Annotated in this window: 165 protein-coding genes, 7 pseudogenes and 2 riboswitches; of the genes and pseudogenes, 86 read left to right on the top strand and 86 right to left on the bottom strand. The window is 71.4% G+C overall.

The window, feature by feature from the left end; genetic code table 11:
• The 9 genes from ACIOKD_RS23105 to ACIOKD_RS23065 form a co-directional block, all read right to left on the bottom strand.
• On the bottom strand, positions 1-14246 hold a 14246-nt coding region (locus tag ACIOKD_RS23105; RefSeq protein ID WP_402087003.1), incomplete at its 3' end, for an amino acid adenylation domain-containing protein.
• Positions 14247-14412: 166 nt separating this feature from the next.
• A complete protein-coding gene (locus ACIOKD_RS23100) occupies positions 14413-15210 on the bottom strand; it encodes an alpha/beta fold hydrolase (RefSeq protein ID WP_402087001.1) in 798 nt (265 codons plus the stop codon).
• An 11-nt stretch (positions 15211-15221) separates the two neighbouring features.
• Complete coding sequence (locus ACIOKD_RS23095) at positions 15222-15443, bottom strand: MbtH family protein (protein WP_402086998.1); 222 nt, start codon at positions 15441-15443, stop codon at positions 15222-15224.
• 88 nt (positions 15444-15531) lie between these two features.
• Entirely contained in the window at positions 15532-17511 is a 1980-nt protein-coding gene (locus ACIOKD_RS23090; RefSeq protein WP_402086996.1) for an ABC transporter ATP-binding protein, read from the bottom strand.
• 233 nt (positions 17512-17744) lie between these two features.
• A complete protein-coding gene (locus tag ACIOKD_RS23085; RefSeq protein ID WP_402086993.1) occupies positions 17745-18446 on the bottom strand; it encodes a response regulator in 702 nt (233 codons plus the stop codon).
• Positions 18447-18510: 64 nt separating this feature from the next.
• Entirely contained in the window at positions 18511-19692 is a 1182-nt protein-coding gene (locus tag ACIOKD_RS23080) for a sensor histidine kinase (protein ID WP_402086990.1), read from the bottom strand.
• 199 nt (positions 19693-19891) lie between these two features.
• Positions 19892-21007 carry a capreomycidine synthase gene (vioD, locus tag ACIOKD_RS23075; protein WP_402086987.1) on the bottom strand — a complete coding sequence of 372 codons (1116 nt, stop codon included), beginning with the start codon at positions 21005-21007 and terminating at the stop codon, positions 19892-19894.
• A gap of 165 nt (positions 21008-21172) precedes the next feature.
• Complete coding sequence (gene gntD, locus ACIOKD_RS23070; RefSeq protein ID WP_402086983.1) at positions 21173-22183, bottom strand: guanitoxin biosynthesis L-enduracididine beta-hydroxylase GntD; 1011 nt, start codon at positions 22181-22183, stop codon at positions 21173-21175.
• Positions 22184-22452: 269 nt separating this feature from the next.
• Entirely contained in the window at positions 22453-23595 is a 1143-nt protein-coding gene (locus tag ACIOKD_RS23065; RefSeq protein ID WP_402086980.1) for an ornithine cyclodeaminase family protein, read from the bottom strand.
• A 298-nt stretch (positions 23596-23893) separates the two neighbouring features.
• Between ACIOKD_RS23065 and ACIOKD_RS23060 the strand changes: the two genes are divergently transcribed.
• The 3 genes from ACIOKD_RS23060 (at position 23894) to ACIOKD_RS23050 (ending at position 26130) form a co-directional block, all read left to right on the top strand.
• Positions 23894-24154, top strand: a complete 261-nt coding sequence (locus tag ACIOKD_RS23060) for a hypothetical protein (protein WP_402086977.1) — start codon at positions 23894-23896, stop codon at positions 24152-24154.
• 56 nt (positions 24155-24210) lie between these two features.
• On the top strand, positions 24211-25014 hold the full coding sequence (gene dpgD / locus ACIOKD_RS23055; RefSeq protein WP_402086975.1) for an enoyl-CoA-hydratase DpgD: 804 nt from the start codon (positions 24211-24213) through the stop codon (positions 25012-25014).
• A gap of 219 nt (positions 25015-25233) precedes the next feature.
• Entirely contained in the window at positions 25234-26130 is an 897-nt protein-coding gene (locus ACIOKD_RS23050; RefSeq protein WP_402087051.1) for an RNA polymerase sigma-70 factor, read from the top strand.
• 30 nt (positions 26131-26160) lie between these two features.
• Here ACIOKD_RS23050 and ACIOKD_RS23045 read toward each other — a convergent pair.
• The 8 genes and pseudogenes from ACIOKD_RS23045 to ACIOKD_RS23010 all read right to left on the bottom strand — a co-directional run.
• A pseudogene (locus ACIOKD_RS23045) lies at positions 26161-28233 on the bottom strand (iron ABC transporter permease); the annotation flags it as partial.
• A gap of 34 nt (positions 28234-28267) precedes the next feature.
• Positions 28268-29248: an ABC transporter substrate-binding protein gene (locus tag ACIOKD_RS23040; protein WP_402086972.1), complete on the bottom strand. Its 981-nt coding sequence runs from the start codon at positions 29246-29248 to the stop codon at positions 28268-28270.
• Entirely contained in the window at positions 29245-30123 is an 879-nt protein-coding gene (locus ACIOKD_RS23035) for an ABC transporter ATP-binding protein (protein WP_402086970.1), read from the bottom strand. The genes ACIOKD_RS23040 and ACIOKD_RS23035 overlap by 4 nt, the downstream gene beginning before the upstream one ends.
• 57 nt (positions 30124-30180) lie before the next feature.
• Positions 30181-30753 (bottom strand): MSMEG_1061 family FMN-dependent PPOX-type flavoprotein, encoded by a 573-nt coding sequence (locus ACIOKD_RS23030; protein ID WP_402086968.1) that lies wholly within the window; start codon positions 30751-30753, stop codon positions 30181-30183.
• Between the two features lie 158 nt (positions 30754-30911).
• A complete protein-coding gene (locus ACIOKD_RS23025; protein ID WP_402086966.1) occupies positions 30912-31835 on the bottom strand; it encodes a 5-dehydro-4-deoxyglucarate dehydratase in 924 nt (307 codons plus the stop codon).
• A 56-nt stretch (positions 31836-31891) separates the two neighbouring features.
• On the bottom strand, positions 31892-32869 hold the full coding sequence (locus ACIOKD_RS23020; protein ID WP_402087049.1) for a 2-hydroxyacid dehydrogenase: 978 nt from the start codon (positions 32867-32869) through the stop codon (positions 31892-31894).
• A gap of 16 nt (positions 32870-32885) precedes the next feature.
• Entirely contained in the window at positions 32886-34160 is a 1275-nt protein-coding gene (locus ACIOKD_RS23015; protein WP_402086964.1) for a glucarate dehydratase family protein, read from the bottom strand.
• 70 nt (positions 34161-34230) lie between these two features.
• On the bottom strand, positions 34231-35214 hold the full coding sequence (locus ACIOKD_RS23010; protein WP_402086962.1) for a 2-hydroxyacid dehydrogenase: 984 nt from the start codon (positions 35212-35214) through the stop codon (positions 34231-34233).
• A 313-nt stretch (positions 35215-35527) separates the two neighbouring features.
• Between ACIOKD_RS23010 and ACIOKD_RS23005 the strand changes: the two genes are divergently transcribed.
• The 7 genes from ACIOKD_RS23005 (at position 35528) to ACIOKD_RS22975 (ending at position 43040) form a co-directional block, all read left to right on the top strand.
• Positions 35528-37117 (top strand): ABC transporter substrate-binding protein, encoded by a 1590-nt coding sequence (locus tag ACIOKD_RS23005; RefSeq protein ID WP_402086959.1) that lies wholly within the window; start codon positions 35528-35530, stop codon positions 37115-37117.
• 1 nt (position 37118) lies between these two features.
• On the top strand, positions 37119-38048 hold the full coding sequence (locus ACIOKD_RS23000) for an ABC transporter permease (protein ID WP_402086956.1): 930 nt from the start codon (positions 37119-37121) through the stop codon (positions 38046-38048).
• Between the two features lie 14 nt (positions 38049-38062).
• Positions 38063-39079 carry an ABC transporter permease gene (locus ACIOKD_RS22995; protein WP_402086954.1) on the top strand — a complete coding sequence of 339 codons (1017 nt, stop codon included), beginning with the start codon at positions 38063-38065 and terminating at the stop codon, positions 39077-39079.
• Positions 39076-40101 (top strand): ABC transporter ATP-binding protein, encoded by a 1026-nt coding sequence (locus tag ACIOKD_RS22990; protein ID WP_402086949.1) that lies wholly within the window; start codon positions 39076-39078, stop codon positions 40099-40101. Before ACIOKD_RS22995 ends, ACIOKD_RS22990 begins: the two co-directional genes overlap by 4 nt.
• A gap of 82 nt (positions 40102-40183) precedes the next feature.
• Positions 40184-41167, top strand: coding sequence for an ABC transporter ATP-binding protein (locus tag ACIOKD_RS22985; protein WP_402087046.1), 984 nt, complete (start codon positions 40184-40186; stop codon positions 41165-41167).
• Positions 41168-41347: 180 nt separating this feature from the next.
• Entirely contained in the window at positions 41348-41713 is a 366-nt protein-coding gene (locus tag ACIOKD_RS22980) for a DUF779 domain-containing protein (RefSeq protein ID WP_402086945.1), read from the top strand.
• 82 nt (positions 41714-41795) lie between these two features.
• The gene (locus tag ACIOKD_RS22975) at positions 41796-43040 is read left to right on the top strand and encodes a phosphodiester glycosidase family protein (protein WP_402086943.1); all 1245 of its coding nucleotides are present in this window, start codon (positions 41796-41798) and stop codon (positions 43038-43040) included.
• A 187-nt stretch (positions 43041-43227) separates the two neighbouring features.
• Here the strand turns inward: ACIOKD_RS22975 and ACIOKD_RS22970 are convergent, their stop codons facing one another.
• The 6 genes from ACIOKD_RS22970 to ACIOKD_RS22945 form a co-directional block, all read right to left on the bottom strand.
• Complete coding sequence (locus tag ACIOKD_RS22970; RefSeq protein WP_402086940.1) at positions 43228-43422, bottom strand: hypothetical protein; 195 nt, start codon at positions 43420-43422, stop codon at positions 43228-43230.
• A gap of 139 nt (positions 43423-43561) precedes the next feature.
• Positions 43562-44428: a phosphatidylinositol-specific phospholipase C/glycerophosphodiester phosphodiesterase family protein gene (locus ACIOKD_RS22965; protein WP_402086937.1), complete on the bottom strand. Its 867-nt coding sequence runs from the start codon at positions 44426-44428 to the stop codon at positions 43562-43564.
• Between the two features lie 234 nt (positions 44429-44662).
• The gene (locus ACIOKD_RS22960; RefSeq protein ID WP_402086934.1) at positions 44663-45775 is read right to left on the bottom strand and encodes an acyl-CoA dehydrogenase family protein; all 1113 of its coding nucleotides are present in this window, start codon (positions 45773-45775) and stop codon (positions 44663-44665) included.
• A complete protein-coding gene (locus ACIOKD_RS22955; protein ID WP_402086931.1) occupies positions 45772-46953 on the bottom strand; it encodes an acyl-CoA dehydrogenase family protein in 1182 nt (393 codons plus the stop codon). Before ACIOKD_RS22955 ends, ACIOKD_RS22960 begins: the two co-directional genes overlap by 4 nt.
• Positions 46950-47951, bottom strand: a complete 1002-nt coding sequence (locus ACIOKD_RS22950; RefSeq protein WP_402086929.1) for an NADPH:quinone oxidoreductase family protein — start codon at positions 47949-47951, stop codon at positions 46950-46952. Before ACIOKD_RS22950 ends, ACIOKD_RS22955 begins: the two co-directional genes overlap by 4 nt.
• A 103-nt stretch (positions 47952-48054) precedes the next feature.
• The gene (locus ACIOKD_RS22945) at positions 48055-48738 is read right to left on the bottom strand and encodes a helix-turn-helix domain-containing protein (protein WP_402086926.1); all 684 of its coding nucleotides are present in this window, start codon (positions 48736-48738) and stop codon (positions 48055-48057) included.
• A gap of 77 nt (positions 48739-48815) precedes the next feature.
• Here ACIOKD_RS22945 and ACIOKD_RS22940 point away from each other — a divergent pair, with 77 nt between their 5' ends.
• From ACIOKD_RS22940 to ACIOKD_RS22905, 8 genes are all read left to right on the top strand, one after another.
• Positions 48816-49754, top strand: a complete 939-nt coding sequence (locus ACIOKD_RS22940; protein ID WP_402086923.1) for an NAD(P)/FAD-dependent oxidoreductase — start codon at positions 48816-48818, stop codon at positions 49752-49754.
• Positions 49755-49941: 187 nt separating this feature from the next.
• The gene (locus tag ACIOKD_RS22935) at positions 49942-51498 is read left to right on the top strand and encodes an ATP-dependent DNA ligase (protein WP_402086919.1); all 1557 of its coding nucleotides are present in this window, start codon (positions 49942-49944) and stop codon (positions 51496-51498) included.
• The gene (locus tag ACIOKD_RS22930) at positions 51495-51971 is read left to right on the top strand and encodes an NUDIX domain-containing protein (RefSeq protein WP_402086916.1); all 477 of its coding nucleotides are present in this window, start codon (positions 51495-51497) and stop codon (positions 51969-51971) included. Before ACIOKD_RS22935 ends, ACIOKD_RS22930 begins: the two co-directional genes overlap by 4 nt.
• Positions 51972-52053: 82 nt before the next feature.
• Positions 52054-53439 (top strand): NADP-dependent succinic semialdehyde dehydrogenase, encoded by a 1386-nt coding sequence (locus ACIOKD_RS22925; RefSeq protein WP_402086914.1) that lies wholly within the window; start codon positions 52054-52056, stop codon positions 53437-53439.
• A 25-nt stretch (positions 53440-53464) separates the two neighbouring features.
• The gene (locus tag ACIOKD_RS22920) at positions 53465-53704 is read left to right on the top strand and encodes a DUF6213 family protein (RefSeq protein ID WP_402086910.1); all 240 of its coding nucleotides are present in this window, start codon (positions 53465-53467) and stop codon (positions 53702-53704) included.
• A 194-nt stretch (positions 53705-53898) separates the two neighbouring features.
• Entirely contained in the window at positions 53899-54963 is a 1065-nt protein-coding gene (locus ACIOKD_RS22915; protein ID WP_402086908.1) for a type III polyketide synthase, read from the top strand.
• Position 54964: 1 nt separating this feature from the next.
• Positions 54965-56191, top strand: coding sequence for a cytochrome P450 (locus tag ACIOKD_RS22910; RefSeq protein WP_402086905.1), 1227 nt, complete (start codon positions 54965-54967; stop codon positions 56189-56191).
• Positions 56188-56718, top strand: coding sequence for a cupin domain-containing protein (locus ACIOKD_RS22905; RefSeq protein ID WP_402086902.1), 531 nt, complete (start codon positions 56188-56190; stop codon positions 56716-56718). Before ACIOKD_RS22910 ends, ACIOKD_RS22905 begins: the two co-directional genes overlap by 4 nt.
• A 187-nt stretch (positions 56719-56905) precedes the next feature.
• Here ACIOKD_RS22905 and ACIOKD_RS22900 read toward each other — a convergent pair whose 3' ends face one another.
• Entirely contained in the window at positions 56906-58135 is a 1230-nt protein-coding gene (locus tag ACIOKD_RS22900) for an acyl-CoA dehydrogenase family protein (RefSeq protein ID WP_402086900.1), read from the bottom strand.
• Positions 58136-58304: 169 nt separating this feature from the next.
• Here ACIOKD_RS22900 and ACIOKD_RS22895 point away from each other — a divergent pair, with 169 nt between their 5' ends.
• A complete protein-coding gene (locus ACIOKD_RS22895; RefSeq protein WP_402086897.1) occupies positions 58305-58949 on the top strand; it encodes a TetR family transcriptional regulator in 645 nt (214 codons plus the stop codon).
• A 128-nt stretch (positions 58950-59077) separates the two neighbouring features.
• Here ACIOKD_RS22895 and def read toward each other — a convergent pair whose 3' ends face one another.
• Positions 59078-59617, bottom strand: coding sequence for a peptide deformylase (gene def / locus ACIOKD_RS22890; RefSeq protein WP_402086894.1), 540 nt, complete (start codon positions 59615-59617; stop codon positions 59078-59080).
• Positions 59618-59760: 143 nt separating this feature from the next.
• Here def and ACIOKD_RS22885 point away from each other — a divergent pair, with 143 nt between their 5' ends.
• The 7 genes from ACIOKD_RS22885 to ACIOKD_RS22855 all read left to right on the top strand — a co-directional run bounded on the left by ACIOKD_RS22885 (position 59761) and on the right by ACIOKD_RS22855 (position 67640).
• A complete protein-coding gene (locus ACIOKD_RS22885; protein ID WP_402086891.1) occupies positions 59761-60999 on the top strand; it encodes a MurT ligase domain-containing protein in 1239 nt (412 codons plus the stop codon).
• Between the two features lie 19 nt (positions 61000-61018).
• On the top strand, positions 61019-61747 hold the full coding sequence (locus ACIOKD_RS22880; RefSeq protein WP_402086888.1) for a type 1 glutamine amidotransferase: 729 nt from the start codon (positions 61019-61021) through the stop codon (positions 61745-61747).
• Between the two features lie 165 nt (positions 61748-61912).
• Positions 61913-62938 (top strand): 6-phosphofructokinase, encoded by a 1026-nt coding sequence (locus tag ACIOKD_RS22875; RefSeq protein WP_402086885.1) that lies wholly within the window; start codon positions 61913-61915, stop codon positions 62936-62938.
• A gap of 153 nt (positions 62939-63091) precedes the next feature.
• A complete protein-coding gene (locus ACIOKD_RS22870) occupies positions 63092-64042 on the top strand; it encodes a cytochrome c oxidase assembly protein (RefSeq protein ID WP_402086882.1) in 951 nt (316 codons plus the stop codon).
• Positions 64043-64195: 153 nt separating this feature from the next.
• Complete coding sequence (locus ACIOKD_RS22865; RefSeq protein WP_402086880.1) at positions 64196-65470, top strand: DUF6777 domain-containing protein; 1275 nt, start codon at positions 64196-64198, stop codon at positions 65468-65470.
• Between the two features lie 33 nt (positions 65471-65503).
• On the top strand, positions 65504-67468 hold the full coding sequence (locus ACIOKD_RS22860) for a serine/threonine-protein kinase (protein ID WP_402086877.1): 1965 nt from the start codon (positions 65504-65506) through the stop codon (positions 67466-67468).
• 13 nt (positions 67469-67481) lie between these two features.
• Positions 67482-67640: a hypothetical protein gene (locus ACIOKD_RS22855; RefSeq protein WP_267024354.1), complete on the top strand. Its 159-nt coding sequence runs from the start codon at positions 67482-67484 to the stop codon at positions 67638-67640.
• A gap of 85 nt (positions 67641-67725) precedes the next feature.
• Here the strand turns inward: ACIOKD_RS22855 and ACIOKD_RS22850 are convergent, their stop codons facing one another.
• From ACIOKD_RS22850 to ACIOKD_RS22835, 4 genes are read right to left on the bottom strand one after another with little or no spacing between them, the layout of a single operon-like run.
• Positions 67726-68940 (bottom strand): histidine kinase, encoded by a 1215-nt coding sequence (locus tag ACIOKD_RS22850; RefSeq protein WP_402086874.1) that lies wholly within the window; start codon positions 68938-68940, stop codon positions 67726-67728.
• Positions 68937-70673, bottom strand: coding sequence for a cation acetate symporter (locus ACIOKD_RS22845; RefSeq protein ID WP_402086871.1), 1737 nt, complete (start codon positions 70671-70673; stop codon positions 68937-68939). Before ACIOKD_RS22845 ends, ACIOKD_RS22850 begins: the two co-directional genes overlap by 4 nt.
• Before the next feature lie 4 nt (positions 70674-70677).
• Positions 70678-71052 carry a hypothetical protein gene (locus ACIOKD_RS22840; protein ID WP_402086868.1) on the bottom strand — a complete coding sequence of 125 codons (375 nt, stop codon included), beginning with the start codon at positions 71050-71052 and terminating at the stop codon, positions 70678-70680.
• A gap of 10 nt (positions 71053-71062) precedes the next feature.
• Positions 71063-71818: a LytR/AlgR family response regulator transcription factor gene (locus ACIOKD_RS22835; RefSeq protein ID WP_402086865.1), complete on the bottom strand. Its 756-nt coding sequence runs from the start codon at positions 71816-71818 to the stop codon at positions 71063-71065.
• A gap of 88 nt (positions 71819-71906) precedes the next feature.
• Here ACIOKD_RS22835 and ACIOKD_RS22830 point away from each other — a divergent pair, with 88 nt between their 5' ends.
• The 3 genes from ACIOKD_RS22830 (at position 71907) to rocD (ending at position 74621) form a co-directional block, all read left to right on the top strand.
• A complete protein-coding gene (locus tag ACIOKD_RS22830) occupies positions 71907-72395 on the top strand; it encodes an Lrp/AsnC family transcriptional regulator (protein WP_402086862.1) in 489 nt (162 codons plus the stop codon).
• Positions 72396-72570: 175 nt separating this feature from the next.
• A complete protein-coding gene (gene ddaH, locus ACIOKD_RS22825) occupies positions 72571-73392 on the top strand; it encodes a dimethylargininase (RefSeq protein WP_402086859.1) in 822 nt (273 codons plus the stop codon).
• A complete protein-coding gene (gene rocD, locus ACIOKD_RS22820) occupies positions 73389-74621 on the top strand; it encodes an ornithine--oxo-acid transaminase (protein WP_402086857.1) in 1233 nt (410 codons plus the stop codon). Before ddaH ends, rocD begins: the two co-directional genes overlap by 4 nt.
• Positions 74622-74830: 209 nt before the next feature.
• Here the strand turns inward: rocD and ACIOKD_RS22815 are convergent, their stop codons facing one another.
• A complete protein-coding gene (locus tag ACIOKD_RS22815) occupies positions 74831-76015 on the bottom strand; it encodes an alcohol dehydrogenase catalytic domain-containing protein (protein ID WP_402086854.1) in 1185 nt (394 codons plus the stop codon).
• Between the two features lie 220 nt (positions 76016-76235).
• On the opposite strand from ACIOKD_RS22815, the gene ACIOKD_RS22810 reads away from it, so the two are divergent.
• The 3 genes from ACIOKD_RS22810 (at position 76236) to ACIOKD_RS22800 (ending at position 79528) form a co-directional block, all read left to right on the top strand.
• Positions 76236-77435, top strand: coding sequence for an aromatic acid exporter family protein (locus ACIOKD_RS22810; RefSeq protein WP_402086852.1), 1200 nt, complete (start codon positions 76236-76238; stop codon positions 77433-77435).
• A gap of 150 nt (positions 77436-77585) precedes the next feature.
• Positions 77586-78308: a lysophospholipid acyltransferase family protein gene (locus ACIOKD_RS22805; RefSeq protein WP_402086850.1), complete on the top strand. Its 723-nt coding sequence runs from the start codon at positions 77586-77588 to the stop codon at positions 78306-78308.
• Between the two features lie 137 nt (positions 78309-78445).
• Positions 78446-79528 (top strand): NAD-dependent epimerase/dehydratase family protein, encoded by a 1083-nt coding sequence (locus ACIOKD_RS22800; RefSeq protein WP_402087043.1) that lies wholly within the window; start codon positions 78446-78448, stop codon positions 79526-79528.
• A gap of 73 nt (positions 79529-79601) precedes the next feature.
• On the opposite strand, the gene ACIOKD_RS22795 is transcribed toward ACIOKD_RS22800, so the two are convergent.
• From ACIOKD_RS22795 to ACIOKD_RS22760, 8 genes are all read right to left on the bottom strand, one after another.
• Positions 79602-81197 (bottom strand): alpha/beta hydrolase, encoded by a 1596-nt coding sequence (locus ACIOKD_RS22795; RefSeq protein WP_402086847.1) that lies wholly within the window; start codon positions 81195-81197, stop codon positions 79602-79604.
• Positions 81198-81347: 150 nt separating this feature from the next.
• A complete protein-coding gene (locus tag ACIOKD_RS22790; RefSeq protein ID WP_402086844.1) occupies positions 81348-82139 on the bottom strand; it encodes an urease accessory protein UreD in 792 nt (263 codons plus the stop codon).
• Positions 82127-82810 carry an urease accessory protein UreG gene (gene ureG / locus ACIOKD_RS22785; protein ID WP_402086842.1) on the bottom strand — a complete coding sequence of 228 codons (684 nt, stop codon included), beginning with the start codon at positions 82808-82810 and terminating at the stop codon, positions 82127-82129. The genes ACIOKD_RS22790 and ureG overlap by 13 nt, the downstream gene beginning before the upstream one ends.
• A 269-nt stretch (positions 82811-83079) precedes the next feature.
• The gene (locus ACIOKD_RS22780; protein WP_402086839.1) at positions 83080-83784 is read right to left on the bottom strand and encodes an urease accessory protein UreF; all 705 of its coding nucleotides are present in this window, start codon (positions 83782-83784) and stop codon (positions 83080-83082) included.
• 78 nt (positions 83785-83862) lie between these two features.
• Positions 83863-85584 (bottom strand): urease subunit alpha, encoded by a 1722-nt coding sequence (locus ACIOKD_RS22775; protein WP_402086836.1) that lies wholly within the window; start codon positions 85582-85584, stop codon positions 83863-83865.
• Positions 85577-85888 carry an urease subunit beta gene (locus tag ACIOKD_RS22770; RefSeq protein WP_384277304.1) on the bottom strand — a complete coding sequence of 104 codons (312 nt, stop codon included), beginning with the start codon at positions 85886-85888 and terminating at the stop codon, positions 85577-85579. Before ACIOKD_RS22770 ends, ACIOKD_RS22775 begins: the two co-directional genes overlap by 8 nt.
• 16 nt (positions 85889-85904) lie before the next feature.
• Positions 85905-86207: an urease subunit gamma gene (locus ACIOKD_RS22765; RefSeq protein WP_402087041.1), complete on the bottom strand. Its 303-nt coding sequence runs from the start codon at positions 86205-86207 to the stop codon at positions 85905-85907.
• A 300-nt stretch (positions 86208-86507) separates the two neighbouring features.
• Positions 86508-87140 carry a TetR/AcrR family transcriptional regulator gene (locus tag ACIOKD_RS22760; protein WP_402086832.1) on the bottom strand — a complete coding sequence of 211 codons (633 nt, stop codon included), beginning with the start codon at positions 87138-87140 and terminating at the stop codon, positions 86508-86510.
• Positions 87141-87259: 119 nt separating this feature from the next.
• Between ACIOKD_RS22760 and ACIOKD_RS22755 the strand changes: the two genes are divergently transcribed.
• Positions 87260-88294 (top strand): ABC transporter permease, encoded by a 1035-nt coding sequence (locus ACIOKD_RS22755; protein ID WP_402086829.1) that lies wholly within the window; start codon positions 87260-87262, stop codon positions 88292-88294.
• A 415-nt stretch (positions 88295-88709) separates the two neighbouring features.
• Here the strand turns inward: ACIOKD_RS22755 and ACIOKD_RS22750 are convergent, their stop codons facing one another.
• Positions 88710-89000 carry a type II toxin-antitoxin system Phd/YefM family antitoxin gene (locus tag ACIOKD_RS22750; protein ID WP_402086826.1) on the bottom strand — a complete coding sequence of 97 codons (291 nt, stop codon included), beginning with the start codon at positions 88998-89000 and terminating at the stop codon, positions 88710-88712.
• Between the two features lie 70 nt (positions 89001-89070).
• On the opposite strand from ACIOKD_RS22750, the gene ACIOKD_RS22745 reads away from it, so the two are divergent.
• The 4 genes from ACIOKD_RS22745 (at position 89071) to ACIOKD_RS22730 (ending at position 91737) form a co-directional block, all read left to right on the top strand.
• On the top strand, positions 89071-89787 hold the full coding sequence (locus ACIOKD_RS22745; protein WP_402086823.1) for an ATP-dependent Clp protease proteolytic subunit: 717 nt from the start codon (positions 89071-89073) through the stop codon (positions 89785-89787).
• Between the two features lie 7 nt (positions 89788-89794).
• Positions 89795-90103, top strand: coding sequence for a hypothetical protein (locus ACIOKD_RS22740; RefSeq protein ID WP_402086822.1), 309 nt, complete (start codon positions 89795-89797; stop codon positions 90101-90103).
• A 371-nt stretch (positions 90104-90474) separates the two neighbouring features.
• A riboswitch (cyclic di-AMP (ydaO/yuaA leader) is annotated at positions 90475-90661 on the top strand.
• Between the two features lie 3 nt (positions 90662-90664).
• Positions 90665-91138: a C40 family peptidase gene (locus ACIOKD_RS22735; RefSeq protein ID WP_402086819.1), complete on the top strand. Its 474-nt coding sequence runs from the start codon at positions 90665-90667 to the stop codon at positions 91136-91138.
• 98 nt (positions 91139-91236) lie between these two features.
• Positions 91237-91737 (top strand): DUF6328 family protein, encoded by a 501-nt coding sequence (locus tag ACIOKD_RS22730; protein ID WP_402086816.1) that lies wholly within the window; start codon positions 91237-91239, stop codon positions 91735-91737.
• A 138-nt stretch (positions 91738-91875) separates the two neighbouring features.
• Here the strand turns inward: ACIOKD_RS22730 and ACIOKD_RS22725 are convergent, their stop codons facing one another.
• Positions 91876-92319, bottom strand: a complete 444-nt coding sequence (locus tag ACIOKD_RS22725; protein WP_402086813.1) for an ATP-binding protein — start codon at positions 92317-92319, stop codon at positions 91876-91878.
• 260 nt (positions 92320-92579) lie between these two features.
• Here ACIOKD_RS22725 and ACIOKD_RS22720 point away from each other — a divergent pair, with 260 nt between their 5' ends.
• Both ACIOKD_RS22720 and ACIOKD_RS22715 read left to right on the top strand, forming a co-directional pair.
• Positions 92580-93449, top strand: a complete 870-nt coding sequence (locus ACIOKD_RS22720) for a helix-turn-helix domain-containing protein (protein ID WP_402086810.1) — start codon at positions 92580-92582, stop codon at positions 93447-93449.
• Between the two features lie 9 nt (positions 93450-93458).
• The gene (locus ACIOKD_RS22715; RefSeq protein WP_402086807.1) at positions 93459-93695 is read left to right on the top strand and encodes a DUF397 domain-containing protein; all 237 of its coding nucleotides are present in this window, start codon (positions 93459-93461) and stop codon (positions 93693-93695) included.
• On the opposite strand, the gene ACIOKD_RS22710 is transcribed toward ACIOKD_RS22715, so the two are convergent.
• On the bottom strand, positions 93679-94875 hold the full coding sequence (locus tag ACIOKD_RS22710) for an 8-amino-7-oxononanoate synthase (RefSeq protein WP_402086805.1): 1197 nt from the start codon (positions 94873-94875) through the stop codon (positions 93679-93681). The genes ACIOKD_RS22715 and ACIOKD_RS22710 overlap by 17 nt on opposite strands.
• A 243-nt stretch (positions 94876-95118) precedes the next feature.
• Here ACIOKD_RS22710 and bioB point away from each other — a divergent pair, with 243 nt between their 5' ends.
• Genes bioB through bioD form a run of 3 tightly spaced genes read left to right on the top strand, consistent with a single transcriptional unit; the run spans position 95119 to position 98360 of the window.
• Positions 95119-96327 (top strand): biotin synthase BioB, encoded by a 1209-nt coding sequence (bioB, locus tag ACIOKD_RS22705; RefSeq protein WP_402086803.1) that lies wholly within the window; start codon positions 95119-95121, stop codon positions 96325-96327.
• Positions 96320-97639, top strand: a complete 1320-nt coding sequence (locus ACIOKD_RS22700; protein WP_402086800.1) for an adenosylmethionine--8-amino-7-oxononanoate transaminase — start codon at positions 96320-96322, stop codon at positions 97637-97639. Before bioB ends, ACIOKD_RS22700 begins: the two co-directional genes overlap by 8 nt.
• 1 nt (position 97640) lies before the next feature.
• On the top strand, positions 97641-98360 hold the full coding sequence (gene bioD / locus ACIOKD_RS22695; RefSeq protein WP_402086797.1) for a dethiobiotin synthase: 720 nt from the start codon (positions 97641-97643) through the stop codon (positions 98358-98360).
• 82 nt (positions 98361-98442) lie between these two features.
• Here the strand turns inward: bioD and ACIOKD_RS22690 are convergent, their stop codons facing one another.
• Entirely contained in the window at positions 98443-100668 is a 2226-nt protein-coding gene (locus ACIOKD_RS22690) for a LuxR C-terminal-related transcriptional regulator (protein ID WP_402086795.1), read from the bottom strand.
• 169 nt (positions 100669-100837) lie between these two features.
• Between ACIOKD_RS22690 and ACIOKD_RS22685 the strand changes: the two genes are divergently transcribed.
• Positions 100838-101524, top strand: coding sequence for an esterase/lipase family protein (locus ACIOKD_RS22685; protein WP_402086792.1), 687 nt, complete (start codon positions 100838-100840; stop codon positions 101522-101524).
• A gap of 161 nt (positions 101525-101685) precedes the next feature.
• Positions 101686-102372, top strand: coding sequence for a class I SAM-dependent methyltransferase (locus tag ACIOKD_RS22680; RefSeq protein WP_402086789.1), 687 nt, complete (start codon positions 101686-101688; stop codon positions 102370-102372).
• A 75-nt stretch (positions 102373-102447) separates the two neighbouring features.
• Here the strand turns inward: ACIOKD_RS22680 and ACIOKD_RS22675 are convergent, their stop codons facing one another.
• Positions 102448-102786 (bottom strand): fic family toxin-antitoxin system, toxin component, encoded by a 339-nt coding sequence (locus ACIOKD_RS22675; RefSeq protein WP_402087039.1) that lies wholly within the window; start codon positions 102784-102786, stop codon positions 102448-102450.
• A 115-nt stretch (positions 102787-102901) separates the two neighbouring features.
• Positions 102902-103177: a toxin-antitoxin system HicB family antitoxin gene (locus tag ACIOKD_RS22670; protein ID WP_402086786.1), complete on the bottom strand. Its 276-nt coding sequence runs from the start codon at positions 103175-103177 to the stop codon at positions 102902-102904.
• A 200-nt stretch (positions 103178-103377) separates the two neighbouring features.
• Here ACIOKD_RS22670 and ACIOKD_RS22665 point away from each other — a divergent pair, with 200 nt between their 5' ends.
• The 6 genes from ACIOKD_RS22665 to ACIOKD_RS22640 all read left to right on the top strand — a co-directional run bounded on the left by ACIOKD_RS22665 (position 103378) and on the right by ACIOKD_RS22640 (position 111008).
• Positions 103378-104253, top strand: a complete 876-nt coding sequence (locus ACIOKD_RS22665) for an ABC transporter ATP-binding protein (protein WP_402086783.1) — start codon at positions 103378-103380, stop codon at positions 104251-104253.
• 11 nt (positions 104254-104264) lie between these two features.
• Complete coding sequence (locus tag ACIOKD_RS22660; RefSeq protein WP_402086780.1) at positions 104265-106832, top strand: ABC transporter permease; 2568 nt, start codon at positions 104265-104267, stop codon at positions 106830-106832.
• A 357-nt stretch (positions 106833-107189) separates the two neighbouring features.
• Entirely contained in the window at positions 107190-107615 is a 426-nt protein-coding gene (locus ACIOKD_RS22655; protein WP_402086777.1) for a GNAT family N-acetyltransferase, read from the top strand.
• Positions 107616-107742: 127 nt separating this feature from the next.
• A complete protein-coding gene (locus ACIOKD_RS22650) occupies positions 107743-109098 on the top strand; it encodes a hemolysin family protein (protein WP_402086775.1) in 1356 nt (451 codons plus the stop codon).
• Complete coding sequence (locus tag ACIOKD_RS22645) at positions 109095-110108, top strand: hemolysin family protein (protein WP_402086772.1); 1014 nt, start codon at positions 109095-109097, stop codon at positions 110106-110108. The genes ACIOKD_RS22650 and ACIOKD_RS22645 overlap by 4 nt, the downstream gene beginning before the upstream one ends.
• Before the next feature lie 108 nt (positions 110109-110216).
• Positions 110217-111008 carry an SGNH/GDSL hydrolase family protein gene (locus ACIOKD_RS22640; RefSeq protein ID WP_402086769.1) on the top strand — a complete coding sequence of 264 codons (792 nt, stop codon included), beginning with the start codon at positions 110217-110219 and terminating at the stop codon, positions 111006-111008.
• Between the two features lie 42 nt (positions 111009-111050).
• On the opposite strand, the pseudogene ACIOKD_RS22635 reads toward ACIOKD_RS22640, so the two are convergent.
• A pseudogene (locus ACIOKD_RS22635) lies at positions 111051-111380 on the bottom strand (helix-turn-helix domain-containing protein); the annotation flags it as partial.
• A 329-nt stretch (positions 111381-111709) separates the two neighbouring features.
• On the opposite strand from ACIOKD_RS22635, the gene ACIOKD_RS22630 reads away from it, so the two are divergent.
• The 3 genes and pseudogenes from ACIOKD_RS22630 to ACIOKD_RS22620 all read left to right on the top strand — a co-directional run.
• Positions 111710-112153, top strand: coding sequence for an ALF repeat-containing protein (locus ACIOKD_RS22630; RefSeq protein WP_402086766.1), 444 nt, complete (start codon positions 111710-111712; stop codon positions 112151-112153).
• Between the two features lie 229 nt (positions 112154-112382).
• On the top strand, positions 112383-113156 hold the full coding sequence (locus tag ACIOKD_RS22625) for a hypothetical protein (protein WP_402086763.1): 774 nt from the start codon (positions 112383-112385) through the stop codon (positions 113154-113156).
• Positions 113110-113355: pseudogene (locus ACIOKD_RS22620) on the top strand (transposase); the annotation flags it as partial. The gene ACIOKD_RS22625 and the pseudogene ACIOKD_RS22620, both read left to right, overlap by 47 nt.
• 103 nt (positions 113356-113458) lie before the next feature.
• Here the strand turns inward: ACIOKD_RS22620 and ACIOKD_RS22615 are convergent.
• Positions 113459-114166, bottom strand: coding sequence for an SDR family NAD(P)-dependent oxidoreductase (locus ACIOKD_RS22615; RefSeq protein ID WP_402086760.1), 708 nt, complete (start codon positions 114164-114166; stop codon positions 113459-113461).
• Between the two features lie 114 nt (positions 114167-114280).
• On the opposite strand from ACIOKD_RS22615, the pseudogene ACIOKD_RS22610 reads away from it, so the two are divergent.
• Positions 114281-114583: pseudogene (locus ACIOKD_RS22610) on the top strand (helix-turn-helix domain-containing protein); the annotation flags it as partial.
• A 138-nt stretch (positions 114584-114721) separates the two neighbouring features.
• Here ACIOKD_RS22610 and ACIOKD_RS22605 read toward each other — a convergent pair.
• The 6 genes from ACIOKD_RS22605 to eccCa form a co-directional block, all read right to left on the bottom strand.
• Positions 114722-116128 carry a S8 family serine peptidase gene (locus ACIOKD_RS22605; RefSeq protein ID WP_402086757.1) on the bottom strand — a complete coding sequence of 469 codons (1407 nt, stop codon included), beginning with the start codon at positions 116126-116128 and terminating at the stop codon, positions 114722-114724.
• Between the two features lie 196 nt (positions 116129-116324).
• Positions 116325-119105, bottom strand: coding sequence for a BTAD domain-containing putative transcriptional regulator (locus ACIOKD_RS22600; protein WP_402086755.1), 2781 nt, complete (start codon positions 119103-119105; stop codon positions 116325-116327).
• Between the two features lie 29 nt (positions 119106-119134).
• Complete coding sequence (locus ACIOKD_RS22595; protein ID WP_402086753.1) at positions 119135-120490, bottom strand: ricin-type beta-trefoil lectin domain protein; 1356 nt, start codon at positions 120488-120490, stop codon at positions 119135-119137.
• A 298-nt stretch (positions 120491-120788) separates the two neighbouring features.
• Positions 120789-121673, bottom strand: a complete 885-nt coding sequence (locus tag ACIOKD_RS22590; protein WP_402086751.1) for an alpha/beta fold hydrolase — start codon at positions 121671-121673, stop codon at positions 120789-120791.
• A complete protein-coding gene (locus tag ACIOKD_RS22585; RefSeq protein ID WP_402086749.1) occupies positions 121670-124789 on the bottom strand; it encodes a BTAD domain-containing putative transcriptional regulator in 3120 nt (1039 codons plus the stop codon). The genes ACIOKD_RS22590 and ACIOKD_RS22585 overlap by 4 nt, the downstream gene beginning before the upstream one ends.
• A gap of 407 nt (positions 124790-125196) precedes the next feature.
• Positions 125197-129174: a type VII secretion protein EccCa gene (eccCa, locus tag ACIOKD_RS22580; protein WP_402086747.1), complete on the bottom strand. Its 3978-nt coding sequence runs from the start codon at positions 129172-129174 to the stop codon at positions 125197-125199.
• 636 nt (positions 129175-129810) lie between these two features.
• Here eccCa and eccD point away from each other — a divergent pair.
• The 10 genes from eccD to ACIOKD_RS22530 all read left to right on the top strand — a co-directional run bounded on the left by eccD (position 129811) and on the right by ACIOKD_RS22530 (position 154614).
• Positions 129811-131211 carry a type VII secretion integral membrane protein EccD gene (gene eccD / locus ACIOKD_RS22575; RefSeq protein ID WP_402086745.1) on the top strand — a complete coding sequence of 467 codons (1401 nt, stop codon included), beginning with the start codon at positions 129811-129813 and terminating at the stop codon, positions 131209-131211.
• Positions 131212-131390: 179 nt separating this feature from the next.
• Positions 131391-132896 (top strand): type VII secretion protein EccB, encoded by a 1506-nt coding sequence (gene eccB / locus ACIOKD_RS22570; protein WP_402086742.1) that lies wholly within the window; start codon positions 131391-131393, stop codon positions 132894-132896.
• Between the two features lie 115 nt (positions 132897-133011).
• A complete protein-coding gene (locus ACIOKD_RS22565; protein ID WP_402086740.1) occupies positions 133012-133356 on the top strand; it encodes a hypothetical protein in 345 nt (114 codons plus the stop codon).
• A 75-nt stretch (positions 133357-133431) separates the two neighbouring features.
• Entirely contained in the window at positions 133432-133737 is a 306-nt protein-coding gene (locus ACIOKD_RS22560; protein WP_398289466.1) for a WXG100 family type VII secretion target, read from the top strand.
• A 165-nt stretch (positions 133738-133902) separates the two neighbouring features.
• Positions 133903-134337, top strand: a complete 435-nt coding sequence (locus tag ACIOKD_RS22555) for a type VII secretion system-associated protein (RefSeq protein WP_402086738.1) — start codon at positions 133903-133905, stop codon at positions 134335-134337.
• Positions 134338-134367: 30 nt separating this feature from the next.
• Positions 134368-137046, top strand: a complete 2679-nt coding sequence (locus ACIOKD_RS22550; protein ID WP_402086735.1) for an AAWKG family protein — start codon at positions 134368-134370, stop codon at positions 137044-137046.
• Positions 137047-137125: 79 nt separating this feature from the next.
• Positions 137126-137566, top strand: a complete 441-nt coding sequence (locus tag ACIOKD_RS22545; protein ID WP_402086733.1) for a YbaB/EbfC family nucleoid-associated protein — start codon at positions 137126-137128, stop codon at positions 137564-137566.
• Positions 137567-137647: 81 nt separating this feature from the next.
• On the top strand, positions 137648-137989 hold the full coding sequence (locus tag ACIOKD_RS22540) for a hypothetical protein (RefSeq protein WP_402086731.1): 342 nt from the start codon (positions 137648-137650) through the stop codon (positions 137987-137989).
• Positions 137990-137992: 3 nt separating this feature from the next.
• Complete coding sequence (locus tag ACIOKD_RS22535; protein WP_402086728.1) at positions 137993-153394, top strand: hypothetical protein; 15402 nt, start codon at positions 137993-137995, stop codon at positions 153392-153394.
• Between the two features lie 50 nt (positions 153395-153444).
• Positions 153445-154614 carry a type VII secretion system-associated protein gene (locus ACIOKD_RS22530; RefSeq protein ID WP_402086725.1) on the top strand — a complete coding sequence of 390 codons (1170 nt, stop codon included), beginning with the start codon at positions 153445-153447 and terminating at the stop codon, positions 154612-154614.
• A 164-nt stretch (positions 154615-154778) separates the two neighbouring features.
• On the opposite strand, the gene ACIOKD_RS22525 is transcribed toward ACIOKD_RS22530, so the two are convergent.
• Complete coding sequence (locus tag ACIOKD_RS22525; RefSeq protein ID WP_402086722.1) at positions 154779-158183, bottom strand: right-handed parallel beta-helix repeat-containing protein; 3405 nt, start codon at positions 158181-158183, stop codon at positions 154779-154781.
• 243 nt (positions 158184-158426) lie between these two features.
• On the opposite strand from ACIOKD_RS22525, the gene ACIOKD_RS22520 reads away from it, so the two are divergent.
• The 5 genes from ACIOKD_RS22520 to mug all read left to right on the top strand — a co-directional run bounded on the left by ACIOKD_RS22520 (position 158427) and on the right by mug (position 165382).
• Positions 158427-158852, top strand: a complete 426-nt coding sequence (locus ACIOKD_RS22520; protein WP_402086720.1) for a DUF6924 domain-containing protein — start codon at positions 158427-158429, stop codon at positions 158850-158852.
• Between the two features lie 35 nt (positions 158853-158887).
• On the top strand, positions 158888-159325 hold the full coding sequence (locus tag ACIOKD_RS22515) for a DUF6924 domain-containing protein (RefSeq protein ID WP_402086718.1): 438 nt from the start codon (positions 158888-158890) through the stop codon (positions 159323-159325).
• 93 nt (positions 159326-159418) lie between these two features.
• The gene (locus tag ACIOKD_RS22510; protein WP_402086715.1) at positions 159419-162856 is read left to right on the top strand and encodes a BTAD domain-containing putative transcriptional regulator; all 3438 of its coding nucleotides are present in this window, start codon (positions 159419-159421) and stop codon (positions 162854-162856) included.
• A 496-nt stretch (positions 162857-163352) separates the two neighbouring features.
• Entirely contained in the window at positions 163353-164840 is a 1488-nt protein-coding gene (gene purB / locus ACIOKD_RS22505) for an adenylosuccinate lyase (RefSeq protein WP_402086712.1), read from the top strand.
• Entirely contained in the window at positions 164837-165382 is a 546-nt protein-coding gene (gene mug, locus ACIOKD_RS22500) for a G/U mismatch-specific DNA glycosylase (protein ID WP_402087036.1), read from the top strand. The genes purB and mug overlap by 4 nt, the downstream gene beginning before the upstream one ends.
• Before the next feature lie 182 nt (positions 165383-165564).
• Here the strand turns inward: mug and ACIOKD_RS22495 are convergent, their stop codons facing one another.
• The 3 genes from ACIOKD_RS22495 to ACIOKD_RS22485 form a co-directional block, all read right to left on the bottom strand.
• Positions 165565-166011 carry a hypothetical protein gene (locus ACIOKD_RS22495; RefSeq protein ID WP_402086710.1) on the bottom strand — a complete coding sequence of 149 codons (447 nt, stop codon included), beginning with the start codon at positions 166009-166011 and terminating at the stop codon, positions 165565-165567.
• 72 nt (positions 166012-166083) lie between these two features.
• Entirely contained in the window at positions 166084-166827 is a 744-nt protein-coding gene (locus tag ACIOKD_RS22490; protein WP_402086708.1) for an ABC transporter permease subunit, read from the bottom strand.
• 2 nt (positions 166828-166829) lie between these two features.
• Positions 166830-167834, bottom strand: a complete 1005-nt coding sequence (locus ACIOKD_RS22485; RefSeq protein WP_402086705.1) for an ABC transporter ATP-binding protein — start codon at positions 167832-167834, stop codon at positions 166830-166832.
• Positions 167835-167942: 108 nt separating this feature from the next.
• Between ACIOKD_RS22485 and ACIOKD_RS22480 the strand changes: the two genes are divergently transcribed.
• The 3 genes from ACIOKD_RS22480 (at position 167943) to ACIOKD_RS22470 (ending at position 171062) form a co-directional block, all read left to right on the top strand.
• Positions 167943-169112, top strand: a complete 1170-nt coding sequence (locus ACIOKD_RS22480) for a sensor histidine kinase (protein WP_402086702.1) — start codon at positions 167943-167945, stop codon at positions 169110-169112.
• A gap of 14 nt (positions 169113-169126) precedes the next feature.
• Complete coding sequence (locus ACIOKD_RS22475) at positions 169127-169789, top strand: response regulator (protein ID WP_402086700.1); 663 nt, start codon at positions 169127-169129, stop codon at positions 169787-169789.
• Positions 169790-169904: 115 nt separating this feature from the next.
• Entirely contained in the window at positions 169905-171062 is a 1158-nt protein-coding gene (locus tag ACIOKD_RS22470) for an ROK family protein (protein WP_402086697.1), read from the top strand.
• 123 nt (positions 171063-171185) lie between these two features.
• Here the strand turns inward: ACIOKD_RS22470 and ACIOKD_RS22465 are convergent, their stop codons facing one another.
• Together ACIOKD_RS22465 and ACIOKD_RS22460 are read right to left on the bottom strand one after the other, a co-directional pair.
• Entirely contained in the window at positions 171186-171947 is a 762-nt protein-coding gene (locus ACIOKD_RS22465; RefSeq protein WP_402087034.1) for a GntR family transcriptional regulator, read from the bottom strand.
• Between the two features lie 265 nt (positions 171948-172212).
• On the bottom strand, positions 172213-173097 hold the full coding sequence (locus ACIOKD_RS22460; RefSeq protein WP_402086695.1) for an RNA polymerase sigma-70 factor: 885 nt from the start codon (positions 173095-173097) through the stop codon (positions 172213-172215).
• A 241-nt stretch (positions 173098-173338) separates the two neighbouring features.
• Here ACIOKD_RS22460 and ACIOKD_RS22455 point away from each other — a divergent pair, with 241 nt between their 5' ends.
• A complete protein-coding gene (locus ACIOKD_RS22455) occupies positions 173339-174199 on the top strand; it encodes an alpha/beta fold hydrolase (protein ID WP_402086692.1) in 861 nt (286 codons plus the stop codon).
• 63 nt (positions 174200-174262) lie between these two features.
• Here ACIOKD_RS22455 and ACIOKD_RS22450 read toward each other — a convergent pair.
• Positions 174263-175051 (bottom strand): annotated as a pseudogene (locus ACIOKD_RS22450) (DMT family transporter); the annotation flags it as partial.
• A 47-nt stretch (positions 175052-175098) separates the two neighbouring features.
• Here ACIOKD_RS22450 and ACIOKD_RS22445 point away from each other — a divergent pair.
• From ACIOKD_RS22445 to ACIOKD_RS22425, 5 genes are all read left to right on the top strand, one after another.
• Positions 175099-176547: a PLP-dependent aminotransferase family protein gene (locus ACIOKD_RS22445; protein WP_402086690.1), complete on the top strand. Its 1449-nt coding sequence runs from the start codon at positions 175099-175101 to the stop codon at positions 176545-176547.
• A gap of 314 nt (positions 176548-176861) precedes the next feature.
• Positions 176862-178451 carry an alkaline phosphatase D family protein gene (locus ACIOKD_RS22440; protein ID WP_402086687.1) on the top strand — a complete coding sequence of 530 codons (1590 nt, stop codon included), beginning with the start codon at positions 176862-176864 and terminating at the stop codon, positions 178449-178451.
• 213 nt (positions 178452-178664) lie between these two features.
• Positions 178665-180068 (top strand): SWIM zinc finger family protein, encoded by a 1404-nt coding sequence (locus ACIOKD_RS22435; protein ID WP_402086685.1) that lies wholly within the window; start codon positions 178665-178667, stop codon positions 180066-180068.
• A gap of 92 nt (positions 180069-180160) precedes the next feature.
• Positions 180161-182878: a DUF6493 family protein gene (locus tag ACIOKD_RS22430; protein WP_402086683.1), complete on the top strand. Its 2718-nt coding sequence runs from the start codon at positions 180161-180163 to the stop codon at positions 182876-182878.
• 153 nt (positions 182879-183031) lie between these two features.
• A complete protein-coding gene (locus ACIOKD_RS22425) occupies positions 183032-184513 on the top strand; it encodes a GNAT family N-acetyltransferase (RefSeq protein WP_402086681.1) in 1482 nt (493 codons plus the stop codon).
• A gap of 178 nt (positions 184514-184691) precedes the next feature.
• Here ACIOKD_RS22425 and ACIOKD_RS22420 read toward each other — a convergent pair whose 3' ends face one another.
• Positions 184692-185888, bottom strand: a complete 1197-nt coding sequence (locus ACIOKD_RS22420; protein WP_402086679.1) for a trans-sulfuration enzyme family protein — start codon at positions 185886-185888, stop codon at positions 184692-184694.
• A 101-nt stretch (positions 185889-185989) separates the two neighbouring features.
• Between ACIOKD_RS22420 and ACIOKD_RS22415 the strand changes: the two genes are divergently transcribed.
• The gene (locus ACIOKD_RS22415; RefSeq protein ID WP_402086677.1) at positions 185990-186511 is read left to right on the top strand and encodes an Lrp/AsnC family transcriptional regulator; all 522 of its coding nucleotides are present in this window, start codon (positions 185990-185992) and stop codon (positions 186509-186511) included.
• Positions 186512-186573: 62 nt separating this feature from the next.
• The gene (locus ACIOKD_RS22410; protein WP_402086674.1) at positions 186574-188265 is read left to right on the top strand and encodes a DUF885 domain-containing protein; all 1692 of its coding nucleotides are present in this window, start codon (positions 186574-186576) and stop codon (positions 188263-188265) included.
• A 184-nt stretch (positions 188266-188449) separates the two neighbouring features.
• Here ACIOKD_RS22410 and ACIOKD_RS22405 read toward each other — a convergent pair whose 3' ends face one another.
• The 8 genes from ACIOKD_RS22405 to ACIOKD_RS22370 all read right to left on the bottom strand — a co-directional run bounded on the left by ACIOKD_RS22405 (position 188450) and on the right by ACIOKD_RS22370 (position 197341).
• Positions 188450-189661 (bottom strand): peptidase C39 family protein, encoded by a 1212-nt coding sequence (locus ACIOKD_RS22405; protein WP_402087031.1) that lies wholly within the window; start codon positions 189659-189661, stop codon positions 188450-188452.
• Positions 189662-189809: 148 nt separating this feature from the next.
• Positions 189810-191915, bottom strand: a complete 2106-nt coding sequence (locus ACIOKD_RS22400) for an iron ABC transporter permease (protein ID WP_402086671.1) — start codon at positions 191913-191915, stop codon at positions 189810-189812.
• Positions 191912-192979, bottom strand: coding sequence for an iron-siderophore ABC transporter substrate-binding protein (locus tag ACIOKD_RS22395; RefSeq protein ID WP_402086668.1), 1068 nt, complete (start codon positions 192977-192979; stop codon positions 191912-191914). Before ACIOKD_RS22395 ends, ACIOKD_RS22400 begins: the two co-directional genes overlap by 4 nt.
• 188 nt (positions 192980-193167) lie before the next feature.
• On the bottom strand, positions 193168-194031 hold the full coding sequence (locus tag ACIOKD_RS22390; RefSeq protein ID WP_402086666.1) for an ABC transporter ATP-binding protein: 864 nt from the start codon (positions 194029-194031) through the stop codon (positions 193168-193170).
• 116 nt (positions 194032-194147) lie between these two features.
• Positions 194148-195065, bottom strand: coding sequence for a helix-turn-helix domain-containing protein (locus tag ACIOKD_RS22385; RefSeq protein WP_402086664.1), 918 nt, complete (start codon positions 195063-195065; stop codon positions 194148-194150).
• A 198-nt stretch (positions 195066-195263) separates the two neighbouring features.
• Positions 195264-196136 carry an SDR family oxidoreductase gene (locus tag ACIOKD_RS22380; protein ID WP_402086661.1) on the bottom strand — a complete coding sequence of 291 codons (873 nt, stop codon included), beginning with the start codon at positions 196134-196136 and terminating at the stop codon, positions 195264-195266.
• Positions 196137-196230: 94 nt separating this feature from the next.
• The gene (locus ACIOKD_RS22375; RefSeq protein ID WP_402086658.1) at positions 196231-196755 is read right to left on the bottom strand and encodes an immunity 21 family protein; all 525 of its coding nucleotides are present in this window, start codon (positions 196753-196755) and stop codon (positions 196231-196233) included.
• Positions 196756-196843: 88 nt separating this feature from the next.
• On the bottom strand, positions 196844-197341 hold the full coding sequence (locus ACIOKD_RS22370) for a rhodanese-like domain-containing protein (RefSeq protein WP_402086656.1): 498 nt from the start codon (positions 197339-197341) through the stop codon (positions 196844-196846).
• A 94-nt stretch (positions 197342-197435) separates the two neighbouring features.
• Between ACIOKD_RS22370 and ACIOKD_RS22365 the strand changes: the two genes are divergently transcribed.
• The gene (locus ACIOKD_RS22365; RefSeq protein WP_402086653.1) at positions 197436-197882 is read left to right on the top strand and encodes an Lrp/AsnC family transcriptional regulator; all 447 of its coding nucleotides are present in this window, start codon (positions 197436-197438) and stop codon (positions 197880-197882) included.
• A gap of 59 nt (positions 197883-197941) precedes the next feature.
• On the opposite strand, the gene ACIOKD_RS22360 is transcribed toward ACIOKD_RS22365, so the two are convergent.
• The 8 genes from ACIOKD_RS22360 to ACIOKD_RS22325 form a co-directional block, all read right to left on the bottom strand.
• On the bottom strand, positions 197942-200938 hold the full coding sequence (locus tag ACIOKD_RS22360) for an AAA family ATPase (RefSeq protein ID WP_402086650.1): 2997 nt from the start codon (positions 200936-200938) through the stop codon (positions 197942-197944).
• A 100-nt stretch (positions 200939-201038) separates the two neighbouring features.
• Positions 201039-202202 (bottom strand): exonuclease SbcCD subunit D, encoded by a 1164-nt coding sequence (locus tag ACIOKD_RS22355; protein WP_402086647.1) that lies wholly within the window; start codon positions 202200-202202, stop codon positions 201039-201041.
• A 68-nt stretch (positions 202203-202270) separates the two neighbouring features.
• Positions 202271-202897 (bottom strand): YigZ family protein, encoded by a 627-nt coding sequence (locus ACIOKD_RS22350; protein ID WP_402086645.1) that lies wholly within the window; start codon positions 202895-202897, stop codon positions 202271-202273.
• A gap of 248 nt (positions 202898-203145) precedes the next feature.
• Complete coding sequence (locus ACIOKD_RS22345) at positions 203146-203706, bottom strand: SixA phosphatase family protein (protein ID WP_402086642.1); 561 nt, start codon at positions 203704-203706, stop codon at positions 203146-203148.
• Positions 203703-204479 (bottom strand): hypothetical protein, encoded by a 777-nt coding sequence (locus ACIOKD_RS22340; protein WP_402086639.1) that lies wholly within the window; start codon positions 204477-204479, stop codon positions 203703-203705. Before ACIOKD_RS22340 ends, ACIOKD_RS22345 begins: the two co-directional genes overlap by 4 nt.
• A 46-nt stretch (positions 204480-204525) precedes the next feature.
• Positions 204526-205353, bottom strand: a complete 828-nt coding sequence (locus ACIOKD_RS22335; RefSeq protein WP_402087028.1) for an ABC transporter ATP-binding protein — start codon at positions 205351-205353, stop codon at positions 204526-204528.
• Positions 205354-205463: 110 nt separating this feature from the next.
• Positions 205464-206480, bottom strand: a complete 1017-nt coding sequence (locus ACIOKD_RS22330) for a FecCD family ABC transporter permease (protein WP_402086636.1) — start codon at positions 206478-206480, stop codon at positions 205464-205466.
• A gap of 8 nt (positions 206481-206488) precedes the next feature.
• Complete coding sequence (locus ACIOKD_RS22325) at positions 206489-207517, bottom strand: ABC transporter substrate-binding protein (protein WP_402086633.1); 1029 nt, start codon at positions 207515-207517, stop codon at positions 206489-206491.
• A 66-nt stretch (positions 207518-207583) separates the two neighbouring features.
• Positions 207584-207771: riboswitch (cobalamin riboswitch) on the bottom strand.
• Between the two features lie 340 nt (positions 207772-208111).
• On the opposite strand from ACIOKD_RS22325, the gene ACIOKD_RS22320 reads away from it, so the two are divergent.
• Positions 208112-208519: a CoA-binding protein gene (locus ACIOKD_RS22320; RefSeq protein ID WP_402086631.1), complete on the top strand. Its 408-nt coding sequence runs from the start codon at positions 208112-208114 to the stop codon at positions 208517-208519.
• Positions 208520-208575: 56 nt separating this feature from the next.
• On the opposite strand, the gene ACIOKD_RS22315 is transcribed toward ACIOKD_RS22320, so the two are convergent.
• The 3 genes from ACIOKD_RS22315 to ACIOKD_RS22305 form a co-directional block, all read right to left on the bottom strand.
• Positions 208576-209457, bottom strand: a complete 882-nt coding sequence (locus ACIOKD_RS22315; protein ID WP_402086628.1) for an MHYT domain-containing protein — start codon at positions 209455-209457, stop codon at positions 208576-208578.
• Between the two features lie 196 nt (positions 209458-209653).
• Positions 209654-210451, bottom strand: coding sequence for a VOC family protein (locus tag ACIOKD_RS22310; protein WP_402086626.1), 798 nt, complete (start codon positions 210449-210451; stop codon positions 209654-209656).
• A gap of 188 nt (positions 210452-210639) precedes the next feature.
• Positions 210640-210999 carry a metalloregulator ArsR/SmtB family transcription factor gene (locus tag ACIOKD_RS22305; RefSeq protein WP_248780280.1) on the bottom strand — a complete coding sequence of 120 codons (360 nt, stop codon included), beginning with the start codon at positions 210997-210999 and terminating at the stop codon, positions 210640-210642.
• Between the two features lie 68 nt (positions 211000-211067).
• On the opposite strand from ACIOKD_RS22305, the gene ACIOKD_RS22300 reads away from it, so the two are divergent.
• On the top strand, positions 211068-212180 hold the full coding sequence (locus ACIOKD_RS22300) for a cation diffusion facilitator family transporter (protein ID WP_402086622.1): 1113 nt from the start codon (positions 211068-211070) through the stop codon (positions 212178-212180).
• A gap of 4 nt (positions 212181-212184) precedes the next feature.
• On the opposite strand, the pseudogene ACIOKD_RS22295 reads toward ACIOKD_RS22300, so the two are convergent.
• A pseudogene (locus tag ACIOKD_RS22295) lies at positions 212185-212460 on the bottom strand (YbaK/EbsC family protein); the annotation flags it as partial.
• Between the two features lie 55 nt (positions 212461-212515).
• Positions 212516-213088, bottom strand: a complete 573-nt coding sequence (locus tag ACIOKD_RS22290; RefSeq protein WP_402086620.1) for a helix-turn-helix domain-containing protein — start codon at positions 213086-213088, stop codon at positions 212516-212518.
• A gap of 114 nt (positions 213089-213202) precedes the next feature.
• On the opposite strand from ACIOKD_RS22290, the gene ACIOKD_RS22285 reads away from it, so the two are divergent.
• Positions 213203-214054, top strand: coding sequence for an EamA family transporter (locus ACIOKD_RS22285; RefSeq protein WP_402086617.1), 852 nt, complete (start codon positions 213203-213205; stop codon positions 214052-214054).
• 99 nt (positions 214055-214153) lie between these two features.
• Here the strand turns inward: ACIOKD_RS22285 and ACIOKD_RS22280 are convergent, their stop codons facing one another.
• Together ACIOKD_RS22280 and ACIOKD_RS22275 are read right to left on the bottom strand one after the other, a co-directional pair.
• Positions 214154-214930: an acyltransferase gene (locus ACIOKD_RS22280; RefSeq protein ID WP_402086614.1), complete on the bottom strand. Its 777-nt coding sequence runs from the start codon at positions 214928-214930 to the stop codon at positions 214154-214156.
• Between the two features lie 153 nt (positions 214931-215083).
• Entirely contained in the window at positions 215084-216487 is a 1404-nt protein-coding gene (locus tag ACIOKD_RS22275) for an MFS transporter (RefSeq protein ID WP_402086611.1), read from the bottom strand.
• 130 nt (positions 216488-216617) lie between these two features.
• Here ACIOKD_RS22275 and ACIOKD_RS22270 point away from each other — a divergent pair, with 130 nt between their 5' ends.
• The gene (locus ACIOKD_RS22270; RefSeq protein ID WP_402086608.1) at positions 216618-218357 is read left to right on the top strand and encodes a SulP family inorganic anion transporter; all 1740 of its coding nucleotides are present in this window, start codon (positions 216618-216620) and stop codon (positions 218355-218357) included.
• 346 nt (positions 218358-218703) lie between these two features.
• Here ACIOKD_RS22270 and ACIOKD_RS22265 read toward each other — a convergent pair whose 3' ends face one another.
• Both ACIOKD_RS22265 and ACIOKD_RS22260 read right to left on the bottom strand, forming a co-directional pair.
• Positions 218704-220062, bottom strand: coding sequence for a diacylglycerol/lipid kinase family protein (locus tag ACIOKD_RS22265; RefSeq protein WP_402087025.1), 1359 nt, complete (start codon positions 220060-220062; stop codon positions 218704-218706).
• Between the two features lie 168 nt (positions 220063-220230).
• Positions 220231-220899 (bottom strand): annotated as a pseudogene (locus tag ACIOKD_RS22260) (YhjD/YihY/BrkB family envelope integrity protein); the annotation flags it as partial.
• Between the two features lie 243 nt (positions 220900-221142).
• Between ACIOKD_RS22260 and ACIOKD_RS22255 the strand changes: the two are divergent.
• Positions 221143-221673 carry a gamma carbonic anhydrase family protein gene (locus tag ACIOKD_RS22255; RefSeq protein WP_402086606.1) on the top strand — a complete coding sequence of 177 codons (531 nt, stop codon included), beginning with the start codon at positions 221143-221145 and terminating at the stop codon, positions 221671-221673.
• A gap of 182 nt (positions 221674-221855) precedes the next feature.
• Here the strand turns inward: ACIOKD_RS22255 and ACIOKD_RS22250 are convergent, their stop codons facing one another.
• Complete coding sequence (locus tag ACIOKD_RS22250) at positions 221856-222512, bottom strand: DedA family protein (RefSeq protein WP_402086602.1); 657 nt, start codon at positions 222510-222512, stop codon at positions 221856-221858.
• Between the last annotated feature and the right edge of the window lie 178 nt (positions 222513-222690).

The following is a 222690-nucleotide window of genomic DNA, read 5'->3' as shown; positions in this document are numbered from 1 at the left end:
TCCACACCCCCCGCCACCACCAACACCCCACCACCAGCCAACGTCACCACCACATCCAGCACCGCCGCATCAAAACCCAACGACGCAAACTGCAACACCCGCACACCCGGACCCACACCCAACGCCGACCGCAACACCAACGCCAGATTCACCACACCACCATGAGCAACCTGCACACCCTTCGGCCGCCCCGTCGACCCCGACGTATAAATCACATACGCCAACTGGGCAGGCAACACCGACACCTCGGGCGCCTCCGCCGGCAGACCTGACAACGCCTCGGCAATCGCCGGGTCGTCGAGCAGCACCACGTCGTCCACGACAGCGCCGAGCCCCGCCGCGTCCCGATGCCCCACAAGTACCGCCGCACCGCTGTCGGCGAGCATGAACTCCAGCCGCTCAGTCGGGTATTCGGGGTCCAGCGGCAGGTAGGCCGCTCCCGCCTGCCATACACCCAGAACGGCCGTGATCATGTCCACCCCGCGCGGCAGGCACAACCCCACCACCGACTCCGCGCCCACTCCCCGGTCCCGGAGGTAGTGCGCGAGTCGATTCGCCCGCGCCGACAAACCGCCGTACGTCAGGGACGCCTCTCCCGAGACCACCGCCACCGCATCCGGCATCGACAGCACCCTTGCGGCGATCAGCTCATGCACTCCCCCCACCTCGGGCAGGGACACGACGGCGCCGTGCCGCTCCTCCAGCAACTGCTGGCGCTCAGCGGTGGTCAGCAGCGGAAGCTCGGCGACCGGCCGGGCCGCGTCCGCGGCGAGTGCGTCCAGCAGTGACAGGAGGTGTCCCGCCATCCGCTCGACCGTGGAGGCGTCGAACAGCGCGGTGCTGTACTGCAGCTCTCCCGCCAGTTCCTCGCCGTTGTCCCCCAGCCTGAGCGCGAGATCGAAGCTGATCAGCATCGGGCCGGCCGGGGAGAGTCCGCCCGACTGGTCAGCCACGTTCTCCCAGCCGAGCTCGTCCGGCCGGCCACCGGTGTCACCGGCTGCTTCTGCTGTGTCGTAGTTGAAGAGGACTTGGAAGAGGGGGCTGCGGGACCGGTCGCGCTCCGTGCCGAGTTCGTCGACGAGCTGCTCGAAGGGCAGGTCCTGGTGGGCGTAGGCGCCCAGCGCCATCTCCCGCACCCGGCCCAGGAGTTCGGTGAAGGACGGGTCACCGGACAGGTCGGCCCGCATGACCAGGGTGTTGACGAAGAACCCGATCAAATCCTCGGTCTCGCCCCGGTTCCGGTTCGCCACCGGTGTACCCACCACGACGTCGTCCGTGCCCGCGTACCGGCCCAGCAGCACACTGAACGCCGCCAGCAACGTCATGGACATCGTCGTCCCACCACGGCGCGACAACACACGCAAAGCATCAGCCGTCGCGGCCGGCACCCGCACCCCCACCACACCACCCTCGGTGGACCGCACCGCCGGACGCGGCCGGTCGAGGGGCAGCTCCAGCACCGCAGCCCCCGACAACACCGACCGCCAATAACCCAGCTGCTCCTCCAAAACCGCACCGGCCAGCCACTGCCGCTGCCACACCGCGAAGTCCGCATACTGCACCGCAAGCGGCGCCAACGGGCTCGGCTCACCGTCACGGAACGCCTCGTACAGCGCCGACAGCTCACGACGCAGAATCCGCCCGGACCACTCGTCCGACACCACGTGATGCATCACCAGCGCCAGCACATGCTCATCCGCCGCCAGCCGGATCAGCACCGCCCGCACCAGCGGACCCGCCGACAGGTCGAACGCCCGCCCCGCCTCCGCCACCACCAACGCCCGCGCGGCTGCCTGCGGATCCACCGCACCGGACACATCACGCAGCGGCAGCGGGACGGATACGGGCGCGTCGATCACCTGATACGCCACACCGTCCGTGCTCGCCACCAGCCGCGTCCGCAACACCTCATGCCGCGCCACCACACCCGACAACGCCGCACCCAGCGCGGCGACATCCACCTGACCTCGCAGGCGTATGTGTGCCGGGGCGATGTATTCGGCTGATCCGGGGTCGAACTGGTGGAGGAACCACAGGCGTTGTTGCGCGAACGACAGCGGCAGGTCCTGGCCTCGGTCGGCCGCCGTCACCGGAGGCGCGATCTCCCGAGCGGACCCTTCGATGACAGACGCCAGCCCTCGTGCCGCCGGCTGGTCGAAAAGGGCCGACAGAGGCACCTCGACCCCGAACACCTCACGCAACCGGGAGATGACCTGCGTGGCAAGCAGCGAATGCCCGCCCAGTTCGAAGAAGTCGTCTGTGGCGCCGACGCGGTCCAGGCCGAGCACCTCGGCCAGAATCCCGGTCAGCAGCTCTTCGGTATCGGTGGCGGGAGCGACGAATCCGTCCGCTCCACCGGCCTGGGCTCCGTGTGGTTCGGGGAGGGCGGTGCGGTCGAGTTTGCCGTTCGCCGTCAACGGCAGCGCAGCAAGCTCCACGAACACCGACGGCACCATGTACTCCGGCAACCGCCCACCCACAAACGCCCGCAACTCACCCACCGACGGAACACCGTCACCCACACCAGCCGACACCACATACGCCACCAACCGGCGCTCCACACCCTCACCCCACGCCGACACCACCACCGACCCCACCAACGGATGCCCCGCCAGCACCGCCTCCACCTCACCCGGCTCCACACGGAAACCCCGCACCTTCACCTGAGCATCCACCCGACCCACAAACTGCACCCGCCCATCCACCAACCACCGCACCCGGTCCCCCGACCGATACATCCGCGACCCATCAGCCGCAAACGGATCCGCCACAAACCACCCCGCCGTCAACCCAGACCGACCCCCATAACCCCGCGCCAACTGAGGCCCCGCAATACACAACTCACCCACCACACCCACCGGCACCGGAACCAACCGCTCATCCACCACATACACCCGCGCCCCCGCCAACGGCCGCCCCAACGCCACCACACCATCCCCACCCAACAACCCCGCCAGCACACCCACCGTCGACTCCGTCGGACCATAGTGATTGACCACCACCCGATCCCCAGCCGCCGCCACCAACTCCCCCAACCACGCCCCGGACGCACCCTCACCACCCAGCACCAGACCCCGCGCCGGCACCAACCCCGCCAGACCCTCCCCACCCCCGGCCGCCAACGCCGCCAGATGCGACGGCACCACCTTCACAAAATCAATCCCCCACACACGCCAGTACGCAGCCACCGCCCGACCATCCACCGCCGCATCCGCACCCACCACATGCAGCACACCACCCGACACCAGACACCCGAACACCACCGTGTTCCCCAGATCAGTCACCACCGGCTGCAACAGACCAAACCGAACCCCCACCCCCGACCAGCCCAACCGCTCCACCACACCCACCGTGTAACCAAACAACCCACCATGCGTGACCTGCACACCCTTAGGCCGCCCCGACGAACCCGACGTATACACCACATACGCCAACTGACCAGCAACAACAGGCACCCCGGGATCCGTCGCCGGCATCGCAGCCAACCCCGCCACAGTCGCCGGATCATCCAGCACCACCGTCCGCAACCGCCCCACCGGCAACTCATCAACCAACTCACCCGAACCCACCACCACCGACGCACCACTGTCCGCCAGCACAAACCCCAACCGATCCACCGGGAACTCAGGATCCAACGGCACATACGCCGCACCCGCCCGCCACACCCCCAGAATCGCCACGATCATGTCCACCCCACGCGGCAGACACAACGCCACCACCGACTCCGCACCCACCCCCACACCCCGCAGATAATGCGCCAAACGATCAGCCCGGCCCAACAACTCCCCATACGTCACGCACACACCACCCGACACCACCGCCACCGCATCCGGCACCGACAACGCCCGACGGGCAATCAGCTCATGCACCCCACCCACCCCAGAAACAGACCCACCACGCCCAACAGCCCTACCAGACTCACCAGACTCAACAGCCCCACTCCACTCCCCCACCAACACAGCACGCTCACCAGCCGTCAACACCGGCAACTCGCCCACCGGACGGGCGAACCCTGACGCCGCCGATTCCAGCAGCGTGAGCAGGTGCCCCACCATCCGCTCCACCGTCACCGCGTCGAACAACGCCGTGCTGTACTCGAACTCGCCCGCGATCCGGTCGCCGTCGTCGCTCAGTACCAGGCGGAGGTCGAACTTCGCGACGACCATGTCGGCGGCGCTGCCACTCCTGTCGACGGTCCGAACCGCCGCGGGACGGTCACCGGAGCTGCCCTCGTTCTCGACGAAGTCGTAGTTGAACAGGGCCTGGAAGAGCGGGGTACGCGACCGGTCCCGGTCGGTGACCAACGCCTCCACCAACTGCTCGAACGGCACATCCTGATGCGCGTACGCACCCAACGCCGTCTCCCGCACCCGCCCCACCACATCACGGAACGACGGATCACCCGACAGATCAGCACGCATCACCAACGTATTGACGAAGAACCCGATCAGATCCTCCGTCTCCGCACGATTCCGGTTCGCCACCGGCGTGCCCACCACCACATCCTCCGACCCCGCATACCGACCCAACAACACCGCATACACCGACAACAACGTCATGAACATCGACGCGCCACACTCACGCGACAACCCCCGCAACGCCTCCGACACCCCCACCGGAACAACGAACCGCACCGAAGCACCCGCAGACGAACGAACCGACGGACGAGGGCGGTCAGTGGGCAGTTCGAGTGTTGGTACTCCCGCCAACTGGGCCCGCCAGTACGCAAGTTGGTTGTCCAACAGCTCGCCCGACAGCCACTCGCGCTGCCAGACCGCGAAGTCGGCGTACTGGACGGGCAGCGGAGGCAGCGGGTCCGGCTCGTCCGACCTGTATGCCTCGTACAGAGCTGTCAGCTCACGGTGGAAGATCCGGTCGGACCACTCGTCGAAGACAACGTGGTGCATGGCCAGGGCGAGCACGTGCTCGTCGGGTGCGAGCCGGAAGAGGTTCGCCCGGACGAGCGGTCCGGCCTCGAGGTCGAAGGGCACCGCCGCGTCAAGCGCCACCAGAGCGCGTACAGCGGTCCGGGGGTCGGCGTCCTCCGACACGTCCACCACCGGCAACGGGAACGGCGCCGGCGCATCGATGACCTGACGCGGCACACCCTCCGCATCCGCCACCAACCGCGTCCGCAACACCTCATGCCGCGCCACCACACCCGACAACGCCGCACCCAGAGCCGCCACATCCAGGGAGCCGTTCCAGGCGACGGGTGACAGCAGGGCGTACTCCACCGCGCCGGGTGCGAGTTGATCCAGGAACCACAGCCGTTGCTGGGCGAACGACAGCGGTGGTGCCTGGCCACGGCCGACCGGTGTCACCGGGGGCACGACAGCGTGGCCGACAGCCGATTCGTCGAGTGTCGTGGCGAGTTGCCGTACGGTCGGCTGGTCGAAGAGGGCGGCGAGGGGGGTCTCGACCGCGAACGCCTCGCGGATCCGGGAGACCACCTGGGTGGCCAGCAGGGAGTGGCCGCCGAGCTCGAAGAAGTTGTCGTTGGCGCCGACACGTACCACGCCGAGCACGTGGGCCCAGATGTCCGCGAGGAGTTCCTCCGTTGCCCCGGCCGGAGCCGCGAAGTCGTCCTGCGGCTGCGGCCGGTCCGGCCGGGGCAGTGCGGCCCGGTCCAGTTTGCCGTTCGGGGTCAGGGGCAGTGCGGCCAGTTCGACGAAGGCCGCCGGAACCATGAAGTCGGGGAGGTGCCGCCGCAGGTAGTCGCGCAGTCCGGTCGGCGAGGGGATGCCCTCGGCCGGATCGGCGGGAACCAGATAGGCCAGCAACCTGCGTTCCGGGCCCTCCCCGAAGGCGTCCACCACCGCGGATCGCACTCCCCCGTGCGCCGTCAGCAAGGACTCGATCTCACCCGGCTCGATACGGAAACCGCGCACCTTGACCTGCTTGTCGGCGCGCCCGAGGAACTCCAGGACACCGCCGGGCAGCCGGCGTGCCCGGTCACCCGACCGGTAGAACCGCGAGCCGTCACCCGTGAACGGATCGGCCAGGAACCGCTCGGCCGTCAGCGCCGGCCGGCCCCCGTAGCCACGCGCCACACCGGCACCACCGATGTACAGCTCACCAGGGACGCCCAGCGGGGCCGGCCTCAGGTGCTCGTCCAGGACGTACACCTGCCATCCCGGCAGGGGGAGGCCGATGGGCACCTTGAGGTCGGCGTCGACGTCCGTGGGATCGATCCGGTGGTGCGTGACGTGGACCGTGGTCTCGGTGATGCCGTACATGTTCACCAGGGCGGGGCTGTCCAGCCCTCGGGCGGCGGCCCACCGTGCCACATGCGCCGCCTGCAGCGCGTCGCCGCCGAACACGACGAACCGCAGGTCGGCGAGCGTGCGATGCGCCTCACCGAGGTCCGCGAGCTGGCGGAAGAGCTCCGGTGTGGCACTGAGTACGGTGACACCCTCGGCGGCGAGCGCGTCGTGCAGCAGCCACGGCTCCCGCACTGTCTCCGTCGGTACGACCACGCAGCGGGCCCCGTGCGTCAGTGCGCCCCAGATCTCCCACACCGAGAAGTCGAACGCGGCGGAGTGACTCACGCTCCACACGTCGTCCGGACCGAGCTCGAACGTGCCGGTGCCGTCGGCTGCCCCGAACAGGCCGTGCACGTTCGCGTGCGGAACCAGCACGCCCTTGGGTCGCCCGGTCGAGCCCGACGTGTAGATCACGTAGGCAAGCTGTCCCGGGTCGGTGGTGAGCGTCCTCGGCGCGGTAGCCGGTTGTGCGGCGATCGCGTCGGCTGTCGCCGGATGATCCACCACCACGAGGGCGGGGGCAGGGGTCATGCCGTGCGTCACAGCATGGGTCGTCGCGTGGGTCATGGCGTGGGTCGTCGCGGGGGTCATGGCGTCGGACAGGTGGGACTGGGTCACCACGACCGTCGCGCGGCTGTCGGCGAGCATGAACCCGAGCCGCTCAGGTGGGTAATTCAGGTCGAGCGAGAGATAGGCGCCACCCGCCTGCCACACCGCCAGCATGGCCGTCACCAGGTCGAGCCCGCGCTCCAGGTGCAGACCCACCACCGTCTCCTGGCCGACGCCGGCTGCTCGCAGTTGGTGTGCCATGCGGTTCGCACGCGCCATCAGTCCCGCGTAGGTCAGCCGGTGCTCGCCGAAGACCACGGCCACCGCGTCGGGCCGTTCGGTCGCTCGCGCCGCGATCGTCTCGTGGACGCCCCGGGGTGCGGAGGCGGCGGGCAGCGCCGGAGTGGCGTTCCCCCCGTCCACCAGGAGGTTCCACTCGTCCGCCGACAGCATGGATACCTGCGACAGCGGCCGCTCGGCGTCGTCGGCGACCGACTCCAACAGCGCCACGAGGTGCCCGATCATGCGCTCGATCGTCGTGGGGTCGTACAGGACGGTGCTGTACTGCACCTCACCGACCAGGCAGCCGCTACCAACGCCCGTACGACCCTCGCCGCTGCCCCCGCCGGCGCTGTCGCCCAGTGTGATCAGCAGGTCGTACTTCGCGGGAAGGCTGTCGGCCAGCATGTCCGCGGACAGCGCCCCCGCGTCGGCGTAATCACCGAAGCCCGGACTCGTGTCCTGGTCCACCTCGGCGGGCCCACGGGAGTCATCGGCATCCCAGGTCGCGTAGTTGAACATGACCTGGAAGAGCGGGGTACGGGAACGGTCCCGCTCGGTGACCAGTTCGTCGACGAGCTGCTCGAACGGGACATCCTGGTGGGAGAAGGCACCGAGCGCGGTCTCGCGCACGCGCCCCAGCAGCTCGGCGAAGGAAGGGTCTCCGGACAAGTCGGTGCGCAGTACCAGGGTGTTGACGAAGAAGCCGATCAGATCTTCGGTCTCGGTCCGGTTCCGGTTGGCGACGGGCGTGCCCACGACCACGTCGTCCGACCCCGCGTACCGGCTCAGCAGAACATCGAGCCCGGCCAGCAGCGTCATGAACATCGTCACGCCGCTCCGGCGTGACAGCCCTCGCAGCATCTGAGCCGTCCGCTCCGGAACGGTGAACCGCAGCGCCGATCCCTCGCTGGACCGAACCGGCGGACGCGGCCGGTCCGTGGGCAGCTCCAGCACCGGTGATCCCGCCAACCTGTGCGTCCAGTAGCCGAGTTGCGCATCGAGCACCTCGCCGGTGAGCCACTGGCGTTGCCAAGCGGCGAAGTCCGCGTACTGCACCGGCAGCGGCGGCAACGCATCCGGCTCGCCTTCCCGGAAGGCCACGTACAGGGCCGAGAGCTCACGCCGGAAGACCCGGTCCGACCACTCGTCGAAGACGACGTGGTGCACGGACAGAGCCAGTACGTGCTCGTCGGGCGCCAGCCTGACGAGCGTGGCACGCATCAGCGGACCGCGTGCCAGATCGAACGGCACCGCGGCGTCCGCCGCCACCAGGTCGCGGGCGGCGATCACCGGATCCGGCTCGCCGGACACGTCCACCAGCGGCAGCATGAACTCCGCGGGCGAGTCGATCAGCTGGTACGGAACACCGTCCGCCCCGGCCGTCAGCCGGGTGCGCAGCACCTCGTGCCGGGCCAGGAGCGCGGTCAGTGCCGCGTTGAGCGCCTCCACATCCGGCTTCTCACCCCTGAGCCACACCGGCAGCTCGATGTTGTACTCCGTCGAGCCGGGCGCAAGCTGGTCCAGGAACCACAGCCGCTGCTGGGCGAACGACAGGGGCAGCGGCCCGCTCCGGTCCACCGCCTCAATCGCCGGTACGACCATCGCCCGGCCCGCTCCATCGACGACGGCGGCCAGTTCGCGCACGGTAGGGCGGTCGAACAGTGCGGACAGCGGTATGTCGACCGCCAGCAGCTCCCGGATGCGGGAGTTGACCCGCGTCGCGAGAAGCGAATGCCCGCCCAGCTCAAAGAAGTTGTCGGTGACCCCGACTCGTTCCGCACCCAGCAAGTGCTGCCATATTCCGGCCAGCAGCTCCTCGGTCATGGTTCCCGGCGGCACGAACTCACCCGGCTCCACCTGCCACCCGCCGTCAGGCAGCGGGAGGGCGGACCGGTCGAGTTTGCCGTTGGGAGTGAGGGGGAGGTCCGTGAGCGGCAGAAAGACTGCCGGGATCATGTAGGCGGGGAGGTGTTCACCCGCGAAGGAACGGAGTGCGGTGACCGAGGGGATGCCGTCGGCCTGATCGGCGGGGACGAGGTAGGCGGCCAGCTTGCGGTCCTCGGCCTCACCGAACGCGGTCACGACGGCGGTGCGGATCTGCGGGTGGGCGGCGAGTACGGCCTCGATCTCACCGGGCTCGATACGGAAACCGCGGACCTTGACCTGATCGTCGGCCCGGCCGATGAAGTCCAGCGTGCCCTCAGCCAGCCACCGCGCCCGGTCACCCGAGCGGTACATACGGGTGCCATCGGCGGCAAACGGGTCCGGCACGAAGCGTTCGGCGGTCAGCGCAGACTGGGCGCGGTAGCCGCGGGCCACCTGCGGACCCGCGATGTACACCTCGCCGGCCACTCCGACCGGGACCGGGTTCAGGCGTGCGTCCAGGACATACAGGCGGGCGTTCGCCACCGGGGCACCGATCGGCGGAGCCATGGTCGGCTCCGGGGCCACCGGGCCCGTGGTGACCATGACAGTCGCCTCGGTAGGACCGTAGGTGTTCACCAGCGTGCGGCCGGACGCCCAGGCCTGGGCCGCCTGCTGGGTCAGCCGCTCCGCACCCAACAACAACGTCTCGACACCCGGCACCTCGTCCGGGTTCAGCACACCCAGCAGGGACGGCACCACACTCGCCGCCTCCACCGCCTGCGCCCCGATCACCCCGGTCAGTACCTCCGGGGCGGCGCGCTCGGCACTGCTCGCCACCACCAGCGTGCCGCCCGAGGCGAGAGTCACCGCGACATCCAGCACCGCCGCATCAAAACTGAACGACGCGAACTGCAGGACCCGAACCCCCGCACCCGCTCCCAGCACCGAAGCCAGCGCGGTCACCATCCCCACCACACTGCGGTGCCCGACCTGCACACCCTTGGGTTGACCCGTCGAACCCGACGTATAAATCACATACGCCAACTGGTCCGCGTGTACGTCGACTCCAGGCGCCGTGGACGGCAGATCCCCGGCCACCTCGGCCATCGTCTCCGGCCCGACCACCACCCGCACACCACTGTCAGCGACCATGAACTCCCGCCGCTCAGCCGGGTATTCGGGATCCAGCGGCAGATACGCCCCACCCGCCTTCCACACCGCCACCATCGCCACGACCATGTCGACCCCACGCGGCAGACACAGCCCCACCACCGACTCGGCACCCACCCCAAGCCCTCGAAGGTGATGCGCCAGGCGATTGGCACGCGCCATCAGTCCGCCATACGTGAGCGCCTTGCCGTCCGAGACGACCGCCACCGCATCCGGACCCGCCTCCACCCGCGCAGCGATCAGCTCATGCACCCCACCCACACCCGGCAACGCCTCAACCGCACCACCCCCCTGCCGCACCAGCCGATCACGTTCCTCAACCCCCACCACGGCAAGATCGCCGACACGCTGGTCCGCATTCGCGGCTACTGCCTCCAGCACCGCGACGAGGTGCCCCGCCAACCGTTCCACTGTCGCCGCGTCGAACAGCGCGGTGCTGTACTCGATCTCGCCCGCCAGTCCGTCGCCGCTGTCCCCGAGCTTCACCGCCAGGTCGAACTTGACGGGCAGCTGCCCTGGGTTCATGTACGCGCCGCGCTCGGCCACGTAGCTGAAGAGCACTTGGAAGAGCGGGCTGCGCGACCGGTCCCGGTCGGTGACCAGCGCCTCGACCAGTTGCTCGAACGGCACGTCCTGATGTGCGTACGCACCCAGCGCCGTCTCCCGGACCCGCCCCACCACTTCACGGAACGACGGATCACCCGACATGTCGGTTCGCATGACGAGGGTGTTGACGAGGAAGCCGATCAGGTTCTCGGTCTCGGCACGGTTCCGGTTCGCCACCGGCGTGCCCACCACCACGTCCTCCGAGTCCGTGTACCTCCCCAGCAGTACGTCGAAGGCCGCCAGCAGCGTCATGAACATCGACACGCCGCACTCGCGCGACAGCCCTCGCAGCGCCTCCACCGTCTCCGGCGAGACCGCGAAGCCGGCCACCGCTCCAGCAGACGACCGCACCGCCGGTCGAGGACGATCCGTGGGCATGTCCAGAGTCGGCGCGCCCGCCAACTCAGCTGTCCAGTAGTCGAGTTGGCGCCTCAGAACCTCCCCCGTCAGTTGCTCTCGCTGCCATACCGAGAAATCCGCGTACTGCACCGGCAACGGCGGCAACGGGTCAGGTTCAGCCGCGCGGAAGGCCTCGTACAAGGCAGACAGTTCATGCTGGAAGACGTGATCCGACCACTCGTCGAAGACCGCGTGATGCACCGACAGGGCCAGCACGTGCGCGTCGTCGGCCAGCCGAACGAGCACGGTCCGGATGAGAGGGCCGACGGCCAGATCGAACGGGGTCGACGCGTCCCGCGCGACCAGCCGTTCAGCCGCGCTCAGCGGATCGGCGTCGCCGGACACATCGACCACCGGCAGCACGACCGGCGTCGGCGGATCAATCACCTGATGGGCAACTCCGTCCGCGTCCGCCACCAGCCGGGTCCGCAGTACCTCGTGCCGCGCCACCACACCGGACAACGCCGCACCCAGCATGGCGACATCCAGGTCCCCGTCCAGCCGGATGGGCAACGGCAGGTTGTACTCGGTCGAGCCGGGCTCCAGGCGATCCAGGAACCACAACCGCTGCTGGGCGAAGGACAAGGGCAGCGCTTCATCCCTGCTGACCACGGTCATGGGCGTCACCACCGCATCGCCGTCGCCCATGCCCGTGTTCACCAGGCCTTCGACCGCTCCGGCGAGCTCCCGTACGGTCGGATGGTCGAACAGAGCGGCGAGAGGCAGCTCGACACCTAGCTCGTCCCGGACGCGGAACAGCACCCGAGCCGCCAGCAGGGAGTGCCCGCCGAGTTCGAAGAAGTTGTCGGTGGCGCCCACCCGCTCCACACCCAGAAGCTGCGCCCACACCCCGGCCAGCAACTCCTCAGTGGCACCCGACGGCGCCACAAAAACACCCGACTCCAACCGCACACCCACCGGATCAGGCAGCGCCGCCCGATCCAGCTTCCCATTCACCGTCAACGGCAACGCCGCCAACTCCACGAACACCGACGGCACCATGAACGCCGGCAGCCGCCCACCCACGAACTCCCGCAACCCAGCAACCGACGGAACACCCACACCCTGATCAGCCGCAACCACATACGCCGCCAAACGAAGATCCCCCACATCCCCGAACACCGTCACCACCGCCGCCCGAACCAACGGATGCGAGGCAAGCACCGCCTCCACCTCACCAGGCTCAACCCGAAACCCACGCACCTTGACCTGGTCATCCGCCCGACCCACAAAATCCAGCCGCCCATCCGCCAGCCACCGCACCCGGTCCCCCGACCGATACATCCGCGACCCGTCCCCCGCAAACGGATCCCCCACAAACCGCTCCGCCGTCAACCCACCACGACCCCCATAACCCCGCGCCACACCCACACCACCAATAAACAACTCACCCACCACACCCACCGGCACCGGAACCAACCGCCCATCCAGCACATACACCCGCGTATTCGCCAACGGCACACCAATCGACGGCGCACCCACCCCACCCACATCCACCAACCCCGCACACGCAATCACCGTCACCTCAGTCGGCCCATAACCAACAAACATCCGCCGCCCCGACCCCCACCCCTCAACCACCTCAGCACCCACCCGCTCCGACCCCACGAACAAACTCCCCACACCCGACAACCCACCCCGCTCCAACACCCCCAACAACGACGGCGACACACTCGCCGCCTGCACACCCTCAGCACCCACCAACCCCACCAACGCCGACGGAACCAACCGCTCCACACCCCCCGCCACCACCAACACCCCACCACCAGCCAACGTCACCACCACATCCAGCACCGCCGCATCAAAACCCAACGACGCAAACTGCAAAACCCGCACACCCGGACCCACACCCAACGCCGACCGCAACACCAACGCCAGATTCACCACACCACCATGAGCAACCTGCACACCCTTCGGCCGCCCCGTCGACCCCGACGTATAAATCACATACGCCAACTGATTCGCGTGTACGTGTACTTCGGGTGAGGTGGAGGGCAGATCCGCCAGCACCGGCCCGACCGCCGGGTCATCCAGCCACACCACCGACTCCGCCGACTCCGCGAGCAGCCCTCCGGCCGCCTCGGTCATCGACCTGTGGCCCACCAGCACACTCGCCCCGCTGTCGGCGAACATGAACTCCAGCCGCTCAGCCGGATATTCGGGATCCAGCGGCAGATACGCCCCGCCCGCCTGCCACACCGCGAGCATCGACGCAACCATGTCGACCCCACGTGGCAGGCACAGTCCCACCACCGACTCGGCACCCACTCCGCGTCCTCGCAGGTGATGTGCCAGGCGATTGGCTCGGGTCAGCAACCCGCCATATGTCAGCGCCTCACCATCGGCGACCACCGCCACCGCGTCCGGCATCGACAGTGCTCGCGCGGCGATCAGTTCATGCACTCCGCCCACCTCGGGCAGAGGCACCACAGCGCCATGCCACTCCTCCACCAGCCGATCACGTTCAGCGGTGGTGAGAAGGGGAAGGTCACCGATCCTCCGGTCCGCGTCTGTGGCGACCGCAGTCAGCAGCGTGACCAGGTGGCCTGCCATCCGCTGCACCGTCGCCTCGTCGAACAGCGCGGTGCTGTACTGGATCTCGCCGCCCAGTCCTCCGTTCTCACCGTCTCTGTCGCTGTCGCTGTCATGGTCGGCGAGACGCACCGCCAGGTCGAACTCGGCCTGGTCCGCGGGCGAGAGCTGTCGCCCGCCCGGTTGTTGCCCGGCTCCTTGGGGACCGGTGTAGCCGAAGCAGACGGGGAAGAACGTGGTCTCCAGCTGGTCGGACGTGGTCTGTCGCACCCGACCCAGCACCTCACGGAACGTGGGGTCGCCCGAAAGGTCCGTGCGCGTCACCGTCGTGCCGGCCACCAAGGACACGTGGTCCGTGACGGCGTACCGCCCGAGCAGGATGCTCAACGCCGCCAGCAGTGTCGTGCCCAGGTCGCCGGACACAGCCCGCAACCGCTCCGTCGCGTCCGCCGGCACCCCGAACTCGATCACCGCTGCTTCGACGGACGGCGCCTGTGTGCGCGGCCGGTCCGTGGGCAGGTCCCCTACCGGCTGGTCGGCCAACTGGCTGCGCCAGAAATTCAGTTCGCTGTCCATGACGCCCCCACTTAGCCTTTCGAGCTGCCGCACCGCGATAACCGGCGTACTTCTCCTGCTCGTCCCGTCTTCTTTTTTCAGCCCATCTTTCTTCAGCCCATCTTTCTTCAACTCGTTCTTTCAGCTCATTTCCAACGCCCGCTGCTTGAGGTGTTTCCCGGCCGTCTCAGTGGTCGTTCAGGAAATCGATGATGGCCGTGTTGACCTCGGCAGGACGTTCCAGATAACCGAAGTGACCGCAATCAGGGATCTCCACGTAGTCGCACTCGGGAATGGCCTCGGCGACCTCGGCGGCCAGATGGGGCGGCGTGACGAAATCGTCGCTGAACCCGATGACCCGGCACGGCGCGGACACTTCCTGCAGTGCTTTGCGCCGATCCTCGTCCGTGTTGATCCAGGTCTGGCCGATCGAGCTCTCGGCGCGGGCCAGTCGGAACGTCTCCAGCCACAGGGAGACGGCACTGTCGTCCTTCAGCGTGGCGGGCGAGAGCATCTGCAGCACCGACATCGCGGCCTCGTAGTCGGCCGGCAGTTTCACTCCACTCTGCATCAGGGCGCGTTCCGCCGTGCCGAGAGCGGTTCGCAGAGCGTCCGAGCGCGACTTGGTGGCGATCAGGACGGCGCACCGGACCAGGTCCGGGTGGCTGATGGCCAGTTCCTGCGCGATCATCGCCCCCAGGGAGACCCCGACGATCCGGCAGGGCGCGGCGTCGAGGGCCTCGATGAGGCCCTTGGTGTCGGCGACCATGTCGGCGATGGTGTATCTCCCCGGTGGAACGTCCGAGGGGGCGATTCCGCGGTTGTCGAAGGTGATGGCCTGATAGCCGGCCTCGTTCAGCGCGGGGGTCTGGTGCAGGGTCCAGACCCGGCCGGCGGCCGAGGAGCCCATGATCATCAGGACTCGTTCGCCTCGGCCCGACCGTTCGTAGGAGAGCCGGATGCCGTTGGTGAATACGTGCGGCATTCCGCGACCCGCTATTTACCGTCGAGCGCGATACGCAGGCTCTTGGGCCGCATATCGGTCCAGGTCTCCTCGATGTACTTGTCGCATTCCTCTTTGGAGGCCGTCACGCCTGTCTCGTTCCAGCCGCCGGGGACATCGAGGTCGGCGGGCCACAGGGAGTACTGCTCCTCGTGGTTGATCAGGACCTTGAATCGTGCCTCAGGGGTTTCGAAGTCAAAGCTCACGGTGCGCAAGGCGATCTCCTCTTCACAACGTTGACCGGGAAAGGAAAGGGAACTACGGAAGAAGGTTCGGGGGTTTGCTGGGGCGTTCGGGCGGCTGTCAGCGCCCCGGGCCCGCGACGTCGAGCACGGTTTCGCCGGTGGCCGTCTTCTGCCGGGCGAACTGCGTGTCGTAGAGGTCGGCGTAGAGGTCGCCGTCGGACAGCAGCGATTCGTGGGTGCCGCGTTCGCGGATCCGGCCGTCGTCGATGACGAGGATCTGGTCGGCCTCGCGGATGGTGGACAACCGATGGGCGATCACCACGGATGTGCGGCCTGCCAGTGCGGTCCTGAGGGCGCGCTGGATGGCCGCCTCGGATTCCGAGTCCAGGTGGGCCGTGGCTTCGTCGAGCACGACGACGGGCGGGGCCTTGAGCAGCAGCCTGGCCAGGGCTACGCGTTGCTTCTCGCCGCCCGAGAGCCGGAATCCGCGGTCGCCGACGACGGTGTCGAGGCCGTTGGGCAGGGCGGCGACGGTGTCCCAGATCCGGGCCGCCTCGCACGCCTCGACGAGGTCGCGTTCGGAGGCGTCCGGGCGGGCGTACAGGAGGTTGGCCCGGATGGTCTCGTGGAACAGGTGGGCGTCCTGGGTGACCACGCCGACCGTGTCCTGCAGGGAGGCCAGGGTGACGTCGCGGAGGTCGTGGCCCGCGATGCGTACGGAGCCGGAGACGGGATCGTAGAAGCGCGGCATCAGGTTGGTGATGGTGGTCTTGCCGGCGCCCGAGCGGCCGACGAGTGCCGTGAGTTTCCCCGCGGGTGCCCGGAAGCTGACCTCGTTGAGGACCAGGGCGTCGTCGCCGCGTTCCGAATGGGGCAGGGCGATCGACTCCAGTGAGGCCAGGGAGACTTCGCCGGCGGCGGGATAGCGGAAGGAGACCTTGTCGAACTCGATCTCCGGTGCGGCCGTGCCCATGGAGCCACGCCCGGCGAAGCCGCTGCCGGTGGGGCCACTGCCCGCAGCGGGCAGCGCTGTCGCTCCCGGCCGTTCCTTGACCAGCGGTTCGAGGTCGAGAATCTCGAAGACCCGGTCGAAGCTGACCAGCGCGGTCATCGCGTTGGCCTGCACACTGGACAACTGCTGGATGGGTGTGTAGAGGCGGCCCACGAGCGTGACCAGGGAGACGAGGGTGCCGAGGGCGAAGGCGTCCTCGACGACGAGGAGTCCGCCGATCCCGAAGAGCAGCGCGAGGGTCACCGAGGCGGTGAGGCCCATGACGATGCCGAGGAGCTGTGCCGTCACGTTGGTCCTCACACCGATGTCGCGGACGTCGGCGGCTCGTCCCGCGAACACGGCGGACTCGTGGGCGGGGCGCCCGTACAGCTTGTTGAGCATCGCCCCGGCGACGTTGAAGCGCTCGCTCATCAGCGAGCCCATCTCCGCGTTGAGCTGCATGGTGCCTCTGGCGAGGCGCTGCATCCGACGGCCGATGATCTTTCCGGGGAAGAGGAAGAAGGGGATCATGACCAGCGCGACGAGGCTGAGCTGCCACGAGAGATAGAACATCGCGGCGAGGACGAGGACCAGGGTCAGCATGGTGTTGACGGTCTCGGCCATCAGCACGGTGATCGCCTGCTGTGCCCCGATGACGTCCGTGTTCAGCCTGCTGACGAGCGATCCGGTCTGGGACCGGGTGAAGAACGCGAGGGGCTGGGCCTGGACGTGTCCGAAGACGGCCGTACGCAGGTCGTAGATGAGGCCCTCGCCGATCTGCGCGGAGAGTTTGGCCTGCCAGTACGTCGTGAGGGCTTCGAGCAGGGCGAGGGCGAGCAGGGCTCCGGCCACCGCGATCACGACATCGGTCTTCTGCGGCGTGATGCCCTTGTCGATGATGACGCCGAACAACAGGGGGCCGGCCGCCGTGACGACCGCGCCCAGCGCGGACGCGACTATCAGGAACAGCAGCCGAAATCTGTACGGCTTCGCATAGGGAACAATCCTCCGGACTATTCCGGGGCGAATACGCTGATGCCCTTCAGGGCCCTGAGGATTTCCCTCGGGCGGCGGCTCGTCGGCCGGAGCCTGTACCGTCACTTTCACAGCGGGTATCTCCTCACGGAATTCTCTCGCATTGTTCCGGCACAGCTTCGCTCGGTTGCAAGCATCCCCGAGTGCGCTCAGAAGTGGCAATAGGTTCAGGTGCCGACGAGCGTATTCAACTGACGCCGTGCCGCAGTTGAACACTCGGACGCGCCGCCGAAGGGCGCGGTCATGGACAAGCCGCCGAACGGGGTTTCGCACGAGGAGTTCCGACGAGGAGTTCCGGCGGCGCGCTATTCCGGCTTGCGGGAACCGGGCACGACAAGTCCCGTTTCGTACGCGGCGATCACGGCCTGTGTGCGGTCGCGCAGCGCGAGCTTCCCGAGAATGCGGCTGACGTGTGTCTTCACCGTCTCCTCGCTGACGACCAGCCTGGCGCCGATCTCCGGGTTGGAGAGGCCCTCGGCGACGAGCAGCAGGACCTCTCGCTCGCGTGCGGTGAGCGCCTTCATGCCGGGCGGCGGCGTGGCGTCGGGCCTGGCGGGCATCAGGGCGAACTCACTGATGAGCCGGCGGGTGATGCCCGGCGCGAGCAGCGCGTCCCCGGCGGCGACGACGCGTACGGCGTCGAAGAGCCGTTCGGCGGTGACCTCCTTGAGGAGGAAGCCACTGGCTCCGGCGCGCAGCGCGTCGTACACGTACTCGTCGAGGTCGAACGTCGTCAGGATGAGGACGCGCGGTACGTCGACGCCCTCGGGCGAGGAGCCCACGAGCTGTCTGGTGGCCTCGATGCCGTCCATCTCGGGCATGCGGATGTCCATGAGGACCACGTCCGGGGAGACCTCGCGGCAGACCTGTACGGCTTCCGCTCCGGAGGACGCGGTCCGTACGACGGTGAAGTCGGGCTGGCTGTCGAGCAGCGCGGCGAAACCGGTGCGGACCACGACGTGGTCGTCGGCGACGACGACCCGGATCAGCGAGGACGGGCTGGTCATGAAGTCTCTTCCGTCATGGGGTCTGTGGCGTCATCGGGTCTGTGGCGTCATATGGTCTGTGGCGTCATCGGGCTTCCGGCGTCTTGATGGGGAAGCGTGCCTCGACGACGAAACCTCCGCCGCCGAACCCCGAACCGGTGTGTACGTCGCCGCCGACCGCGGACGCGCGTTCCCGCATGCCGAGCAGGCCGTGTCCGCCGGTGGTCCGGTCGGACGGCGGTCCCGGGCCGTTGTCGCGGACGCGCAGGTGCAGGGCTTCGTCGGCGTAGGTGAGTTCCACGTCCACGGCGGCGCCGGTGGCGTGCTTGCGGGCGTTGGTGAGGGATTCCTGGACTATGCGGTAGGCGGCGAGTTCGATGCCCGGGTCCAGTGCGCTCGGTGATCCGCTGAGGATCAGGCGGACGGCCGTGGCGGACGCCTTGCGTGCTTCTTCGAGCAGTTCGTGGAGCTGTCCCAGGTCGGGCTGCGGCCGGCGGTCGCCGCCCGTGACGGACTCGGTGTCCTCGCGGAGCACGCCGAGCAGCCTGCGCATCTCGGTCAGGGCCGCGCGGGCGGTGTCTCCGATGCCGAGCAGTCGCTCGGCGCCCTCGGCGGGCATCCCCGCGGTGGCCATCCGGGCCGTCTCGGCCTGCACGGCGATCATGGAGATGTGGTGGCCGACGACGTCGTGCAGCTCACGGACGATGCGGACGCGTTCTCCGCGTGCGGCGTTCTCCCACTGGGTGCCGTCCATGACCTCGCGGATGGCGCTGTGCTGCCGGTTCTGCTCGTGGGAACGGGCGACCAGTCCGGCGAAGGCGGCCAGTGGGGCCAGTGCCGCGACGAGCACGACCCGTACGCGGTAGTCGGTGTCGTCCGGCCCCGTCAGGGCCAGGACGAGGAAGGGCGTGCCGAGGAGTGCGGCGGACAGGACCGAGCCGCTGCGGCCGAGCCGGTACTGGGCGACGAGCTGGGCGGCCAGGCCCGCCAGCGTCAGCGTCTCGAAGATCAGGAGCGAGCCCATGCTCGCCGCGGTGACGGTGACCCCGGCCGCCAGGGGACGCAGGAAGGCCAGGGGCAGGGCCGTGGACAGGCACAACAGTCCGACCACCATGGCGAACTGCACGCCTGTCGCGCTGCCGTGCGGGCCGGCTTCCGCGGTGGCGTCGGCGAACAGCCGGGGAATCGAACCGTGGGTGCCGACGAACTCGACGAGGGATTCCAGGACGGCGAGCAGCCCGAGGACGGTCCCGGACAGCGCACTCACGTGCGGAAGTTCCGACACTCGCCGTCGCGTCGCGATCCAGGTGTCACGCCAAGCCGTCGCACGGTGCACGTCGGTCATTATGGCAGTCGGCGCTGTCCGGGATCGTCCCTCCAGCCAGGGATGACGCCGTCCCCCGCGCGAGGGACGGCACCGTCACTCGTCAAGGGGGCCGGGTGGACCGACCGGGTGCGGGCGAGGTTCAGCCGCGGGCTTCGGTGAGTGCGAGCGCAAGGCGCTCCAGGCCTTCCTGGAGCAGATCGGGCGGGCCGCCGAAGCCGACCCGGATGTGCTCGGGGCAGCCGAAACAGGATCCGGGGATGACCAGGACGCCGCGCTTCTGGAAGAGCTCGTCGCAGAACGCGTCCACGTCGGCGAGGCCCGTCAGCCGGGGGAAGGCCGTGACTCCGCCCGCCGGTGCCGCGAACGATACGAGGTCGGGGTGGGCCCCGGCCCAGTCCGTCAGGGTGGCGCGGTTGGTCCTCGCCTGGTCGAGGCGGGGCCGGATGAACGCTTCGGCGTTCTCCAGGACGCCCAGGGCCAGGAGTTCGACGAGCGGCGACACGTGCAGCGTGGTGTAGTCGCGGATGCGTACGCAGTCGGCGAGCAGCTCGGGAGGTGCCACACACCAGCCGAACCGCAGGCCGGGCAGCCCGAACGCCTTGGAGAAGGTGCCGAAGCTGACGGCACGCGCGTACCGGGCCGTGATCTCGGGCAGTGGTGGGGCGTCGTAGGTGAGGTCGGTGAACGCCCCGTCCCACAGGACGTACGCGCCGACGCCCTCGGCGAGTCCGATGAGTTGGCCTTGCTGAGCCTCGGTGAGGGTGGCGCCGGTCGGGTTCTGCGGGAAGTTGACGATGATCGCCCGCGTGCGCTCGCTCACCAGCTCGGCGAGTCCGTCCAGCGAGGGCCGCCAGTCCTCGGCCGGCTCCAGCCGCCAGGTCCTGATCGTGCAGCCGAGCGCGATGGCGTACTCGACGAGCAGGTGGTAACCGGGCTGGACGACCACGACCTCGTCGCCGGGGCGCAGCAGCGCGCTGAGCACGAGCGACAGAGCCTCGCCCGAACCGCTCGTCGTCATCACCTTGTCCGGGTCGACACCCCCGCAGTGGCGGGCGACGGCGGCGCGTACCTCGGGTGCGCCGAGGGAGTAGCCGTCGTCGAACACCAGCCGGTCGACGTCCGCGTGGCGCAGGCCGGTCTTCGCGCGCAGTTCCGCCATGGAGTACGAGTGGAAACCGCTGGAGCTGATGTCGATCTCGGCGGTGAAGTAGTAATCGCGCAGCCAGTCTTCGAGCGGTGCGGACCGAAGTCTCATGGGGTGCCCTCGTTCTCCGTGTCGGAGTGGCGGAGTATCGGAATGCCGGCAGGTCGGAGTGTTGGCAGGTCGGATGCGAGTCCGACAGGATCCGCGTGTACGGCACGTACGGCGGGTGACCGCCCGGTTGCCGGCTGAGCCGGGGCCGGGCGGTCACACGTGGGCTCAGCGGCTGGCGCGGACCGCCCTGGCGTCCCGCGCGGCACGGGACTTGCGCAGGTCGCCGGTGACGTTGACGCGCTTGAGCCAGCGGTCCGTTCCGTCGTGGCGGGCCTTGAAGGGCTTACGGCCGTGGACGACCCGGAAGTTGTCCAGGAAGCAGAGGTCCCCGCTGGCGAGGGTGAGATCGCACATGGCCTCGTCCATGGCCTTGACGAGCGTGTCGAGTGCGAAGCGCGCCTCGTCGTCCCCGTCCCCGACGCTCATGAAGTACGGGTCGGCCCGGAGGTAGGGCTGCTGCGGGTCGCCGAAGAGGACGGCCACCAGATCGGGATCGCGCTGCATCTTCTCGATGTCCTCGAAGGATTCGAGGCGCTCCGGGCTCTTCACGGTGTTGTTCTTCCCGAGGTGGGACTCGTCGGGGCGGATGATGAACCGCTCCTCGGAGAGCGTCTCCCGTACGTCCTGCGGCAGTTCGAGCGCGTCGGCGTACCCGACGGTCGTCGCGGCCCCGTAGGGGTTGCGAAGGCAGGCGAACGACAGGAAGTCGCCCCTGAGCGGGTGGAAGGCGTCCTCGGTGTGCCAGGTCAGCAACGCCTCGCTGCTGGAACCCAGTTGCTCGTGCTCATGGCCCTGGATGGGGATGATGTCGTGGATCATCCTGCCGTCCTGCTGGGTCGCCCAGCAGAACGGGTCGCCCAGGAGCGAGCTGCAGAGCATGAGGAGCAGTTCCTCGCGGTGCGCGGGGGAAGGCCCGGACTGGCCCCGCCAGTGCGCGGGCGTAGGGCCGAGCCGGTCCTGGTCGACCCGGTAGCCGGATATGCACAGCACGCCCGACAGCTGTTCCAGCCGGAAGGCGTTCAGATGGAGTCGGACCCTGTGGGGGAGTTGGTGCGCGAGCACGGTGGCCCGGTGCAGCGCATCCTCCGAATCGAGGGCCGCGAATTCTTCCTCGAACTCGTCGGCGAGTTCTGTCATCGCGCCGATTTCAGTCTCGTCGAGTTCCAGCCTGTCCATGCTGATTTTCCTCTCCGTACCATGAATACGACGAATTGGTTTCCGGATACGCCGTCGAGAGAATCTCTCCGGCCCGTTGAGAAGGTGCTGGCCGATTCGGTGCCCGTGGGGGCGCACCGCCGGTCGCGATCCTTCGACATCGACATCCGCACAATGGAACTTGTTGATGTGTGCTCTGCGCTGCCGCAGCGAACGCTGATTCGCACTCCTCACCGGGCGATGACTCGTTTTCTGGAAACGATCGCCGGTCACAGCAGGAGCTGGTTGTCTCAGCTGGTCGTACTGATCGTGCCGGCCGAGAGGGCCGGGCTGGTCGAGAGGGCGGGACTGGTCGAGAGGGCCGGGCCGGCCTGGTGGTCGTGGTAGAGCTTTCCGGCCACCGCCACGTCGTGCAGTGACATGCCGAACGGGTTCACCACGATGCGGTCCTGCGCGGACCTCCGGCCTGTCGCGGCACCGCTGATGAGGTCGCACAGTTCGGCGGCGACCTCGACAGCGGGCGCCGGGCGTCCGGTGGCGGCGGGTGTCCGGTGGCGCGGTGGCGGCAGTACGTCGCCGGTGCGGTGCATCCTGCCCAGCAGTCGTGTGGTGTCGGCGGCGACCAGGCTCCAGTCGTCCACGATCACCTTGTCCGCGGCGGTGAACGCGTCGGGGAGCAGGTCGTCCAGTGACACGTTGACCGTGACGCTACCGGGAGCGATCCAGTCGGCCCGGATGTAACCGGTCGTCGTGGTGGTCACGGGGATGATCAGTTCCGCGTCGCGCACCGCCCGCTCGGCGGAGGAGGCGACGTCGAAGGCGACCGTACGGTACGTGTCTCCCAGTCGTTCGGCGAGGCGTACCGCGCGCTCGGGCACCTGGTCGTGGAGGTGGACCTCCCGTACCGAGGGCCATCTGCGCAGGGCCAGGTCGAGATGCGCCTCGGCCAGGGCTCCGGCGCCCACCACCGCGATGGAGCGGACGGGCCGGGCCCACAGCAGTTCCGCGGCGAGCACGCTGACCGCCGCCGTGCGTCCGGCCGAGATGTGCGCCGCGTCCATCGAACACACCGGCCGGGCGGTGGTGATGTCGAAGAGCAGGACGAGGCCGCCGGCACGCGGCAGACCGCGGTCCGGGTTTCCCAGGCTCGCGTTGATGATCTTCGTGCCGGCGATGCGTCGGCCTTCGATCTCCACGAGCCCGGGCATGTTGAGACTGCGGCAGGACTCACCCTGGTCGTTGGTCCACCGCAGGCAGCTCTCCTCGGGCAGTACGGTCCGGTCGTCCGCGTGCGCCAGGAACACCTCGCGTACGACGTCGACGAGATCGACCTTGCCTAGTAGCCCGGCCACGTCCGCGCCGGTCAGCTCAAGCATGGAGGTGCCGCTCGGTGTACGCGATGTCTCGCACTGCCACGGGAGTACCTCCGGCACAGGAAAGGGGTCCTTGCCGCAGCACTATGACCCGGCGTCACTCGGGCGATCAATGGTGTGTTCACCGGGCCGCTCGTTCAACTGCGGCCCCGCGCGGGTTGAACAGCGGGTGTCCGGCCGGGTGCCCGGCCAGGTGCCCGGCCGGGCCTGCGGGCACCGGATCGCGGGCGGGCCGAATCTCGCCGTGGGGTTGAACGGTCGGCGCTGCTGATCCCTACGGTGAGCGGAAGCGTATTCTCACGCTCCGGGTGGCAGTGCCTAGCCGGCCGGTCCGAGACGAGGCGACAGGAAGTGACGCATGGCCAAGACGTCCGGCATTCCGGGGGCGATGTCCCGCCGTGGCTTCGTGACAGGGCTGGGGACCGCGAGCCTGGTGGCCGCGCTGGCCGCCTGTGGCCACAACGACAAGGAACAGGCCCCTCCGCAGGACAGCCCGTCGGACAGCCCGAACCCGTCGCAGGACAGCCCGTCCCCGTCGGACAGCCTGAGCCGGTCGCCGGACAGCCCGTCCCCGCCGGACAGCCCTACCCCGCCCCAGGGCAGCCCGAGCCCTTCGTAGGGTGGCCATGCCCTTCGTCGGGTGACCGCGCCCGCGGCCGGGCTAAGGTCCCCCGCATGCCTCAGCGTTCAAGAGTGCGCTACGACAAGAGCGCCCACGTCGCCCGGATAACGCTCGACAGGCCCGAGGTCCTCAACGCGATGGACCTGCGGATGCACGAGGAACTCGGCGAAATCTGGGACGACTTCGAAGCGGACGACGACATGTGGGTCGCCGTTCTCTCCGGTGCCGGTTCCCGCGCGTTCTCCGTCGGACAGGATCTGAAGGAGCTGGCCCGCCGGGAACAGGAGGGGCAGGCCGCCCCCTCCACGTTCGGCAGCCGGGGCAAGCCCGGCTGGCCGCGGCTCACCGAGCGGTTCGATCTGGCCAAACCGGTCGTCGCCAAGGTGCGCGGGTACGCCCTGGGCGGCGGATTCGAGCTGGCTCTGGCCTGTGATGTCGTCATCGCCTCCCGCGACGCGAGTTTCGCCCTGCCGGAGGCGAGGCTCGGGCTCGTCGCCGGGGCCGGCGGGGTGTTCCGGCTGAGTCGGCAGCTCCCGTGGAAGACGGCGATGGGGCATCTGCTGACAGGGCGGCCGATGACCGCGCAGCGCGCCTACGAACTGGGCCTGGTCAACGAGGTCGTGGCGTCCGGCGACCTCGACGACGCCACCGAGAGCTGGGTGGCGGACATCGTGCGCTGCGCGCCGCTGGCCGTCCGTGCCGTCAAGGAGGCGGTCACCAAGTCGGCCACCCTGCCGCTGGAGTCGGCGTTCACCGCCCGCTACCCCTGGGAGGAGCGCCGGATGCACAGCAGTGACGCGGTCGAGGGCCCGCGTGCCTTCGCCGAGAAGCGCGAGCCCCGATGGCAGGCCCGCTGACCGACCCGGCCGGCCACCCGGCCACCCGGCCACTCAGCCGCCCGGCAGCCACCCGCGGGTCGGGCGGTGGGCCGCGAGCCGTCCAGAGCTGTTCCTGGCCTGTCCGAAGCTGTTCCTGGCCTGTCCGAAGCTGTTCCTGGCCTGTCCGAAGCCGTACGCGCGCCGCGCACCCCGGACACCGGATGTAACATGAACGTGCTCTGGGCCGAAGGGACATCGATGCACGCCGGGGACGACGTCAACTCTCTTGCGAGCGCGACGAAGCAGTTCGTCGCGGCGCGCCCTCAGCTCTTCGGAGTCGCCTACCGCGTGCTCGGCAGCGCCGCGGAGGCCGAGGACGTCCTCCAGGAGGCGTGGGTGCGGTGGCAGAACGCCGACCGCGCGAACATCGTCGAGCCGGCCGCCTTCCTGACCACCGTGGCCACCCGTCTCGCGATCAACACGGCTCGGTCCGCCCGGGTACGGCGCGAGGCGTACGTCGGACCGTGGCTCCCCGAGCCCCTCGACACCAGCCTCGACCCGCATCTGGGGGCGGAACGCGCCGAGGCGGTCGAGCTGGCGGTTCTCCTCCTCCTGGAGAAGCTGAATCCGGTGGAGCGGGCCGCCTACGTCCTGCGGGAGGCGTTCGACTACCCCTACCGGCAGGTCGCGGACATCCTGGAGACGAGTGAGGCCAACACCCGCCAGCTGGTGAGCCGGGCGCGCAAGCACCTGGCCACCGAGCGGAGGGAACGTGTCAGCCGCAGCGAGCACCGGCGGCTGCTGACCGTGTTCCTGACCGCGGCGCGGACCGGCGATCTGCGGTCGCTCGAAGACGTCCTCGCGGCGGACGTCGTCAGCTACTCCGACGGCGGAGGGGTACGCGGCGCCTCGCGGATCCCGGTGGTCGGACGCCCGCACGTCTCCCGGTACCTCGCCGCCTTCGCGCCGCGGTTCTGGCCGGAGTCGGACGTCCGCTGGGTCGAGGCCAACGGCCGCCCGGCCGTCCTCGTGCGGTCCGGCGGAAGCGCCGTGGCCCTGCTGTCGGTGGATGTGTCGGCGGAAGGGATCGACCGGATCATGTGGGTCATGAACCCGGCCAAGCTGTCGCCCTTCGTGGCGTCGCTTGACAGGTGAGCCCGGCGCGGTCCGGCGCTTCCTCCGGGCTCAGCGCCGGCTCCGTACCAGCAGGTACAGGAAGTACGGCGTGCCGATCACGGCCGTCATCAGGCCCGCACCCAGCTGGGCGGGGGCGATGACGGTACGGCCGAGGAGGTCGGCCGTGCAGACGAGCGCGGCGCCCAGCAGGACGGCCACCGGCACCACCCGCACGTGCCGTCGGCCCACGAGGGCACGGGCCGCGTGCGGTGCCACCAGGCCCACGAAACCGATGGTGCCGGCCGAGGCGACAGCGGTCGCGCTGAGCAGGACGCTCACCACCAGGAAGCCGAGTCTGGCCCGGGACAGCGGCAGGCCGAGGAGGCGCGGGGTGTCCTCGTCCAGGGAGACGAGGTCCAGTTCGGTGCGCCGGGCGAAGGCGACGACGAGGCCCAGTACCAGCACGAGTGCGACGGGCAGCACGTCCGGCATGGTCCGGCCGTACGTCGAACCGGACAGCCAGGTCAGCGCCTTCGTGGCGTTGAACGGGTCCGTGAGCACGATCAGCAGGCTGATCAGCGCCGCGGTTCCGGCGGCGACACCGATGCCGACGAGGACCAGCCTGTTCTGCTGGTAGCCGCCCCGGGCGGCGAGCCCGAAGACGACGACGGAGGTCGTCGCGGCGCCCGCGAACGCGGCTCCCGCGACCCCCCAGGTGCCGGCGACGGGTGCGGTGGTGACGAGGAGTACGGCGCCCAGCGCGGCGCCGCCCGACACGCCCAGGACGCCCGGCTCCGCGAGCGGGTTGCGGGTCACGGCCTGCACCAGCGTGCCGGCCAGGGCGAGCGCCGCGCCCGCGCACAGGGCCGCGAGCACGCGGGGGATCCGGGTCTCCAGTACGAAGGAGACAGCGCGGCCCGCCCTGCCCTGCGCCCAGTTCGCCACGTCGCCGAGCAGGAGTTTGCTGTCGCCGAGCAGGGCGCCGGCGACCGTGACACCGACGACCACGGCGACGAGGCCGGCCAGTGTCACCAGGAACACGGTCCGGCTGGGGATGCGTATCCGGTCGGGGGCCTCGGCTCCGGAGGTGTCCCGCAGCCGGAGGGCCATCGCCACCAGGAACACGGCGCCGACCAGGCTGGTGACGACGCCGGTGGGCACGGCGACCGCCCGGTCCGAGGGGACGAGGGCCCGTAGCAGCACGTCCGACCCGAGGACCAGCACCGCGCCGACGAGTCCCGCCACGGGCAGGGTCGTACGGGCGCGGGCGAAGCCCTTGAGCCTGCGGGCGAGCGGGCGGACCAGGGCCGGTGCGCACAGGCCGACGAAGCCGATGGGCCCGGCGAGTGTGACCGCCGCCGCGGACAGCAGCGAGGCCAGGACGACCACCGTGACGCGGGTGGCGCGGACCGGGACGCCGAGGCCGCGCGCGGCGTCGTCGCCGAGGGCCAGTGCGTCGACGCGGCGTGCGACCAGCAGCAGTCCGGCGATTCCGGCCAGGGCGATGGGCAGCATCTGGAGGACGCCGTCGAAGCCGTTCTGGCTGATGCTGCCCTGGTTCCACTGGTAGAGGCCCTCGGTCTGCTCGGGGAACAGCAGGAGCAGGCCCTCCGTCACGGAGTTCAGGCCCAGGGCCAGCGCGGTGCCGGCGAGGACCAGTCGTACGGTGCCCGTGCCGAGACCGGACAGGGCCAGTACGACGGCCGCGGCGAGGAGTCCGCCGGCGAAGGCGACCGAGGAGGAGGCGAGCAGCGGCAGCGAGACGCCGGTGGCGCCGACCAGGCCGAGCGCCAGATACGAACCGGCGTTCACCGCGAGGGTGTCGGGTGAGGCGAGGACGTTGCGGCTGACGGCCTGCAGTACGGCGCCCGCCACGCCGAGGATGACACCGACCAGGATTCCGGCGGCCATCCGCGGCAGCCGGGAGGCGATCACCACGGAGGCGTCGGCCCCTTCGCCCTGCCCGGTCAGGGCCTTGAACACCTCGGCCGGTCCGACGGTTGCGGTGCCCTGGGTGATGTCGACGATCCCGAGGGCCACGACCAACAGGGCGAGCGCGGCCGTCACCGCGGCCGCGCCCGCCCAGGACGTGGCCGTCGACGGGCGGGGGACGGGGGAGGTTGCGGTGACGGCCATGGCTCCGTTGCTTCTGCTTCGCCTGCTTCTGTCTCTGCTGCTACTTCGTCAGCGCGGCGACCAGAGCGTCGATGTACGCCGACATCGCCCCGGGGCCGCCGAACATCCAGATGCCGTCGTCCAGTCGGTGCACGTCACCGGCCTTCACGAACGGCAGGGACTTCCACACGGCGTTCTTCGCGAGCACGCCGGTGAAGGGGGTGGCGGTCTTGTCGTCGTCGTTGCCGATGTAGGCGAACTGCGTGTCCTTCGGCAGGTCGGTCAGGCCTTCGACATCGGTGGACCCGAGACCGTAGGCCGCGTCGCCCTTGACCTTCCACGCGTTCTTCAGGCCGAGGCGCTTGTTGACGGATCCGATGAGGGAACCGTCGGTGTACGGGCGCAGGGTGACTTGGTTGGAGGTGACGTAGCCGTCGGCGAAGGCGATCTGCGTGCCCGCGAGGTCGGCGTCGGCGAGGGCCTTCCTGCCCTCGGTGATCTTGGCCTCGAAGTCCTTGCGGGCCGTCTCGGCCTGGTTGGTGGTGCCGGTGGCCTTGGCGACGAGGTCGAGGTTCTCCAGCATCTGCCCGATCTGGTCGGTGCCGTCGGCGGACTTCACCTCCAGCACGGGGGCGATCTTGCGCAGCTGCTTGAGGGCCGCGGGCGGCAGGTCGGAGGTGGCCACGACGAGGTCGGGCGAGAGCGCGGCGACGGTGTCCATGCTGGGCTCGCCGCGGGTGCCGATGTCCTTGGGCTCGTTCTTCAACGGGACGGCGGAGTCCCAGGTGTTGTAGCCCTTGACGTCGGCGGCGCCGACCGGGTCCACGCCCAGCGTGACGAGGCTCTCGACCACGTTCCACTCGGTGGCGACGACCTTGGTGGCCGGGCCGTCGAGCTCGACCTTCTTGCCGGAGCCGTCGGTGAGGGTGATGGCCTCGGACGTCTTCTCGGTTGTGTCGGCGGCGGGCTCGGTGGTGCCGCACGCGGCAAGGGTGAGCGCCGCGGCGGTGGTGGCGGCCGCGGTGAGCAGGAGGCGTCTCATGAGGTGGTGCCGAGCCTTTCGGTTCGAGTGTGGTGAGTGTGCCGGGTGTGGTGTCGGCCGATCGGGCGGGTGCGCAGCCGGCCGGTGAGGGGGTCGTGGTCCACGTCGATGCGGATGCCGTAGACGGCGGTGAGGCGTTCCGGGGTGAGGACGTCCTCGGGCAGGCCGTCGGCGACGACGCGGCCCGCTTCGAGCAGGGTGATCCGGTCGGCGATGGCCGCCGCCTGGTCGAGGTCGTGCAGGACGACTCCGACGGCGATGCCGTGGTCGTCCGCCAGGTCGCGGATGAGGTCGAGTAGTTCGATCTGGTAGCGCAGGTCGAGGTAGGTCGTCGGCTCGTCCAGCAGCAGCACGCCGGTCTCCTGGGCGAGGCAGCTGGCGAGCCACACCCGCTGCAGCTGTCCGCCGGAGAGGTGGTCGGCGCCCCGCTCGGCGAGGTCCGTGACGCCGGTCAGCGCGAGCGCGCGGTCGATCGCGGCGGACGCGTCCGGGTCGGGGCGGCCGAAGCGGCCCCGGTAGGGGTAGCGGCCGAACTCGACGACGTCCCGCACGGTCAGTCCGCTGGGCGTGGGGCGGCCCTGGGTCAACAGGGCGACGTGCCGCGAGAACTCACGGGCGCTCAGGGCGAGGCCGTCGGTCCCGGTGTCGATCCTGAGCGTGGCGTGGCGGGCCCGCTGCAGACGGGCGATCGTCCGCAGGAGAGTCGATTTGCCACTGCCGTTGGGGCCGACCAGGACGGTCACCTCACCGGGCCGCAGTGCGACCGCCGCGTCGTGCACGACGTCGACGCCGTCGTACGCGACGGTCACGCTCGTGGCCGACAGTTGGTGACCGCGCAGACGCGGGGTGTCGGCTGTTTCTTCACCAGATCTCACCTGGTGAAGGTTAGCCTACCCTTATTTATGCTGGGCAGGGGGTGCTCACGGACCGGTTCAGCCGTTCTGCCAGGACGCCGGATTCCATACGCCCGAGCGCCGCAGCGACGCCGGGCAGTGCAGGTATATCTCGTCGATCTCCAGGACCAGGGCCAGCGCGGGACGCTGACCCTTCAGAGTCATGGCGTCGAAGAACGGGGCGTCGGTGAGGATGCGCGCCCGGCCGTTGACCCGCAGGACCTCTTTGCTGCCGGGGATCAGATAGAGCAGGCCCGCGTGCGGGTTGTCGAGGATGTTGTGGAGGCTGTCGCCTCGACGGTTCCCCGGCCGGTCGGGGAGGGCGAGCGTGCCGGAGTCGATGACGTGCGTGAAGCCCGCGATGTCCCCGCGCGGGGAGACGTCGCAGTTGCCGCGCGCGTCGGAGGTGGCCAGCAGACAGAAGGGCGAGCGGGCGATGATGTCCCGGTCCTGGTCGGCCAGCCGGTCGTGGACCTTCTCGATCACGATGGGCCAGGGTTCGCCGAGCAGCTCGCGCAGCTCGGCGCCCGACCCCAGTTCGACCCAGCCTTGCTCGCCTTCCTCGGTCACGGCGTCCGGCCCTTTTGCGGCGGTGTCGATCGTGTGCGGCAAGGCCGACTCCAAACATGCGTGCGTCCGGCGGGTGCAAGTAGTTGCACGCAGAACATTATCCGACGTCGTTACGGCGTCGTCAGGCATGCCTTATCCGAGAGGAACCAGGGATCGGCGAAAGCACCCACCGCGTGCATCTCCGAACCGGCGGGCGGGACTCAGGAGGCGAGCACGGCACGTCCCTCGGCGATGATGGCCGCCAGCTCCTCGATCTCCCCCGCGCCGAGGGAGGTCAGGGGCGGGCGGACCGGTCCTGCCTTGCTCCCCTCCAGCGTCACCCCCGCCTTCACCAGGGCCACCGCGTAGCCGGGGACCCGCTTGCGCAGCCTGACCAAGGGGTGGAAGAAGACCCGCTGCAGCGCGTCGAGCCGCTGGTGGTCGTCGGCCTCCAGCGCGCGGTGGAAGGCGAGGGAGATGTCGGGCGCGAAGGCGAACGCGGCCGAGGAGTACAGCTTCACGCCCAGGGCGCGGTAGGCCGGCTGGCTCGCCTCGGCGGTGGGCATGCCGTTGAAGAACTGGAACTCCTTGCCGGACGCGCTCAGCGACTCACGTACGGCGGAAATGATCCGGGCGACGAGATCGAGGTCGCCGGTACCGTCCTTGAAGCCCGTCACCGTGGGCAGTTGGGCCACTTGCGACGCGGTGTGCTCGTCGAAGCGCGCGTTGCCCCGGTTGTAGACGATCACCGGCAGGGAGGTCTCCCCGGCGACCGCGCGGACGTACGCGACCAGGCCCTCGGGGGGCGAGTCGACGAGGTAGGGAGGCATGAGCAGCAGACCGTCCGCACCGGCGTCGGCTGCGGCGCGGGCGAAGCGGCGGGCCAGCCCGAGCGCGCCTCCCGCCCCGGCGTACACCGGGACCCGTCCGGCCACCGCGTCGACGGCGGTCCGTACCACCGCGGCGAACTCCTCGACGTCCAGGGCGTGGAACTCACCGGTGCCGCAGGCGACGAACACGCCGCCGGGGCCGGCGTCGGTCCCCGCCGAGACGTGCTGGTGCAGGACGGCCAGGTCGACCTCTCCGAGATCGGTGAAGGGGGTGACGGGGAAAAAGAGGACGCCTTCGAGCATGGGGGTCTTCAACTCCTGGGGAAGTGGGGCGAGGGTGCGAGGGGGCGAGAGGGCTGGACGAGGAAGCCTCAGGTGGCCGCGGAGGCGCCCGCGCGCACCACGTTGACGAGCGGGCGGCCCTCTTCCAGACGGTTGATGTTGTCGGCGATCTCCACCGCGCGGGCGGCGAAGGTGTCGGTGGTGTGGCCCGAGTGGTGCGGGGTCATCAGCACGTTGGGCAGTCGGTGGAACGGCAGCCTGCTCGGCGCCTGCGGCGGGCCCGACCACCACACGTCCAGTGCGGCCCCGGCGATGACACCCGAGTCGAGGGCCTCGTAGAGCGCGTCCTCCTGGACGACCGGTCCGCGGGCCACGTTGACCAGCAGGCTTCCGGGTCCCATGGCCGCCAGTTCGGCGGGGCCGATCAGCCCGCGGGTGGCGGGGCCGAGGGGGACCGTGACCACCACGACGTCGGACTCGGCCAGCAGGTCGGGCAGCCGGTCGTCGCCGCCGATCCAGTCGGTCCGCAGGTCTTGGGGGACCGGCGCGGAGGGGTCGCGCCGCACGGCACGCACCCGCATGCCCACCGCCTGGCACAGGCGTGCGACCTCGGTGCCGGTCTCGCCGAAACCGAGGATGCCCACCCGGCGGCCCTCCAGCGTCGTCCCGAACGGCAGCTCCGGGTCGACGGCCACGTTGCGCCACTGTCCGGACCGCAGTGCGCGGTCGGCGCCCAGGACGTCGCGGGACAGCATCATGACGGACATGAGCACGTGCTCGGCGATGGAACGGCCGTGGTGGTGCGTGGTGGTGACCGACACCTCCGGGCCGAGCGCGTCCAGCGGGATGCCGTCGTAGCCGGCGCCGACGACGTGGACGAGCCGGAGCCGTTCGGCGCGCCGGGCGTCCTCCGCGCGCAGTGGGGAACCGACGAACACCTCGGCGTCGGTGATGGCTTCGGAGATCCGTTCCGTCGTCCAGTCGAAGGATTCCAGCCAGGTGTGCGGGCCCCGCGCGCGGGCCTTGAGCGGTTCGTGGAAGCGGCTCAGGATGCGGTGGTTGAGCATGATGTGCACGGGCGGGTCACCACCGGGGGGTCTCGGTCGGGAAGGAGGGGTCCACGGTGCGCATGTAGCCGGTGTCGTCGCGGTCGCGCAGTCCGCAGTCGAGGTACTGCCGGTGGAGCCTGGCGAGCGCGTCCCGGTCCAGTTCCACACCCAGGCCGGGAGCCGTCGGGACGGTGACGCGGCCCTCGGTGAACCGCAGCACCTCGGTGTCGACGACGTCCTCGTCCGGCTGTTTCCAGGGCGTGTGCGTGTCGCAGGCGTAGGTGAGGCGCGGGGTGGCCGCCGCGAGATGGGTCATCGCCGCGAGGCTGATGCCGAGGTGGGAGTTGGAGTGCATCGACAGGCCGAGGCCGAAGGTGTCGCAGATCGCGGAGAGCTGGAGGCCGCGCCGCAGCCCGCCCCAGAAGTGATGGTCGGACAGGACGATGCCCACGGAACCGCGGGCCACGGCCGGGGCGAGGTCGTCGAAGGAGACGACACACATGTTGGTCGCCAGGGGTGTCGGCGTTCCCGCGGCCACGGCCGCCATGCCGTCGATGCCCTCGGTCGGGTCCTCCAGGTACTGCAGGGCTCCGTCCAGCTCGCGGGCGACGTGCAGCGAGGTCTCCGTGCTCCAGGCCGCGTTGGGGTCGAGGCGCAGGGGCAGGTCGGGGAAGGCCTCCCGCAGGGCCCTGACCGCCGCGATCTCCTCGTCCGGCGGGAAGACGCCGCCCTTGAGCTTGATGGAGGAGAAGCCGTACGTGTCGATCATGCGGTGGGCCTGGTCGACCAGGCCCTTCGGGTCGAGGGCGGCGCCCCAGTCGTCGTCCTCCTGCCCGGGGTGTGCGGCCCACTTGTAGAAGAGGTAGGCGCTGTAGGGGACCGAGGGGCGGACGGCTCCGCCCAGGAGGTCGCTGACCGGCCTGCCGATCAGCTTGCCCTGGATGTCCAGACAGGCGACGTCGAAGGGTGACATGACCCGGTCCACGGCGCTGCTGCCGGTGACCATCCCGGACATGCCGTCGCCGCCCGAGGTGTCCGGGCCCAGCGCGCGCGTGGTGCGGGCGATCAGGTCGTTGAGGTTCCAGACGTCCAGGCCGGTCAGTTCCTCGGCGGCGCGGCGCAGCCGTTCCAGGTGGACCGTGCCGCCATAGGTCTCACCGATGCCGGTGGCACCGGACTCCGTGGTCATCTCGACGATCGTGCGCAGCGCGTAGGGCTCGTGCACCCCGACCGTGTTGAGCAGTGGGTAGTCCTTGAAGGCCACGGGAGTCACGGTGACGTCGGCGATGCGTGCTGCGTTCCCTGCCATGAATGCCGTCCTCATATGTAGTCCGCGTTCTCATTTGTAGACAGCCATCCTTGCGGCTGTCAATGGGCGGCTACGGAACGGGGGTGAGGAGAACCCCCTCCGTCATGAACCGCCGGACGTTGTCCAGGACCAGGTCGGCCATCGCCTGCCGCGTCTCGTGCGTCCCGCTGGCCACGTGGGGCAGCAGGAGCACCCGGTCCGACTCCAGCAGCGCCCGCGGCACGTTCGGTTCGTCGGCGAAGACGTCGAGCGCCGCACCGGCGATCCGCCCCTCCCGCACCGCCGCGACCAGGGCGGGCTCGTCGACGACGCTGCCGCGCGCGACGTTGACCAGGAATCCCCGGGGGCCGAGCGCGTCGAGCACCTCCGCCGAGACCAGCCCCCGGGTGCCCGGCCCGCCCGCGACCGTGACGACGACCGCGTCGCACTCGGCGGCCAGCTCCCGCGCGGTCGGGAGGTGGCGGTAAGGGACGTCGGCCACCGGGACCCGCGAGCAGTACGCGATGTCCGCGTCGAAGCCTTCGAGCCGCCGCGCGACGGCCCGGCCGATCCGGCCGAGACCGAGGATGCCGACCCGCTTCCCGCTCACCCGGGAGGTCAGCGGATAGGGCGCCGCGCCCCACCGACCGGCCCGTACGTACCGGTCGGCGGCCGACAGTTCGCGCATGACGTCGATCAGACCGCCGACGGCGAGGTCGGCCACGCAGTCGTTGAGCACGTCGGGGGTGTTGCTGACGTCGATGCCGCGCGCCCGGGCGTGGGCCACGTCCGTGGTCTCGTAGCCGACGCCGAAGTGGACGATCGCACCCAGTCGCGGCAGCGCGTCCATCAGGGAGTTGGCGACGCCGAACCGCGCGCTGGTCACCGCGGCCACCACGTCACCGGCCTCCTCGCGCAGGTAGGCCGCGGGGTCGGGCAGTTCGTGCAGACGTACGGTGCGGTGGCGCTCGGCCAGCGCCTTCTCCAGGGCGGGGAGCAGCGGGGACACCTGGAGGACGGCGCCCGGGGCGGCCGGGTCAGGGGAGGAGGAGGTGGAGTGGGATGAGTGGGACATGGTGGTACTCCCGTCATAACTGAAGGTCCGTGACGTTCGGTACGCGGTGGCACGCGGGCCGGACCGGACGGTGGTCGCGCGGCGACAGGTGGTGACGACACCGTCGGCGCGGTACCCGGCCGAGGAGGTCCGGGCGCCGCGACGGCGACGGACCCGAGAAGATCCGTCGACGCGCATCCCTTGACGCTGCCACGGCACCGGTTTAGCTTCGGCGTTCACAGATGCGGACCGAGTACGTAAGTGTAAACAGCTCAGGAGGTCGGCCCGCACTCGGTACGCGACACATCAGCACTCCCCCGGAGATACGCCGACGATGAAGTCCCCCGTTTCCTCCCTTCCGCCCGGCCGACGGCGGCCCCGCACGACGACCGCCCTGCTGTTGGCGGGCACGGTGCTGGTGTCCAGTGGCTGCGCCGTGGCCAACAGCGCCGGCGGCGACGCCGGCCAGGCCGACGGCCGCACCCTGCGCGTGGTGCTCACCCAGGAACCACCGACGCTGGAGCCCTGTGAGGCCTCACTGACCGGTACCGGCGTCGTCGTCCGGTCCAACATCACCGAGCCGCTCGTCGAACGCGATCCCGACTCGGGCGAACTGCACCCGCTTCTCGCGACCGGCTGGAAACAGACCGGGCCCCGCACCTGGACCTTCGACACCCGCAGCGGCGTGACCTTCCAGAACGGTGAGCCGTTCACGGCGAAGGACGCCGCCTTCTCCATCGACCGGGCGGTCAACTCCGACCTCGCCTGCAATGTCGAGGGCTACGTCTTCGGTGACGACGACCTCGAAGTGAAGACGGCCGGGGACAACCGGCTGACCGTCACCACCGCGAAACCCGACCCCATCCTTCCGCTGCGCCTGAGCTTCGTGGAGATCGTGCCGCGCTCCACCGGCGCCAAGGCCAAGGTGCGTGTCCCGATCGGCACCGGCCCGTACGCCGTGCGCTCGTGGCAGGCCGGCACCGCGATCTCCCTCAGCCGCTACGACGACTACTGGGGCGAGGCTCCGGCCTTTCCCCGGGCACGTTACGTCTGGCGCAGCGACGCCAGTGTCCGGGCCGCCATGATCGACAAGGACGAAGCGGAGATCGCCGTCGCGCTCGACTCGATGGAGGCGGAGAAGGACACGACCGCCTCCTATCCCAACAACGAGACGACCGCGCTGCGGCTGGACGGCCGCGAGGCGCCGCTCGACGACCTGCGGGTGCGCCGGGCGATCGACCTGGCCGTCGACCGCCAGGGCATCATCGACGCCCTGCTCGGCGGACTGGCCGAACCCGCGGGCCAGCTCGTGCCGCCCGGAGTGGTGGGACACAGCGACGCGATAGAGCCGACCCGCCAGAACGTGGCGAAGGCCCGGACGCTGGTGCAGGAGGCGAAGGCCGACGGCGTACCCACCGGCCGCACCATCACCCTGGTCGCCCGCAACGGCATGTTCTCCGGGGTGTCGGAGACCGCGGAGGCCCTGCAGTACCAGATGAAGGAGATCGGGCTGAGCGTACGGGTGCGCATGGCCGACACCGCCACCCAGCTCCAGTACCAGCTGAGGCCGCTGCCGAAGAACGTCGGCCCCATCGCCCTGCTGATCATGCACGGCAACCAGGCCGGTGACGCGGCCTTCACCGCCAGCCAGTACCTGCTCGGTGACGGCCCGCAGTCCACCTTCGGCACGAAGGAACTCGACGGGCGCATCGCCGACGCGGGCCTGCTGTCCGGACAGAAGCGCCAGCAGGCCTTCGCCGACCTGCTCGCCGACCAGAACGACACCGTCGTCCAGTACACCCACATCGCCCACATGAGCGGACTGCTCGGGCTGTCACCGTCGATCCGCTACGAACCGAACTCCGCCACCGGCGACGAGATGCGGCTGGCCGAGGTCGGCCCCGCCGAGGGGGCGAAGGGCTGACATGATCCCCTTCCTGCGCAAACGCATGATCTCCAGCGCCATCCCGTTGTTCTGTGTGGTGCTGGGCGTCTTCTTCCTGGCCCGTATGACCGGCAATCCGGTCGACCTCTACCTTCCCCTGAGCGCCACCGCCGAGCAGCGCGCCGAGTTCTCCGCCGCCCAGGGCTTCGACCTGTCGATCCCCGCGCAACTGTGGAACTACCTCGCCGACGCCGCGCGCCTGGACTTCGGCACCTCGCTGCGGACCGGGCAGCCGGCGACCGAGATGGTGCTCGACGCCTTCCCGGTCACCCTGCAGCTCGCCGGTGTGACCATGCTGCTCGCGATCACCGGAGCGCTGCTGGTCGGCAGCCTGGCCGCCTACCGCCCCAACTCGCCGGTCGACCGGATCGCCAGCCTGCTGTCGATGACCGCCGCCAGCATCCCCGACTTCTGGTTCGCCATCATGGGCGTGCTCGTCTTCGGGGTGAGCCTCGGCTGGCTGCCGACCTCCGGCACCCTCGGCGGGCCGGAGATCTGGGTGCTGCCCGTCGCCACCCTGCTGATCCGCCCCTTCGGAGTGCTGGTCCAGGTGGTGCGCGGCAGCATGGTCACCGCGCTCTCCGCCCCCTACGTCAAGATCGCCCGCAGCAAGGGCGCCACGCCCCAGCGGGTGATCTTCGGCCATGCCCTGCGCAACGCGGTGACGCCCGTCCTGACCGTGGCGGGCGACCTGGCGGTGGGCCTGGTCAACGGTGCGGTGATCGTCGAGACGATCTTCGGCTGGCCGGGCATCGGCAAACTCATGATCGACTCCATCCTCCAGCGCGACTTCGCGGTCCTCCAGGCGGCCGTGCTCCTGACCGCGGTGACGATCTTCGCGCTCAACATCCTGGTCGACGTCTGTCACGCGCTGACCGATCCCCGTGTGCGACTGGCGGTGCCGGCGTGAGCGAAGGAAGCACCATGCCCCGAGAAGAACCCACGCCCACGGACAGCGCTGTGGGCACCACCGCGGACAGCACTGCCGCCGCCGCACCGGACACGACTGCGGCCGACGCCGGACCCGCGCCCCACCGGGCGAACTGGTGGCGCATGCTGGGTCGCGACCGCGCGGCGGCCGTGGCGGCCGTCGTCCTCTCCCTGGTCGTCCTCGTGGCGCTCTTCGGGCGCCTCCTCATCGGCGACCGCGCGCAGCGGCAGGATCTGGACGCCTCCCTGCGGCCCCCGTCCCTGGGCGAGGGGGTGTACGGACTGTTCGGCACCGACGTCCTGGGACGCAGCGTGCTGGCCCGGCTGGTCGACGCCGCCGCCACGACCCTGTCCGTGGCCGTCCCGGCGGTGCTGTGCTCGCTGCTGATCGGCTCGGCGCTCGGCCTGTGGGCCGGTTACCACGGGGGCCGCCGCGAGAGTCTCGCCCTGCGTGTGGCCGACGTGATCCTCAGCTTCCCCTCCCTGCTGATCGCGGTGGTCGTGCTGTACGTGTTCTCGCCGAGCGCGCTGAACCTCGTACTGATCCTCGCGGTGGCCCGTATACCGGTGTATCTGCGCACCGCGCGGGCGGAGGCGGCCGAGCTGCGCAGCCGGCTGTTCGTGGACGCGGCCCGCACCTTCGGCACGCCCAGCCGCAACATCATCTACCGGCACGTCCTGCCGATCGCCCTGCCCACCCTGCTGACGGTCGCCACGCTCGACTTCTGCTTCGTCATGCTCACCGAGTCCTCCCTCAGCTTCCTGGGCATCGGCATCCAGCCGCCGGACGTCAGCTGGGGCCTGATGGTCGCCCAGGGCCGCCAGTACCTCCAGACCGCCTGGTGGATCACCGTGCTCCCGGGGCTGGCCATCGTGTTCACGACGGTGTCCGCCACGGTGCTCGCCGCCTGGGTCCGCATGGCCGCCGACCCCGCCCAGCGCTGGCGACTGACGCTGCCCACCAAGCGCCGCGGTGCCTCCGCCGCCGTACCCCCGGAGCTGATCCCGTGACGACCACCGCCGTGCCCTCGCCGCCCGCCGCCGACACCCCCGACAACACTCCCGCCCTCGACGTCGAAGGGCTCTGCGTCGAACTGAACACACCCGCCGGGCGGGTGCGCGCCGTCGACGGCGTCAGTTTCAGCGTCCGTCGCGGCCGTACCCTCGCCCTTCTCGGCGAGTCGGGCTGCGGCAAGTCGATGACCGCGCTGTCGGTCGTGGGGCTGCTGGACCCCGCGGCCGAGGTGACCGGCGGTGCCGTCCGGGTCAGGGGCAGCGACACGCTGCGGATGAGCCCCGCGGAACGCCGCAAACTCGCCGGACCCGTGCTGTCCATCGTCTTCCAGGACGCCCTGACCGCCCTCAACCCGGTCCAGCCGGTCGGCCGGCAGATCGGCGAGCCGTTCCGCATCCACCGCGGGCTCTCCCGTCGCCAGGCTCACGAGAAGGCGGTCGAGCTGATGACCCGGGTGGGCATCCCGGAGCCGCGGCAGCGGGCCCGTTCCTACCCGCACCAGTTCTCCGGCGGTATGCGGCAGCGGCTGCTGATCGCGATGGCCGTCGCCCTCGACCCCGACGTCCTCATCGCGGACGAACCCACCACCGCGCTGGACGTGACCGTGCAGGCGCAGATCATGCGGCTGCTGCGGGACCTCCAGGACGAGCGGGAGATGGCCCTCGTCCTGATCACGCACGACCTGGCCGTGGTCGCCCAGCGCGCGGACGACGTGGTCGTCATGTACGCGGGCACGGTCGTCGAGAACGGACCAGTGCGCGAGGTCTTCGCAGCCCCCCGCCACCCCTACACCCGGGGGCTGCTCGACTCGGTGCCGGAACACGCCGTACGCGGGCGCCCGTTGCCCGCCGTGCCCGGCAGCCCGCCCGAACTGAGCGCGGTGCCGACCGGATGCGTCTTCCAGGACCGCTGCCCGCTGGTGCGCGAGCGATGCGTCCAGGAACGGCCGTCCCTGCGCGCGTCGGGCGACGGACGCTCGGCCGCCTGCCATTTCTCCGAGGAGCTCGACCGTGCCTGAGAGCCGCACGCCCGAAACCCGCGTCACCACCGCCGACGCCGCCGACGGACACCGCACCGGCGGGCCGGCGGAGTCCGGGCCCCTGCTGGAGGTCAGCGGCGTCACCAAGACCTTCGGCCACGGCCGCCGCCGGCTGACCGCCCTGGACGGGGTGGACATCCGGCTCGGCCGCGGCGAGACCCTCGGGCTCGTCGGTGAGTCGGGCTGCGGGAAGTCCACCCTCGCCCGGGTGCTGCTCGGCCTGGAACGGCCCGACGCGGGCACCGTACGGTTCGACGGCACCGACCCGTTCGCCCTGCGCGGCAAGGACCTGCTGGCCTGGCGCCGCCGCGTCCAGATGGTCTTCCAGGACCCCTTCGCCTCGCTCAACGCGCGGATGTCGGCCGCCGACCTGATCGGGGAACCCTGGCGCACCCACCGGGACGTCGTACCGGACGCCAGGGCCAGGGAGAAGCGCGTCCGCGAACTCCTCTCCCTGGTCGGGCTGCGCGCCGGCGACGCCCACCGCTACCCGAACGAGTTCTCCGGCGGACAGCGCCAGCGCATCGGCATCGCCCGCGCGCTGGCCCTGGACCCCGACCTCATCGTCTGCGACGAGCCGGTCTCCGCGCTTGACCTGTCGGTGCAGGCCCAGGTTCTGAACGTCCTGTCGGAACTTCGGGAACGCCTCGGCGTGGCCTATGTGTTCATCTCCCACGACCTGTCCGTGGTGCGGTACATCTCCGACCGGGTGACCGTGATGTACCTGGGCAAGGTCATCGAACAAGGCGCCACCGAGGAAGTCTTCGAACGCCCCCAGCACCCCTACACCGCGGCCCTGATGTCGGCCGCGCCGGTCCTGGACGCGTCCCGCGCGTCCGGCGACCGGGAGATCCAGCTCAAGGGGGAGATTCCGTCGCCCTTCGACATCCCGTCGGGGTGCCGGTTCCGCACGCGGTGTCCGCGGGCGGAGGAACTGTGCGCCTCGCAGACTCCGCCGCTGGTCGTGCGGGGGACGCCGGGGTCGGCGGACTCCCACACGGCGCTGTGCCACTTTCCGTTGCAGGAGGCAGCTGCGCGGGCGTGAGCGGTCGGTCGTCGGCTGCGGGCCGGTGGGGGTTGCCCGCGCAGTTCCCCGCGCCCCTCGGGGCGGGGCTGCGCCCCGGTCCCCTCAGGGGCGCGGGGAGCTGCGAGCTCAGCCCTCACCGGCCCGCAGCCGGAGTAGGGTCCGCGGCAGTACTCCCGAAGCGATGAGGAGTGATGCCCGGTGCCCCCGACCGCCCCCGCCCCGCCCGTGGAACTGACACCCGCCGCCGCCGAGCTGCTGCGCAAACTGCGGGACGCGCACGGCCCACTGATGTTCCATCAGTCCGGCGGCTGCTGCGACGGCAGCGCGCCCATGTGTTATCCCGAGGGCGAGTTCAGGACAGGCGACTCCGACGTGCTGCTCGCCTCGCTGACCGTCGAGGGGGTCGAGGAACCGGTCATGTTCTGGATGTCGCGGAGCCAGTCCGAGGTGTGGAACCACACCCGGCTGATCATCGACGTGGTGCCGGGGCGGGGCAGCGGCTTCTCCCTTGAGGCGCCCGAAGGGGTACGTTTCCTGACGCGTTCGCGCCTCGTCGGCACGTAGTCATCGTCAACGCACCCTCTCTGTGGTGAACTCCCCCGTGTCCTGGGCCATTTGAGGAGACAGCGGAGAGAGCAGGGGCACCGTGACACTACGCACCGGACGACTCGGAACCGCACTGACGGTCCTCGCCGCGTGGAGCGCGCTGGCCGGCGCGGCCCTCGTCGGGGCGCCGCCGGCCAGCGGCACGCCGACCGGCGGCGCACCGGGCTTCAGCCGGATCGCGCCGGGGGTGCGCTATACGGAGTTCGACATCCCGGCCGCCAAGGGTGTGACGCACGCGCACGTACTCAGTGTCGATCTCGCCAACCCCGGGGTGAGCGTCGATCTGCTGCACCCGGGCGTGGTCGCGGCCCGCGCGACGGTCTCCCGGCTGACCGACGCCCAGGGTGCCGTCGCGGGCGTCAACGGCGACTTCTTCAACATCACCGAGACCCAGCACCCGGGGGTCGAGGCGACCGGCGCGTCCGTCGGCCCGGCGATCGCGAACGGGCACACCTACAAGGCGGCGGTACCGAACGGCCAGCGCTTCGGACCGGCCCTGCCGCCCGGCACGAGCACCGAGGACGTCCTCGGCGTCGGTACGGACCACCGGGCCCGCCTCGACAGCCTGGCTCTCGACGGTTCGGTCGAGACGCCGCAGACGCGGCTTCCGCTCGGCGGCCTCAACCAGTACGCGCTGCCCGTGGGCTCCGTCGGAGCGTTCACCTCGGACTGGGGTCAGGTCTCCCGGGTGCGGGCCACCTGCGGGACGGACACCGACCGGGCCGCGCCCTGCAGTACGGACACCTACGAGGTGACGGTCCGGGACGGCCGCGTGGTGTCGTCCGCGGACACCCCCGGCAGCGGAACCATCGCTTCGGACACCACGGTTCTGGTCGGCCGGGAAGCGGGAGCCCAGCAGCTGCGCAAGCTGTCCGTGGGCGAGCAGGTCGTGGTGCGGCACCAGCTGGTAGGGGCCGCGTCGAAGGCCCCGTACCACTTCGCGATCGGCGGTTATCCGGTCCTGCGGGGCGGGCAGCCGCTCGCGGGGCTCGACAACGTGACGGCGGCGGTAAGGACCGCGGCGGGCATCTCCGACGGCGGGAACCGGCTGCTGTTGCTGGCGCTCGACGGGGCGGCGGACTTCCGCAGCGGTCTCACCATCGCGGAGGTCGCCGACACGATGAAGAAGTTGGGCTCGGTGGACGCGTTCAGTCTGGACGGCGGCGGCTCCACCACACTGGCCGCCCGGGAGCCCGGGTCGACCACCGCGACCGTACGCAACCACCCCAGCGGCGGGGCCGAACGCCCGGTGCCCAACGGGATCGGCGTGTTCTCCAAGGCCTGAGATCCGCCGGAGCCTCGGGCGCGCCAAGGGCTGTCCCGTAATCCCCGGCGGGCGCACGACGACAGCTACGGCACCTCGCCGCGTTGTCGGATCGCCCGAATACGCCCAGTATGAGGACGACCCTCCGCCTTGCGATGCACCGCATCTGACGCCGCGCGCTGATCCACCGGGGATTACGGGACAGCCCTCAGGGCCTGAGGCTGCTGACGATGTCGGCCGTCGCCGTCACCCCGTCATGGATGGTCGGCGCCATGCTGGTACTCGCCAGATAGAAGCCGAGCAGGACGCAGACCACCGCGTGCGAGAGCTTCAGCGCGCCGTTGCGCAGGAAGACCACCGCCAGAATCACGAGCAGCAGCACCACAGAGATGGAAATGGCCACCGTCAACCTCCTCCGCCACGTCACACCGCGGCTTTCGGCCGCAAGTGTGGCGTAGCGGGGGGTTCGTCCGTGCGGCTGACGTGTCCGCCGAACGTGTGTTTACTGCGCGTGACCGCGCGGGGCCGGGCCCGCGCGCTGGTTACGCCCGTCGGCGGGCGTCCAGGAAGGCTTCCAGCCCCGCGAGGTCGTCGGTGTTGAGGTAGTCGGCGTCCGCGGCGAGGAGTTCGCTCCAGACCGCGTCACGGGCGGGGCCCGCCAGGTCCGGGGTGGCCCAGAAGCGGACCTTCTGCCCCCGGGAGTGCGCGGCCAGGATGATCCCGCGCAGCTTCTGCCGCTCGGCCTCGGGGAAGGTGCCGACGCCCTGCCAGGTGAAGTTGAGCGTCCAGTTGTCGCTGATCAGTGGGATGAGGGAGGCCGGGGCCGGGACGGGAGCCAGCAGGTCGAGGAGGCGGCCGTCGTAGAAGGCGTGCCGTACGGTCTGTGCCTCCATGGGCACCCGGGCGCCCCGGTCACCGGAGACCACGGCCGTCACCGCGCCGGGCAGGACACGGCCATGGGCGTACGTCGTGAACAGGTGCCGGTAGCGGCGCAGTCGGCGGTCCAGTTCGAGGTACGTGGCCGAGCCCTCGGTCTTGATGTCGATCAGCAGCTGGAGCGGCCTGCGGTACCCCCGGTACACCGAGCCCCGGTTGGCCTTCACCCGGGCGGCGAGGGGCTGCAGGTAGAGGGACTCCAGGGTGCGGGCCGGGTCCAGCTCCACCGGGTCGTGCGCGACCAGGAGTTGGCCGTCGACGAGGTAGATGTCGGCCTCGACGCTGCCGAAGCGGTGGTCGAGCGCGTCGTGGAGGGGCCGGGGGTGGAGGTAGTCGTTGTGGGCGTGGGCACGCCACAGCGGGCGCGGGCGGTGCCGGTCCTCGCTCGCCTGCGCGTACGCGGGCAGGGCGATACCGCCCGCCAGTCCGGCGGCGAGGGTGGTGAGGGCTCTGCGACGGGTGGTGAGGGCCATGTCTGCCTCCCTGGGAGTGCCGTACGGGGCCGTGGTCCGCCCGGCCGGCGAAGTCGGGACTGGGGAGATTATGGAGTCCTGACATGCCCAAGGAGCAGAGACGTGCGGTGAGTTGGCCGGACTGCCGCTGCGTGTTCACTTCACCGGGCCACCTGCACGCGAAGGCCCGCTCCCGTCCCCGGCGAATTCCAGGGGCAGAAGCGGGCCTTCGTGCGATGCGTGCCGGTGAGCCGGTCAGGGGGCCTGGAGGTCCACCAGTACGGCCAGCGCCTCCCGGTGGCTGCCCGCCGTGCCGTACGCGATCGAGTCGGCCTTGGCCCTCTTCAGGTAGAGGTGCACGGGGTGCTCCCAGGTCATGCCGATGCCGGCGTGCAGCTGAAGGGCCTCCTCGGCGGCGTGGACGGCGACGGGCGCCGCGTACGCCTGGGCGAGGGCCACCGCCACGTCCACGTCCGTGCTGTCCGTGCTCCCGCCGGCCAGGGCGTCGGCCGCGTTGCGTGCCGCGGCGCGGGTGTGGACGGTCTCCAGCCAGAGCTGGGCGAGCCGGTGCTTGAGCGCCTGGAAGCCGCCGACCGGCCGGTTGAACTGCTTGCGCTCCTTCAGATAGCGCACTGTTTCCGTCAACGACCATTCCGCCAGGCCGAGTTGCTCGGATGCGAGCAGTCCGGCGCCGGCGCGCAGGGCACGTCGTACGGCGGGGGCGGCGTCACCGACGCGGCGGGCGGTCGCTGCGTCGAGCACGACCTTCGCGACCGGCCGGGTCAGGTCCAGCGACACCTGCGCGGTGACGGTCACGGCGTCCGCGTCGACCGCGTACAGGCCGCCGTCCTCGGCGGGAACGAGCAGCACATCGGCGCCGGCGGCGTCCGCGATGCCCGTCAACTCCCCGTGCAGGACACCGTTCTCGATCCGTACGGTCTTGTGCGCGCCGCCGGGGGTGATGTTCAGGGCGACGGCGAGGGCGCCGGTACGGCGGCCGGACGCCAGCTCGGCGAGGAGGTCGTCGGCGTCGCACTCCAGCAGCGCCTCGGTGGCGACGACCGCGCTCGTCAGATACGGCACGGGAGCGACCGCGCGGCCCAGCTCCTCCAGGACGACGGCGGCTTCGCGGTGCGTGGCACCCTGGCCGCCCAGCGCCTCGGGCACCAGCAGGCCCGCGAGGCCCATGCCCTCGGCGAGGGCCTTCCACGCCTCGCGGTCGTACGGCGCACCGGACTCCGTGCGGGCGATCACGCCCGCCGGGTCGCAGTGGTCGGCGAGCAGGTCACGGACGGCAGCGCGCAGCGCCTCTTCCTCCTCCGAGTACAGCAGGTCGGGCTGTGCGCGCTGCGTTGTCGTCGGGGTCATCGGGCGAGGTCCTTCCAGGCGACGTCCTTGTCGGTGCGCGGCTCGGAGGGCAGCCCCAGCACGCGTTCGGCGACGATGTTCAGCAGGACCTCGCTGGTCCCGCCCTCGATGCTGTTGCCCTTGGAGCGGAGATAGCGGTAGCCGGCGTCCCGGCCGGTGAAGTCGACCTTGTCGGGGCGGCGCATCGTCCAGTCCTCGTACAACAGGCCTTCCTCGCCGAGGAGTTCGACCTCCAGGCCGCTGATCTCCTGGTTGAGGCGGGCGAACGCGAGTTTCATGCCGGAGCCCTCGGGGCCCGGCGCTCCCGCGACCATCTGCTGGCGCAGGCGTTCGCCGGTGAGCCGGGCCACCTCGGCCTCGACCCACAGCTTCAGCAGGCGCTGGTGCAGGTCGTGGGTGCGCAGGTCGGGGCGTTCGCGCCAGGTCTTCGAGACGGGGCCGATCATCCCGCCCTCACGCGGGATGCGCATGCCGCCGATGGAGACCCGCTCGTTCATCAGGGTGGTCTGCGCGACCCGCCAGCCGTCACCGACCTCGCCGAGGCGGTGTGCGTCGGGGATGCGGACGTCGGTGAGGAACACCTCGTTGAACTCGGCCTCGCCGGTGATCTGGCGCAGTGGCCGCACCTCGACGCCGGGGTCGGTCATGTCGCAGACGAAGTAGGTGATGCCGCGGTGCTTGGGCGCGTCCGGGTCGGTGCGGGCGATGAGGATGGCCCAGCGGGCGACGTGGGCGCTGGACGTCCACACCTTCTGGCCGTTGACCACCCAGCTGTCGCCGTCCCTGACCGCTCGCGTACCCAGTGCCGCCAGGTCGGAGCCCGCGCCCGGCTCGCTGAACAGCTGGCACCAGACCTCCTCGCCGACCCACAGGGGCCGCAGGAAGCGGTTCTTCTGCTCCTCGGTGCCGTAGCCGAGGACCGTCGGCGCGGCCATGCCGAGGCCGATGCCGATGCGCCGCGGGTCGTTGTCGGGAGCCCCCGCGGCCTCCAGCTCGTTGTCGACGACGGCCTGCAGGGAGCGCGGCGCGCCGAGGCCGCCGAGACCTTCCGGATAGTGCACCCAGGCGAGTCCTGCGTCGAAGCGGGCTTTGAGGAAGTCCACCCGGTCCGTGCTGTCGATCGGGTGCGCGGCCAGCAACTCCTGAGTGCGGCGGCGCAGTTCGTCGGCGTCGGTCATGCCACGGCTCCGTTCTCGCGGGTGCCCCCTGGGGCGGTCCCGAGGCCGGGCAGCACGGCGACCCGGCCCGTGGTGACGCCGTCGGCGACCCGCTGGACGGCGTCGGCGGCACCGGCCAGCGGCACGCGCTCGCTGACGAGCGGCCTGATCGCCCCTCGGGCGGCCAGCTCGGCGAGCTGCTCGTGGCAGCGCAGGACCAGCTTCGGATCCTTGGTGCTGTAGAGACCCCAGTGCAGGCCGAGGATCGAGTAGTTCTTCACCAGGGCGTGGTGGAGACCCGGGCTGGGGATCGTGCCGCTCGCGAAGCCGACGACCACGATCCGGCCCTCGAAGGCGACGAGCTTGGCGGACTGCTGGTAGGCGTCCCCGCCGACGGGGTCGTAGATCACGTCGGCGCCCCGGCCGCCGGTGGCCTCCTTGACGGCGGCGACGACGTCCTCGGCGCGCCGGTCCACCACGAGGTCGCAGCCCAGCTCTCGGGCGACGGCGGCCTTGTCCGCGCCTCCCACGACGCCGATGACGGTCGCCCCCGCCGCCTTCCCGAGCTGCACCGCCGCACTGCCGACCCCTCCCGCGGCAGCGTGCACGAGCAGCGTCTCGCCGGCCTCAAGGCGGGCTCGGCGGTGCAGGCCGAACCAGCCCGTCTGATAGCCGATGTGCAGGGCCGCCGCCTCGGCGTCGTCCAGCGCCTCGGGTGCGGGCAGCAGGGCCGCGGCGTCCGCGACGGCGTACTCGGCGAAGCCGCCGTACGGCAGCGCCGGGTTGGCCATGACCCGCCGGCCGTCCTCGGTCTCGCCGCAGATCTCCACCCCGGGCGTGAACGGCATCGGCGGCCTGACCTGGTACTGCCCGCGGCACATCAGGGCGTCCGGGAAGTTGATGTTCGCCGCGCGCACCTTGAGCAGGACCTGGCCGTCACCGGGGACGGGCCGCTCCACCTCCGCGAGCCGCATCACCTCGCCGGGCTCACCGTTCTCGTGCACTTGCCATGCCTGCATGCGGGGCCTCCACGGGACTGCTTCGTCTGACCGGGCTCAAACGCATACTAAGCGGTCGCTTGCCTATCAGGGAACAGTCGGTGCCCACCGATGCCCGCCGATGTCACTCGGTCCGGCCGCCGCCCTTCGGGCGCGCCCGCACGTGCATCCGCTCCCCCTGCCGCCCGAAGAGGCTCAGGAACTCCACCGGCCCCTCCCCCGTCGACCCGAACCAGTGGGGCACGCGCGTGTCGAACTCGGCGGCCTCCCCGGCGCCCAGTACGACGTCGTGCTCGCCGAGCACGAGGCGCAGCCGCCCGGAGAGCACGTACAGCCACTCGTAGCCCTCGTGGACACGCGGCTCCGGTTCCAGCTTCCGCTTGGGTTCGAGGACCTTGTAGGCCTGCAGGCCGCCGGGCTGGCGGGTGAGCGGCCAGTGCGTACGGCCGTGCATGACGATCGGCTTGGCCGCCCGGACGCGCGGGTCGCCGACCTGCGGTGCTCCGACGAGTTCGTCGAGGGGCACCTGGTGGGCCCGGGCGATGGGCAGCAGCAGTTCCAGGCTGGGTTTGCGCAGGCCGGACTCCAGGCGGGAGAGGGTGCTCACCGAGATGCCGGTGGCGGTGGACAGCCCCGCGAGGGTGGCACCGCGCTCCTTGCGGACGCGGCGCAGCCGGGGCCCGACCTCCGCGAGAACACCCTCCGTGTCACGGTCGCCCTGATCGTCAGGGTCATCGCGCCCGGCGTGTTCCCCGTGCTCGGCGTGTTCTCGATGCTCTCCATGGCCCCTGTGCCGCTGCTCGTTCATACCTGTATTGCAGTTTCGGCAAAGTCATTTGTCAATACCGGTGCCGTGGGGCGACCTTATCGGTGGAGGTGGTCACCATGACCGATACGTACGAAGTGGTCGTCGTCGGCGGCGGCGCGGCCGGACTGTCCGCGGCGCTCGTCCTGGGGCGCGCACGCCGGAGTGTGCTCGTGATCGACGGGGGCGAGCCGCGCAACGCGCCCGCCGCCCACATGCAGGGCTATCTGACCCGGGACGGCATGTCACCGGCCGAGTTCCTGGCCGTGGGACGCGAGGAGATCGCGCGGTACGGTGTCGAGCTCGTCCGGGACCTGGCGGTGGACGTGGCGCGGGACGCGGACGGGGAGTTCGACGTGACGCTCGGCGGAGGGCGCCGGGTGCACGGGCGCCGGTTGTTCGTCGCCACCGGCCTCGCGGACGAGCTGCCGACGGTGCCGGGGGTCGCCGAGCGCTTCGGCCGGGACGTCCTGCACTGCCCGTACTGCCACGGCTGGGAGGTGCGGGACCAGGCCTTCGGCGTGCTCGCCACGACCCCGATGGGCGTACACCAGGCGCTGATGGTCTCCCAGTGGTCCAAGGACGTGACCCTGTTCCTGCACACGGTCGCGGAGGAGGAGCTGGCGGACGAGGAGCTGCGCAGGCTCGCGGCGGCCGGGGTCGCCGTGGTGCCCGGTGCGGTCGCGGGGCTCGACGTCGTCGACGACCGGCTCACCGCGGTGCGGCTGGCGGACGGCACGGCCCACGAGCGCTCGGTGCTGTTCGTGGCACCCCGGGCGGTCCCCCGCACCGGCCTGCTGGAACAGCTGGGCGCCGAACTCCAGGAGACCCCGTTCGGCTCGTACGCCGTGGTCGACGCCACGGGCCTGACCAGCGTGCCCGGCGTCTGGGCGGCGGGCAACGCGATCGGCTTCGGCGAGCAGGTCGTGAACGCGGCGAGCGGCGGCTACCGGGCGGGCGCCACGATCAACGGCGAACTGCTCTTCGCGGACCTGGACGCGGCGGTGCGGGTGCGGTGACGTGCCCGTCCGGGCGTAGCGGTACGACCCCGCCCGGGCAGGACGGCGCGCACCGCGCCGAGGCGTGGCGGCGCAACCCCGCCCAGGTACCGCGGCGCGGCCGTCCGGGCGCGGGGACGCGTCCGCCGCGGCCCTCGGCCCCGTCCGCCCAGGTGTACGCGGGGCGTCTCCGTAGCACCATGACTTCATGTTGCTGTCCCGGCTCGCCATGGTGTCCCAGGAGGTCGCCGCCACCTCCGCGCGGTCCCGGAAGGTCGCTCTGCTCGCGGAGCTCTTCCGGGACGCGGAAGCGGACGACGTACCGATCGTCATCCCGTATCTGGCGGGCCGTCTGCCCCAGGGGCGGCTCGGTGTCGGCTGGAAGCTCCTGAGTACGTCCGTGCCGCCCGCCGGGGAGCCCACGCTGACCGTGCGGGACGTGGACGGCCGCCTGACCGCTCTCGGCGCTGTCTCCGGCACCGGCTCGCAGGCGGAGCGGGCGCGGCTCGTCGGGGAGCTGATGGGCGCGGCCACCGAGCCCGAGCAGAGGTTCCTGCGCGCGCTGATCGGCGGTGAGGTGCGGCAGGGCGCCCTCGACGCCGTCGCGGTCGAAGGGCTCGCCCGGGCGACGGGCGCGCCCTCCGCCGACGTCCGCAGGGCCGTGATGCTGGCGGGTTCGCTGCGGACCGTGGCCGAGCGGCTGCTCGCCGACGGACCGGAGGCGCTGGAGGTGTTCCGGCTCACCGTCGGCCGGCCCGTACTGCCGATGCTGGCGCACAGCGCCCCCTCCGTCGCCGCGGCGCTCGACAAGCTCGGCGCCTGCGTGGTGGAGGAGAAGCTCGACGGCATCCGCGTCCAGGTGCACCGCGACGGCGACGAGGTACGGGTCCACACCCGCACCCTCGACGACATCACCGACCGGCTGCCCGAGATCACCAGGGCCGCCAGGGAGTTGAAGGGCAAACGTTTCATCCTGGACGGCGAGGTCATCGCGCTCGACGGGAACGGGCGGCCCCGGCCCTTCCAGGAGACCGCGGGCCGCGTGGGCTCCCGGGTGGACGTCGCGACCGCCGCCGAGGCCGTGCCCGTCTCCCCCGTCTTCTTCGACGCGCTGTCCGTGGACGGCCAGGACCTGCTGGACCTGCCGTTCGCCGACCGCCACGCGGAGCTCGCCCGGCTGGTCCCCGAGCCGATGCGCGTACGGCGTCTCCTCGTGCCGGATCCCACGGACGAGTCGGCGCGGGCCGCCGCCGAGCGGTTCAGCACCGACACGCTCGCACGCGGCCACGAGGGTGTCGTCCTCAAGTCGCTGGACGCCCCCTACAGCGCGGGCCGGCGCGGAGCCTCCTGGCTGAAGGTCAAACCCGTCCATACGCTCGACCTGGTCGTGCTGGCCGCCGAGTGGGGCAGCGGGCGGCGTACCGGCAAGCTCTCCAACCTGCATCTGGGCGCCCGCAGGCCGGACGGCTCGTTCGCCATGCTGGGCAAGACCTTCAAGGGCCTCACCGACGTGATGCTGGCCTGGCAGACCGAACGGCTCCAGGAACTCGCCGTCGGCCCTGTCGAGGAGAGCGGTTACGTGGTGACCGTCCGCCCGGAGCTGGTCGTGGAGATCGCCTACGACGGTCTGCAGCGCTCCACCCGCTACCCGGCGGGCGTCGCCCTGCGTTTCGCCCGGGTCGTGCGCTACCGCGAGGACAAGGCACCCGAAGAGGCGGACACCGTAGAAACGGTGCTCGCCGCACACCCGCAGGTCGCCGCGTGACGCCGGCCGCCGCCGCGAAACGCAGCGCTGGCCTGCTCCTCTTCCGCCGCACCGACCACGGCGTCGAGGTGCTGCTGGGCCACATGGGCGGCCCGTTCTTCGCGAGGCGCGACGCCGGGGCGTGGACCGTACCGAAAGGCGAGTACGAGCCCGACGAGCCGGCCTGGGACGCCGCCCGCCGCGAGTTCCCGGAGGAACTTGGCCTGCCACCGCCCGACGGCGAACCCGTCCCCCTCGGCGAGGTCACCCAGACGAACGGCAAGATCGTCACGGCCTGGGCCGTCGAGGCGGACCTCGACCCGACGGCCATGGTCCCCGGCACCTTCACCATGGAATGGCCGCGCGGCTCGGGCCAGGTCCAGGAGTTCCCGGAGCTGGACCGGGTGGAGTGGCTGGACATGGACCGCGCCAGAGCGGTCCTGATCAGGGCCCAGACGGAGTTCCTCGACCGCCTGGAAGAACATATGCGCTGACGAGAGGGGCACGCGCCCTGCAAGGGACGCGACCGGCCACGTCAAGCCCGCACCCGACCTACAGCATCAGGAGGCCAGCACCATGCCCATCGCAACCGTGAACCCGGCAACAGGCGAAACCCTGAAGACCTACGACGCCCTCGGCGCGGACGAGATCGAACACCGCCTCGCCACCGCGGAGGCCGCGTTCCGGACGCACCGCACAACGTCTTACGAGGAGCGCTCCGGGCTGATGCACCGCGCGGCGGACCTCCTGGAGGGCGACGCGGCGGACATCGGCCGGACGATGACCATCGAGATGGGCAAGCCCGTCAAGCAGGCCCGCGCCGAAGCGGCGAAGTGTGCGAAGGCGATGCGCTGGTACGCCGACCACGCCGGGGAACTCCTCGCCGACGAGGAGGGCGCGAAGACCGACGCGCAGGACTCCGGCGCCTCCCGCGTCCTCGTGCGCTACCGCCCGCTGGGCCCGGTCCTCGCCGTCATGCCGTGGAACTTTCCGCTCTGGCAGGTGATCCGCTTCGCCGCGCCCGCGCTGATGGCGGGCAACGTCGGGTTGCTCAAGCACGCCTCGAACGTCCCGCAGACCGCCCTCTACCTGGAGGAACTGTTCCGCCGGGCGGGCTTCGCGGAAGGCTGCTTCCAGACGCTGCTCGTCGGCTCGGGCGCCATCGAGGACATCCTGCGCGACCCGCGCGTCAAGGCGGCCACCCTGACCGGCAGCGAACCGGCGGGCCGCGCGGTCGCCTCCGTCGCCGGGGACGAGGTCAAGAAGACCGTCCTGGAGCTGGGCGGCAGCGACCCGTACGTGGTCATGCCGTCGGCGGACCTCGACAAGGCGGCGAGGACGGCGGTGACGGCCCGGGTGCAGAACAACGGGCAGTCCTGCATCGCCGCCAAGCGGTTCATCGTCCACACCGACGTCTTCGACGCCTTCGCCGAACGCTTCACCGAGGCCATGAAGGCCCTCACGGTGGGCGACCCGCTGGACGAGGGCTCGGACGTCGGCCCGATCGCCACCGAGCAGGGCCGCGACGACCTGACGGAACTGGTCGACGACGCCGTCGAGGGGGGCGCGACCGTGCTGTGCGGCGGTGAGCTTCCCGACGGGGACGGCTGGTACTACCCGCCGACCGTCCTCGCAGACATCACGCCCGAGATGCGTATCCACCACGAGGAGGCGTTCGGCCCGGTCGCCACGCTCTACCGCGCCGCCGACCTCGACGAGGCGGTGGCCATCGCCAACGACACGCCGTTCGGGCTGAGTTCCAACGTCTGGACCCGCGACGAGGCCGAGACCGACCGTTTCGTACGGGATCTGGAGGCCGGCGGGGTCTTCTTCAACGGGATGACCGCCTCCCACCCGGCGTTCCCGTTCGGCGGGGTGAAGCGGTCCGGCTACGGGCGTGAGCTGTCGGGCCACGGAATCCGAGAGTTCTGCAACATCACCACCGTATGGCACGGAGCGTGAGCCTTCCGCGGCTACGATCCGATGTGTGAACCGCGAAGTGACCCTGCCTCTGATCGTCGACGACCGCGGGACCCTGCAGGTGGCTGCCGCCGATGTGAGCAAGCTGCTGCGCACGATGGGGGGGCGGTGGCTGCATCTCGTCGAGGCCGGTGAGGAGGGACTCGACGAGGACACGGTGGCCGCGCTCACGATCGAACTGGCGAAGTTGGCCGACCGGATCGATGTGGCGTGCATCGCGCACAGCAGTGGGGGTGCCTCCGGCTGAGGGGGCCCCGCGCCGCTGAAGGCGGAAGGCGAAAAGATCGCGCCGTTCCCCGCGCCCCTGAAGGGCCGAACGGCCCGTGTCCCCGGTCTGGAGTAGTCCGGCGCGATAAACGGGACTTCCCGGGTGATCGTGGTGGGACCACCCTTCCGCCCGGGAGAGGCAGTTCCCGGGCGGGCGAGAGAAGGCGCAGGCACATGGCGACTTTGTGCAGACCCGCGGTCTCTGTTCCGGAATACGTGATCACGATGGAGGAGACGCTCGAACTGGCGCGCTCCCGCCACCCCGATCACCCCCAACTGCCGCTCGCGCTGCGGCTGATCGAGAACACCGGTGTACGCACCCGGCACATCGTGCAGCCCATCGAGGAGACCCTGAAGCACCCCGGCTTCGAGGAACGCAACAAGGTGTACACGGCCGAGGCGAAGGCCCGTGTGCCGGCCGTCGTCCAGCGCGCGCTCGATGACGCGGAGGTCCTGGCCACCGACATCGACGTGATCATCTACGTCTCGTGCACGGGCTTCATGATGCCGTCGATGACGGCCTGGCTGATCAACTCCATGGGGTTCAGGAGCGACACCCGCCAGATACCCATAGCGCAGCTCGGCTGCGCCGCCGGGGGCGCCGCGATCAACCGGGCGCACGACTTCTGCACGGCCTACCCCGAGGCCAACGCGCTCATCGTGGCCTGCGAGTTCTGCTCGCTGTGCTACCAGCCGACCGACCTCGGCGTCGGCTCGCTGCTGTGCAACGGCCTGTTCGGCGACGGTATCGCCGCCGCGGTGGTCCGCGGACAGGGCGGCGAGGGCATCCGGCTGGAGCGCAACGGCTCGTACCTGATCCCCGAGACCGAGGACTGGATCATGTACGACGTGCGGGCCACCGGCTTCCACTTCCTGCTGGACAAGCGGGTGCCGGCCACCATGGAACCCCTCGCCCCCGCCCTGCACAACCTTGCCGGTCTGCACGGCTGGGACGCCTCCGACCTGGACTTCTACATCATCCACGCCGGAGGTCCGCGGATCCTCGACGACCTCAGCAAGTTCCTCCAAGTGGCACCGGAGGCCTTCCGGTTCAGCCGGGCGACGCTCACCGAGTACGGGAACATCGCCAGCGCCGTCGTCCTGGACGCACTGCGCAGGCTGTTCGACGAGGGGGGCTCCCCTCACCAGGCGCGCGGAATGCTCGCCGGCTTCGGGCCGGGGATCACGGCCGAGATGGCGCTGGGCCGCTGGCACCGCACGAGCGAAATGACGGCATGACATGACCTCTGACCTGAACGTGAACCAAGAGACGGCGGCAGCGCCCCCGGTACGGCACTGGCCCGCCCTGGATCTGACCGGGGTGGACTTCGACCCCGTCCTGTCCGAGCTGATGCGTGAGGGCCCCATCAACCGCATCCAGTTGCCCAACGGCGAGGGCTGGGCCTGGCTGGTCACCCGCTACGACGACGTACGGCTGGTGACGAACGACCCCCGGTTCAGCCGTGCGAAGGTGCTCGGCCGCCAGGTCACCCGGCTGGCCCCGCACTTCATCCCCGCGCCGGGCGCGATGAGCTTCGTCGACAAGCCCGACCACGCCCGGCTGCGCAGGGCGGTGAACGCGGCGTTCACCACGCGCGGGGTCGAACGCCTGCGCGCGAACGCCCAGCAGACCCTGGACACCATGGTCGACGACATGCTCCGGGACGGTCCCCCGGCCGATCTGATCGACCGGGTCCTGTCCCCCTTCCCGATCACCGTCATCTGCGAGCTGATGGGGGTCCCGGCCGGCGACCGGCACACCCTGCACACCTGGACGCAGTCGATCCTCTCCTCCAGCCAGGGCGCCGAGGCCAGTGAGCGGGCCAAGCGGGACATGGAGGTGTACTTCGCCAAGCTGATCGCCGAGCGCCGCGGCGCGACTGGCGAGGACGTCACCTCGCTGCTCGGCGCGGCGGTCGGCCGGGGCGACATCACCGAGGAGGAGGCGGTGGCGCTCGCGGGTCCGATCCAGATCGGCGGCGAGGCCGTCACCAACAACACCGGGCAGATGCTCTACATCCTCATGACCCGGCCTGCGCTGTTCGACCGGCTGCGCGACGAGCCGGAACTGCGCCCCCAGGCCCTCGACGAGCTGCTGCGCTACATCCCGCACCGCAACGCCGTCGGTCTGTCCCGGATCGCCACGGAGGACGTCGTCCTGCACGGCGTACGGATCAGGAAGGACGACCCCATCTACGTGTCCTACCTGGCCGCGAACCGGGACCCGGACGTCTTCCCCGACCCCGACCGGATCGACTTCGACCGCGCCTCCAACCCGCACGTGGCGTTCGGGCACGGTCCGCACTACTGCGTGGGCGGCATGCTCGCCCGCCTGGAGTCGGAGCTGATGGTGAACACGCTCCTCGACCGGATTCCGACACTGCGGCTGTCCGTCTCGGCGGACGAGGTGCCGTGGCGGCGCGGCGCGCTGATCCGCGGGCCCGAGGCCCTCCCCGTCACCTGGTGACCGCGCACACGCCGCCCGAGGGTCTGCTGGTGCCACCGGGGCACGGCCGTACGGTCCGGACGCCGGCCCAGCACGTGACCTTCAAGGTGACCGGCACGCACTCCCGGGCGGCGTCCAGCTTCGAGGTGGTCGTGCCGCCCGGCTTCGACGTCGGCGCGCACGTCCACACGCGCAGCGAGGAGCTGTTCTACGTCCTCGAAGGGGAGCTGGACGTGCTCGCCTTCGAGCCGCTGGTCCGCACCCGCGACAACTGGCAGCGCTGGCAGTCGGGTTCGGGCAACCGGGTGGTGCGGGCGACGCCGGGGACGGTGATCGTCGTGCCGCCCGGCTGTCCGCACGCGTTCGCCAATCCCACGGGGGAACCGGCGAAGATGTTCTTCCAGGCCTCGCCGCCGCCGGATCACGAACGCTACTTCGACGAGTTGCTGCGCATCCTGGACGCGGGGGGTCCTCCGGACGTGGCGGCGATCGAGGAGTTGCGGTCGCGGTACGACATCGAGCAGCTGACGCCGTTGCGGCACCGGTGAACGTCCGCCGACCGGAACACCGCAGGTCCGCTGAGCCCGGCCGCGCCGTTCCCCGCGCCCCTGAAAAGCGGGGCTGCGCCCCGGCTTTTCGCCCTTAAGGGGCGCGGGGAACGGCGCAATCTTTTTGTCTTTGGGGGCGCGGGGAACTGCGCGACCGGCTCCGGCGCGACCGCGCATCCCGTGGGTGTCAACGGATCGGCATGCCGGACAACGTGCGGGCGATCACCAGTCGCTGGATCTCACTCGTGCCCTCGAAGATCGTGTAGATCGCCGCGTCCCGGTGCATCCGCTCGACCGGATACTCGCGCGTATACCCATTCCCGCCGAGGATCTGGATCGCCTGCCCGGTCACCTTCTTCGCCGTCTCGCTGGCGAACAGCTTCGACATCGACCCCTCCGCGGAGGTGAACTGCTTTCCGCTCACCGCCATCCAGGACGCCCGCCACACCAGCAGCCGCGCCGCGTCGATCGACGTACGCATGTCGGCGAGCTGAAAGGCCACACCCTGGTTGTCGATGATCGGCCGCCCGAACTGCTCGCGCGTCTTCGCGTAGTCGAGGGCCACCTCGTACGCGGCCCGTGCCGTGCCGACCGCCATGGCGCCGACAGCCGGGCGGGACGCCTCGAACGTGGCCATCGCCGCGTTCTTCAGCCGCTCGCCGTTGCCCGCCTTGGCCCGCTCACGGGCGCGGGCGAGGCGCTCGTCCAGTTTCTCCTTGCCGCCGAGCAGGCAGGAGCCGGGAACGCGGACGTTCTCCAGGACGACCTCGGCGGTGTGCGAGGCACGGATGCCGTGCTTCTTGAACTTCTGCCCTTGCGACAGACCGGGCGTGCCCTTCGGGACGATGAAGGACGCGTGCCCTTTGGAGCCCAGCTCGGAGTCCACGACCGCGACCACCACGTGCACGTTGGCGATGCCGCCGTTGGTCGCCCAGGTCTTCGTACCGTCGAGGACCCACTCGTCCTTGGCCTCGTCGTACACGGCCCGGGTACGCATCGACGCGACGTCGGAGCCGGCGTCGGGCTCGGACGAGCAGAAGGCGGCGACCTTGACGTCGTTGGCGTCGCCGTACATCTGGGGGATCCAGGTGCCGATCTGCTCCTCGGTGCCGTTGGCGAGGACGCCCACCGCGGCGAGGCCGGTGCCGACGATCGACAGGGCGATGCCCGCGTCGCCCCAGAACAGCTCCTCCATGGCCATGGGGATGCCGAGGCCGGTGGGATCGAAGTACTGCTGGGCGTAGAAGTCCAGGGAGTAGATGCCGACCTTGGCGGCCTCCTGGATGACCGGCCAGGGAGTCTCTTCCCGCTCGTCCCATTCGGCGGCCGCGGGGCGGATCACGTCGGCGGCGAAGCCGTGGATCCAGTCCCGCACCTCCTTCTGTTCGTCGTTGAGCTCCATGGTGAACTCGGCCATGTCCCCTCCAGCGCTGCACTCACGTGTTACTTGCGGTAACGGTAGCCTGTTACTGGTCGGTAGTAAAAGTCAACTCCCCGTTCCGGGTCGGCAGCCCGTTCGAGGCGGGGTCGGCGCATGGTGTTACGTTGCGCAGGCGTCACCGAATCAGCACGGGTGGGGAGAGATCATGGACACCACGCAGCGGACCGATCAGCAGAGGTCCGCCGACCGTCGACGGCGTGAGCTGTTGGAGGCCGCCGACCGGGTGGTGCTCCGCGACGGCCCGGGGGCCTCGATGAACGCCATCGCGGCGGAGGCGGGCATCACCAAGCCGATCCTGTACCGCCACTTCGGCGACAAGGGCGGACTCTACGCGGCTCTCGCCAAGCGCCACACCGACGCCCTCCTCGGAGCGCTGCGCGCCGCGCTCGACGCGCCCGCCGAGCGCCGGGAGCGGGTGGAGGCCACGCTCGACACGTACCTCGCCGCGATCGAGGCCCGCCCGCAGGTGTACCGCTTCCTGATGCACCCCTCGGAGGGCGGCCCGCAGAACGACCAGGTTTTCGACATGGGGGCGTACTCCTTCCCCCTCCTTCGCCGCATGGGCGAGGAGTTGGCCGACGTCATCGAGGAGCGCGTCGATCTCGGCCCGAACAGCCAGCAGTTGGCCCGTGTCTGGGGCCACGGCATCGTCGGCATGATGCACGCCGCCGGCGACTGGTGGCTCGGCGAACGCCCCTGCGCCCGCGCCGAATTGGTCCGAGCCCTCGCCGACCTCCTCTGGGGCCGCCTGGCAGCAGCAGGCGACAAAGCAGGCGGCCCAGGCTTCTGACCCACGTTCACCCTCCGGGAACGGCGGCTTCTAGGGGCGCGGGGAACGGCGCAATCTTTGCCTTTCAGGGGCGCGGGGAACGGCGCGGCCAGCCACAACGCACCGCACCCGCACCCGGCAACACCCCCTCAAGCCCCCCGAGAGGCCCGCCCCGCCTGCCACATGACCTTCCGCCGACGCCACCCCGTGACCCGATCCACATACAACCCACCGTCAAGGTGATCGCACTCATGCTGAAGGCACCGAGCGAACCACCCACTCCCATGCACCCGCACCGGCGCCCCGTCCAGGGAAACCCCCTCCACCACGGCATGGTCGTACCGCTCGGTGCCCGCCTCAAGTCCCGGCAGCGACAGACACCCCTCGGGCCCCCGCAGCACCACCCCGTCCGCCTCGACCAGCCGCGGGTTCACCACATGCCCCACATACCGCCGGTCGTCGTCATCGGGGCAGTCGTACACGAAGACCCGCAACGACTCACCGACCTGGTTGGCGGCCAGCCCGACCCCCTCCGCCGCGTACATCGTCGCGAACATGTTCTCGACCAGTCGGGCGAGTTGGGGACCGAACTCCGTCACTTCTTCACACCGTGTGTGCAACACGGGGTCGCCGAGCAAAGACAGAGGAAGGACGCGCCCTCGGGCGCCGGGGATCGAGCCGTGTCGCATGGCGGCAAGGGTACGGTCCTCATTGTCGCGCGGGCGTCGGAGCGGTGCCGCGGTTCGGGCCTGCGAGTGGATCTCGATAGGCTGAGGGTCAGACGTTGCCGGGGGCAGTGCGCGGCGCCGTACGCAAGGAGGATCGGGAACTGATGGCAGGCAACTCGGACCCGCTGTCGCCGCGGGCCAAGCTCGCCGTGACAGCGGGCAAAGCGGTCGCGGCGGCATCACGTGCCGCGGGCCGCGGCAGCGGATCGGTGATCGGCGGCCGGGTCGCGCTCAAACTCGACCCCGACCTGCTGGCCAGGCTGGCTCAGCACCTGGACGTCATCCTGGTGTCGGCCACGAACGGCAAGACCACGACGACGCGGCTGATCGCCGAGGCACTTCAGGCCGCCGGGCCTGTCGTCTCGAACGCGCTGGGCGCGAACATGCCCGCGGGCATCACCTCGGCGCTGGCCGGCGGCTCCGACTCGCGGTTCGCCGTCATCGAGGTCGACGAGAAGTATCTGTCCGGGGTGGCGCGGGACACGGATCCCAAGTGCATCGCCCTGCTCAACCTCTCGCGCGACCAGCTCGACCGCGCGGCCGAGACCCGGATGATGGCCGAGCACTGGCGCGAGGGCCTGGCCGGCTCCAAGGCGGTCGTCATCGCCAACGCCGACGACCCGCTGGTCGTCTGGGCCGCGTCCTCCTCGCCGAACGTGGTGTGGGTGGCAGCCGGTCAGATGTGGAAGGACGACGCCTGGTCCTGCCCGTCGTGCGGCGGTGTGATGCAGCGCCCCGGCGACGACTGGTTCTGCGGCGACTGCGGTTTCCGCCGCCCCACGCCGAGCTGGGCGCTCTCCGGGGACCACGTCCTGGACCCGCACGGTTCGGCCTGGCCGATCCACCTCCAGCTGCCGGGCCGCGCCAACAAGGCGAACGCCGCCTCGTCGGCCGCCGTCGCCGCCGTCTTCGGCGTACCGCCGCAGGTCGCCCTGGAACGCATGTACCAGGTGCAGGCCGTGGCCGGACGCTACGACGTCGTGCAGTTCATGCAGCGCGACCTGCGCCTGCTGCTCGCCAAGAACCCGGCGGGCTGGCTGGAGACGTTCTCCCTGATCGACCCGCCGCCGACCCCGGTGATCCTGTCGGTGAACGCGCGCGGCGCGGACGGCACCGACACCTCCTGGCTGTGGGACGTCGACTACACCCGGCTCGCCGGTCACCCGATCTTCGTTCTGGGCGACCGCAAGCTGGACCTCGCCGTACGGCTGGAGGTCGCGAACCAGCAGTTCCAGGTCTGCGACAACCTCGACCAGGCCGTGCAGCAGGCACCGCCCGGCCGGATCGAGGTCATCGCGAACTACACCGCTTTCCAGGACCTGAGGCGTCGTGTCGGCAACTGAACCCCGGAGGACGAAGAGAATGAGTGACAACAGCCTTCGGCTGGTGTGGATCTATCCGGACCTGCTGAGCACGTACGGCGACCAGGGCAACGCGCTCGTCGTCGAGCGCCGGGCCCGTCAGCGCGGTCTGGACGTGGCCCGTCTCGACGTACGCAGCGACCAGCCGATTCCCACCTCAGGTGACATCTACCTCATCGGCGGCGGCGAGGACCGGCCGCAGCGTCTCGCGGCCGAGCGGCTGCGCCGCGACGGCGGTCTGCACCGCGCGGTCGGCAACGGCGCGATCGTCTTCTCGGTCTGCGCCGGCTACCAGATCCTCGGCCACGAGTTCATCAACGACCTGGGCCAGCGCGAGTCGGGCCTCGGTCTGCTCGATGTGCACTCCACCCGCGGTGAGGGCGAGCGGTGCGTCGGCGACGTGCTGGGCGACATCGACGCGCGCCTCGGGCTGCCCCCGCTGACCGGCTTCGAGAACCACCAGGGCATCACGCACCTGGGCCCCACCGCCCGCCCCTTCGCGAACGTGCGCCTGGGCAAGGGCAACGGGACGGGCGACGGTACGGAGGGCGCGTACAACGACACGGTCTTCGGGACGTACATGCACGGGCCCGTGCTCGCCCGTAACCCGTTGATCGCGGATCTGCTGCTCAAGCTGGCGCTCGATGTGAACGCGCTGCCGCCGATCGACGACCGGTGGTACGAGGCGCTGCGCTCCGAGCGCATCTCGGCTGCTCAGCAGCCTGCCTGACCCCGTCGGCGCAGCCCATCCGGCGACGTGCCCGCTCACCTGTGCGGGCACGTCCAGCAGGCGGACGCACCCTGCGGATCCGCCCCCTGCCGCCGGTAGGGTGGCGGCGTCCTGCCGGACAGCGTGGTCCGGTTCCCGGCCCACGTTGAGAAGGTATTCCGGACTATGCGCATTGGTGTCCTCACGTCCGGCGGCGACTGCCCCGGTCTGAACGCCGTCATCCGGTCCGTCGTACACCGCGCCGTCGTCGACCACGGCGACGAGGTCATCGGCTTCCGGGACGGCTGGAAAGGCCTGCTGGAAGGCGACTACCTCAAGCTCGACCTCGACGCGGTGAGCGGCATCCTGGCTCGCGGCGGCACGATCCTCGGTTCCTCCCGGGTCCAGCCCGCGCATCTGCGCGACGGTGTGGAGCGGGCCAGGGGCCATCTGGAGGAGATCGGGCTCGACGCGATCATCCCGATCGGCGGCGAGGGCACGCTCAAGGCCGCCCGCCTCCTGTCGGACAGCGGTCTGCCGATCGTCGGTGTGCCGAAGACCATCGACAACGACATCGCCGTCACGGACGTCACCTTCGGCTTCGACACGGCCGTGGGGGTCGCGACCGAGGCCCTCGACCGGCTGAAGACCACCGCCGAGTCCCACCAGCGCGTCCTGATCGTCGAGGTCATGGGCCGCAACACCGGCTGGATCGCCCTGCACTCCGGTATGGCCGCGGGCGCCCACGCGATCGTCGTTCCGGAACGGCCCTTCGACATCGCGGAGTTGGCCGCCAAGGTCGGTGAGCGCTTCTCCGCGGGCAAGAAGTTCGCCATCGTCGTCGCCGCGGAGGGCGCGAAGCCCCGCGAGGGCACGATGACCTACGACGAGGGCCGCAAGGACATGTACGGGCACGAGCGGTTCGCGGGCATCGCCCGGCAGCTCTCCATCGAGCTGGAGGAGCGCCTGGGCAAGGAGGCCCGGCCGGTGATCCTCGGACATGTGCAGCGCGGGGGTACGCCGACCGCGTACGACCGGGTGCTCGCCACGCGGTTCGGGTGGCACGCGGTGGAGGCCGTGCACCGGGGTGAGTTCGGCAACATGACGGCCCTGCGGGGGACCGACATCGTGATGGTGTCGCTCGCGGAGGCGGTCGAGACGCTGAAGACCGTGCCGGACTCGCGGTACGCGGAAGCGGAGTGCGTGCTCTGACGCTCCGCCCAGGGAGCTTCGGCACTGCGGGTCGATCGTAGGCCGCGGGTCGCCCGTGCCCGAGCCCGCCCCCGGTCGTAGGTCCGACCGGGGGCGGTTCTAGTCTGGGTGGGGACAGACAGCGCTCAATCAGTACGAAACAGGAGCCGGCGGATGGATCACAGCGGGCACGGCACGACCATGGATCTGCCGCCGTTCACGCTGGGGCGGGGGCTCGAATGGTCCCCGGACCCGTTCTTCCTCGTCGCCTGCCTGGTGGGGCTCGCGCTCTACGGGTGGGGGGTGGCACGGCTGGTGCGGCGCGGTGACGCGTGGCCGGTCGGGCGGACCGTGGCGTTCGTCGTCGGTGTCCTGAGCGTCATGCTCGTCCTCTGTACCGGGCTGAACGACTACGGCATGGTCATGTTCAGTGTGCACATGGTGCAGCACATGGTGATCAGCATGCTGTCGCCGATCCTGATCCTGCTCGGCGCGCCGATCACTCTGGCGCTGCGCGCGCTGCCGACCGCGGGACGCGGTCGCAAGGGGCCGCGCGAGCTGCTCCTGATGCTGCTGCACAGCAGGTTCATGCGGGTCGTCACGCATCCGGCCTTCACGATCCCGCTCTTCATCGCCAGCCTGTACGCGCTCTACTTCTCGCCGATCTTCGATGCGCTGATGGGGTCGAAGACCGGGCACGTCGCGATGATGTGTCACTTCCTCGCCGTCGGCCTGGTGTTCTTCTGGCCGATCATGGGTGTCGACCCCGGTCCGCACCGGCCCGGCCATCTGATGCGGATGCTGGAGCTGTTCGCCGGTATGCCGTTCCACGCGTTCTTCGGTATCGCGTTGATGATGGCGTCCGAGCCGATGGTCGAGACGTACAAGAACCCGGCCGCCTCGCTGGGCATCGACGCGCTCACCGACCAGAACGCGGCGGGCGGCATCGCCTGGGCGTTCAGCGAGATCCCGTCCGTGCTCGTGCTGCTGGCCCTGCTCTTCCAGTGGTACCGCTCCGAGCAGCGGCAGGCACGGCGTTCGGACCGGGCCGCGGACCGTGACGGCGACAAGGAACTTGAGGCGTACAACGCCTATCTGGCCTCACTCGACGCACGCGGACACTGAGTTTCTTTTCGCCTCTTTCTTCCTTCTGGTCACTCCGCGCACTCCGCTAATTCCCCTTGACGGTAAGGCTTTGCCATTCAGTAGCATGGCGCGTGACGCCCTGCTTCCGTTCTGCAGGGTTCGGGGGAACCGCAGCCGGGGGGAGCGGTCGTAATGATGCACGCATGCCTGCCGAGGGCCGGAAAAACGGTGGTCCGAAGGCTGGCCGCACTACTGGCCGCTGTGCTGATCCTCAGCGGATGCACCCAACAACGCCTGTTCGCGGTACGGGCCGTCGCAGCCGGAATACCGTCATCCGCACCCTTTTTCGAAGAGGACGGATCACTGGGCAAGGACCGCAGGGGACTCGCGCCGGAGAAGGCGCACAGCGGTCTGCAGCAGGGCAACACCCCTGGTCTGTACGGGGGGACGCGCGACCAGAAGGTCTGCGACATCGAGCGGCTCAAGGATTTCCTCACCGATCCCGAGAATCGACAAAAGGCCCGGGAATGGGCGCGGATCGTGGGCATTGCACCTGATCGGACCGAGGGATACCTGGACGATCTCACACCGGTCCTGCTGCGTCACGACACTCTCGTGAAGAACCATGACTACAGGAAAGGAAAAGCGGTCTCCTACGACGCTCTGCTTGAGGCGGGGATCGCGGTTCTGGTGAACGACCAGGGACTTCCCGCCGTCAAGTGCTCCTGCGGGAATCCGCTGAAGGCCTTCGACAAGGATCCCGAGAAGATCTCGGTCGAGTTCGAGGACGGCAACAAGAAGTGGGCGGGCTACGAGAGGTCCGACGTGGTGACCGTCAAGCCCTCGCCGCAGCCGCTGGAGCGGATCGCCCTCCTCGATGTGGACGATCCCGGCACGGCCATCAACCGGCCCGTCGGCACCACCGGCGAGCAGGACAGCACCTTCGACGCGACGAAGCGGCACGAGGTGCCGGCCGTGGCGGGGATGACCTTCGACCGCGCCGGTCAGGCGCTGGCCGGGCTGGGCCTCGCCGCGGCGTACTCCGGGGACGACCTCCCACCGGGAGACGCGGCGGTGACCGGCGCCACGCCCGGGCCCGGGACGGCGCTGGCCTTCGGAGAGGCCGTGACGCTGAGCGTGGACGCGGACTCCGGCGGAACGCCCGTCCCGGCGTCACCGACCGAGCCGGACAAGGCGAAGCCGCCGTCCGACACGTCGAAATCGCCGCCCGGCGAGGAGTCCGGGCCCGAGGGCGGGACGCCGTCCCCACCCGTCGGCGGCACACCCACCGTGACCGGGTCCACGCCGGACGAGGAGCCACCGCCGCCACCGGCCTCGGCCCCTCCGTCCGGCCCCACCTCGGTGGAGCCCACGCTCAGCGAACCGGTGGCGAGCGAGCCGGTGTCCGGTGGACCCGCCCCCTCCGGCGGGTCGGGCACCGGCGCGGCGGCCCAGGGCCCGGCGTAGGCCCACCAGGAGCAGAACCCCGGGAGTGACCGGATGGCATCAGGAACACCGCAGTCGGGAGTCGGCCGGGTCATCGCCGGCCGCTACCTCCTGCTGAACCAGTTGGGCAGTGGCGGCATGGGCCATGTCTGGCTCGCGTACGACCAGCGGCTGGCCTGCGAGGTCGCGCTCAAGGAGATCGTGTTCCGCGACCCGGGCGAGGCGGATCACGACCGCTCGGCCCGGGTGGCCCGGGCCCGTGCCGAGGCCCGGCACGCCGCGGGCCTGCGCGGCCACCCGCACGTCGTGACCGTGCACGACGTCCTTGAGCACGAGGGCCTGCCCTGGATCGTGATGGAGTACGTGGCCGGGGCGCTGGACCTGAGCGCCCTGGTCGGCCGGCGCGGGGCCCTGGCACCCGCCGAGTGCGCCCGCGTCGGGCTCGCCGTGCTGGACGCGCTGACCGCCGGGCACGAGCGCGGGGTCATGCACCGGGACGTGAAGCCCGCCAACATCCTGCTGGCCCCGGACCGCACCGGCTCTCCGTACGCCCGGGTCCTGCTCACCGACTACGGGATCTCCGTGCGGCCCGACGGCGACGAGACCCGGTACACGCTGACCTCCGCGCTGGTGGGCACCGCCGGTTATCTGGCGCCCGAGCGGGCCCAGGGCGGGCCGCCCACCGCGGCGGCGGACCTGTTCTCGCTGGGCTGCACGCTCTACTGCGCCGTCGAGGGGTACGGGCCCTTCGACCGTGAGTCGGGGCTCGCGGCGCTGACGGCCGTCGTCCTGGAGGAGCCGCGGCCCGTACTGCACGCGGGCGCGCTGGAACCGCTGCTGTCGGCGATGCTCACCAAGGATCCGGTCCGCCGGATCACCGCCGAGGAGACCGAGGCCGCGCTGTCCGCGATATTGACTCCGCAGCCGCATCCCCGGACCCGGCTCGACCCCGGCTCGGAACCGCCGTGGGCGGGCGGTGTCACCCATACGGCCGCACCCCGCACGCCACCCGCGCCCGAGCCCCCGCAGAGCCACGGAGACGGCCCGCAGTGGTACGCGCCGTCCGCCGCTCAGCGGTCGTCCTCGGTTCCCCCTCGCCATCGCCAGGAGGCCCACCACGCCCGGCCTTCGGGGCAGGCTCCGGGCCCGTGGTCCGGCGGGCAGGGCTTCGGCCCTCCCCCGCCGGCCTCCGGGCGACGCCGCCGTCCACGCAACCGCGCCCGGACGGCCGTACTGGCGACCGCGCTGGGGCTGGCCCTCGCCGGCGGCGGAGCCTGGTACGCCATGGCGAACCTGCCGGGGGACGGTGACGCCAAGCCGTACGGGGACGCCGTCGGGCTGTCCGAGCCGCTCGTCGACGGGAACTGCGTCGCGACGAAGTGGACCGGTACCCCCTTCGTCGGGGACCCGGAACTCAGGGTGGTGAAGTGCCTCAGCGAGGAGACCTACGGGCAGGTGATGGCCGTGTTCGAGGCGGCGTCCGCCCAGGACGCCCGCGCGGCCGGCGCCGCCCGGTGCGAGCAGCGCACCGAGGACACCCGTGAGAAGCTCGCGGACGTCCGCTCGTACGCCGCCGTGCCGACCTCCGAGGGTTTCGGGACCGCCGGGCGCCGCGTCGCCTGCCTGCTGCTCGACGCGCGCGGCAAACCGCTGTTCGGGCCGATCGGGGACCGTCGCCCCGCCGGCATGCGGTTCAGTGACACGGCCACCATGCAGAAGCGGGACTGCCTCGACCGGATCTCCGACAACCGCGCCGGACTCGTCTCCTGCGAGGGCCCGCACCAGGAGCGGGTGCTCGGTTTCCACCGGATGAGCCCGGACACGACCCTCGCCCAGGCCAGGCGGCGGGCGACCGCGGCCTGCCGGGAGGAGGTGCCGCCGAACGACTACGGATACGACCCGAACATCTATACGGGCTCGTCCTGGGTGGGCAACAGCGCCTGGACCTCCGGCACTCATTTCGTGGTCTGCACTGCAATTCGCAAGGACGGGGGCACCATGGAGAAGAATGAACCATGAGGAGGGTGTTGCGATGCCCGGTTCCACGAAGACCATGGGAGTGCTCACCGTCGGCGGCCTGGTGATGGTCACGGCCTACACGGTGGCGCTCGGCAGCAACGGCTGGCTGTGGTTCGGCTGGGTGGTGCTCGGTCTGATCACTCTGGCGATGGTGGCCTCCAGGCCCACCTGAGGCACCGCGCGACCGGTTCCCCGGGAGGAGGCCCTGCGGTCCTTTCCCCGGGGGACCGTTCGTGCGGGGTCCGGTCAGGATCGGCTCATTCGCGGGTCAGGGGCCCCGCCGAGTGCACGCCCGGCTGGTATTTCGGCAACCGGGCGGTGATTTTCATGCCCGCGCCCGGAGCGGTCTCGATGACGAGGCCGTAGTCGTCCCCGTAGACCTGCCGCAGCCGGTCGTCGACGTTCGACAGGCCGATGCCGTCCGAGGGGTCGGTCTCCCCCGCCAGGATGCGGCGCAGCCGGCCGGGGTCCATGCCGGGTCCGTCGTCCTCGATGACCACGAGCGCCTCGGCGCCCGCGTCCTGCGCGGTGATGCTGATACGGCTCCTGTCGACGTTGCCGGGACCGCCTTCCAGGCCGTGCTTCACGGCGTTCTCGACGAGCGGCTGCAGGCAGAGGAAGGGCAGGGTCACCGGCAGCACCTCGGGAGCGATCTGCAGGGTGACCGAGAGCCGGTCGCCGAAGCGCGCCCGGACCAGTGCCAGATAGTGGTCGATGGCGTGCAGTTCGTCGGCGAGGGTGGTGAAGTCACCGTGCCTGCGGAACGAGTAGCGGGTGAAGTCGGCGAATTCGAGGAGCAGTTCGCGGGCCCGCTCGGGGTCGGTGCGCACGAACGAGGCGATCACCGCGAGCGAGTTGAAGATGAAGTGCGGGGATATCTGGGCCCGCAGCGCCTTGATCTCGGCCTCGATCAGTCGCGTACGGGACTGGTCGAGGTCGGCGAGTTCCAGCTGGACCGACACCCAGCGGGCGACCTCTCCGGTGGCCCGTACGAGCACGGCGGACTCGCGGGGCGCGCAGGCGACGAGCGCCCCGTACACCCGGTCGTCGACGGTGAGCGGGGCGACGACGGCCCAGCGCAACGGGCAGTAGGGCTCGTCGCAGACGAGGCGGAAGGCCTCCCCGCGGCCGGTCTCCAGGGGGCCGCCGATCCGCTCCATGATCTGCTCCCGGTGGTGCTCGCCGACACCCTCCCAGGCCAGCACGGTCTCCTGGTCGGTGAGGCAGAGCGCGTCGGTGCCCAGCAGGGTGCGCAGCCGCCGTGCGGACTTGCGGGCCGTCTCCCCGGTCAGGCCCGCGCGCAGCGGAGGCGCGGCGAGCGAGGCGGTGTGCAGGGTCTCGAAGGTGGCGTGCTCCACGGGGGTGCCGAGGTCTCCGGGGCCCGGTGAGCGCGCGGTGCGCCGGCCGAACCAGAAGCCGGCCGCGAGCAGCGGCAGCACGGCCACGCAGAGTCCCGCCAGGAATCCGCTCACGCCTTGATCTCCTTGACCTCCGTGCGTACCTGTCCCCCGGCGAGTTCCTCCGGCAGATGGAAGCGGGCGAGGATCGCCGCCGTCCCGGCCGGTACGCGCCGGGGCGTCGCCAGCGACACCAGCACCATGGTGAGGAAGCCCAGGGGCACCGACCACAGCGCGGGCCAGGCGAGGAGCGCGTGCAGGGAGCCCGTCCCCGGGAAGCCGGCCATGGTGGCCGCGACCGCGAGGAGCGCCGAGCCGCCGCCGACGAGCATCCCGGCGGCCGCGCCGGGCGGGGTGAGCCGGTGCCACCAGATGCCGAGGACGAGCAGCGGGCAGAACGACGAGGCCGACACCGCGAAGGCGAGTCCCACGGCGTCGGCGACCGGCAGTCCGCCCACGAGCATGCTCGCCGCGAGCGGCACGATCATGGACAGGACCGTGCCGAGCCGGAAGTGCCGTACGCCTCGGGAGGGCAGCACGTCCTGGGTGAGCACGCCCGCCACGGCCATGGTCAGGCCCGACGCCGTGGACAGGAACGCGGCGAAGGCCCCGCCGGCCACCAGCGCGCCGAGCAGGTCCCCGCCCAGCCCGCCGATCACCCGGTCGGGCAGCAGCAGGACGGCGGCGTCGGCGTCGCCTGTGAGGGTCAGCTCGGGGGCGTACAGGCGGCCCAGCGCGCCGTAGAGCGGCGGCAGCAGGTAGAACAGGCCGATCAGGACGAGCACGGCGACGGTGGTGCGGCGGGCGGCCACGCCGTGCGGACTGGTGTAGAAGCGCACGACGACGTGCGGCAGCCCCATGGTGCCGAGAAAGGTGGCGAGGATCAGCCCGTACGTGGCGTACAGCGGCCGTTCCTCCCGGCCCGCGGCGAGTGAGGTGGACATGCCGCCGTTGTCGCCGCGGTCGGCGACGGGCACGGGGTCGCCCTTGCTGAAGGACAGCCGGGTGCCCTGCTCGATGCGGTGGACGCCCGCGGGCAGCCGTATCCGCCGGTCCTCGTACCGCGCGCCGTCGACCGTGCCGTCCGCCGTGACGGTCAGCGGCCCGGTGAGCTTCAGGTCGAGTCCGGCGTCGATGCGTACGACCCGGTGTTCGCGGAACGTGGCCGGTTCGTCGAAGGCGTGGCGCGGCGCCCCGTCGTCCTGCCAGGCGAGGACGAGGAAGAGCGCGGGAACGAGCAGGGCGGTGAGCTTGAGCCAGTACTGGAAGGCCTGGACGAAGGTGATGCTGCGCATACCGCCCGCGGCGACGGTCGCCACCACGACGACCGCGACGATGACGCCGCCGAGGGACTTGGACGCCCCGGTGAGCACGTTCAACGTCAGTCCCGCGCCCTGGAGCTGGGGCAGGAGGTACAGCCAGCCGACCCCGACGACGAAGGCTCCGGCCAGCCGCCGCATGCCCTGCGAGGCGAGCCGCGCCTCGGCGAAGTCGGGCAGGGTGTACGCGCCGGAGCGGCGCAGCGGGGCCGCGACGAAGATCAGCAGGACGAGGTAGCCGGCGGTGTAGCCGACCGGGTACCAGAGCATGTCCGGGCCCTGGACGAGGACGAGGCCCGCGATGCCGAGGAAGGAGGCGGCGGAGAGGTACTCGCCGCTGATGGCGGCCGCGTTCAGCTTGGGGCCGACCGTGCGCGAGGCCACGTAGAAGTCGGAGGTGGTGCGGGAGATGCGCAGGCCGAAGGCGCCGACGAAGACGGTCGCGACGACCACGAGGGCGACCGCCGGAACGGCGTAGTTCTCGTTCACGTGCTCAGCGGTCCTCCACGAGGCGGACGAAGTCCTTCTCGTTGCGGTCGGCGCGCCGCACGTACCAGCGGGCGAGCAGCACCAGCGGCGGGTAGACGCAGAAGCCGAGCACGATCCATTCGAGGCGCGAACTGTCTCCCAGCACGGTGAACACCAGCGGCAGCGGGCCCACGAGAAGGACGAGTACGGCGAAGACGGTGAGCGCGGCCCGCAGTTGGCTGCGCATCAGGGAGCGGACGTAGGTGTGGCCGAGCGTGGTCTGCTCGTCGATCTCGGTCCGCGGCCGGGAGCGGCTCAGCGGGCGCGTACGACGCGGCGGGCCGGTGACGACCACCCGGCGGTCGGTGGGGACACGCCGGTCGGTGGGGTCGTGGGGCAACTCCGCCTCCTCAGCTCGCGGTCCGGCGCATCAGCAGGTCCCGCAGTTCCCGTGCGTGGCGGCGGCTGACCTGGAGTTCGACCGAATCGACCAGGACGCTCACCGTACCCGCGTCCAGGCGGAGTTCGCTGATGTGACCGAGAGCGACGAGATGGCGGCGGTGGATGCGGACGAAACCGCGCGAGCGCCAGCGCTCCTCAAGGGTGGAGAGGGGGATGCGGACGAGGTGGCTGCCCTGGTCGGTGTGCAGCCGCGCGTAGTCGCCCTGGGCCTCGACGTGGGTGATGTCCTCGACGGCGACGAACCGGGTGACCCCGCCGAGCTCGACCGATATGTGGTCCGGGTCGGGTTCGTGCACGGGTATCAGCGGGGCCGCGTCCATCTGCTCGACGGCCCGGCGCACTGCTTCGGCCAGCCGTTCCCTGCGGACCGGCTTCAGGACGTAGTCGACGGCCTTGAGGTCGAAGGCCTGGACGGCGAACCCCTCGTGGGCGGTGACGAACACGACGAGCGGCGGCTTGGCGAACCCGGCGAGCAGCCGTGCCATGTCGAGTCCGTCGAGACCCGGCATATGGATGTCGAGGAAGACGACGTCGATGCCCTCGTCGCCGTCCGGACCGCTGTCCAGGGCCCGGTTGATCCGCCGCAGCGCCGTCGTGGCGTCGTTCGCGCCCTCGACGCTGCTCACCCGTGGATCGGCGTCCAGCAGATAGAGCAGCTCTTCGAGGGAGGGCGGTTCGTCGTCGACGGCGAGGGCGCGCAGCATGAACCCGGAGTGTAGGAGCAATCCGCGCGCCTGCACATGCGGCGGGCAAGGTCGTCGTGGCCGGATCGTCGCTGGATACAGTGCCCGCATGAGACCCACGTCCACCGCTTTCGACGAACTCGACCGGAAGATCGTCACGGCTCTGATGGCGAACGCCCGCACGAGTTTCGCCGAGATCGGCGCGGCGATCGGGCTGTCCGCCACCGCGGTCAAGCGCCGGGCGGACCGGCTGCGGGAGACAGGTGTGATCACCGGGTTCACGGCGACGGTGAAACCGGCCGCGCTCGGCTGGCGTACGGAGGCGTACGTGGAGGTGTACTGCGAGGGCGCGGCGCCGCCTCGGCGGCTCGCGGAGGTGGTGCGCAACCATCCGGAGATCACGGCCGCCATGACGGTGACCGGCGGGGCGGACGCGCTGCTGCACGTACGGGCCCGGGACGTGGAGCACTTCGAGGAGGTGCTGGAGCGGATCCGGGTGGAGCCGTTCATCCGTAAGACGGTCAGCTTCATGGTGTTGTCGCATCTGCTGCCGGAGAGCCCGGAGGCGGGGGCGAACCAGCCGGCTCCGGAGGCGTGAACCCGGCGTTCCGCCGTCCGTTCGCGTCGAGCACGCACTGATCGTGCGCCGAACGGCCTCAAGACGCAGCATTTCTGCGGCAGCGCGCAATTTCTGCCGCTTGTCGCGCCTCTCCCCCGCTTTCTACCGTTGAGGTATCCCACCCGACACCTCAGGAAAGCGGAGGAACCCCTCTGTGCCCATGAGCCGTGTGCCGCGCCCCAGACGGTTTCTGGTCTGCGAACCCAGACACTTCGCCGTGCAGTACGCCATCAATCCCTGGATGCGCATGGACACGCGGGTCGACGTCGATCTGGCCCGGGGCCAGTGGGCGGAGCTGATCTCCGCCTACCTCGCCCACGGCCACACCGTCGACAGCGTGGAACCGGTCGCCGGTCTGCCGGACATGGTCTTCGCCGCGAACTCGGCGCTGGTCGTCGCCGGCCGGGTCTTCGGCTCGCTCTTCCACGCACCGCAGCGCCGCCCGGAGTCGTCCGCGTACGAGACGTGGTTCACGAGCGCGGGCTTCGACGTCCACCACCCCGAGTCGGTGTGCGAGGGCGAGGGCGACCTGGTGTTCGCCGGCCGCCACCTGCTGGCCGGCACCGGGTTCCGTACGGCACGGGCCGCCCACCACGAGGTGCAGGAGTACTTCGGTGTCCCCACGGTCAGCCTCACGCTGGTGGATCCCCGCTTCTACCACCTCGACACGGCGCTGTTCGTGCTCGACGACGGACCCGAGGCGAACATCGCGTACTACCCGGAGGCGTTCTCCGCGGGCAGCCGCGAGGTGCTCCGCCTGCTCTTCCCGGACGCGGTGGTCGCCACCCACGAGGACGCCATGGCGTTCGGGCTGAACTCCGTCTCGGACGGCCGCCACGTCTTCATCGCGCCGCGCGCCGAGGCCCTCGCGGGCGAACTCGACCGCCACGGCTACGTCCCCGTCCCCGTCGACCTGTCGGAGTTCCAGAAGGCCGGCGGCGGCATCAAGTGCTGCACACAGGAGATCCGCTCATGACTGTCGCACCCAGCCGTTCCCTGCGTTCGTCCGCCGAGCTGATCCGCGCCGAGGAGCCCGTCCTCGCGCACAATTACCACCCGCTGCCCGTGGTCGTCGCCCGCGCCGAGGGCGCCTGGGTCGAGGATGTCGAGGGCCGCCGCTACCTCGACATGCTGGCCGGTTACTCGGCGCTCAACTTCGGGCACCGCCACCCGGCCCTGATCGAGGCCGCGCACCGCCAGCTCGACCGGCTGACGCTGACCTCGCGCGCCTTCCACAACGACCGGCTGGCCGCGTTCGCCGAGTCGCTGGCCACGCTGACCGGCCTGGACATGGTGCTGCCGATGAACACGGGCGCCGAAGCCGTGGAGAGCGCCGTCAAGGTGGCGCGCAAGTGGGCGTACGAGGTGAAGGGCGTCCCCGCCGACCGGGCGACCGTCATCGTGGCCGCCGACAACTTCCACGGCCGTACGACGACCATCGTCAGCTTCTCCACCGACGAGACGGCCCGCGCCGGGTTCGGGCCCTTCACGCCGGGGTTCCGGGTGGTTCCGTACAACGACCTCGCCGCGCTCGAAGCGGCGATCGACGAGACGACCGCGGCCGTGCTGATCGAGCCGATCCAGGGCGAGGCGGGAGTCGTCATCCCGGACGACGGCTATCTGCGGGGCGTGCGCGAGCTGACCCGGCGGACGGGGTGCCTCTTCATCGCCGACGAGATCCAGTCGGGCCTCGGGCGCACGGGCCGCACCCTGGCCGTCGAGCACGAGGGCGTCGTCCCGGACATGGTGCTGCTCGGCAAGGCACTCGGCGGGGGCATCGTGCCGGTCTCCGCGGTGGTCGCGCGGCGCGAGGTGCTGGGGGTGCTGCGGCCGGGCGAGCACGGCTCCACGTTCGGCGGCAACCCGCTGGCCGCCGCGGTCGGCTCCGCCGTGGTGGAGCTGTTGAAGACCGGCGAGTTCCAGCGCCGGGCCGAGGAGGCGGGCGTGCTGCTGCGGGACGGCCTGTCGGCCCTCGTGGGCAAGGGCGTACGCGGCTTCCGGGCACGCGGCCTCTGGGCGGGTGTCGACATCGACCCCGCCATCGGCACGGGCCGCGAGATCAGCGAGTCCCTGATGCGCGAGGGAATCCTGGTGAAGGACACCCACGGCTCCACCATCCGCCTGGCCCCACCCCTGACGATCACGAACGAGGACCTGCGGATGGCCCTGGACACCCTGAAGAGAACCCTCCGAAAAGGCGCCTGACCCCCAGGTCCCCCAGGCCCCCCAGGCCCCCCAGGCCTCCAGGGGCGCGGGGAACGGCGCAATCTTTTGGCTTTCAGGGGCGCGGGGAACGGCGCGACAAGCCCCCACCGGCCCGCACCCGACGAGCGACCGGCCACACCCACGGGGGGCACACCGCGGGCCAGGGCGGGTTGTCCGTCGGGGGCGGCCCGGTGGGGGCCGGTGGTCGGTCAGGGCTTCAGGAGTGTCTTGACCATCCCGTCCTCCTTCGCCTGGAACATCGCGTACGCCTTCGGCGCATCCTCCAGCGGCATGGAGTGCGTCTTGAACGTATCCACGCCGAGCGGATCCTCATCCGTCAGCAACGGCAGGATGTCGTCCACCCAGCGCCACACATTCGCCTGCCCCATCCGCACCTGGATCTGCTTGTCGAACATCGTCAGCAGCGGCATCGGGCTGACGGCGCCGCCGTAGACCCCGGAGATGGACAGCGTGCCGCCACGGCGCACCAGCTCGATGCCGGCGTACAGCGCGCCCAGCCGGTCGATCCCCGCCTTCTCCATCATCGGCTGCGCCACGGCGTCGGGCAGCAGTCCGGTGACCCACTGGGCCGCCTTGGCGAACGGCGTACCGTGCGCCTCCATGCCGACGGCGTCGATGACCGCGTCGGTCCCGCGCCCGTCGGTGAGGTCCCGGACGGCGGCCACCAGGTCCTTGCCGTTCATCCGGGCGTCGAAGCACGTGACCCCGTGGGCGCTGGCACGGGTGAGGCGCTCCTTGACCAGGTCCACGCCGATGACCAGGCCGGCGCCGCGCTGCTGGGCGATCCGCGTGGCCATGTCGCCGATGGGCCCGAGGCCGAGCACGGTGACGCTGCCGCCCTGCGGAATCGCCGCGTACTCCACCGCCTGCCAGGCCGTGGGCAGGACGTCCGACAGATAGACGTAGCGGTCGTCGGCCGGCCCCTCGGGCACCTTGATGGGCAGTTTGTTGCCGAACGGCACTCGCAGGAACTCCGCCTGCCCGCCCGGCACCTGCCCGTACAGCTTGGTGTATCCGAACAGGGAGGCGCCGCTGCCGCGCTCGCGCACCTGGGTCGTCTCGCACTGCGACTGGAGTCCCTGGTCGCACATGTAGCAGTCGCGGCAGGAGACGTTGAAGGGGATGACCACCCGGTCACCGGGGGTCAGGGCGGTGACGTCAGGTCCCACTTCCTCCACTATGCCCATCGGCTCGTGGCCGAGGATGTCGCCGGGGTCGATGAAGGGGCCGAAGAGTTCGTAGAGGTGGAGGTCGGAACCACAGAGGCCGGTGGAGGTGATCCTGACGACGATGTCGTCGGGCTTCTCGATGCGGGGATCCGGGACGGTCTCCACCCGGACGTCCCGCTTCCCCTGCCAGGTCAGAGCGCGCATGGTATGACTCCTCCAGCGATCGTGATGGTGGTCCCTGCCATCGCCCGAGTCCCCTTTCTCCGCATTCCGACACTCCGGTTTCTCCGCATTCCGACACTCCGGCCGGCACTCCCTCCGTAGGAAGAGTGACTGTTTCCCCGTCCGGGTACCCGGGCGGGGCGCGGCCCGTCACTTCTCGGGTGGCCGGCGCCGAGACGCGGCGAGAGAAAGGGAATGTCACTTGTGGAACGCCCTCACCAGGGAGGCCGCCGCCGTAGGGCGTTCGGTGCACAACTGCTTCACCGAGTCCGGGCCCGAGCGCGACACGGCGGTCCAGTCCCTCAAGGCGGCGGGCGCCGCTCTGCTGGCCTGGGCCCTCGCCGGCTGGTGGTGGAACGCGCCGATGGCGCTCCTGGCACCGTGGACCGCGCTGTTCCTGGTGCAGAGCACCGTCTACCGCTCGCTGCTGACCGCCCTGCAGCAGGTCGTCGTGGTCCTCACCGGCACCCTGCTCGCCGCCGGCGCCCTCGCGCTGACGCATGACACGATGGCCGCGATGGCGCTGGCCCTGCCTCTGACCGTGCTGCTCGGCAACTACGCGCGGCTCGGCACCCAGGGCTTCTACGCGCCGACGGCCGCGCTGTTCGTCCTCGTCTACGGCTCCTACAGCGGCTTCGACATACTGCACCGGCTGCTGGAGACCCTGCTCGGAGCGGCCATCGGAATCGCCGTGAACGCGTGTGTCCTGCCGCCGGTCCACTCCGGGCGCGTCCACCATCTGCGCGCCCGACTGCCGCAGGACTGCGCCTGCCTCCTGCAGGAGGTCGCCGACGGCATCGAGACGTCGTACGACAAGGAGCGGGCCCGCGGCTGGTACGACAGCGCGGTGCGGCTGGCCGACGTGGTGACGGAGCTGCGGACCGCGCGCCGGTGGTCGGACGAGAGCCGCCGCTTCAACCCGGGGCTCAGGCTGCGCCGTTCCGCCGTGCCACCGCCGCCCGCCGAGTGGGACTTCACCTGGGACCGGATCACCGAGCACATCAGGGCGATCACGCGTTCACTGTCCGAGGCGGTCACCCTCCCGGAGTCGGCACCTGGCGTACCGGGCATCCTGTCGCCGCTCCTGCGGGCGGCCGGTGACGTCCTCGACTGCCGCAACGGCACGGCCGACGAGCGCCACCAGGCTGCCCAGACACTCAAGGCAGCCTTCGCGGCCCACGACCGGCTGGCCTCGGTCCTCGCGGACGGCCGTCAGGCGGCCACACCCGCGCTCGGCGGTCTGACCGCGGACACCGAGCGGCTGCTGGACGACCTGACCACGGTGGTCGACTCATGGGACGACGAGACCTCATGGGCCGACACCTCACGGGACGGCACCGCGCGGGACGGCACCTCACAGGACGGCACCTCACGGGCCGACCGGCGGGCGAGCCGCGGCTGAGGGCACCGCGGCAGGGACGCACGGTCCGGCATGAGTCCGCCAGGGACGGTTACAGGGGCCGAGGCCTGCACTTACACTGGCGTCCCGCAGCACACCTGTTTGACCAGCCAGGACCTGTCCGGTCGATCCGGCGAAGCGAGGAGCGACCCGTTGTTCTACTACGTTCTCAAGTACGTGATCCTGGGACCGCTGTTGCGGCTGGTCTTCCAGCCCAGGATCGAGGGCCTGGAGCACGTACCGGCGACGGGAGCGGCCATCGTCGCGGGCAATCACCTGTCGTTCTCGGACCACTTCCTGCTGCCCGCGATCCTCAAGCGGCGCATCACGTTCCTCGCCAAGGCCGAGTACTTCACGGGTCCCGGCATCAAGGGCCGGCTGACGGCGTTCTTCTTCCGCAGCGCCGGGCAGATCCCGGTGGACCGCTCCGGCAAGGAGGCGGGCAAGGCGGCGATCCGTGAAGGACTCGGCGTCCTGAGCAAGGACGAGCTGCTCGGCATCTACCCGGAGGGGACCCGCTCGCACGACGGCCGCCTCTACAAGGGCAAGGTGGGCGTCGCGGTGATGGCGCTCAGGGCCGAGGCCCCCGTCATCCCGTGCGCCATGATCGGCACCTTCGAGGCCCAGCCCCCCGGCCGGAAGATCCCCAAGATCCATCCGGTGGCGATCCGCTTCGGGGAGCCCCTCGACTTCTCCCGCTACGCGGGCATGGAGAACGAGAAGGCGATCCTGCGCGCCATCACCGACGAGATCATGTACGCGATCCTCACCCTCTCCGAGCAGGAGTACGTGGACCGGTACGCGGCCGACGTGAAGGCGGCGGAGGCCGCCGAGAAGGCGAAGTCCCGCAAGTTCCCGCGTCTGCCGCAGCGTTGAGGCTCCGCGCGCACCACTGACGCCGTGCCGCTCGCGCCGTCGCTCTCCCGGTGGCCGAGCCGGCGCTCTGCCTGCAGCTGATCGGCTGGGTATCGGCGCGGCGTGCGCCGTACGGTCGCCCCATGACACGACGAGCCGTGGTGATCGGGGCGACGGGACAGCTCGGGCGGGCCGCCGTGGGCGCGCTGGCCGGGGACGGCTGGCAGGTGACGGCTCTCTCGCGGGGCGGCGGACGGGACGAGGACTGGCCGGACGAGGTACGCACCGTCCGGGTGGACCGCTCCGACGACTCCGCCCTGGCCGCCGCGGTCGGCGACGGCTGCGACGTACTGGTGGACATGGTGGCCTACGGGCCGGAGCACGCACGGCAGTTGACCGCGCTGGCCGGTCGCGTCGGATCCGCCGTGGTCATCTCCAGCGTGTCGGTGTACGAGGACGACGAGGGCCGTAACTTCGACTCGCAGACCGAGCCGGACGGATTTCCCCGGTACCCGGTGCCCCTGACGGATGACCAGCGCACGATCGCGCCCGGCGAGTCCTCGTACAGCACCCGCAAGGCGGGTCTTGAGCGCGAACTCCTCGCCGGCGCTGACCGGTTGCCGACCACGGTGTTGCGGGCGGGCGCCGTGCACGGGCCGCACTGCCGTACACCGCGCGAGTTGTACTTCGTCAAACGCCATCTGGACGGCCGTGACCGGCGCGTCCTCGCCTTCGGGGGCGGGAGCCGCTTTCATCCGGCCGGCGTCCACACCGTCGCGGAACTGATCCGGCTGGCCGCCGCGCGTCCGGGCGCCCGCGTCCTGAACGCCGTGGACCCCGAAGCGCTGACGGTGGCGGAGATCGCCGGGGCGATCGACGCCGTGCTGGGGACCGCACCCGAGACCGTCCTGGTCGACGGGCCCCCTCCCGCGCCGGGCGTGGGCGACACCCCGTGGTCGGTGCCGCACCCGGTCATCTGTGACATGACGGCGGCGGAGCGGGAGCTGGGGTACCGGCCGGTGACGCGGTACGCCGACAGGCTGCCCGAGACGGTCGCCTGGATCGTGCGCCGGCTGGCCGAGGAAAGCCGGACCGGCGGGAATCGGACCGGCAGGGACCGGAGTGGCGGGGACCGGAGTGGCGGGGGCTGGCGGGAGGCGTACCCGAAGATGTTCGCTACGTACGGCGACCTCTTCGACTACGCGGCCGAGGACGCCTGGCTCGCGACCCGGGGTGCCTGAGGCACGGGACGGGAGAGGGGGGCGGCCATAGCACGGCCGCCCCCCTCCCTCCTGTCGGCTGCCGACGTCGCCGCTACGGCTTGGGCGTGGCGTGCGGAGTGCACGTCACATCGGCCGCGTCGACCTTGCCGGTGAGCAGGTAGGTGTCCACCCGCTCGTTGACGCACGGGTTGGTCAGCCCCGTCACGCCGTGCGATCCCGCGTCCTTCTCGGTGATCAGACGGGAGCCCTTGAACCGCTTGTGCAGTTCGACGGCGCCCTCGTACGGAGTGGCGGCGTCACGCGTGGACTGCACGATCAGGACGGGCGGCAGGCCCTTGCCGGTCTTCACGTTCACCGGGGTCTGCTGCTTGGCGGGCCAGGTCGCGCACGGCAGGTTCAGCCAGGCGTTGGCCCATGTCATGAACGGGTAGTCCTTGTGCAGCCTGCTGTTGTCGCGGTCCCACTTCTTCCAGCTGGTGGGCCACTTGGCGTCGGTGCACTCGACGGCCGTGTAGACGGCGTTGCCGTTCTCCGAGGAGATGTTGCCCGCGGTGTCGGTGAGGTCCGGCGCGGCGGCGTCGACGAGCGCCTGGGTGTCACCGGCGACGTACTTGCTGAAGACGGTCGCGACCGGCACCCACGACGAGTCGTAGTACGGCGCGCTCTGGAAGAAGCCGATGAGCTCGGCCGGGCCGACGACACCGCCGATGGGGTTCTTCTTGGCGGTGGCACGCAGCTTCAGCCACTGGTCCTGGACCTCGGCCCGGGTGTCGCCGAGGTGGAAGGCGGCGTCGTTCTTGGCGACCCAGTCCTGCCAGTCCTTCCAGCGCGTCTCGAAGGCGACGTCCTGGTCGAGGTTGGCCTCGTACCAGATCTTCTCCCGCGACGGGTTGACGACGCTGTCCGCGATCATGCGGCGTACGTGGTTCGGATAGAGCGTGCCGTAGACGGCGGCGATGTACGTGCCGTACGAGACACCCAGGAAGTTGAGCTTCTTCTCGCCGAGCGCGGCCCGGATGACGTCCAGGTCACGGACGGTGTTCGGGGTCGTCATCTGCGGCAGCATCTCGCCGCTGCGCTCGGCGCAGCCGTCCGCGTACTCGGCGGCGAGCTTGCGCTGGACGCGCTTGTCGGCCTCGGAGTCCGGCACCGGGTCGAGCTTGGGCGCCTTCACGAACTCCTGCGGGTCGACGCAGGAGATGGGCGCCGAGTGACCGACGCCGCGCGGGTCGAAGCCCACGAAGTCGTACGCCTTCGAGGTCTTCACCCACAGCGGGTTCTTGTTGGTGACCCGGGTCGGGAAGCGCAGTCCGGAGCCGCCGGGGCCGCCCGGGTTGTAGACGAGGGCGCCCTGGCGCTCCGCCTTGGTGCCCGTGTTGCCGATGCGGTCGACGGCGAGCTTGATCTTCTTGCCGTCGGGCTTCGCGTAGTCGAGCGGCACGGTGACCCAGCCGCACTGGATGGGCTTCGCGATCCCCCAGTCCGCCGGACAGTCCTGCCAGTCGATGCCGGCCTTGGCCGCGCGGGCGGCGGCGATCTCGGCGCCGCGCGTCTGGCTGACGTGGCTGCTGTGACCGTGGCGGGATTCCGCGTTGGCCGACGGAGCCGCGACGGCACCGGCTATGAGCGTCGCGGTGACGAGCGCTCCGGCCGAGCCGAACGCCGTCACCTTCCTCGTACCTCTCAAGAGAGTTCTCCCCCTACTGTCGTCGTGGTCAGTACGGGGGATCCTTTCGGCTGTGAGGTACCTGAGAACAGGGGCGATGTGTCTTCTTTGCCAATCCGATAACCGGAACAGCTCTGTCCGTTGAGCGGTGATGTTCGTTTCGCGGGTGCTTCAGCCCAGTAGGCGCAGGGCCTCGTCGAGGGTGCGGCGCAGCTTGAGCGCGTCGGCGGCGACGGCGGTCACCAGGGCGCCCGGCCCGGCGAGCGGGGTGAGCGCGGCGTACTCCCCCAGCAACCGCGGCTCGACCGGCCGCGTCACGTACTCCGGCCGTACGACGAGAAGCTGCCCGAGTGCGCGATGCCCGGCCAGTACGGCGGGCCCGTCCCACCCGCCGGGCGCCCCGGGCCCGCAGGAGAGCTCCTGATCGAGCAGGGGTTTCCCGTCGAGGAGAACGGTGAGCCGACTGCTGAGCCGCCCGGGTTCCTCACCGGCCCGCCCGAGAACCTGCTCCTCACGGAAAGTCAGCCGAGCACCGGCCGCAAGATCGACACGGGTGGTGAGATGCAGTTCACTGCCGTTGGCGGAGATCAACTGCTCAGGTAGCCACCACAGTTCACCCCCGTCCCCCACCGTGAGACGTACGTCGTAACGCGCCTCCCCCTTGGCCTGCCCCGGCAGCGCGATGGTGGCCGCGGCCGACCCGACGTGCAGGCGTGCCCCCTCGGCCACCTCGGCCGTCACGGTGAAGTGGTCACCGCCCAGCGGGCCGCTCATCGCGCCGACCAGCATGACGCGGGCCTCGGAGCCGGCGGCCCGCGTCCGCCGCAGGGCGAGCGGACCCCCGCTCTCCAGGGTGGGCAGCGCGGTGCCGCCCCGCCCGTCCGGACGGGCGCCGATGCGCGCGGCGGCCCGCACCCCGGACGCGCCCGACACCCCGGACGCCCCGGAGGTCACGCCGCCCACGCGGCGAGCTGCACCCGCACCCAGGCGGCGACGTCCTCGACACCGCCCTCGGCGCGCAACGACTGGAAAACCACCGGCAGTTCGGCCCGCTGAGCCTTCGCGTCGACGGCCATCCGACCAAGATCCGAACCGACGTAGGGCGCGAGGTCCGTCTTGTTGACCACGAGCAGGTCGGCGGTCGTGACCCCGGGCCCACCCTTGCGCGGGATGTCGTCCCCGCCCGCGACATCGATCACGAAGATCTGTGCGTCGACGAGCCCCTTGGAGAAGGTCGCCGTCAGATTGTCGCCCCCCGACTCGACGAGGATCAGCTCCAGCGGCCCGACCTCGTCCTCCAGGTCCTCGACCGCTTCGAGGTTCGCCGAGATGTCGTCACGGATCGCCGTGTGCGGGCAGGCCCCGGTCTCGACGGCGGTGATCCGCTCGGGCGGCAGCACGGCTTCCCGCAACAGGAACTCGGCGTCCTCCCGCGTATAGATGTCGTTGGTGACAACGGCCAACGACCACTCGTCGCGCAACGCCCGGCACAGCGCGGCCACGGTGGCGGTCTTCCCGGACCCCACGGGCCCCCCGAGCCCGATCCGCAGAGCCCGCCGACGCCCGTCGGCCCGATGGGCGTCGGCACTGATGGCGGCGGGCCCGTCGTGGGTGTGATGGTGATCGAGATGCATGACTACGACTCCAACTGTTGGCTTCCGGCCGGTCGGACGTTCAGCTCTTCCAGCCCGTCCGGCATTCGTCTTTCAACCCGGCTTCGGGATCTCGGCCCGTCCGGCCATTGACCTTCAGCCCGTCCGGCGTCTGCCCTTCAGCCCGTCCGGCCATTGACCTTCAGCCCGTCCGGCGTTTGAGGACGAGCGCGCAAGCGCGATTGCGGGGGCGAGGGGGCGCAGCCCCCATCCAGTGACGGGAAGGGTAGGGGCGGCGGGGGCGAAAACCCCTAGGACGCAAACAACCGCACAGCCCAAGCAGCATGCCCCTCCGCCCCGATCTCCAGCAGCGGAGCACCCCCCGCCGGCAACACCCCAACCCCACCTCCGCCCTCACCCCCACCCTCAACCGCACCCTCAACCGCACCCCGCGCACCCTCAACAGCCCGCCGCGCAACACCATCGAGCTCGGGAGCCAACCGCGCCAACACCCCCGTCGCATCGAATGGATCAAGACTCAGCAACCGCACCACCGCACTCGCCGGCCCACTCACACACTCGTACACAGAGCAGTACGCGGCATCGTCCGCCCCGAGCCCAGCGGCCCGCGCGACCAGCCCGAGCACCACCGGCTGATGGGCGCCTTTGGGGAACCGCCCCGCCAGTGCGTCGAGTTCGGCGGACGGCCAGGTCGCCCGAGCGGCCCGCATCAGCTGCCGCCCGAGCTTGCGGGCGGCGACCCGCAACGCGGGCGAAGGCGTACGGGCGTCCGCGGCGCCGTCCAGTTCCACCGGATCGAGCCCGAGTGCGGCAGCGGCGGCGAGCGAGGCGGACACCAGCCCGGCCGTGTGCAACCGCCCCCGGCAGAACTCCTCCAGGTCCGCCGCCCCGGTGATCCGGCCGGCCTTGACCGCCGCCTCGGCCCCACCGGAGTGGGCATGCCCGCCGGCGGGAAACCGGCCGTCGGCCAACACAAGCAACGCAGCACGCGACATGAGGAGCCTCAGAACGCTAAGTCGGTATCGGACCGAAATTGCCCTGCCCTACCCTCAGGACACCAGGACACCAGGGCATCAGAACAGGAAATACCGCTGCGCCATGGGCAGTTCGGCCGCAGGCGTGGCCTCCACCAGCTCCCCGTCGATCGTGACGGCGAAGCTGTCGGGATCGACCCGTACCCGCGGTCGTGCGTCGTTCTCCCGCATGTCCGCCTTGGTCACCCCGCGCGTCGACTCGATCGGCACGAACCGCTTCCCGAGCCCGAGCCGCTCCGGCAACCCGTCCTCGATGGCGATCGGTGCCACGAAGTTGAACGAGTTGGACGCGGGTGCCCGGCCGATCGCCCCGAACATGGGCCGCGGCAGGATCGGCTGCGGTGTGGGGATGGACGCGTTGGCGTCGCCCATCTGCGCGTACGCGATCTGCCCTCCCTTGACCACGAGATGCGGCTTGACCCCGAAGAACGCGGGCTCCCACAGCACGAGGTCGGCGAGCTTGCCGGTCTCGACGGAACCGATCTCGCGGGCGAGCCCCTGGGCGACGGCCGGATTGATCGTGTACTTGGCGACATAGCGACGTACGCGATGGTTGTCCGCCCGTCCGTCCCCCGGCAACGTGCCCCGGCGCCGCTTCATGACGTGCGCGGTCTGCCAGGTCCGCATGATGACCTCGCCGACGCGCCCCATCGCCTGGGCGTCGGAGGAGATGATCGAGATCGCGCCGAGATCGTGCAGGATGTCCTCGGCGCCGATCGTGGTGGGCCGGATCCGGGACTCCGCGAACGCCAGATCCTCCGGCACGGCGGCGTTCAGGTGGTGGCAGACCATCAGCATGTCGAGGTGTTCCTCGGCGGTGTTGACGGTGTAGGGCCGGGTCGGGTTGGTCGAACTGGGCAGCACGTGCGCCTCGGAGACCACGGTCATGATGTCCGGCGCGTGCCCGCCTCCGGCGCCCTCCGTGTGGTACGCGTGGATCGTGCGCCCCGCGATGGCGGCGAGCGTGTCGGCCACGAACCCGGCCTCGTTGAGGGTGTCCGTGTGGATGGCGATCTGCGCGCCGGTGCGGTCCGCGACGGTGAGCGCGGCGTCGATGACGGCGGGCGTGGAGCCCCAGTCCTCGTGGAGCTTGAGACCGAGCGCGCCGCCGCGCAGCTGCGACAGCATCGCCTCCTCGGAGACGGTGTTGCCCTTGCCCAGCAGCCCGAAGTTGAGCGGGTACTGCTCCATCGCCTCCAGCATCCGGGCGAGATGCCAGGGGCCGGGGGTGACGGTGGTGGCCTTGGACCCCTCGGCAGGGCCGGTGCCGCCGCCGACGAGGGTCGTGATCCCGGAAGCCAGCGCCTCGTCCGCGATCTGCGGGCAGATCAGATGCACATGGGCGTCGATGGCCCCGGCCGTCAGGATGCGCCCGTTGCCCGCGATGATCTCGGTCTCCGGGCCGATGACCAGGTCCGGGTGCACCCCGTCCATGGTGTCGGGGTTGCCCGCCTTGCCGATGCCGGTGATACGGCCGTCGCGGATGCCCACGTCGGCCTTGATGATCCCCCAGTGATCGACGATCACGGCGCCGGTGACGACCGTGTCAGGGGTGCCCTCGGCGCGGGTGGCACGTGCTTGCCCCATGGACTCCCTGATGACCTTGCCGCCGCCGAACACGGCCTCGTCACCGGCGCGTCCGGGCCCGCCGGAACGATCCTCCTCGATCTCGATCAGGAGGTCGGTGTCGGCGAGCCGGATCCGGTCGCCTGTGGTGGGACCGAACAGGTCGGAGTAGGCGGCACGCGAGATCTCAGGCATCGAGGGGTCCTCCGGTCTCGCCGCGCAGACCCGGCACGACACGGGCGCCGGCGATCGGGACGAGTTCGACCTCTACGGGTATCCCCGGCTCGAAACGTACGGCGGTGCCGGCGGCGACGTTGAGCCGCTTGCCGTGTGCGGCGGCGCGGTCGAAGTCGAGACCGGGGTTCGCCTCGGCGAAGTGGTAGTGGGAACCGACCTGCACGGGCCGGTCGGCGGCGTTGAGGACGGTGAGCCGGGTGACGGCGAGGCCTTCGTTGAAGGCGACCGGCCCGTCGGCGAACAGGATCTCTCCGGGAATCATGGCTGCCGCTCCCCCGTCAGACGATCGGGTCGTGGACGGTGACGAGCTTGGTGCCGTCGGGGAAGGTCGCCTCGACCTGGACGTCGTGGATCATCTCGGGTATGCCCTCCATGACGTCCTCGCGGGTGAGGATCGCGCGTCCGGAGGCCATGAGTTCGGCCACCGTGCGGCCGTCCCTGGCCCCTTCGAGTATGTGCGAGGTGATCAGTGCGACGGACTCCGGATGGTTCAGCTTCAACCCCCGGGCCCGGCGCTTCTCGGCCACGTCGGCGGCCACATGGATGAGCAGCCTCTCCTGCTCGTGCGGCGTCAGTTGCACGGCTTCCACCTCACAGTCCTCGCTCCGGACCGTGCGGGGTCCGGCTGCCGCAGCCACCATGCCGGATCCGACCGCAGTACGTACCTGTCGTGACTGCGGCGCACGGCCGGAACGCACGCCTCAACGCGCCCTCCGCCCCGAAAACCCCTGGTGACGTGGTGGTGCAGGCTAGTTCCGCAGAGTTTCAGACACGTTAACCGCCGCACGGGGCGCCCATTTCCAGGGCCGCACCCCAGCACGGGCGCGATCCTTTGGGGGCGCGGGGAACGGCGCAATCAGTCACAAGCAACCCGCACACACCTACCCCGGCACCCGCACACTCATCAACGCCCGCAGCCCATCCTGCAACACCTCCGCCGGCGCGGTACCGAAGAGCGCCTGCTGGGCGGCAAACCCCTGCGCCACAGCGATCAGGGTCCGCGCGACATGCTCGGCGGGGATGTCCGCCCGCATCACCCCAGCCGCCTGATACCCCTCGACGACCTTCACCCAGGCATCGCGCACCGCACCGAACCCTTCCCGCAGCAGCGCCGACAGCTCACTGTCACGAAGCGTCTCCGTCCAGACCTGGACCATCAGCCGGGGAAAGGAAGCCTCCCCCTCCCAGGTCAGACCGTGCTTCCCCGGCCCCCCCAGCCCGAGCACCTGGGTCATGACCAGCCCCACCAGTACGTCGGGCATCGGCGGCGGGGTGTGCCGGGCGGCGTCCTCGAAGGCCTCCCGCATACCCCCGAGGACCTCGGTGACGATCGCCGCGATCAGCTCGTTTTTCCCGCTGAAGTAGCGGTAGACGGCCCCCGCCGAGAGGTTCACCTCCTTCAGCACGTCCTGCATCGACGTGGCATGGAACCCGTTGCGCGCGAAGCAGCGGGCCGCGCCGTCGAGGATCTGGCGGCGACGGGCGTCGAGGTGTTCCTGAGATACGCGAGCCATGCACGAAAAGTAAAACGAACATTCCTTCTTGACAAGCCCGACTACCAGCGGGAAAGTCACCACAAGTAAAACGAACGATCCTTCTTTTTAGCCCACCCATCCGAATCGAGGGAAGAAGCATGTCCGCCACGTCCGCCACGTCCACTACGTCCGCGTCGACACACCACCCCTCACAACAGCCGTCGCACCGCCGCCGCATCGCAGCCGTCGTACTGCTGATCCCGGTCCTGGCGGCGCTCGCCCTGTGGGCCTTCGCCTGGCCCGCGGCCCGTACCGCTCCCCACGATCTGCCGCTCGGTCTGGCCGGCCCGGCGAGCGCGACCGCCCAGGTGCAGAGGCAACTCGAAGCCCACGAGGGCGCCTTCGAGATCCACCGCTACGCGGACGAGGCCGCCGCCCGGGACGCCATCGAGGACCGGACCGTATACGGCGCGGTCGTCGTCACCGAGCGGGGCCGCAAGTTGCTCACCGCCTCGGCGGCGAGCCCGCTCGTGGCGCAGTCGCTCCAGCAGGCTATGGCCCAACGGGCGGACGGCGCCCCGATGGAGACCCTCGACGTCGTACCGGCCTCCGCGGACGACCCGCGCGGCTCGGTCCTCACGTCGAGCGTGCTCCCCATGACGCTGGCCGGTATCGCCGCGGGAGCGGCGGTGACCCTGCTGGGTCTGCGCGGCCGGCGCGCGATCGCCGCGCTGATCGGCGCGGCGGCGGTGGTCGGTACGGTGGCCGCACTCATCGCGGGCAACTGGCTCGGGGCGTTCACCGGGAGCTGGTGGCCCCAGGCGGGCGCGCTGGCGCTCTCGACGCTGGCCGTGAGCGCCGCCGTCGCAGGACTCGCGGCGCTGCTCGGCACCCCGGGGACAGGGCTCGGCGCGTTCGTCGTGATGATGCTCGGCAACCCGTTCTCCGGTGCGAGTTCGGCACCCGAGATGCTGCCCGCGCCGGTCGGCGTGATCGGCCAGTGGCTGCCGCCGGGGGCCGGGGCCTCGCTTCTGCGCTCGGTCTCCTTCTTCGACGGGGCCGCGGCGTCCGGGCCGGCGCTGACGTTGGCGTGGTGGGCCGCGTTGGGCCTGGGGGCGGTGTTGCTGGGCAGCGCGCTGAAGCGGCGCAGGGCATCCGCGTCGTCCGGCCGGGGGCCGGCCCCCGCGCCTTGACCACCCGCACCACGAACCGACCGTGCACCCCGCAGTAGCGGACGGGGGTGCACGGTCCTTCACACTTACTTGCGCTCCGACGCCGGATGCGACCCGACGGGGGTCGGCCGCGCAGTTCCCCGCGCCCCTGGGTGAATGACGGCCTGGGCAGCCCGTCGACTTCGCCTGCTCGCGCTCCGACGCCGGATGCGACCCGACGGGGGTCGGCCGCGCAGTTCCCCGCGCCCCTGGGTGAGTGGCGGCTCAGGCAGCACGTCAGGCTGCCACGGGCGGGTGGGCAGCGACATGGTTGGCGGGGTGACGGACGGGATGGCCCGGAGAACCGGACATCCGGCGTCACCCCATCCAGCCAGGGGCGCGGGGAACTGCGCGGCCCGCCCCCACCCGCCCGCACCGGACGCACCGGACGACGACCCTACGACACCCCCGGCCCCCGATGCTCCGCCGCGATCCCGAACCGCTGCCGTTCGCCCGAGCCGGACGCGGACACGGGCGCGACCCCGCGGACCCCGGACACCGAACTGACCACCTGCTCGTCCCCCACCGCGTCGAGCTTCTCAAGTCGCTCCAGGTCAGCCGCGGACACCAGGGCGACGAGGGGCTTGCCGTGCCGCGTGACGACGACGCGTTCCGCGCCGTACACCACGCGGTTGATCAGGTCGGCGAGCTCAGCCCTGGCTTGCGTCACCGGAATCTCGTAGGCCATGCTCCCCATCATAACGTCATGTACGTCCTGTACATTTTTTACAGGACCTCTCCCAGAGGAGGCGTGTGTCGTGACCCGCTCAACAACCCGACCGCCAGCTCAGCCGCCAGCTCGGCCGTCCGCCCGCCACGTCCTGCCCGAGTTCACCGAGCGCACCAGTTCGGGGACGCGGACCATGGATCCGTACTCCAAGCTCCTCGAAGAACGGATCGTCTTTCTCGGGACGCCGATCGACGACACGTCCGCGAACGACGTGATGGCGCAGTTCATGCACCTTGAGTACCAGGCACCCGACCGGACCATCTCGCTCTACATCAACTCCCCAGGCGGCTCCTTCAGCGCGATGGCGGCCGTCTACGACACGATGCGGTTCGTCAGCTGCGAGGTGGAGACCATCTGCCTGGGCCAGGCCGCGTCGGCCGCCGCGGTGCTGCTGGCGGCGGGCACACCGGGCAAGCGGTACGCGCTGCCGGGCGCCCGCGTTCTGCTCCATCAGCCGTTCCTGTCCGAGCCGGTTCAGGGACAGGCGTCCGACCTCGCCATCCAGGCGGACGAACTGCTGCGCACCCGCGCCCGCCTGGAGGAGATGCTCGCCCGGCACACGGGGCATAGCCGGGAGCGGATCGGCGCGGACATCGAGCGGGACAAGATCCTCGACGCCCACCAGGCGCTGGAGTACGGGCTGATCGACCGGATCGTCCCCAGCCGCAAGACTGCCCTCGGCGCGTCCGACACACCCGGCCCGTCCGGCACATCCGGCCCGTCCGACGCACCCGGCGCGGGGTGATCCGCCGATGCTCCCACCCGAGTTGCCCCCGCTGCCGGCTCTGACGCGGGCCGAAGCCGAGCTGATCGACCGGTATCTGGAGGTGGTCGACCTCCTCGGCCGGATCAACCCGGCACACTCCGGGGACACCTACCGCGGACTGCGCGCGGCCCAGGCACTGGTCGGCAGGGCCACCGCGCTGCGCGACGCCCTGACCCTGATGCACCAGCGGGGCGAACACGAGCTGCACGCGGCAACCCTGGCGCGGGCCCTGCGCGTCCTCGACGGTGAGCGCAGGGCGAGCCGGGTCGCCCTGCCGCCCAGCTCCGACACCTGACACCGACACCGACACCTGACAAACACCACACCCCTCGGTCCGGCCTCACGCGCGCACTTGACGAAGCGTCCGCACCGGAGTTGAAACGCACCAGACGGCGTACCCCCGGTCGGCGTAGTCGCAACTGCTCCCCCAGGCCCCGGCGAGTTGCGCAACGCACGTACGTCCGAGGCGGAATCAACTGTTCCAGTGCTGGTGCGAGGGTCCTTGAGGCTCTCGACACCCACCCGCAGAAAGGGCTGTCCACCCGAACGGGTGAGTGGTGAGTAAGACCACAAATCGCCGATTCCGCTCGGCTTTTGGGACATCAGTGCGTCAAGATCCCTGCGACGACAAGCCCCCGCCACAAGCGGCGGGGCGGTCCGGGCGGACGCCGAGTCCTGCCGCTGCCCGGATGACCGGTCGACAGAAGTGCATCGGCAGGAGTGGAGGACCCAGGCACGACGGGCCGCCGGAGAGATCCGAGTGGCCCTTGGGGTGAAGCCGCAGCTGCGGCCGGGCAACTTCGCCAGCCCGAATCCGACAGGTCATCCTTCACAGGCGGCTGACGAAGGGTTGCGCATGACTGCGCTCAATCGTGTCCCGTCGCTGTTCAGCAGGGCCGGTACCGCATCGGTCCTCACCATCGCCGCCGTAGGCGGCGGCATAGTGGCCCCTGGCTTCGCGTCCGATGCGGAAGCGGCCACTCCCGCGACGAAGGCACTCAAGGTGGCGGCCTCCAAGAAGGGCGCCCCGTACAAGTACGGGGCCGTGGGGCCCAAGCGCTTCGACTGCTCCGGCCTCACGCTCTACTCGTTCAAGAAGGCGGGCAAGAAGCTGCCCCGCACGGCTGCGGCCCAGTACAACAAGACGAACCACGTCTCCTCCTCGAAGCGCAAGCAGGGGGACCTGGTCTTCTTCCACTCGGGCCGGAACGTCTACCACGTGGGCATCTACGCCGGGAAGGGACGGATCTGGCACTCGCCGAAGACCGGGGATGTGGTGAAGCTCCAGAAGATCTGGACGAAGAGCGTCTGGTACGGCCGGGTCAGGTGATCCACCCACGGGGCGGCCGTGGCGATCTCCACGGCCGCCCCGTGAGGGACCCGGGCATGACGCGTGATTTCGGCGGCTGAATGGTTACTCGTTCACTTATGGCCGATCCGCACCACCACGAGGGGCGCAACGAGACCCGTCTTGAGCGCGCCGACCGGAACTTTCTCGAACTCCTCCAGGAGCTGCGGGTCACCCAGACGGGCGTTCAGATCCTCTTCGCCTTCCTGCTCACCCTCGCCTTCACCCCGCGGTTCCCGTCCCTCGACACCGTGCAGCGCACCACGTACGTCGTCACCCTGCTGCTCTCGGTCCTGGCGGCGGCACTCTTCACGGCCCCCGCCGCCCTGCACCGGCGGCTGTTCCAGCGGGGCGCCAAGCCGCTGGTGGTCAATGCCTCGTCCCGGCTCGCGCAGGCCGGCCTGGCCGTGCTCGCGCTCGCTCTCACCGGTTCCGTGCTGCTCGTCGTGGACGTGGCGGTGGACCGGACCGAGGGGATCGTGGCCGGGGCGACCACTCTGCTCCTCTGCGTCGGTCTGTGGGAGGTCCTGCCATACCTGCTGAAACGGGCCGTCGACAAGACCTCGGACGATGAGGGCTAGCGCTCCGCTGAATGTCTGAAATCTTGTGAATGTCTGAAATCTTGTCGGCGGGCGTGTCGTGGCTGGTCGCGCTTACGCGGCGGAGCCGCATGTCGATACTGCCCCGCGCCCCTTGAGGGCGCCGTCACGGGCCGTCGGTCAGTCGGCCGAGACCGGCTCCACCGGTACCGTCCAGGGCAGCGTGACCGACACGGTCTTTCCGCCTTCCCTGGTGGACCGGACCGAAAGCTTGCCACCGGACTCCGCGGTCAGCCAGCGGATGATCACCATGCCCCGGCCGTTGTCCTGCTGGACGGCCGCGGGCAGCCGTTTCGGGAAGCGCGGGTGGCTGTCGGTCACGCCGATGCGCAGCTGTTCGTCACGGTCGAGTTCGATGTCCACCGTGAAGGTGGGTGACAGTCCGAAGGTGTGCTGTACCGCGTTCGTGGCGAGTTCGGAGACGATGAGCCGGACCGTGTCGGCGGTCTCCGAGTCGGAAGGCAGTCCCCATGTGGCCAGGACGTCGGTGACATACGTACGGGCGGCGGAGACCGAGGCGGGATCGCTCGGCAGAGTGACGGATGCTTCCTGGTGGTCTGCCATGCGACGTCGTCCCTTTCCCACGGGACCGGGGCCCGACCGAAGCGGATGACTTCGAGACGGTCCCGGCCTGGTGCTTGCGCCAGCGTGCCACTACCTCGGCGTTCGTGGTGCCGATCCACCAAGATATGCATATATCTGTCGCTCGAAGCGGTGAACTCTGCGACCGTCGACCGTATTTGGGCGGTCAGCCGGTTTGTCCTCTACCGTCGGCGTGACGCCGGGCGCCATAGCGCTTGCGCGACGGTCGGAAGGAGACGGCCATGCAGTACGGCCCCGCGGTGCGCCGACGTAAGCTCGGCGCCGAACTGCGTGCCCTGCGCGCCCGCGCGGGCCTCACGAGCGGTGAGGCGGCCCGCCTCGTGGGCTGGCATCAGTCCAAGGTGAGCCGGATCGAGACCGGCCGCAGCGGGGTCAAGCCCGCGGACGTGCGGCGGCTCCTGGACGCGTACGACGTCCGGGACCCGGAGCTGCACGAGTTACTCGTCGTGCTGGCCGGCTCGGACGACGACGGCCGGCACCACTGGTGGCACGCCTATCGGGGCCTCCTGCCTGCGACGTACAGCGATTTCATCAGTCTGGAGTCGCAGGCGGGTGCCATGCGCACGCTGGAGAACTCCGTGGTCCCCGGCCTCCTCCAGACGCCGGAGTACGCCCGCGAGGTGACGCGGGCCGCGGTGGGCGGGGCGCACGACGGCAGGGTGGACGCGCTGGTGGAGGTACTGGTGAAGGTGCGCCTCGCGCGCCAGGACGTACTGCGTTCGAACACACCGCTCCGCCTGAGTGCCGTTCTCGACGAGGCGGTGCTGCGGCGGACCGTCGGCGGACCAGAGGTGATGGCACGGCAGTTGGAGCGGCTGCGGGAGGCCGCGCACCTCCCTCACGTGCGGATTCAGGTTCTTCCCTTCGGAGTCGGGGCTCACGTCGGAGTCACCGGGCCCTTTGTTATTTTTTCGTTTACGAACAGATCTGATCTGGATGTGGTTGTTCTCGACCACTTGACGAGTAGCCTTTATCTCGAACGGAGAGAAGACCTCCAGTCGTACGAGGAGGCCTTCAACTCCCTTCAGGGCCTCGCCCTTTCGCCCGGGGACACGTTGGACTTCATCGCCGGTGTAGCTGACGGCGCATAAGGAGGCACCATGCCCGCCACGCCTCGGTACGTACCTTTCAGCAACCGTCCCAGCGCTCATCTGCACGGTGTGCGGTGGCAGCGCAGCAGCCGCAGCACGGGAATGAACAACTGCGTCGAGACGGCCCGGCCGGACTTCGGCCCGTGGGCCGGACTGCTCGCGGTGCGCGACTCCAAGAACGCGTCGGGGCCCGCCCTCCTCTTCGCCCCCGCGGCCTGGGAAGGCTTTGTCAGCGCGCTTCGATGATCACGCCGACGGCCCGGTCGAGCTGTCCGTCGGTGAGATCCGCGCGGGCCGTGAGCCGCAGCCGTGAGATGCCGTCCGGGACCGACGGGGGACGGAAGCAGCCGACGGCCAGACCCGCCGCACGGCACTCCGCGGCCCAGCGCAGCGCCTGCTCCGGGGAGGGGGCGCGCACGGAGACGACCGCGGCGTCGGGCCGTACGGCTTCGAGCCCCTCGGCCGTCAGGCGCTCGTACAGCGTGGTGGCCACTGCACGCGCGCGTGCGGCCCGTTCCGGTTCCCGGCGCAGCAGACGCAGGGCCGCCAGGGCGGCGCCCGCCGCCGCGGGGGCCAGACCCGTGTCGAAGATGAAGGTGCGGGCCGCGTTCACCAGATGGTCGATGACGTGGGCCGGTCCCAGGACGGCACCGCCCTGGCTGCCGAGCGACTTCGACAGGGTGACGGTGGTGACGACGTCGGGCGCGCCCGCGAGTCCCGCCGCCCACGCGGCGCCCCGCCCCCCGTCGCCGATGACACCGAGACCGTGCGCGTCGTCCAGCACCAGCGCCGCGCCGGACCTGCCGGACTCACCAAGCGCACCGGACTCACCGGACGCACCGGACTCACCGGATTCGCCCGCTTCCCGGCAGGCCGCGGCCAGTGCCGTCAGCGGGGCCGCGTCGCCGTCCACCGAGAAGACCGTGTCGGAGACGACGATCGCGGGCCCGGTCCGCGTGTCCAGCGCCTTGCGGACGGCGTCGGGATCGGCGTGGGCGACGACCTGCGTGGTGCCCCGCGCGAGCCGGCAGCCGTCGATCAGCGAGGCGTGATTGCCCGCGTCGGAGACGATGAGCGAGCCGTGCGGCGCCAGCGCGGTGACGGCGGCGAGATTGGCCGCGTACCCGGAGGAGAAGACGAGGGCGGACTCGAAGCCGCAGAACTCGGCCAGTTCGCGTTCGAGTTCCGCGTGCAGTTCCGTGGAGCCGCTGACGAGCCGGGAGCCGGTGGCGCCGCCTCCCCAGGTCCTGGCTGCCCGCGCGGCGGCCTCCGTGACCTCGGGGTGCCGGGCGAGGCCCAGATAGTCGTTCCCGGCGAGGTCGAGGAGCGCGGAGTCGGCGGGGCGCGGGCGCAGGGTACGGACGAGTCCGGCCCGGGTGCGCGCCCGTGCCTGCTCGTCGATCCACTCGAACGGCGATCGGGCCATATGTCCTCCGGCCATGAGGTGGGGGTGGGTGCGGGTGTCCCATGGGGCCCCGACACACGACTTTCCGCCCGGCCGTCCCCACTGTCCTGTGCAGACCCTGCACAGCCGCCTTTTGTAGGCAACGCACAGACCCTAGCCGGACCACCAGCCACCCATGGTGTGGCAATGCCCACACGTCGACCGCTCTCTGTTGTCTGGTTCCTCCTTGGCCCGGCGCGGTCGGATAGGCCAGGATCGGACCTCATGGACCTGCTGAACACGCTGCTGGACAAGGGGCTTCGGCGCGAGCTGCCGACCCGCGACGAGGCACTGGCCGTGCTGGCCACCTCCGACGACGAACTCCTCGATGTGGTGGCCGCGGCCGGCAAGGTACGCCGCCATTGGTTCGGCCGACGGGTGAAACTCAACTACCTCGTCAACCTCAAATCGGGCCTGTGCCCCGAGGACTGCTCCTACTGCTCGCAGCGGCTCGGTTCGAAGGCCGAGATCCTCAAGTACACCTGGCTGAAGCCCGACCAGGCATCCCAGGCCGCGGCGGCCGGGCTGGCGGGCGGCGCCAAGCGGGTGTGTCTGGTGGCGAGCGGACGCGGTCCCACCGACCGTGACGTCGACCGGGTCTCGGACACCATCAAGGCGATCAAGGACCGACACGAGGGCGTCGAGGTGTGCGCGTGCCTCGGGCTCCTCTCGGACGGCCAGGCCGAGCGGCTGCGCGACGCGGGGGCGGACGCCTACAACCACAACCTCAACACGTCGGAGGGGACGTACGGGGACATCACCACCACCCACACGTACGCCGACCGCGTGGACACGGTCCAGAAGGCGCACGCGGCGGGTCTGTCCGCCTGCTCCGGTCTGATCGCGGGCATGGGCGAGAGCGACGAGGACCTCGTCGACGTCGTCCACGCGCTGCGGGCGCTCGACCCGGACTCGGTCCCGGTCAACTTCCTGATCCCCTTCGAGGGCACCCCGCTCGCCAAGGAGTGGAACCTCACCCCGCAGCGGTGTCTGCGCATCCTCGCGATGGTCCGGTTCGTCTGCCCGGACGTCGAGGTGCGTATCGCGGGCGGCCGTGAGGTCCATCTCCGTACGATGCAGCCCCTCGCCCTGCATCTCGCCAACTCGATCTTCCTCGGCGACTACCTCACCAGTGAGGGCCAGGCGGGCCAGGCCGACCTGGACATGATCGCGGACGCCGGTTTCGAGGTGGAGGGCACGGGCGAGGTGACGCTCCCGGAGCACCGGGCCACCGCGCATGCCGGATGCGGCTCGCACACGGACGCGGACGCGGGGTGCGGCTCGCACGAGGGCGCCGGCCGCGGTCCCTGTGGCTCGGGCGGCACGGAGCGGGCCCCGGGACAACAGGCCCCGGAACCGGTCTCCGCGGCGCGTACGGACCTGGTCTCGGTACGCCGCCGGGGCGCCGGAACGGATCTCGCGCCCAATGCCTGATCTGCCCGCGCCCGGCGTGGGCATGGCTGCCGATCAGGTCCGTGAGCTGCTCGATCTCGACCGGCGGCACGTCTGGCATCCGTACGGGCCGATGCCCGGCCGGCAGGAGCCGCTCGTCGTGGAGTCGGCGAGCGGGGTGCGGCTGCGACTGGCCGGTGGAGGCGACGGGACCGGCGAACTGATCGACGGCATGTCTTCCTGGTGGTCCGCGATCCACGGATACAACCATCCGGTCCTCAACGAGGCGGCGCGCGACCAGCTCGGACGGATGAGCCATGTGATGTTCGGCGGGCTCACGCACGAGCCGGCCGTCCGCCTGGCGAAGCGCCTTGTCGACATGTCACCGCAAGGACTTGAGCATGTCTTCCTGGCCGACTCCGGCTCGGTGTCCGTCGAGGTCGCCGTCAAGATGTGCCTGCAGTACTGGCGTTCGCTCGGCCGCCCTGGCAAGCAGCGCCTGCTGACCTGGCGCGGCGGCTATCACGGCGACACCTGGCAGCCGATGTCGGTGTGCGACCCCGAGGGCGGGATGCACGAACTGTGGCAGGGCGTGCTCCAGCGACAGGTCTTCGCCGACGCGCCACCGGTCGCGTACGAGGAGGCGTACGCCGATCACTTGCGTGCGCTGATCGAGCGGCACGCGGACGAGCTGGCGGCGGTGATCGTGGAGCCGGTGGTGCAGGGCGCGGGCGGGATGCGGTTCCACTCCCCCGCCTATCTGCGGGTGCTGCGCGAGGCGTGCGACGCTCATGACGTGCTGCTCGTCTTCGACGAGATCGCGACGGGCTTCGGGCGTACCGGGGCGTTGTTCGCGGCGGAGCACGCAGGGGTCACACCGGACGTGATGTGCGTCGGCAAGGCACTGACCGGCGGGTATCTGACGATGGCGGCCACGCTGTGCACCTCGCGGGTCGCGGAGGGCATCTCGCGGGGCGAGGTACCGGTCCTCGCCCACGGCCCGACCTTCATGGGCAACCCCCTGGCCGCCGCCGTGGCCTGTGCCTCGATCGACCTCCTCCTCGGCCAGGACTGGCGGAGCGAGGTCAAGCGTATCGAGGCGGGGCTGCGGGACGGTCTGGCGCCGGCGGCGGAACTGCCCGGTGTCCGGGACGTACGCGTGCTCGGGGCCATCGGGGTCGTGCAGTTGGACCACGAGATCGACATGGCGGCGGCGACCCGGGCGGCGGTGCGCGAGGGCGTGTGGCTGCGCCCGTTCCGGGACCTCGTCTACACGATGCCGCCGTACGTCACCGATGACGCCGACCTGGAGCGGATCACGGCGGCCGTGTGCGCGGCGGCACGGGAGGGTTGAGATGACGGTATGGGTGATCACCGGGACGGGCACGGAGGTCGGGAAGACCGTCACCACGGCCGCCGTCGCCTCGGCGGCCGTCGCGGCGGGGCGGTCGGTGGCCGTGCTCAAGCCCGCGCAGACGGGCGTGCTGCCGGGTGAGCCCGGGGACGCCGAGGAGGTGGCGCGGCTCGCGGGGGCGGTCACGGCCGTCGAACTGGCCCGCTATCCCGAGCCGTTGGCGCCCAACACGGCGGCCAGGCGGGCCGGTCTCGCGCCGGTGCGGCCCGAGCAGGTGGCGGAGGCCGCGGGCAAGCTGGCCACCGAACACGACCTCGTGCTGGTGGAGGGCGCGGGCGGTCTGCTCGTACGGTTCGACGACGAGGGCGGCACGCTCGCGGACGCGGCGCGGCTGCTGGGGGCTCCCGTGCTGGTGGTCGCGTCCGCCGGGCTCGGGACGCTCAACACGACGGAGCTGACGGGGCGGGAACTGCGGTACCGAGGGCTCGACCTGCTCGGTGTCGTCATCGGCAGTTGGCCGGACGAGCCGGATCTGGCGGCCCGTTGCAATCTCGCGGATCTTCCCGTGGTGGCGGGGGCGCCGCTGCTGGGCGCTCTGCCGGAGGGCGCGGGCCTGGTTCCGACCGCGGCGTTCCGTGCCACGGCGAGCGGTTGGCTGGCGCCACGGCTGGGCGGGACGTGGGACGCGGACGTGTTCGCGTCCGAGCATGCGGGGGCCTGAGGGGGTTTGGCCCGGGGGTCGGGTGCGGCTCCGGTGGGGTGGGGGTGGGCCGCGGACGAGGAACACCCCCCGGCAGGCCGCCTCACCCCTCCGAGGCCAACAACCTCACCAGCTCAATCCGGGATCGTATGCCGAGGCGGGTGAACACCCCGCGCAGGTGATGGTCGATGGTCCGCGGACTGAGCAGCAACCGGGCCGCGATCTCCCGGTTGGTGGCCCCCTCGGCAGCCATCCGCGCCACCGTGAGCTGCTGCGCGGTCAGCAGACCGGCCATGCCGGGCGCACCGGCCGAGGACCGGACAGGCGCACCCAGCGCCCGCAACTCCGCCCGTGCCTCGGCCGCACAGTGCGGCGCCCCGAAGTACTCGAAGGCCTCCAGGGCACTGTGCAGCCGGTCCCGCGCCTCCGTCCGCCGCCGCAGCCGCCGCAACGCACCGCCGAACAGCAGTTCCGTACGCGCCCGTTCGAAGTCACGGGTACCACCCGCGTGCAGGTCGAGAGCCGTCCGGTAGTGGTCGGCGGCCTCGTGCCCGGTCGCCAGCAGGGCCCGGCAGCGGGCGCTCAGCGCGAGGTCGTCCGCGCTGCGCACGACACGGGCCCAGCGGTCGTAGTCGGCGTGGGCCCTGCGCGCGACCCGGGTGTCGCCGGTGCGGACGGCGGCTTCCACGTAGTGCGGGGTGGCGAGGTGGCGGACGGCCCGGTGCCCGTGCCCGGGGCCGAATCCGGCGAGCGCGCGCAGCCGGGACGCGGCTGCCGCGTAACGGCCCGTGCTGAGATCGAGGAAGGCGAGCGCCCACAGGGCCAGCGCGGCGGGCAGCCCGAGGCCGTGCTCCAGGGCGTGCGCGCGGGCCACCTCGGCGCGCGCCCGGCACAGTTCCTCGTCGCCGGTGACGGCCGCGAACATGGCGAGGGCCGCCTGGAGGTGGCAGGCCCCGTTGTCCTGTCCGGTGGCGTACGCCTGTCGCAGAGCCTCCAGCGTGGCGGCTGAGGCGGATCGCGGGCGTCCCGTCCAGAACTCGGCGTACGCCCGGAACTCCATGGCCTGCGGAACGGTCGCGGGTTCGCCCATGGCACGGGCCGAGGCGGCGGCCCGGACGGCCGCGGACGCCGCGCGGGTGTGGTCACCGAGCAGCAGCGCGGCGATGGAGGAGTGGATCAGCGTGGTGGGGTCGCCGCCGGACCCGCGGCGTCCGGCGGTCGCTCGCAGCAGGTCGCGGGCGTCCTCGTACCGGCCCTCGAACGCGGCGGTCAGTCCACCGAGTGTGCCGGGTGCCGCGATCCCGAGCCGGGCGGCGACGGCGGCGACCTCCCGGCAGCGGCGCAGGTCACCGGTGTAGATGGCGGCTTCGGTGGCACGTGCCACCAGGTGCGCGGCGAGGTCGGGAACGGCGGGGCGGGCCCCGCGGGCGTCGGCCGCGCCCACGGCCGGCGCATCTGCCACCGCACGGCCGCCCGTACTCGACTCGGCGCACCGCTCCACCGCCGCGAGCAGCGCGTCGAACGCCTCCGAGGCGTTCTCCGCGCGTAGAGCGAGCACTCCGCTCATGCCGTCGACGTCCCCGTGAGCGGCCAGGCGGCGGGCCCGGTCGCCGTCGCCGGAGCGCCAGGCGTCGGCGGCGGCCCGGGCCAGCAGGCGCGGGCGGTCACGTGGGTCCGGGGTCAGGGCGGCCGCCCGTTCGAGGAGCCCGCAGGCGAGGGCGTGTTCACCGGCGGCGCGCGCCTCGTGCGCCGAGGCGCGCAGTTCCGCCGCGAGGCGCCGGCTGGGGCCGAGCGCCGCGGCGGCCCGGTGCCAGGACCGGCGGGGCGCCTCGCCCTCGCCGCGCAGCACCCGGGCGAGAAGGCGGTGCGTCTCGCGGCGGTCGACGGCGGACGCCGTCTCATAGGCGGCGATACGGGTCCAGGGGTCCCGGAACACGACCCCGGCGGAGGTCGTACGGGCGAGCCCGGCCGCCTCCGCGTCGTCGAGGAGACCGGTGTCCAACCGGGCCGCGGCGACCGCCCGTTGATAGGCACGCGTGGCGAACGGGTGCTGGTCGGCGGCCGCGATCAGCAGCAGGCGCCGGGTGGCCGGGACGAGCGAGCGCAGTTCGGGGCGACGGGAGCGCAGCAGGCCGGGTACCGCACCGACGGGGTCGGCCGGAAGCGGTTCGAGACCGGCCCTCTGACGCTCACCGAGGGCCGCCGCGAGTTCCGCCGCGGCGAGCGGATCACCGTGCGCGGCGCACAGCACCCTGGCCCGGACACCCTCGGACAACGGCGTTCGCGTGTGGGTCCGCGAGGCGTTGTCCGGTTGTTCCGGAACGTTCATCAGGGGCGGTGGCGAAAGGTGCGGGAGAGGCGGGGGGTTCACCGAGGTCACCACGCCGCTCACGTTACTGGCGAGTCAAGTGGTGCGTAAAGACCGGTGCTTTCATCGATGCGGCGCGCGTAGATTCCACCGGACACTCCTGACGAACCCACCCCCGTCAGGAGGCGTCATGACCCGCCGCATCCGCACTGCCGGCACGGTCTTCGCAGCCGCGCTCGCGTCGCTGCTCATGTTCCTGTCCCTGCCCGCTTCCCCGGCCCACTCGGCCACCCACGACCCCGTCGTCCTCGTGCACGGACTGAGCAGTTCGTCGAGCAGCTGGGACGACTGGGTCGCCGACTTCGAGGCCGACGGCTACACGAGTGCCGAGCTCCACTCCTGGTCGTACGACTGGGGCCAGTCGAACGTCACGACCGCCCAGCAGCTGGCCACCAAGATCCAGAGCGTACGTTCCCAGACAGGCGCGGCCAAGGTCGACCTGGTCGTCCACTCCATGGGCGCGCTGAACTCCCGCTACTACCTCAAGAACCTCGGCGGCACGGCGTACGTGGACGACTTCGTCTCGACGGCCGGCGTCAACCACGGGACCACGACGGCCGGTTGGTGCCAGTGGCTCTACACGTCGTGCGCGCAGATGTACACGGGCAGTTCGTTCCTGACGTCGCTCAACTCGGGGGACGAGACGCCCGGCAGTGTCTCCTACGCCAGTTACTGGTCGAACTGCGACGACGCACTGACCCCCGACACCAGCGCGATCCTCAGCGGCGCCACCAATGTAGAGGTCGGATGCGTCTCGCACACCGACATGAACAACGACTACGGCGTCTACGAGCAGGTGCGGGACTTCATAGCCTGACGTCCCACGAGTCCGTCCCGTGGCCCCGCTCGACCGGGGCCGCGGGGCGGGCGTCAGGCGTCCGTGGGCCGGGCCCCAGCGGTAATCCGCGGCGGCGGACGGGTGAGCGAGCCCTTCCGGGGGGACAATCGCGGTAGGTCCACGCCCCAGGGGGAGGCCCCATGCGATCGCGCGGCTCCAGCACCGCCCAGACCGGCGCACTGTCCACGGCTCCGGTGCACCATCCGCTGTTCGCCCGCTTCTACGCCCGGCTCAGTGTGGCGGCCGAGCCGACGATCGGCGTCCACCGCGAGGAACTGCTCGCCGGACTCTCCGGCCGGGTCATCGAGATCGGTGCGGGCAACGGACTGAACTTCGCCCACTATCCGAGCACGGTCTCGGAGGTCGTCGCGATCGAACCCGAGCGCCGGCTGCGGCAGTTGGCCGTGACCGCGGCACTCCGCTCCGACGTGCCCGTCGACGTGGTGCCGGGGGTCGCGGAGGCCCTGCCGGTCAAGAGCGAGGCGTTCGACGGGGCCGTGGTCTCACTGGTGCTGTGCAGCGTACGAGATCTGCCGCGGGCCCTCGCCGAGATCCACCGCGTGCTGCGTCCGGGCGGTGAGCTGCGCTTCTTCGAGCACGGCAGTGGCGGCGGCCGGGCGATGGCGGCCGGACAGCGCCTCCTCGACCGCACGGTGTGGCCACCGCTGTTCGGCGGCTGCCATGTGGGCCGGGACCCGGTGGGCGCGATCCGGGACGCGGGGTACGAACTCGGCCCTCACCGGCGGCTGCTGGTGCCCGAGAAGGGGCCGCGCACGCCCAGCTCGTACTGCGTACTGGGCACGGCTCGCCGCCCGTCCACCTCCTGAGGCCGCTCCGACGGCCGCTCTGACGGAGGGGCCGGTCGGCGGGCAGGTCGGGCGAGGCCGGTCGGCGGGCAGGTCTCAGAGAGTCCACTGGCGCAGCTCGCGCGCGATGTCCCGCACCGTGGCCTCGCCCGTCTTGACCAGTCCGGCCAGGTCCCGGACCTGCTCGGGCGAGGTGACGACCTTCAGGCCGCTGGCGACGAGGTAGGCGTAGGCGACGGCCATCGCGAACATCGCGTTGGAGCGCTCCAGCGCCGGGACGTGCAGCAGGACCTGGAGCAGTGCGGCGGCGCGGGCGTGCGGGCTGTCGTACACGGGGACGCCGAAGATCTCGGCCTCGTGCCGGCCGACCGCGGCGACCAGGGCACCCCAGTCGACGACCTGCGGGTCCCCAGGTGTCTTGTGCTCGGCGACCATGAGGAGCCAGGCGAGGTCGACTCTGATGTTCAGTGGTTCGTTCAAAGGCTCAGAAGGCTCAGATGGTTCGTTTGGTTCGTTTGGTTCGTTTGGTTCGTCTGGTTCGTTCAAGGGCTCAGCGACGGCCTTCCCGGTCCGCACCCCGGTCCGGCGCCCGGTCCGTACCCCGGCCGGTCGCCCGGTCGTTACCGAACTCCTCGGTGAAGACGGACTCGTACTGCTTCATGAAGTCGGCGGCGGCCTCGACGAAGGTGTGGCCGGCTTCCCCGGTGTCCTGCCTGACCAGTTCCTCGATGTAGCGGTTGACGCTCATCCCGCGAGCCAGGGCGCGCTCACGCGCGGCCCGGGCGGTGCCCTCGTCCACGCGCACGTTCAGCTGGGTCTTAGCCATACTTCGAAGCTAGCGCCGAAGCGCTAGCAAGGGCAATAGGGGCCGAGCCACCGGGCACCCCCTAAGGGTGCCCCCTACATGAACCCTGAGGTGACCGACCTGCGACGGAGAAGACCCGGCACTTCGGGGGGATACCGGGTGTGCCCCGGATCACACTAGGCTCGCCGCGGACACCGGAGTCCGACCACGGGGAGGCGGTCTTGTCCACAGCAGCTGCGGAGCACGCCCTCGGGCGTGCGGGCCCTGAGGAGACAGCGGCCCGCGCCCGAGGTCTGACGAAGGCGTACGGGTCGGGTGAGACGACCGTGCTCGCCCTCGACTCGGTCGACGTGGACATCGCGCGTGGCCGCTTCACGGCGGTCATGGGTCCCTCGGGATCCGGGAAGTCCACTCTGATGCACTGCCTGGCGGGGCTCGACTCCGTCTCGGCCGGACAGGTGTGGCTGGGCGACACCGAGATCACCGGACTCAAGGACCACGAGCTGACCCGGCTGCGGCGGGACCGGATCGGCTTCATGTTCCAGTCGTTCAACCTGATCCCGACCCTGAACGCGGCGGAGAACATCACACTGCCCATGGACATCGCGGGCCAGAAGCCCGACGAGAAGTGGCTGAACCAGGTCATCGACCAGCTCGGCCTGCGCGACCGCCTCAAGCACCGGCCCGCGCAGCTCTCCGGCGGTCAGCAGCAGCGGGTGGCCTGCGCCAGGGCGCTCGCCTCGCGTCCCGAGCTGATCTTCGCGGACGAACCCACCGGCAACCTCGACTCGCGCGCCGGCCTGGAGGTGCTCGGCTTCCTGCGGGACGCCGTCGACGAGCTGGGGCAGACCGTGGTCATGGTCACCCACGATCCGGGCGCGGCGGCCCACGCCGACCTGGTCCTCTTCCTCGGGGACGGGCGGATCGTGGACGAGATGGCCCGGCCCACGGCCGACGCGGTGCTGGAGCGCATGAAGAGGTTCGACACGATCCGCGGGACGTCCGAGACATCCGCAACATCTGAAACGTCAGAGGGGGACGCCGGCACCGACCGTAAGGGCGTTCCCCACCAGGGCATCGCCCCCGACCGGGACTGAGGCAGGCCGTCGTGCTGAAGGCGACACTCCGGAGTTTCCTCGCCCACAAGGGCCGGCTGCTGCTCTCGGCGCTGGCCGTCGTCCTGTCCGTGGCGTTCGTCGCGGGCAGCCTGATCTTCTCGGACACGGTCAGCCAGACCTTCGACCGGCTCTTCGCGTCCACCTCGGCCGACGTCACCGTGAATCCGAAGGAGGATCTGAAGTCCCAGATACCCTCCGGGGCCGTCGAGACGGTGCCCACCAACCTCGTGGACCGGCTCGCGAAAGTCGACGGGGTCGCCCTCGCGCGTCCGGACGTCTCCGTCGAGAACGTCACCGTCGTCGACGAGGACAACGAGTCGGTGGGCCCGACCACGGGCGCGCCCACCGTCGCCGCCGACTGGTACGTCACCGACCGCAGCCCCGTGACACTGACTTCGGGGCACGCCCCGCGCGGGCCCGGCGAGGCGCTCCTCGACGCGGACACCGCCGACAAGAAACACGTGGACATCGGTGATCCGCTGACCGTGATCGCGCAGCCCGGGTCGTTCAAGGTGGAGGTCGTCGGCATCGCGACCTTCAAGACCACCAACCCCGGCGCCGCACTCGTCTTCCTCGACCCGGCCGTCGCGCCCGACAAGCTGCTGGGCCGGGGCGGGGTCGCCACCAGTATCCAGGTGGACGCGGACCAGGGACTGACCGACGCGCAGCTCAAGCGGCGTATCGCCACGGAACTCGGCGCCGGGACCTACGAGTTGGAGACCGCCGACGAGCAGGCCGAGACGGCCGCGTCCCAACTCGGCGGATTCCTCGACGTGATCAAGTACGTGATGCTCGGCTTCGCGGGGATCGCGGTGCTGGTCGGAGTCTTCCTGATCGTCAACACCTTCTCCATGCTGATCGCCCAGCGCACGCGCGAACTGGGCCTGTTGCGCGCGCTCGGCGCCGACCGGCGGCAGGTGCGCCGGTCCGTGCTCACGGAGGCGGTCCTGCTGGGACTGGTGGGGTCGACGCTCGGCCTCGCCACCGGCATCGGACTCGCCTTCGGGCTGATCAAGCTCATGAGTGTGTTCGGCATGAACCTGAAGACCACCGAGATGGTCATCGGGTGGGGGACGCCCGTCGCGGCGTACGTCGTCGGGGTGGGCGTCACCTTCGTCGCGGCGTACCTGCCGGCCCGTCGGGCGTCCACGGTGTCGCCGATGGCCGCGCTGGCGGACGCCGAGATCGCCGGTGTGGGACGGCCGTTGCGGGTACGGGCCGTCGTGGGGGCGATCGTCGGAGCGCTGGGCGCCGCCGCGCTCGTGGGCTGCGCGACGGCGACTCAGACCTCGTCCGCCGCCTCGCTGCTGGGCCTCGGTGTCGTCCTCACCCTCATCGCGACGGTGATCGCGGGGCCGTTGCTCGTCCGTCCGGTGATCCGGGTCCTCGGCGGGTTCTTCCCCGCCGTGTTCGGTTCGGTCGGCCGGATGAGCCAGCGCAACGCGCTGCGCAACCCGCGTCGCACGGGCGCCACCGCGGCCGCCCTGATGGTGGGTCTCGCCCTGGTCGGCGGGATGTCCGTGGCGAGCGCGTCCATGACCAAGTCCTTCGACGAGCAGATCGACAAGACGCTGGGCGCCGACTTCGTGGTGCAGAACGCCAACTTCATGCCGTTCCCGCAGGAGATCACCGGGAGGGTGATGGCCACGGAGGGCGCGGGGCTCGTCGTACGGCAGCGGTTCGCGCCGGTCGCCGTCCGGCTGCCGGACGGCGACCGCGTCGAGACGACCGCGTCGGCCTACGACCCGGACCTCGACGAGGTCGCCCGCATCACCTACGCCGAGGGGGACACGGCCGCCGCGCTCGGGGCCGGGAACATCGCGATGGACGCCGGCTTCGCCGAGGACCACGACGTGCGGGTCGGCAGCACGGTCCCCGTCGAGTTCCCGGCCGGGCGGAGGACCGAGCTGAAGGTCGCGGCGCTGACCGATCAGGACGCCGCGGAGGGCTTCGGAACACAGGGCGGGCTCTTCCTCGGCTTCGCCACCATCGAGGAGTTCGTGCCGGGCGGCCAGGACTCCGTGCTGTACGTGAACGCGGCCTCGGGCGCCTCCGCCGACACCCTGCGCGCCGACCTCGACAAGACACTCGACCCGTATCCGCAGGTGCAGGTACGTGACCTGGCGGACTACAAGAAGCTGATCCACGACCAGATCGCCGTGCTGCTCTACCTGGTGTACGCCCTGCTGGGGCTCGCGATCGTCATCGCGGTGCTCGGCGTGGTCAACACCCTCGCCCTGTCGGTCGTGGAGCGCACCCGCGAGATCGGGCTGCTGCGCGCGATCGGACTCGGCCGGCGGCAACTGCGCCGGATGATCCGACTGGAGTCGGTGGTGATCGCCGTGTTCGGCGCGGTCCTCGGGCTCGCGCTCGGGCTCGTGTGGGGCGTGTGCGTGCAGCAGGTCCTCGCCCTGCAGGGGATGAAGGCGTTCGCGATCCCCTGGACCACACTCGTCGCGGTCGTCGTGGGCTCGGCCGTCGTAGGCATCGTGGCGGCCCTGCTCCCGGCACTGCGCGCGTCACGGATGAACGTGCTGGCCGCCATCGCGCACGAGTGAGGGGGCGGGGGCGGGGGCGCCGGCACATGGATGCGGGGCGCGCCCCGGACCGGCCCTGTCCGGCCCTGCCCGGCGGCCCTGCCCGGCTTCCGGGCCGGGGCGCGGACGCACGGGCGCACGGGCCCGACCGCGGACCTGGGCGCGGACCTGGGCGCGGGGGTCCGGACGCGGAGGCGCGGGTTCGGGGCGGGTATCGGAGCGCCGGCCCGGCGGCGGTGTCGCGGGCGCGGGTGTCACGGGCACGGGCACGGGCGCGTGGGCACCGGGTGTGCACGTCGATGGCGTGTGTGCGTCCGCGTGCGTGTCCGTATCGTGGAATCCGGTGTCCATGTGCGGCGCCCGTGATGGGATCGGCGCATGAGTGATCTTCGGATACGAGCCGCCGTGCTCGACGACCTCGACGCCGTCCTCGCCTTCTGGCGGACCGCCGCCGAGGGCACCAGCATCAGCGACGACCGGGACGGCGTGGAGCGGCTGATCGTCCGCGACCCCGAGGCGCTGGTCCTCGCCGAGCGGGACGGGGAGCTCGTGGGCACGGTGATCGCCGGTTTCGACGGCTGGCGCTGCCATCTGTACCGGCTCGCGGTGGACCCGGCCCGGCGCCGCCAGGGCATCGGCTCGGCGCTCCTGGCCGCGGCCGAGGAACGGTTCGTACGGCTCGGCGGGCGCCGCGGCGACGCGATGGTGCTGCGACGCAACGAATCGGCGCACCATGCATGGCGCGCTGCGGGGTATGCGCCGGAAGAGCACTGGCGGCGTTGGGTCAAGCCGCTGGTCGAGTGACACCCCAGGAAAGGTGTGAGCTTCCGCCCATGGGCGAGCCCTCCGACATCCGACGCTCCGGCGTCCCGCCGCGCCGACACCGCGCGCTTCCTCCGCGCCTGCCCGATCATGGGACGGAGGTGACCCGATGACAGAAGTGCTTCTGCTGGCCGTGGCCGTGCTGCTCTCGCTGGCCTGCGGCGCCTTCGTCGCGGCCGAGTTCTCCCTGACCACGGTCGAACGCAGCCAGCTGGAACGGGCTGTCGAGCGCGGCGAGGTGGGCGCGGCGGGCGCCCTCAGAGCCGTCAAGAACCTCACCTTCCAGCTCTCCGGCGCGCAGCTCGGCATCACCGTCACCAACCTGGTCGTCGGCATGCTCGCCGAGTCGTCCGTCGCGAAGCTGATCGCCGGGCCCCTGGAAGCCGCCGGGGTGCCGAGCTCGGCGACCCCGTCGGTCGCCCTGGTGATCGGTACGGCCCTGTCGACGGTGTTCCTGATGGTCGTCGGCGAGCTGGTGCCCAAGAACTGGGCGATCTCCTCGCCGCTGGCCGTGGCCAAACGGGTGGCGACGCCGCAGCGCTGGTTCAGCGCGGTGTTCCGGCCGTTCATCTCCCATCTCAACAACACCGCCAACCGTGTCGTACGCCGCTTCGGCGTCGAGCCCGCCGAGGAGCTGGCCTCCGCCCGCGGACCGCAGGAACTGGTCGCCCTGGCCCGGCACTCCGCGAAACTGGGCGCCCTGGAGGCGGACACCGCCGAACTGTTCGTGCGCACGCTGAACCTCGCCGACCTCACCGCGGAGAACGTCATGACGCCACGGGTCCAGGTGGTCTCCCTGGACGTCCAGGCGACCTGCGAGGACGTGGCGAACGCGACGCGGGCGACCGGCCTCTCACGCTTCCCCGTGCACCGCGGCAACCTCGACTCGGTCGTCGGGGTGGCGCACATCAAGGACGTCATCGGTGTACCCGCCGACCGCAGGGCCCGTACGGCCGTGTCGCAGGTGATGCGTGAGCCCCTGCTCGTACCGGAGACGCTGACCGTCGAACGCCTCCTCGACCGGCTGTCCGGCAGACGCACGATGGCCGTCGTCATCGACGAGTACGGCGGCACCGCCGGGGTCGCCACCCTGGAGGACATCGTCGAGGAGGTCGTCGGCGAGGTGCGCGACGAGCACGACCCGCACGAGACGCCCGACCTGGCCCCGGCGGGCACGGACGACGAGGGCCGCACCCTGTACTCGGCCGACGGGTCCGTACGCACCGACCGGCTCGCCCGCGTCGGACTGCGCGCGCCCGACGGACCGTACGAGACACTCGCGGGTCTCATGGCGACGCAGCTCGGACGCATCCCCGCCGAAGGGGACACGGCCGAGGTCGCCGGGTGGCGGCTGGACGTGGTGGACGCCTCGGGGCGGCGGGCCGCGCGGGTGCTGATGCACGCGCCGGCCGCCGCGGACACCCGTTCCGAAGAGGCCGGATCCGAAGGAGGGCGGGGACGATGACAGCCGTACAACTGCTGATCGGTCTGGCGACCCTGGTCGTGAACGCCTTCTTCGTGGCGGCCGAGTTCGCACTGATCTCCGTACGCCGCAGCCAGATCGAACCGTATGCGGAGGCCGGAGACCGGCGGGCGCGCGGTGTGATCTGGGGTCTTGAGCACGTGTCCGCGCTGATGGCCGCCGCGCAGCTCGGCATCACGCTGTGCACGCTGATCCTGGGCGTGGTCGCCGAACCCGCCATCGCGCACCTGCTGGAGCCGGTCTTCCACGCGGTGGGTCTCTCGTCCGGCACGGGGCACGCGATCTCCTTCGTGATCGCCCTCGCCGTGGCCACGTACCTGCACATGCTGCTCGGCGAGATGGTGCCGAAGAACATCGCACTGGCCGAACCGGTGCGGACGGCCCTGCTGCTCGGGCCGCCGCTGGTCGCCCTGTCACGGGCGCTGCGGCCGGTGATCTTCACGGTGAACGCCTTCGCCAACTGGCTGCTGAAGCTGCTGCGCGTCGAGATCAGGGACGAGGTGTCCGCGACCTTCTCCGACACGGAGCTGGCCCGCCTGGTGAAGGACTCCAGCGAGGCGGGGCTCATCGACGACCGCGCCCAGGAGCGGCTGCACGACGCCCTGGAACTGGGACGGCGGCCGGTGCGGGATGTGGTGCTGCCGCGGGAGAGTGTCGTCTACGCGCGCGTGGGCGTCACCCCCGAGCAGCTTGAGGCCCTGTCCGTCGAGTCCGGGTTCTCCCGCTTCCCCGTCGTGGACGACGGACTGCGCATCGTGGGCTACCTCCACGTCAAGGACGCCCTGGACGCGATGCCGCGCGACCTGCCGTTCCAGGTGCGGGACATGCGGTCCATCGCCCGGGTCCGCGAGAACACGCCGCTCGACGACGTACTGACCGCGATGCGACGCGGCCGTACGCATCTGGCGGCGGTGCTCGGCGCGGACGGGCGGCTGGCCGGGATGGTGACGATGGAGGACGTACTGAGGGAGCTGTTCGACCAGTCGGCGTGACGCGGCGGTGCCGCGTGCGGGTGCGGGTGCCTAAGCGGGCGCCCGAGCGGTGGGGCGTGTCGCACGGCAGACCGGTGGGTATGTGCACGCGCTATCATCTCTTCCGCCATGCAGACGAATGCCACCTTCACCAGCCTTGTCGCGGTCGGCGACTCCTTCACCGAGGGCATGTCGGACCGCCTTCCCGACGGTACGTACCGGGGCTGGGCGGATCTCCTGGCGGCCCGGATGGCCGCGCAGACGCCCGGCTTCCGCTACGCCAACCTCGCGGTGCGCGGCAAGCTCATCGGACAGATCGTCGCCGAGCAGGTGGACATCGCGGTGGCGATGCAGCCCGACGTGATCACTCTGGTCGGCGGCCTCAACGACACCCTGCGGCCCAAGGTCGACATGGTGCGCGTCCGCGGGCTCCTGGAGGAGGCCGTGGAGCGTCTGGCACCGGCCTGCAAGCAGCTCGTCCTGATGCGCAGCCCCGGCCGCCAGGGCCCGGTCATGGAGCGGTTCCGCCCCCGCATGGAGGAACTGTTCGTCTGCATCGACGATCTCGCGTCCCGCCACGGCGCGCTCGTCGTCGACCTCTACGGAGCGCGGTCCCTGGGCGACCCGCGCATGTGGGACGTGGACCGGCTGCATCTGACGGGCGAGGGGCACCGCCGGGTCGCCGAAGCGGTGTGGCAGGCGCTCGGGCACGCGGCGCAGGACGCCGAGTGGGGCACCCCGATGCCGCCCTCCGCCCCGCCCGGCTGGGTCGCCCGCCGGACCGCCGACGCGCGCTTCGCCCGCCAGTACCTACTGCCGTGGATCGGCCGCAGGCTGACCGGCCGCTCCTCGGGCGACGGCCGCGCGCCCAAACGCCCGGAACTGCTGCCGTACGAGGAGTACAGGGGGTCGGTGGAGTAGGTGACCGCCACCGGCTCGGTCGTGTAGGTCTCCCGGGTCTCGTAGCCGGGACGCCGACTCGCCGAGACGGATCAGGCGCAGGCCCAGCGCGTAGCGCCGGTTGGTCTGCTGACGTACGTATCCGCAGACCACGAGCGTGCGCATGAGGCGGTGGATGGTGGGCAGCGGCAGCCCGCTGCTCGCGGAGAGCTCGCTCAGTCCGACCTCGCCGCCCGCGTCCGCCATCCTCTCCAACAGGTCGAAGGCACGCTCCAGTGACTGGACGCCACCGCCGGCGGCGGCCGGCTTGGTGGCGACCTCGGCGGAGGCGTCGCAGGCGCTGGACGTCGGCGGTCGTGCGGGTGAGTGGGAGGTGGTGGCCTCGCGGCTGATTGCCCGGTATCGGGGCGTCGCGGTCGACCGGCGCGGGCACCTGCCGGGGCCGGGGCGGTCCGGGGGAGCCGGTCGTGCTCGGGACCACGCCACGACCGCCCCCAGGGATCGTCTCGCCCCGATCATGCCCCGACAGCCACGAGCCGCGCTCAGGGCCGCCCTCCTCGAAGGCGCGCTGTCATGAAACACCGGCCACGTCCGCGGCGACGGTGCCCTGCGACCGCAGCGGGGCGACTACCACTGTCGGACCCAGGTGGCAGCATCACCGAAGTGAACGCCCTGAGGCGTCCTCAACTCACCTCCGTAGCCCACGAAGAGGAGCATTCCCCTTGCGACTGCATCGCGTTGCGCCCGGCATTGCCGCGGGCATCCTCGCCCCGGCCCTCCTGCTCGCCACCCCGTCCTTCGCCGCCACGGCGGCACCGACCGCGATGACGGTACCCGCGGTGTCCTCGTCCGCGGACGAGCCGGACGCCGACGACGACCTGCGGGTGGCCATAGCCCGGATCCTCGCCGACCCGGACAGCGGCCGGCGTGTGACACGAGAAGCCAACGCCCTCCTGGACACCAACGACCCCGACGCGATGCGCGCCTGGCTGGAGACCGGCTACCGCATCGCCCAGGCCGAGGACGACAGCGTCGCCATCGCCCGCATCCTCGCCGACCCGTCCATCAGCCCGGCCCTGCGCGCGGCAGCCAACGCCGCCCTCGACGACAACACACCCGAAGCACTGCGCCACTTCCTGGAAGTCGGCAGGTACCAGGTCGCCTGACCGGCACGGCGCCGCACCACGGCGCGTCGCCCGGATGGCACCCCCTGCCGCACGCCCGGTCGCCAAAACGCCGGGAATCCGGGCGGGGCCGCCTGCACCCCTGTGTGCCGGCGGCCCCGCCCGGCGGGCCCTGTACCGGCTCGGCGCCCTCCGCAGAGCCGGTACAGGGCCCGCCGCCCGGTGCGGCATGGGCCACTGACACCTCCGACAGCAGAAAGCACATTCTTCGATGACCACACAACAGCTACGCACCGAGCGCAGCGGTCCGCAGACCGTTTCCGTCGTGACCGACCTGCCGTTCAAGCCTCAGCTCGTCAAGGCGGTGTTCAGGGCCGTGACCTCGTTGCACGTCTCCCGGCCGGCCCCGTGGGCCGCCGCGTCGGTGACGAGGACCGTGCTGACGCAGATCGTCGACGGCGCGGGAAGCGCGGCGGCCGAGGAGGCCAGGACGAGGCTGATCCCCAAGGACCTCATCTCGGCGATCGACCGGAACGTCGAGGTGGAGGTGGGATCGGCGTGGTACCTGCACAGCCCGACCTTCCACGGCCTGATGGGCGAGGTGCGCAACGCCGATGGTGCGCTCGTGTCTCTTCGTGAGCGCCGCGGGGCGCGTACACCGAGTGGTGTGGCCGGCGCCCACCGGTTCGAGGCCGGGGTGAGAAGGCTGCTGGGGAGCAGGAGGGTGAGGGCCGTCCCGGCGATGGTCCGTGACCTGGACGGAATCGCGAGCGTGTTCCTGACTGCCCTGGCCCGGGACGCGGCCAAGGTCGTCCGCGAGGGCGGGGTCAAGCGGTTCGGGGCGGTCAGTCCGGTGGTGCCGGGCGAACCAGCCCCGGCCCCGCTGCTCAAGGACCCCCTCCTCGCCCTGTCCACCCGCCGCGAGGACGGGCGGACTGTCGGCGCGGACGACGTCCTGGCCGCCGTCACGATGCAGCTGTTCGGCGATCTCAGGGGTCTTGCGCTCAGTGATCTTGGTCGGAAGGGTGATCGGAGTGCATGCTGATTTTGTTCCTGACGACTTGTGGGAGGGGGTGGCTCCGCTGCTGCCGCCCGCTCCCGAGTGGCGTCGACGCCATCCGGGGCGGTTGCGTGTTCCCGACCGAACTGCACTCGCCGGCGCCCTGTACGTGCTGCGGAGCAGTGTCGCCCGGCGTGACGTCCCTGCGGAGAGTGTGGGCTGTTCCGCGGTCACGGCCTGGCGCTGACGCCAGGTTCAAGGCCCCAGTGCGATCTGCGCCTCGGACCCACCCGAGAATTGCGAGGTCTTCGTGGTCGCCTTGAACGGCCGGTCCAGTCCGGACGGGTTCAGGACCAGGCCATTTCGCCGTGGCGGGAGACGAAGCGCCCGGTTCCGGCGGCGGGCCCCCCGGTGGCGAGGGCCACGATCGCGTCCGTGCCCTCGGTGACGGTCTGGGGACCGCTGTGGCCGTTGAGGCCGGTCGCGGTGTAGCCGGGATCGGCGGCGTTGACACGGATGTCCTTGAGCCCCTTGGCGTACTGCGTGGTCAGCATCGTCAGCGCCGCCTTCGAGGAGGTGTACAGCGGCGCGACGACGTGCGACTCGGGCCGGTCGGGGTCGTGGGTGAGAGCAAGGGAGCCCATGCCGCTGCTGACGTTGACGATCACGGGGTCGTCCGAACGCCGCAGCAGCGGCAGGAACGCGGTGGTGGTACGGATGACGCCGATGAGGTTGACGTCGAAAACGGCGAGGGCGTCGGCGGCGGTGAGGTTGCCGGGGTCGCCGGGGTCGCCGGCGACCCCGTGCACACCGGCGTTGTTGATGAGAACGTCGATCCTGCCCTCGTGTTCGGTGACATTCGCGGCCGCGGCGGCCACGGACGCGTCGTCCCTCACGTCGATGGGAACGTAGCGGGCGCCGAGCGCTGCGGCGGCCTCCTCGCCCTGCTCTCGGTTGCGGGCTCCGACGAGCACGGTGTGACCGCCCTCGATCAGGCGGCGGGCGGTCTCGCGGCCGAGACCCTTGTTGGCTCCGGTGATGAAAGTGATCGTCATGCCTTCGATCCTCCTGCGGCCGGCAGATGTGGACCAGGGAGACTTCGGCGGCAGGAAGAGCAGTACCACCCTCGCGCCCGCCCCGACGACCATGAACGCGCGAGATTGAGAAACATGACGGCAAGACCCGGGAGCGGACTGAGCGCGATGATCCGCAGATGGCGTGAGCGGCTGTCCCGCTCGGCCGCCGGACTGCCGACGGCACGAGGACGCCGCACGGCCGGGCTGCGGCGCGAGGAACCGGCCGACCTCGCAGGAATGTCGATCGACCACATCGTGCGCCTGGAGCAGGGACGCGCCACCACACCCTCAGCGAGTGTGGTGGCATCCCTGGCCCGCGCCCTGCAACCGTCCCCGGCCGAGCGGGACCACCTGTACCGGCTGGCCGACCTGGTCCCACCGACCCACGGAACAGTTCCCCATGGCTCAAGGACTCGAAGACGAGCCCGTCGACGGTGTCGGACAGGGGCATCCACGGGCGGTAGCCGAGGCCGTTCCAGGCGAAGTCCGCCCACCGGCCGCCGGCGAAGACGACGATGTCCTGCTTCTGTCCCTTCACGGTGATGAAGAAGCCGGTCCGGGTGACGTGGCTGTAGCCCTTCCCGGTGCCGGGCGGCACGTACTCGGCCCCGTACTCGCCCTGGATGTCGGCCGCCTTGGACTTGATGACGTAGGCCTTGGAGGAGTTCCAGCCGACGCTTCGTGCCGGCGCCTGCGTCCTCGGACCGTCCCTCGTACGGCGACCGCGGCGAGGAGCAGGACCAAGCTGCTCGCCACCACGGACACCGCGATGCGCATGGCTCCCGTGCCGTCCGACAGGGACAGCACCACCGGCCGTGGCGGAGCGGACCGGGGCGCGGCGGACGACTGTCCGTGCGGTACGGAGGTCAGGGCCGCGTAGACGTCCAGGCGGGGCGCGTCCGCCGGGTAGGCGGTAAGAGTGAGCCTGCGCGCGGCCTGCTGTGCGGTCAGCCGCGGTTCTCGGGAGCGTACGAGGGCGGCGGCGCCGGCGACGAAGGCGGTCGCGAAGGACGGTCCGCTGCCGGTGAACGTCCCCCGCCCGCGCGGACCGGTGCCGACTACCTTGTCACCCGGTGCTGCCAGGTCGGCGCCCGCGGGCTCGGCCGCCCCCTCGGGACGGGTGCCGTCCGGGCCGAAGTCGAGGACGGAGAGCACGTCCTCGGCGGCGGCGGGCCAGTAGGTGCCGGGGCCGGCGGCCGGCGTCGCGGTGCCGTCCCCCGAGCCGGTGTCCGGCGCGGCTGCCGCGACCACGAGGCAGTCGCGCGTGGTCGCGTACCGTACGGCCGAGGTGAGGGCCCGGCTCTTCTTGGACAACGCCAGCGGGACCGCGATCACCTGAGCCCTCGCCCGCGCCGCCTCGCGGATACCGGCGGCGACCCGGTCCGCGTCGGTGCGGCCGTAGGCGTCCGTGCCGCGGACGGCGAGGACACGTGCGCGGGGCGCCATGCCTCCGAGGTCGGCCCCGGTGCTGTCGCCGGCCGATGCCGCGATCAGCCCGGCCACGAAACTGCCGTGGCCCACGCAGTCCTCCCCCGCATCCCCCACAACGGTGACGCGCCCTTTGAGGGCCCGCGCCTCCGGCACCACACCGGTGTCGACGACCGCCACCGTGACACCGTCGCCCTGCCCGTACTTCCTCGCCTCGGACAGTTCGAGCACGTCGTGCGTCCAGGGGGTCACCTTCATGACCGTCGGCGATTCCTTGGTGCAGGAGGCGCCTGGATCGAGCGTGCCGGGTATGACGGGGAGCCTGACGGTCTCGCCCGAACGGGGGGCTCCGGTGGGTGCTGTAGGTGACGGGGTGATCGCCTTCGCGACCGGGACAGGACAGATCGTGAGGAGCGCGGCGCACAGCGCGATGAGCAGGGACCGGGGGACGGGGGAGAGCGTGGCGAGTCGACGGGTCCCGGGAGCGGGCCGGGCGAGCCGGGGGGCGAACATTGCTTGGTCTTCTCTCTCGGGGCTCGTGGTCGGGGGACGCCAGGGTTCGGATCAGTGACCGTCGGCTGCGGCTGAGGCGTTTCGAGGCGACTGCATCTGTCGGGGTCGGATCGGGGCGGGATGGGTCGAGGTTGGATGGGTCGGGGTGGGACGCGGTGGGTCCAGTCCGGTCACAGCTGTTTCAGGGCAGCTCGGTTCAGCCCGGAAGGCCCAGTTTCGTGTCGACGTGTCGCGCCGCGGCGGGATCGTGTTCGGTGAGCAGGGCCGAGGCTCTCTCGTAGCAGGCGCGCGCCTGATCGCCGTAGTTCTGACGCCGGTGCACGTCGCCCAAGGCATCCCAGGCGGTGGCCTCGCCGAGTGGGTCGTCCAGTTCTCTGTTGAGCCGGGCGGACCGGTCGTAGCAGCTCATGGCCTCGTCGACGGCGCCGAGCCGCTCGTGGGCGCGGCCCACCTCGTACGACGCGTGCGCCTCACCTCTCCGGTCGCCCGCCCTCGCGTACAGTTCCCGGGCCGAGCATGCATGGCGCAGTGAGCCTTCGTGACGTCCCTGTTCGTCGTCCCGGACCGCCAGGTCGCGGTGTACGCGAGCCGCACCGCACAGGTCACCGCAGACCGTGAACAGGTCCAACGCCTCACGCAGAGCGGTCAATGCCTCCTCCTGCCGACCGAGGAGAGCGTGTACGCGGCCGAGGCTGTGCCGGGTGCGGGCCACTCCGGGCAGGTCGCCCGCCCGCCGCGCGGCCTCGCTTGCTTCCTGGGCCGCCGCCGACCACGCACTCCAGTGACCGGCGCGGTGCCACATGGGTTCCAGTGCCTCGACGAACTGCCAGGCGGGAAAAGCCGGTTCGCGCGTGGCCTGACGGACGGCCTCGACAAGTCCTCGCCGTTCTGCCAGGTACCACCGCCAAGCCGCACCGGCGTCGGGAAAGACATCGAGGGCCGGTTCGGTGCCGGGCCGTGGCGGGGACCCGGGCCGCTCCAGCGTCCGGGAGACGGCCCTCGCGGTGGCCAGGAGGTGCACGAGCAGTCGGCGCACTGCCTCGCCACGCGCCGGTGCGCTCTCCTCCTCGCGCACAACCGTTGCAGCGTAACGGCGTTCGGAGGCGGGCAGGGTGAAGCGGCCCATCGTCTCTTCGGTGACCAGGTGCAGGTCGGCGAGTTCGTCCAGAAGTACGCGGGCTCCTCGCGGCTCCACCCCGCAGAGGGAGGCCGCGACTTCGGCATCGATCTCGGTCCCGCGGTACAGCGCCAGCAGCCGGAACAGCCGGGCCGCCCCGGTGCCGAGCGCACGGTAGGAGGGAGTCAGCGCGTGCGGAGGACGGTCGGCGGCGCCGTGGACCGCTTCCGGGCCACCCGCCGGTGAGAGGGCCGACCGGTCGGTTCGGACGTCCTGCGAGGGGACGAGGTCCCGGCAGACGAGGTCCCGCCCGGTCGCGAGACTCAGCGCTCCTGGCGACCCGGCGCAACGAGCGACGAGTTCCTCGACCGCCTGTGGCCCGACGCCAAGCCCTTCCGAGCGGATCCGGCCGCGCAGGAACGCCCGTGACTCCGCGGGTGCCAGCGGTGCCAGGACAACGCGGCGGGCCGCCTCCTCGGTGACCAGGCTCGACAGTTGGCGGCGGCTGGTCACCAGGGTCAGACTGCCGGCAGCCGCGGGCAGCAGCGGCCGCACCTGTGCGGCGTCGTGGGCGTCGTCGAGCACCAGCAGGATGCGACGCCCGGCGGTCAGGCTGCGGTACAGGCCGGTGTGGGCGTCCACGTCCTCGGTGTCTTCGGGGAGTTGTGACACCGGGGCGCCCAACGCGTGCAGCAGGCGGCGCATCCCCTCGACCGGCGTGAGGGGCGGCCCGGACGTGTCGAAGCCGCGCAGCGCGACATGGAATCGGCCGTCGGGGAAGCGCTCCCGGAGCCGGTGGGCGACCTCCACCGCCAATGCCGTCTTGCCTATTCCGGCAGGACCGCAGAGCACTCCCACAGCTGACGTCCGATGCCTCGACCTTGTGTCGTCGGCGAGGGCCAGCAGCAGCGCCGTCTCGCCCGACCGGCACACGAAGGAGGCGGAGGCGGACGGCAGTTGGTCATCGGAACCGCGGAGCGGCTCCTGCTCCTGCTCCTGCCTCTCATGGGGGCGTCGCGTGAGAGCCCTGCCCGGCGGTGCCGTCGCGGATGTGTCCTCGCGTGGGCGCGCTACGACGCGGGCCGGTCCGCCTCCTTCGAGCACACGCGCGTGAGCGGCGCGCAGTTCCGGTCCCGGAGTCACCCCCAGCTCCTCGGCGAGGCGAGTCCTCACGATCCGGCACACGTCCAGGGCCTCGGCCTGGTGACCGGTGGCGGCCAGCGCGAGGGCCAGATCGGCGTGGACCCGCTCGTCGACCGGGTAGCGCGCCGCGCACCGTTCGAGTACGGGAACGACGTGCTGCGGCACCCCGTGCCGCAGGGCGGTCTCGGCGGCCTCTCGTACGGTGGTCAGGTACTCACGGTCCAGCGCCGTGAAGACCCGGTGGCTTCGTGCCGTGAGCGGAATCCCGGCGGCGACCGGACCCTGCCACAGCGACAGTGCCTCGGCCAGTCGTTTCACCGTCTCCTCCGGCCCGCCGGCACCGTCCGCCTCGCGGGCCGTCTCCCGCAGGTGACGGAAACGGCTCAGATCCACGTCGTCGACGCCGACCCGCAGCCGGTATCCGGCGCTGCCCCGTACGAGGCGCTGTCCCTCGGCGCGGTTCGACAGCCCAGGCTCGAAGAGACGGCGCAGCATGCCGACATGGCGGTGGATCACGTTGGCGGCGCTCGGCGGGGCGTCCTGGCCCCAGAGCACGTCCACGATGTCCCCGACCGGCACGGGACGCTTCGCGCGCACCAGCAGTACGGCCAGCGTGGCCCGCTGCTGCGGCGGCCCGAGGTCGAGTTCGGTGCCCGCCAGCCAGCCGCGCACCGGGCCCAGCACCGACAGGCGCAGGGCGGGCAGGTCGTCACTCATGCGTTCGGTCTCCTGCCGGACCGTATCCGCTACCCCTCGTACCACTTCTGGTTCTCGGCCCCCTCGCACGACCAGAGTTGCAACCGGGCACCGTTGCCGGTCTCCCGGTCACGGACGTCGACACACTTGTCCGCCTTCTTGTTGACCAGGTCTCCGGCCGAGTTGAGGCTGAAGCGCTGCGCCGTGCCACCGGTGCACTTCGCGAGCTGGATGGCGGCACCGTCGTCGACCGAGGCCCCGGCGACACTCATGCACAGGCCGAGGGCGCGCACCGTACCGTCCGAACGGAGCGTCCACTGTTGCCAGTCGGCGCCGGTGCAGTCCCAGATCTGGAGCGGGGTACCGGCCGAGGCCGTGCCGTCCGTGACGTCGATGCAGCGGCCGGACGCGGAGCCGACCAGGGACGTGACCGCCAGTGTGGTGGTCCCGGACCCGCTCTTGGTGACGGCCCCCGAGGAGTCCGCGGCGGCGGATGCGGCCGGCTTGCCGTTTTTCGTGCCTGCCCCGGACTTGTCCGCCCCGGTCGAGGACGAGCCCTTCGCCTTCCCGCGGCCGGACGGGGTGGCGTCCGTGCCGTGCTTCCCCTTACCGGCGGCCTTGTCACCGCGTGCGGACGCGGCGGCCGTGCTGCTCCGCGGCCGTGCCGCGGCCGTCCTGGACGGGGCCGCGCCGGGTACGGCCCCGGTGCGCTCCCCGTCCTGGGTGTACTCCCCCTCGGCCGACCGCTGTCCCTGTGGTGTCGGTTCGTCACCGCGGCCAAGGAGCAGGAAGGAGGTTCCGGCGACCAGCAGGGCGAGCAGGGAGGCTCCGATGACGGTCTGCTTGGAGACGGTTCGGGCGGTGGAGTCGGTGCTGTCGTCGTCGGGAGGAGAGGCGACGGCTGTCGCCGCCGTGCCCTCGCCGCCCTCGCCGCCCTCGCCGCCCTCGGCACTCGTGCTCGTGCTCGCGCTCGCGCTCGTGCTCGTGCTCGTGCTCGCCTGTCCGCTCCGGTCGGTGCCGGCCCGGACATCGCCGCCGTCGGCGTCCGGGGTGCCGTCCTCCCCCGTGACGGCCGGGACCTGAACCGCTTCCGGCTCGGCGGACGGGATGAGCCGGGCGAAGACGTGGGCCCGCCGGAGGGTGGCCGGTCCGGCGAGCGTTCCCTCGCCGGTGTCTCCGGGTGCCGGGACATCGCCGGTGTCACCGGGTACCGGGACGTTGCCGGTGTCACCGGGTACCGGGACGTTGCCGGTATCTCCGGGTACCGGGACGATGCCGCCGCTCTCGGGCAGCTCCCGGCTCTCCTCCTCCGCCACGGCGGCGGTGGCCCCTGCGGCGCCCGCGGGCGTGGACGTGGATGTGGACGAGGTTCCGGACCCGGGGCGGGGTGTTTCCCAGCGCGTCATGTCCACCCTCCTGGATCGCGTGTGAATTGGTGGCGCTCGCAACACCTCGGGTGAGGTGCGGCGGTTGTCGTGTGCAAGATCGTCGGGCCGTCGCATCCGCTCCCGGACCTATCCGGAGCGCGCGCCCTTGAGCGGGTCCGGGGCCGCCCGACCGGGCAAGCCTAGGGCGGCCGAGTGACTGGAAACTGACCTCGGTCGAGCCGGTCGAGCCAGTCGAACCCGTCGAGCCGGCCGAACCCGTCGAACAGCTCGTCCGGTTGACGGGCGGAAGGGTCCGCGCCGGCCCCGTGGTGCGGCGTCACAGCGGTACCGGGTGTCGCAGCGGTACCGGCGACCGCGCGACGGCTCCGGTGACGGGCAGCCTGCCGGTCCAGTCGAGCACGAGCGCGTTGAAGTCGTCGAACCGTTCTTGGTGCGGCCAGTGGCCCACGCCGTCCCAGAGGACGGAATCGCCGGCGGAGTGAGAGCCGACCGACCGGTCCCAGTCGGGCCCCGTGTTCCTGGCCTCGGCCCAGCGGCGTGAGCAGACGGTCAGAACGGGACAGGTCCGGCGGGACAGGTAGGCGTCTGCGACGGGCCGCACCGCGGGCCCGGTCGACGGGTGATACAGGGCGGTCAGCATGCGTACGAGGACGTCGCCGTCCGTGGTGAGCGCCCGGCGCCGGTGCCAGGCGGGCAGCCAGCTCGTGGGCTCCCCTGCGGCCCCGCCCTCCTCCGCCGCCAGGGACCGGGCCAGCGCCGCGGCGGGATCGGGCACCCGGACCGCCGCCGCCATCGCCGCGGCGTGCTGCGGGTGCAGGCCGTAGCGGGGATTGACCGCCACCAACGCCCGTACCAGATCGGGTCGTTCGACGGCGAGCACCGAGGCGATCGCGGCCCCCGCCGCATGTCCCACAGCGATCACGGAGGGGGTGTCCAGGGCCGCGAGAAGCCCCGCGAGGTCGTCGGCGAGGTCCCGTGGCGTGTGCCCGTGCCGGGCGGCCGGGGAACGGCCGTGACCGGGCAGGTCGGGAGCGATCAGACGGTGCTGGGCGCCGAGGGCCTCCAGTTGCGGTGCCCAGTCGTCCGAGTCGCCGGCCTCGCCGTGGACGAGAAGCACGGTCGAGGGCCCCTCACCCTCCACGGTGTGGAAGAGTCGGCTGCTGCGGAAGAGTCGGCTGCTGTCGTCCGGCCGCTGTCTCATGTCCGTGTCCCGCGCAGGACGCGCAGCACGGGCCGCGGGTCCGGCCTCGACGCCGACGAACCGCGGGTGGGAGCGGCGAGGGTGCGCAGCCGGTCCCTGATCGGGTCGGCGGACAGGCTCACGCCTGCCACCGCGTGGTGCATGCTGTCCCGCACGGCCAGCGCCCGCTGCCAGGCGCTACGGGCCGCCGCCGCGTCCCCGGCGTCCCGGTGGGCGTCACCGAGCCGGACGAGGACGCGGGCCTCCAGGTACGGGTCACCGGCCGCCCGGTACAGCTCAAGGGCGCGCTGGTACTCGGCCAGGGCACGGCGGTGGTTGCCCAGCCTGTCGTGGCAGCGGGCGAGGGCGCACCAGACCGCCGCCTGGGCGTGGGGTTCGGCCAGGCCCCGCAGTGGCTCGTGGGCCTGGTGTGTACGGGCAAGCGCCTGGCGGGGCCGGCCCAGCAGGTCGTGCGTCCGTCCGAGATCCCGCAGAGCGCCGGACTGGCCCACCCGGTCACCGGCCTCGCGGTACCGTTCCAGGGCCTCCTGCCGGTGGTGCAGGGCATGGACGTGGTGCCCCTGCCGCTCATGCAGCCGGCCGAGTTCCCCGTGTGTCCGCGCCAGGCCTGCCGGGTCGTTCATCTCGTCGAACAGGTCCAGTGCGCGGCGTAGGTGACCGTGCGCCTCATGGGGTCGGTGCAGGCGCCCCTCCGGACGGCCGAGGGCGCGATGCGAGTGGGCAAGGGCGACCGGGTCACCGAGCCGCCGGGCGGCGTCCAGTGCCGCTTGTCGGCACCGGACGTCGTCGTGGAGCAACTCCCGCTGTTCCATGAGGCGTTCGAGGGCCCAGGCGAGCTGCCAGGCGTGCCGGTCGAACCCGTCCTGGGCGGCCGTCCGCACCATCCGGGCGAGTGTCGCGCGCTCCGCGCCGATCCAGGCCAGTGCCTGCGGCACGCCTTCGTGGTCGCCCGCGGCCACGCCGGAAGCCGGAGCCGGCAGGGTGAGGGCGGTGCTGTTCGGGGACAGCACCCGTATCGCGCCGTGGGCGGTGTGCAGGACGTGATCGAGCAGCCGGTGCATGGCCTGCCGCGCGGCGGAGCCGGGAGCGCTGCTGGACGTGACGGGTGCCGCGGGTGCCGCGGGTGCCGCGGGTGCCGAAGTCTCGCACGCCTCGGGCGTGTTGGATGTGTTGGATGTGTTGGGCGTGTTAGGCGTGTTGGGCACGTTGGGTCTGTTGGGCACGTTGGGCTCTGAACTGTGCGGGCCGGTGTTCACTGCGTCGCGCTCCCCAGCGCGCGCACGTTCGCGTGCGTACACCCGCACCGGCCGCACCCACTCGTACCGGTCCTCCAGTCGTTCGGTGACGAGTCCGACGCGTACGAGTTCCCCGAGCAGTGGGCGAACCCGTCGCAACGGCACGCCGGCCATGCTCGCGGCGAGGGGCGCCGAGGCCGTCTCAGCCGGGTGCAGACCCAGCAGCCGGAACAGCCGTGCAGCATCGGGCGACAGCATCCGGTAGGAAGCGTCGAAGGCCGCCCGGAGTCCGGGGAGGGCGTTCAGGTTCAGCTCGCCCTCCCCGAGATCGGCGGCGAGAGCGCTCAGCGAGAACGCCGGCCGGCCCGCCAGCCGGGCGGTCGCGGCGGCCACGGCGAGGGGCAGTCCACCGGTCAGCGTCGCGATCGTCGCGACGGAGTCCTCGTCGCCGGTGACCCTGTCCTGGCCGACACGGGCCGCCACGCAGTCGCGGGCCTCGTCGGCGGAGAAGGGTTCCAGGGCCAGGAAGCTGGTGTGCTGTGCGCTGCCCGCCAGTTCCGGCAGCGGGCCCCGACTGGTGATGACGGCCAGGCAGCCGGGAGTTCCGGGCAGCAGGTCCGCCACCTGTGCGGCGTCCCGGGCGTCGTCCAGGACCACCAGGACGCGGCGTCCCGCGAGTGCCTCGCGGTAACGCCGGGGCCGATCGGCCTCGGGTGCCTCGCCCGCCGGAATCCCCAAGGACCGGAGGAAGTTCCCGAGTACCGCGCTGGGCTCGGCGGGCGGCCCGGTCTGTGCGGAGCCGCGCAGATCGGCGTGGAGCTGCCCGTCGGGGAAGCCGGAGCGGGCACGCCGGGACCAGCGTCGGGCGAAGGCTGTCTTGCCCACGCCGGGCGGCCCGTTGACAGCGACGACCGCGGGCCGGCCGCGGAGGTCGTCCGCACTGGGCATCAGGGCCATCTCCCGTTGCCTGCCGACGAACACCGGCAGGTCCGGCGGGAGTTGGGCCGGGACCGGGAAACTCCCCGCGGACGGTCCCGCCCGGTCCGCGGGGACCGGGTCCTCGCACCGGCCGTTTCCGGCGGGCGCCGCAACGACGGGTGTGCCCAGGATCTGCCGGGCGGCGGTCCGCAACTCGGGCCCCGGTCCGATGCCGAGTTCGTCCGCCAGCCGCGCCCGGACGGCGCCGTACGTGCGTAGCGCCTCCTGAGCACGACCGGTCGACGTCAGGGCCCCCAGCAGCCGAGCGTGCAGCGGCTCGTCCAGCGGGCGTTCGACGGCGCACCGGCGCAGTGCCGCGAGCAGTTCACCGCCTCGCCCGCAGCGCAGGGCGACATCGGCCGCCTCCTTGACCACGCCGTGCCGCTCACGGTCCAGCGCGGTGAGTATCGGATGGATCCGCACGAGGGGGTGGACGCCGTCGGCGACACGGCCCTGCCACAGGGCCAGCGCCGCCACGTACGCCTGCGTGCTGTCCTCCGGGCACCCGCCGTCGCGGGCGAGCCGCGCCTCGCCGACCAGTTGTCGAAAGCGCAGCAGATCGAGCGTGCGGGGGTCGGCGTCGACGCGGTAGCCGCCGGCCCCACGCAGCAGCCGGCGCCCGGACTCACGGGGACCGAGATCCGGTTCCAGGATCCTGCGCAGCAGACCTATGTAGCGATAGACCAACGTCCGTGCGCTGGCGGGTGGTTCGTCGTCCCACAGGGCGTCGACGATCTGCTCGACCTCCATCGGCTGCCCGGGGCGGGCGAGCAGCAGGGCAAGCAGTGCACGCTGTTGGGGAGGGCCCAGTTCCAGAGAGGTTCCGTCACGCCAGGCGCCGACCGGGCCCAGCACGGTGAGCCACAGTCCCCGCCGTCCTTCGTGTACCGCTTCCGCCGACATCGTGCCGCCCCAGTACTCTCCGGCACCGACGTCGTCTCACGACCGACCGCACCAAGATCATCAGTTATGTCGGGGACCCTAGGGAAGCCGTCTTGGGATGGCCTTGGCGACCGCATGGCACCCAGGAGGCAGGGCCTTCGCACCGCCGCCGGCCGAAGTGCCGGCCGCACTCCGGCCCGACGCCCCCGCAGCCGGTCCCCGGACATCGGGGACCGGCCGGAGACGGTCTCGGGGACGCCGAAGACCGACTTGGCAACGACTTGGCGCGTGCCGTGGAACGACATCACGGCACCTTGCCGGTCCACATTCCGCCACCCGCGACTTCTGGCCGGTCCGCATTCCCACCCGCGGCTCCCGACCCCGGCGGGTCCGCATCCCCACCCGCGGCGCCGCAGCACCGCACCTCCTCAGTCCTCCAGCAGGCCCGTCTGGATCTGGACCGTCTTGCGCCGGGTGATGCGCAGGGCCCGGCCCGGTACGAGGACACGTGGCTTCACGCTTCCGAAGAGGTATCCCTCGGAAGGCGGGCAGGAGAGCAGCAGAGCGGGTGTGTTGACCTCCAGCATGCGACGCAGCACCTGATCCCCGAGCCCCCGGCCCGCGCCGGCCGCCGAGCGGGTCACCACCAGGTGGAAGCCGACCTCGTACCCGAGGGCGAGGAAGTCGAGCAGGGGCTCGAAGGGGCTCCGCCCGAGCGGGGCGCCGATCAGGTCGTAGTCGTCGACCAGGACGAACACGGACGGCCCCTGCCACCAGTCGCGCTGCCGCATGCGGGAAGGGGCGATGTCCGAACCGGGCATACGGGACCGCAGGGCCCGGGCGGCGCCGTCCGCCATGTCACGGAGCTGGTCGATGGAGACCGCGTGGCCGAGCCGGTACTCCTCGGGGACGGCCTCGACGAGTTCCCGGCGGTAGTCGACGACCAGGACCCGCGCCTCGTCGGGGCTGTAACGCTCGGTGATGCCCTTGGCCACCAGCCGCAGAAGGTTGGTCTTGCCGGTCTCGGAGTCCCCGACGACGACCAGGTGGGGATGGTCGGCGAAGTCGTGCCAGGCCGGGCCGAGCTTCTCCTCCTCCAGGCCCAGCGCGATCCGCAGGTCCCCCTCCGGCGCGGGAAGATCTGTCGCGGACAGCCGGACGGGGAGCATCTTCACGGCCGGGGCCGCGGGGCCGTGCCAGTGCTCGGCGATGCTCCGGACCAGCTCGCGCACGCCGTCGGCCAGGTCCTCCTGGCGCTGGGTACCGTCGAGGCGGGGCAGTGCGCCGAGGTAGTGCAGTTTCGTCTCGGCGGTCAGGCCGCGGCCGGCGATCCGAGGCACTGTTCGGGCACGCCGGATGTCGATCACCGACTCCATCGGATCGCCCATCTTCAGCTCCAGGCGCGTACCCACCTGGTCCCTCACCTGCGCGGCGAGCTCCACCCAGCGGGCTGTGGTGACGATGAGGTGCACGCCGTAGTTCAGGCCGCGCTGGGCGAACTGGGACAGGGTGGTGACGTGCTCCAGGAAGTCCTGCCGCAGGGTTCCCCATCCGTCGACGACCAGGAAGACGTCGCCGTAGGGCTCATCCGGGAACTCCCCGGCGGCGCGTCGCTTGCGATAGGTGGCCATGGAGTCGATGTTCTGTTCCAGGAAGAACCGCTCCCGCTCGGCGAGCACCGACGCCACCGCGGCGACCGTACGGCCGATCCGCTCGCTGTCGACGTGCGCCGCGACGCCGCCCATGTGGGGCAGTCCGGCGAGCGCGGTGAGGCTGCCTCCGCCGAAGTCCAGGCAGTAGAACTGCACTTCACGTGGTGTGTGGGTGACGGCGAGGGAGGTGATCAGAGTGCGCAGGAGCGTCGACTTGCCGCTCTGCGGGCCGCCGGCGATGGCCACGTGGCCGCCCGCCCCGGACAGGTCGACCAGCAGCGGGTCGCGCCGTTGCTCGAACGGCCGGTCCACGATGCCCACCGGGACCCGCAGCGCCCCCGGGACCATCGCCCCGGGGCCGGTCGTAGCGGCCTCGACGGTCAGCCCGCGCACGGCGTCGACCGTGACCGGCGGCAGCAACTGGTCCAGCGTCGGCGGCAGGTCCAGCGGCGGCAGCCACACCTGGCGGGCGGGCGGGCCGGAGTCACGCAGCCGGTCCACGGCGGTGGCGAGCAGGCTCTCCGCCTGTGCCTCCTCCTCCGCGCTCCGCTCCGGTTCCGGTGCGGGGTCGGGCAGTTGACGGGGCGCCACCCAACCGACGCTCCACGGCGCGACCTGCTCGGCCACCTGGGCCGGGGCCAGCGCGCCCCGCCGACGCCGGTAGGCGCCGGAGACGTAGGCGGCCCTGAACCGGGTGAGCGCCTCCACGCCGCTCTTGAGGTAGCCGCTGCCCGGTTGTGAGGGGAGGTGGTAGGCGTCGGGCACGCCCAGCACGCCGCGGCTCTCCATCGCCGAGAAGGTCCGCAGGCCGATCCGGTAGGACAGATGACTCTCCAACTGGTGCATCCGTCCCTCGTCCAGACGCTGCGAGGCGAGCAGCAGATGCACGCCCAGGGATCTGCCGAGGCGGCCGATCATGACGAACAGGTCCACGAACTCGGCGTGTGCGGCTAGGAGTTCGCTGAACTCGTCGACCACCACGAAGAGGCTGGGCAGTGGTTCGAGGGGGGTGCCGGCGGCACGCGCCCGCTCGTACTCCAGGGCCGAGGTGTAGTTGCCGGCCGCGCGCAGCAGTTCCTGACGGCGTATCAGTTCTCCGTGCAGGGCGTCCTGCATACGGGAGACGAGCGCGACCTCGTCGGCCAGGTTGGTGATGACGGCGGAGGTGTGCGGCAGTTCGTCCAGGCCCAGGAAGGTGGCGCCGCCCTTGAAGTCGACGAGGATGAAGTTCAGCGTCTCCGACGAGTGTGTCAGCGCCAGACCGAGGACCAGGGTGCGCAGCAGCTCGCTCTTGCCGGAGCCGGTGGCGCCGATGAGCATGCCGTGCGGGCCCATGCCGCCCTGCGCGGACTCCTTGATGTCCAGTTCGACGGACGCGCCGTCGGCGCCGACGGCGATCGGGACCCGTAGCCGGTCGGCCGCGGAGGTCCGGGCCGCCCAGTAGCCGGCCGGATCGTACCGGTGCAGGTCGGGGATGCCGAGCAGGGAGGTCAGCTGGATGTCCGACGAGAGCGGCTCGGCGCTGTCGGTGGCCAGGCTCATCCGGTACGGGGCCAGCAGCGCGGCCAGCGCGCGGGCGGTCGCCGGCCCCATCCGGTCCGGCCGGCCGAGCACGGTGGTCTGCTCCTGGCGGCTGCGGTCGGTGCGCACCACATGCAGCGCGCGGTCCGTGAGGTCCAGCCGCAGGTTGGTGCGTCCGGGGCGCCAGGTCAGCGCGCCGCTCAGATCCAGGACGACGGCGTTGCGGAACCCCTGACCGTCCAGGCGGTGCCCGGGCGGTACACGGCCGCCGTCCACCACGATGACGGTGAACGGCTCCTCGCGGCCCGGCACCGCGTCCGGGTCGAAGGCGGGACGCTCCTGGAACTCGGCACCGAGCAGGTTGTCCAGTTCGGTGGCCGACGGGGCCACGAGACGGACCGGTCCCGCGCCGTCGCGGTCGCTGCGGTGATGGGCGTGCGGCAGCCACTTCAGCCACTCCCACTCCCCGCGCCTCTCGTCGGACACGCACAGGGCCACCCACACGTCCTCCGGCGCGTGGAAGACCGCGAGCTGCGCGGCCACGGCACGCCCGGCCGACCTGATCTGTTCCTCGTCACCGCGGATCAGCACCTTCGACCAGGCCCGCAGCGCGATGCCCACCGGCTGGTCGGGAATGACGGAGTACGCGCGGATGAACCGGCGCAGCGCGTGTGCGCTCAGCGGCTCCAGATCCTCGACCGGCTTGGTGGACATCGGGCTGAGCCGGACGCCGAGCCGCTGATCACCCACGGCGATCCGGACCTCGGCGAAGTCGTCGTCGGCGGGGCGGCGTTCCCACAGCCGGGTGGTGCGCACCATTGACCACAGCACCGTCGGGTCGGGATGCCGCCAGATCAGGGCCTGCCGCTGCTCGGTGACCGCCCGCCGTACCTTGCGGCGCACCTGGCCCAGGTACCGCAGGTAGTCGCGCCGTTCACCCTTCGTACGCCGCTTGCGCTCGCCGCGGCTGCGCATGACCTGCCCGACCACCATGGCCACCATGGACATCATCATCATGCCCATGGCGATATAGCTCATGACCGTGTTCTCGCCGGGCCTCAGGAACATCACCAGCATCGACGCGGACATCATGCCCATCGGCAGGAACGTCCAGACCGCCGAGGCGTCCGCTTGTGCCTCCGCCAGCGTGGGCGGCTCCTGGAGGGTGAGTTCGCCCTGGGGCATGTCGGGACCGCGGCGGCGGGCAGGCCTGCGGAAGAGTTCCACGGACATGGGACGGGGCTCCTTCGGGGAATCCGGCGGTTCGCCTCGCGCGACGGGATCGCCGGGCCGGCACGGACCCCGGCTCGGCCGTGCCCGCTGGGGCCGGGGCACTCGCCGCCCGGTCCGCGGTCGCCCGTCGGATCCTTGTGACGGATCCCCGTGGCGTCGCTCCCGGCAGGGAAACCCCGCACCCCTCGCCGCGATCGTAGGCGCGCACCAGTGCGCAAAGAATGCCCGCACACAAAGGGCCGGGCCGTGCCGCTGCGCCGGTACGCCCCTGCGATCACGGTCGGTGCGCGGGGCGTTCCGCAGGGCCCGGGCGGGCGCCGACGGCTGCCGCGCGGTCAGTTTTCCGGCACAGGCCTCGCCCTACGATCGCCCTCTACGGAGCGGCAGCGGGGCACCGACCGGATGCTCGCCGTGCCTCCGGGCGCGTATGGGCGGTGTCCGCGGTGATCCGTGCGACCACCGCCCGGATCATCACGGCCGGGCGCCCGGCGGCGGTCACGCGGAAGCTCGACCGGCCGCGTCGGCGCGGACGACGGTCGGGAACCACCGACGAGCGCCCCGCCGGACCGTAGGGGTCCTTCGAACCGCCCGTCACATCCCCCGTTCAAAGAAGAGAAGAAGAGAGGCAGTACCAGCGTGACCGACAGTTCGGTGGCCGGCCTGTGCCGGGTGACCGTACGGACCTCCGAGGGGTCCGTGGACCTCGCCGTGCCCGTGGACATCCCGTTCGCCGACCTGCTCCCCATCGTGACCGGTTACGCGGGCCAGGAGATGGAGGAACTGGGCCTGGAACACGGGGGTTGGGTGCTTCAGCGCCTCGGGGGCGCGCCGCTCGACCTGGAGGCCACCGCGCAGTCCCTCGGTCTGCGTGACGGCGACACACTGCATCTGCGCCCCCGCGTCGAGGCACTGCCCGAAGCGCACTTCGACGACGTCGTGGACGGCATGGCGAGTACTCTGCGCGAGCGCCCGCACCAGTGGTCGCAGGCCGCGACCCGGTGGTTGCTGCGCACCCTGCTCGCGTCGACCGTGGCCCTCGCCCTGCTGGTCCTGGCTCTGCCGGGCGGCCCGGTCGCGCTCCGCGCGGTCACGGCGGCCCTGCTCGGACTGCTGCTGACGGCGGGCGCGGGTGCGGCCAGCCGCGCCATGGCCGACAACGGCACAGCCTCCGCCCTCGCCCTGACGGCCGGTCCGTGTCTGGCGCTGACGGGCTGGCTGCTGCCGACGCTCAGTGCCGACGACGGCTCCGGGCCCGGCGCGACGGGCGGTCGGCTGCTGTCCGCGGCAGCCGCCTGGGCGGCCGGGGCCGGTCTCGCCCTGATCCTCATCTCGGGTCCGGCCCGCTTCTTCCTGGCCTCGGCCATGGTCGCGACGGCGGTCTGGCTCGCCGCACTCCTCATGGTGCTCTTCGACCTGACCGCCGCCCACGCCGCGGCTCTCGTCGCGGTGTGCACGGTGCTGCTCGGCGCCTTCGTGCCGGCCTTCTCGTTCTGGCTGGCAGGACTGCGCATGCCGCCGCTGCCGACCAACGCCGGGGAACTGCAGCAGGGAATCGACCCGGAGCCCGGCGAGCGCCTCGTCACCCGTACCGTCCGCGCCGAGGCGTGGATGACCGTGCTGTACGCGGCGGTCGGCGTCATCTGCGCCGGTGCCCTCACGGCACTGGCCCCCGAACCCAGCACGCCCGCCCGGGTCACCACCGCGGTGCTCGCCCTGCTGCTCGTCCTGCACAGCCGAGGCGTCGGCAACATCTGGCAGCGGGTGGCGGTGCTGTTCCCGGGTCTCTGGGGTGCGGGCGTGCTGGTGACCGCGCTCGCCGTGCGCTCCGGCACCCACGACAGGCTGCTGCTCGTCGTGCTCCTGTCGGCCGCGGCAGCCGTCCTGGCGGTGCTCTGCTGGGCCCTGCCCGGCCGCCGCCTGGTCCCTCACTGGGGCCGGGCCGCGGAACTCCTGCACTCGGCGGCGGCCATCGCCCTGCTGCCGCTGGTGCTGTGGATCCTCGGCGTCTACGGCCGCATGCGCGGGGTCTTCGGCTGACCGTCCGGCCCGTGCGAGGGCCGAGCCGTTCGGACATCGGGCACCGGACAACCGACAGCAGGTCAGCAGGTCAGCAGGTCAGCAGGTCAGCAGGTCAGTCATACGGACACACGCACGTGCGCACAACAGAACCGCTCGGCCGGTCCGAGCCATTGAGAGATCAGCGAGAGGAGGAGCCGATGCAGTCCAAGAGGGACCAGGTCGAAGCCCACGTCTTCATGATGAGCCGCCTCACCTCCGGCATGCTGCTCACCGACCCGGACGCCCCGGACAGTCCGGCGGGCAGGACCAGCCGGGGCGCGGCCTGGGGTCTGTTGCTGGGCGCCCTGGCGGCGGCGGGCTGCGTGCTGTTCGGGCTGATGTCGCCGGGCGGCGACGACTCCTGGAAGAGCGCCGGGGCCGTCATCGTCCGCAAGGACACCGGAACCCGCTACATGTACCAGGACGGCACCCTTCGCCCGATCCTCAACTACGCCTCCGCACGGCTGATCGGCGGAGCCGACCTGTCCACGAAGCTGGTCTCGGGCGCCTCCCTGCGCGGCACCCCGCACGGCGAGGCGGTCGGCATTCCCGGCGCTCCGGACGACCTGCCGACCGCCGGTGACGTGAACTCGGGCCCCTGGCTGGTGTGTTCGGGGCTGGTCATCGGTGACAAGGGCACACCGTCGGCCACCACCGCGCTGGTCATCGGCTCCCGGCCGGCCACCACCGACGGGCTGACCACGCGGGAGGCCCTGCTGGTGGCCGCCCCGGGCGGGGACCGCTATCTGATCTGGCGCGGCCGGCGCCTGCCTGTGGACATCCAGCACGGCGCCGACCGTGCCCTCGGCTACAGTGACGCGACTCCCCGCCCGGTCTCCGCCGAGTTCCTCAACACCCTGCCTCTGGGACCTGAGCTGTCGCCCGTGGACGTTCCGGGCCGAGGCGCCGCCGGGCCCTCCCTCGACGGGCGGTCCACCCGTACCGGGCAGGTGTTCACCGTGCGGGTGCCGGACTCGCCGGTGCGGTACTACCTGTTGGCCGCGCGAGGCCTGGTACCGGTGAGCGGCACGGAAGCGGCGCTCGTCCTGGGCGACCCGCGAACCCGCGAGGACAGCTACGCGGGGAAGCGGCCGGCCCCGGTGGCACTGGCCACCGACACCGTGCACGACCACCTCGCGCCGTCCGGAACGATGCCCGGCACGTCGCTGGCATGGCCGTCCGGGCCCCCTCGGCTGGTCGAGCCGGAGCAGCGGCAGAACCTGTGCGCGAGTATTCGGCCCGGCAAGAAGGGTCCGGTCACCAGTGTCTCGACGGTGTCCAGCCTGTCCGCCGCGCCCGCCGCGGCCACGGACGCGGTGCAGCCGGCCTGCTCCCCGGTGGACGCCATCGCCGTACGCCCCGGCGCCGGAGCCGTGGTACGTGCCCTCAGCGCGTCCGGCGGACAGCTGGGCGACACCACCTACCTGGTGACCGAGGCGGGAGTGAAGTACCGCATGGTCTCCGACGACTCGATCGCGGCCCTCGGATACGACGGCACGGAGCCGGCCGGTCTGCCGGCCGCCCTCCTGGCGATGCTTCCGACCGGACCCGATCTGGACCCCGCCGCCGCGTCCGGCAGCGCCCCCGCGCGCAGCACCGACGTCGGCGGCTGCAAGGCCGGCACATCGAAACGCGGCGCCGAGAAGGCGCCGGCCACGAACTGACCCCCCTGTTGCCGCCCGGACGAACCGAACCGGCCGTTCGGACACCGGTACGTCCCGCGGAGACCCACCGAAGGCATCCTCTCAAGCCATCCGCTCAAGGAAACGAGGAACACACATGGCCACTCCGCTCCAGCAGTCGTCCAGGGCGTCGACCCAACTGGGCATCAACGCCCTCACCACCGCCCATCAGGCCATCCAGCGCTGCAAGACCGACGTGGACACCACGGCGGGCGCCCTGGCGACCAGTTACAGCGCCGCATCCGAGGACGGCCGCGAGTTCCAGAAACTGCTGCGTCAGTGGGACGAGCAAGCGCAGATCATCCTCAACAAACTGCAGGGCCTGATCGACAACCTCAACCAGACCATGCACTCGCAGACCGGCACGCAGTCGAAGAACACCGAGATGGTGCGCACCTCGCAGAACGCCTCCGACTCGGTCTTCAACCAGCTGTCCCGCTGATCCGCTGACCCGCCCCTCCGGGCACCCGGGCACCCGGGCACCCGGCAACCCGACTTCACGACACAAGGAGTTCCCATGAGCGCCGACGGTGTGATCCACGTCGAGTACAACCACGTCGACCAGGGCGTGGAGGACATGATCCAGCAGACCCGGGCGATCGAGACCACGCTCGACAACCTGGAGGGTGAGCTCAACGAGCTCAAGACGACCTGGCAGGGCCAGGACGCGCTGGCGTACGGCACCGCCCAGGCCGCCTGGAACAGCGCGGTGACCAACATGGAGCAGCTGCTCATGTCCCACGCCGCCCTGCTCGGCAACGTGTCCGACAACTACCGGCAGACCGAGAACAGTCTCGCCCAGATGTGGAGCGAACTGTCCTGAGCGGCCCGGCCGGACCGCCGGGGCGGCCCGCGCCCCGTCCCCGCCCCGCTCGCGCTTCGGCCTCGCGGCCGTCGGCGGGCCGTCCCGGCCACCGTCGGGCGGGCCCGGCCCCCGCACCCCCGCCCGACGCCCCGGGCAGACGCACCGATCAGCTACGGAGGAGCCATGGCAGACCTCACGCATCTCGACGCAGGATCGGTGACGCAGTTCGCCGACAACGAGCTGCAGACGTTTCTCGGCGACATCAGGAAGATGCGGCACGACACCTCCGACGAGCCGCCGGTCGAGGCGTTGTTCACCATCTACTCGGCCCTGAGCGCCACCCCGAACAAGCAGCTCGCCATCGGCCCCATGGGCGCTGCCGGCACCGTCCACGGCGACGCCCTGCGCACCAACCTGGTGTCGCTGGCCGACACCGTCGACGGGGTCTTCGTGAAGCAGCAGAAGCTCTTCGGCGACATGGACATGGACCTGAGGGACACCGTGACGACGCTGCTGAACACCTCAGGAGCGTCGCTGCAGTCCATCAACGGCAGCCGGTTCATCTCCGCCCTGGCCGACGTCGGCCAGGACCTCGGCGGCAGTACCACCACCCTCTGACCGCGTCGCACATATCAGGAGTCACCCACGATGGCTGAAGAGAGCGGATTCTGGGAGCAGACGGTCTACCTGGCGACCGGGTACAAGGTTCCGACCCGGGCCTCGGTCACGACCGATCTGCAGGGAAAGGGCAACCGCGGCGGCGCGGGCGAGGACAGCGCCGTCGACATGCCCTGGATCTCCGTCACCATCTCGAACGTGGGGAAGACCAACGCGACCACCGTGGCCCAGAACCTGGCCGGGGCGGGTCTCACCTCCGTGCTCTTCTTCGCCGGGACCGGTGACGGCGGCCCCATGGAGAACGCCAGGAACCTGGACCTGTACGTCGTGCGGATCGGCTATCCGTGGCAGCGCGGCGAGGGCGTGGCCGGCACCAACTTCAACAAGTACTCCCTCGGCGTCGGCTCCGCCCTCACCCAGCTCTCCGCCGCGCCGTGGAAGACCACCGGCTTCTCCTTCGACGGGCTCACGGTGCCCGAGACCGACGCCGTCGATCTGGGCACCTTCTCCTACCGTGCCAAGTCCCTCGATCGCGCCGAACTCTTCTTCCGGGAGCACGAGGAGCGCCTTGAGGGCTGGGTGAACGCCATGGGGCGGGACAACGCGGCATGGCAGGGGAACGCGGCGGGTGTCTTCGTCAACCTCCTCGACACGCTGCGCAAGCAGTACAAGCACTACCACGAGCAGTTCGCGCCCCGGAACTTCACCACCTCGGCCGCCAGCGTGGTGGACGGCTACGTCAGCAGGACGTTCCAGGGCAACGGCCTGATCCTCGCCGAACAGGCCCTGGGCAAGGCCGTCAAGACGCTCAAGGACGCCCACGACAAGTGGCGGGGCGACCAGAACGGACCGGTCGCCGGAAAGGCCCCCGACGGCTCCGCCACCACCCCGGCCGCCCACTGGAACCCGGAGGCCGTCATCACGGACGTCCTCAACGAACTCAGACAGTGGATCGACACCAACAACGCCGCCAAGGTCGTCACCAAAGAGGCCCACTACGGTACGGCCTACGGCGGCGCGAACTACTCGTACGACCTGCTGGAGGGGTTCAAGGAGAACGTCCCCGCCTACGGTCCGCTCACCGACCCCAACTCCTGGGCAAAGGTGGCCCAGGAGGCCGTCGCCCGCTGGACGAACAACATCACGGCGAACCTCGACCCGGCCGCCGAGACCGCGCAGACCACCTTGAGCGCCACCTGGTCGCAACTGCTCAACTCCGACTGGGACCCCTCCTACGGCTTCGAAGAGGCGCCCCCCGCCAGTCTCACCAGCACGAGCAGCACGAGTGACAACACCAGCGGCTCGGACTTCGACGTCAACGACATCGCCAACATGTTCGGCAGCCAGAACGCGTCGGTCAACAGTGCGCTGAACGACATCGCCTCGTCCACCAACGACGCCCTCAACGGGCAGAACGACGCGCTGAGCGACGTGGCCTCCTCCACCAATGACGCCCTGAACGACGTGGCCTCCTCGACCAGCGACGCCCTGAACGACGTGTTCTCCGGCGCCGGCGCGAACAGCGATCTCAACGGCGGTCTGGACACCGGGAGTCTGCTGCCTGACGGCGTCACCGGCGACGGTACCGGCTCCCTGACCACCGACTCCGGCCTCGGCACGTCGCCGGCCTACACCTCACTGCTCAACAGCGCCCTCAACGGCGGCCTCGGCAGCACGAACACCGGAACCACCAAGGTCAACTCGGACGGCAGCATCACCGTCACCAACCCCGACGGCAGCACGACGACGACCAGGCCGGACGGCACCGAGGTCACCACGTACCCGGACGGCAGCACCCTCACGACCGACCCGGACGGCCTGAGCACCCTCGTCGACGCCGACGGCAGCACCTCCGTGCAGAACGCGGACGGCTCCGTGACCACCACGTACGACGACGGCAGCCGGAGCACCGTCGACCCGGACGGCTCGTACACCACGACCAGCGCCAACGGGGAGCTCAACCAGGGGCAGTTGCAGCCAGGGGAGACCCTGACCAACGCGGACGGCAGCGTCACCACCGTCGACGCGGACGGCAGCATCACCACCACCTATCCGGACGGCCTGGTCAGCACCCTCGGCCCGGACGGCACCTACACGGTCGACATGGCCGACGGCAGCACGATCGACACCTCGTCCCTGAACCCCGGCGACACGGGCACCACCGTGAGCGGCCTGAACGGCTCCTCCGATCTGTCGTCGCCGTCCTTCACGTCCTCGACGTCCACTCCGAACAGTCTGCTCGGCAGTGGCACCGACTCCGCCACGGACGGCGACTTCCTCTACGACGACGTCCCCTACACGTCCTCGCTCGCCGGCGCGCTCGGTGGGACGGCCACCACCGACGCCGGTCCCACCTCCCCCACGAGCGTCAACCCCGGGGCCCTGGCCGCCGCCTCCAGAACGGGCGGCCTGAACGGGGACATGACCGCGGCGGCCGAACGCGTGCGCTCGGGATACGCCGACACCGACAGCGCCGTCACCGGAACCTCGCGTGCCGGCGCCAGAACCGCCGCCGTCGCCGACCAGGCCACCGCCAGGACCACCACCAGCTCCGGCATGCCGTTCATGCCCATGGGCGGGGGCGGCGCACCGGGCGGTCAGTCCACCCAGAGCGAGGACCGCAACCGCACCACCTGGCTCTCCGAGGACGAGGAGGTCTGGGGCACCGACGTGGCCGCGGCTCCGGCGGTCCTCGGCCGGGACGACTGAGGCGAGCGGGCGGAGCCCCGGAGCCCGGAGTCCCCGCACCGACGCGAAACACGAGAGCGCGAGAGAAGGAGACGCAGTCATGGAACCCGTCGAAGAGCGACTGGCCAAGGCGATGGAAGCCCTGGAGACCACCAGGGCCGCCCTCGCCGGCGCCGAGCGGACACTGCGGCAGGCATCCGTCGTCGTCATGGCGAAGGACCGCTCCGTGGAGGTCACGGTCGGAGCGCAGGGCGAGGTGACGGCGATGCGGTTCCACGACGGCAAGTACCGGTCCATGGCTCCGGCACAGCTGGCCTCCGTGCTCCTGGAGACGATCGGCCGGGCGCGCTCCCGCATGGCCCGGCAGGTGCTCGACACCTACCGTCCGATCTCCGAGGGCGTTCCGCAGGTCGCCGGGGTGCCCGGCGCGGAGATCGACTGGGACGGGCTGTTCGGTTCGATGGTCGGCGAAGGCGGGGCCGGCCCCAGGAAGAACCCGGGCGGTCGACTGCGTGACGAGATCGTGGAGGACACCGCCTGAGGTGCCCGCCGCAGTACTCAGCAGACCGGTCCCGCGCGGGCACCGGACGTCCCCTCGGCACCAGCCCGACCCGGAGGAAGCATGTCCCACAGCTCGTTCGAAGCCGACCCGAACCTGACCCGCAGAGGCGCGGAGGTCCTGGCGAACATCGCGGAACACGCGCACGCGCTGGTCAACGACCTCGCCCACCACAGGTCCGCACTCAGCGGCTGGGCCGGCCAGGGCGACGACTACGCCCAGCAGGTGGGACCGCAGATCAGGACGACGTACAAGCGGACGCTGAACTCGGGGCGGCAGATCACCGACGCCATCGTGGCGGTGGTCGACAACACGGCGGGGTCGGCACGACACGTCGAGAAGGCCCGGACGGAGGCTGTCGACGGCATCGTGGACGCACAGGCGGCGTACGACGGCAGGCACTGAGTCATGGGCGATCTGCGGGTCTCTCCCGAGTGGAACGCGTTCATCACGGCTCTGATCGGTGCCGGCTTCATCGAGGCGAGCGAGACGGGCGCGAAGGTCAGCGGCGAGACGCTGGACGGTTTCGGGCGTCGGATGGCGTCGCTCGAAGAGGAGATCTCGTACTCGGTGCGGCACATCGGGGACTCGTTGCCGGGTGACGCGGGCCGTGAGTACGTACGCGCGATGTCGGTGCTGACGGGCTCGGACGGAGGCGTGAACCACCTCCAGCTGCTGCAGCGGAACCTCAAGGAGGTGGCGGCCGGACACCGTGACCAGTCGCTGAACATCCAGGAGAGCAAGTGGCAGATCGTCGCGGAGCTGATCCGGCTGCTGATCGAGCTGACGATCCTGGCGGCGACGGCGTGGTTCAATCCGGCGGCCGGTGGTCAGGCGGTCGCGGCGAAGGTGCGCAGCCGGGCCGCGTTCCTGACGGCTCTCGATCTGTTCCTGCGGCGTTCGCACCTGCTGCCGAGTCTGAGCGAGGCCCTGGAGGAGGCCTTCCAGACACTGATCGTGCGTCTGGGGCTGATGGCGTTCAACGAGCCGGACATGAAGCCGCACGGAGTGGACTGGAAAGCGGTGTGGCAGAGCGCCGCGTTCGGCGGGGCGGCGGGCTGGCTGTCGGGGCCGCTGCGCGGACTGGCGGAGAAGTTCAACGGGCTGTTCGGCAAAGGGCCGGGACAGGGGCTGACCAAGAACCTGTCGGACGACGTCGCGTCGAAGTCCGTGCGGAATCTTCCCGCGGGGAGCAACAACAGCCGGTCGGTACTGGACTCGGTGACCTCCTCCCCGAGGAAGGTCTCGGAGTTCGTCGCGGACGGTCTGACGGAGGCACTTCCGGAGTCGCTGCTGGCGATGGCGTTCTTCGGTACTCCCTGGTCGTGGAGTGCGTTCGGCATGGCCTTCGCCCTGTCGGGGACGAGTGAACTGACGACCGGCATGCTGCACCAGGGGGTCGCGAGCGGAGTCGGCGACCTGCGGCAGGCGACAGCGGGGAACCGGGGAACGGCATCCCCGACTCCGGTCGCCAAGAGCGGGACGGTGTCCGGATCGGGCGGCCACCGCCAGAGCGCGGGCCGTGACAGCACGCCGGGCGCGGTGAACAGCCTGGACGCCCTCGACTCCCTGGGAAGGGAGCCGGGCATCGCCGCGGTGCCGGATGCCGGAATGACGCAGGTCCGGACGGCACCGGCCACGACACCCGCCTCGCACACACGCACCGAATCGGCGGAGTCACCCCGCCAAGCCACCGCCTCCGGGAGTCGGAGTGGCGCGACGTCCTCCACCGACACCTCTGCGGACTCCGCCCGGCGAGCGGGCGTCACGGAAGCCGGTCGCCCTTCTGCCTCCACCGCTACCGCTTCGGAGACCGCCCGTACGACGACCGGCTCCGCGCCCACCGAGGGGAGCCGCTCTCCGGCCGCGTCCACCTCGTCCGAGAGGACGCCTTCCTCCCCGACGACGGCCGGAACGAACCGTGCCGTGCCCGGAGCCCCCTCGGAGACCTCTCGACCGGCGACCGCGTCGTCACCCGCGTCTCCCGCGTCACCCGCGGCTGGCGCGACCGGCGCGGCTGGCGCGACGGCCGCCGAACCGCCACGCTCGGCGCCCCAGTCCGCACCGAACGCCGCACGGACCGGGACCACGACGACGGGGACGGGGACGACGACCTCTGAGTCCGGCCGCCCGTCGGCCGCTTCCGCACTCCCCTCGGAAGCAACTCACAACGACACCTCCGCCACTCCCCCATTGGTTCGTCCCGCGGTCACCGAGACCAAGGCCGGAGAGGCCTCGCCGACGAACACACCCACGCCCGTTTCTGACGCGGACCCGGACCACGACCACGACCACGACGCCCTACGCCGCAGGCTCTCCGAGGAGTGGCGGACGAACACCCCGGGGCCGGACGATCTCGCCCTCGCCCACAACATCGTCCGCACCCACCAGGTCCTGACAGCCTTCGAGCCCGCGCTCCAGCCCGCCTTCGACGCGGTGGACCCGGGCCACCTGGCCGTCTACGCGGTAGCCCTCGACCTGCGTGTCGACAACGACATCGAGCAGGCCGAAGCCCTGTCCCGCCGACTGGCCGTGGGCCGCCCCAGGGCGGAGCGCGGTTATCTGCCCGGCGGCGGCGGCCGGGGCCTGCCCGGCGAGGCACGAACCGTGCGGGCCGCCGGCGGTTCCGACGACACAGCCCGTACGCGCGGGCCCCGCGGCCCTCGGGGGACTCAGGAAGCCTCGTCCCGCAGGGCCGTCACCGATCCCCTGACCGGGGAGCCGAACCGGCTCCCTGCGGAGGCGGTGGGTGCGACCCCGGTCGCCGCCCGGCCCCTTCCGGCCACGCCCGTACCGCCTCGGTCGCTCGAAACGACAGCGGACGTCACCGAGGCCGGACGGACGCGGACGACCCGAACCGTCGAGCCGGGACGTGGCACAGCGGCAGCCGCAGCGGAGCGCCGCCGGCCCGCGGAGTCGAAGACGGCACCGACCGCCCCCACCTCGTCCTTTTCCGCCCCCACCACGTCCCCGTCCGCCCCCACCACCTCCTCTTCCAGCCCCACCAGGCGACCGACCGGCCCCCGCAACGCCACCCGACCGGTCACCGAACGAGCGTCCGCCGGAGCGGGCAGGCGCAGGCCGGATCACGCTCACCCCGCCTTCCGACAGCGCGATGTCGTCCGTACGGTGTCGGTCGAGGACGCGCGGTACCAGGTGCTCCAGGTGGAGCCGGACGGTGACTGCTTCTTCACCTCGGTCCTCGCCAACTCCACCCGACAGCTTGCCGGTTCACCGCTGAGCGAGCTGAACGTCCAGCAGCTCCGCGAGCGGGTGGCCGACTGGCTGGCCGGCGACACACCCGCCGCCGAGGCACAGCGGCAGAACCTCGACTCCGGCCCCACCCCACTGCTCACCCTGCTGAACGACCTCCCCCTCAACCAGCTCGAAGACCTCCTCGGCCACCGGGCCCCCGAGCTGACACCGGCACAACTGGCCAGAATCGAGGAGGATCTGAGCCGTCCGCAGTACACCCGTGAGCTGACCCGGAGATTCGACGACCCCGCCGACCGGGCGATCGTCGGGGACTTCACGGCCGGCATGGCGGCCCGGCTCCTGCCGGACTTCACCCCCGACCCCGCGCTCGTCCGGCCGCAGGACCGCGCCCGGTTGACGGCCGACCACCGCCTGGCCGCGATGCGTGCCGAAGCGGCGCGGCTGCTCTCCGAGATCACCCCCCGCAGCGAGGCCGCCTACAGCTTGCTGGCCGGCCGCTACCAGGGCATCGCAAGGCTCAAGCCCCGGCTGCAGGACCTTCTCGATCTGACGCCCAGCGCGGCGGCGCAACTCGCTCTGCACAACACCGACATGTGGGCGACCCCGTTCTACGACCAGGTGCCACAGCTCACCGCCGTCGCCCTCGGCCTCAACATCACCACCGTGCAGACGATCGAGGACCTGCCGGGTGACATGGCCTTCGCGAACCCGCTCAACCCGTCGGCGCCCCAGTCCCTGTACCTGTACTACGAGGACGACCACTACTCGGCGATGGCACAGGTGGGCGGGCCGGTCCCGGTCCACCGGACCCAGCTGGTCGCCGAGGACGCCCAGCCCACCGAGAGCCCGGAGAGCGAACTGCCCCCTGCGGCTCCGTGGAACTCCGCTGTACGGCCCGAGCTCGACGCACTCGCGGAGGAGCTGCGCGCACATGAGGCCAGCGAGAACCTCGTCGCCCGGCTGAACGACCTGTCACCGGCCGCGGTCGAGCAACTCGGCGCCGTCCTCGCGAAGGGAGCCGCGGACACCGCGGAGCCCCGCTCGCAGGACATGCAGGCCGCATCCCTCGGTGCGGCCGCGACCGCGCGCCGACGCCGTCGCGACCGCAGCGGACCCGCCCCGGCCCTCACTCCGGATCCCGTCACGATCGCCTTCCCCGAACGGTCCGCGACGATGCCTTCACAGGACCGGCCACGACTGGACGCCCTGGTCGAGCTGATCACGGAGCAGGCCCTGTTCAACCGGCTCGTGGGCGTGCCGCTACCGGTGATCCGCCTCGCCGTCTCCCGACCCCGGCGATCCCGCTTCGTACGGTCCGGCACGGATCCCGGGGTACTGGCCGACCTTCGTGCGCAGGGCACCGCACAGTATGTGCGAGACCGGCTGACCGCCGTACTGGACGACAAGCAGCCGGCCACCCGCCGGTTCAGACTCACCGGCGACGACTTCCGCATCGAAACCGGCGCTCCATCCGATCCGGTACCGAAGGACACCGCCGCAGTGCCCGCACACGCCGTCGCCGTCACGGTGCAGTACAGCCCCGACCTCACGCCGGCCCAGGAAGAGGCAGCTCCCGGAGTCGTCCGGGACGAGTGGGACCACCTCGCCCACGCGGTCAATCCCCGCCGGGACGCGGCCCTCCAGATGGCGCTCACCCTGGTGCGCGGTCACCAGCGCGTCGAGGGATTCCGGTTCGATGCCGACCCGGACTTCGGGGAACTGCCACTCGCACACCGAGCCGTGTACGCGGTCGCCGTGAGTATCGTCCGCGACCCACACGACGTAGCCGCGGCGAAAGAACTCTCCCGCGGCCTGGCCGTGCATCAGCCTCAGCCACGAAGGGCCCCGGGAACTCCTGCTGCTTCACCCGGACTCCCGGCCTCCTCCGAACGAGCCTCCAGCCGTTTCCTGCCGGTCCCGCCCCCGACCTCGTCGGGAGTGGCCGCGGATGTGGATACGGAGGGGGGTTCCGGAGGTGTGGTGTTCGGTGGTTCGACTGGTGTGGTGTTCGGTGGTTCGTCGCCGGGCGTGACGGTGCATCAGCTCTCCGCGGTGCCGGCTTCCGGCGAACCGACGGCGGCTCTTCCTGCCCTCCCGTCGTGGGCCGGCGAGCTGTCTGCGCGGGTTCGGAGTACTCCCCCCGCGGAGCTGGTGTCGTCGGTGGCGATGCTGCGGCAGGAGGAGCGGGCCTGGCTGGCCTCCGATACCGGACTGGTCTCCTCCCTGCGGGAGTCCTTGCCGGGCGCGGAGTTCACGAAGGCGGCGACGGCCCTGCTGCTCGACGTGCATCCCGGCGTGCACCAGCCCGTCTCGGCCAGACGCGAGGCGAACCGGCTGATCTCCGCACTGCTCGTGAACACCGACGTGGCGACGCGGCTGCTGGCAAGCGGGTCACGGGTGGTGATCGTGCCCAGGGACGTGCCGATGACCGCGCTGGAACCCTTCGCGTCCCTGGCGGGCCGCCCACTCGGCGACGGCCGCGTCTGGGACGACGTGCGAGGCGGCTCGGGGAAGGTGACGGCGATCACCGAGGAGAACCTCCTCGGTGAGACGACACCCTTCGCCAACAGCCAGTACGAGGACAAGTACTCGACGACGGTGCACGAAATGGTGCACGCCGTCGAACGACACGGACTCACCGACACCGACCGCCGCCTGATCAACGAGGCCTTCACCTTCCGACTGGCCCAAAGCCCGGACTCACCATGGCCCGACGGCCCACGCCGTGACCCGTCAGGCCGCGAAGTGGACAACTACTCCGCCAAGAACGCCCACGAATTCTTTGCCCAATTGACGAACGCCTATCTCGGCGTCAACCACGGACACGACCCCTTCACGAGACAGCCCCGCAACAACGGGGCGAACTGGGTACGCGCCCACGAGAAGAAACTACTGCCCCTGCTGCGACGCCTCTACGGAAACAACCCCCAACTCACCGCGACAGCACCGGCCAACCCCGTCGCCACCACGCGTGAGGACAACGAGAAGTACGCAGCCGTCCGCGCACTGTTCGGCGACACATCCACTCAGGACATGGGGGCTCCGTCCGGGCAGCCGACCGCTCCCGGGGGCGCCGGTGCGAGGCCACGCGGTGCGCGGCCAGGCACGGCGGAAGAGGGTGTGACACTGCCGCCTCCCCCGGTGTACTACTCGTATCCGGCAGCGGACATGTCTGTGGGCGATCTGGTGAGGTGGAACGGGCCACTGACACCAGCACAGACCAATTCCGTCCAGTTGCAGGTGCGGACGTTCCTCGGCACCGCGCGGCTGAGTGCCGTGCAGATCATGCTGCACCGGCTCGCGGAACGCCGTGCGGCTCTGATCCACACACGTTTTCAGGACGAGGCGCAATGGCTTGAGCAGTGGGTGAGCCAGTCGCTGGAGGCCAGCAACCGCAATCCGGTCATCTCGGCACCGCCCAAGATAATAAATTTCCTCTGGATCGGGCAACCGATGAACCTCGGCGCCGTCGGGAACGTCCTCGACTGGGCACAGCGGGCCGGCGAACACGGGTGGACGGTCAATATGTGGTCGGACAGCAGTCCGGCCTATCCGGGCGGACCGGCGCTGAGCTCCTGGCACGAGCCCACCTATGAAATGTTGTATCAGGCGGGAGTCAATTTCCGTGAGATCGATGAAGTTCTGCCGCCCACCATTTCGGTGACACCTGGGCACCATGCGCTGACTCCGGAACAGGCACGACTGAAGAAGCTGCGCACGATCTACAACAACGCGCGGACGAATCCCGGGGCGTTCCCCGTCGGCAAGGACGTGGCCCAACTCGCGATCCTGCTCCGCCTGGGTGGCGTCTTCAGCGACGTGGACATCACGCCGGGACAAGTGGAAATGTTCTCCACGCCTCGCAAGATGGGCCGCGCCGACCTTCCACTCATCGGACCCATGTTCCGGGACGACAGGACGTACCAGAACCAACGCGGCGCCATGGCCGCACTGCTGGGAATTCCGGTCGCTCGATTGACCCAGGCCGACGTGGCTGTGTATGCCATGGCAGACGGCCGGTACGGCAACGCTTTCATGATGACCGTCCCGCACACCTCCTTCTTCTCCCGCGCCATCGATCTGATCGACAACACCGTCCTGGGCTGGAACGGCCATGAACTCGCGACCAGCGGTGTGATCGTGACCGGCCCGGTCCTGTATGCGCGGACGGCGACAGCGCAGGCGAACACCTATCAACTCAACATGGCGGAAGGCGAGTACGCCAAGGGCGTCGATCCCTACGAGATACAGCGATGGTCGCGTCTCGGCTGGCTCACCGCCGAGAGTGAGAACCAGGTCGACCTGCCCGGTGCTCCTGCCACGCACAACACGTTCTCGTTCCTGCCCGTGCCTCCGCCGTCGTCGAGTGTGGGGGTGGAGGAGGTGTCAGGTGGTGTGGTCTTCGGTGCCGGGGAGTCGGGTGGTTCGTCGTCGGGTGTGGCGGTGCACCAGATCTCCGCCGAACCGGCATCGGTGTCCGGGGACGCGACGTCGGGGGACGCGATGTCGGGGCATGTGGCTGTTCCGTCGTGGGCCGGCGAGTTGTCTGCGCGGGTTCGGAGTACTCCCCCCGCGGAGCTGGTGTCGTCGGTGGCGATGCTGCGGCAGGAGGAGCGGGCCTGGCTGGCCTCCGATACCGGACTGGTCTCCTCCCTGCGGGAGTCCTTGCCGGGCGCGGAGTTCACGAAGGCGGCGACGGCCCTGCTGCTCGACGTGCATCCCGGCGTGCACCAGCCCGTCTCGGCCAGACGCGAGGCGAACCGGCTGATCTCCGCACTGCTCGTGAACACCGACGTGGCGACGCGGCTGCTGGCAAGCGGGTCACGGGTGGTGATCGTGCCCAGGGACGTGCCGATGACCGCGCTGGAACCCTTCGCGTCCCTGGCGGGCCGCCCACTCGGCGACGGCCGCGTCTGGGACGACGTGCGAGGCGGCTCGGGGAAGGTGACGGCGATCACCGAGGAGAACCTCCTCGGTGAGACGACACCCTTCGCCAACAGCCAGTACGAGGACAAGTACTCGACGACGGTGCACGAAATGGTGCACGCCGTCGAACGACACGGACTCACCGACACCGACCGCCGCCTGATCAACGAGGCCTTCACCTTCCGACTGGCCCAAAGCCCGGACTCACCATGGCCCGACGGCCCACGCCGTGACCCGTCAGGCCGCGAAGTGGACAACTACTCCGCCAAGAACGCCCACGAATTCTTTGCCCAATTGACGAACGCCTATCTCGGCGTCAACCACGGACACGACCCCTTCACGAGACAGCCCCGCAACAACGGGGCGAACTGGGTACGCGCCCACGAGAAGAAACTACTGCCCCTGCTGCGACGCCTCTACGGAAACAACCCCCAACTCACCGCGACAGCACCGGCCAACCCCGTCACCGCCACGCGTGAGGACAACGAGAAGTACGCAGCCGTCCGCGCACTGTTCGGCGACACACCCACGGACGAAACCGAAACGGTGCCCGGGTGGCCGACCGTGCCCGCGAGTGCCGACAGCCTCTCGCACGGCGCCGGCCCAGCCACCCACCTCCGGGAAGCGGAGATACTGCCGCCACCACCCGTGGTCCATTACACCGCTCCGGCGCCGGATGCGTCGGTGGGCGATCTGACGAGATGGAACGGTCCGCTGACGCAGCAACAGACGGACCTCGTCATGGCCCAGGTGGGAATGTTCCTCGGCACCGCGCGGCTGAGTGCCGTACGGATCATGCAGCACCGGCTCGCGGAACGCGTCACGGCACTGGCCCGCACACCGTTCGGTGCCGAGGCGCAGCGACTTCGGCTGTGGACGGACCAGCAGTTGCAGGCCCCCCACCACAACCCGGCTCTCGCGGCACCGCCCAAGAAGATCCATTTCTTCTGGATCGGGCGTCCGATGAGCCCCGGCGCCATCGGGAACATTCTCGACTGGGCTCAGCGGGCCAGGGACCACAGGTGGGTGGTCAATCTCTGGACGGACACCTCTCCGGCCTATCCGGGCGGACCGATGCTGAGCACCTGGCACCAGGACCCGTACACCATATTGCTGCAGGCGGGGGTGCGGTTCCGTGACGTCAACGAGGCCCTGCCGCCCGGCATTCAGGTGACTCCCGGAAACCATGGGTTCACTCCGAACCAGGCACAACTGGTGAAGCTGCGCTCGATCTACGACCACGCCCGGACGAACCCGATGGCGTTCCCCATCGGCAAGGATGTGGCGCAACTCGCCATCCTGCTCCGCGACGGCGGCGTATTCAGCGATGTGGACATCACGCCGGGACGCGCGGACATGTTCTCCGATCTCCGCAGGATGAGCCGTTCCGACATTCCCCTCATCGGGCCCATGTTCCGGGACCAGAGGACGTACGACCGTCAGCGCGCCGGTCTCGCCCAACTGCTGAGAACGCCGGCCGGGCGCCTGACTCAGGCCGACGTCGCCCTGCATGCCATGGCGGACGGCCGGTACGGCAACGCCTTCATGATGACCGTCCCGCAGTCCGCCTTCTTCAGGCGTGCCATCGACGCCATCCCCGACGAGGTCATGAACTGGGACGGTCAGGAACTCGCGAGCAGCGGTGTGATCGTGACCGGCCCGGCGCTGTACGCCCGGGCGGCGACGGCACAGGCCACCACATACCAACTGGACATCACGAGCGGCGAGTACGCCAACGGCGTCGACCCCTACGAGATGCGGCGATGGTCGTATGTCGGCTGGATCACGGACGAGAGTGAGAACCAGGTCGACCACGGCGTCGCCCTGGGTCCCCACGACGCGGCCGGCTTCCAGCCGCCACCGCCCGTCGATGCGTGGTCCGGTTCGCCGGTGTCGGGAGGAGCGGTGTTCTCGGCGCGGGAGCCCGCCGAGGACGGAAGCGGGAACCGGAGTCCGGTGCCCGACGTCGACTCGGTCCTCACCCCGGAGGCGACCGAGGAAGCCGTGCGCTCCCTGCGCCGGGCGCTGGCCGAGGGGTCGATTCCCGTGCTGCCCGCCGAACAGCGACGGCTGATGGGTGCCGACCCTGCCCTGATGGACGCCCTCATGTCGGTGCTGGGCCCTCAGGGGTTCGCGCGGCTGGCGGCTCAACTCATGGTCGTCGTCCCACCTGGAGCGCAGCGCGCACCCTCCGCGCGACGCGTCGCACACGACATGGTCGCCCGGGTGCTGGGCAACGCATACGTGGCCAGGCGGCTGTTGCAGACCGGTGTCCAGGTGCTCGTCCTGCCGAAGAGCACACCTGTCACCGACGTCCCGGAGTTCCGCCACCTCCGGGACGTGACAGCCGACGACGGTCGCCCCTGGAACGGGATCAGAGCTCTTCAGGACGGTGGCCTGGTCGTGGTCTCCGAGGAGAACCTCCTGGGAGAAATCGGCTTGTACGGCGCGAGAGCACATGGCACCTCGGAGGTACCGCACGAGTTGGCGCACGCGATACACAAACTCGTTCTGGGAGATGCGGCGAAGAGACTGATCGCGACGTCCTATGCGAACCGGCGGCAGACCGGGTACGACGCGCCGTGGCCCGACGGTATCCGGCGTGATCTGCTGGGCAACCCGAAGGACAACTATTCCGCGACCGACGTCCTTGAGTACTTCGCACAGGTGAGTACCGCCTACTTCGGAGTCAATACGGGACGCGACGGCGACACTCTGCGGGTCCGGTCGAACGGCGCCGACTGGGTCGAGGCGAATGTGCCGGAGTTGATGCCCCTGCTCGTGTCTCTCTACGGGCCGGTGGCCGAGGCACGCTTCGAGGAGGTGGCGAACCCCGTCGACCGTACGGTCCGCGAGGACGAGGCCTTCGACGGTGTCCGCGCTCTGTTCGGTGACGAGGCGGACGGGGTGGACGAGGTGGACGGAGTCGTCGGACCGGACGCCCTGTCCCGGCAGTTGCGCCAGACGGCGACGCCTCCGCCGGACGCGGACCGGCTGCTGCGTGAGCTCCCGGACATGGACGGGCCGGAGCGCCTGCGGACACTCGCCTCGCTGGCCCCGGAGCACCGGCGTTGGCTGTCCGTGCACCGAGGGCTCGTGGACACGCTGCGGTCCCGCCTCCAACCGCCTCGATTCGCCGAGACAGCGGCTCAGCTGATGCTGGACGCGCCGGACGGTCTGGCTGCCCCGGAGACGTCGACGGCGGTGGCGCGAGCGTCGTTCGCCCGCCTGCTCATGGATCCGGACGTGGCGTCGCGGCTGTTGGGCAAGGGCTCGTACCTGGTCGTGCTGCCGGACGGGATGCGGCTGACCGAGGTGCCGCAACTGCGGCACCTGCGGGGGAAGTCGCACAGCGGCCTGCGCTACGACGATGACACCGCCCTGGGCGGTGTGATCGGCATGGTGGTGCCCGAGCGGCAGTTCCTCGGGGGCGGCGCCGAGGCCTCCGTCGAGGATCGTGTCCGCGAACACGGCAACGTCGCGCTCGCTCTGGCCGGCACGGTGTTCCTGCACGGCATCACCGAGGACGATCAGTATCTGGTCGACGCCGCCTACCGGGCGAGAAGGGGCCGGGGCCCCGACGCGCCCTGGCCCGACGGCATCCGACGCGACCGGAGCGGAGTCGCGCGGGACAACTACGCGTCCATCAATCCCGCCACGTACTTCGTGCAGTTGTCCAGGACCTACCTGGGACTCAACGCGGGGCACGACCCGAACACCGGGCGCCTGCGGGCCAACACCACCGCCTGGATCGCGGCCCACGAGCCGGCGCTGCTCCCGCTTCTGGGGCGCCTGTACGGTGCCGCGCCCGCGTCGGCTCCGGCGACGGCGACGGCGAGCACGGAACCGCCACGGGTCCCGCCCGCTGCGTCCGGCTCCTCGCGGCAGCGGACCCGCGACACCGGACAGCTCGGCGGTACGACGTTCACGGGCAAGCCCGTGACACACCCGGCCGCGGAGCCCGCCACCACGCCGGAGGAGCCGGCCGCGGTGGCGGTATCCCCCGCGGACTCCGTCGGGCGCGTCCTCGCCGCTCCGACCGCGGGCAACGACAACGACAGCCGGGCCGCCGTGTCCGGCGGCACGACGTACACCTCACCGCCGGCCGCGGTGACGACCGGGCAGGCGACGGCGCCGGCTCCGGTGCTGACTCCCCTGCAGGAATCGGGTGTCGCTCGCGCCGCACAGGTCACGCGTGCGCTGGCGGCGCGAGGAGAGCTGGTCGCACTGTCCGTGGAGCGACGACGACAGCTCTCGCTCGGCGCAGGCCTGGTGGACCGTCTGAAGGCGGACCTGCCGGCCGCGGAGTTCGCCCGGCTGGCGGCGCAGCTGATGGTCGAGGTGCCGGCCGCCGTGGAGCGGGCGGCTTCGGCCCGGGTCGAGGCGCACCGCATCGTGGCGCACATGCTGGCCAACGCGGATGCCGCGGCGGCACTGCTCAAGCGTGGCGTACGGGTCGTCGTCCTCCCGAAGGACATGAAGATGACCGATCTCCCGCAGACGCAGTCATTGCGTGGACTCAAGTCCCCCACCGGCCGGTCCACGGACGGCCTCAGAGGTGTCTCGATCGGTACCACGGTGGTCATCCCCGAGGAGAACCTGCTCGGTGAATTCTCGGCCGTCGGTGAGGGCGCCGCCTGGTCCGGGGACTCCACGACGGTCCACGAGATGGCCCACGCCCTGATGGGGCACGCCCTCACCGCGCACGAGCGCGACGTCATCGACGCGGCGTATCTGGTGAAACGCGCCGCGGGGCCCGACGCGTCCTGGCCGGACGGCATCAGACGGGACATCCTCGGCAACCCGACGGACAACTACTCCTCCCTCGACGCGGACGAGTATTTCGCGCAGGTGGTCACCGCCTACATGGGCGCGCACGCGGGATACGACCACTCCACGTACCGGCCGGTCAACAACGGGGCCGACTGGGTCAGGGCGAACGAACGCGCGATGCTGCCGATCCTGCGGCGGCTGTTCGGATACGCGGATCAGGCCCGCTTGGCCGGACCGGTCAACCCGACCGACCGGACAGCGGTGGAGGAGCAGGCCTTCGGCGCGGTGAGGGAATGGTTCGGGGACACGCCGGAGAACTCCACGCGCACGCGGAACGACGTCGTACGTCCTACGAACGCCGACGAACTCCTGCGTGAGCTCCCGCAGCGCCGTGCCGACGAACGTGCGGGCATTCTGGCCGGCCTGCGGCCCGAGCACCGGCGCTGGTTGTCGGTCCACCACGGGTTCGTGGACGCCCTCGCATCGCGTCTCGACGCACACGAGTTCGCCGCCACGGCGGCGCGGCTCATGGTCGAGGTCCCCTCGGGATCCGAGACCGCGGGACGGCAGGCCCGGGACCTGCTCGTCCGGCTCCTGGTCGATCCCGAGGTGGCCGCCCGGCTTCTGAAGAGCGGCACGACGGTCACCGTCCTGCCCTTGGGGACCCGGCTGGTGGATCTCCCGGCGTTCCAGGACCGACGCGGTACCACCGAGGCCAACGGCGTTCAGTGGGACCGGGCCAGGTCCGCCGGGGGGATCACCGACACGGTGATCGCGGAGGAGTCGCTGTCCACCCCCGCGGACGCGCTTCGGATGCTCACCCAGACCCTTTACTCGTTCGCGTCGAGTCCTGACGACCGCCGTCGTACGGCCGCCTCCTTCAGGGCGCGGAAGGCGCTGGGCCACGACGCGCCCTGGCCCGACGGAATCCGCCGTGACAGGCACGGAACGCCCACGGAGAATCTCTCCTCGCGGCTCCCGCTCACCTATTTCATCCAACTCACCAGCGTCTACCTGGGGCTGAACACCGGGACGGACGCCCACACCGGCCGTCCGCGCGAGAACGGCGCCGCCTGGATCGCGGCACACGAGCCGAGGCTGCTGCCCCTCTTCCAACGCCTGTACGGTCCCACCCCGGCGGCCGGGACCGGCCGTGCCGGAGTCCCGCCCGTGCGGGACCCCTCCGTGACGACGGGCGGTGCCACACCGGTGACCGGACGCTTCCTGCCCGCCCCGGAGCCCGCGACGCGGGACGGCGTCGTCCCGGTGTCCGACGGCACCGTGTTCCTGACGCAGCCGAGCGAGCCCATCGAACCGGACCGGTCGGACCGGTCGGACCGGTCCGACCGGTCGGACGAGGCTTCGAGCACGCCGCCCTCATCCGAAGCCGACCGCCCGATCGGCAAGCCGCTGACCGTGCGCTTCCCCCGTGGATCGCGGTGGATGGAGGCCGACCAGGACCGGGACATCCGCGCACTCGCCCGGCGTATAGCGGTTCAGGCGCTGAAGGACCGTGCCGAAGGACGGCAGCCCCAGGCCGTCCGGGTCAGCGGCCGGGGCAACAGCACCGACCACGCCGCCTACACGGGAAGGACCCGGGCGAAGAACACCGCACGCGTGCTCGAAAACCACCTCGCGGCCGCGCTGAGGGAGCTGCAGGGTGCGACCGCCGATCCGCTCACCACTCGCGGGCTCGACATCCGCTACGGCTTCGAGGACACCTCGGAACAGGACCGGATCGACCCGGTCACGCGCCGTACGGCGACCGTCGTCCTCGGCGACGACGTTCCTGACGGCGTCGAATGGACATCGCTGCGCGAGCCCGGAAGCAGGGACCGTCACGAGCGCGCCGAGACAGCGCTGACCGTCGTGTTCGGCAAGGGCGGCAAGGACGTGCCGGCGCGGGAGGCGCGGCATATCGAGGACCTCGCCCAGCGGATCGCGGTGCGCGCGGTGCGGGACCGGGCACGAGGGCTCCAGCCGCCGGAGATCCGGGTGACCGGACGCGGCAACGGCCGTGACTCGGCGGAGACGACGGGCCTGCTGCGTGCGTCCAGTACGCGGGCGGAGTTGCAGCGGTGGCTGGACCTCAAGCTCGCCGAGCTGCAGCCGGACGCGGCCGAGCCCCTCACCGTGCGGGACCTCACCTTCAAGGACGTGTTCGACGACGCGCCGAGGGCCCTGTACGAGGATCCGCTGACCCGTCGCACGGCGACGGTCACCGTCGACTGGCCGGACGACGAGGCGGCCGAGGACCGATCGGTGACCCCCGAAAGCGTCGTCGAACGGCCCGCGGAGCCGGACACCATGGTCATGCGAGACGGCACCGCTCTCGCACTCCGCGCGGTGCTGGGTGCCGGCGACGGCTTCGTCGAGGCCGCCATGGAAGCCGTCCGGGATCACGAACTGGAGACCGTCTGGTATCGCGCGGACGGCACCCCGGATCCGGACGTCGTCGACTCCCTCCGCGCGAGCATGGCCGCCGAGCTGACCGAAGTGGACCTGCCGGAGTCTTCCCCGGATTCCCTGCCGGGGCCCCTGTCCGCCACCGCTGAAGAGTTGCGGCAGATCGGCATGACACCCCAGGAGATACGGCTTCTGGAGGAAGAGAACGGAACCGTCACACTCGGGCCCGACCAGCTGACACCCCTGCGGACCGCACGCCTGCGGCTCCTACGGTCCGGTGCCTGGGACACGCCGACCACAGCCCTTGCCGTGACCGCCCTGGCACGGCTGTTGCTCCTCGATCTCACCGTCGTCGACCGGCACACCGGCACCGAGACGACAGCGAACGCGGGACGTACGCGTGCGGTCCTCGTACAGGACGACGGCCGCTTCCGCTTCGCCGTGCCACGTCCCGACGAGGACGAGAACCGCGCACCGTCACTTCCGTGACCGGCCGTCGACCCGGCAGTGTCGACCTACCCATAAGGAAAGACAGCATCATGGCTGACAGCACGCCGCAGACCGGCAATGCCCTGACGGACGAGCTGCCGTACCTGCTCCAGAACCCTGGAGAGACGGCGGACGGCTCGGCCCCCACGCCGAGCGAGGTCTACGAGGACGCCACTCCCCCGATCCTCAGCCGTCCGGTCGTTCCTGAGGACCTCGCCCCGGAGCAGGAGGACGCCCTCACCGGGCCGGACCCGGTCGACAACGCCCTCGATCAGGCCGTACCGCCGCCGCCCGACCACATCGCGCAGGCCGCCCTGCTGGCCGGTGACCACTGGTTCGCCCTCGTCGATCCCGCCTGGACCCAGGCCTGGCCGCCGCCCGAGTGGACGGTCGTGGGCGAGTGGCGTTCCGACGCCTCCGGCGAGATCGTGGAGTGGCGGCACAACCCGTCCTATGTGCGGTCCCCGGCTGCCCGTGGCTGGGCCCGGCCCACCGATCCGACCGACGCCGCCGTGCAGCGAGCCGCCGCGGGGTACGGGCGCGAGGACGAGGTGCCCGACCTTCTCGCGCCGGCGGACGTGGCCGTGCTCGTCGGCCCGGACGGACGACCGGTGACAGCGGTCGCGCCGGACGGCACCCCCGTGATGCTCGTCTTCACCTCGCAGGCGCACCTGGCCGGCGCCGGGCGTCTCCTGTATGAGATCCACACGGTGTCGGACCTCGCCGAACAGCTGCCGGAGGACCATCAGCTCTACCTGAACTGCTCCGCGCCGGTGTCCATGTGCGTCGAACCCGACGCACTCGACCGGGCACTCGCGAGAGTGCGGACGAAGGCCGAGACGCTGGACACGTCACAGGACTCGGCCCCCGCCCCCGCCCCGGGGCCGGACGGCGGACCGGAGGAGGACAGCGAGCCATCGGTCGGATCCGCTTCAAGTATCGAGACCACGGGATCCACGCCCGGCCCTCTGGCGTCCACGCCCCGGTTCGAGCCGTCCGAGCCGTCCGAGCCGTCCGAGCCACTCGAAGAGCCTGAACGGTCCGAACAGCCCAAGCAGCCCAAGCAGTCCGAGCAGTCCGCGGACGTCGCCGAGGCGCGGTCGGCCGACAGCACGGATGCTCCGGAAGCCCCCGAGCCGCCGAACGCTCCGCCCGCTCCGCCGTCCAACACCCTCTCCGAGAGCGTGGCCTCGGCGCTGATGACGACGAGGGGACGCTGACCGACCGTGTCGAGGTGGTCCCCGCGTACGTGGCAGGGACCGCTTCGGCCCGCTCCGCCCAACTCAGCCCGACTCCGCCCAACTCAGCCCGTATTCGGCCTACTTCGGCCTACTTCGAGCCGCGTCGACGCCAGGAGTACGTGGCCGGCCGCGGGCTCCTGCGCTCAGACGGACAAGTGCCGGCCGGGGTCCTGCTGAGCGGATCGCTCGGCCCGTGTCCACGCGGTGCTCGACACGTCGGGAACATCCTCGGGCAGCAACTGCTGAAGCTCCTCGATGCCCGGGGCCGTCAGACCGCCGAGCCGCCGGGCCTGGCGTGTGGTCATCGACTGGAAGAGCTGCCGGGCGGTGCGGGCATTGCCGAAGGACCGGTCGCGGGGCAGCGCGTCGAAGTACCGGTGCAGGACCTCGACCGTCCCGGGAACGCAGGTGTAGCCCGACTCGGTCGCCTGCGCGCGGACGATGGTGACCAGTTCCTCGGTGGTGTAGTCCTCGAAATGCACATTGCGGGAGAAGCGCGAGGCCAGCCCGGGGTTCGAGGCGAGGAACCGCCGCATCTCGTCGCTGTACCCGGCGACGATCACGGCGACCTCGTCCCGATGGTCCTCCATCAGCTTCAGCAGGGTGTCGACCGCCTCGCGGCCGAAGTCCGACGGCGCGTGCTCCGGCGTCAGGGCGTACGCCTCGTCGATGAACAGCACGCCGCCGATGGCCCGTTCGAACACCTCGCGCGTCAACTGGGCGGTGTGGCCCACGTACCGGCCCACGAGATCGGCCCGGGCCACCTCCACCAACTGCCCGCGCGGCAGCACGCCCAGCGCGTGGAGCAGGTCCGCGTACAGGCGGGCCACGGTGGTCTTGCCGGTACCGGGGGGCCCGGCGAAGACCAGGTGGTGGCCCAGTCTCGGGGCGGGCAGACCGACGGCCTCGCGCTGCTTGGCAGCGGCGAGGACACTGACCATGTCGCCGACCTCCCGTTTGACCGCGCCCAGGCCCACCATCGCCTCCAGCCCGGCGAGCAGTTCCCGCGGGTCGCCGGGGCCCGTCGCGCCCTGCCCGTCCTCGTCGTCGCCGACATCGGCCGGAAGCAGCAGCGTGAGATCGCTCTCCGCGGGGTCGACCACGGTCGCGAGCCGCACGGCCTGCCGGTCGACCATCTCCTCGAACACACGGCGCGCGGCGCGGCCGTTGCCGAATCCCGCGTCGCGTGGCATGCGCTCGTAGAGACGGACCAGCGCGTCACGCGTACTCGAATGCAGCGCGTAGCGGTGGGCCGTGCACATGTTCTCGGTGATCGTCACCATGTCGGTGTCGGAGTAGTCGGCGAACTCGATGCTGCGGGTGAATCGTGAGGCCAGCCCGGCGTTCGCGGTGAGGAAGCCTTCCATCTCCGCGGTGTACCCGGCGACCACGACCACCACGTCGTCACGGTGGTCCTCCATCAGTTTCACCAGGGTGTCGATGGCCTCCCGCCCGAAGTCGGCCCCCGAACCCTTGCTGCCGGAGAGCAGTGTGTAGGCCTCGTCCACGAACAGCACGCCGCCGAGTGCCTCCTTGAAAGCCTCGGTGGTCTTGATGGCCGTGCCACCGATGACCTGGGCCACCAGATCGGCCCGGGAGACCTCGACCAGATGTCCGGAGCGCAGCACGCCGAGTTCGGCGAGGATTCCGCCGTAGAGGCGTGCCACGGTGGTCTTGCCGGTGCCGGGTGGCCCCGCGAAGACCAGGTGCCGGCTCATGGGCGGTACCGGCATACCGAGTTTCGCCCGGCGTTGTGCCAGCTGGTTGAGGTTGACCAGCGTGGCGACCTGCCGTTTGACGCCCTCCAGACCGACCAGGGCCTCCAGTTCGGCCATCGGTCCCTTGGCCACCGGCGGCGGCGACTGCCGGTCGGCGAGACCCCCCGGGGCGTCGCCGCCGCGGGCGGCCGGTGCCGCGTCCCGGGCGCCTTCGCCGGTGAGTTCGGTGCCCCAGAAGTCCGGTATGGCGTTGTCGCCGCTGGACAGGTCCTCGACGGCGAGCCGCTCGGTGGCACGGGTCAGGCGCAGGCCCGACCCCCGGTTGTCACGGGTGACGCAGCCGGTGACCGACACCGCTTCGGCGCTGTCGACCCGGATGCCGTCACCGAGGCTGCCGCTGATCTCGCACTGTCCGAGGGCGGCCCGTGCCCCGGCCGAGACCTGGACTCCGTGTGCGCCCGAAGCGGTGATGCAAGCCCGGGTGACGGTCACGTCCGCGCCGGTGCCCGCGGCCACTCCCGAGGCGCCGCTCGCGTGGATCGCGCCGTCGCGCAGCGTCACCCGGCCGCCCTCGGAGACGAGGACCCCGCTCTCCTTGGCCGCGCGAAGCGTGCAGTCCCCCAGAAAGATGTTGCCGCCGTCGGTGATCCGGACGGCGTTCGCGCCCGCGTCCTCGATCAGACAGCCTTCGAGCCGGCCGCGCCCGCCGTCGCAGACCTCGACGCCGTCGGTTCCCGGAGAGTGCACGGCCGCACGGTGGAGCAGGGGGTTGGCGCCGGAACGGATCGAGACGGCGACCCCGGCCGCGTAACCGATCTCCAGCCGGTCGAACTCCGCGGCGGAGTCCTCGGCGAGCAACACGGCCGCGCCCGTGTCGGCGCAGTCGCGCACCACCGCACGATCGAGAACGGGTGTCGCTCCGCCCAGCACATGGATGGCATGGCCGGCGGACGACAGGAATTCGCACTCCTCGAAGGTCCCCCGCGACCGCTCGCCGACGAACAACCCGGTCGCCGCGGTCTGCGAAGTGCGGCAGCGCCGCAGTGTCGGATCACTCCCGGCGGCCACGACGATCCCCGCCTGCGAGGTCGCGGTGACGGTGACGTCCTCCAGCACCGGGCGGGCGCCGGAGGTCACGAAGACTCCGGTGGACACGTCGTGGACGGCGGTGCGCAGCACCGTCGTCGAACTGAGTCCCTCCAGAGCCACGGCGGGCTTGTCGGTGTCCGAGATCTCGCAGTCCTCCACGGAGCCGCGGGCCTCGCCGTTGGCCAGCACACCGTTGCCGCGGGCGTCCCGCAGACGGCAGCCGCGGATCGTGGCGCGCGACTGCTCGCCGAGGACGATCGCGGACGATCCGACGTGCTCGACCACGCAGTCCTCGACCACGCTCCCGCTGGGGGCGACATCCACGATGCCCGCGCCCGCCGGGTTGCTGATCCGGCAGCCGCGCGCGGCCAGCGACCCCGACAGCCGGGCCAGTATCGCCGTCCACCCGGAACCCACGACGGTGCAGCGCTCCATGGCCACCTGCCCCCGGGGCACATCGACCACCGGCGTGTCCTCCTGGCCGCCGCGCAGGAGCAGGTCGGTGAGCATGACCTCCTCGGCCATGAGAACCAGGGCGCTGCCGTGGCGGGGGCAGATCTCGGCGCTGTCCCGGCCGCCGGAGGCGACGATCGTCACCCGGGTGCGCACGGTGAGGTTTTCGGGATAGCGCCCCGGAGCCACGCTGATGACGGCACCGGCACGTGCCTGCGCCAAGGCTTCGCTGATGGTGCGGTACCCGTCAGGGTGGTCCGGGCAGACGGTGAGCACCTGCCGTGACACTGTTCAAAACCTCCTGAGCCACGTACACGCGGTACGCGGACGCCGCGGTGGACCGGGGCCTTCGGCCACGGAGCCGCGCCGATGGGGTCGGCTGTGGGCACCCGGATCATAGGCAGCCCGTTGTGCGTAGGAAGTGACCGCGGGACCGGACTTCCGCGGTCCCGTAACTCGCGTACGCTGCCGCTGACTTGCCCGAGCCGAACGCCGTCGCGCGTTCGCGGCCCCTTCGCGAGGATCCTCTCCGTGCCCGAGCCACTCACGCCTGCTCCACTGCCGTGCCACAAGCACGCGACTCCCCTGGTGCGTACCTCCTTCTCCGACGAGCGGTCGTGGCAGACCCTGCTCGTGCACGTGGGAACGCCTTCCGAGGACGACTTCCTGGCGAACGTCGACATCGTCGACGACGTCGCGTACGCGGACTGTTCGCCGGAGCGGATAGCGGGCCTGACGCCACCGGAGAAGCGGCTGGTGGTGATCGCCGACGAGCACGCACTCACCGCGCCGGGCAACCCGCTTCTCGTCGTCCGTACCGGCTCCGTGCGGCCCGCTGAACTCCGGGTCGTGACATCGGAGTTGTGGTCGATCGAGAACAACCTCACCTGGGCCAACATGGACTGGGACGAATTCGTCCGGGCCGCGGACGAGGACGGCGTGTTCCGGGGCTTCTGACCGGACATCGAGCTGAAAGAGAGAATGAGCTTCTCGTGAACGAACTTCCAGGGGGCAGCGGCGTCCTGTTGGTCAGGACCCACTTCACCGACCGGACGGCGTGGGAGCAGTTGTGCGCATGGTTGCGCGGCCACGTCCCCGAGGGCCTGCTCGTGGATCTGCGCACGGTGGACGAAGCACGGTTCGAGGGCATGACGGCGCGGCAGCTCATGACCTTCGTACCGGACCACGCGGACTATCCCTGCCTCTTCGTGGCGGACGCCGTCACCTTCGCGCAGCCGACGGCGGCAGCACGTGAGCGTGTTCTCCTCGTCGTCGATGTCGACGACGAGGGCCCGGACGGGACCTTCCGGGCGGCGGCGTCGGCCCTCGCGGAGATCGAGGCGAACCTGTCGCCGGCGAACACGGACTTCGGCGACTACGTGGAGGGGGTCGACCCCGACGGGATCTACCGCGGACTCGGCGGCATGTGATCACCGGCGGCGCGGTGGCCCGTCCGCCGGACCCCGGCTCCGGCCGGGTGCGCCGGAGTTCTTCCGGGAGGCAACTCCGGTACATTCCCGTCCGTGCTGCGAATACGAGTCCTGGGTTCCCTGGGTGCCGACGTCGAGGGAACACCGGTCGAACTGGGCTCCCCGCGGCAGCGGGCCGTCTTCGGACTGCTGGTCGCGGCCCGGGGCGCGGTGGTGCCGGTGGACCGCATGGTGGACGCGGTGTGGCGCGGAGTTCCCCCGGCCAAGGCCATCGTCTCCCTGCACGCCTACGTGTCGAACCTGCGCCGCCTGCTCGAACCGCGGCGGCCCGCACGAGCGCCCGCGACCGTTCTGGTCACCGCCCCGCCCGGATACGTTCTGCGGTTGCCCCCGGACTCCGTGGACGCCTGGCGTTTCGAGGCCCAAGTGGGCCGTGCCCGGAGCGCTCCGGTGGACCTGGCCCGCGAACTGCTGACCGAGGCCCTCGAATGGTGGCAGGGTCCCGCGTTCCTTGAGCACGCGGACGAGACGTGGGCCTCGTCGGAAGTGAACCGGCTGACCGAGTTGTACGCACAGGCGCGGGAACTCGCCGTCGACGCCGATCTGCGCGCGGGGTACGCCGACGAGGCGACGCTGGCCGCCCAGGCCCTGGTCACGGACAACCCGCTGCGGGAGGAGGGGTGGCGACTGCTCGCGCTCGCCCATTGGGCGTGCGGCCGGCAGGCAGGCGCCCTCTCCTCGTTGCGCCGTGCCGCGCGCATACTGCGGGACGAACTCGGCTGTGATCCCTCGCCCGTCCTGGTCGAGCTCGAACAGGCGGTGCTGGCCCGGCGGCTCGACGTGCTCCGGGCCGTCGTGCCGGAGCCGGTCACGGTGCCGCCGACCGCCACCCAGCGCACCGGCGTCGCATACCCCGTACCGACACATGCCGCGCCCGCCCACAGCGCCTCGGGTGTCACTGCGGCTGCCGGCACCGTCGCCGTCACCGACCTGTCCGCGAACGGACGCGCCCCCTTCGTCGGCAGACACGACGAGTTGCGCGCGGTCGCCACCGCCGCGCTGGCCGCCCGGCACACGGCCAGCACCTCGCTGGTCACCGGTGAAGCCGGCGCCGGGAAGACGGCGCTTCTGGCCCGGTTCGCCGAACACCTGCGGTCCGACGGGTGGTTCGTGGTGGTCGGCCGCTGCCCGGAGTACGAGGGAGCGCCGCCCGCCTGGGCCTGGGTGGAGGCCCTCGGCGCACTCGCCCGCGACATCCCCCCGGCCCAGCCGGGAGAACTGGCCGCGCTGTTGGGCGAGCCCGGTGCCGGGGAGGCCCCGACGGGCGACGCGGCGACCGTCGGACGCTTCCGTACGCACCGCGCCTTCGCCGCCTGGCTGCGGGACGCGGCGGGCCGGCGGCCGCTCGCCGTGTTCCTGGAGGACCTGCACCGTGCCGACGCCGAGACGCTCGCCCTGCTCGAAGCGGCGGCCGCGGTCACCGGCGTCCCCCTCCTCACCGTCGCCAGCTACCGTCCGGCCGAGGTGGGGGAACTCCTGGGCAAGACCCTCGCCCACCTCGCCCCCGGCGCTCCGCACCGGATCGCGCTCGGTGGTCTTCCACCGCAGGATGTCGCGACCCTCGTCGAGGCCGTCTGCGGCCGACCCGTGGACGCGAGGACCGTGACGGCTCTCACCGACCGCACCGGCGGAAACCCCTTCTACGTCCTGGAGAGCGCGCGGCTGCTGGCCCGAGAAGGCGCTCTAGTGGCCGTCTCCGAGGTCCCGCAGGGCGTGCGCGACGTGCTGCGCAGACGCCTGGCCCTTCTGCCGGCCGACGCTCGCTCCGCCCTGCAGCTCACGGCCGTCGTGGGACTGGAGGCCGACGTCTCGCTCCTGATCGACGCGGCCGACCTGGACGAGGACACCCTCCTGTGCGGACTGGAGGCCGCCCTCGCCGCGGATCTGCTGACCGAACCCGGCCCGGGACGCGTCCGCTTCGTGCATGCCCTGGTGCGCGACACCGTGTACACGGACCTGCCCGTCGTACGGCGTTCCCGTCTGCACGACCGCGTGGCTCGGCAACTGCGCTGCCGTCGCCCGGACGATCTCGCCGCGCTGGCCCACCACTTCGCCCGCTCGGGCAGAAGCTCGACCGCGCCCCTGGCCATCGACTACGCACTGCGCGCGGCCGAGTTGGCCGAGCGGCGGTACGCCCACGACGTGGCCGTCGACCTGATCCAACAGGCGCTGGAGGCGCACGCCGCCGCCGCGTCCGACTCCGACGGCCATCGAGAGGCCACGGTGGTCCTCCTGGTGCGGCTGCTGGGTGCGCAGGTACGGGCCGGCGCGACCGACGCCGCCCGCATCACCCGGCAGCGCGCGGTCGACCTGGCCATACTCGCCAACCGCGACGACCTGGTGGCGGCGGTCTACGGCGCCTGGACCGAACCCTCGCTGTGGCGCAGCAGGCTGGAGGGCTTCTTCGACCGGACCGCGCTGACCCGACTGGAGCACCTGGCACAGGACAGCACCCTGGACGACCCGACGCGCGCACGAGTGCTCCAGGTCCTCGTGGACGCCGTGGCGGCCGAGGACGCACCGCGGGCCGCCGAGGCCGCGCACGCCCAACTGGCCCTGGCCCGCGCGGACGGCGACCCCCGTCTACTGGCCTCCGCCCTCATGACGTCCGCGCGCCTCATGCCACATGAGGCGCAGGACACCGCCCGGCCGCCCCTCGTCGCCGAGTTGCGCCGGCTCGCCCTGACCCACGATCTGCCCGCCTACCGCTGGGTGTGTGAGCACCTGGACTCCCTGACGGCCGCCGCACGCAACGATCCGGACCTGGTACACAGGCACACCACCGACGGCCTGGACATAGCGCGCCGCTACCGGATGCTGTGGGCACAGGGCATCAACACCCTCGCCTCGGCCATGCTGGCCACGATCACGGGCCGCTTCGGCGTGGCGGAGGCCGAGTACGCCGAGGCGGACGTGCTGTTGCAGCGCATAGGAGCGCACCAGGCCGCGGCCCCGCGCACACTGGGCCTGATGACCATCCGGCTCACGCAGGGCAGGACGGCCGAGATCGAGCAGGACGTCCGGGATCTGCACGCGACCGTCGGCGCCCCTGTCGCCGTGCTGCACGCGCTCGTACTGGCCCGTCTGGGCCGCATGGACGAGGCGCGACTGGTGTCCTTCCCGTCCCGGCCGGTGACGGATCATCTCTACGGGCTGGAGCTGGACTACCGCAGCGAACTCGCCGTTCTGCAAGGCGACACCGACACCGCGACCGTGCTGATCGGGCACCTCCTGCCCGTCCGGAACCAGTTCGGCGGCACCGCCGGAGGTGCCTACGCCAGTCGTCCCCTCGCCCACGCCCTCGGCGACCTGTACCGGCTGATGAACGACGAACAGGCCGCGGCCGACTCCTACGCGCGGGCCGAACGGGTCGCGCTCGCCTGGAACTCGACCCATCACCTGACCGCCGCCCGCCGGGCCACAGCGGAACTGCGAGCGCCCGGAGACCGGCACCGGACGTTCGCCCCGTAGGGAGGCGTCGGGGCCCGGCGTGCGCGGCGAACAAGGGGTGACCGCTCCTGGATGAGGTCGCGGCGCTGCTGCGCGCTCCCGGGGTGATGTGCGCCAGCCGCTCGGCGCCGTCCAGCTCACGCAGGGCCTGCCGTGCGGCGTCGGTGAAGACCGCCCGCTAGCGGCTCACGCTCACAGGAGCCCGGCCAGCGCGGGGAACACCTCGACGATCTCGTTCGTGCACGCACGCAGTCCCGGACCGCACGGCGTCGGCCGCGGCGCCCGCGCCCGCGTCGGTGCCAGCGTGCCCTTCGGACACACCGTCCACACCACCCACGCCGTCTCCGCCAGAATCTCTCCCGGCCCCACTGCCGCACCCCCGACTTTCCCAGCAGTGTCTGAGGCTGAGGGCCTCTGTCCGTCCGCGGGCTACCCCTGCTGGATCTCTCACACTCTCTCTCACGGAATCTGCGTCCAGAGGCAGACGCTGTGAACCCCGATGGCCTCTACCTGGACGATGGAGACTCGCAGAGCCCCCCATCCACAGCGGGTATGCTCCGTCCACGTGACTGCGCCCGCAAAGCCCCGTATCCCGAACGTCCTCGCCGGCCGCTACGCCTCGGCCGAGCTCGCCACCCTGTGGTCCCCCGAGCAGAAGGTGAAGCTGGAGCGTCAGCTGTGGCTCGCCGTGCTGCGGGCCCAGAAGGACCTCGGGATCGAGGTGCCCGACGCCGCCCTCGCCGACTACGAGCGGGTCCTCGACCAGGTCGACCTCGCCTCGATCGCCGAGCGCGAGAAGGTCACGCGACACGACGTGAAGGCGCGGATCGAGGAGTTCAACGACCTCGCCGGACACGAGCACGTCCACAAGGGCATGACGTCCCGCGACCTCACCGAGAACGTCGAGCAGTTGCAGATCCGGCTCTCCCTGGAGCTGGTGCGCGACCGCACGGTCGCCGTCCTCGCCCGGCTGGGCAGGCTCGCGGGCGAGTACGGCGAGCTGGTCATCGCGGGCCGCTCCCACAACGTGGCGGCGCAGGCGACCACTCTCGGCAAGCGTTTCGCGACCGCCGCCGACGAGCTGCTCGTCGCGCACGGCCGGGTCGAGGAACTGCTCGCCCGTTACCCGCTGCGCGGCATCAAGGGCCCGGTGGGCACGGCGCAGGACATGCTCGACCTGCTGGGCGGGGACGCGTCGAAGCTCGCCGACCTGGAGCAGCGCATCGCCGGGCACCTCGGCTTCTCGCAGGCGTTCACATCGGTGGGCCAGGTCTACCCGCGCTCGCTGGACTACGAGGTCGTGACCGCGCTGGTGCAGCTGGCCGCCGCCCCTTCGTCCACCGCCAAGACCATCCGGCTGATGGCCGGACACGAGCTGGTGACCGAGGGCTTCAAGCCGGGCCAGGTCGGTTCCTCGGCGATGCCGCACAAGATGAACACCCGCTCCTGCGAGCGCGTCAACGGTCTGATGGTGATCCTGCGCGGCTACGCCTCGATGACGGGTGAACTGGCGGGCGACCAGTGGAACGAGGGCGACGTGTCCTGCTCGGTGGTGCGCCGGGTCGCACTGCCGGACGCGTTCTTCGCGCTGGACGGTCTGCTGGAGACCTTCCTCACCGTCCTCGACGAGTTCGGCGCCTTCCCTGCGGTCGTCGCGCGCGAGCTGGACCGCTACCTGCCGTTCCTCGCGACGACCAAGGTCCTGATGGGCGCGGTGCGCGCGGGTGTCGGCCGGGAGGTCGCGCACGAGGCCATCAAGGAGAACGCCGTCGCCTCCGCCCTCGCCATGCGTGAGCAGGGCACCGAGCGCAACGAGCTGCTCGACAAGCTCGCGGCGGACGAGCGCCTCCCGCTGGACCGCGTGCAGCTCGACACGCTGATGGCCGACAAGCTGTCCTTCACGGGCGCCGCCGCCGAACAGGTGGCCGTGGTCGTCGCCCGCGTCGAGGAGATCGTGAAGCAGCACCCGCAGGCCGCGGGCTACACGCCGGGGGCGATCCTCTGACGCGGTTCACGCCCGCCGAACTGGAGGCCGCCCGCGGCCGGCTCGTGCCTGATGTGGTCGCGGACGGTCTCCAGGTGCTGTTCTGCGGCATCAACCCCGGGCTGATGACGGCGGCGACGGGCCACCACTTCGCGCGCCCCGGCAACCGCTTCTGGCCGGTCCTGCACCTGTCCGGCTTCACCCCGCGGCTGCTGAAGCCCTCGGAGCAGGACGAGTTGCTGTCGTACGGGCTCGGCATCACCAACGTGGTGGCGCGGGCGAGTGCCCGGGCCGACGAGCTGAGCGCGGACGAGTACCGGGAGGGCGGGCGGCTGCTCGCCGCCAAGGTCGAACGGCTGCGGCCACGATGGCTCGCGGTCGTGGGGGTGACCGCCTACCGGGCGGCCTTCGACGACCGCAAGGCGGCGATCGGCCCGCAGGAGCGGACGTTCGGCGCTACGCGCGTGTGGGCCCTGCCCAATCCCAGCGGCCTGAACGCACACTGGACGGCGGCGACGATGGCGGAGGAGTTCGGCCGCTTGCGGGTGGCCGCGCAGGACTAAGGGCTGTCCCGAAATCCCCGGCGGGCGCACGACGACAGCTACGGCACCTCGCCGCGTTGTCGGATCGCCCGAATACGCCCAGTATGAGGACGACCCTCCGCCTTGCGATGCACCGCATCCGACGCCGCGCGCTGATCCACCGGGAATTACGGGACAGCCCTTAGCAGGCGCCCGGCACCGGGTCAGGGCGGAGCCAACTCCGTGACCAGCGCGAAGAGTTGGAACTCCTGGCCCTCCACCGGCTCGGAGACCCCCACGGCCACCCAGCGCCCCGTACCGTCGGCCTCCCACAGGTCCACATGTCCCACGTAGGCGCTGAGGTAGGCCCACGGCTTCGGTATCCGCTCCTCCGGGTCCTCGGAGCGCAGGAAGACACCGGTCAGGCTCTTCGGTTCCGCCTCGCCCCAACGCTCCCCCAGCCGCTGTGAGACGCCCTCCCTGTAGGCGGCGAACTGGTCCGCGATCTCCTCCCGCCCGGACCGGTCGCCCGTCCCGAAACCATGCGTCGTCTCCAGTACCACCAGGTGGTAGCCGGGTCCCCCCGCGCCGACCTCCGACCAGCCGTGCGCCGCGGGGAAGTCGCGGACGCACAGCTCCTCGATCGTGGCGAGGTGTCGCTCAGTGGTCATGAAGTCCAGTAAAGCGGTCACCACTGACATGTGGCGGCCCGTCAGGTGACAACGGCTGCCCGGATTGCGGATTCACGCGTCCCGACGGTGCACACCCCACCATCCGGCCAGGAGCGCCGCCGACGTCCACACCGCTGTGACCGCGAGCCCCGCCCACGGCCCGAGCAAGCCGTCCCGGGTCCCGTGCAGGACCACCTGCCCCGCCCGGTCGGGCAGGAGGTCGGCGGCGTTCCCGGACATGTCCCCGACCACGAAGGAGACCAGCAGGAGGAAGGGGATGAGGATGCTCAGCGTGGTGACGCCGCTGCGCAGCAACGCGGTCAGGCCGGCCGCGAACAGGGCCATCAGCGCCAGGTAGATCCCGCAGCCCACGGCTCCCCGGAGCCCTTCGGCCCAGCTCATACCGTTCGCCCGGTCGCCGAGGACGGCCCTGCCCACGGCGAGGCTCACGCACCCGGTGAGGAGGCCGACGGCCAGGACAGGGAGGCCGACAGCCGTCATCTTCGCCGCGAACCACCGCCCGCGCCGGGGTACGGCGGCCAGCGAGAGCCGCAGGGCACCGCCCTGGAACTCGGACGACACGGCCTGCGCGCCGAAGGTGATCGCCGCGATCTGCCCGAAGTTGACGCCGAAGAACGCCGAGAACAGCGGGTCGAAGTCCGCGTTCCCGCTCCCGCTCCCGTCCCCGGAGTTGTCGAGCCCCGCCAGTGCGGAGAAGGCCGCGGTGACGAGTACGACGGCGCCCAGTCCCACGACGAGCGACCGCAGGGTGCGGATCTTGAGCCACTCCGAGTGGAGTACGGGTGTGAACGGCACGGTCAGGTCTCCTGCGGCTGGGTCGGGGACTGCGCGGCCGACGGAACCGGGGGCTGCGCCGCGAACTCGGCCTCCGTGGCGGTCAGATCGAGGTAGGCCTGTTCCAGCGTGGCTTCCTCCGCCACCAGTTCGAGGATGGGCAGACCCGCGCCCGAGGCGAGGCGGCCGATGTCCTCCACGCGCGCGTGGCGCACGATCCACCGTTCGCCCCCGCCCCCGCCACCTCCACCTCCCCCGCTTTCGCTTTCGCTTTCGCTTTCGTTCCGCGCGGCCTCGTACCCGTGGCGGGCGAGCAGGTCGCGAAGGGCCGCGCCGTCCGTGGTGCGTACCCGTACCCGGGGGTCCACGCGCGCCCGGACGAACTCCCTCGTCGCCATGTCGGCGATCAGCCGGCCGCGGCCCAGCACGACGAGGTGGTCGGCGAAGGACGCGGTCTCGTTCATCAGGTGGCTGGAGACGAGTACGGTGCGGCCCTCACGGGCGAGCCGGCGCAGCAACTCCCTGATCCAGATGATGCCTTCGGGGTCGAGCCCGTTGGACGGCTCGTCGAGCAGGACCACCGGCGGGTCCCCCAGGAGGGCCGCGGCGATCCCCAGGCGCTGCCGCATGCCCAGGGAGTACGTCTTGACGCGGCGGCGGGCGACCGGGGCGAGACCGGCCTCCGCCAGGACCTCGTCCACACGGGTCAAGGGCAGGCGGTTGCTCGCCGCGAGCGCCCGAAGATGGTCCCGCGCGGTCCGCGAACCGTGCGCCGCCTGCGCGTCGAGCAGGGCGCCGACGTGACGCAACGGCTCCTCCAGCGTCGCGTACGCCTGACCGCCGACGGTGGCGGTGCCCGACGTGGGCCGGTCGAGGCCGAGCACGAGCCGCATGGTGGTGGACTTGCCCGCGCCGTTGGGGCCGAGGAATCCGGTGACCCGGCCGGGCTCGACACGGAAGGTCAGCCGGTCCACGGCACGAGTGGTGCCGTACTCCTTGGTGAGTTCTTGGACGTCGATGCTGGTCATGGCCCAAGGCTGACTGCAGGGAAGGCAGTTGGTCCTCCCCCGCCCGGGGAGGGCGTCTCCCCCGCTCGGGGGAGGCTCGTTGTCGGTGCCGGCTGGCACGATGACGCGATGGCCCGCCTGCTGCGCCCGCTGACTCGCGGGACGACGTACACCCGCTTCCTTCACCTGTGGGTTCCCATGCTGGTCAGCAGCGTGTGGATATTTGTCGACCCGTCCACGCCGTGGGCGCCGACGCTGGTGCTGCCCCTGCTGGGTCTGATCCCGGCCGTGCGGCGCGGCGAGGGTGTCCAGGCGCAGTTCATGCTGATGCGGGACGGACAGGACCCGGCGGTCTCGGTCGTCCCGTCGGCCACCTGGCGGGACCGGCTGCGGACCGTGCTGTGGCTGGGGATACGCATGGTGTTCGGCTGGGTGGCGGGGGGAGTCAGCGTCTGGCTCCCGCTGATCACCGTGGACCTGATCCGGATCTCGACCGGTCACGTACCCGACGACAATCCGTTCCTGCCGGTGCCGCACGCGCACTGGGCGTACGCCCTGCTCGCGCCGCTGACGCTGCTCGCCTTCTACGGAGCGTTCATCGGTCTCGGGGAGCTGGTCACGGTCCTCGCGCGCCGTCTCCTGGGGCCGTCGGCGGCCGAGCGGGTCGCCGCCCTGGAGGAACGCACGGAGCAACTCCTGGAGCGCACCCGCATCGCCCGCGAGCTGCACGACTCGATCGGCCACGCGCTGACGGTGGCCGTGGTGCAGGCGGGTGCGGCGCGCGCCGCGGGAGACCCGGAGTTCACCGACCGGGCCCTGCTCGTCATCGAGGACACCGGCCGTGCCGCGCTGGAGGACCTGGAGCGGGTGCTCGGCGTGCTGCGCGAGTCGCGCAGGCCCGCGAGCGGCCGGCCGACCCTGCTGGAGGCCGACCGGCTCCTGGAGTCCGCCCGCACCTCAGGGGCGAAGATCGACGCCGAGCTGACGGGCCCCCTGGAGACCGTGCCCGGCCCGGTCTCCCGCGAGGGCTACCGCATCCTCCAGGAGTGCCTCACCAACGTGCTGCGGCACGCGGGCCCGGTACCCGTCCGCGTCCGTGTCGCCGTCGAGGGACGGACGCTCTCCCTCAAGGTGCGCAATCCGCTGACGGCCGGAATACCGGGTCCCGGCCCGGGCGGCGATACGCGGGGCAGTGGTCTGCGGGGCATCCGGGAGCGGGCCGCGCTGCTCGGCGGGCGGGCGGGAACCGGCCCGGACGACGGTGACTGGCAGGTGCACGTCGAACTGCCGCTGCGCTGATCTACGCTGGCCGGATGCCGGTCACCGTTCTGCTCGTGGACGACGAACCCCTCGTACGAGCCGGTCTGCGTGCCGTCCTGGAGGCGCAGCCCGACATCGCGGTCGTCGGAGAGGCCGCGGACGGCGCCGCGGTGATTCCGCTGGTGCGGCGGTTGCGGCCCGATGTCGTCGCGATGGATGTCCGTATGCCGCTGATGAACGGCATCGAGGCCACCCGCGCGGTGCTGCGGACCGTCGACCGGCCGCCGAAGATCCTCGTCATCACGACGTTCGAGAACGACGAGTACGTGTACGAGGCGCTGCGCGCGGGTGCCGACGGATTTCTGCTGAAGCGGGCCCGGCCCGCCGAGATCGTGCACGCCGTGCGGCTGATCGCCGAGGGCGAGTCACTGCTGTTCCCGGCCTCCGTACGGCAGTTGGCCGCCGAGTACGGGGACAGCGACGGGAATCCCGCGGCCCGCGCCGCTCTGCAGCGGGCGGCGCTGACCGGGCGCGAGGCGGAGGTGTTGCGGCTGATGACACGGGGCCTGTCGAACGCGGAGATCGCCGCACGGCTGGTGGTCGGCACCGAGACGGTGAAGTCCCACGTCACGGCCGTACTGTCGAAACTGGGGGCCCGGGATCGCACCCAGGCGGTGATCGCGGCATACGAGTCCGGGTTCGTGGCACCCGGCTGATTCCGGTTCGTGGCGCCGGTCCGGGGCGAGCAGGTGATCCCCGGCACTCGCCGGGACCCGCCGCGCCGAGTACGATCCGGCCAACCAACACGCGCACGAGCTGGGAGGACGGACGTTGGGGCAGTTGACCGGCGGGGATCCCTCTCTGCTGCGGAGGATCAACTCCGCGGTGGTGCTGCACGCGCTGCGGGCCACGGACTTCGCGACTCTCACCGAGATCACGCGGGTGACCGGCCTGTCCCGGCCCACCGTCGAGGGCGTCGTCGAGGGGCTCATGGACGGCGGGCTCGTCGTCGAGACCGCGGCCGACGAGAGCGCCGCACGACGCCAGGGCCGGCCCGCGCGCCGGTTCCGCTTCCGGGCGGAGGCGGGCCATCTGCTGGGCCTGGAGATCGGCCCGCACCGGGTGGCTGCGCTCCTGTCGGACCTGGACGGCCGGGTGCTCGGTTCGCTCGCCAAGGACGTCTGCGAGACGGCCTCGGCGGACGAACGGCTCGAACGGCTGCGTACGGCCGTCGCTGAGCTGCTGCGCCGTGCCGGGGTCGCGCGCGGCTCCCTGCGGGCCGTCGGAGCGACCTCGCCCGGCATCGTCGAGGCCGACGGCACGGTACGCCTCTGTACGGCGCTGCCGGAGTGGACGGGGCTGGCGCTGGGCGAACGGCTGCGCCGCTCCTTCAAGTGCCCGGTGATCGTGGAGAACGACGCCAACGCGGCGGCGGTCGCCGAACACTGGAAGGGCGCCGCCACCGAGTCCGACGACATGGTGTTCGTACTGGCCGGGCTGAGCCCAGGGGCCGGTTCCCTCATCGGCGGGCGGCTGCACCGCGGCTTCGGAGGGGCGGCCGGCGAGATCGGCGCGCTCCATCTGCTGGGCCGGGAGGTCACTCCGGAGACGTTGCTGTCCACGACCGACGAGCCTCTGCATCCGCTCGACGAACAGGCGGTGGCGGAGGTCTTCAGGCACGCGCGCGCGGGCGACGAGCGGGCCCTGGCGGCCGTCGAGCGCTTCATACAGCGGCTGGTGCACGACGTCGCCGCGCTCGTCCTGGCCCTCGACCCCGAGCTCGTCGTCATCGGCGGCTGGGCGGCGGGTATCGACGGCGTACTGGAGCCGCTGCGCAGGGAGCTGGCCCGCTACTGTCTGCGTCCGCCCCGGGTGACGCTGTCGCTCCTGGGCGAGGCGGCCGTGGCGACGGGCGCGCTGCGACTGGCTCTCGACCATGTGGAGGAGCAGCTCTTCGCGGTGGAGAGCACGGTGACGGCACGCCGCTGAACGCGGCAGCCGAAACAGCGGAACGTCGCGCTCCGGAGGTCGGAGCGCGACGTACGCACGCGGGTGTCGCCGGGTGATGTCGGTGGTTGACTGCGGTGGTTGTCGTCCGTCGGTTGTCGCCGGTCAGGAAGCCCGGCGCTCCGGGTTGTGGTGGATCTCCACACCGCCCGAGTCGCCGAAGGTCAGCCGGCAGGTGTCGGCGCGGTAGGTGGCGACGGAGACGGCCGCCGTGCGCCCCCCGGCGAAGTAGCGGGTCGTGACGACGAGGACGGGCGCACCGGGGAGCCGGTCCAGTTCCTTGGCGTCGTCCGCGCGCGCCGAGCCCAGTTCCACGGCGCGGTCCTCGCCCTCCAGGTCCAGGCGCGCGAGCTCCCGCAGTACGGCACGCGCGCGTGCGGTGCCCGACGGGGCGTCGATGCCGGACAGGTCGGGCACCGACGAGGCGGGGATGTAGAGGAGCTCGGCGGCGACGGGCTGGTCGTGCGTCACCCGGGAGCGGCGCACGATGTGCACCTGGTCGTCGGGGTCGCTCTCCAGGACCTGGGCCACCGCCGAGGGCGGGGCCGCCGTCGCGCAGTCGGCCGGCTGCCAGGCGTCACCGGCCGCGCCCGGCCAGGTGTGCTGCTCGGACGCGACGGCCACGCCCATGCGCGGCGGCGCCACGGTCGTGCCGACACCGCGGCGGCGCTGCAGTCGTCCTTCCAGTTCCAGCTGTTCGAGGGCCTGGCGGAGCGTGGCCCTCGCGACGCCGAACCGAGCCGCCAGGTCGCGCTCGTTGGGGAGGATCTCACCCACCGAGAAATCGGAGTCCAGTGCTTCGCTGAGCACCGTCTTCAGATGCCAGTACTTGGGCTCCGGCACCGTATCCAACTGCGTGGTCCCCACCGTGTCCTCCGCAATCGCCGTGTCCCGGCGGCTTTTAGCGCCCTTGTTTATTAAAGGTTCCTGCACTATCCCAGCGACCATAGGACGGCCCCCACCCTTGGTCAAGACCAATCCTCGATCCGTTACAGCTCGCACAGGCGTGTTGCCGCAGAGCGTTCATACGACGTTCGCGATACGCCCGGTACGGGACACAACGGCAAAACCCCCGTCACGCGGACGGGGGCTTCGGCATACGACCGGGCAGGGACCTGCCGGCCGACGGCCGTCAGTCGACGGCGAGGGACAGCAGCTTCTCCGGGTTGCGGACGATGTAGACGCACTGGATACGGCCGTCGGCGGTGTCGAGCTGGAAGACGCTGTCGGGCTTGTCGCCGGACAGCACCAGGAACGCCGGTCCGCCGTTTACCTCCAGGAAGCGGAACGTCACGTCCGCCACGCCCTTGCGCATGACTCCGCCGAGGAAGCGGCCCACCTTGTCGGCCGACTCGACGACCCGCACCGGCGCCTGGGCCAGCCCACCGCTGTCGCCGATCAGGCGCACGTCCGGGGCAAGCAAGGACATCAGCCCGTCGAGGTCCCCCTCCGTCGCCGCCGCGAGGAACCGCTCGGTGAGGTCGCGCCGCTCGACGGGGTCGACCTCGTAACGCGGCCGCCGCTCCTCGACGTGCCGACGGGCCCTTCCGGCGAGCTGTCGCACCGCGGGCTCACTGCGGTCGAGCGTGACGGCGATCTCGGCGTACGGGTAGCCGAACGCCTCCCGGAGCACGAACACCGCGCGCTCCAGCGGCGAGAGGGACTCCAGGACGACGAGGACGGCGAGTGAGACCGAGTCCGCGAGGACGGCCCGCTCGGCCGTGTCGGCGACGGTGTCCCTGAAGTCGGTGACGTACGGCTCGGGCAACCAGGGCCCCACATAGGCCTCGTTACGGGCCCGGGTCTGCCGCAGCCGGTCGAGGGCCAGCCGGGCGGTGACACGTACGAGATAGGCGCGCGGCTCGCGGACGTCGGAGCGGTCGGCCCCGGACCAGCGCAACCACGCCTCCTGGACGACGTCCTCCGCGTCGGCCACCCGGCCGAGCATGCGGTAGGCGACGCCCATCAGGACGGGACGGTGCTCTTCGAAGACCTCGGTCACGGTGTCGGTAGCCACAGGGTCATCCCAACCCGACGCGTCAGGCCGTGTCCAGACGATATGCGGAGCGGGGGCTACCCGCCGGTAGTAATCGCTGACAAGCTGTCTATGAGTCAGCCGGTTCGCGTCTGTACGTCTGTACGTCTGTCTGTCTGTACGTCCGCCTGTCCGTCCGTCCGTACAGAAGCAGTCATTTCCGAGTCAGTCGGTTCCGAGTCAGTCGGTTCCGAGTCAGTCGGTTCCAGTCGAGGAGCAGTCCATGGCCGCCACGGTCTCCTTCAGCGTCCCCTCTCCGCACGGCCTGCGGTCCGTGACCCTCGCCTACCGGCGCACGGGCACCGGAGAACCGCTTCTGCTGCTGCACGGGATAGGTCATCACCGGCAGGCGTGGGACCCGGTCGTCGACCTCCTGGCGACCGAACGGGACGTGATCGCGGTGGACCTGCCCGGCTTCGGCGAGTCCCCCGCGCTGCCCGAGGGGCTCACCCACGACCTGACGACGCTCACCGCGGCGCTCGCCGCGCTGTGCGAGACGCTGGAGCTCGACCGGCCGCATGTGGCGGGCAACTCCCTCGGCGGGCTGCTGGCCCTGGAACTGGGCCGCGAGAAGCTCGTACGCTCCGTCACGGCCCTGTCGCCCGCCGGGTTCTGGTCGCCCGGCGAGCGGCGGTACGCGTTCGGTGTGCTGCAGGCGATGCGGCGGGCCGCGCTGAGCATGCCGCTCCCGCTGGTCGAGCGGCTGTCCCGGTCGGCGGCCGGGCGCGCGGTGCTGACCAGCAGCATCTACGCACGCCCCGCCCGCCGTTCACCGGAGGCGGTGGTCGCCGAGACCCTCGCGCTGGCCAACGCCCAGGGGTTCACCGAGACCCTCAGGGCGGGCACCTCGGTCCGGTTCACGGACGATGTCCCCGGCCTTCCCGTGACCGTCGCCTGGGGCACCAGGGACCGGATTCTGGTCCGCCGCCAGGGAGTCCGCGCCAAGCGGATCATTCCCAGGGCCCGGCTGGTGCGGCTGCCCGGCTGCGGGCACGTCCCGATGAACGACGATCCCGCGCTGGTCGCGCGCGTCCTCCTGGACGGCAGCCGCCGTACGCCCTCCCCCGCGCCGCGACGCGCCTGATCCAAGGACCACTCCGGCCCCCACCAGGGCGCTGCCCGCGGCCTGCGCCGGCCCGTAGGAGCCCGCGCCGACGAGCGGGGCCGTGCAGGCCGCGGTCACCGGGATGAGCCCGGAGAAGAGGGTCGCGCGCTCCGCGCCGATGCGCTGCAGGGCCATGTACCAGCAGACGAAGCCGACGACCGTGACGATCGCCGCCTGCCACAGCAGTGCGACGGCCTCGGTGGAGTCCGGGGTCCGCAGCCAGGCACGGCCGTCGAGGACGATCCCGGCCGGCGCCGACCCGGCCGCCGCGAGCCCGCACACCGTCGCGGAGAGCAGCCGCGGTCCGAGCGGTCGCAGGACGGGCACGGCGAGCACCGCGAAGCCGATCTCGCCGACGAGCGCGCACAGGGAGAAGGCGATTCCCGCTCCGTCGGTACGCCCCCAGCCCTGGACCGTGAAGGCGCCGCCCGCCACGAGCAACGCCCCGTAAAGGAGCATCCGTTGGGGCCGACGGCCCTCCAGGAGGGGGACGAGAACGGCGACGGCGACCGGGGCGCACCCTACGAAGACACCCGGTATCGCGGGTTCCGCGGTGTGCTCCGCGGCGATGACGGCGAGGTTGAAGCCGACCATGCCGACGGCCGCGAGCAGCGCGAGACGTGCCCATTGGCGGGGTGTCAGCGTGCGCAGGGGTGCCGCGCCGCCCCGGCCGACCAAGGGCAGGAGCAGCAGGCAGGCGAGGCCGTACCGCACGAACTGGCCACCCGCGTACGGGTAGTGGCCGAGGACGCTGTTGGCGGTGAAGGAGCCTCCGACGAGGACGGCGGCGAGGGCGGCGAGCAGGGACCCGCGCGTGCTGGTCACGTTCATGGAAGTGACGCTATGAACGACGGCGGTCCGGTTTAAGGTCCACTTCCATGACGTCATCGCGGACCAATCGGGATACGCCACCGGCGGCGGGCCGGTCCGGCGCCTGGGAGACGCTCCTGCCTGCCGTCTCGGCACCGCCACGCGCGCGTGGCCGCGCGCTGCAGGCCGCGCTGCGGGAGGCGGTGCGCTCGGGCAGCCTCGCGCCGGGCACCCGGCTGCCCTCCAGCCGCGAACTGGCCGCCGATCTCGGGGTGTCCCGGGGGCTGGTCACGGAGGCGTACGAGCAGTTGACCGCGGAGGGGTACCTGCGCAGCGGCCGGGGTGCCGGGACCTGGGTCGGCGGTGCCGCCCGGGCCGCCCTCCCCCACGTACGGGACCTCGCGCCCCGCTTTCCGGGCGCCGTGGCGGACTTCCTGCCCGGCACGCCCGACCTGTCGCTGTTCCCACGTGCGGCCTGGTCCGCCGCACAGCGTGGCGTGCTCGCCGAACTGCCCCACCACGCGCTGGGCTATCCGGACCCGCGCGGGCTGCCGCGGCTGCGTACCGCCCTCGCCGAACTGCTGACCCGGCGCAGGGGGGTGGTCGCGGATCCGGAGCGGGTGGTCGTCGTCTCCGGGGTGGCCCAGGCGACCACACTGCTCGGACTCGTGCTCCACGCGCGCGGGGTGCGTGCCGTGGGCGTGGAGGACCCGGGAAGCCCCGGGCACGAGGCCTTGTACGCGGCTGCCGGCCTCGATGCCGTACCGCTGCCGCTGGACGACGAGGGGCTGGACACCGGGGCGCTGCGCGCGTCGGGGGTACGGGCCGTGGTGACGACGCCCGCGCACCAGTTCCCGACGGGGATCGCGTACTCCGCGCGGCGCCGCGCGGAACTCCTCGACTGGGCGCGCGCGGTGGACGGGCTCGTCATCGAGGACGACTACGACGGGGACTTCCGCTACGACCGGGCCCCGGTGGGCGCGCTTCAGGGGCTCGATCCGGAGCACGTCGCGTACACCGGTTCCGTCAGCAAGTCGCTGGTGCCGGGGTTGCGGCTCGGGTGGCTGCTGGTACCGGCGTCGCTCGCCGAGGAGGTCGTCGAACGCAAGCGCACGCTGGATCTCGGTAACCCTGTCATCGACCAGGCGCTGCTCGCCCGCTTCGTGGAACGCGGCGACTACGACCGGCAACTGCGGCGCTGCGGACGCGAGTACCTCCTGCGTCGTGACGCGCTGGTCGCGGCGCTGGCGGAACACTTTCCCGGTACGGAGGTCTCCGGCATCGCCGCCGGTCTGCACGCCATCGCCGCGCTTCCGGAGCGGTACGGTCCGCCGGGCCGCTTCCTGGCGTCCGCGGGGGCGGCGGGGATCGCTGTCCGCTCGCTGGCGTCATACACGCGTGCGCCGCTTCCGGACGACGTGGTCCGCCTCGTACTGGGCTACGCCCACGTCTCCCCGAGCGGCATCCGGACGGGCGTCCGCGCGATGGCGACGGCGACGGCCCGCCGGGGCGCCTGAATCGGTCCGGATGTCGTCTGCGGGCCCGGTAGGGGTCGCCCGCGCAGTTCCCCGCGCCCCTAAAAGCAACGGGCCCCGCCGCAAGGGGCGCGGGGAACGGCGCAATCCTTCGCCGTCAGGGGCGCGGGGAACGGCGCAGTCTCTCGCCGTCAGGGGCGCGGGGAACGGCGCAATCCTTCGCTTTCAGGGGCGCGGGGAACGGCGCAGTCTTTCAGGGGCGCAGCGCGATGTTCACTTGCGGTTTGCGCGTGCGCTGCGGCACACCAGTAGGTGTAGCCATGCACACCGGCCGAACCCGCCCCAGGAGGCGCCCCATGTCACTCAGCCCGCCGAGCCCGCTCCCCGGCCGCCGCAGCGTCCTGCGCGGCTCGCTCGCCGCGTCGGCGGCACTCGCCCTGCCCTCCGCCCTCGGCGCCGCCGGCGCGGCCCCGGCGTTCGCTCTGTCGGGGCGGCCCCAGGCGCGCTGGGGCGTACAGGCCGGGGACGTGACCACGGACTCCGGTCTGGTGTGGGTCCGCTCCGACCGCCCCGCCCGCATGATCGTGGAGACCTCCGCGACCGAGTCCTTCCACAGGTCGCGAAAATGGCACGGCCCCCTCCTGGGCGCCGACACGGACTTCACGGGAACGGTCCCGCTGCGCGGCCTGCCGTCCGGGGAGCAGATCCACTACCGGGTGACACTGGCCGACCCGGACGACTACCGCCGCACCGGCGAACCCGTACCGGGCACCTTCAGGACCGCGCCCTCCGAACGCCGCCAGGACGTCCGCTTCCTGTGGTCCGGCGACATCGTGGGCCAGGGCTGGGGCATCAACCCCGACATCGGCGGCCTCTACGCGTACGAGGAGATGCGCCGCCGTAACCCCGACTTCTTCCTGTGCAGCGGCGACACGATCTACGCGGACGGCCCGCTGTCGGCGTCCGTGACGCTCCCGGACGGCCGGGTCTGGCGGAACGTCACCACCGAGGAGAAGTCCAAGGTCGCGGAGACCCTGGCCGAGTACCGCGGCAACTTCCGCTACTCGCTGCTCGACGAGAACGTACGCCGCTTCAACGCGCAGGTCCCCACGATCACCCAGTGGGACGACCACGAGGTCACCAACAACTGGTACCCGGGTGAGATCCTCACCGACGCCCGCTACACGGTGAAGGACGTCGACACGCTCGCCACCCGCGCGCGCAAGGCCTTCAGCGAGTACTTCCCGATCTCCACCCTGCCCGCCACGGGTGAGGACGGCCGGGTGCACCGGGTCGTACGCCACGGTCCGCTGCTGGACGTCTTCGTGCTCGACATGCGTACGTTCCGCAACGCCAACTCCCCGGACCGGCAGCCCGACGACACCGTCGGCATCCTGGGCGCGGAGCAGCTGGTCTGGCTGAAGCGGGAACTGGCGCGTTCGCGTGCGGTGTGGAAGGTGATCGCCTCCGACATGCCGCTCGGCCTGGTCGTACCGGACGGCGCGACGGACATCGAGGCCGTCGCCCAGGGCGACCCCGGCGCGCCGCTGGGCCGCGAGCTGCAGATCGCCGAGCTGCTGCGGTTCGTGAAGCACCGCCGGATCACCGGCACGGTGTGGCTGACGGCGGACGTGCACTACACCTCGGCGCAGCACTACGACCCGTCCCGGGCGGCCTTCAAGGACTTCGCGCCGTTCTGGGAGTTCGTCTCCGGTCCGCTCGCCGCGGGCGGTTTCCAGGCGAACGCGCTGGACGGCACGTTCGGTCCGGACCGGGTCTTCGTCCAGGCGCCCGACAGGGCGAACGTCTCGCCCATGGAGTCGCCCCAGTACTTCGGCGAGGTCGACATCGACGGGCGGAGCGGCGAGCTGACGGTCCGTCTGCGGGCGACCGGCGGGACCGTGCTGTTCACGAAGGTGCTGCAACCGGGGCGTGTGGGTCAGTAGTTCACCGAAGGCAAGCGAACGTCTGCGACTCCCGTAATCTCTTGCCTCGTGCCGCGTACCGGCGTCATCCCCCGGTACGCGGCACGTCGCGGGCTGCCCGGGTCTTCTGAAATCTGCACATCTGCACGTCTGCACGTCTGCACATAACATCTGCACATCTGCGCGTCTTCGCAGGTCAGAGCGATTGTCAGTGGTCGCCTCTACGGTTTTTCCATGACGCGATCCTTGCAGGCCGTGGCCTACACCCGATCCTCCTCGCTGGAATCCGCACCGGGCGTCCGGCGCCTGGGACTTGAGACCTCGCGGGGTACGACGCCCCGGGGTGTCGAGGACCATACCCGTTTCTTCGCAGGCTTTCTGACGTCGCCTCAGGTGGCGTCGGCGGGGTTGCTCGCGGTGGCCGACGTGGCGGGGGCGCGTTACTACCAGCAGCAGCTGCGGTCGTCCCTCGACCCGGTGGTCACGGGCAACGGCGACCGGCTGCGGTTCGAGTCCTTCTCCGGCTGCGGCGGGGTGTACGCACGTCTGGACGTACTGGCGGCGGGTCTCGACGGCGGTGAGGTGGGACACGGCACGACGAACGTCGACGTCAACAACCCCCTCCGCGACGCGCTGTCGAGGATCGGGTCCGACGACCCGCTGCACATGCGCGTCGGTCCGGACGAGATGGCCGTGACCACCCTGGACGGGCCGGTCGTGGAGAAGAAGGTGCCCCTGCCGGACCGTTGGCTGCGGGGCTTCGCCGAGGCGCAGGTGACGGCGGCAGGCTTCGACCTGCGCGCCGAACTGCCCGCGGCCGAGGCCGTGCGGTTCCTGCGCTCGCTGCCCCGCACCGGCGCGCGCGGCTCCTCCCGGGGTGTGCGGTGGGTGGTGCCCGCGGGGCGCGTTCTGCGGCCGACGACCCGGCCGGTGCCGGGCGCGGTCTGCCTCCCCGGACCGGAGCGGCTGATCGCTCTCCAGAGGGTCCTCCGGCACGCGTCGGCCCTGCGGGTGTACGGTCCCGCGCTCACCGGGACCGCCGCGGCGGCCAGTGCATGGGAGGTCGTCCTGCCCGGGATGCGGCTCACGCTGACACTGTCGCCCGAAGCCTCCCGAGGTTTCTCCGGTGAGGGCGGAGTGCTCGACGCACTGGCGACCGACGAGGCCGCCGAGGACGCGGAGCTGATCTCGGTGCTGCTGGCGTGGGAGCCCAGGATCGATGTCGGTGACCTGTCCGCCGCCTCGGGGCTGCCCGCCGAGCGCGTACGGGCGGCCCTCGTCCGGTTGGGCACCTCGGGGCGCGTGGGCTACGACACCGCGGAAGCCGCCTACTTCCACCGTGAACTTCCCTACGACGCCGAGCGCGTGGGGCGGCACAACCCCCGCCTGCGGGCCGCCCGGGACCTCGTGAGCGAGGGCGCCGTGGTCCTGGACGGCGCCCTCGGCACGGTGACCGCGCAGGACGGGCACGCACACCGGGTGCGCGACGACGCGGGAGTGCTGAGCTGCAGCTGCCTGTGGTGGGCCAAGTACCGCGGCGGACGCGGGCCGTGCAAACACGCGCTGGCGGTACGGATGGTCCGCCGCGGCGCGGTGTCCGGGCAGGCGGAGGTCCTGGTCGACGGGGGTGCGCGATGAGCGGTGCGCTGTCGGTGCCGCGTGACGCGGTGCCGGTGAACGAGCCGGTGAGCGGGGCGGTTTCCAGGCGCGGGGCGGTATCGAGGAACAGGGTGGTCGCGGTGAACGGGGTGGTGTCGGTGAACGGGGTGGTGTCGGTGAGTGACGCGTTGTTGAGGGCCGTGCGGGCGGGGCGGACGGCTGAGGCCGCGGGCCTGCTCGACGGGATGACGGATCCGGAGCGACGGCTCTGCCTGCCGGCCCTCAAGGAACTGCGCAAGGAGCTGCGGGTCGCGCCCTGGGACGCCACGTTCCGCAAGGCTTACCCCACGCTGCACGCGGCCGGGGCGGCCTGCCACACCGGAGCGGCCGGTACGGCGGCCTGGATCGGCGCGGCCGACATGCGCTGGTCCCAGGCGTCTCCCGCGGTCCTGCTCCATGTGCTGGGCGACCGGGAGCGGGAGTGGCTGGGCAACCTCGCGCAGCGACTCGCGGACCGCCCGTCGACCTCCCAGGTGCCCTACGAGCTGATGGCGGGGCTGGTACGGCTGTCCGGTTGCCCGGTGCCGACGACGGAGACGTACGTGGTCGGCTGGGTCGAGCAGATCGGCAGCCTCTGGCAGCGCGGTGACACCGTCCTGGACCGGCTGCGCCAGGACCCGTACACGGCGGAACTCGTGCCCGCCCTCTTCGGGATCCCGGACATCGGCGGTCACCTGGACTGGCTGTTCGGTGACGGCCCCGAGAGCTGGATCAACGCCCTCGCGCGGCTCACCGAGGAAGGCATCCTCGACCGCAGGGCCATGATCGACGCCTGCGTCGCCCGGCTGCTGCGCGGTGTCGCGGCGTCCGACTGCCGAGTCTTCCTCAAGCTGTTGACCGCGCTTGAGCCGACCGGGGACGAGGAGCGGCAGCGCGTGGCGGACTGGCTGGCGCTCACCTCCCACCCTGCCTCCACCGTGGCGTCGCACGCCCGGTCGGTGCTGGGTTCGCTGACGCTGGCCGGCGAGATCACGCCCCGGCAGCTCGCCGAGATGTCCGCCGTCGTGCTGTTCCGCACGGAGAAGAAGCTGGTGCGCGCCCAGCTCGTGCTCCTCGGGAAGGTGCTCCGGCGCGATCCGTCGAGCGCGGCGGAGTTGCTGCCCGCGGTGGCGCACGCCTTCGGGCACGAGGACACGGACGTACAGGAGCGGGCGCTGAAGCTGGTGGAGCGGTACATCGGCGAGGCCGGCGCGGCGAACCCGCGGGCGCGGGACGAAGTGGCCGAGGGCGCAGCCCGGTTGAGCGCCGGTCTGCGGGCACGCGCGACCGCGGCCCTGGGACTGTACGCGGACGAGCTCGCGCCGCAGCCGCACCTGGAGCTGCTGCCGCCCGCGCCGGAGCCGTCACGGCTCGCACCCGCGCCGGACTCGGTGATCGAGCTGGCCGAGGAGGTCGGAGCCCTGATGGTGTCGGCCGACACCGACATGGGGGTGTTCGAGCGCGCCCTGGACGGCCTGGTACGGCACGCATACCTGCGTCGGGAGGAGCTGGCCGAGGCCTTGAAGCCGGCGGTCGCCCGCAGCTGGTGGATGGGCACCGATGGTCACCACCACTCGTCGGACGAATACTTCCGGCGCGATCCGTACGGCCTTGAGGTGGTGCTCGCGGCCCTGCTGGGCCGGGTGCGCACATCCACGCTGCACAAGGCCCATCAGCACGGTCCGATGTCGGACCCCTGTGTGCACAGCGCGCTGTCCGCCGTCTTCAACGCGCGTCTGTGGGAGGCGGCCTACCGGGTGCGAACCGACCCGATGCCGTTCCTCCTCGCCACGCCCACCTGGTCGTCGGGGTTCCTGGAGCCGGACGAGTTGGTGGCCCGCCTCGACGAGTACCACCGGCTCGGCGCCCGGCCCGGCGGGGCCGACTTCACCCAGGCACTGCTCCGGGTGCGCCGCGACGACCGGGCGGTGAGTGTGGCCGCCGCCGGACGGGCCGCCGCGCTCGGCACGGTGGAGGGTGAGCGGCTGGCCCGCTGGCTCCTGAGCGAGGGCCCGGCGACACCCACGAGCACCCGCCACGTCTCGGCGGAGCGCGTCCTGCTCGAACTCGACGGGCTCGACGGGCTCGACGGGCTCGACGGGCTGCCGAAAGATCTCCCCTTGGCGTTCCGTCGGCTCGGCCTGCCCGTGGGCGTCTTCGAGGCACGCGCATACTGCCCCCACTACTGGAACCGGGTCGAGCGGCAGCACTGGCTGGCCGTGGTGCCCGGGCGGCGCGAGATGGTGGCCGCGCGCCTGGTGCGCGAGGTCTCCACGGTCGCGGTGGAGGACACCCGGGGTGCGGCCGCGGTTCTGCCGCTGCTCGCCGAGGCCGAGGGCGAAGCGGGTGCGGCCGTGCACCTGTGCGTGGCGTACGGGCTGGGTGCTCGTCACCCGGAGGACCGGTTCAGCGCGGTGGACGCCCTGCTGGTGCTCGCCGCGCGAGGGCAGTTGGACGCCGCGAGGCTCGGCGGGGATCTGGGCCAGCTGGTGCGGAAGGGGGCGGTGAAGCCGCTGCGGCTCGCCGAGTCCGTACGGATCACGGCGACCACCGGGGCGTACGCCACCGTCTGGTCGATACTCGGGGCCGCGCTGCCCGCCCTGCTCGCGGGTCTGGCCGCGGACGGCGCCGCTCCGGCCGCCCGCGGGATGGGCGAACTGCTGGCCGTCGCCGCGGAGTGCGCCGAGCGGACCGGCGCGCACGGCGACGTGGAGCACCTCGCACGGGTGGCGGAGCGGAGCGGTTCGTCGCGGTTCGTGGCCCAGGCCCGCCGGTTGCGTGCCACGTTGGAAGAGGGGGTGGCCGCCTGACCCGGACACCCGTGGCCGACCAGGTCGTTCAGGCAGGCGGGCGAGTTGCGTAAGGGAATCATAAAAAATGCAACAAAAAAGACAGATGCATACTTAACCGATCAGTCACAAAGCGTTCGCGATCACGCAACACCCGTACTTCACAGTGGCTGCATGACTCCAGACATTTCTGATGTGACGCGTGCGAAAAACGGTCGGCCGGTCCACCACTGGCGCAGGGACCTCGTCGAACTGGCCGCTCTGTTCACGGCGGTGGCCGTCGCCGACGCCGTGGCGAACCTGATCGGGCACGGCCCCGACGGGCCCGCCCTCCTCGCGATCTCGGCGGTCGCGCTGGTCGCCACGGCGGGCTTCCACACATGGTGGTCACGACGCCACGGTCACGCCCCGCCGACAGGCGATACCGGCGCCCGGCCGACCGCGTCCCCGCGGCCGGCCGGGACAGCCGAGGGCGACCTGAGCTCACCGGGGACCGATGCCGGTGACGGCTCCGGATCGGGCCCCGGATCGGGCTCGGGCTCGGGCTCGGGCGAGACCGTGCTGTGGCGGATGCGGACCACCGTGCGGGACGAGCCGGGTTCGCTGGCCGTGCTGTGCGTGGCACTGGCGGAGCTTCGGGTCGACATCCTCAGCCTGCAGACGCATCCGCTGACCGAGGGCACGGTGGACGAGTTCCTGCTGCGCGCCCCCGCACCGGTGGCGGCGTCCGAGGTCACGCGGGCGGTGTCGCTGTCGGGTGGCTTCGGCACCTGGATCGAGCGGGCGGACGCGCACGACCTGGTGGACGCGCCCACTCGCGTACTGGGCCTCGCGACCCGAACGGCGCTGGACGCCGCGGAACTGCCTCTCGCACTGCGGCAGTTGCTGGGGCGGTGCACGATCCGCTCGCTGCCCGCCACGTCGGTGCGCGGGGACCGTCCGGAGGCGGGCGCGCCCGTCGAGGGGGCGCTTGAGGACACGGTGATGCGGTTGCGCGCACCGGAAGGCGGAGTGATCACCGTGGAGCGGCCGTATCTGCCGTTCACGCCGACGGAGTTCGCCCGGGCCCGTGCGCTGGTGGAGCTGGACGCGCGGCTCGGCCCGCGGGTCCCGCGCAGCCGGGACGTACTGACATTGCCGCAGGGCAAGGACATCATCGTGCGCCGTGCCGACGCCGGTGACGCCGAGGCCGCGAAGGCCATGCACGAGCGGTGCTCGCAGCGGACGTTGAGCATGCGTTACCACGGGCCCGTCGGTGACGCGGACAAGTACCTCAAGCACCTCCTCAGCCCGCACTTCGGACGCACGCTCGCCGTGCAGACCGCGTCGGGGCGCGTCGTCGGGCTCGGGCATCTCCTGTGGGACGGCGACGAGACGGAGATCGCCCTGCTGGTGGAGGACGACTGGCAGCGGCGCGGGATCGGCGGCGAACTGCTCGGCCGCCTGGTGGCGATGGCCGTCGAGGCCGGCTGCGACAGCGTGTACGCCGTCACGCAGGCGGCCAACACCGGCATGGTCGCCGCGATGCGCGGCCTCGACCTCCCTCTCGACTACCAGATCGAGGAGGGCACCCTCGTCATCACGGCCCGGCTGGAGACGGCGTCGCCGCACGCGGAGGGTGCCGGGCACGAGCGCGAGCACTCCGTGCACGACTGACGGGACGGCCCGTGAGTCCGTAACGGCTGAGTCCGTAACGGCTGAGTTCGTAACGGCTGAGTTCGTAACGGCTGAGTTCGTAACGGCTGAGTTCGTAACGGCTGAGTTCGTAACGGCTGAGTTCGTAACGGCGGCAGGCCCGGCGACCATGCCGGCCTGCCGCCGTTACGGACTGCCGTCAAACGCTCTCAGCACGCGGTGCGCCGCGACGCCCCGCCGTCCCCAGCGCCCCGTCCAGGTCCCGCCAGAGGTCCTCCACGTCCTCCAGTCCCACCGACAGCCGCAGCAGCCGGTCGCTCACGCCACTCCCCCGCCGGTCTTCGGCGTCCACGACGCGATGACTGATCGAGGCGGGATGCTGGATCAGGGTGTCCACGCTGCCGAGGCTCACCGCCGGGGTGACCAGCCGGACCGCGGCGATCACCTCGTGCGGGTCGCCGCGGACCTCGAACGCGATCATGGCGCCGCCGAGCCTCGGATAGTGGACCCGCGCGACCCGTGGGTCGGCGGCGAGACGCCGGGCCAGTTCCGCGGCGTTCGCGGAGGCGGCGCGCACCCGCACGGGCAGCGTCGACAGTCCGCGCAGCAGCAGATAACCGGCGAGCGGATGCAGCACGCCTCCCGTGGCGAACCGGATCTGCCGCAGCCGTCCGGCGAACTCCTCGTCGCAGGCCACCACGCCTGCCATCACGTCTCCGTGCCCGCCCAGGTACTTGGTGGCGCTGTGGAGCACGAGCCGCGCCCCCTGTTCGACGGGCCGCTGCAGCACCGGGGTGGCGAAGGTGTTGTCGGCGAGCAGCGGAACGCTTCCGCAGGCGTGGGCGATCGCCCGCAGATCGAGTTCGGCGAGTGTCGGATTGGCCGGTGACTCGACCAGGACCAGACCGGTGTCCGGCCGCAGGGCGTCCCGGATCCCGGCGGGGTCGACCCACGTCACCTCGGAGCCGAGCAGCCCGGCGGTCAACAGGTGGTCGCTGCAGCCGTACAGGGGCCGCACGGCCACGACATGGCGCAGTCCCATGGAGTTGCGTACGAGGAGTACCGCGCTCAGCGCGGCCATGCCGCTCGCGAAGGCCACGGCGCTCCGCGTGCCCTCCAGCCGGGCGAGCGCCGTCTCGAAGCGGGCGACGGTCGGGTTGCCGAGCCGGCCGTAGACCGGCGGGCCGTCCGGCTGGGCCCCGTCGGTGGCGAAGGCGTCGATGCGTGCCGCCTCGCCCCGGCTGTCGTACGACGGATAGGTCGTGGACAGATCGATCGGCACGGCGTGCAGGCCCTGCCGGGCGAGATCGTCACGCCCCGCGTGCACGGCTTCGGTGTCCAGGGCCCGTACACCGATCCGCGACACCTCGCTCGCCCTGTCCGTTGTGTCCGCCATGCCGTCGCACCCGTCGCGTATGTCAGTGCTGCCGAGATCCATGCAGGCAGCCTGAACAACAACCGGGATGACGGCGTAAAACACCGTGCTACGTTCGCCGCATGGCCGAATCCGTCGTACTGGACCCGGTGGACCTGCATCTTCTGCGCCTTCTGCAGAACGACGCCCGGACCACGTACCGGGATCTCGCCGCGCTGATCGGGGTGGCGCCCTCGACCTGCCTGGACCGGGTCACGCGGCTGCGCCGCTCGGGTGTCATCCTCGGCCATCAGCTGCGGCTCGATCCGGCGAAGCTGGGACGGGGCCTGGAGGCGCTGCTGTCCGTGCAGGTCAGGCCGCATCGGCGGGAGTTGGTCGGCCCGTTCGTGGAACGGATCAGGTCGCTGCCGGAGTCGCGTACGGTCTTTCATCTCACCGGGCCCGACGACTATCTGGTACACGTCGCGGTCGCCGACATGGCGGATCTGCAGCGGCTGGTTCTCGACGGCTTCACCGCGCACCGCGAGGTGGCACGCGTCGAAACCCGGCTGATCTTCCAGCAGTGGGACTGCGGCCCCCTGCTGCCGCCCGACCCGCAGGGCACCACGCCGCAGGGCGCCACGCCCTCGGCGAAATCGGACTGACACGGCAAAAGGCCTGGAAAACCGGGCTGACGCGGCGGCCGTCCCCGTATGAGGATGGCCGTATGTCACAGACGAAGAACCCGCTGCCCCGAGAGGTCGCCGACACCTACGTCGACGAACTCATCGCCCTCGACCCCGTCACCGGTACGTACCTCGGCGTGAAGGAGAGTTCCGGCAGGCTGCCCGACACCTCGCCCGGCGGACAGGAGGCGCTCGCGCGACTGGCGAGGACGACGCTGGCCCGGCTCGACGAGGCGGAGCGGCAGCCGGGCGCGGACAGTGACATCGAGCGCCGGTGCGCACGCCTGCTGCGCGAGCGCCTCACCGCCGAACTCGGCGTGCACGACGCCGAGGAGAGCCTGCGGGCCGTCGGCAACATGCACACGGCCGTGCACGCGGTGCGCGAGGTGTTCACCGTGACGCCGACGGACACGGACGAGGACTGGGCCGCGATCGCCGAGCGGCTGCGCGCGGTGCCGACGGCCCTCGACGGCTACCGCGAGTGCCTCTCCCTCGGCCTGGAGCGCAAGCTGTACGCGGGTCCGCGCCCGACCGCGACCTTCGTCGAGCAGCTCACCGAGTGGTCGGACACGGACGGTTCGGGCCGCGGCTGGTTCGAGGACTTCGCGTCGGCCGGACCGGCCCCCCTGCGCGCGGAACTCGACGAGGCCGCCCGGACGGCGACCGCCGCCGTGGTCGCGCTGCGCGACTGGATGCGTGACGTGTACGCGCCCGCGATCGAGGGTGCGCCGAACACGGTGGGCCGCGACCGGTACGCACGCTGGTCGCGCTACTTCAACGGTACGGATCTCGACCTGGACGAGGCGTACGCGTACGGCTGGGCCGAGTACCACCGGCTGCTCGCCGAGATGGAGAAGGAGGCCGAGAAGGTACTGCCCGGCGCCGCGACGCCGTGGGTGGCGCTCGCCCACCTCGACGAGCACGGCCGGCACATCGAAGGGGTCGACGAGGTCCGCGAGTGGCTCCAGAACCTGATGGACCGGGCGATCGAGGAGTTGGACGGCACCCACTTCGAACTCGCCGAGCGGGTACGGAAAGTGGAGTCCCGCATCGCCCCGCCGGGCAGCGCCGCCGCCCCGTACTACACGGCACCCACGGAGGACTTCTCCCGCCCCGGCCGTACGTGGCTGCCGACGATGGGGCAGACCCGTTTCCCGGTGTACGACCTGGTGTCGACCTGGTACCACGAGGGTGTCCCCGGCCATCACCTCCAGCTCGCCCAGTGGGCCCATGTCGCCGAGGACCTCTCGCGCTACCAGGCGACCATCGGCGGCGTCAGCGCCAACTGCGAGGGCTGGGCCCTGTACGCGGAACGGCTCATGGACGAACTCGGCTACCTCAAGGACGCCGAGGAGCGGCTCGGTTATCTGGACGCGCAGATGATGCGCGCGGCCCGTGTCATCGTCGACATCGGCATGCACCTGGAGCTGGAGATTCCGGCGAAGTCGCCGTTCCACCCGGGTGAGCGGTGGACTCCGGAGCTGGCCCAGGAGTTCTTCGGCGCGCACAGCAGCCGCCCCGCGGACTTCGTGGAGAGCGAGCTGACCCGCTACCTCTCCATCCCCGGCCAGGCCATCGGCTACAAGCTCGGCGAGCGCGCCTGGCTGCTGGGCCGGGCGAACGCGCGCGAACGTCATGGGGACGCCTTCGACGCGAAGGCGTGGCACATGGCGGCCCTGTCCCAGGGGTCATTGGGCCTCGACGACCTGGTGGACGAGCTGTCCCGGCTCTGACAGGGGCTGGCACGACGACCGGGTAGGGCGGAACCCGGCAGACCCCGCCCTACCCGGCCCCGCCCTACCCGGCCTGGCGCGCCCCGGCGTGGCATGGCCCGGCATGGTATGGCCCGGCATGGTATGGCCCGGCATGGCGTGGCCCGGCATGGCGTGGCCCGGCCGCCGATGAGCGCCGTGCGCTTCAGGATCGGCGGCCGATCACCACGGCCCCGCGAAAGCCGTCCACCGCCGGATCCGCCGAAGCCGCGAGATCCGCCGGGGCCGCCGGGGCCGCCGACATGCTCGACATTGTGTCGAGCGACTGGTCGGGGACCGGCAGCAGGTGGGCGTCCACCCAGGTGTCCCCCGTGGCCGCGTTGGCCCACGGATCCTCGATCACGACGGCGCCCGGTACGACGCCGTGGCAGAGCACCCAGTGCGGTACGTCGAATCCCTGCATCGCGGCGAGCGAGACGAGGAGCAGCACGTGCTCCCGTCGGCCGATCGCGTTCCGGATCGCGGTCAGGGAGAGGCGGTCCGGGTCGACCGGCACGCCCGTCCGCCCCGCCTCCGTACGTGAGGTGCGCTGAAGCAGGGCACGCCACTCCCGCTCGTTCTCCGGATAGTGGTCGAGCAGGACGGGCCGGTCCGTGTCGAGGTGGACCGTGACGGCGGACGAAGGCCACGCCCGGCGTACGGCGACGCCCAGTCCGACGGGTTCGCACGCGGGGAAGTTGGTCGCGTCGCGCCACAGCGTCAGCTCCGCCTCGCGGTCGAGCGCCTCCCGCGACAACGTCCCCGCGTGCGCCTGCGCGACCAGGGCGGTGACGGCACCACAGGTGAAGTGCGTGCTCTGGCCGTAGTACGGGGGGTCGGGGTACGGGGGGTCGGGGTACGGGGAGTCGGGGTACGGGGAGTCGGGGTACGGAGGATCGGGGTACGGGGAGTCGGGGTACGGGGAGTCCAGGTACGGGCCGTCGGTCACCGGGTCGGCGTGCAGCCAGCGGACGTAACCGGCCGCAGGGCCCGCCGAGCCCTCCGACTCCGCGAGCGGGGACCGCAGCGGCGTGAAGCCGGCGACGGCGGCGACCTCCGGTGCCGCCGTCCATCCTTCCCACTTGACCTGCGCGAGCCCCCGCCCGCGTGCGTGGGCGACGACGGCCCGGACGGCTGCCGGTACGTCACCGACGGCGTCGACGATCTTCCAGTAGGCCGTGCCCGGGCGGGCCGTCACGAGGGCGGCGGCGGTCCAGGCCGCCCCGTCGGCATCCGGCACCGCCACGATGTGGAGGGCGTGGGCGGAACGGTCGACCGTGTGCCAGCGCTCCGGTACGTCCAGTCGTCCGAGCAGCGGGCTCCGTGTGCCGCGCTCGAAAGGAACGACGACGCTCTTCGACATCTCCCGCTGTTCCATCTGCTCCATCTGCTCCTGCTGCTCCTGCTGCTCCTGCTGCTCCTGCTGCTCCTGCTGCTGCTGCTGAGGCTCTTGCCGCTGCTCCTGGCGCTCCTGCTCGGGCGGCACCGCGGCGGTGGTCCGGCGGCGGTCCGGCGGCGGTCCCGCGTCATCCACGGGACTTCCGGAGCACCCAGACGAAGTACGGGCCGCCCACCAGGGCGATCATGAGGCCCGCCGGCACCTGGGCGGGTGCGACGACCGTGCGGCCGAGGGCGTCGGCCACGCAGACCAGCAGTCCGCCGAGGAGCATCGCGACCGGGATCGCGCGACCGTGCCGGGCACCCACCAGTGACCGGGCGAGATGCGGGGCGACGAGCCCCACGAAGCCGACGACTCCGACGGCGATCACGCTGAGTGCCGCGAGCACCGCGGCGATCCCCAGGGCCGCGAAACGTGTGCGTACCGGCCTGACGCCGACTATGCGCGGGGTGTCCTCGTCGACGGCGAGCAGGTCGAGCCGGTCACGCATGGCGAGCAGCACGGGAAGCGCGAGTGCCAGGGCCAGCGCGACCGGTACGACGTCGGGGAAGGTGCGCCCGTAGGTCGTACCGGAGAGCCAGGTGAAGATCCGGGGCGTGTTGTACGGGTCGGCGCGCAGCAGCAGGAACGTGGTGACAGAGCTGAGGCCGTACCCGCAGCCGATGCCGATCAGTACGAACCGGTCGGGCAGGAAGCCGCCCCGCCAGGACAACAGGGCGATCACCGCGAACGTGGCGAGCCCCGCCGCGACCGCGACCACGATGAGCAGGGGCCGTCCGCCGGACAGGCCCGACGTGACGACGGCCGCCGCGCCGAGCCCGGCGCCGGCCGTGATGCCGAGCACGCCCGGCTCCGCCAGCGGGTTGCGCACCGCGCTCTGTACGACGCATCCGGCCAGCCCGAGTGCCGCGCCGGCGAGGATCGCGGCGAGCACACGCGGGACCCGGTCGTCGAGTGCCTGCCCGATCAGGTCGGGGGCGGCGCCCCGGGCCCAGAGCGCGATGTCTCCCGTCCGCAGCCAGAGGCTGCCCGCCAGGACGGCCACGAGGGCCGCCACTGCCAGGAGTGTCACCGAGCCGAGCACGACGAGGAGGTACGCGCGGCGCGAGCGTGCGGCGACCCGCGCGTTCGGTGGCTGCCTGAGCTGTCCCGTGTCGCGCAGGCGGAGTGCGAGGACCACGATCACGACGGAGCCGAGGAGCGCGGTGGGTACGCCGGTGGGAATGGAGGCGGCCCCGTCCGCGCCCTGCACCGCCCGCAGTGTCGCGTCCGCGAGCAGGATGAGCAGCGCGCCGAGCAGCCCCGCCGCGGGCACCAGGAGCAGGTGTCGGCGCAGTGCTCGGACCCGTCCCGCGATCAGGCGGGCCAGGACGGGCGCGCCGAGGCCGACAAAGGCGATCGGGCCCGCGAGGGTCACCGCTGTACCGGTCAGGAGCACCGCGCAGATCACGGCGGTCACCCGGGTGGACCGGATCGGCACACCGAGGGTGGCCGCGGCGTCGTCGCCGAGGTTCATCACGTCGAGCCGCCGGGACAGTGCCAGGGCGACGCACAGCACCATGGCCACCAGGGGCAGTGCGCGTACCGACGCGTCGATGTTCAGCTGGGCGAGCGAGCCGCTTCCCCAGGCGAAGAGGCCGGTCGTGTTCTGCTTGAACAGGATGAGCAGCATCCCGCTCGCCGCGTCCAGGGCCATCGCCGTCGCCGATCCGGCGAGGACGAGGCGGGTGCCCGTGGTGCCCGCGGCCCGGCCCGCGAGCAGCAGTACGAGCGCCGCCGCGACCAGGCCGCCGGCGAAGGCGACGGCGCCCGACGCCCAGAGCGGGACGGTGAGACCGAAGGCCGCGACGAGCGTGAGCGTGAAGTAGGCGCCGGCGGTGACCGCGAGGGTGTCGGGGGAGGCGAGCGTGTTGTGCGTGACGGACTGCAGCAGCGCGCCGGCGCAGCCGAGGGCGAAGCCCACCGCCACGCCCGCGAACAGGCGCGGCAGGCGCGAGCCGATGAGGATCTCGCTGACCGCCGCCCCGCCGGTGTCCGCGCGTTCCCCGGCGAAGTACCGCACGAGGTCGCCGACGCCGACGCCCGACGTCCCCTGCGTCAGATGCCACATGCCCACCAGGACGGTCACGACCAGGAGGAGTGCCAGGACGGCCACCCCGGAGGGACCGCCACCGTGCTCGACGCGCGGCGGCGCTGCTTCCTTCCGGGGTGCCGAGGTCTGCGTTGTGCTCACTTCTTGTCGAGTACGTCGACGTAGGCGTCGATCGCCTGCGCGCAGGAGCGCGGACCGCCGGCGCCCCACACCCGTGCCGGGAACGCGTGCGCGCGGCCTTCCTTGACGGCCGGCATGGACTTCCAGAGCGGGTTCTTCTCCAGGGCGGCGACGTATCCGCCGGCCCCTTCGTCATTGGCGTAGAAGAGGTTGGCGTCGCCCACCGAGGTGAGTCCCTCGACGTCGGTCTGCGCCAGGCCGTAGGACTTGTCGACGCCTCCGTCCCCGTGGGCCTTGTTGACGTCGTCGGTCCACACGGGCTTCATGCCCAGTTCCTTGCCTATCTCGGTGAACAGGGCGCCGTCGCTGTAGGGGCGGACGGTGAGGTTGCCGCCCTCCAGCCATCCGTCGAAGAACAGGAAGTCCTTGGTCGGCAGATCGGCGTCGGTGACCTGCTTCTTCGCCGTCGCGAGGTGGTCGTCGAACTCCTTGAGCACCTGGTCGGCCCGCTCGGTGCGGCCCGTCGCCTCGCCGATCATGCTGAACACGTCACGCATGTTCCCGATCGGGTCCTTCGGGTACGCGCCCCGCGTGGCCATCACGGGGACGCCTCGCTTCTCCAGCTTCTTGAGGGTCTCGTCGTCGGCGTCGAACGCCTCCACGACGATGAGGTCGGGCTTCGCCGCGTAGAGGGTGTCGAGGTCGGGCTCCTCGCGGGTGCCGATGTCGGTCACGCCGCCGGGCAGCTTCTCGGCGCTGACCCAGGTGCTGTACCCCTTCGCGTCGGAGACCGCGGTGGGGGTGACGCACAGCGTCAGCGCGTCCTCGACCTGCTGCCATTCCAGGACCGCGATCCGCTTGGCGGGCTTGTCGAGCTTCACCTGTCGGCCGACGCCGTCCTTGAAGGAGACCGGCTTCGTCGAGGTGGCCGTGGTGTCGTCGGCGCAGCTCTGCGACGCGGGTGACGCGCTCGCACTGCTGCCGGCGTCGGCCTTGTCGTCGACGTCGGTCGTGCCGCAGGCCGTTGCGGCGAGGACGATGAGTCCTGTGGAGGCCGATGCCGCAAGACGACGGGCACGGTTCATGAGGGGTCCTCTTTCTTGTTTTTGTTTCTTGCTTCTTGCTTCTTGTTCTTGCTTGTTCTTGCTTGTTCTTGCTTGTTCTTGCGACAGGGCGCGTCGCGGCAGGGGTGCACCGCGGCGCGGTGGGACGCACTGCGGTACGGCGGCTCCTATGAGAGGGGCCGTCCTGCGAGAGGGGCTTTGCGAGGGGTTCAGGCGGGATGGCGGCCGAGCGGGTCGATACGGAGACGGCCGGTGCGGGGGTCCACGCCGACCTCGACCCGGATGTCGTAGACCTCGCCGATGTTCTCCGCGGTGAGGACGTCGACGGGTTTGCCCGCCGCGTGGACACGGCCGGAGCGCATCAGGACCAGCGTGTCCGCGACGCGGGACGCCTGGTCGAGGTCGTGCAGTACGACCCCGACCGCGATGCCGTGCTCCTCGACGAGATCGCGTATCAGGTCGAGGGTCTCGATCTGGTAGCGCAGGTCCAGGTGGTTGGTCGGTTCGTCCAGCAGCACCACGCCGGTGTCCTGGGCCAGGCAGGCCGCGAGCCAGACCCGCTGCATCTCCCCGCCGGAGAGCTCTCCGACCGGCCGTTGCGCCATCTCGCGTACGCCGGTGACACCCATGGCGTGGTGGATGGCGCTCCGGTCCTCGGCGGTCGGTCCGGCGAAGCCACGCCGGTACGGGTGCCGTCCGAACGCGACGACCTCTGTGACCGTCAGCCCTTGGGGCGCGGGCCGCGACTGCGAGAACAGCGTGACCTCGCGGGCGAACCGGCGGGCGCTGAGCAGGGCCGCGTCACGCTCGTGCGGCCCCTCGGGGGCGCCGAGCGTCAGCCGGCCGCCGTCCACCCGGTGCAGTCGGGAGAGAGCGCGCAGCAACGTGGACTTCCCGCTCCCGTTCGGCCCCACCAGGGCGGTCGCGCGGCCGGGTTCCAGGGACAGCGAGACACCGTGGACGACCGGTGTGCCGCCGTACCGCAGGACCAGGTCGTGCCCGTTGAGGGCGGCCGCCGGCATGGCGGGGTCGGCCACGGGACGACCGGCGCGCCGGAAGGGGCTTGTCAACATCAGTGGGTCCGGACGCTCGGAGAGGCAGGGAGAACGGCACTCCCTCCGCCCGGCGATCACCGAACTAAGGGTTGCCTAACTCCGAGAAGAGTATGTTCCGCTTCCGATGTCGGCAATCAGGAGTTTTGGACAGGCAATACGGGATTCCGGACACCTTCACGAGGGGCGGGAGCTGCGTCGGCCGCGTCGGCCGCGTCGAAGAACGCGCCGGGCGTGGTGCCCATGACCCGCCGGAACGAGGCGATGAAGGTGCTGGGCTGCGCGTAGCCGAGCGTCTCGGAGACGGTCGTCACGTCGAGCCCCTCGGCGAGGAGCGTCAGCGCCCGATGGACGCGCAGCACCTGTCGCCACTGCGCGAAGGACAGGCCTGTCGCCTGCCTGAACGCGCGGGTGATCGTGCGGTCGCTGATCCCCAGCCACCGCGCCCACTCCTCCAGGGAGCGGTTGTCGCCAGGATCGTCCAGCAGGGCTTCGGCGATCGCGTCGATCCGCGCGTCGCCCGGCAGTTGCAGCGCGAACCGGTGTTCCGACGGCTGGAGCACGTCGAACACGACCGACTCGGCCCGCGCCCTGGCAGCCGTGTCGAGATCCGTCCGGGACAGATGGGTCAGCAGCGACTCCAGCAACGGCGTCATCGCGATCGCTCTGGGCTCTTCGAACGCGAAGGCGGACGCGAACGCGAACGCGAGCGGCGCACGGTCGGGGGCGAAGAAGGCTCCGTAGAACTTCGCGCCCGCGGTCGCCCGGCCCCCGTGGACCACTCCGGCGGGCATCCACAGTCCGTGGCCCTCGGACACGGTGAAGACGCGGTCCTCCACCCGGGACGTCAGTGTTCCCCCGCGTACCCAGACGAGCTCGTGCAGGGGGTGCGAGTGCGGCGCCCACTCCGTGGGGACGGGGGGAATCTGCAGCCCGGCGACGATGGCGTAGGAGGCCGCCGTCCGCTCCGGGAACGGCGCCACGCGGCGCACCACGGTGCCCGCCTCGCGCCGCCACATCCCGGGGCTCGCGTCACCACGGGACGATCGGACCATGCGGCCGAGTCTATCCGGGGGCCGCACCGCCGTCGGGGGCCCCGCCCCACGACGGACCGGCGAGCGGCGGGGCGAGGAGCCCGTGAGCTGCTTCTCTTCCCCGTACGAGCACCTCGCCGCACCAGCACCTCGGCGTACCAGCACCTCGGCGTACCAGCACCTCGGCGTACGAGCACCTCGGCGCCGTGCCCGGACACCTCAGCGCCGGAATCCGCCCTCCGAGGCGATGACCTGTCCGGTGATCCACCCGGCCTCGTCCGTGGCGAGCCAGGCGATGAGCCGCGCGGGATCGTCCGGCATCCCCCAGCGCCCGCCGGGGAACATCGAGGCGACCGCCCCGTACGCCTCCCCGGTCAGATAGCCGGTGTCCACCGGGCCCGGATTGACGGTGTTCACCGTGACGGCGTGCTCGACGAACGTGGTCGCCAGGGAACGGGTGACCGAGGCGAGGGCGCCCTTCTGCAGGGCGTACGCGATCTCACCGGGCATGCCGCCCGCCATGTCCTGGCCGGACGTCGTCATCATGACGCGCCCGCCCGGTGTACGCGGCGGCAACGTGGCACGCAGCCGGGCGTAAGCCTGGACGAGGAGGATCACCGACCGGGTGTCGACGGCCCAGTGCGCGTCGAGCATCGCCGCGTCGACGGAGTCCAGCGGGCCGTCCGAACCGCTGAGCGCGTGGTTGGCGACGAGGATGTCGATCCGCCCGCCGAGTGCGTCCGCCGCTCGGGCGATCAGCCCGGCCGGGGCGTCCGGCACGGAGAGGTCGCCCGGTCCGTGGACGACCCGGGCGCCCGGATCGCCGAGCGCTTCGCGCACGTCGGCCGCCACCTCCTCCGGCCGGTCCGCGCCCCAGGGCATCGCGGCATCGTGCGGCACGTGATGGTGCAGATAGACGCTCGCTCCGTACGCGGCCAGGCGCCGGGCCACGGCGTAGCCGATTCCCGCGCGCCGGCCGGCACCGGTGACGAGAGCGGTACGTCCGCGCAGCGGCAGCGGATCGCGGCGGAGGTCTTCGGGCGCGGGTGCGAGTTCTTCGGGGGCGGGTGCGGATGGACGGAGTTGAGGCATGGCGGACCATGATGGGCGGCACTCGGGCCGCGCGCATGTCATTTTCCGCGGCGGGCCCACCGGTCGGCTCACCGACCGCGCCCGCCACCCCCGATCAGCGCCCCAGCAGCCTCAGTCGGACGAGTCCGATCCATGTCTCCGGGCCCGGTTCGGCGTGCGCCGCGCGCACCGCGTACCGGCCCGGTTCGAGGGCGATGCGCAGACGTCCCGTCCTCGTCGACTCCTCCCCCGGCCACGCCGCGTCGAACAGCACGACGGCCCCGGGAACCTCCCAGTGCACCTCGCGCCCCCACGCCGCGGTGGCGAGGGCGGCCGGCACCCCGGCCAGCAGCTCACGCTCCGAGTCGCCCGCGGACCACCGTACGAGCGTGCCGTGTTCGGGCAGGTAGGAGGTGGCGGCCGGTTCGTCGCCCAGGACGAGGGCCGTGGTGTTGCCGACGGGCAGCAGGCCGACGAGGCCCTCCACCTCGCACGCCCTGTCGTAGTCGGAGGCCAGCTCGTCGCCGTCGGCTCCCGTCCAGAACGGCAGCACCACTTCCGGGATCGCTATGAGCGGCCCACCGCCGGACTCGACCCACTCGACCTGTTCGACCGAACCGGGGTCCGCATAACTCGCCATGGGCAGAAACTACACGCCCCGACCGACCGTGATTGACGCTTTCTTTACCCAACCTCGGAGCTGATACGCGACTGAGTCCGTACGCCCCTCAGCAGCCGCAGTCCGCCGCCCCGGCCGGTGCCGTCAACGGGTCGGCGGGACGCCGCTCGCGCCCTTCCCAGGTCTCGAACTCGAAGCCCTCGCGCACCCAGTACTCGAACCCGCCGAGCATCTCCTTCACCTGGTAACCGAGTTCGGCGAGGGCGAGGGCGGCCCGGGTCGCGCCGTTGCAGCCCGGGCCCCAGCAGTAGGTGACGACCGGTACCGCCCGGTCCAGGAGTCGGCCGGCCTGTTCGGGGATCAGGGCGGTGGGCAGGTGGATCGCGCCGGGCACATGGCCCTGGTCCCAGGACTCCGTGGAGCGGGAGTCGACGACGACGAAGCCGGGGTCGCCCTCGCCGTCGCCGCCGTCGGCCGCCAGGGCGGCGGCGACGTCGGACACGTCGGCGTGGAAGGCGAGGCTCGCCCCGAAGTGGGCGACGGCCTCGGCGGGCGACGCCGGGGCGACGCGCAGAACGGGGATACGGGTGACGGCGCTGCTCTTCATGCCTCGAATCTACGGCCGGTGATCCCTCGCTCAGAAGGCGCGATCCCCGGCCTCTGGCTTGATCGGCCGGGGATTCCCCTGCTATTCCTCGGTCATGACCGCGTATTCCCCGGACGCCACCGACTGGCGCATTCTCGAAGTCCTCCAGCGTGAGGGCCGCACCGGCTTCGCCGAGCTGGCCCGTGCCGTCTCCATGTCCGCGAGCGCGGTCACCGAGCGGGTGCGGCACCTGGAGGAGGCGGGCGTCATCCAGGGGTACGCGGCCGTCGTGGACCCGGAAAGTCTCGGCCTGCCGATTCTCGCGTTCGTGCGGCTGCGCTACCCGAACGGCAACTACAAGCCGTTCCACGATCTGATCGCGGCCACGCCCGAGATCCTGGAGGCGCACCATGTGACGGGGGACGACTGCTTCGTGATCAAGGTCGCGACGCGTTCGATGAGCCACCTGGAGGAGGTGTCGGGCCGGATCGGCACACTCGGCTCGGTGACGACGAGCGTCGTGTACTCGTCACCCCTGCCACGGCGCCCTCTCGGCCGCTGAAGCAGCGAACGGCCGCTGAAGCAGCGAACGGCCACTGAAGCAGCGAACGGCCGCGTCCGTCAGCCGCCGTCGCCGCCCCGCTGCCGGACGACCGACCCCGAGCGCCCCTTCACCACCTCCAGTTGCGCGTGGATACGGCGCCGCAGATCCGCGACATGACTGACGATGCCGACGCTGCGGTCCCGCTCCCGCAGCGAGTCCAGTACGTCCAGGACCTCGTCGAGCGTCTGGTCGTCGAGACTGCCGAAGCCCTCGTCGATGAAGAGCGTGTCCAGCCGGACTCCTCCCGCCTCGTCCGTGACCACGTCCGCGAGGCCCAGCGCGAGCGCGAGGGAGGCGAAGAACGTCTCGCCGCCGGAGAGCGTCGCCGTGTCGCGCTCACGCCCGGTCCAGGCGTCGACGACGTGCAGCCCGAGCCCGCTGCGGCCCCGCCCTGCCCGGTCGTCGGAGTGGACGAGGGTGTAGCGCCCGGCGGACATGCGCTGCAGCCGAGCGCTGGCCGCCGCCGCGACCTGTTCCAGCCGGGCCGCGAGGACGTACGACTCCAGGCGCATCCTGCGTTCGTTGTCCGCGGAGGTGCCGGCCGCGAGTGTCGCGAGGCGGGCCACGCGGTCGTACTCCTCGCGCAGCGGCCCCAGCCGGCGCACGGACGCGGTGGCCCGGTGGGAGAGCCGGTCCAACTCCGTGCAGCGGCGGGCCGCCGCGTCCCGCGCGGAGGCGGCTTCGCGCATCCGTCGCACGGCCACGGCGGTGGTCTGTTCGGCGGTGCGGACGTCGGCGGGCGGCCGGTCCGCGGCGGCGGCAGTCTCGGCCTCCGCGAGCACCGCGCGGACCGTCGCCTCCTCCTGCTGCCAGGAGTCGAGCCGTCGTTGCAGGTCGCGGTGGGCCGCGTCGTCGAGGAGGGCCGCCGCGGCGGCCTGCGGCGTGTCGAACCCGGCGCGGAAGGCCGCGTCGGCGAGTCGCGCGTCGGCGTCCTTGAGCCGCTGTGCGGTGTCCGCCGCGACGCGCGCGGCGTCCGCGGCCTCGGTGAGCGTCGAAACCTGCCGCTCCAGCTGCGCGGCCCGCTCGGCCACACTGCTTGCCGAACCTCTGGCCTGCGTCAACTCCTCTTCCAGGGCGGCCGTTTCACGGGCGAGGGCGTCCCGGCGCGCGCTCCGTGACGCCCCGCGCACCGCGGCCTCCTGGTGGGCGGCGAGCCGTCGCTCGTGCTCGTGCCCGGCCTGCCGGAGCGCCTCTCCTGCCGGGTGCAGCCCGGAGGCGGCGTCCCGCGCCTCGGCGTGCCGCTTCTCCAACTCCTCGGCCTGCTCGGCGAGTCGGCCGGTGGGGGTGTCGCCCGCCTCCGCGGTCGCGGCGGCCAGCGCCTCGCGCACCACTCCGAGGCGGCGCTCCTCCTCCGTGCGCCGCTCGTCGGCGCTCTGGTACGCGGCGAGCGCTGCCTCCTCGGCCCGCTGGTCGATGTGTCCGTCGACCTTGCGGGCGGGAGCGGGGTGCTCGGTGGCCCCGCAGACAGCGCAGGCCTGCCCGTCCACGAGGCCCGCGGCGAGCTCCGCGGCGATGCCCTTGAGTCGCTGTTCCTTGAGCTCCAGCCAGTGGCCGCGCGCGTCCACCGCCTGTTCGCGCGCGGCGAGCACGCGCGCCTGGGCCTCGTCGGTGTCCCCGGCGAGCTGGTCGCGCAGCCGGGCCGCCCCGAGCCGCGCCTGGGCCGGCCCGCGCTGCACGGCGAGTTGTTCGGCGCGGGTGGCGGCCTCCTGGGCCGTCTCGATACGGGTCTGGAGCCCGGCCCTGGTCGTCTCCCAGCCGGAGAGCCACTGCTCGGCGTCGTGCAGCACGTCCTCGTCGGCGCGCTCCTGACGGTCCAACTTGGCGCGTTCGGCGGCGAGTTCCGTGAGCCGCTGCTCGCCCCGGCGGGCCGACTCCAGTCCGCCCAGCTCTTCGGCGGCCCTGCGGGCGGCGGTCGCGAGCCCCGTGGCCCCGGCCCCGGAGAAGGCCTCGGAGAGCTGTGCACGCGCGTGTGCCTCGGCGTCGGCCGCCCGCCGGTGCTCGGCCTCGATCGCCTCCCGCAGCCCGAGCGCGGGCGCCACCGCCTCGGCCTTGCGGGCCCGCTCCATGCGCGTCCGGTCGTCCCGATGGGCCCCTGAGCGCTCCTCCAGCCGGGCGGCCCGCTCCCCGGCCTCGGCGAACCGCCGCTGCAGCCGCGCCACTTCACGTACGTCTTCCAGTACGCGGGCCGCGGTGGCCTGCGCCGACTCGGTGGCCGCCTGCGCACGGTGGGCGATCGTGAACCACTCGCGGGCCGTGCTCCTGTTGATCGCCGCCCACTCCAGCACGGCCTCGGCGAGCCCCGGGTCACCGGGCGCCAGCTCGGGCAGCGGCAGTTCGACGAGGTCGCCGGCCGCCTGCTGCATCCGGTGGGCGCCCGCGAGCAACTCGGCGTCCCCGGCGCGTACTTGTGTCTCGGCCGTGCGCCTGCGCTCGGCCAGGCGCTGCTCGACGGCGGCGAAGCGCTGTGTGTCGAAGAGCCGGCCGAGGAGCCGGCCGCGGGCCTCGGCGTCGGCCCGCAGGAAGCGCGCGAAGTCGCCCTGGGGAAGCAGCACGACCTGGCAGAACTGCTCGCGGCTCATCCCGAGGAGCTGGGTGATCTCCTCGCCGATCTCCTGGTGCGAGCGGCTGAGGTCCTTCCAGGAGCCCGCGGGCGCGTGGTACTCGCGCAGCCAGCTCTGTGCCTTCTCCGTGGTGGTGCCCGTGCCGCGCTTCTTGGGACGCGCGAAGGGAGGCTGCCGGGTGATCTCCAACCGCCGCCCGGACACGGTGAGTTCGAGCGTGACCTCGGTACGGATGTCGGGGAGCGCGTGGTCGCTGCGCAGCGAACCGCCCTGGCGGGCGCCCGGTACGGAGCCGTACAGCGCGAAGCAGACGGCGTCCAGGACGGAGGTCTTGCCCGCTCCGGTCGGCCCGTGCAGCAGGAAGAGTCCGGCGGTCGACAGGTCGTCGAAATCGACCTCCTGGGCACCGCCGAAGGGCCCGAAGGCGGTGATGTGCAGCCGGTGCAGCCTCATCGGGTCCTCTCGGTGCGGAACGCGCGGACCGGACCGTTCCGGTCGGGAACGACGGTCACGGCGGTCACGGCGGTCACGGCGGTCACGGCGGTCACGGCGGTCACCGGGCGACCTCGCGGACCGTGTCGTCGGCGCGGACGGTGTCGAACGCGTCCTGGAGCACGGCCTGTTCGCGCTCGTCGGGGCCGGCGCCGCGCACATGGGCCACGAAGTCCTCCGCGATCTGCTGGTCGCTGCGGCCCGCGAGCCGCCGGGCGTACGAGAGGTCCGGGTCGTCGGGTGCCCGCTCGGGATCGAAGACGAGGCTGAGCGTGTGCGGGAACCGCCCGGTGAGCCGGGCCATGGGGTCGGCGGGACGCACCGGGTCGGTGAGGGTCGCCTCGACCCACGCCTCCTCGTGGCGCGTCAGTTCCGGATCGGCAAGCAGCTCCTCCAGCTCTCCCCGGACACGGGCCAGCGCGCGCGGAACGGGGCAGTCGAGGCGCTCGGCCGCCACCGAGCCGTCGGCTCCCAGCTCGACCAGCCACATGCTCTTGCGGTGGTCGGTCTCCGAGAAGGAGTACGGCAGCGGGGAGCCCGAGTAACGGACGCGCGCGGTGATCGTCTGACTGCCGTGGAGATGGCCGAGCGCGACGTAGTCGACCCCGTCGAAGACCCCGGCGGGGACGGCGGCGACCCCGCCCACGGTGATGTCCCGCTCGCTGTCGCTGGCCTCGCCGCCCGTGACGAAGGCATGGGCGAGGACGACGGAACGGGTGCCCGGCGCGCGCGTGGCGAGGTCGGCGCGCACCCGGTCCATGGCGGCGGCGAGCACACTCTCGTGGCCCGCTTTCTCCACGCCGAACTCGTCCCGGACCAGGGCCGGTTCGAGATACGGCAGTCCGTAGAAGGCCACGTCCCCGAAGGCGTCCCGCAGCAGCACGGGTGTGCCGCAGGCCGAGGGCTCGGTCCGCAGGTGGATGCCCGCGCGGTCGATGAGTCCGGCGCCGACGCCGAGCCGGCGCGCGGAGTCGTGGTTCCCGGAGATCATCACCGTGGGCACGCCGAGGTCGGCGAGGCGGTGCAGCACGTCGTCGAAGAGCTCGACCGCGGCCAGCGGGGGCACGGCCCGGTCGTACACGTCCCCCGACACGACCACGGCGTCCACGGCGCGCTCGCGCACGGTCGCGACGAGGTGACCGATGAAGTCGGCCTGGGCCCCGAGCATGTTCACGCGGTGGAACGCCCGGCCCAGATGCCAGTCGGAAGTGTGCAGGAGCCTCATGATCCCCGAGACTAACGGCCGGGTCGGACATCACGGGCGGCTACTCCCGTAACAGCCCGATGTGCGGCTTATGCGTCCCCGTACGCCTCTCCGCCCAGTTCGAATCCGGCGGTGCCCGCCGTGCTGTCGGCCAGCCGGCTCCGGAAGGCCTCCACCTCGGCGTCCGGCAGCCCGATCTCGATGGTGACGGCCTCCCCGTAGCGCACGTCACGCACCTCGCGGCCGGTGGAGCGCAGGTCGTTCTGCACCTTGCCCGCCCGCTGGTGGTCGACGGTCACGGTCGCGAGGCGGAACCGCCTGCGCGTGAGGGTGCCGAGGGTGTCCAGTGCCTCTCCGACCGCACCGCCGTAGGCCCGGATGAGTCCGCCCGCGCCGAGTTTGACTCCTCCGTAGTAGCGGGTGACGACGGCGACGACGTACCGCATGTCGCGGCGCAGCAGCATCTGGAGCATCGGGACGCCCGCGGTGCCGCCCGGTTCGCCGTCGTCGCTCGCCCTCTGTACGGCGGCGTCCGCGCCGATGACGTACGCGAAGCAGTGGTGCGACGCGTTCGCGTGCTCCTTGCGGACGGCCGCGACGAAGGCCTGGGCCTCCCGCTCGGTGGCCGCCGGTGCCAGTGCGCAGAGGAAGCGGGAGCGGTTGATCTCGGTCTCGTGCACCCCTGCGCGGGCCACGGTGCGGTACTCGTCCTGCATCCACCCAGCGTATGCGCGCCACGCACACGCGTGCGACCACCGGCCGGCGCACCCGCCACCACGGCGCCGCACCCGGGGACGCGCCTTTCAGGGGCGCGGGGAACTGCGCAATCGTGTACGCCCGCCGCAGCGGCGCCGCACCCACAGACCAGCCCTCCTCGGGGGCGCGGGGAACTGCGCAATCCCCTACGCCCGCCATGACGCCGCCGCACTCAGGGACGCGCCTCCGGCGAGGGGCGCAGACCGGGCTATCGCCCCCGCCCGTGGTGCCCCTTCTTCCCGCGCGCCACCATCATGTCCGTGAGCAGTGCCGTGCCGGGGGCCAGGGACGCCCAGCCGGTGCCGTGCCAGGTGAGGACCGCGATCGCCGAGGTGGGGAACTTCGTGCGGACGTCGTCCAGCGCGTCGTCGAGGCTGTCGCCCGCCAGGGTGAGGACCAGTTCCTCCAGGCCGGGGTTGTGCCCGACGAGCAGCAGGGTCTCGGCCTCCGCCGGGGCCTCGCGCACCGCTTCGAGCAACTCGGGCACCTCCGCCGCGTACAGCCGTGCGTCGTGGCGTACCGGAGGGGGTGTGCCCCACTGGGCGGCGGCCAGTTCCCAGGTCTCCCGGGCGCGTACGGCGGTGGAACAGAGCGCGAGGTCCGGCAGGCAGTCGGCGCCGGCGAGGACGCGTCCGGCGGCCGGTGCGTCCCGGCGCCCGCGCGACGCGAGCGGCCGCTCGTGGTCCGGGACGTCGTCGGGCCAGGCGGACTTGGCGTGCCGCAGCACGACCAGCCGGCGCAGCGGGCCCGCTCCGGCGCGCGCGATCACGCCGGAGCCCCGCGGCCGATGTCCCGGGTCAGCTCAAGGCCGAGCAGCCGGTCCGCGTAGGCGTACGTCTCGAAGCGGGCCCCGTCCGGAACGGTGCCGGACGTCTCCACCTTCCGCAGCACGCCCAGGACGGCGGGCACGTCGAGGTCGTCCTCCCAGGCGGCGCGCAACTGGTCCCGTACGGGATCGGGGATGGGCCCCGAGGGCCGGGTGGCCCAGGTGGCGACGGCGCCCCGCCAGCGCTGCAACTGGCTCTCGGCGTCCGCGAGTTCGGCCGCGCCGAGCCGCAGCTCCGCACCCCGGGGGCGGGCGAGCAGAGCGAGGCGCAGGGCGGAGGCGCTCTCGTCGTCCCGCGCCACCGCGCTCTCGATGTCGGCCGGGGCGACCTCGACGCGCAGCCCGCCCGCCGCCTCGTCGGCGGTGGTCACGCCGTCGGACGACTCGTCGACCGGCTCGTCGGTCCGGGCGCGCACGCGCAGTACCTGGGCCTCGCCGAGGCCGGGGCCGCTGTTGTCCCGTTCGTCCTCGAACGGCCGGATGCCGAGCGCCCTGGCCCGGGCCCGCAGTTCCGCGCGTTCCTCCGTGCCGGTCATCACGGTCCACACGGGTGTCCCGCCGATCTCCAGGGCCCGTACGAGGACGTCGGCGGTCAGGAGCACGCGCAGGCCGGTGGCGTCGGGGCGCTCCACCCGCGCCTCGACGCGGGTCAGGCCCCGGCGGGCCGGGGTGGCGGTGACGGGTTCGCCTGTTCGGGCGTCGGTGATACGCAGCACGGGCTGAGCGTAGGCGTGCGAGGGGCCACGCGCAGGGATGCCGACATCATTCCGGAAACGTTTGGGCGGGTTCCCGTGGCACGGGGCGGCTCACGGTGCCCAGAAAACGCACGTGCGGCCGGCCGCCGGAGCCGCCGGTGTCGTCGCGGGTGACGGCGGTCCGTACGCCGTACACCTCGGCGATGAGTTCCTCGGTGAGCACCTCGGCCGGTGTCCCGACGGCCACCACGCGTCCCTCGCGCAGGACGACGAGCCGGTCGCAGTACATCGCCGCGAGGTTGAGGTCGTGCAGGGCGACGACGCTGGTGAGGGGCAGCGAGGTGACGAGGTTCAGCAGGTCGAGCTGGTGCTGGATGTCGAGGTGGTTGGTCGGTTCGTCCAGGAGGAGTTCGCGGGGTTCCTGGGCGAGGGCACGGGCGATCTGCACGCGTTGGCGCTCACCGCCGGAGAGGGTGTGCCAGGACTGCTGGGCGCGGTCGGCGAGGCCGGTGCGGGCCATGGCGTCGCGTACGGCCTCCTCGTCGGCCGGTGAGGGGGGCGTCCAGGCGCGGCGGTGCGGTGTGCGGCCCAGGCGTACGACGTCCAGGACGCTCAACTCGACCTGTGTGTCGGACTGCTGCTCGACCACCGCGATACGGCGGGCGATGTCGCGGCGGCCCAGTGCGCCGAACGGACTGCCGTCGAGGGTGACCACGCCCGAGGCCGGGGCGAGGACGCCGGAGAGCAGCCGCAGGAGGGTGGACTTGCCGGAGCCGTTCGGGCCGAGGAGACCGACGGTGGTGCCGGGAGCGGGGCTGATGCTGACGCCGTCCAGGATGACGCGTCCGTCGGCGGTACGGGTGACGCGCCGGGCCCGGAGGCCGACATCCGGCACGGCCGCACCCTTCTCGGCCCCTTCGCTGCTCGCGGCGCTCTCGGCGCTCTCGGCGCTCTCGGTGCTCTCGGTGCTCTCGGCGCCCTGAGTGGTCTGCACGCGTCCAGTCGTCATCGTGTCCTTCGCGTCCGGTACAGCACCAGCACGAACACCGGTACGCCGATGAGTGAGGTGACCACGCCCACGGGCACCTCCTGGGGGTCGAGGGCGGTACGGGCCAGGGTGTCCACCCACACCAGGAACACCGCCCCGGCGAGGGCGGCGACCGGCAGCAGCCGGGCGTGACCGGAGCCCACCAACGCGCGGGCGGCGTGCGGCAGGACGAGTCCGACGAAGCCGATGGCCCCCGCCGAGCTGACGAGCGCGGCCGTCAGGAGCGCTGTCACGCACAGCAGCACCAGCCGGGTGCGGGCCACGGACACCCCGAGGGTCGCGGCGGCGTCCTGGCCGAAGGCGAACGCGTCGAGCGTGCGCGCGTACGCCAGACAGACCACGAGCGCGACCACCAGGACCGCGAGGCAGACCCGGACGTCGGTCCAGCCGACCCCGCCGAGTGAGCCGAGCAGCCAGAACAGCACACCGCGGGTGGTCTCGGCGTCGGCGGCGGTCATCACCACGAAGGACGTGAGCGCGGAGAAGAGCTGCATCGCGGCGACACCGCTGAGCACCACGCGGTCCGTCGTCCCGCCGAGGGTGTGGCTGAGCAGCAGGACGAGGCCGAACGAGAGCAGCGCTCCGAGGAACGCCCCCGCGGAGACCGACACCAGGCCGCCGCCTGCGCCGAGGACGACCACGACGACCGCGCCGGTCGACGCTCCGGAGGACACCCCGAGGACGAAGGGGTCGGCGAGCGGGTTGCGCAGCAGGGACTGCATCACCGCGCCGCACACGGCGAGCCCGGCTCCGCAGACGGCGGCCAGCAGGGTGCGCGGCAGTCGCAGCTGCCAGACGATCCCGTCCCGGATGGGGCTCAGTTCCGTACTCCCCCAGCCGAGATGGGACGCGACCACGGACCAGACGTCGGCTACGCGGATGTCCGCCGGGCCGATGGTGATGGCGACGGCGATCGATGCGACGAGCAGTGCCGCGCCGGCCGCGCAGAGCAGTCCCACGCGCGGCCGTGTCACCCGGCGGGTCACCCCGTGAGCCCGAACTCCCGAAGGGCGGCGGCCACTTGTTCGACGCCCTCGACGGTACGGATGGTCGGGTTCATGGCCTGCCCGCTGAGCAGGACGTACCGCTTCTTCCTCACGGCGGTCATGTTCTTGGTGACCGGGTCGGACTCCAGGAACTCGATCTTCCTCTTCGCGGACTCGGCGGTCTGCGACTTGCGGGTCAGATCGCCGATGACGAGGACGTCGGGGTCGCGGTCGGCGACCGTCTCCCAGTTGATCTGGGGCCATTCCTCGTGGGTGTCGTCGAAGACGTTCCTCGCGCCGAACGCCCGCGTGATGATGCCGGGGGCGCCGCAGCAGCCCGCCATGTAGGGCGACTCGGAGTTGGCGAACCAGTACAGGAGGGAGACGTCCGAGGCGTCGATGCCCGAAGTGGCCTTCTTCATGCGCTGCCGGAGCTCGGCGACCAGCTTGTCGCCCCGCTCCCGCACGCCGAACACCTCGGCCAGGTCACGTATCTCGCCGTAGACGGCGTCGATGCCGAGGGGCTGCTCGCGGGCGCCGTCGCCGTCGCCGGTGTTGTCCTTGCCCGCGCAGTCGGAGGGCGAGACGTACGCGGGTACGCCGAGCTTCTCGAACTGCTCGCGGGTGGCGACGCCCCCCTTGCCGAGCGTGGACACGAACGAGGCGGCGACGAAGTCGGGGTCGGCGTCCAGGACCCGTTCGAAGGAGGGGTTGTTGTCGGCGATCCGCTCGACCTTCGCGTCGGCCTTCTCCAGGCCCTTCATCACCGGGTCGGTCCAGGTGGCGGTGCCGGCCATCCGGTCGGCGAGGCCCAGCGAGAACAGGATCTCGGTGGTGCCCTGGTTGAGGGAGACGGCCCTTCGCGGCGGGGACTCCACGCGGACGGTGCGGCCGCAGTTCTCCAGGGTGACGGCCGCCGCGGGGGCCTTGCCGTCGGCGGGCGGGTCGGCGCCGCCGCAGCCGGTCAGCAGGACGATCCCGGACAGGAGCAGGGCGGCAGGACGGGCGGGGCGTGCGATGGGCACGGAAGTTCCTCAGACGTCGAGGGCTCGAACGCGGAGCCCGGTCGTACGGTGCTCCCCCGCCGTCTCGGGACCGCGGAGGCCGCCAGCAGGTCTTCGGACTCGGGTTCACCCGGACGAGGCGCCTTCCCGGACCGTTGATCCGATCCAGTGGCCGATGCCCCGCCCGTCACCCTCACCGCTGCGCGTCAGCTCCGGATTTCCACCGGATTCCCTGACCCACGTACATGGGTTCGACTGGCTTCGGCAAGCTATCACGGCACCTTTCGCAGCCACGCGGCAGTGCGGCGGAGGCCCCGGCTCCCGCCGCCCGTCAACGCCCAGGACCACAGCGTGGAGCTACTGGTGACCACACTCAGGTCAACTGCCGGCTTCTGGTCCCAGGCTCGCGGGAACCGCCGGCTTTTCAGGGGCGCGGGGAACCGCGCGAGCGGCCTGACCGGGCCGCACCCGCCCATGGCCCCCGCAGCCCCGACCTCCTGCGCGGGGTGCGCCAAGGGTCACCGCTCCGGCCGTCCGCGCGACCTCGGGAATCCCCGGGCCGCGCCCGCTGTTGTCCGCCGCAGCAGGCACACACCCACCCGCAGGAGGCCCCCCGTGCACGGCGACCCGGCAACGATCCGCAAGATCCTCACCGAGAGCGGCGACACCTGGGCCGTCGTGGGCCTGTCGTCCAACGAGCGGCGTGCCGCCTACGGCGTGGCGAACGTGCTCCAGCGCTACGGCAAGCGCGTGATCCCCGTCCACCCGAAGGCCGAGACGGTCCACGGGGAGAAGGGATACGCCTCCTTGGCGGACATCCCCTTCGAGGTCGACGTGGTCGATGTGTTCGTCAACAGCGACCTGGCCGGCCCCGTCGCCGACGAGGCGGTCTCCATCGGCGCCAAGGCCGTCTGGTTCCAGCTCGGCGTGATCGACGAGGCCGCGTACGAGCGCACCCGCGCGGCCGGCCTCGACATGGTCATGGACCGCTGCCCGGCGATCGAGATCCCCCGCCTGGGCTGACCCGGCGCGGCCGACCCGCTTGGGCCGTCCAGGCGACACCGGGACAGCCACCCTGTTCAGCCGTTGCGCCGGCCCGGCTCCCCGGGCTCGTACGCGCGCCGGTCCGTCCTGGGCGGGGCCTCGAACGCCGAGCCGGACCAGGCGGGCGGTTCCGTGCGCGGGGCGGGCGTCCGGCGGCGGGACGCGGTCCGGTTCCAGTCGCCGTCCCCGAGCACGAGCATCGGGTCGAACATCACCACGACTCCCGCGAGCGCCAGGAAGAGGACCGGGCCGATGAGCATCGGCAGCAGGAGCGAGTGGGCCGAGTCGCCCGCATCCGGTGTGCCGGCCGCGCCGTGCAGGTGCACACTGACGGCCGCCATCCCCGTGTAGTGCATCCCGGTCACCGCGACGCCCATGACCAGGCTCGCCGCCAGGCTGGTCAGGAAGCCGCGGATCGCGACCGCCGCCCAGAGCGCGGCGGTCGCGGCGACGACGGCGATCAGGACGGAGAGCGCGACGGTACGGGCCTCGTACCGCAGGTCCCCGTTCACACGAATGGCGGCCATGCCTATGTAGTGCATGGCCGCGACCCCGACGCCGGTGAACGTGCCCGCGATCAGCAGGGTCGTCGTGTTCGCACCGCGATAGCCGACGGCGAGGACGCCGAGACCGACCACGGCGATCGCCACCGCGAGGCTGAGAATCGTCAGGTTGACGTCGTAGCGGATACGGCTTTCCTCGACCTGGAATCCGATCATGGCGATGAAGTGCATCGTCCAGATGCCGCAGCCGATCGACGCCGCCCCCAGCGCGAGCCAGCCCGGTTTCCACGACCGGTCGTTGCGCAGGGACCGGGTGATGCAGCGCAGCCCCAGAGCGGCTCCCAGACAGGCCATGACATAGGCCGTGAGCGGTGTGACCGTTCCATAACTGAATCCGTCGACCGTACCTTGCATATGCCAACATCCCCCCGGAATACAACTGTTGCGGGGACAGATGTACGTGCCACAACAGGGCGACAGCAAGGGGTTTCGTGCAATTGCAGCCAACGGGCTTCTGTATCAGTCACTTCCGGTCACGATTGGACGCTTTTGCGCCGGAGGGAACCATTCTGGTGGCGCACCCCACAACCGCGGCCACCCGGCCGCGGCCTCACACCTGAGGCTTCGACGTCACCGTGAACTGCGCCCCGTCGGGATCCCGCAGCACCGCCTCCGTGGTGGTCGCGCCGTCCCGGACCGTACCGCCGTGATCCAGCGCGGCACGGACGCAGGCCTCGACGTCCGTGACCGCGAAATGGACCTGCCAGTGGGGCCGGATCGTGGGATCGGGCGCGGCCTCCACCGCGCCGGAGTGAATACGGGCCACCACGTCGCCGTCGCTCCGCAGGACCACCTCGTCCCCGTCGTAGTGCACCTCGCAGCAGCCGGGCCGCGAGGTCGCCCACTCCAGCACCTCGCCGTAGAACATCGCGGCGTCGAAGGCGTTGCGTGTGTGCAGTCGCAAGAAGGCGGGGGCGGCCCGGCGCCAGGTGTCCCAGCCGACGATGAGCTGGCCCTCCCAGATGCCGAAGACGGCCCCGTCGCGGTCCGCCAGCAGGGCCGCCCGGCCCGGTGGGAAGCCGATGGGCCCGACCGCCGCCGTACCGCCGCGCTCCTGGCCCCGGGCCACCGCCTCGTCGGCGCTGTCCACGGCGAAGTACGGGGTCCACGCGACGGCCATCTGCCACATCGTGGCCACGGCGGCGATGCCCGCGACCGGCACCCCGTCCGCGTAGGCGATCCGGAACCGGTCCATCAGCGCGGTAGTCCGGAATCGCCACCCCAGCACCGCCTGGTAGAAGTCCTCGGCGGCCTGCTGGTCGCGCGCCGTCAGGCTGACCCAGCACGGCGCTCCCGCGACCGAGTGGCTGGAGACGACGTCGTTGCGGACTCTTGCGTCGCTGTTCATGGCAGTACCGTTCCTGAGTCGTACCGAGGGGCGTGGGCGGCACCCGACAGCATCGAAAGCACTGGCGGGCCGTGGTGCCGTCCTCCTCAGCATCCCCCGCCCACGCCTCCTTCGCCCGGAGGCGGGCTGGGTCCCACGGCCCGAGTACCCGGCGCTCACACCCGAAACAAACCGGCGCCCGGGGCCGCTCAATCGTGCGCCGGCCTGTCGCTCAGCCGGTGATCGGCCAGATTCAGCGCCTCGTCGACGACCCGCCGCAGATGCCCGTCCCGCAGCGAATAGATCACCCGGCGGCCCTCCTTGCGTGTGTTGACGAGACCCGCGAGCCGCAGCCTCGCCAGGTGCTGGCTGACCGCCGGACGGGCGGCCCCGCACCGCTCCGTGAGGGTCGTGACGTCCGCCTCGTCCTCGGCCAGGGCGTGCAGCAGGACGAGACGGGTGCGATCCCCCAGGAGGGCGAAGAGTTCGGCGGCGAGGGCGAACTGCTCCTCGCCCGGCGTGCGCGGATGCTCATCGTGCGCAGGTGATAGGTGCATGCGTGCGCTCATACGCACATAATGGCTCGGCGGGGCGGACGAGTCCACCTCGTTCAGGGACCTGCCGGGAAGGGGACCACGTGAGCACCGAGCACGACTACGGGCACGAGCGGGCACACGGACATGAACATGGGCACAGGCACGGGCCCAGTCACCAGCACGGGCACGGGCACGACTCAGGCGGCCCGTCCCGGCCCGGGCGCCGCCTCCGGCACCGGCTGACCCACCTCCTCACCCCTCACTCGCACGCGACCGCCGACAAGGTCGACTCCGCCCTGGAGTCCTCGGCCCGCGGTATCCGTACGCTCTGGATCTCGCTGGCCGTCCTCGGCGCGACCGCCGCGGCCCAGGCGGTCGTCGTCGCCCTCTCCGGCTCGGTGGCGCTGCTCGGCGACACCGTGCACAACGCGGCGGACGCGCTCACCGCCGTACCGCTCGGCATCGCCTTCGTGCTGGGCCGGCGGACGGCCAACCGCAGGTTCACCTACGGATACGGCCGGGCCGAGGACGTGGCGGGACTCGTGATCGTGCTGACGATCGCCGCCTCCGCGGTCTTCGCGGGGTGGACGGCGATCGACCGGCTGCTCGATCCACGCCCCGTCGAGCACCTGCCGGTGGTCGCCGCGGCGGCCGTCATCGGGTGCGTGGGCAACGAGTGGGTGGCCCGCTACCGCATCCGCGTCGGCCGCGAGATCGGCTCGGCGGCGCTGGTCGCGGACGGGCTCCACGCGCGGACGGACGGCTTCACCTCGCTCGCCGTGCTGCTGGGCGCGGGCGGCGCGGCGATCGGCTGGCAACTCGCCGACCCGGTGGTCGGTCTGGCGATCACGGCGGCCCTGCTGCTGGTGCTGCGCGACGCCGCGCGCGAGGTGTTCCGCCGGGTCATGGACGCGGTCGACCCGGCCCTGCTCGACTCGGCCGAACGGGCCCTGGGGGAAGTACCGGGTGTACATGGGGTCGGCGAGCTGCGGCTGCGCTGGATCGGCCACCGGCTGCGCGCCGAGGTGGCCGTGGTCGTCGACGGGGAGGCGAGCGTCCGCGCGGCCCACCAGGTCGTGGTCGCGGTCGAACACGCCCTGCTGCACGCCGTACCGGGCCTCACCGCGGCCCTGGTGCACGCCGACCCGTCACCCGCGCCGGGCGAGTCGGACCCTCATCTGGCGCTGGCCCACCACGCGACGGGGCCCGCCTGAGCGGTCAGGCGCCCCCGAGTCCCTCCAGCACCACGGCGCTCGGCAGCTCCGCGAAGGCCTTGCCGGGCACGATCAGCTCTCCGCGCCGCCGGCCGCCGCCCACCAGTACGTACGGCAGATCGACGACGGCCGAGTCCACCAACACCGGCCAGTGGGCGGGCAGTCCGAGCGGCGTGATGCCGCCGTACTCCATGCCGGTCTCGCCGGTCGCCATGTTCATCGACGCGAACGACGCCTTGCGTGCGCCGAGTTGGCGCCGGACCACACCGTTCACGTCGACGAAGGCTCCCGCCCGGGGTCTCGGCCACTCTGTTCGGCGGGCATCCGCACGGCCCTCAGTGCACGCCGGGGACCGACACGGCCATGACCATCTCCACGAGCACGTCGCCCGCGTTGGCGTACGTGTGGGGGGTATTGGCCTCGAAGGAGGCGCTCGAACCGGCCGGGACGCGGTACTCCGCGCCGTCCACGGTGAGCGCCAGTTCGCCCTTCGTGACATGGATGAGTTCGACCGTGCCCGTGGGGTGCGGGTCCGAGGGGCTGCCCTCACCCGGCATCAGCCGCCAGTCCCACATCTCCAGGGGGCCGGGGGCCTCGGTGCCCGCGAGGAGCCGGTTGTAGCTGCCGGCGTCCGTGTGCCAGAGCCGTACGGCCTGTTCCGCCGGGACGATCCGGACCTTGGGACCCTGCTCGTAGTCGAGCAGGGTGGTGATGCTGATGCCGAGCGCGTCGCCGATCTTGACGACGGTGCCCAGGCTGGGGTTGGTGCGGGCCTGCTCGATCTGGATGAGCATGCCGCGACTGACCCCGGCGCGGGCGGCGAGGGCGTCGAGGGTGAAGCCGCGCTCGGTGCGCCAGCGCTTGACGTTGCGCGCCAGTGACTGGGTCAGGAGGCCGAGGTCCGACACATTCCGTCCAATATTCTGGATGACAGAGTCCAATGAGCTGCACTACGGTGAGGTGCACCGGGTTGTTCACCGAACTGTACTGCGAGACCGGAGCGCGAGACCGCGAGGTACGTGATGACTGCACTGTTCGCCCTGGCCACCAGCTTCCTATGGGGGCTGGCCGACTTCGGCGGCGGCCTGCTGGCACGGCGTACTCCCGCACTGACGGTGGTGGTCGTCTCGCAGTCGATCGCCGCGGTGGTGCTGGGCGCGGTCGTCCTGGTGACGGCTGCTTGGAACGAGACGGGCCCGCGGCTGTGGTTCGCGGTGGCGGCGGGCCTGGTCGGGCCCGTCGCGATGCTGGCCTTCTACAAGGCCCTCGCGCTCGGCCCGATGGGGGTCGTCTCACCGCTCGGCTCGATCGGGGTCGCGGTGCCCGTGGGGGTCGGGCTCGCCCTCGGGGAGCGTCCCGGGCCGATGCAGTGCGTGGGCATCGCGGTCGCCGTCGCGGGAGTCGTACTGGCGGGGGGTCCGCAGTTCAGGGGTGCGCCCGTGCAGCGGCGGGCCGTGCTGCTCACGTTGCTCGCGGCGTTCGGCTTCGGGGCGGTGATGACGCTGATCGCCGAGGCGTCGTCGACGCTCACCGGGCTCTTCCTGGCGCTGTTCGTCCAACGCGTCACCAACGTCGTCGCCGGTGGCACGGCGCTGTACGTCTCCGTCCGGCGGGGCGGCGCGGCTGCGCCGAGGGTCGCCCTGCGGTCACTGCCGGCCTTCGCGTTCGTGGGGCTCGCCGACGTGGCCGCCAACGGCACGTACGCGCTGGCCGCTCAGCGGGGGCCGGTGGCTGTGGCCGCGGTCCTCGCCTCGCTGTACCCGGTGGTCACGGCGCTGGCGGCACGCGGGTTCCTGCGGGAGCGGTTGCGCGGCGTCCAGGCCGTGGGGGCGGGGATCGCACTGGTCGGCACCGTGCTGCTCGCCACGGGGTGAGGCCGCCCGCCGGGCCGGGGCCCGCCTGCGCCGGCGCGTCGACCGGCCGGCGCGTCGGCTGCGGGTGCGCCGCGGCCGGGCGCGCCGTTCCCCGCGCCCCTACGGGGCGCTGTCGTGGGCGTCTTCTGTGGCTCTCAGCGCCGCGATGCTCTCCGCGTCCAGTTCGGACAGGGCGAGCAGTTGTTCCGGAGTGACGTTGTCGGGGATCGGGACCGGAGCCGGTGTGCGCAGTGGTGGTTGCCAGCCGTCGGCCGGGGTCCAGCGGCGCACTACGCGGGCCGGTGCTCCGGCCACCACCGCGTGGTCGGGGACCACCCCGCGTACCACCGCGCCGGCCGCCACCACGACGTTCCGTCCGATCCGCGCCCCCGGCAGGATCACCGCGCCCGTGCCGATCCAGCAGCCGGGGCCGATCTCCACCGGCTCCATCCGCGGCCACTGCTTGCCGATGGGCACCTGCGGATCGTCGTACGAGTGGTTCGTGGACGTCACGTACACATAGGGCCCGACGTAGCAGTCGCTGCCGATCGTGACCGTCGTGTCGGCGATGACATGGCTGCCGCGTCCGAGGACGACGCCGTTGCCGACGCGCAGTATGGGCTCGGCGCCGAGGTCGAGGTCGGGCATCAGCCCGGCGGTCAGCGTGACCTGTTCGCCGATGACGCAGTGGTCGCCGAGGTGGATCCACGGCTCCCCGAACACCGTGCCCTGCGGGAAGGCCAGCCTGGTGCCCGTCCCCATCGCACCGAAGCGCAGCCGTCCCGGCCGCTCGGCCGTCACCGCGCCGGTCCGCTGCACCCAGGCCCAGCCCGCGTGGACGGCCCGCTGGACGAGGCGGCTCCGCCGGGACGAGAACGTGTTCTTGCTCTTGGGCACCCGCTCACCGTACTCAGCGTCACGGCCGCCCAAGAGCCCGTGCACCTGTGATCTTCGCCCCACCGCCACCGACCTGAGGTTCACCCGCGACGGATGATGTGCCCGCGTCCTGTCGGAGTGCGCTGACGGGGCGCGGGAGGCCGTTGCGCGTCGTCACGGGTCGGCCTGCTGCCGGGGCAACAGGGTCGCCGCGCCGAGCCCTACCAGGCCCACGAAGGCCAGTACGCCCAGGGCCACGGCGTACGGCCCCGCCGCGGGGTCGGCGACGAGGATCGTGCCGGCGATCGCCGTGCCGAGCGACGAGCCGAGGTTCGACACACTGCGGGACAGCCCCGAGATCTCGCCCTGCCGCTTCTCGCCGAAGCTCGACTGAACGACGTTGACCGACGGGGTGAGCATCACACCGAGTCCCAGGCCGATGAGGAGCAGTCCGGGCGTGAAGGCCCAGACGCTCGGCGAGCCCGCGGCCAACGCGATGAGCAGCCCGATCCCGCAGACCGTGACGCCGAATCCCACGATGATGAGCGTCCGCTGCGGCCATCGCTTCACCAGGCGCGCGGCGGCGAGCGACGCCGTGAGCAGGCCGAGGGTGGCCGCCGTGAAGATGACACCGGTGCGTATCGCGTCGTAACCGCGCACGACCTGGAGGTACGCGGCCACCACGAACGACACCCCCATCAGCATCAGCCACTGGGCGTGCTGGGTGATGAGCCCGAGGTTGGACGTGCGGTCGTTGAACAGGCTCGTCGAGAACAGCGGTTCCCGGCCGGAGCGCTCCTTCGCGCGCAACCAGCGGAAGAGCCACACCAGGACCAGTACACCGAGCACCAGCAGGCCCGCCATCAGCCAGCCGTTCTCGTCGGCGGCCAGGATGCCCATGACGACGAGCACGAGGCCGACCGCGGACAGGACCGCTCCGCCGGTGTCGAAGCGGCGGTCCGGCTCCGGTGGCAGCGGGTCCCTCACATGGCGGCTCAGCACGATGATCAGCGCGACCACCGCCGCCTGGAAGACGAAGGCGGCCCGCCAGCCGATCGCCGAGGTGATGAGCCCACCGATCAGCGGTCCCGCGGCGGCGCCGATGCCGCCCAGCGCCATGACGGTTCCGAACGCGCGGGCCCGGGAGGCCACGTCGGTGAACAGGAGCGTGGTGAGGATGTAGACGGGCGGGATGAGCAGGGCCGTGCCGATTCCCTGGAGGATCGAGTAGCCGAGGGCGAGGACGCCCAGGCCCGGAGCGAGCGCGCTGAGCACGGCTCCCACGCCGTAGACGGTGAGGCCGGCGAGGAAACAGCGCTTGCGGCCGTAGCGGTCGGTCAGCTTGCCACCCGGGATCATCAGCGCCGCCATGGTCAGCAGGAAGACCGTGATGACGGTCTGCACGCCCTGGACGGAGGTGTCCAGGTCCTCGCTGATGTCGTTGATCATGACGTTCATGTTGGAGCCGGCGTAACTGCAGATGAACTGGGCGAGGGCGAGCGGGGCCAGAACGCGTCGCGCGGTACGCGCCGTCTGTCCCGAGGACCCCGTTTCAGGGGGTTTCGGTGGCATGGCCATGTCGGCTCCCGACACTCGGATGCGGATATCGTCCGTGGCGGCCGACCGCCCGTCATCACCCTTGCGAGGTGACGACCGGTTCGTGCGCCACGGAGTAGATGTCGATGAGCGCAACGGGCGGAGGGCAGCGATGCCAGGTGACAGGAAGAGCGCTTCGAGCGTCCCGCCCGGCCTGCGTACGCTCCTGGCCTACCGGCGGGAATGGCTGGTCAAGGACGTCGTCGCGGGCGTCGTCCTGACCACGCTGCTCGTGCCGCAGGGCATGGCGTACGCCGAGCTGGCCGGGCTGCCGGCGATCACCGGCCTCTACACGTCGGTTCTCTGCCTGCTCGCCTACGCGGTCTTCGGTCCGTCACGCATCCTGGTGCTCGGCCCGGACTCCTCACTGGGCCCGATGATCGCCGCCACGGTCCTGCCCCTGATCGTCGCGGGAGGGGACAGCCGGCGTGCCGTGGCGCTCGCGTCGATGCTCGCGCTCATGGTCGGGGCGATCACGATCCTGGCGGGGGTGGCCAAGCTCGGATTCATCGCCGACCTCATCTCCAAGCCCACGATGATCGGCTACATGAACGGCCTGGCGCTCACCATCCTGATCGGGCAACTGCCGAAGCTGTTCGGCTTCAAGACGGACGCCGACGGGCTGATCGGCGAGGTCGGTGACTTCTTCCAGGGGCTGGCGGACGGGAGGGCGATCCCGGCCGCCGTGGCGGTGGGCGGTACGGGGATCGTCCTGATCCTGGTCCTGCAGCGGTGGCTGCCGAAGGTGCCGGCGGTCCTCGTCATGGTGCTGCTGGCGATCGCCGCGACCTCGCTCTTCGATCTGGGCGGACGCGGCGTCGGCCTGGTCGGTGAGCTGCCCCGGGGTTTCCCGCCGCTGACCTGGCCCGGCATCCGCTGGGACGACGTCGGCCCGCTCTTCGTCGGCGCCCTGGGTATCGCGCTCGTCTCGCTCGCCGACACCATCTCCAACGCCTCGGCGTTCGCCACCCGCACGGGCCAGGAGATCCGCGGCAACGAGGAGATGACCGCGATCGGCGCGGCGAACGTGGCGGCCGGACTGTTCCAGGGCTTCCCTGTCAGCACGAGCGGGTCGCGCACGGCTGTGGCCGAACGGGCGGGCGCCCGGAGTCAGCTCACCGGGGTCGTCGGAGCCGGCCTGATCGTCCTCATGCTGGTGCTGCTTCCCGGGCTGTTCCGCAACCTGCCCCAGCCCGCGCTGGCCGCGGTGGTGATCACGGCGTCGGTGTCCCTGGCGGACCTCCCGGGGACGGTACGGCTGTGGCGCCAGCGCAGGACGGAGTTCCTGCTGACGATCGCGGCCTTCCTGGGCGTGGCCCTGCTCGGCGTGCTGCCCGGGATCGCGGTCGCCGTCGGTCTGTCCATCCTCAATGTCTTCCGGCGGGCCTGGTGGCCGTACAACACCGTCCTCGGGCGGGTGCCGGGGCTTGAGGGCTACCACGACGTCCGCTCGTACCCGGAGGCCGAGCACCTGCCCGGACTGGTGATCCACCGCTTTGACGGCCCCCTGTTCTTCGCCAACGCCAAGGCCTTCCGCAACGAGGTGACGCGGCTGGCCCTCGGCGAACCACAGCCCGTCTGGGTGCTGATCGCGGCCGAGCCGGTGACCGACGTGGACACCACGGCCGCCGACGAGCTGGAGGAGTTGGACGAGGCGCTCAACGAGCGGGGCATCAGCCTGGTGTTCGCCGAGCTCAAGGATCCGGTGCGGCGCAAGATCGAGCAGTACGAACTGACGCGCACCATCGATCCGCGGCACTTCTTCCCCACCATCGAGGCCGCCGTCGCCGCCTATCAGGAGAAGACCGGCGCACAGTGGGCTGCGACGGACCGACCGCCGTCTCAGGACTGAGCGCCCGCTTCGCCGGCCGGGCCGACCGCGAAGACGTGCGTGTCCTGGGCGTCCAGGTCGACGAAGAGTCCGGGACCGGTCCACGTTCGGGACCGGTCGGTCCGGGACCGGTCAGTCCGGGACCGGAGCGCGTGTACCGGGTGGCGTCGGGCAGACCGGAGACGTCCGGTCCTAGGGGCCTGGTTCGGGCCACGGCGGCCCTGTCCTCACCTGGGCGCGGTGTCCGGAGAGGTTGACCACCGTCAGGAGGCGGCCCGCTCCGGTGGACGGCGGTGAGCACCCTCTCGTGGAAGGCGCGCAGCGCGACGTCCGGTGTCCTGCGCCGAGGCGGCCCGGATCCGTCCGGTTATCCGGTTGATCCGCCGGGCTCCGTCGGCCGTGCCCCCGTCGAGCGTGCGCGACCGCGGGCCGACGGCAGAGCCAGCCGGACGATACGGAGCCAGTCGAGCCCCGGCAGCGCCGAGCGCATCCGCGGACGCTCGCGCGGCACCAGGACGCTCAGCGCACCCGGCCGCGTCTCGCAGCGCACGGGGACGCTCAGGTTCAGCGCCTCGCCGTCGACACCGACCCGGATCCGCTCCTGGTCGGCGTCGACGACCACCTCCCGCGCCGTGACCCGGGTCAGACCGGTGGCACGGCGTCCGCGCAGGAGTCCGGCGGCCTGGGCCGCACTGGCCACGTCGACCCCGACGACCCCCAACTCGCCACCGTCCAGCCGGGCCCGGCGGCCGAGTCCGGCGATGTCGCCCGTGCCGTAGGGGTTGTTGCTCACCAGCAGCGCCTGCGGTGCCTCGAAGTCCACCTCACCGGCCCGGGCGGCAAGACGCGCGCCGCGATGGCCCACGAGCAGGTCGGGGAGGAGTTCCAGGGTCGTACGGGTCTTGCCGTCGCGGTAGGCAGGGCTCTGCACCACCTCGGCGTACGCCCCGAACGACACGTTGTTGACGAAGGGGTGGCCGGCCGCGCGGCCCAGGTCGACGCGGAGGAGCACCCCGTCGGTCAGGGCGTCGAGCGCCTTCGCCGGATCTTCGCGGTCGAGCCCCAGGTCGAGGGCGAAGTGGTTGCGGGTGCCGGCCGGCACCACGAGGAAGGGGAGGCCGAGCGACGCGGCGACATCGGCCACCAGTGCCTGGGTGCCGTCCCCGCCCGCGACACCGAGCAGATCGGCCCCCTCGGCCGCGGCCTCGCGCGCCAGTTCGGCGACGTCGGTCTCGCCGGGCCCTTCCAGGAGGAGGACCCGCGCGCCCAGTGCCTCGGCCTTCTCCCGCAGCCCGAACCGCTCCACCTTGCCGCCGCCCGAGCGCGGATTCATGATCAGGACGGGGTGCCGCACCCGCGGGGCGGGGTGCTCCGGCGTCCGGGCCGGCCCGTCGGCGCGGACGAGGGCTCTGCGGCCCGCGCCGACCGCGACCATCAGCAGCGCCCCGGCCACGACGACGACCCATGCCAGCTGTGCCCGGGTGTACGCGACGACGATCCACACGGGCGCGGCGACGGCCAGTACGGCGGCGAGCAGACGCCACACGCTCCGTCGCGTGAGCACCCACCAGAGTGCCGCCGCCGTGACCGCGAGACCGGCCAGTCCCACACCCAGCAGGGCGAAGGTCCGCAGTCCCGCGAACACGCCCAGCACCAGTACCGCCGCCGCGGCCGCGGCCAGCGCTCCGCGCGCCGACCACCGCTGCCCCCGTGTAGTGGGTTCCATGGCGTCATGATCGTTCGTGGTCCCCGGGGGCGCATCACCCTTGGCAGGCGATCCGGCACGGGTTTCGGCACGGGTTTCGGCTTGGGGTGCTTCGGCTTGGGGCGGCCCGGCACGGGGTGGTTCGGTCAGTCCCAGCCGGGGTCCGAGGAGAGCGTCGTGGGCGAGTACGTACCCGACGGCGAACCCGCCGGCGACGACCGCGAAGAAGAGGATGAGCCAGGACAGCACCGTGAAGACGGAGCCGAGCGGCCCGTACCGCTCGACGCTCAGTTCCAGTGCACGCGGCAGCCGGAGCCCGGACACGGCGGAGTACAGGACGACCCCGGTCCCGGTGAGCAGGGCGCCCGGCAGCAGCGGCAGCCACGCCACCCGCCCGGCCAGCAGCAGCTGCTGCGTCCACCACCACATGAGGACCGCGGAGGCGAGCTGCAGGGGGAACCCCAGCGCGGCCCCGGCGCCGAACCCGTCGCGCAGCGCCCCCTGGGACACCAGGACGGTGACCCAGACGAGGAGCCATACGCCCCAGCGCCACACCACGGTCCGCAGTCCGGAGCGTGGCAGGTGCCAGGAGCGCTCGCACAGCCTTTGCAGCGCCCGGCTGAAGGCGGTCGCGGACAGGAGCGCCACCAGCACCCCGATCGCGCCCCAGGTCTCCAGCGACTCGGCGGCGCCGGTGTGGACCGTGTCGACCTGGGCCAGGACCGGTCCCTCGGTGCCCAACTGGCCGCGCAGCGTCTCCACCAGTTCCCGGCGGACCGCGGGCGGGGTGAGGGACGCGATGGCGAAGAGCATCGGCAGCGCGGCCAGGAAGGCCTGCGCGGCGAGACGGGTCGCCATGTCCAGGATGTTCACGCGCACGAGCTGTCGGCCGACGGGGCCCGCGACGCGGCCCGTCACTGTCCGGGCGAACCTCGTGAACACCATGACCGTGCCCTCCCGGCCCCCGGAAACCTGTCGGCGACTCACCCTCTTCCCCGTCGGGCCGCCGCGCCTCGCCCGGGGCGGGTGACACGGCCCCGGAGGGCCGGGCCGGCGGCCCGTCGCCTACCGTGCCGGTGTACCGACGACGAGGAGACAGTGATGACGCACGAGGCGCTGGTCATGGGGATCGGCGGCAAGGAGCCGCGGCTGGACCCGGAGGCGTTCGTGGCGCCCACGTCCGTGGTCATCGGGGACGTCACCCTGCGGCCGGGCGCGAGCGTCTGGTACGGCGCGGTGCTGCGCGCGGACTGCGGTCCGATCGTGATCGGGGCCGACAGCAACGTCCAGGACAACTGCACGCTCCATGTCGACCCGGGTTTTCCGATCAGCGTCGGGGAGCGGGTGTCCATCGGGCACAACGCCGTGGTGCACGGGGCGGTTGTCGAGGACGACTGCCTGGTGGGGATGGGGGCGACGATCCTCAACGGGGCGGTCATCGGGGCGGGGTCGCTCGTTGCCGCCCAGGCGTTGGTGCCGCAGGGGATGCGGGTGCCGCCCGGGTCTCTCGTCGCGGGTGTGCCCGCCAAGGTGAAGCGGGAACTCAGCGCCGAGGAGCGGGAGGGGGTTTCGCTCAACGGGGTGTTCTACGTGGAGTTGGCGAAAGCCCACCGGGGCGCCCACGAGGGGTAGGCCGGGGGCGTTTGTGGCGGGTGCGGGTCCGTCGTGGCCGGATGCGCAGTTCCCCGCGCCCCCGAAAAGGCGCCACGAAGGTAGCCGACTGGTCTTCGGCACGTGCGGGTCCGTCGTGGCTGGGCGCGCAGTTCCCCGCGCCCCTGAGAAGGCGGGGCTGGGACCGTCCTGAAGAGCCCCTGTCAGTCGGTCGCGGGGACCGGCTCCGCCGCAGGCGTCGCGGTGTCGGCCTCCGCTGTCATCCTCTTCGCCTTGCGCTTCATGATCAGCATGGAGGCGGCGCCGATGAGGACGGCGAGTACCAGGCCGAGCCAGGAGAAGCGCTTGAGCCAGGATTCGGCCACCACTCCGACGTAGTAGATGACCGCCGTGGTGCCGCCCGCCCAGATGATTCCGCCGAGGACGTTGGCGATCAGGAACTTCCAGTACGGCATGCGCAGCACACCCGCGAGCGGGCCCGCGAAGATGCGCAGCAGGGCGATGAAGCGGCCGAAGAAGACGGCCCACATGCCCCACTTCTCGAAGGACCGCTCGGCGGTGGCGATATGGCCCTCGCCGAAGTGCTTGGGGAATCTGGCGCCGAGCCAGGCAAGCAGCGGGCGCCCGCCCCTGCGGCCGATGGCGTAGCCGATGGAGTCACCGATGATCGCGCCGGCGGTCGCGCAGGCGCCGAGGATGACGGGGTCGATGTCACCGTGCTGGGAGGCGAGCAGCGCCGAGGAGACGAGGATGATCTCGCCCGGCAGCGGGATGCCCAGGCTCTCCAGGCCGATGACCAGGCCCACCAGCGCGTAGATGCTGACCGCAGGCACGGTCTCTAGCCATTCCTGGACGTGCAACGCCGGTTCCTCCCGATCACCGCGGTCCGGGCCGGGCCCGGGGGGGGGGGGGGGGCCGCCCCGCCCCCCCCCCCCCGCCCCACACCCCCCCCCCCCCCCCCCCCCCCCCCCCCCCCCCACACCCCCCCCCCCCCCCCCCCCCCCCCCCCCCCCCCCCCCCCCCCCCCCCCCCCCTACG

The organism is Streptomyces sp. NPDC087844, assembly GCF_044742785.1.
GTDB lineage: Bacteria > Actinomycetota > Actinomycetes > Streptomycetales > Streptomycetaceae > Streptomyces.
This window is presented reverse-complemented; position numbering and strand designations above follow the sequence as displayed.

Excerpts from the sequence above, each read along its gene's own strand:
- ACIOKD_RS23100 (WP_402087001.1), bottom strand. The coding sequence starts at position 15,210 with ATGCCGCACGTATTCACCAACGGCATCCGGCTCTCCTACGAACGGTCG.
- ACIOKD_RS23085 (WP_402086993.1), bottom strand. The coding sequence starts at position 18,446 with ATGACCAGCCCGTCCTCGCTGATCCGGGTCGTCGTCGCCGACGACCAC.
- vioD (WP_402086987.1), bottom strand. The coding sequence starts at position 21,007 with ATGAGACTTCGGTCCGCACCGCTCGAAGACTGGCTGCGCGATTACTAC.
- gntD (WP_402086983.1), bottom strand. The coding sequence starts at position 22,183 with ATGGACAGGCTGGAACTCGACGAGACTGAAATCGGCGCGATGACAGAA.
- ACIOKD_RS23060 (WP_402086977.1), top strand. The coding sequence starts at position 23,894 with ATGGCCAAGACGTCCGGCATTCCGGGGGCGATGTCCCGCCGTGGCTTC.
- dpgD (WP_402086975.1), top strand. The coding sequence starts at position 24,211 with ATGCCTCAGCGTTCAAGAGTGCGCTACGACAAGAGCGCCCACGTCGCC.
- ACIOKD_RS23050 (WP_402087051.1), top strand. The coding sequence starts at position 25,234 with ATGCACGCCGGGGACGACGTCAACTCTCTTGCGAGCGCGACGAAGCAG.
- ACIOKD_RS23040 (WP_402086972.1), bottom strand. The coding sequence starts at position 29,248 with ATGAGACGCCTCCTGCTCACCGCGGCCGCCACCACCGCCGCGGCGCTC.
- ACIOKD_RS23020 (WP_402087049.1), bottom strand. The coding sequence starts at position 32,869 with ATGCTCAACCACCGCATCCTGAGCCGCTTCCACGAACCGCTCAAGGCC.
- ACIOKD_RS23015 (WP_402086964.1), bottom strand. The coding sequence starts at position 34,160 with ATGGCAGGGAACGCAGCACGCATCGCCGACGTCACCGTGACTCCCGTG.
- ACIOKD_RS23010 (WP_402086962.1), bottom strand. The coding sequence starts at position 35,214 with ATGTCCCACTCATCCCACTCCACCTCCTCCTCCCCTGACCCGGCCGCC.
- ACIOKD_RS23005 (WP_402086959.1), top strand. The coding sequence starts at position 35,528 with ATGAAGTCCCCCGTTTCCTCCCTTCCGCCCGGCCGACGGCGGCCCCGC.
- ACIOKD_RS23000 (WP_402086956.1), top strand. The coding sequence starts at position 37,119 with ATGATCCCCTTCCTGCGCAAACGCATGATCTCCAGCGCCATCCCGTTG.
- ACIOKD_RS22995 (WP_402086954.1), top strand. The coding sequence starts at position 38,063 with ATGCCCCGAGAAGAACCCACGCCCACGGACAGCGCTGTGGGCACCACC.
- ACIOKD_RS22965 (WP_402086937.1), bottom strand. The coding sequence starts at position 44,428 with ATGGCCCTCACCACCCGTCGCAGAGCCCTCACCACCCTCGCCGCCGGA.
- ACIOKD_RS22960 (WP_402086934.1), bottom strand. The coding sequence starts at position 45,775 with ATGACCCCGACGACAACGCAGCGCGCACAGCCCGACCTGCTGTACTCG.
- ACIOKD_RS22955 (WP_402086931.1), bottom strand. The coding sequence starts at position 46,953 with ATGACCGACGCCGACGAACTGCGCCGCCGCACTCAGGAGTTGCTGGCC.
- ACIOKD_RS22950 (WP_402086929.1), bottom strand. The coding sequence starts at position 47,951 with ATGCAGGCATGGCAAGTGCACGAGAACGGTGAGCCCGGCGAGGTGATG.
- ACIOKD_RS22945 (WP_402086926.1), bottom strand. The coding sequence starts at position 48,738 with ATGAACGAGCAGCGGCACAGGGGCCATGGAGAGCATCGAGAACACGCC.
- ACIOKD_RS22940 (WP_402086923.1), top strand. The coding sequence starts at position 48,816 with ATGACCGATACGTACGAAGTGGTCGTCGTCGGCGGCGGCGCGGCCGGA.
- ACIOKD_RS22935 (WP_402086919.1), top strand. The coding sequence starts at position 49,942 with ATGTTGCTGTCCCGGCTCGCCATGGTGTCCCAGGAGGTCGCCGCCACC.
- ACIOKD_RS22925 (WP_402086914.1), top strand. The coding sequence starts at position 52,054 with ATGCCCATCGCAACCGTGAACCCGGCAACAGGCGAAACCCTGAAGACC.
- ACIOKD_RS22915 (WP_402086908.1), top strand. The coding sequence starts at position 53,899 with ATGGCGACTTTGTGCAGACCCGCGGTCTCTGTTCCGGAATACGTGATC.
- ACIOKD_RS22910 (WP_402086905.1), top strand. The coding sequence starts at position 54,965 with ATGACCTCTGACCTGAACGTGAACCAAGAGACGGCGGCAGCGCCCCCG.
- ACIOKD_RS22900 (WP_402086900.1), bottom strand. The coding sequence starts at position 58,135 with ATGGCCGAGTTCACCATGGAGCTCAACGACGAACAGAAGGAGGTGCGG.
- ACIOKD_RS22895 (WP_402086897.1), top strand. The coding sequence starts at position 58,305 with ATGGACACCACGCAGCGGACCGATCAGCAGAGGTCCGCCGACCGTCGA.
- def (WP_402086894.1), bottom strand. The coding sequence starts at position 59,617 with ATGCGACACGGCTCGATCCCCGGCGCCCGAGGGCGCGTCCTTCCTCTG.
- ACIOKD_RS22885 (WP_402086891.1), top strand. The coding sequence starts at position 59,761 with ATGGCAGGCAACTCGGACCCGCTGTCGCCGCGGGCCAAGCTCGCCGTG.
- ACIOKD_RS22880 (WP_402086888.1), top strand. The coding sequence starts at position 61,019 with ATGAGTGACAACAGCCTTCGGCTGGTGTGGATCTATCCGGACCTGCTG.
- ACIOKD_RS22875 (WP_402086885.1), top strand. The coding sequence starts at position 61,913 with ATGCGCATTGGTGTCCTCACGTCCGGCGGCGACTGCCCCGGTCTGAAC.
- ACIOKD_RS22870 (WP_402086882.1), top strand. The coding sequence starts at position 63,092 with ATGGATCACAGCGGGCACGGCACGACCATGGATCTGCCGCCGTTCACG.
- ACIOKD_RS22865 (WP_402086880.1), top strand. The coding sequence starts at position 64,196 with ATGATGCACGCATGCCTGCCGAGGGCCGGAAAAACGGTGGTCCGAAGG.
- ACIOKD_RS22860 (WP_402086877.1), top strand. The coding sequence starts at position 65,504 with ATGGCATCAGGAACACCGCAGTCGGGAGTCGGCCGGGTCATCGCCGGC.
- ACIOKD_RS22855 (WP_267024354.1), top strand. The coding sequence starts at position 67,482 with ATGCCCGGTTCCACGAAGACCATGGGAGTGCTCACCGTCGGCGGCCTG.
- ACIOKD_RS22835 (WP_402086865.1), bottom strand. The coding sequence starts at position 71,818 with ATGCTGCGCGCCCTCGCCGTCGACGACGAACCGCCCTCCCTCGAAGAG.
- ACIOKD_RS22830 (WP_402086862.1), top strand. The coding sequence starts at position 71,907 with ATGAGACCCACGTCCACCGCTTTCGACGAACTCGACCGGAAGATCGTC.
- rocD (WP_402086857.1), top strand. The coding sequence starts at position 73,389 with ATGACTGTCGCACCCAGCCGTTCCCTGCGTTCGTCCGCCGAGCTGATC.
- ACIOKD_RS22815 (WP_402086854.1), bottom strand. The coding sequence starts at position 76,015 with ATGCGCGCTCTGACCTGGCAGGGGAAGCGGGACGTCCGGGTGGAGACC.
- ureG (WP_402086842.1), bottom strand. The coding sequence starts at position 82,810 with ATGCATCTCGATCACCATCACACCCACGACGGGCCCGCCGCCATCAGT.
- ACIOKD_RS22780 (WP_402086839.1), bottom strand. The coding sequence starts at position 83,784 with ATGTCGCGTGCTGCGTTGCTTGTGTTGGCCGACGGCCGGTTTCCCGCC.
- ACIOKD_RS22775 (WP_402086836.1), bottom strand. The coding sequence starts at position 85,584 with ATGCCTGAGATCTCGCGTGCCGCCTACTCCGACCTGTTCGGTCCCACC.
- ACIOKD_RS22770 (WP_384277304.1), bottom strand. The coding sequence starts at position 85,888 with ATGATTCCCGGAGAGATCCTGTTCGCCGACGGGCCGGTCGCCTTCAAC.
- ACIOKD_RS22760 (WP_402086832.1), bottom strand. The coding sequence starts at position 87,140 with ATGGCTCGCGTATCTCAGGAACACCTCGACGCCCGTCGCCGCCAGATC.
- ACIOKD_RS22755 (WP_402086829.1), top strand. The coding sequence starts at position 87,260 with ATGTCCGCCACGTCCGCCACGTCCACTACGTCCGCGTCGACACACCAC.
- ACIOKD_RS22750 (WP_402086826.1), bottom strand. The coding sequence starts at position 89,000 with ATGGCCTACGAGATTCCGGTGACGCAAGCCAGGGCTGAGCTCGCCGAC.
- ACIOKD_RS22740 (WP_402086822.1), top strand. The coding sequence starts at position 89,795 with ATGCTCCCACCCGAGTTGCCCCCGCTGCCGGCTCTGACGCGGGCCGAA.
- ACIOKD_RS22735 (WP_402086819.1), top strand. The coding sequence starts at position 90,665 with ATGACTGCGCTCAATCGTGTCCCGTCGCTGTTCAGCAGGGCCGGTACC.
- ACIOKD_RS22730 (WP_402086816.1), top strand. The coding sequence starts at position 91,237 with ATGGCCGATCCGCACCACCACGAGGGGCGCAACGAGACCCGTCTTGAG.
- ACIOKD_RS22725 (WP_402086813.1), bottom strand. The coding sequence starts at position 92,319 with ATGGCAGACCACCAGGAAGCATCCGTCACTCTGCCGAGCGATCCCGCC.
- ACIOKD_RS22720 (WP_402086810.1), top strand. The coding sequence starts at position 92,580 with ATGCAGTACGGCCCCGCGGTGCGCCGACGTAAGCTCGGCGCCGAACTG.
- ACIOKD_RS22715 (WP_402086807.1), top strand. The coding sequence starts at position 93,459 with ATGCCCGCCACGCCTCGGTACGTACCTTTCAGCAACCGTCCCAGCGCT.
- ACIOKD_RS22710 (WP_402086805.1), bottom strand. The coding sequence starts at position 94,875 with ATGGCCCGATCGCCGTTCGAGTGGATCGACGAGCAGGCACGGGCGCGC.
- bioB (WP_402086803.1), top strand. The coding sequence starts at position 95,119 with ATGGACCTGCTGAACACGCTGCTGGACAAGGGGCTTCGGCGCGAGCTG.
- ACIOKD_RS22700 (WP_402086800.1), top strand. The coding sequence starts at position 96,320 with ATGCCTGATCTGCCCGCGCCCGGCGTGGGCATGGCTGCCGATCAGGTC.
- bioD (WP_402086797.1), top strand. The coding sequence starts at position 97,641 with ATGACGGTATGGGTGATCACCGGGACGGGCACGGAGGTCGGGAAGACC.
- ACIOKD_RS22690 (WP_402086795.1), bottom strand. The coding sequence starts at position 100,668 with ATGAACGTTCCGGAACAACCGGACAACGCCTCGCGGACCCACACGCGA.
- ACIOKD_RS22685 (WP_402086792.1), top strand. The coding sequence starts at position 100,838 with ATGACCCGCCGCATCCGCACTGCCGGCACGGTCTTCGCAGCCGCGCTC.
- ACIOKD_RS22680 (WP_402086789.1), top strand. The coding sequence starts at position 101,686 with ATGCGATCGCGCGGCTCCAGCACCGCCCAGACCGGCGCACTGTCCACG.
- ACIOKD_RS22675 (WP_402087039.1), bottom strand. The coding sequence starts at position 102,786 with ATGGTCGCCGAGCACAAGACACCTGGGGACCCGCAGGTCGTCGACTGG.
- ACIOKD_RS22670 (WP_402086786.1), bottom strand. The coding sequence starts at position 103,177 with ATGGCTAAGACCCAGCTGAACGTGCGCGTGGACGAGGGCACCGCCCGG.
- ACIOKD_RS22655 (WP_402086777.1), top strand. The coding sequence starts at position 107,190 with ATGAGTGATCTTCGGATACGAGCCGCCGTGCTCGACGACCTCGACGCC.
- ACIOKD_RS22650 (WP_402086775.1), top strand. The coding sequence starts at position 107,743 with ATGACAGAAGTGCTTCTGCTGGCCGTGGCCGTGCTGCTCTCGCTGGCC.
- ACIOKD_RS22645 (WP_402086772.1), top strand. The coding sequence starts at position 109,095 with ATGACAGCCGTACAACTGCTGATCGGTCTGGCGACCCTGGTCGTGAAC.
- ACIOKD_RS22640 (WP_402086769.1), top strand. The coding sequence starts at position 110,217 with ATGCAGACGAATGCCACCTTCACCAGCCTTGTCGCGGTCGGCGACTCC.
- ACIOKD_RS22625 (WP_402086763.1), top strand. The coding sequence starts at position 112,383 with ATGACCACACAACAGCTACGCACCGAGCGCAGCGGTCCGCAGACCGTT.
- ACIOKD_RS22615 (WP_402086760.1), bottom strand. The coding sequence starts at position 114,166 with ATGACGATCACTTTCATCACCGGAGCCAACAAGGGTCTCGGCCGCGAG.
- ACIOKD_RS22605 (WP_402086757.1), bottom strand. The coding sequence starts at position 116,128 with ATGTTCGCCCCCCGGCTCGCCCGGCCCGCTCCCGGGACCCGTCGACTC.
- ACIOKD_RS22600 (WP_402086755.1), bottom strand. The coding sequence starts at position 119,105 with ATGAGTGACGACCTGCCCGCCCTGCGCCTGTCGGTGCTGGGCCCGGTG.
- ACIOKD_RS22595 (WP_402086753.1), bottom strand. The coding sequence starts at position 120,490 with ATGACGCGCTGGGAAACACCCCGCCCCGGGTCCGGAACCTCGTCCACA.
- ACIOKD_RS22590 (WP_402086751.1), bottom strand. The coding sequence starts at position 121,673 with ATGAGACAGCGGCCGGACGACAGCAGCCGACTCTTCCGCAGCAGCCGA.
- ACIOKD_RS22585 (WP_402086749.1), bottom strand. The coding sequence starts at position 124,789 with ATGTCGGCGGAAGCGGTACACGAAGGACGGCGGGGACTGTGGCTCACC.
- eccCa (WP_402086747.1), bottom strand. The coding sequence starts at position 129,174 with ATGTCCGTGGAACTCTTCCGCAGGCCTGCCCGCCGCCGCGGTCCCGAC.
- eccB (WP_402086742.1), top strand. The coding sequence starts at position 131,391 with ATGCAGTCCAAGAGGGACCAGGTCGAAGCCCACGTCTTCATGATGAGC.
- ACIOKD_RS22565 (WP_402086740.1), top strand. The coding sequence starts at position 133,012 with ATGGCCACTCCGCTCCAGCAGTCGTCCAGGGCGTCGACCCAACTGGGC.
- ACIOKD_RS22560 (WP_398289466.1), top strand. The coding sequence starts at position 133,432 with ATGAGCGCCGACGGTGTGATCCACGTCGAGTACAACCACGTCGACCAG.
- ACIOKD_RS22555 (WP_402086738.1), top strand. The coding sequence starts at position 133,903 with ATGGCAGACCTCACGCATCTCGACGCAGGATCGGTGACGCAGTTCGCC.
- ACIOKD_RS22550 (WP_402086735.1), top strand. The coding sequence starts at position 134,368 with ATGGCTGAAGAGAGCGGATTCTGGGAGCAGACGGTCTACCTGGCGACC.
- ACIOKD_RS22545 (WP_402086733.1), top strand. The coding sequence starts at position 137,126 with ATGGAACCCGTCGAAGAGCGACTGGCCAAGGCGATGGAAGCCCTGGAG.
- ACIOKD_RS22540 (WP_402086731.1), top strand. The coding sequence starts at position 137,648 with ATGTCCCACAGCTCGTTCGAAGCCGACCCGAACCTGACCCGCAGAGGC.
- ACIOKD_RS22535 (WP_402086728.1), top strand. The coding sequence starts at position 137,993 with ATGGGCGATCTGCGGGTCTCTCCCGAGTGGAACGCGTTCATCACGGCT.
- ACIOKD_RS22530 (WP_402086725.1), top strand. The coding sequence starts at position 153,445 with ATGGCTGACAGCACGCCGCAGACCGGCAATGCCCTGACGGACGAGCTG.
- purB (WP_402086712.1), top strand. The coding sequence starts at position 163,353 with ATGGAGACTCGCAGAGCCCCCCATCCACAGCGGGTATGCTCCGTCCAC.
- ACIOKD_RS22495 (WP_402086710.1), bottom strand. The coding sequence starts at position 166,011 with ATGACCACTGAGCGACACCTCGCCACGATCGAGGAGCTGTGCGTCCGC.
- ACIOKD_RS22485 (WP_402086705.1), bottom strand. The coding sequence starts at position 167,834 with ATGACCAGCATCGACGTCCAAGAACTCACCAAGGAGTACGGCACCACT.
- ACIOKD_RS22480 (WP_402086702.1), top strand. The coding sequence starts at position 167,943 with ATGGCCCGCCTGCTGCGCCCGCTGACTCGCGGGACGACGTACACCCGC.
- ACIOKD_RS22475 (WP_402086700.1), top strand. The coding sequence starts at position 169,127 with ATGCCGGTCACCGTTCTGCTCGTGGACGACGAACCCCTCGTACGAGCC.
- ACIOKD_RS22455 (WP_402086692.1), top strand. The coding sequence starts at position 173,339 with ATGGCCGCCACGGTCTCCTTCAGCGTCCCCTCTCCGCACGGCCTGCGG.
- ACIOKD_RS22445 (WP_402086690.1), top strand. The coding sequence starts at position 175,099 with ATGACGTCATCGCGGACCAATCGGGATACGCCACCGGCGGCGGGCCGG.
- ACIOKD_RS22440 (WP_402086687.1), top strand. The coding sequence starts at position 176,862 with ATGTCACTCAGCCCGCCGAGCCCGCTCCCCGGCCGCCGCAGCGTCCTG.
- ACIOKD_RS22435 (WP_402086685.1), top strand. The coding sequence starts at position 178,665 with ATGACGCGATCCTTGCAGGCCGTGGCCTACACCCGATCCTCCTCGCTG.
- ACIOKD_RS22425 (WP_402086681.1), top strand. The coding sequence starts at position 183,032 with ATGACTCCAGACATTTCTGATGTGACGCGTGCGAAAAACGGTCGGCCG.
- ACIOKD_RS22420 (WP_402086679.1), bottom strand. The coding sequence starts at position 185,888 with ATGGCGGACACAACGGACAGGGCGAGCGAGGTGTCGCGGATCGGTGTA.
- ACIOKD_RS22415 (WP_402086677.1), top strand. The coding sequence starts at position 185,990 with ATGGCCGAATCCGTCGTACTGGACCCGGTGGACCTGCATCTTCTGCGC.
- ACIOKD_RS22410 (WP_402086674.1), top strand. The coding sequence starts at position 186,574 with ATGTCACAGACGAAGAACCCGCTGCCCCGAGAGGTCGCCGACACCTAC.
- ACIOKD_RS22405 (WP_402087031.1), bottom strand. The coding sequence starts at position 189,661 with ATGGAACAGCGGGAGATGTCGAAGAGCGTCGTCGTTCCTTTCGAGCGC.
- ACIOKD_RS22395 (WP_402086668.1), bottom strand. The coding sequence starts at position 192,979 with ATGAACCGTGCCCGTCGTCTTGCGGCATCGGCCTCCACAGGACTCATC.
- ACIOKD_RS22390 (WP_402086666.1), bottom strand. The coding sequence starts at position 194,031 with ATGTTGACAAGCCCCTTCCGGCGCGCCGGTCGTCCCGTGGCCGACCCC.
- ACIOKD_RS22385 (WP_402086664.1), bottom strand. The coding sequence starts at position 195,065 with ATGGTCCGATCGTCCCGTGGTGACGCGAGCCCCGGGATGTGGCGGCGC.
- ACIOKD_RS22380 (WP_402086661.1), bottom strand. The coding sequence starts at position 196,136 with ATGCCTCAACTCCGTCCATCCGCACCCGCCCCCGAAGAACTCGCACCC.
- ACIOKD_RS22375 (WP_402086658.1), bottom strand. The coding sequence starts at position 196,755 with ATGGCGAGTTATGCGGACCCCGGTTCGGTCGAACAGGTCGAGTGGGTC.
- ACIOKD_RS22370 (WP_402086656.1), bottom strand. The coding sequence starts at position 197,341 with ATGAAGAGCAGCGCCGTCACCCGTATCCCCGTTCTGCGCGTCGCCCCG.
- ACIOKD_RS22365 (WP_402086653.1), top strand. The coding sequence starts at position 197,436 with ATGACCGCGTATTCCCCGGACGCCACCGACTGGCGCATTCTCGAAGTC.
- ACIOKD_RS22360 (WP_402086650.1), bottom strand. The coding sequence starts at position 200,938 with ATGAGGCTGCACCGGCTGCACATCACCGCCTTCGGGCCCTTCGGCGGT.
- ACIOKD_RS22355 (WP_402086647.1), bottom strand. The coding sequence starts at position 202,202 with ATGAGGCTCCTGCACACTTCCGACTGGCATCTGGGCCGGGCGTTCCAC.
- ACIOKD_RS22350 (WP_402086645.1), bottom strand. The coding sequence starts at position 202,897 with ATGCAGGACGAGTACCGCACCGTGGCCCGCGCAGGGGTGCACGAGACC.
- ACIOKD_RS22315 (WP_402086628.1), bottom strand. The coding sequence starts at position 209,457 with ATGCAAGGTACGGTCGACGGATTCAGTTATGGAACGGTCACACCGCTC.
- ACIOKD_RS22310 (WP_402086626.1), bottom strand. The coding sequence starts at position 210,451 with ATGAACAGCGACGCAAGAGTCCGCAACGACGTCGTCTCCAGCCACTCG.
- ACIOKD_RS22305 (WP_248780280.1), bottom strand. The coding sequence starts at position 210,999 with ATGAGCGCACGCATGCACCTATCACCTGCGCACGATGAGCATCCGCGC.
- ACIOKD_RS22285 (WP_402086617.1), top strand. The coding sequence starts at position 213,203 with ATGACTGCACTGTTCGCCCTGGCCACCAGCTTCCTATGGGGGCTGGCC.
- ACIOKD_RS22275 (WP_402086611.1), bottom strand. The coding sequence starts at position 216,487 with ATGGCCATGCCACCGAAACCCCCTGAAACGGGGTCCTCGGGACAGACG.
- ACIOKD_RS22270 (WP_402086608.1), top strand. The coding sequence starts at position 216,618 with ATGCCAGGTGACAGGAAGAGCGCTTCGAGCGTCCCGCCCGGCCTGCGT.
- ACIOKD_RS22265 (WP_402087025.1), bottom strand. The coding sequence starts at position 220,062 with ATGGAACCCACTACACGGGGGCAGCGGTGGTCGGCGCGCGGAGCGCTG.
- ACIOKD_RS22255 (WP_402086606.1), top strand. The coding sequence starts at position 221,143 with ATGACGCACGAGGCGCTGGTCATGGGGATCGGCGGCAAGGAGCCGCGG.